The sequence below is a fragment of the Thalassospira sp. genome, assembly GCF_040218635.1.
Classification (GTDB): domain Bacteria; phylum Pseudomonadota; class Alphaproteobacteria; order Rhodospirillales; family Thalassospiraceae; genus Thalassospira.
The window spans coordinates 233187-463872 of record NZ_JAVJRB010000005.1 but is presented as its reverse complement, the minus strand read 5'-3'; the positions used below and the strand labels follow the sequence as shown (position 1 = coordinate 463872).

Here is a 230686-nt window from a genome sequence, read left to right as displayed (position 1 = left end):
ATGCTGGCCAGTGTTGCGATCATCATCCTGTCCCCGGCGATGCTGATCATTTCTGCCCTGCTTTATGGGTTTGGGTTCATCAACCCGATTTTCACCCAACAACGTGTCGGTCATAACGGGCAGGTTTTCACCATCTTTAAATTCCGCACGTTGCGGGATCAAACCTGTCGACCGGTTTGCGGTTTTCAGTCCCGCTTGGCAAAGGCTTTCACATCCGCGCTTCGGGTCAGTGGGTTTGATGAATTACCGCAACTTTTCAATATTTTGCGCGGTGAGATGGCGCTGATCGGGCCACGCCCGCATAGCATTGCTGATCATGTCCTGTTTGCCAGCAGCATACCGGGTTATGAAGCCCGCCTTGCGGTAAAGCCGGGCATAACCGGCTGGGCACAAGTCTGTGGCTGGCGCGGGCCGGTTCGGACGTTTGAGCATCTTGATGCACGGGTCCGCCATGATCTGGTCTATATCAAACATGGGCATGTCGCGTTTGACGGGGCAATCGTTATCGCGACCGTGCTGCTTCCAATTTGGTCCGCCATCAAACGGATCAAACTGCCCCGCCAAACGGTCCGCGACCTGAAACATAATGCTCGCCAATGTGATGGACGGATCGCGTAATGCAGGGATCGGGCATATCAATGATCTGCGCGCGTCTTTTGCCTGTTTTGATGTTCTGTGCCGCAAATCTTCTTTGCCCAATCGCATCTGCCAATGCGCAAACCCGCCAACAGACCACAAACAACACGATGCCGCCCGTGGATGAAACCGGCATTCGATTGGGGCGTTTCTTGCTTTCGCCGGCCATCACCAGCCGGGCGCAATATGACGACAACATCTTTCTGTCCGAAAACGGGGCAACATCCGATGTGATCACGACCATTGCCCCGCGCCTGACCCTTCAGGGCGACTGGCGGGTGTTTCATCTTCATCTTGCTGCGGGTTCGGAATTGGGGTTTTTCGCCGATTCTAGGGATGACGATTATCAGGATATTGACCTGAAAGCTGCGGCAAGCCTTGATCTGGGACCCTCATCGATTGAAGGGGCGATTGACTGGAAACAATCCCATGATGCCCGTGGCGGTAATGATGTCCCGAGCGGGGCGACGGAACCGGTGATTTATCGCGATGTCATTGGCCAGCTTGGCGGACGCTACGCGACAAATGACCTGCACTATGAAACGTCACTTGCGATCCGGCGGCTTGAATTTGATGACAGCATCGCCCTTGATGGATCGGCGATCAGAAATGATGACCGTAACCGCATCGAAAGCCGCGAAACAGTGCGCGCCCTTCTTCCCCTTGACCTTGGGCGCGAAGCCTATGGCGAGATCACGTTAAACCAGCGCCAATATGACCGGGTACCCGACGATACCGGTCTTGTCCGTGATTCCAGCGGTTTTCAGGTCCTTGGTGGATTGCGGCTTGATCTGACAGATCTGATCAAGGGCGATCTTGCGGCAGGATGGATGAGCCAAAACTACGCCGATCCGGCCTTTGGCAACATCAATGATTATACCCTCCGCGCTGATATTGACTGGTCTGTCACCCGCCTGACCGATCTTACCTTTACTGCATCACGCGCGGTGCGTGAAACCACCGTTACCGGTGCCAGTGGTATTGTCGGATTTGATATCGGGGCCGGCATATCGCATGAATTGCGCCGTTGGCTTCAGATTGGTGCAAACGCCCATTACAGTGACGAGGAATTCCGCCAAACCACCCGGCGGGATCGCACAAGCCGCCTTGGATTGAACATGTCCTATCACGTGAACCGCCATGCGTGGATTGAGGGCGGGATCAATCATGACCTGCGCCTTTCGAACAGCGCAGGCAACGATTATCGCCGTTTTCAAACCCGGATCAGCCTAAAGCTGGAGATGTAAATGACCATCGCCACCCCCAAGCCATTCAACCGATCCAGCCGCCTTTTGGTCGCAACCCTGGCTGTGCTGTTCGTCCTTATGGTCTGGCCGGGACATCTGATCGCCCAAACCATCTATGCGATTGATAGTGGCGATACGGTCCGCGTTACCGTTTTTGGCGAACCTGATTTGTCGGGCGAGTTTACGGTTGATGCGCAAGGGCGGCTTAACCTTGCCCTGATCGGGCCGGTCCCTGTGCGCAATCTGACGGCGGATCAAACCCGCATCCTTATCCATGACGCCTATCAGGACGGCTATTTGCGCCATCCCGATATTGCGGTCGAGATTATCGCATTTCGTCCCTTCTTCATTCTGGGCGAGGTCAATCAACCCGGCTCCTATAAATACGTGCCCGGCATGAATGTTTTAAACGCCATTGCCGTTGGCGGGGGCATCACCTATCGCGGCGATGAAGACGATATCGAAATCCTGCGCGGCAATGACAGTAACCGCATCTCCCTTCCCGCCACCCTTGCCACCATCGTTATGCCCGGCGACATTGTGCGGATTGCCGAACGGTATTTCTAACCCCCTTGCGAAGTGAATCTTTACCTTCGCCACTGATCCGTGATGAAATCAGGTTTGCGCATCCACCGCGCCAACAACAAACACAATAAACCATTTGCCCCACCAATTTGCCCCATACGGAGTTCTTCACACATGTCCGGGAAACCCCAAATGCGCCACGGCGGTCGTATTCTGGTTGATCAACTGGCCCTGCACGGGGCGGAACGCGTCTTTCTTGTGCCCGGCGAAAGCTATCTTGCGGTGCTTGACGGCCTTGTTGATCACCCTGATATCGAACCGATCATTTGCCGTCAGGAAGGCGGGGCCGCCATTATGGCCGAGGCCTATGGCAAGCTGACCAATAAACCCGGCATTTGCATGGTAACCCGTGGCCCCGGTGCGACCAATGCGTCGGCGGGCGTGCATGTCGCCCATCAGGACAGCACACCGATGATCCTGCTTGTCGGGCAGATCGGCCGTGACATGGTCGACCGCGAAGCCTTTCAGGAAGTCGATTACCGCAAGATGTTCGAACCCCTATGCAAATGGGTCGGGCAGATTGATGATATCAATCGCATCCCGGAATATCTTAGCCACGCCTATCACATTGCAACATCGGGCCGTCCGGGCCCTGTGGTTCTGGCCCTTCCCGAAGACATGCTGTCTTCACGTGCCGAGGTGCCCGATGCCAAACCCTATGTCCCGATCGAAGCCAAAACTGCCTCCGAAGACGTTTCAAAGTTCCGCGATGCTCTAAGCAAAGCCAAACAACCGATCATGATCGTTGGTGGTGGCGGATGGACACGCGAGACCACTGAAAACCTTAAATCGTTTGCGAAACGAAACAATGTTGCAATCGCCACCAGTTTCCGCTGTCAGGACTATATCCCCAACAGCCACAGCCACTTTATCGGCGATGTCGGCATCGGGATTAACCCCAAACTGGCGACGTTCATCCGCGACAGCGACCTTGTGATTCTGGTTGGGTCGCGCATGGGTGAAATGACCAGCAGCGGCTATAGCTTGCTTGATATTCCCTGCCCGACACAAAAACTGATCCATGTTTACAGCGGACCGGATGAATTGGGCCGGGTCTATCGCCCGGATATCGCAATTAACGCATCCCAGCGATCCTTCATCCGCGCCATTGCCATGATGGAACCCGTCGATGGCAGTGCCCGCGAAGACGCCATTGAAACCGCCCACGCGTCCTATCTGGCATTCTCGACCCCGGTTGAAACACCCGGTGATGTGAAAATGGCGCATGTGATTGCCGAACTTCGTGAAAAGCTGCCCGATAATGCGATTGTCACCAATGGGGCTGGCAATTATGCCGCCTTCTTGCATCGCTTCTTCCGCTATCGCGATTATCGCACCGAACTGGCACCTACGTCGGGATCGATGGGATATGGTTTGCCAGCATCGGTTTCGGCCAAACTTGCCCATCCGGATCGGACTGTTGTGTGTCTTGCCGGTGATGGATGCTTTTTGATGCATGGGCAAGAATTTGCCACCGCCGTTCAATACGGGGCGAATATCATAACCATCGTGGTCAATAACGGTATGTTTGGCACCATCCGCATGCATCAGGAACGCAATTATCCCGGCCGCGTATCGGGCACCGAAATCCAGAACCCAGATTTTTCCGCCTATGCCGTTGCCTTTGGTGGATACGGTGAAACCGTCACCAAGACCGAAGATTTCGGCCCGGCCTTTGAGCGCGCAGTGGCCGCAAACAAACCGGCCATCCTTGAAATTCAGGTCGACCCACAGGCCCTGACCCCGATCAAAACCCTTGATCAGATCAGGGCGGGAAGCTGATTATTTCGGAAATGCAATGGTTAAGATCAGCCTTTCGAAAGGCTGATCTCGCCACTTTCAAGCCCGGCTTTAAGCGCATCAACCGCCTCGGCCAGCTTTTCGTCAATGACATGCAAATAAGCCGTCCAGTCTGACAGCTTGGAAAGTTCTTCCTTACCATCGGAAATACCGCGAAGCCCGATGAGCGGCACATCAAACTTGTGACAGACCCGCAAAATGGCAAAGCTTTCCATATCGACCATATCGGCATCAATGACGTCATAAGCCGCCCCGGAAACCACATTGGCCCCGGTCGACAGACGTGCTTCGCGAATGCCCGGAATGCGCAATGCCATTTCGATCTCGGCAGGCAAATCAACAAACGGCGTGCAGCCCTTCTCAAAGCCCAGAACGGACGCATCCATATCGCGGTAGGACACTGATATCGCCTGATAAACCTCGGCCTGCTCCAACGTTCGCGATCCGGCCGATCCAAGCGTGACCACCAAATCCGGCAAATCACCGGATAACTTCAGCTCCGTCAGCGCAGCCGTCAGATTAATCGCAGCCTCCACCGGCCCAACCCCGATCATCAACGGCGTAAACCGCTTTTTGAGGAAATCCCCATATTCCGCCGGTGCCGCCATGGAAAACAGAACGTTATGGCCTGCAAGATTGTGGAGATAGCCGCGCATGATGTTCTTTCCCGTTCCCAGCTTTAAAGACAGGGCAGAATAACCGCAGTTGCGCAAAATGGCAGCCCCAAAAGGACCAACGCGAACATAAACTAAGGGGAAAGTGGCGCACCCGACTGGATTCGAACCAGTGGCCTTTGCCTTCGGAGGGCAACGCTCTATCCAGCTGAGCTACGGGTGCGCAATATGTGGGACCACGACTGGATCAAGTGGCCCGAGCGGTTTGGGTGATACAGGTTTTATCCCGGTCGGGCAAGGGTTTTTGAGGGCCCCGCCACAGGTTCTATTCACCCTGAACTGTCACAAACAATAGAGCCCGACGGTTAAGCAATTCTTGCCAGGCGACATTGCCAATCAGCTTTCAACATCGCGGCGTTCATAGGGATCGCGCACCACCCATGTGCCGTTCCATTCGCGGTCCTGTTCGCGACGTTCAAGCCGTTCCATCCGGTTCATCATCAGCTGGGCGGCAAAGTCGCTATCGTCAAATTCGATCACTTCTTCAAAAAGCGGACGGGCGTTGTCAAACGCACCTTCGCGGTAATGGGCCATCGCGGTTTCATATTTGGTCCGCCAATTGCGGCGTTCATCGGTCAATTGCCCGCCCTGTGCGAGAACTTCGTAAAGGAAGACGACCTTTTCCGTACCAAGAAGCACAACATGATCAAGATCGCGCATTTCGATCTCGCCCGCGGCCATGTTTGCCGTTTCGTGGGAGGCAAGAATTTGCGTGCCATAGACCCGGTTAGCCTTTTCCAGACGGTTGGCATAGTTCACGCAATCGCCAACCACCGTATAGGCGCGTGATTTGTCCGTTCCGATGGAACCGACAACCACCTCGCCCGTCGCAACGCCGACACGGATATCAAGCCCGTGATCCCCGATCAGATCGGCATATTTGGTTTTAAGCGCGTTAAACCGTGCGACCTGTTCAAGGGCCGCCTGACAGGCATGACCGGCATGGGCGTTTTCACCGCAAAATGGTGCGCCCCAAAAACCGATAACCCGATCCCCGATGAAGTTATCAATGATGCCACTATGATTGGCGATCGGTTCGGTCATCGCGGTCAGATAGTCATTAAGGAAATCAACCAGCTTTTCCGGCGGGGTATGTTCGGCCAACCAGTCAAAGCCGGTCAGGTTCACCACACTGACCGTCATCACGCGCTTTTCGGATGTCTCAAGTGCTGTTTCCTGATTAAGCAGATTATTGATCACTTTCGGATCGACATATTTGCCAAACCGTTCGCGCATGCTGAACCGAACGCGCAATTCGCGCGACATCCGGTTAAACGCATCGGCCAAACGGGCAAAGTCGCCCTTGCCCTTGAAATCAAGGCTGGTATCAAGCTTGCCGGACTGGATGCTGTTGAGCGCATTGGTGGTTTGACGTACCGCCACCACCACCGCATGGGCCATATAATAGGCCAGCGAAACGCCAATGATCACAGCGACCAGCATCATGATGAATTCGGCCTGGATCAGGAAATCTTCTCTTTTCGAGACATTTTCCACTGTATCGGCCGAATATTTTTCCAGCAGCAAAATCTCGTTGCGCAGATCAAGAACGATGCTGCGATGAAGGCCACGGACAATGTTTTCCTGTCGCTGGGCATCAAGAATATCCCCATCATCAACCCGGCTGAGCAGGCGTTCAACCCCCATGGAAAACTGGGCTGAGACATCTGCGAATTCGCGCATCTTCACATCAAGATCAAGCAAAACCCCCTCTTCGAAATGCCCCGCTGCCTGCGCCCGGCCAAGGGCGGCAAAGGTAAAGGATTTGCGGAAGGCCTGTTCGATCTGGGTTTGTTTGGCATCGATTTCGATTTCAATGCCGTTCAGAAGCGGCGCATGGGAGCCATCATTTTCAACAACCCGCATATAACGATCAAGAAGCGAGATTTGTTCAAGCTGCCGCGCACGCACGTCGGAAAGCGAATCCTTAACCGGGGTGACATAGCGCGAAACGGCTTCAAGATCGCCATTAATGCCAAGGGACTGGATTACAGAGAACCCGGTGGCCACAACAAGCCACACGACAAAAAACGCCGCGACACCCAGGAACTTCGCCCGAATGGTCCTTAGCATGCCGTTTCCAATCCTCCGATTATATGACGTTGCGTCATGATGTTGGCATATCGGGACGAAATAGCGGTTCGACAACCCGGCTTATGCGCTGCAACTGTTTAAAAATGCTACCTGATCACCGATCAACGGTCAAAAAGCAATCATGATCCGCCACAGGAATAATTTTCTGCTGTGTCGCTTTGTGTGACCCAACGGCGAATATCATCAATCACCGCCGGACCGTTTAAATCCCGTAACAGCATGTGATATCCGGTTTCATAAAGACACCGGTGATAGCTTGGCAAAGCCAAACCCGCCAATTCAGCATCAAGGGCCGCCACCGCATCGGGGGGAATAACCTGATCCTGCACACCTGAAAGCAACAAGGTGCGCACCGTCATGTCAGATGCCCGTTTGTTGGCCAGATCCATCAAATCGGCAACACCGTCCACCAGATCAATCCGGACCGCAGACATCATATAACGATCCCGCGCCAATCGGCGCAGCATATCGATATTGTCTGATGGCCAGATATCCAGTCCCTGTCCGGTCAGTGGCAACCAAGGCAGACTGTGCGACAGCATCGACAGCGGGGCTGTTTGATACCATGGCATCATATCCCGGTTCCAAACCGCCGGTGCGACCAGAATAACCCCGTCCATCAAATGCGGGCGGGTCGCGGCTGTGACAATCGCCACCGCCCCGCCCATCGAATTGCCCATTAAATAGATCGGCTTGTCCGGGTAACGCGCGCGCAGCAATGCCAAGACATCACTGGCATCATTGACCATGCTGGCCGCCCCCGCCCAGAACGGGCGGCTTTTCGTGCGGCCAAATCCACGCTGATCAAAGGCATAAACCGCAATCCCGGTCGGGCCAACCTGATCGCCAAATTCCATAAAGGCATTGGCGTAATCCCCCATCCCGTGCAGGGCAAGGATCACCGCATCGGGCTCCTCAAGATCGCCCCAGCTTTGAAGCGGAAGTACACTGCCGTCACTTGCCTGAAAGGCCGTTTCACTTAACCCCGTTTGTGCAACCGGTGGTCCGGCGGGACGCAATGTTGGCGCACAGGCAGATAGCATGCCCGCCATCAGGCCAAGCAGCAAATAGCGCATCACAAAGGTGACAAGGGACTGAGACGACACAAAACACCGGCGCAAAATAAGCATCGACTCCAAAGACAATTAGAATTCAGGATCAATCAGTTAAGACCATAAAGCAAACCCCCGCAACATATTGCAGGGGTTTGAACATAACCATTACGGCGATTGGCGATGGCCAGATAAATCAGGCCGCCTGCCCGGCCCGCAACTTGTTGTTGTCGCGGGTCAGCATCAGGAAGATGTCTTCCAGATCGCCTTCTTCGGTCGACAGATCCTTGATCGCCAGACCACAACCATGGATGGCCTCAAGAATTTCGGTCATCTGGGTGTTGCTGGGGCGGTAATGAAGGGCAATCTGATTTTCAGATTTAAGTTCTGCCCCCCACGGTGCCAATGCATCGGGGACCGCATTCAGTTCGTTATTGACCGTCAGAACCAGTGTTTTGTGATCAATCCGGCGCAGAAGGCTGCGTTTATCTTCATGGGCAATGACTTTGCCCTGATTGATAATCGCGATTTCATCACAAAGCTCTTCAGCTTCTTCAAGATAATGCGTGGTCAGAACAATGGTCACACCGGCCGCATTCAATTCTTTGACATAGGCCCAAAGCTGCTGACGCAATTCAATATCGACACCGGCAGTCGGTTCATCAAGAACCAGAACCGGCGGGGTATGAACCATCGCCTTACCAACCAGAAGACGGCGACGCATCCCGCCCGAAAGCGATCGGGAATACGAGTCTGCCTTGTCTGCCAGGCCCAAAGCAGCCAGAATCTCGTCCGTGCGGCGTTCGCGTTTGGGCACGCCATAGAGGCCAGCTTGCAATTCCATCACCTGACGCGGGGTGAAAAACGCATCAAGATTTAACTCTTGGGGAACGATCCCGATGGCACTGCGCGCAGAACGCATTTGCGCTTCGATATCATAGCCCCAGATTTTTGCCGTCCCGTCGGTCTTGGTAACAAGACCCGCCAAGATATTGATAAATGTAGATTTTCCAGCACCGTTCGGCCCCAGAAGGGCAAAAAACGAGCCGCGTGGGATTTTCAGCGATACGTTATCAAGGGCAAGTTTTTCACCATTTGATCCCGTATAGACCTTTGTCAGCCCTTCGACTTCGATGGCATAGTCGGGCATTGCAGTCATATGTCAGTGATCTCCACTCTTTTCCGCGCCGCTCGTTTGCGCTAAGACCATGGAGCGCCATGAGCATGCGGAAGTATTGATTGAATATGCGCAATCGGTATCATTCCCGGGAAACCGGGGTCAATGCTAACCACATCGCGTGGCCAATCCCGATGGTCACACATGCCTTAAACCGGCAAACTTGGAACTGGATATATGAAGATCACCGAAGAAATCAAAGTGGGCACCCTAAATATTGCCTGTGACGGCGGCAAAGGTCACCTTGGCCACCCGACCGTCTACCTCAATCTTGAGGAAAAGGGCGAGGTGGTCTGCCCCTACTGCTCGAAAAAATATATCTTCGACAAATCCCAGGCCGATCACGCAGCCCACTAATCCACTACGCCCGTTTTCGGGTACAGTATAAGCCAGAGGCGGACGGCCAAGGTCGCCCTACTCTGCGCGGGTCAACTTTCTGTCGCCAGCCTATGCTGTCGTGAACGCCATCACGGCCAATCCACGGGGAACTTCCATGACGTCTTCTTCGCCCACGCTGAACAGCTATCGCGCCCTTCCGGACCCGGATGGGCATTTTGGTAATTTTGGCGGACGTTTTGTCGCCGAAACCTTGATGCCGCTGATTCTGGAACTGGAACAGGCTTATAAAGACGCCAAAAGTGACCCCGCGTTCAAAAAAGAGATGGATTACTATCTCAAGCATTACGTTGGCCGCGCAAACCCGCTGTATTTCGCCGAACGCCTGACCGAGCATCTCGGTGGTGCAAAGATCTATTTCAAACGCGAAGACCTGAATCATACAGGCGCGCACAAGATCAACAATTGCATCGGCCAGATCCTGTTGGCCAAGCGTATGGGCAAAACCCGCATCATTGCCGAAACCGGTGCCGGTCAGCATGGCGTTGCGACCGCAACGGTCTGTGCGCGCTTTGGCCTGCCTTGCACGGTCTATATGGGGGCGAAAGACATCGAACGTCAGTCGCCCAACGTCTTTCGCATGAAGCTTCTGGGTGCCGAAGTCAAACCGGTGGTGTCCGGATCGCGTTCGTTGAAAGACGCGATGAACGAGGCACTGCGCGACTGGGTTACCAATGTCGAAGACACGTTCTACATCATTGGAACGGCTGCAGGACCGCATCCCTATCCGGAACTGGTGCGTGATTTCCAGTCCGTGATCGGTATTGAAGCCCGCGAACAGATCCTTGAAGCCGAAGGTCGCCTGCCAGATCAGATTATTGCCGCTGTTGGCGGTGGATCAAACGCCATTGGCTTGTTCCACCCGTTCCTTGATGACAAGGAAGTCGAAGTGGTCGGGGTCGAGGCCGCAGGCCATGGCATCCATACCGGCAAACATGCTGCCAGTCTTTCGGCCGGCAAACCGGGCGTTTTGCATGGCAACCGCACCTATCTTCTGATGGATGATGACGGGCAGATCAAAGAAGCCGACTCGATTTCGGCCGGGCTGGATTATCCCGGAATCGGACCGGAACATAGCTGGTTGAAAGATATCGGGCGCGCACGCTATGAGCCGATTGGCGATAAGGAAGCGCTCGAAGCTTTTAAGATTTGTTCGGAACTTGAAGGCATTATCCCTGCTTTGGAATGCAGCCATTCCATCGCACAGATCATCAAAGAAGCGCCTAAAATGGGCAGGGACAAGATCATCCTTATGTGTCTGAGTGGCCGGGGTGACAAAGACATCTTTACCGTTGCCGAAGCACTGGGAGTAGAATTGTGAGCGAAGCCATCATCGGCGGCCAGGACCGCATCGCCAAACGTTTCGCCAAGCTCAGGGAAGAAGGCCGCGCCGGTCTTGTCACCTTTATCACCGCAGGTGACCCGGACCCGGAAACATCGTTTGAAATCCTGAAACAATTGCCAGAAGCCGGTGCCGATATCATCGAACTTGGCATGCCGTTCACCGATCCGATGGCCGATGGCCCTGCCATTCAGGAAGCATCAAACCGCGCATTGGCCGCGGGCATGCATATGCGCAAGACGCTATCGCTGGTGCGCGGGTTCCGTGATCAGGATCATGAAACGCCAATCATTCTGATGGGCTATTACAACCCGATTTACATCTATGGCGTTACTGAATTTCTTGAAGATGCGCGCAATGCCGGTGTTGATGGTTTGATTGTTGTCGACCTTCCGCCGGAAGAAGATGCCGAGCTGTGTGTGCCGACCGTGGAAAAGGGACTTTCCTTTATCCGTCTGACCGCACCGACATCCGATGACAAGCGTTTGCCGAAACTTGTTCAGAATACATCCGGCTTTGTTTACTATGTGTCGGTTGCCGGGGTGACCGGTGCCGGTTCGGCAAGCAATGACCAGATTATCGAAGCAATGGCGCGCCTGCGTCGCCACACCGATCTGCCGATTGCAGTCGGTTTTGGCATCAAAAGCGCTGCTCAGGCTGCTGACGTTGCCAAACAGGCAGATGCCGCCGTGGTTGGTTCGGCAATTGTATCAAAAATTGCCGAAAGTCTTGACGAAAACGGCAAGGCCACCGATAAGACCGCCTCTATGGTTACCGGCCTTGTCCGCGAACTTGCAAACGGGGTCCGAAACGCACGCAAATAAGCTTGTGCTGCGTTTGTAAAAGAACCGATATAGACAGAACCTAAGGATCAGTATCCGATATGTCGTGGCTGACTGAATTCGTCCGTCCAAAGATTCAAAAACTTGTTCGCCGTACAGATGTGCCCGAAAATCTCTGGCATAAATGTAAATCCTGCGAACAGATGATCTTTCACCGTGATCTGGCAAAGAACAATCATGTTTGCCAGCATTGTGGTCATCACATGCGGATTTCCGCCAAGGACCGTCTTGAGCTCCTGTTTGATGGGGGTAAATACCAAACCATCGAACTGCCGAATGTTCCGGTCGATCCGCTGAAATTCCGTGATCAGAAAAAATATACCGAACGCCTTAAAACGGCACAGGCCAAAGCAACCTATAAGGATGCGCTGGCGGTTGCCCATGGCGAGGTTGGTGGTCACGCCACTGTTATTGCCGTTTTTGACTTCTCCTTTATGGGTGGGTCAATGGGCATCGCAGTTGGCGAAGGCATCGTTGCGGCGGCCGAACTGGCAACCGTACAGGACGCCGCGCTGATCATTGTCCCGGCATCGGGCGGTGCGCGTATGCAGGAAGGCATTCTTAGCCTGATGCAGATGGCCCGCACCACGGCCGCGATCGAGAAGGTCAAGGAAAAGGGCCTGCCCTATTTCGTGCTTCTGACCGATCCGACCACCGGCGGTGTTTCGGCATCCTTTGCCATGCTCGGCGACATTCAGATTGCAGAACCGGGCGCACAGATCGGCTTTGCCGGACGTCGTGTGATCGAAAGCACCATTCGCGAAAAGCTGCCTGATGATTTCCAGACCGCCGAATACCTGCTTGAGCACGGTATGGTCGATATGGTTGTCTCGCGCAACGAGCTGAATGCGACCTTTGGCCGTTTGATCGACATGATCCGCCGCACCAAACCGGGTGCAAGCGTGGTTCCGATCAAGGATGCCAAGGGCAAAGCAGACAAGCCTGCGAAACCAAAAAATCTGAGTGCGGATAAGTAACTTGGCGCGCAGCGACGCGATTCTTGCCCGTCTTGGCAAGCTGCACCCCAAAGTTATCGACCTTTCGCTTGGGCGGATTACCCGGCTTTTAGAAAAGCTTGGTAATCCGCACCTTGCCCTGCCGCCGGTCATTCATCTGGCGGGCACCAATGGCAAAGGCTCCACCCAGGCCTATCTGCGCGCCATCTATGAGGCCGCCGGATTACGGGTTCATTGTTCGACATCCCCGCATCTTGTGCGCTTTCACGAACGCATCACCCTTGCCGGTGAGATGATTTCCGAAGACGCCCTGTGTGACCTGCTTGAAGAAGTCGAGGCGGTCAATGGCAACGAACCCATCACGTTTTTCGAAATCACGCAGGCCTCGGCCTTTCTGGCCTTTGCCAGAATTCCAGCCGACGTTTTGATCCTTGAAACCGGGCTTGGTGGGCGGGCGGATGCGTCAAACGTTATTGATCAGCCCGCTGCAACCGTGATCACGCCAATTTCGCTTGATCATCAGGGGTTCCTTGGCGATACGGTTGCCAAAATCGCCTTTGAGAAGGCCGGCATCATGAAACCGGGCGTCACAAGCATTCTGGCCCCGCAAACGCTTGATGCCTTCAATACGCTGATCACGCATGCCAACATGATCAATGCGCCGGTTTTCAATGACTTTGACGTCGTTGAAGAACGCGAAGATGGTTTTACCATGCGCATTGGCAAAGAAAGCATCGATCTTCCCCATCCGGCTCTTCCGGGGCGGCATCAATATGTGAATGCCTCAACCGCAATTGCCGCGGTGAGAAAGGCCAAAATTCCCGGCTGTGACGGCACAGATGTCGATATTCTTGCCCGTGGCCTGCAGAATGCCACCTGGCCTGCACGGCTCCAAAAGCTAAGCTCAGGGCCACTTTTTGATGCCCTGCCAGCAGGATGCGATCTGATTTTGGATGGCGGGCACAACATCGCCGCCGCCGAAGCCATTTCTGATTGGCTATCGCGCCAACCGGACGGTGATACGCTTGTCATTATGGGAATGCTTGATAATCGCGATGCCAAGGCGTTTTTGACCCCGCTGGCATCAGGAATAACCGCCCTTGCCGGTGTTCCGATCCCCGGCGAACATCAGGCCCACAAACCTGAAACCCTGCGCGATGCTGCCAAATCATGTGGCATTTCCCCGTCATATGCCTGTGACGGGTTTGAAATCGCACTGCGGACACTTCTTGCCGATTGTCCGACACCAAAACGGGTCTTGATCCTGGGATCGCTGTATCTGGCCGGTCTGGTTCTGGAAAACCATTCCTGATCATTACATTAGATTAATCTTTTCTAGCAATGCATCAATATCGCCATCGGCCATCGAATGCCCGGCATCCTCAAGTGCGATGATCGTGGCGCCTGGGAAATGACCGGCATAAATGTCCAGATGTGCGAATGGAACGATCAAATCATCCCGACTTTGGCAGAAAAACAGGGATTTTTGATCCTGTAACGTCATTACTTCTGCATCAGAGAGGGAAAAATCGCTTATTTCCCAGTCTTCAAGCCCCCAAAACGGTGCCGCGACGATAAAAGCAGCCGATAATGAACTGTTTTCACCGAGAATTTGTGGATTTCGTGCCAGATACTGCAGAATTGTCGACCCGCCAAGCGAATGTCCAAGCAATATGCTCCCCGGTCGGAGGTCAGAAAGGGCTTGGCCAATCTCGTCCAGCCACTTGGTGCAATCGGGAAGTTCCGGATCGGGCATGTCCGGTGCAATCATCTTGAACTGCCTGGCCAATGCCGTTTCAAGACGGCCTAGAAACGGTTTGCTTCCGTTTTGCCCGTCCTGATTTCCCGCACTATGGATGAAAATAAAATCACGGTGCATCAAACTGTTGCCTCCGTTTGTTACTGTAACCCAGATTAAATGCGACGCTCTCTAGATTTCAGGAAGGCTTACTTTGCCGTTGCCATTCCCGTTACCACCGTTCGCCTCACTGCCGTCTGATCGGCGCAAGCGCAGTCTTCCGGGCTGATGCACTTTACGGCGTTCACCTTTTACGCCGGGTGGTAATCCTTTGCGATCAGCCCGTGTGTCATCGTCGTCATCTGACTTGCCAAAATCGCCGTTCTTGGCGTTATCGCGCTTTACCTTTTGTCCGGTAACCCACGTATATCCAAGGACATATAACAAAAACCCACCAACCCCGACGGTCAGGGTCAGGAATTGCAAGACCGGGATGAAATCATCGAAAATCTGCCCGCCGCCATAAATCATAAAGATGCAAAGAGCGGCCACCGGTGCAAGTGCGAGAAAGAAGATGCTCCGCACCTTGTGACGGATCGGCTTGTAATGCATCAGCATGGCATAAAACAGATACATCAAGGCGACAAACACGACGAGTTTGATCAACAGAACAAAGTGATCAACATTGGCAAGCCGTTGGTTGCGTTCATAAATCCCAAAGACCTTGAACAAGCCATGGATAAGCAGGCCAAAACTGCCAAAGGTAAGAACAAAGCGCAGCCATGCGGTGACGCTAAAGAACCTGCGCCATCCTGTGCCGTTGGCTTTTGACCCACCACGGCCTGATTTCTTTTGTTTGCGGTTCCGGCTTGCGAGTTTCATATCGTTTGAAATCTCACGTACCGGGCCTGCAGTTTCTATGCCGATGCCTTTTGGGCTAAATTCCGGCTTGCTTGATTTCCGGGCCACGTAACCGGATCTCCCATGTCCCTTGGGATTAAGTTATCAAACCAACATAGCAACCCCCGGGCAGACTGATAAGCACAAACAGATCAACCATCAGAAATCGTCAGAATTCGGGTACTTACCCATTTCGTTTTGATATCAAAATATATTTCACTTCAAAGCAGGAAATCGTTCTTTTTCAGACCGTTTTTGTCAGGAGACTGGTTTGGTTTTTGGCCTTTCATCGCAGCCTGTACTCGACTTGTCGGCCTTAATCGGGCATTCTGCCGACCAACAAATTCCTCGAACATAAGAGCACGAAACGCATGACAGATTCCGCCCCGTCTACCGCCAAGACGTCCACCGGCAACCCACCGCGCCGCGTCGTACTGGTTGACGGTTCAGGCTTTATTTTCCGCGCTTTTCATGCCCTGCCCCCGATGAGCAGCCCGGATGGCACCCCGGTCAATGCGGTTTATGGCTTCTGCACCATGCTAATGAAGCTGCGCGAAGACACCAAGCCCGACCATATGGCGGTTATTTTTGATCCCAAGGGCAAGACCTTCCGCAATGATTTTTATCCGGAATACAAGGCGCACCGGCCGCCAGCGCCCGAAGAACTGGTTCCGCAATTCGGGCTGATCCGTGATGCGACCCGTGCGTTTAATCTGCCGTCTATCGAACTTGAAGGATATGAGGCCGACGATCTGATCGCGACCTATGCCCGTCAGGCCGAGGCAGAAGGTTCTGACGTGATTATCGTGTCTTCGGACAAAGATTTGATGCAGCTTGTCACCGATCGGGTGCAAATGTTTGATGCGATGAAGAATCGCACCATCGGAGCTGCCGAAGTCATGGAAAAATTCGGCGTTGCACCGAACAAGGTCATTGATATTCAAGCACTTGCCGGTGATTCCGTCGATAACGTGCCCGGCGTACCGGGCATCGGGATTAAAACTGCAGCCCAACTTATTGATGAATATGGTGATCTTGATTCTCTACTGGAACGCGCAGGCGAAATCAAACAGCCAAAGCGCCGCGAAAAACTGATCGAGAATGCCGAACTGGCCCGTATTTCGCGACGTCTGGTCACCTTGAAAACCGATGTTCCGGTGGTTGAACAGATCGACGGATTCGAGTTGAAAGAACCGGACGCGGAAGTTCTTTTAAGCTTCATCGCAAGTCATGGCTTTAAATCACTGCTTTCTAAAGTAAAAGCAAAATTTGGCGGTGACGTTGAGTTTGAAATCCCGACCCAACCCGGTGTTGGCGTGAATAAAATCAATGTCGAAAAGGCCGAATATGAACTTGTGCAGGATGAAGAACGTCTAAAGCACTGGATTGAAAAGGCCGAATATGCCGGAACGGTTGCGGTAGATACCGAAACAACGTCCCTTGATGCCCATCAGGCCAAACTGGTCGGCATTTCGCTTTCGACCGAACCGGGCAACGGCTGTTACATCCCGCTTGGTCATGGCAAGGTCAATGAACCCAGCGACGCCAAAGGCACACAAGGTGGGTTTGATTTCGGTGATGCGCCCGAAACACCGGCCAAGGCCGACATCCCCAAACAAATCCCGCTTGAACGCGCGATAGAGCTGATCAAGCCATTGTTAGAAGATACCGGCGTTCTGAAAATCGGTCAGAACCTGAAATACGATATGATCGTTTTGTCGCGTCATGGCATTGATGTCGCACCGATGGATGACACCATGGTTCTGTCCTATGTCCTTGATGGCACCAGCCACGGGCATGGCATGGACGAACTGGCCGAACTGCATCTTGATTACAAACCGATAAAGTTTTCAGAGGTTTGCGGGTCGGGCAAAACCCAGATCACCTTTGATCAGGTCCCGCTTGACAAGGCGCTTGATTACGCGGCCGAAGATGCCGACATCACCCTTCGCCTGCACCGGTTGCTGAAACCGCGCATCGCACAGGAACATATGGCAAGCGTTTATGAAACGCTTGACCGTCCCTTGGTGCCGGTTCTGGCCAAGATGGAACGACTGGGCGTTAAGGTGGATACCACCATCCTTAAAAACCTGTCGGATGATTTTGCCAAACGCATGGCGACCTTGGAGAAAACCATTCATGAAATGGCCGGTGAGCCGTTCAATCTTGGCAGCCCGAAACAGCTTGGCGAAATCCTGTTTGATAAAATGAGCCTGCCGGGGGGTAAGAAAACCAAAACCGGCGCATGGCAAACCGGTGCCGACGTGCTTGAAGGTCTGGCCGCCCTTGGCCATGACCTGCCGGTCAAGCTTCTTGAATGGCGCCAACTGTCAAAACTTAAAAGCACTTATACCGATTCTTTGGCAAATCACGTGAACCCGTTAACCGGACGCGTTCATACCAGTTATGGCCAAACCAACGTTAATACCGGGCGGTTGTCGTCAAACGATCCCAACCTGCAAAACATCCCGATCCGAAGCGAAGAAGGCCGTAAAATCCGTACCGCCTTTGTCGCCGATACCGGTTGCAAACTGATTTCTGCCGACTATTCGCAAATTGAACTGCGCCTTTTGGCCCATGTTGCTGAAATTGATGCCCTGCGCACCGCCTTTAAAAACGGCGAAGACATTCACGCCGCAACCGCATCCAAGGTGTTTGGCGTTCCGATCGAAGGCATGGACCCGATGGTTCGCCGCAAAGCCAAGGCGATTAACTTTGGCATCATTTATGGCATTTCGGCCTTTGGCCTCGCCAATCAGCTGGGCATTCCGCAAAAAGAAGCCAAGGCATTTATCGAAGCCTATTTCGAAATTTATCCGGGCATTCGCGATTACATGGATCAGGCAAAGGAATTTGCCAAAAAGCATGGCCATGTCCGCACCCTGTTTGGCCGGAACATTCATATCAACGGCATCAATGATAAAAACGGCATGCGCAGAAGCTTTGGCGAGCGCGCTGCGATCAACGCCCCGATTCAGGGCGGTGCTGCCGATATCATCAAACGTGCAATGATTGCAGTTCCGGGGGCCTTGGTCGATGCCGGGCTTAAAACCCGTATGCTGTTGCAAGTCCACGATGAATTGATCTTTGAAGCCCCGGAAGACGAAGCAGAAAAAGCCATCAAAATCATCCGCGATGTGATGGAAAACGCGGCCCATCTTTCCGTGCCACTGATTGTCGATGCCGGCATCGGCGACAGTTGGGCCGACGCGCACTAGATCATCACCCTTCCATCATTTTAAAACCCCGGCATCTGTCAAAATGCCGGGGTTTTTGTTTTGTCGCTTGGTTCTGCGCCATAGTTTGGCACCCTTACATTAAATAATTCTCATTAAATATCTGGGATTGCTGAGAAAGCTGATCAACTCCCCCATGAATACAATATAAATCTAATGAGGTAGCCTTTCGAACCTTGACCGGAATCACCACCTATGGATAGGTTTCCGGGGAAAGCGGGAGGAAACAATGCACGTTCCGGCGCAACGCCGATCAATCACCCACAAGACTGTATGGGCTGGTATGGTCATGTGTGTTGTGCTGATGATGGCCACCCCGGCGGCCCGTGCCAATGACCTTTCGAGCCCTGCAAAACCGGTTATTAATCTTGTCACGCTGGACTGGCCGCCCTATACCGGTGCAAGTTTGCCGGATGGCGGGCTTTTGTCCCATGTCGTGACCAAAGCCCTTGATCAGGTCGATATCGACCACACAATCGAAGTCTATCCCTGGAAACGCGCACTTTTAGACACCCTGCGTGAAAACGGGTTTGAAGCCATTTTCCCACTTTATGACAACCCTGAACGGCGACGTCAGTTCCTGTTTTCCGAACCAATCGGCACCAGTCCGCTCGGCTTTGTTCATATGCCTTCGACTAACTTTTCTTGGGAAACCCTCACCGACCTCAATGGATATTCCGTCGGCTATGTCACGGGCTATGGCTATGAGTCGCATTTGCGCGCCATGCTCGAAAGCACAAGCATGAATTCCTTTGGCATGCGCGACGATGAAACCCTTCTGCGCCAACTTATTACCGGCCATGTGGAAGTGGCCGTGATCGATCACAATGTTGCCCGCTACCTTCTTCATAATAACCCCGGTTTGCGCGACGCGGAAAACCGCATCATCTACAACCCGCATCTGGTGATCGAACAGACAATCCATGTCGGATTCCCGCCCTCGTCACAGGGCTTGCGGCACCGTAACGCCTTTAACAAAGGGCTTGGGCAGCTAAGCTGCATTCCCCCCGAATGCCTCCCCGATGCGGTTGCCAACATATTGCCTTCTGATACCCCACCCGAAATCCTCGACAGCCAATAAAAACACCGACCCGATATCCCGGGCCGGTGTGGATCTTGTTCCGTTGTAAGTCCGCGACTGACAGGCGCGATGTCGGGCCTAAATCCCCAATACTTCCCGCATGGAATAAAGACCGGGTGTTTTGCCCTCGGCCCATTTCGCCGCCCGTACAGCGCCCTTGGCAAAGACTTCGCGTGACGATGCCTTATGGGTGATTTCAATGCGTTCGCCCTCGCAGGCAAAGACAACCGTGTGATCCCCGACAACATCACCACCGCGTAGGGTCGCAAAGCCGATTGCGCCGTCTTCACGCGCACCTGTATGGCCATCGCGTGATCGTACTGCCACATCATCAAGCGCAACTCCACGCCCCTTGGCAGCGGCTTCACCAAGGCCAAGGGCGGTGCCAGACGGGGCATCGACCTTGTGCTTATGGTGCATTTCAACGATTTCGATATCCGCCACATCTTTATCAAGGATGCTTGCGACCTTTTCGACCAGCGCAAAGGCCAAGTTCACACCGACACTCATATTCGGGGCGAAAATGATCGGTGCCTTTTGCGCGGCAATCGCCAATTCGTCTTTCTGATCGTTTGAAAGTCCGGTGGTACCAATCACAAGGATTGTACCGGTTTCAGCCGCCAGTTTCGCATGTTTCATGGTCGCGGCCGGTGCCGTGAAATCAATCACGGCATCAACAGTTTCAAACAGCGTGCGGGCATCGTCCCCGACCAGAACACCGCTTTCTTCCAGACCGGCAATCAGGGTAACGTCCTTGCCAATGAACGGGCTGCCGGGAAGGTCCGTACCACCACCAACATCACATCCCTTGGTCCTGGCAGTTTCATTAACCAACATCCGACCCATACGGCCAGCACATCCAACAATCCCGATTTTCATGTCCGGTATCCTCTGGGCAAGTAATTTCAAACCTGTGTTTGCTTTAACACAAGGCCCCGACAGCGCAAAACAAAACCCCCGACAGACCTGCCGGGGGTTAAGGTTTTAAGCCTTTAAAGCATCATCTAATGCCTATTCCGTCAGGTCTTTCCAGATTTCTTTCATCTTGGAAAAGAAGCCTTCGCTTTCCGGGCTTGATCCTTCTGCGCGCGAAATCTCGTCGAACTCTTCGAGCAGTTCTTTCTGACGGTCTGTCAGATTGACCGGCGTTTCAACGCTGATTTCAACGAACATGTCACCACGTGCCTGTGATCGCAGGATCGTCATCCCTTTGGCCCGCAGGCGGAGCTGCTGACCCGACTGGGTCCCCGAAGGAATGTTGATCCGGGTCCGCGTGCCTTCGATTGTCGGAACCTCGATCGTGCCGCCAAGGGCTGCTTTGCCCATCGGGATCGGGATCCGGCAATAAAGATTGGCACTTTCACGCTGGAAGAAACGGTGATGGGCAATATCAAGGAAGATATACAAATCCCCCGGAGGTGCACCATTGGTGCCCGCTTCGCCTTCGCCAGACAGACGGATACGCGTGCCATCTTCAACACCGGCAGGAATGGTGACCTGAAGGGTCTTTTCCTTTTCCACACGACCAACACCGTGACAGTATTTGCACGGGTTTTTAATGATCTTGCCTTTGCCGTGACAGCTTGGGCAGGTACGTTCAATGGTAAAGAACCCCTGCTGGGCACGGACCTTGCCGTGACCATTACAGGTCGGGCAATTGACCGGCTGGGAACCTGCTTCAGCACCCGTACCATCACAACTGTCGCAGGAAACGGATCCCGGAATGGTGATTTCGGCTTTTTTGCCTTCAAACGCTTCTTCTAGCGAGATCGCCATATTGTAGCGCAGATCGGCACCGCGCGACGAACCGCCGCCGCCACGTCGGCCACCGCCGCCCATGGCACCAAAAATCTCGTCAAAGACATCGGAAAAACCGCCGCCACCGAAACCGCCGCCGCCAAAGCCGCCACCCCCACCGGGGCCGCCTTGTTCAAAGGCTGCATGGCCAAAACGATCATAGGCTGCGCGTTTATCCTCATCCTTGAGGATTTCATACGCTTCGTTGACCTGTTTGAATTTCACTTCGGCTTCTGCATCGCCCGGATTTTTATCCGGGTGAAACTTCATGGCCTGTTTGCGATAAGCGCTTTTTAACTCTGCTGCACTCGCACCTTTGGCGACACCTAACAGCGCGTAAAAATCTTCTTTCGCCATCTGTAACTCCGAAATACGGTCGGGCCGTTCCCACACTCATGCGCGTCTGGAACGGCCCGATTTTTTTCTTTACAGGGCGTCGTTCAAGACGACCTCTGCGGTCGTCTTACTTGTCTTTTTTGTTGTCATCGACTTCTTCGAAGTCGGCATCAACAACGCCGTCATCAGCCTGTGCTGCGGCATCTGCCTGCTGGGCATCGCCTTCGCCGGCTTCTGCCTGCTGGGCCTGATACATGGCTTCGCCAAGTTTCATCGCCGCCTGCTGCAGCTCGTTGACCTTTGCGGTGATCGCTTCGGCATCTTCACCCTCTTTGGCTTCTTTCAAAGCCGACAGAGCGTTTTCGATTTCCGATTTGGTCGCATCATCAACCTTGTCGCCATGCTCGGTCAGGTTTTTATCGGTCGAGTGAATAACCGCTTCGGCCTGATTACGGGCTTCGACAAGTGCTTTGCGCTGCTTATCAGACTCGGCATTGCTTTCCGCGTCTTTGACCATTTTTTCGATTTCGTCATCGCCAAGACCACCAGATGCCTGAATACGGATCTGCTGTTCCTTGTTGGTCGCCTTGTCTTTGGCCGACACGTTGACGATACCGTTGGCATCAATGTCAAAGGTCACTTCAATCTGCGGAACGCCACGCGGTGCCGGCGGGATACCAACCAGATCAAACTGGCCAAGCATCTTGTTATCCGCTGCCATTTCACGTTCGCCCTGGAAGACGCGGATGGTCACGGCCGTCTGATTGTCTTCAGCGGTCGAGAAAGTCTGCGACTTACGGGTCGGGATCGTGGTGTTACGGTCGATCAGGCGGGTAAAGACACCCCCAAGGGTTTCGATACCAAGCGACAGCGGGGTTACGTCAAGCAGAAGAACGTCTTTAACGTCACCCTGCAAAACACCGCCCTGAATGGCCGCACCAAGTGCAACAACTTCGTCCGGGTTCACACCTTTGTGCGGATCACGGCCAAAGAACTCTTTCACGCGTTCCTGAACTTTTGGCATACGGGTCATGCCGCCAACCAGGATCACGTCATCGATTTCACCTGCGGTAATGCCGGCATCTTTCAACGCTGCTTTACACGGGGTCATGGTGCGTTCGATCAGATCGCCAACAAGACCTTCAAGCTTCGCACGCGAGAGCTTGATGTTCAGGTGTTTCGGACCGGATGCGTCTGCGGTGATGAACGGCAGGTTGACATCGGTCTGCATCGACGAGGAAAGCTCGATCTTGGCTTTCTCGGCGGCTTCTTTCAGACGCTGCAAGGCCAGCCGGTCTTTGCGAAGATCAATCTGCTGTTCTTTTTTGAACTCGTCGGCAAGGTAATCGATGATGTTTTTATCGAAGTCTTCACCACCAAGGAAGGTATCGCCATTGGTCGACTTAACTTCAAATACACCGTCGCCAATTTCAAGAACCGACACGTCAAAAGTACCACCACCAAGGTCATAAACGACCACGGTGCCAGCTTCTTTCTTGTCCAGACCATAGGCCAGAGCAGCCGCAGTCGGTTCGTTGATGATACGTTTGACTTCAAGACCCGCAATCTTGCCGGCATCTTTGGTTGCCTGGCGCTGGGAGTCGTTGAAATATGCCGGAACGGTAATCACGGCTTCGGTTACCGGCTCACCCAGATGGGCTTCGGCGGTTTCTTTCATTTTCTGAAGAACCATGGCTGCGATCTGGCTCGGCGCCATTTTCTCGCCATTGACTTCAACCCATGCATCGCCGTTCTCGCCCGATACAATTTTGTACGGCACCAGATCTTTGTCTTTTTCGACTTCCGGGTCACCGTAGCGACGACCGATCAGACGTTTAATGGCAAACAGGGTGTTTTCCGGGTTGGTGACAGCCTGACGTTTCGCCGGCTGACCAACAAGACGCTCACCGTCATCGGTGAATGCGACCATTGATGGTGTCGTACGGGCACCTTCACTGTTTTCAATCACGCGGCCTTCTTTGCCATCCATGACTGCAACACAGGAGTTCGTGGTGCCAAGATCGATACCAATAATTTTGCCCATAGTAAGTTCCTCTTTTAGCGGCCGGTCCGTCCCGCAGCCTCCAAACTGAAGCGCCGCGCAGGACCTCCTGGGACCAATGGTTGTAATACACGTAAATTTTCTGGGGTCTCTTCGTTACCCCGCGCACCTATATATGAAAGTCCCCACAAAGTCGCAAGCGGTCAAAGTGGGGAATCATGGGTGTTTTTGGGTTTCAAACGGTGATTTTTATCCAATGACGGGCAATTTGACCGCTTCTGACATGCCAATCTGGCGAACCGCGCCTGTTTTCAACGCGTAAAATTCAGCTTTTCAAATCTGTCATATCCGGGTTGCGAATCCCTCAACCCGTCTGGGTCAAATCGGAAAATCCGCCGGATTGCAGCGGGTTTGACGTAAAACGCGCTCAAGCTTTGCCGCCAGATCGGTCTTTTCATCCGCGCCCAAAAACCCCGCGATTTCGAGACTTTTGCCATGTGTTTGCAAAAAAAGACTGCATTGGTCATCTTCGCCGCGCTGCAAAACAACGCGCAGCCAATAAGGCTGAAAATCAAATTGCTGCCGATCCCCACGAACCGAGATTTGCGTTACCCGAAGGTTTTCGGCGCGAAGTTCGATGCGTTCTTCCTGACGGGCGGATCGGAAACTGAAATAAAATGCCAGTGACAGCAACATAACATCAACACCCAGAAACCCGATCACCGGCCACGCCCCGACAGACCAGAATATCAAGCCGATTGTCGTGGTGATCCCGGCGACCAACAGCACAATGTTGCGTGCCGCCCGGCGCGACAAAGACCGGGGCGGAAACAAGTCCACCCGAAAAATCGGCTGTGCACTGCGCGGGACTGTTGGCAAAAAACGTCACCTTTTGCTGTGATGGTCTGATTTTGCGCCCGGCTTTGGGGTGACTGCAATCAAAATTCGATTTTCGGGCATCTGCGGTTTATATAATGTCATCTCAGGAGATCGGATCAGGGATGCGGCAGATTTGACACATGCCCGTCCTCAAATTGACCGCAAAAGCGGCACATTGAAAAGAGTTTGCTATCCATGGCCCGCCCGATGAACAAAGCCGCCATCGAAGAATTTTTTCAACGTCTCTCGGACGCTGATCCCGAACCCAAAGGCGAACTGGATTACACCAATCCCTATACGCTTTTGGTCGCGGTTGCCCTGTCGGCACAGGCCACGGATATAGGGGTTAATAAGGCGACCAAAAAGCTGTTTCAGATCGTTGAAACACCGCAAGACATGCTTGATCTCGGCGAAGAAGCCCTGATTGGCCATATCAAGACCATTGGCCTGTATCGCGGCAAGGCCAAGAACGTTATGGCGGCGGCCAAAATTCTTGTCGAAAAACATGGCGGCGTGGTGCCCAATGATCAGGACGCCCTTGAAGAACTTCCCGGTGTCGGTCGCAAGACCGCCAATGTGGTGCGCAATATTGCATGGGGCGAACATACGATGGCGGTTGATACGCATATCTTTCGCATGGGAAATCGCACCGGCATGGCCAATGGCACAACCGTTCTGGCCGTGGAAAAGGGACTTCTCAAAAAGGTGCCTTCACGCTTTATGACCCATGCGCATCACTGGCTGATCTTGCATGGGCGCTATATTTGCAAGGCCCGTAAACCACGTTGTGGCGACTGCATCGTCAATGATCTGTGCAATTTCAAAGACAAAACGCCCGCCGAAGCATGATCGGCAGGCGTTTTTAAATCATCAGACAATTCGTTTTATGGTCAGAAGACCAGATCAAACGTTGCCGGTGCGGGGGCAACGACCTTTGCCCCGTCCGGTCCAATTTGCATGATCGCATAGCCACGTTCCGACTGGCCATCAACCGTAAGCCGGAAAATGCCATCCACCCCGACAAAACCATTTGGATTGGTCAGTGCATCGCGTGACATCTGGTTTTCATCGCGCGCCATCAGGGCGGCCAAGGCCGTGCTGTCATAGGCCAAGCTTGAAATGCGTGGCGGTTGCTTGCCAAAAGTCCGTTCAAACCGGCTGGCGAACAGCTCCCAGTTTTCCGGATTCGGTGCGGCAAAAATCCCGCCTTTAAGGGCCGGTTCGCTAAACAGGCCCGGATCGTTCCAGCCAAAGGTACCAATGAACTGCACAACCGACGGATCAATATCGAAATACGCCAAAAGCGCAGATACCTGACGCAAATCGCCCCCCGTAGCGGGCAAGATCAGGGCATCAAAATCAAGCTCGCCAAAGGTATCGACACCTTCAAGGCGACGAAGGGCCCGTTTGGACCCGGCACTGCCGTTGGCTTCGAGTTGTGCCTTGTGCGCACGCAGATTGGCGCGACGGGCATCATAATTGGCAAAATCGCGAATGGTCTGCTGCAAGCTTTCTGATCCGGGCTGATAAAACGCCACCCGGCCAAGAGACCCGCCAACCCGCGAAACCACAGTATTTAATGCCGCTGCGATTTGACGACCATAATCATTTTGCGGCAACAAGGCAGCAAAGCGGAACCGGCCCTGACTGGTGGCATAGCCAACCGCGCGGGCAATCTGATCTTCGGGGATCAGGCCATTGACCCAAACACCGCTTTCGGCAACCCGACGGTTATTGGAAAAGGCCACAACAGGGACATTCGCCGATTTGGCAACTTCGCTTGCCCCGCTGACCGATTCGGCAAAGAGCGGACCAAGGATCATTTTTGCCCCGGCATCAACCGCCTGACGGGCAGCATCTTGCCCGCCCTGATAGGTGCCCGACGTATCAATCGGCATCAGGACGAAATCATCACCGGCAATATCAAACATCGCCAATTCAGCCGCCTGACGCATTGCCTTGCCCAAATCGGCATGCTGTCCTGATAATGGAAGCAACAAGGCAACCCGCTTTTCAAAAATGGCTGCATCGTCATTATAAAGGGTCGGGAGCTGCGCGCCTTCGCCTTCTGGCAAGGCAGCATCGCTTGGCCATGGGTTGGCATCCGGGATCAATCCCTGATCCGGGGCGCTTATCGGATCAACGGTGTTGGAGTTGGTTGTTTCAACCGGCGCCTCACGTTGCGTACCAAACAGGTCCGTGATACTCGTGGTCGCATTACATGCGGTCAGCCCGATAGAGAGGACAAACACAGATGCCGTCCGGCGTGCGACCCGGCCCAAAGCCGAAAACCCATCCAGATTCTGCAACGCCTGACGCGGCAGCGCCTCTTTTAGCATCCGTTTCTGCAACGGATGACGTTTCGGACAACCCAATCTCACCTCCCGATAAGTCATTTCGCTCGCAGGGTAATGCGGGCGAGGATGCAAGTAAACATGATCAAAGCCAATTACCACTTTCATCTGGTCTTTATCTTGTTGCTACTCCAATCGGAAATTTGGGCGACATTACGTTCAGAGCGCTCGAAATCCTGAAACGTGCCGATATTATTTTATGTGAAGACACCCGGACATCGGGAAAATTGCTCTCACGTTACGGGGTTAAGACCAAACGGGTCGCCTATCACGAACATAATGCCGTCAAGATGCGCCCGGAAATCATGGACCGCCTTGGCAAGGGTCAGGGACTCGCATTGATTTCAGATGCCGGAACACCCTTGATCAATGATCCGGGCTATAAACTGGTGCGCGATTGCAAGGCCGAAGGCTTTAACGTGACCGCCGCCCCGGGGGCCGCATCACCGATTGTTGCGCTTATTCTTTCAGGCCTACCCAGCGATCATTTCTTTTATGCCGGATTCTTGCCGCCCAAAACAATGGCCCGCAAAAAGGAACTGGCACGCTTTGCCCCGATCCCCGGCAGCCTGATCTTTCTTGAAAGTCCCAAGCGTCTTGCGGCCAGCTTGGTCGATATGGCCGAAATGCTGGGCGGAACACGCGAAGCCGCCGTTACCCGCGAACTGACCAAAATGTTTGAAGAGGTTCGCAACGGCACCCTTGATGAGCTCAGCACACATTACGCCGAAGCTGGTGCGCCCAAAGGCGAAGTTGTTGTCGTTGTCGGACCCGCGAATGAGGCCGACAATGAACCCAGCGCCGAAGATATCGATGCGCGGCTGTCGGATCTGATCAAGACCCATCGAACCAAGGATGCCGCCGATATCCTTGCCAAGGAAACCGGGCTTAAGAAGCGCGACCTTTATAACCGCGCACTTGAATTGGCCAAACCGGATCAGGAATAAACATGCCGCGATCCCGCCCGCCAAGTGATGACAGATCAAATCGCAAACGGGCGGAAAAGGCCGGACGCCGGGCAGAGACAATCTGTGCGATGTGGTTGCGTCTTAAAGGGTATCGCATTCTGGCAACCCGCTTTCAAAGTCCGGCGGGGGAAATCGATATCATTGCCAAGCGTGGTGCCGTGATTGCCGCGATTGAAGTAAAGAATCGTTCTGATCGCGCCACCGCCTTGCATTCCGTCCGCCCGAAACAACAAAACCGCATTGCCCGCGCACTTGAAATTTATGCCGGGCGCATCGGCCATCAGGGCGATTTGCGGCTTGATCTTATGATTGTCGGGAAATGGGGCCGGATCGAGCACCTTATCAATGCTTGGCAAAGTACCTAGCCCTCACCGGTTTTCCGTCCCCACGCCCGCTTCGTATCCTTTTGCAGAGCCTTACGGATGCATCTTGGCGGGAAGTTTTGCATAAAAATGCATTTTTGCTGATAAACTGCCTTGGATTTTAAAACTCCTTAACCCCCAGCCGCGATGATGAAGATACGAAACCGGGGGAATTGGGACGAGACATTCGCATATGTCGTCAAGATCAGACATCGAACGGCACCACAGCACCAAAAGCTGCCGTCAAAACAACCGCGCATATGGCATATGTCGCACTCTGGTACTGGCGGGGATTTGTATCCTGCCACTTTCGGGATGCACATCCTTTGTGATCGGTGCCGGTGCAACAGCAGGTGTTGCGGCGCTTCAGGAGCGCGGGTTTAATGGTGCGGTCAGTGATTCCGCCATAACCGCCGAAATCTGGCAGAAATTTCTCGCACAAGATGAGAAACTGTTTCTTGATATTGAAATTGAAGTCGTCGAAGGCGAGGTCTTGCTTGCCGGGCAGGTTGAATCTACTGCTGACGAGCTTGAAGCTGTAAGGCTGAGCTGGCAGGTCGATGGTGTGCGCAGTGTGCATAATGAAATGAGTGTCGGCTCTGGCCTGTCGCTGATGGATAATGCCGGTGATCTTGTCATCACCACCAAGATCAAGGCCGCTTTGATGTTTGATGGCGATATATTTGCGATCAATTTCAGCATCGAGACCGTAAACGGTACTGTGCATTTGATGGGCATCGCCCAGAATGAGCGGGAACGGGACCGCGTTATCGCACATGCCCGCGAGACCAGTTATGTCAAACGGGTGGTTAGTCATATCCGCCTGAAAGACGATGCAAACCGGCAAGGAGCCTGAACCATTAGTACCGTAAGCCACATCACCGCACCGACCGATCCGGATCGTCAATGGCTTGTCGACTATTGCAAGGGTCTCAAGCCTGACGCCAGTGCTGCCGAAGCCGCATTGCATTTTGCCTGGCTTAATCAATCCGATGGCAGTCAAAAACGCGACATCGCGCCTTACTTGGCCCATCTTGATGATCTGGCCGATCAGCTGCGCCGTGAACTTGCGGATGCAACACTCCAGCCAGATTTATCCAGCCTTTCAAATGCCGACAGTCTTCCTGTCGATGACAAAGAGGCCGAACCAACCATCGAACAGGTTGTCAAAGCCCTCCAGACTGTCATTGCCGAGCGGAACGGGTTTCAGGGCGATGCCGAAAACTACGATGATATTTCAAATGCCGATCTGCTACAGGTGATTAAACGCAAACGCGGCCTGCCCGTTGCGTTGGGACTGCTTTATATCCACGCCGCCCAGCGATGCGGGATTATGATCACGGGAATTGATTTTCCCGGCCATTTCCTGTTGCGGGTTCAGGCCAACGGCAAACGCCGCATGATTGATCCGTTCCACGGCGGCATTACACTTGGCCCGGCCGAATTACGCGAACTGTTAAAGTCGTTCAGCGGTCTGGATGCCGAACTTGAACCCCGGCATTATCGTCCCTCGACCGACATTGATATTTTGTTACGACTTCAAAACAACATCAAGGTTCGTGCCCTTCGCGCCGGGGAATTGACTTTGGCGACCCGTGTTATTGAACACAGTTTGCTGATTGCCCCGGAACATGACGGGCTGTGGCATCAGCTTGGTGCGCTCTATGCGAGGCTTGATCAGGACGACAAGGCCCTTGGGGCGTTTGAGCAGTTCGTTCAACGCTGTGAAGACCCCCTTCATCGCGCCCGGATCGAGGCCGTGATCGAAGAATTACGTGAACGGCTTGATCAGAACGCCACAAATCCGAAGGCCGTATCTGACGACGCCCAACCCGCCAAACAATCCAAAGAGCGACGCACGGATCGCGGTCCCGACGACAACGCACCGATCCCGCTTTATCCCGATTTGATGACTTGATTCGACAAGATCATCTGCCGATATTGCCCGACATTCACCCTAGAGGACCAAACCTTTGCGCAAGGTGGCGCAACAGCGCGCCCTCCCCTGGAATTAGCTATTTTCGCTATTTTAGAATAATCAATTGCACCTATATTGCCGCTAATAGACTTACATGATTATCTTTAATATAAAACAAACCAGTCTGTTTGGTTTCTAACAGATGTCGAAAATGGGTAATTTACCCCTTCAAAATCATCTATTAAGTCTTGTTTCGGGTTTTTTGACTGGATTCTGTCGCATCTTCTCGCCCAACCATCAGAGAAAGCTAAACAACGCTCAAACCCTTGATCTACGCGGGTTTGACGGCATCGCTGAATCGATAAGCCCTCGTCACCGACATCAAAATGCCGGAGAGGGTGAAAATGAAACCGGAGTCAGATCGAATTTTGCCCGGATGCGATCTAAAAAACATCTTTTGTAGTTTTTTTGCGATCTTAACGACAGGTTAAACAACCGGGCACGAAACGGTCGCGACACTTGCACCGTCATCTGCAATGCATATACTCCGCGCCAGTCAGTTTTTAACGCCCGATCATCTACACTTGTCTGATCGGCCCGTCAGAACGGCTTACCGGACTTTAATGGTACCGTTCGAACCGAACAAACCGCAGGAATGAATTTACATGAACGACACCACAGTCGACGTCGTTGGTATCGGCAACGCCATTGTTGATGTCCTTGCTCATTGCAAGGAAGAAGACCTTACGCGCCTGAACCTTGTTAAGAACGCGATGACCCTGATTGACGCAGAAGCAGCAGACAACCTCTATGCGGAAATGGGTCCGGGCATGGAAATGTCTGGTGGGTCTGCAGGCAACACCATGGCAGGCATCGCAGCCCTTGGCGGCAAGGGTGCCTATATTGGTAAAGTGCGTGACGATCAGCTTGGCCAGGTTTTCCGCCACGATATCCGCGCGACTGGCGTCGAATTTAATTCCGCCCCGGCAACCGCAGGCTCCCCGACCGCGCGCTGCCTGATCTTTGTCACCCCGGATGGTGACCGCACCATGAATACGTTCCTGGGTGCTTGCACCGAGCTTGGCCCGGATGATATTGACGAAGACCTGATCAAATCTGCCAAAGTCACCTATATGGAAGGCTATCTTTGGGATCGCCCGGAGGCCAAGAACGCCTTTGTGAAGGCGGCCAAGGTTGCCCACGAGGCCGGTCGCCAGGTTTCCATCAGCCTGTCGGATTCATTCTGTGTTGATCGCCATCGCGATTCCTTCCGCGATCTGGTCCATAATCATATCGACGTTCTGTTTGCCAACGAAGACGAGATCAAGTCGCTTTACGAGGTCGACACTTTCGAGGAAGCCCTTGCTGAAGTCCGCAAACATTGCAAGGTCGCTGCCCTGACCCGTGGGGAAAAAGGTGCCGTGATCGTTGATGAAAACGAAGTTTATGAAATCAGTGCCGAACCGGTTGCCAAAGTGGTCGATACCACCGGTGCTGGCGATCTGTTCGCATCAGGTTTCCTGTTTGGCTATACCAAGGGTCACGAACTTCCGGTCTGTGGTCAGCTTGGTGCAATCTGCGCATCCGAAGTTATTTCGCATATGGGTGCGCGCCCGGATGCGGACCTTAAAGAACTGACCGCGAAAATCATCTGATTGGCTTTGTAAGGCCTATTAAGTGACGCCATACAGTCACTTCGCAATATTTCACGGGACGGCAACAATTGTGTGCCGTCCCGTTTTTGATTGCCAAAAGCCCGGATTTCGAGGCATTGCAGCGCAACACAAGCATTGACTTTATACAGAGTTTGGCGCAAACAGCCCGCATTGCAGAAAAATCAACCCCGCATGGCGTGTACGAGGCTGGTCATTCGCCTCCACATTGGCTATGACAGGGCAGCTTCGAGCTGGCCTGCAATTATCTTATGGGCCAGTAAACATTCAGCATGTGCCGCGCTCTGCAAAAAATTGCGCGGGTTTGACGTCATTGATCGAACGATACCGGTCAAACGGCTGCTGAATATCTACTGGCCTTGAAACTTTTACTGACCGATGCGCAAGGGACATATTCCGGCGCGCGGCATTTTTTATTCTGGAGTCCGCGCCAATGAATTTGCGCAATATCGCCATCATCGCTCACGTTGACCATGGCAAAACCACCCTCGTCGACGCGATGTTCCGTCAGTCCGGTGTCTATCGTGACAACCAGCGCGTTGATGAACGCGCCATGGACAGCAACGATCTGGAACGCGAACGCGGCATTACCATTATGGCAAAGCCGACCGCAATTCAGTGGGGCGACACCCGCATCAACATCGTTGATACCCCGGGCCACGCCGATTTCGGCGGTGAAGTTGAACGTATTCTGTCCATGGTTGACGGTGTTGTTCTGCTGGTTGACTCGGCCGAAGGTCCGATGCCACAGACCAAATTCGTTCTGGGTAAAGCCCTGAAACTGGGTCTGAAGCCAATCGTCATCATCAACAAAATCGACCGCCCGGATGAGCGCGCTGAAGAAGTTCTTGATGAAATCTTCGATTTGTTCGTCTCGCTCGAAGCATCTGATGAACAGCTCGACTTCCCGACCCTTTATGCATCGGGTCGTGATGGCTGGGCCGCAGAAGCTCCGGAAGGTCCGAAAGAAAACCTGACCCCGCTGATGGATCTGGTTCTGAACTATGTTCCGGCACCAAAAGCTGACCTTGACGCACCGTTCGCAATGATTGCGACCATGCTGCATGCCGATAACTTCCTTGGTCGTATCCTGACCGGTCGTGTCGCGCAGGGCCGTGCGAAACTCAACATGCCGGTTAAGGTTCTTCGCGGCGATGGTACGGTTGAAACCGGCCGTCTGTCGAAACTGATGGGCTTCCGCGGTCTTGACCGTGTCCCACAGGAAGAAGCAGAAGCAGGCGATATCATCGCGATTGCCGGTCTGACCAACGCAACCGTTGCGGACACCATTTGCTCGACCGAAATCACTACCGCGATTTCAAGCCAGCCGATCGATCCGCCGACCTTGGCGATGACCTTCTCGGTGAACAATTCGCCGCTGGCCGGTCAGGAAGGTGACAAAGTTACCTCCCGTATGATCCGTGCACGTCTTGAACGCGAAGCCGAAGGCAACATCGCGATCAAGATCGGTGAAACCGCTGATAAAGACGCGTTTGAAGTTGCCGGTCGTGGCGAACTTCAGCTTGGCGTTCTGATCGAAACCATGCGCCGCGAAGGCTATGAGCTTTCAATCTCGCGTCCGCGCGTTCTGATCAAAGAAATCGACGGCGTGATGTCTGAGCCGTTCGAAGAAGTTCAGGTCGACGTTGACGAAGAATTTGCCGGTTCCGTTGTCGAGAAAATGAGCCTGCGCAAAGCCGAAATGACCGACATGCGGTCTTCTGGTGGCGGCAAGACCCGTATCATCTTCCACGCACCGTCGCGTGGCCTGATCGGTTATCACGGCGAGTTCCTGACCGATACCCGTGGTACCGGCGTCATGAACCGCGTGTTCCATTCTTATGGTCCGGTTAAAGGTGCGATTGCGGGTCGTCGTAACGGCGTTCTGATTTCCAACGATCAGGGCGACGCAGTTGCCTATGCGCTTTGGGGTCTTGAAGATCGTGGTTCGATGTTCATCGAATCGGGTACGCGCGTTTATGAAGGCATGATCATTGGCGAACACAATCGTAACAATGATCTTGAGGTCAACATCCTCAAGGGTAAGAAACTGACCAACGTTCGTGCATCGGGCAAGGATGACGCCATCACCCTGACCCCGCCGCGCCGTATGTCGCTTGAAGAGGCCCTTGCCTATATTCAGAACGACGAACTGGTCGAAGTTACCCCGACAAGCATTCGTATTCGTAAGCTGCACCTTGATCCAAACGTGCGCAAACGCGAAAGCCGCAAGTCGGAATCTGCAACCGCTTAATCGGTTCGGAACAAAGCATTACAAAAGGCCGGTCCATCAGGATCGGCCTTTTTTGTGTCTTCCCCGCGCAATCATTTCCCCTGTCGTTTTGATTGAATGATTTCGGCTTTCCTTAACCTGTTTCCACTAGCTTCTCATCAGTGCTTTAAACGGGGGAAAATCGATGCACAGCGCAGAAAAGAAAAGCTGGGGCGAGGCCTTTGGCGCCTTCATTCACCCACGCGTGATTACGATGCTGTTTCTGGGATTGTCGGCAGGCATTCCCATCCTTTTGATTTTCTCCACCCTGTCGATCTGGCTGCGCGAAGCCGGGGTTGATCGCTCCACCGTGACCTATTTCAGTTGGGCGGCCCTTGGCTATTCCTTCAAATTTGTCTGGGCGCCGCTGATTGATCGCCTGCCTTTCCCGGTATTGCATGGCATTCTGGGGCGTCGGCGCAGTTGGTTGATCATTGCCCAGGCAGCCATCATTGCCGCCATCCTGTGGATGGGTCTGACAGACCCGGCCGAAAACCTGACCATGATGGCCTTTGCCGCGGTTGCCCTTGGTTTTGCGTCTGCGACCCAGGACATCGTCATTGATGCCTATCGTATCGAGGCGGCGGATGCCGATCTGCAGGCGATGATGAGTTCGGCCTATATTGGCGGTTATCGTATCGGCATGATTGTCGCGGGTGCCGGTGCGCTGACCATTGCCGGCCTGTTTGAAGCCGAAGGAACGTACGAACCGTTTGCCTGGACCATGGCTTATGGCTGCATGGCGCTTGCCATGTGCATTGGTGTCATCACAACCCTTTTGGTCAGCGAACCAAATGCGCCGCGCGCCGAGAGCAAATATTTCCACGAAACATCTGACTATGTTCGTTTCCTTGCGATGTTCGCGGTGACCGTCGTCGCCTTCATCCTTGCCAATCTGTATGCTGGGGAGATCACCGATCCGCTCAAAACAGCACTGAGCGACGGCGGCATGATCAAGGAGCTTTCAGGCTTTATTGCCGGCACCCTGAAACTGGCGATTTCGATTGCGGTGGCCATTCTGGTGGCCTGGCTGACCACCCGTATTGGATTGACGCCGACGGGTATGGTGCAAGAAACCTATATTTCGCCGGTAAAGGACTTCATTGATCGATATGGCAAGGCCGCGATCGTTATTCTGGTCCTGATTGGCGTTTATCGCATTGCCGATATCGTCATGGGCGTGATGGCCAATGTGTTTTACACAGATATCGGATTTTCCAAGGAAGAAATCGCCGCCGTTTCAAAGACCTTTGGCCTGTTCATGACCATTGCCGGCAGCTTCCTGGGCGGGCTTCTTTCGGTGCGCTATGGCGTGGTGAAGATCCTGTTTCTTGGCGCACTTTTGTCGGCGGTGACCAATATCCTGTTTGCCTTTATGGCACAGATGGGGCCGGACACCGTGATGTTTGCCGTGGTGATCATGGCCGATAATTTATCAGGCGGGTTGGCGACAGCCGCCTTCATTGCCTATTTGTCGGGCCTGACCAACATTTCCTTCACCGCCATGCAGTACGCGATCTTTAGTTCGATCATGACCCTGTTCCCCAAAATTCTGGCCGGGTTCTCAGGCACGGTGGTCGATGCGGTTGGCTATAGCTGGTTCTTTATCGGTACCGCGATTATCGGCATTCCGGTTCTGTACCTTGTTGTGCTGGCCGGGCGCCTGACCGACGTACAAACCCCGTCAGAGCCGGCAGAGACGCAATCGGGCAGTTGATCAAACCGTTTCCTTTCCCGCTTCCATGGCCGATTTTACGGCCCTGAACGGGGAAAACAGACGAATAACCACGCCCAAATAGAAAAACCGGACGCCAAATGGGGCGTCCGGTTTTTAATTCTGTGTTTCTGCTTATGCGATACGGGGACTACCCGCCGGTTACTGACCCTTTCAGGCGGCTTGTTCAGCCTCGTCCTGTGTCAGTAGCGCATAGATCGCATCGGCTGAGCCAGCACCACGCAGCTTATCGCACATGCCCTGATTGCGCAGCAGACGGGAAATCCGTGCGAGCGCCTTCAGATGATCGGCACCGGCTTCTTCTGGTGCAATCAACATGCAAAACAGATCGACCGGGTGTTCATCAACTGCATCGAACTCGATCGGGTTCTGTGCACGGGCAAAGACCATGTACAGACGATCAAGATCATTCAGCTTGCCATGTGGAATCGCGACACCACCGCCTACGCCAGTGCTGCCAAGTTTCTCACGATCAAGCAGGACAGAAAAAATCTCGCTTGCATCGCGTCCGGTAACTTCGGCCGCTTTTTCGGAAAGCTCCTCAAGCACAGCCTTTTTCGCACCGGACCGCAGTGCCGGAATGACCCCGGACGGGGTAAGTATAGATGATATGTCCATTTTTCGCGTTGTTTTGTTTGGCTCAGAATCCGTGTTCGTCAAGCAACACCGGCATCTGTATCGTTTGGATCAAGCCAACCGATATTTCCGTCAGTGCGACGATACACAACATTCAATCCGCCATGTTTGCCATTCCGGAACATAAGTGCCGGAATGTCCCCCAAGTCGAGCCGCATGACCGCTTCTCCAACAGAGAGCGTATCAATACGATCCGGTGTCTCGGCAACAATCACTGGTTCATAGCCATTTACGTGAGTGTCATCCGAATGATCGTCATCTTCTTGCGCGATTACATAGTGAATCGCATCCAGGCGCGCCTGCTCATGGTGGTCACGGCTTGCGTGATGATCACGCAGGCGCCTTTTATAGCGCCGCAACTGCTTGGCCACTCTGTCGCAGGCCGAATCAAAGGCGGGATATATTTCATCCACCGATGCTTTGGCCTGTACCATCATGCCCTTGCCAACATGGACCGAAATTTGCGTTTGATAGAGATGTGCCTGTTTGGTGATTGTCACCGTGGCCTCGATCGCATGATCGAAATACTTCTCTACCGCAGAGTCCAAGGTGTCGACGACGTGCTGCCGAAGAGCATCACCGACGTCAAGTTGCTTACCAATAACCGTAATTTGCATGGATCGCCTATCCCCAGTTGAGTGACTTCCAAGTACATATGGATGTTTGGTGCCCCTCAATCAGGAGGCCGCACCATATTCCCTCGTCATTGCCAAGTCAAGATATGGGTGTATTTCCTTATATTACAGTACCTTGTAGTGTATTTTTTCGAAAAATTTATGCTAAGAAGCACGTGATTTTTTTTCGCGCCGACGTTGGACCGACGAAGGAATGCGCATCGCTTCGCGGTATTTTGCCACTGTTCGGCGGGCAATGTCGATCCCTTCCTTACCAAGAAGTTCGACGAGTTTGTCATCTGACAAAATCTTTTTCGGTTCTTCTTTATCGATCAATGACTTGATCCGATGACGCACAGATTCAGAAGAATAGGAATCCCCGCCATCCGACGACGAGATCGCGGTGGTAAAGAAGTATTTCAGTTCAAACATGCCGCGCGGCGTCGACATGAACTTGCCATTGGTGACACGCGAAACCGTGCTTTCATGCATGCCGATGGCCTCGGCAATGTCACGCAGGATCAAGGGCCGCAGATGCGATACACCGTGACTAAAGAACCCGTCTTGCTGGCGGACAATTTCACTGGCCACCTTCATGATGGTGGTCGCCCGCTGATGCAGTGCCTTGACCAGCCAATTGGCGGTTTGCAGTCTTTCGCTCATGAAACCGCGTTCTTCGCGGTCCCGTAAACCCGCCCCGATCTGGGCAACATACTCTTCATTGACCAGAACACGCGGAAGCGCGTCGGTGTTAAGCTCCAGATGCCAATTGCCATTGCCGGCTGCGCGCATCAAGACATCCGGGATAACCGGTGTGGCAATTTCACCATCGGCGGTTTTGCCCGGGCGGGGATCAAGGTTTTTAATCTCGGCGATCATGTCATGCAGATCGTCGGCATCAACACCGCACACCCGGCGTAACCGATCGAATTCACGCTTTGCCAGCAATTCAAGATTGGCCAGAAGGGCCGCCATCGCCGGATCAAAGCGGTTCAGATCACGCAATTGCAGTTCAAGACATTCGGCCAGATCCCGGGCGAAAATGCCAACCGGATCAAAGCCCTGCATCACACCCAGAACACGCTTAACGTCTTCTATGCTGCATTCAAGGGCGCCTGAAACTTCGCTAAGTTCGCCGCTGACATAGCCGTTGTCATCAAGCATATCGATCAGATAGCTGCCAATCATGCGCGAGGATGCATCGGCAAAGGCAATGTTCATCTGATCGTCAAGCAACTGGCGCAAGGTTGCTTCATCGGCAAGGGTTTGTTCAAGGCCGGGCAGATCATCGCTGCTGCCAGCCCCCGAACCACCGGCACCGCCGCCAGCCCCGCCGCTATAGGGTGATGAATAATCATGGTTGCCCGCAACCGGTTCACCATTGCGCGAAATTTCACCTTCACCGCCATACAGCGCATCACTGGCCACATCAAGCGGACCATCGTCATTGCCCATGGTTTCACTGGCGGTCAGGCGATCTGTACCAAACTGGTCATCGCGATCCGTGAAATTGTCCGTTGATCGGCTATCTATCCCGTCATCGCCATTGCCGACCGCCCCATCACCACTTTCGGCAAAGGTCTGGCCGGGATCAGCCCGCTCAAGCAACGGATTTTCCAGAAGCTCGCTATCAATGAAATTGGAAAGCTCAATATTATTGAATTGCAGCAGTTTAATCGCCTGCTGCAGCTGCGGCGTCATGACGAGTGACTGGGACTGACGTAAATCCAGCCGCGCCTTCAGGGCCATTTATGCACTACCCCGTGTCAATCCGAACTCCCCCCCGAGACTGGTATCTTTGTCCGGTGTTTTTATCAAAGGCTGAAACGATCACCCAGATAAACCCTTCTGACATCGTCATTTCTGACGATCTCATCAGGACCACCTTCCATCAAAACCCGACCATCATGCAAAATATATGCCCGGTCGATAATGTCTAGAGTCTCGCGCACATTGTGGTCAGTAATCAAGACCCCAATGCCACGATCTTTCAAATGACGGACAAGATCACGGATATCCCCCACGGCAATCGGGTCAATCCCGGCCAGTGGTTCATCAAGAAGAACAAAGTTCGGATGGGCCGCAAGGGCACGCGCAATCTCGCAACGGCGGCGTTCCCCGCCCGACAGGGCAAGGGCCGGTGTGCGTCTTAGATGCTCGATCGCAAATTCGGCCAGAAGGTCTTCAAGATTTTGTTCACGTTTGATGCGGTCATCTTCGACCACTTCAAGAACAGCCATGATGTTTTGTTCGACTGTCATGCCGCGGAAAATTGACGCTTCCTGCGGCAAATAGCCGATTCCCATGCGTGCGCGCTGATACATCGGCATCGCGGTGATATCGCGCCCATCAAGGGAAATGCTGCCGCGATCTGATGCGATTAGGCCGGTAATGATATAGAAACTGGTGGTTTTACCCGCACCGTTCGGGCCCAAAAGACCAACCGCCTCGCCGCGCTGAACCGATATGGAAACGTCTTTAAGCACCGGGCGCTTCTTGAAGCTTTTGCCAAGATTATGCGCCACTAGGCCCTTATTGGCACTGATCAGACGCGGGCCACCTGCTGAGGATGTTTGAGCTGCGCCAGCAACAACAGGCGCCTTTGAACCGTCGGATTTTCCGCTTTTGCGCGACCAGAACAAATTACCGACCTTTCCTCAGTTACCGGTCCCGGCATCACCCGGGTTATTATTTTCATCTTTTTCAGGAACCAGAAGGCCACGAACGCGGGCTTTGCCCCCGCCATTACCATCTGCAGTCAGGCGACTGACCCCTGTATTGAGGTCAACCACGGCACGATCCCCGTTCAACTGGTTCTCGCCACGCGTGATCTTAACCGATCCCGTCAAGGTCACGATACCTGTTTTAGCATCATAAACCCCCTGATCGCCTACAACAAAGTCGGTAGAGGTACGAATGTTCACATTCCCCTGCCCGTCAATGCGGCTTAATTCGTTTGCCCCGCCTTCTGCGGCATCGAACCGTGCGGTCAACGTATCACCGCGCAAGGTGCGGTCTTCCGAAACGGCGACCGCATCCCCACGGGCAACGGCAATCCGTTTGGTTTCCCAATATTCCAGACTATCCCGCGCGGTCAGGGTTTCATTTGGTGTCGTGTATTTCAAATTCTCACCGGTCAGGACAACCACGGATTCGTCAATGTCATAGACCGCCTTGTCACCGGTTGCGACATCGGTATCGGACGACAGTTTGACATTGCCGGTTGCGATAATGCGGTAAATCTCGCTATTGCCGTCGCGGTCGCGATAAAGTGCTTGAAGTTCATCGGCATCAACGCGCGATGTGCCGCGTTTGGCCACCGCATTCCCGCGCGCAATCAGGGTTTGGTCATTGCGACGCCATTCGATGCCGTTATCGGATTCAACTTCCAATCCGCCCGCACCATTCTGTGCCAGGCCCAACGGATCTGCCTGCGCATTCTTTGGCAGGCCATAAAGCCCGACAACAGCACTGCCCAAAAGCAGTGCCATCAGAATTTTGCCAGCTTTTTGGCTTAGAAGCGGCATCGCGATCATGACTTCCCTTTCAATGCGCTATCGAAAATCACCAGATGGGATTTCCCGAGAAAGCGGATAACCGCCCCCTTATCTTCAAGCTCGAACCCTGAATCCGATTTGATCGTGCCAAACGGTCCCTGTCCATCGACAGGTACGTCACCACTGGCACTGCCGGAATTCATCGCGACTTCGGCTTCTTCGGTATGAATTTCAAAGCCGTTATCGTGATACATGTTCACCGTACCAACAAGATCCAGCATACCATCGGTTTCGGTATAGAACCCTTCATTCGCCGTCAGCGCGATCCAGGACCCGTCTTCAAGCGTGATATCAGCTTGTGGCGCTTCAAGATAAACATGATCGGTGCGCGCCGCTGTTTCGGGGGTTTCAACTGCTTCACGCGCGGTCACGGTAAAGGGTTGCCGATTGCCATCCACGCCAAAGAAGCGCGGGTTGGTCATGGCGACATTTTCCATCAAATCTTCGGGTGAGGATGAAAACCCAAGACGAAAACCGCTATCTTGAACCTGTTCGATCTGCGGCCATAAAACCACCAGCGCCATCAAGGTCAGGGCAATCAGCGGCAAGACGAATTTCAGCATCGTCACAATCACCCGTCGGAACGGATTAATGCGCACGTCCCGCCGGCCAGAAGGCAACCGGTCCCGCGAAAGGCCCTGGGCCCTTCGGGAATCGACCTTTGGATTGCCCTCGAGACTCATCCTTATGCCACTCCTGAACGCAACAGATCATGGATATGAACAAGCCCGGCAGGCACACCGCCCTCATCGAGAACGAACAATGCGGTGATGCTGCGATCATTCATGATCGCAAGGGCTTCGACCGCCAATGCCCCTTCGTGGGTGACTTTCGGCCCCGCGGTCATGACATCAGAAACCTTCATCGCCACCAGATTATCGGCCATGTGACGGCGCAAATCGCCATCGGTCACAATCCCGACCAACTCGCCCCGATCCCCCAGAACCCCGACACAACCAAATGACCGACCGGTCATGGTGACAAGGGCCTCGGACATCAGCGCGTCCTTGGCGATCAAGGGCAGGCTATCGGCCGGATGCATGACATCACGAACATGCAGCAACCGCTGGCCCAGCTTGCCGCCGGGATGGAAGGTTTTGAAATCTTCGGCCGAAAACCCGCGACGCTCCATCAATGTCACCGCCAGCGCATCGGCCAAGGCCAGCATCGCGGTGGTTGAGGTCGTCGGGGCCTGTTTGTTCGGGCAGGCTTCCGGGCTGGCAGGTAGCACCAGCGGGCAGTCGCTTTGCTTGGCAAGCGAGCTTCCCGGTTTACGCGTCATGCCGATCAGCGGCACGTTAAAACGCCGGGTAAAGGCGATAATATCGGAAAGTTCCGGGGTTTCACCGGAATTGGACAGCGCCAGAACCGCATCATCCTTGCCAATCATGCCCAGATCGCCGTGGCTTGCTTCGGCCGGATGGACAAAGAAAGACGGCGTTCCGGTCGAGGCAAAGGTCGCTGCGATCTTTTTGGCGATATGACCGCTTTTGCCCATGCCTGTGACCACCAACCGGCCCTTAAGGCCTTCGATCAGATTGATCGCATCGCAAAACTCGCCATTGAGCGAATCTGCAAGTTCACGAAGGGCGTTTGCCTCGATATCAAGAACCCGACGCGCAATCGCAAGATCGGCATCAGAGGCCGGAATGGGGGAGGTACTCGATAAGGCTTTGGAATCTGGGGTCACTGTCATCTGTTTCTTGTTTACGTTTCCCGCCCGGGAAATAAGGCGTACTGATCAGAATGCCCGGTCAATTTGCCAAAACTATGAACCTGCCGGGTGCGGGGGTCAATTCGATTGATCCGACCCCGCGCGTACCCAATACATGCTCAATCTTCACAGGCGGTTAACCGGCCTTAGGAATGGGCAAAGATATCGGTTTCTTCCCAACCGGCCAGATCAAGGGCCGCACGCGTCGGCAGAAAGTCAAAACAGGCCTGCGCCATCTCGGTCCGCCCTTCGCGTGCCAGACGACGATCAAGCTCTTCGCGGGCCTTATGCAGATACAAAACATCAGACGCGGCATAGTCGATCTGTTCCTGGGAAAGCTCGGGCGCACCCCAGTCAGAACTTTGCTGCTGCTTGGAAATCTCGACACCGACGGTCTCGCGCAGAACGTCTTTCAGACCATGGCGGTCGGTATAGGTGCGGATCAGCTTGGAAGCGATTTTGGTGCAATAAACCGGCGCACAGCGCACACCAAGATATTTGTCCATCACAGCGATATCAAACCGGCCAAAATGAAACAGCTTCAGAACACTGTCATCGGCGAGAAGTTTTTTCAAATTCGGCGCGCTGTAATCTTCTCCATCGAACTTGACCAGATGGGCATTGCCATCGCCGCTTGAAAGCTGCACGACACATAGACGGTCGCGGTGCGGGTTCAGGCCCATGGTCTCGCTGTCGATTGCCACAACCTTACCAAGGTCAAGATCGTCCGGCAGATCTCCGAGATGGAGGAAATTGGTCATCGCGGTTCTCCAAATGTCAAAATTTGCCTGTTCTTAACACAGCAAACCGCGTGTGGCATCGCAAAAGTCAGCTCACCTGAAGAGTTAGATCAGGAGCCGTGCCCCTCATTGCTTCCTATGAGCTGGTCCCTCAAATCGGACAGAATAGGATAATTGCCCCAATCGATTGCATGAACTGACGGGTGTGTGGAGTTGTAACCCACAATAAGTTTTGATGCTTCAGAATATTCTTCTTTTGAGATTAGATTTTCTACACCTGCGACCAATGAATCTCTTTTAATTTCGTTGCACTTGTCCCACGCATTAAACTCTTTCGGAGCGTTCCACTTATTTGACACTATCCTAGTGTAAAAAGATGAAAACTTTTCACCCTCAACATCAGGAAAGAAATTTCTGTAATACTCATTAAAAACAGGATTTATTTTATAGAATACATATGTACAGCTAAATGTTATAGAATCTTTTTCTTTCTCTTTAAATTTTGATTTTATATTTAAGGATTCATTTACATTAACCACATTACCAGTTGTCGAGTATTCCACCTCGGAAGTTGAAATACCTACACCTTTTTCCTTAGAGAAAGCGATTGAAGCTGAAGTATAAACATTAGCATATAACGGGACACTACCGGTATTTTTCAGTATTGCTTTTAACTCTGTGACTTCATTTCCGTTATCATCAGGATATTGCTTTATCTGATCATCAAACTTGAACTCATACTTTGGCGTAAAGGCGTGAAACTCTTCTATTTTTTTTTGCCGTTGCTCAGCTTTATCCAACCAAAACGCCCCGCCAAAAACTGCTGCGACCCCAACATAAGCCAAAACATCTTGAGGACCAGAAATAGTCAGCGCCCTCTTGAAAAAGAGTAAAATTGATCGGAACGAACACCGCAGCCAACTTAAAAGCATCACATCGCCCCCTGCTAATAAATTTCGTCAAATTTATTAGCGATGCGTAATTAATGCAACTTAAAGATTTATTTTACAACATGTGCAACTTTTCGCTTTGCATGCATCGTTTGATCATTCTCAATGACATTAGTCAGCCCAAAACGACAATACCCCAGCACATCAAAGATGTGCTGGGGTATGGTGCCCAGGAGAAGACTCGAACTTCCACGACCTTGCGGCCACTGGCACCTGAAGCCAGCGCGTCTACCAATTCCGCCACCTGGGCATAGGGGCATCTGGTTTGTTCGGCGGAACCCGCCGGAACGGGGCGGAATATACGCGGTCAGCTTGAAGTGTCAACCACCTTTTTGATGGTTTGGTGAAACTTCAGCACACCAGACGGGAATGATCCGAAAACATACGGGTTTTCTTGGGTTTTGGCCGTTTTGTGATCACGCCGAATGGTCGAATAAATAGGCCAACACACCGTTCAAACGGTTCCGTCCCTGTTGGGTCGCGCGCAAGCCTGCAGAATCACAGACCAGATCACCCGATACAATCAAGGTTTCCAACCGTTCCGAATCCAGCACATCACGCGGGGCTTTGCCGATAATCCGATCAAACCGCGATACCGGAATGGCTTCATTCAGGCGCAAGCCCATCATCACCATTTCAAGCAGGCGTTCACGCGATTCAAGAACGGTTTCTTCCTGTGTGCCGTGACCGTTCTTTTCCACGCGATCAAGCCAGATATCAGGGGCGCGATGACGGCGCACCGCCATCGGGACCGTGCTGCCATCAGGTTGAATGACGGCTTCGCGGCCATGTGCCCCCGGCCCGATCCCCAGATAATCACCATAGCGCCAATAGACCAGATTATGGCGGCTTTCCTGCCCCGGTCTGGCGTGGTTGGACACCTCGTAACAGCCATATCCGGCCGCACTGGTTTCTTCCTGGGTGATTTCATAAAGTTCGGTCGCAAGGTCTTCATCGGGCACGACAAGATCACCGCGCTGATGCAGGGTATAGAACTGCGTTCCCGGCTCGATCGTCAGCTGATAAAGCGAAATATGACCATTGGCGATATCAAGTCCTTCGCGAAGTTCCTTACGCCATGCTTTGGGATCATGGTCCGGGCGGGCATAGATCAGATCAAAGGAAAACCGGTCAAACACCGTGGTTGCAACATCCAGGGCCCGCAAGGCTTCCTTGGCGCTATGCACACGCCCCAGGAACTTTAAGTCACGGTCGTTAAGCGCCTGAATACCAATGGAAACGCGGTTGATGCCATTTGCGGCAAAGGCCGAAAAACGATCAATCTCGACCGTGCCGGGGTTGGCTTCGAGCGTGATTTCAATATCATCGGTCACGTTCCAGAACGTCTTGATATCGGCAATCAACGCACCCGCCGTTTCCGGATCCATCAAAGACGGCGTCCCACCGCCAAAGAAAATCGATCCTACCGTGCGCCCCGGATGACGCTGCGCACCCGCAGCCAGTTCTGCGCGCAGCGCCTTGCGCCAGCGGACATGATCAACGCTGTTGGACACATGACTGTTGAAATCGCAATAGGGGCATTTCGACAGACAGAACGGCCAATGGATGTAAATGCCAAACGGCACGGTTTCGGCCATGGCGGCGGACACAATAGGTGCGGACACGCGAAACTCTTTTCAAATACGGGAAGCAGGGCGAATAAACTAACACGCACCGCCGATGATGACATCAGCGATGCGTGCATGGGTTCGATGCAATGTGTTTGCCCGAAAGATGCCTATTCGAAGCAGGCTTTCACCAATTGGCGGAAAGCATCGGCACGGTGGCTCATTTCATGTTTTTTGGCCGGGTTCATTTCGCCAAAGGTTTCGTCATAGCCTTTGGGCTGGAAAATCGGGTCATAGCCAAATCCGTGACGGCCCCGTTTCGGCCAGACGATTTCGCCTTCAACCTTGCCTTCGAAATTTTCGACATGGCCATCAGGCCACGCCAAAGACAGCGCACAGATAAAGGATGCCCGACGATCGGGATGGGATCCGATGCCATTCTGGACCTTTTCCATCGCCATTTCGAAATCCTTGTCCGGCCCGGCCCAGCGCGCGGAATAAATTCCCGGTGCACCATCAAGGGCAGATACCGCAAGGCCACTGTCATCTGAAAGTGCCGGAAGGTTCGCCCCGTTGGCCGCCGCCGTTGATTTTAGCTGCGCATTGCCGATGAAGGTTTTTTCGGTTTCTTCGGGTTCAGGAAGGTCAAGATCCCCTGCCGAAAAGACTTCGATCCCGAAAGGTGCGAGAAGTTCGCCAATTTCCTTGATCTTGCCTTGGTTGTGGCTGGCGATAACGAGTTTTTTTTCCGTAAAGCGACGGGCCATGTGTCTGCCTGAAAGCGATTTTAATTAAAGGATTAGATCAGAATAAGGTTCTTGAGATTCGTTTCATGCTGAGCCGAAAATGGTTGGTCGCGAGAACCGATGCTCACGTACTTAAAGTACGTGAGCATCGGAAGCGCAGCTACCCGACATTTGCAGGCCAGCATGGAACGAAGATCTGAGCCTTAAAGGCCAAGTGCCTCGCGTTGTTTGGCAAACAGCTCTTTGCAGCCTTTTTCAGCCAGCGCGAACATTTTGTCATAGGCTTCGCGATCAAACGGAACGTCTTCGGCAGTCGCCTGTACTTCAACAATCCCGCCATTTCCGGCCAGAACGAAGTTGGCATCGGCACCGGCATTACTGTCTTCGGCGTAATCAAGATCAAGTACGGCTTCGCCGTTATAAATGCCGCACGAAATGGCTGCGACCGGCTGGGTGAACGGGATTTCCTTGATCAGGCCGAGGCGACGGACACCCTGAAACGCCAGATGGGCTGCTACATACGCACCGGTGATTGAGGCTGTGCGCGTGCCGCCATCGGCCTGAATAACATCGCAGTCCAGACGCATCTGCATTTCGCCCATTGCCTTCATATCGGCAACGGCGCGAATCGAACGACCAATAAGGCGCTGAATTTCCTGAGTCCGGCCAGACTGACCGCCACGGGCGGCTTCACGGTTCATGCGCGAATCGGTGGCACGCGGCAGCATGCCGTATTCTGCGGTGATCCAGCCTTTGCCGGAATTGCGCATCCAACCCGGAACCTTGTCTTCGACCGTTGCGGTACACATAACGTGCGTGTCCCCGAATTTGATCATGCAGGAACCTTCGGCATATTTGGAAACACCGGTTTCAATCGAAACGTTGCGAAGCTGATCAGGGGTACGGCCGGATGGGCGCATGGGTGGGAACCTCTTGGTTGGCTGTATGGTATTCATGCAAAAGACAAGAAGACAAACTGTCTGGAAATTTGGCCCAAAGTAAGATGACACCCGCCAAAGGTCCAGCAGTTTCCCGGTCTGAATTCAGACGATTCGTGTGATTGAAACCCTGTTTTCAAACCAAAGCCTTGAAACAGGTGACGGTTCAATTGGTTGTGCAATGCCGGTGCGATTGACGCAGTGCCATTGCCTGACTAAATTCTCACGGCAACTTCAATCATGATTTGCTTAAACTGGTTGGCACGTACACATGGCGCACTTTGACGATACATTGCTTGGCGACATGAATGCACGGTCACGTGAAGTGTTCCGTCAGATTGTCGATGCCTATGTCGAAACCGGCGAGCCCATCGGGTCCCGGTCAATTGCGCGGCGCATGTCTGAAAGCCTGTCGGCAGCGACCATTCGCAATGTCATGTCCGACCTTGAAGAAATGGGGCTTTTGGTTGCCCCACATATTTCGGCCGGTCGGTTTCCCAGTGAAAAAGGCCTGCGGTTGTTTGTTAATGCATTGATGGAGGTCGGTGATCTTCCCAATGCCGAACGCGACCAACTGACCAAGAATTGCGAACAGGCGGGCTATTCACTGGATCAGATGCTGGGCGAAGCAACGACCATGCTGTCGGGCCTGTCGCGCTGTGCCGGATTGGTGGTTGCGCCAAAGACCGATGGCATTCGACTAAAACAGATCGAATTCGTTGCCCTTTCGCCGGGCAAGGTGCTTGCGGTTCTGGTGTCGCAAAACGGCAGCGTTGAAAACCGAATCCTTGATGTTCCGGTTGATTTGCCCGCCTCGGCATTGACAGAAGCTGCGAATTATCTAAATACCCGGTTGGCAGGAAAGACACTTGATGATGCAAGATTGCTGATCACCCAAGAACGTGATCGGCTCAAGCAGGAGCTTGATGATCTTTCTGCCAATCTGATTGAAGCGGGCCTAGCGACGTGGGCTGGCGGGGTCAAAGGATCGTCCCTGATTGTAAAGGGTCAATCCCAGCTGTTGGAAAATATCGATACAATTGAACAGCTTGAGACCGTTCGCCGCCTGTTTAATATTCTCGAAGCCCGGGATCAGATGATTGAATTACTTGATGTAACGACGGACGCCCAAGGCGTTCAGATTTTCATCGGGTCGGAAAATAAGCTGTTCGGGGGATCGGGTCTGTCGATGGTGATTTCGCCCTATCAGAATGCAGAAGGCAGCATTGTGGGCGCAATCGGGGTTGTCGGACCGACCCGGATCAATTATGCCCGGATCATTCCGCTGGTCGATTACACCGCCAAACTGGTCGGTCGACTGATTGGATAAATCGCGGCGCTGCGTGTCAGGCCGCATAACGTGAAAGTAACAGGTTAGCCATGTCGGAAACCGCAAAGAATTCTCCGGAAGATCTGCAGGATGTAAACGCAGAGCAAGCCGCCGCCGAAGATATCGCAGCAGAGGCGCTTGAAGCTGAGAGCGAAGACATCGTGATCGAAGATCCGGTCACCGCCCTTCAAGCCGAAGTTGCCGAACTTAAAGACCGTTTGTTGCGTCAGGCCGCCGAGGTGGAAAACACCCGCCGCCGCGCCAAAAAAGACGTCGAAGATGCCGGCAATTATGCGATTACCAAATTTGCCCGTGAACTGCTTGATGTTGGCGACAACCTGCGCCGCGCCCTTGATGCTGCTGGCGACACCTCTGCTGCCGACCCGGTGATGAAAACGCTGGTTGAAGGCGTTGAAATGACCGAACAGACGCTTCTGCGCGCACTTGAAAAGAACGGCGTTGAAAAGCTTGAACCGCTTGGTGAAAAGCTTGACCCGAACAAACATCAGGCCGTGTTTGAAATGCCGAACCCGGAATACCCGGACGGTCATGTCGCACAGGTCATGCAGGCCGGTTACATGCTCAAAGGCCGCCTTCTGCGCCCGGCAATGGTCGGTGTGACCAAAAATCCGGCGGGCGAGGCACCTGCCAAGGACGATACCCCCGGCGGGAATGTCGATACCTCGGCCTAAGACATATCAGAACGCATAAACCGGTTTTAGCGGATCGGGTTTATCAAACACCCCTGCCAGATATATTTGGCGGGGGTGTTTTGTTTTGCCTGTGGCGAAGTTTGTGTCTCGATGGATTCCCGCCTTTACGCGAATGACGTACACTCTCAAGACATTTACCCTAAAGACGGCCCGATAATCGTCATGCCCGCGCTGGTGCGCATCCATGAAACAGCCGGAATGCCTAAACCCCAATTTCCAACCTGACAGGATCCCTTCCCATGCCACTTCGCCCCGATCTGATTGACATTCTGCGTGATGAAGCTGCCCCAATTGTCATTCTGACCGGTGCCGGTATTTCCAAGGAAAGCGGCCTGCATACATTTCGCGATCCGGATGGCATCTGGGCGAAATACGACATTTCCGAAGTCGCCACCCCGGATGCCTTCATTGCCAATCCCGATCTGGTGCATCATTTTTACAATGATCGACGGGCCGGGTTGCTTGACCCCGCCATCCAACCCAATGAAGCCCATCTTGCCTTGGCAAAGCTCGAAGCAGAATGGCCGGGCGATATCTTACTGATCACCCAAAACATTGATGATCTGCATGGTCGGGCCGGATCCAAAAACCTGATCCATATGCATGGCGAATTGCAAAAAATCCGCTGCATGCATTGTGATCTTTTGACCGGTTGGCGCGATGATCTGACCAAGGAAACCCCCTGCCCGTCCTGTGGCAAATCTGGTGGGCTGCGTCCGCATGTGGTGTGGTTTGGTGAAATGCCGCTTGAGATGGAACGCATTTATGCCGCCTTGGGCAGTTGCGGCCTTTTCATATCAATTGGCACATCGGGCAATGTCTATCCAGCGGCAGGATTTGTTCAGATTGCCCATGAAGAAGGCGCTGCTGAAACGGTTGAGCTCAATCTTGAACCCAGTTCAGGTGCAACCTTGTTTGATCATAGCGCCTATGGTGCGGCCACGGATCTGGTGCCGAAATTTGTGGCCGCCCTTTTGAAGGCTAGCGACTGATCAGGTCGCGAAACTGACGTTCGCCTTCGGTGCTAAACCGAACTGTACGCGACTCCGCCACCCGCTTGGCCCAGCCCAGATCATAAAATCGGTGCAGCAACGCTGCGCCAAACGATCCCGCCAGATGTGATTGTCGGGCACTCCAATCAAGACATTCCCGACAGAGCGGTCGGCGTTTGCTGCGCAGCGCATCAAGATCAATGCCAAACGTGGCGGCGAATTCTATGCCATCTTTGGTCAAGCTCACGCCGTTGATGTCGGTTTCAATCAAACCGCGCCGGGTAAGTCCGTCAAACAATGCCACCCCCATGTCGCCGGCCAAATGATCGTAACAGACCCGCGCATGGCGAAGCTCCGGGTCCTTTGGCCCGGTGCGTACCCGGTTATGCCCAACCCGGTTGGCTATTCCCATCAGGACTTCAAGTGCTTCGACAATATCCGGGCCCGACAGCGTGAAGTACCGATGCCGCCCCTGCTTGCGCTGGGTAAGGATCAATCCTGCTTCTAGCTTTGCCAGATGCGAGCTTGCGGTTTGCGGCGTCACCCCGGCTTCTTGCGCCAGTTCAGCAGCCGTCAAGGCGCGACCGCTCATCAATGCGGTCAGCATATTCGCGCGCGCCGGATCGCCAAGCAATGCGGCCACGCGGGCAATATCGGGTCCTTCTTTCATAGTTCGATGTTAGTCGAAGCATTAAGAGCAAACAATCGGCTATTCCGGTTCTTGCAAAGTCAACTGACACCCAAGAGCCACACATGTTTCAGACCAAACCCAATCTAGCACTTGAACTTACCCTGCTGGCTGTACTGGCCACGCTTTGGGGCGGGTCCTATGTGCTGATTAAAATTGCCGTTGCCGAGATACCACCGCTGACGCTGATTGGATTTCGCGTCGGGATTGCCGCCCTGTTTCTATGTGGATTGATTATTTGGCAGGCTGGAAGATTTCCCCGAGACGGGAATACCTGGCGGAAATTATTCATCCAGTCCGTTTTCAACAGCCTTGGCGCATGGACCGTACTTGCCTGGGGTCAACAGTTCGTCGATAGCGGCCTTGCCAGCGTATTGAATTCAACCTCCCCGGTTTTTGTCTATCTTTTCACCCTTGTTGTTGTCGGACGCAGAAATGCCGGACCTTACAAGCTTTTGGGTGCCCTGCTTGGCATTACGGGTGTTGTCCTGATTGTCGGGCCGGAGGTTTTGGCCGGACTTGGCGATCAGGTTGCCGGACAGTTAGCCATTCTCGCGGGGGCCGTCCTGTATGCGGGTGCTGCATTATACGGACGCCAGTTATCGCATTTATCCCCCGGCGTTTCAGCCGCCGGGACAATGATCTGGGCCAGTATTTTTCTGATCCCGACCAGCATCATCATTGACCGGCCATGGAACCTTTCACCCTCAATCGACGCTGTTTTGGCCGCTGTAACACTTGGCGTTTTCTGTACCGCACTTGCCCTTCTGATCTATTTCCGGCTGTTGCGGACTCTGGGTTCCATGGGCGTCGCCAGCCAAAGCTATCTGCGTGCGGGCATTGGCGTATTACTAGGTGTGGGGCTTCTTGGAGAACCCCTGACACTTTCGACACTTACGGGAATTTTCTGCGCCATCCTTGGTGTCATTGCGATCAATCTCGCGCCGGTATTTTCAAGTTCATTTCACCCACCCGCAATCGAACCATCCGTCCCGAAGAAGGAGAAATCATCATGATCACCTGTTTTATCCGCTATGAAATCGACCCGTACAAAAAAGACGCCTTCATTGAGTATGCACGAAACTGGGGGCAGGCCATCCCGCGATGTGGTGCGGACCTTGTCGGATATTTCGCCCCGCATGAAGGATCGCTGACAACTGCTTATGGTATCTATCATTTGCCCGATCTGGCATCCTATGAAGCCTATCGCGCACGCCTGAAAGATGATCCGCTGGGACGGGAGAATTATGCATTTTCCCAGCGCGAGAAATTCGTCCTGCGCGAAGACCGCCAGTTTTTGAAAATTGCTTCATCCCCACATTCGGAGCTGATCAAGCCATGATTGCCGTGATTTTCGAAGTCACCCCACACCCCGATCATTATGACGAATATCTCGCCACCGCGGCCGACCTGCGCCCGATTCTTGAGGGGATGGATGGTTTTATTTCAATCGAACGGTTCGAGTCCCTGACAACAGAGGGAAAAGTTCTGTCCCTGTCATTCTGGCGCGATGAAGAGGCCGTCAAAGCATGGCGGAATGTGCCGGAACATCGGGTGGCACAGAACGAAGGCCGCAATCGTATCTTTGCCGATTATCGCTTACGTGTTGCGGGTGTCATTCGCGATTACGGCATGGAACCCCGCGATCAGGCACCGGCGGATTCGCTATCCCACCATGCTCAAAACACCAAGGATTGATGAGCTGACAACGTGATGTTCAGGCCTTGGCAGGTTTCGGGGATGGTTCTTCGTCCCCGATTACTGCGGCTTCTTCGCTGTCGATGGATTTGGCACCGCCTTTGAAATCCAACAGCATGACTGCCAGAACCACGATCCCTGCCCCGATAAAAATAAACGGCATTGGCAGCATGTCGAAAAAGATCAGATCCATCGCGACCGAAAAGGGAAGTGCGGTATAGGCGGCAGGCGACACAACACTGGCATCGGCCACGCGAACAGCGCGCAAAACCATGTAATTGGTCATCATGGCAAAAAAGCCCGCACCGGCGGAATACACCCAATCGGCAAGCGACGCCGGTTGCCACATGATCACGGCAATCGGCACCCAAATCACAATCGCAACGATCTGCGGCCAGAACAGCATGGAAAAGTTGGTTTCAGTCCGGGTCATAACCTTGGCGAACAGGGTTTGGGCAGAAAAGCAAAACGCCCCGATCAAGGCCGCCGCCACACCAAGGGGCAACCCAAACCCATCCATCTGCGGGCCACACATGACCCACACCCCAACCAGCCCCAGCAAGGTGGCAATCATTTTGCGGGCGGTGAGCTTCTCGCCCAGAATGACCACTGCCAGCAGCACGGTCAGCAATGCTTCGATGAACAAATAGGCATTGACCTCGGCGATGCTCATTTGGCGCAGCGCAAAGAACACAAAGAACAGCGACCCATACCACAGCAACCCACGTGCAGCATGGGCCATGGGGCGACGGGTTCGGATGGGCCGTGTGCCGATAAACATCAAGATGACCAGAAACACCGCAACTGTCGTGACCGCCCGCATCGCCAAAATCTGTGCCGTTGGCACATCACGTGACACCAGCTTGGCACAAACATCGACAAAGACGCCTGATGCCATCGCAGCGGTCATCCACAAAACGCCGCGGAGATTGCCGCTTAGGCGCATCAGCGTCCCGGTCATGGTCGTTCCCAATGTTTTGAAAGCTATTAGGGTTTCCGGCAATCGGCAGTGACTGCTGCGTGGTGGCGCAAGGAGGCATCGAAAATCGCGGCCGGAAACCCTGTATGGCAATGATATTGCCTGCTTGTTTCGCAAAAAACGAATGAAGAGTTTTCAGCCATTGATGAGATTTTTTTGCCCCACTTTCACATCAGGCCTGATAGACAGTAGAACCCTTGCGAAACTGTCCGTATGGAAAAGTTCAATGCGCCGAAAATTGCCCCCGTTACGCGCGCTTGTCGCCTTTGAAGCCACCGCCCGCCATCAAAGTGTCAAAGGTGCCGCCGAAGAACTGCATGTCACCCAAAGTGCCATCAGCCATCAACTGCGCCAGTTGGAAGAAAATCTTGGCGTGGTTCTGTTCACCCGTAAGGGCCGCGGCCTGAGCCCCACAAAGTCGGCCGAGCTTTTGCTGCCCCGCCTGACCGAGGCACTTGATGGCATTGCCGATATCACCGGTGAAGTTGGCCCGGATAAGGGCAAGGCCATTCGTATTGGTGCGCTGGCAACCCCTGCGCTGACCGTATTGCTTTATGAGCTTGATAACCTGCGCGACCGCTTGCCGGCCGATATCCCGGTGCAATTTCGCAAGATCGAATTTGATGACGGGCTTGATCCGCTTGAAATCGATCTGGCTTTGCAAATCGCGCCCAAGGATTTACCCGGCCCAGAAAACTGGGTAACCGAACTTCTGACACCAGAAGTCTATACCGCCTTTGCCGCCCCGGAATGGTTGGAAAAGCGTGGCTTCGATGCCGGCAATATTGACGTTGCCCATCTTGGTCCGCGCGACATTTTGCTGATCGACAGTGACAGCGAACAATTTTCCCAGATCGAACAATGGTTCAAGAATGCCAGTTTCTCCTTGGCGGATTGCTGGACCTTCAGCCATCATATCTGGGCCCTTGAAGCAGCCCGTGCTGGTCAGGGTATTGTTGCCAGTACAGATGTGGTTGCACGCAATTATGTTGAGCGCGGCGAACTGGTTGCACTCAATTTCCCGGATTTCATTTCGAATTGGTGGTATCGCCTTTTGATCCGCCCGGCCCGCCAAAAAGATCCGGTTGTGATTGAAGCCGCCAATTGGATCCGCGAGTTGATCAATCCGAAAACAGCATCACTCGCCCGTAAAAAGATCATGTAACCTGATTGTCCATTGCCCTGAATCGTTGAAAATAGTAGGGTTCCCCGACAAAATTTACGGCGAATCTGCCGAAAAAGAATGGGGTTTATGGGGAAGATGACATCCTTGGTATCGGTCGTAGTCACGACCTATAACTGGCCTGAAGCACTCTCCCTGGTGCTAAATTCTCTTGCAGATCAACAGGATCGCAATTTCGAAATCATCATTGCGGATGATGGATCAGGTGGCGCAACCACCCGTGTGATAGAGAGTTTTGCCGCCACATCCCCGGTTCCCGTCAAACATTACTGGCACGAAGATAACGGATTTAAGGTTGCCAAGGCCCGCAATGGTGCCATCGCCATGGCAGAAGGCGAGCTTGTTATCTTCATTGATGGTGATTGCTGTGTGATGCCTGACTTCATCACCCGCCACCGCAAGGCAGCAGAAGCCGGTTGTCTGGTTTCGGGCAAACGCGTTTTCATTAAACAACGCCTGACCAAAACGCTGCTTGCGCGCAAGTGGGCATTTCATAAATGGCCACGTGCGATGTTGTTCCTGATTGCCTTGTTCGGTTTTACTAACCGTCCGTTTCAGTTCATTCGCCTTCCCCATAACGGCCCGTGGCTGTGGGAGCATGAAAAATGCTGGCGCAAGGCACAAACTTGTAACCTTGGGGTTTTCAAAGCAGATATTGACAAGATTCACGGCTTTGACGAAGCATATCAAGGGCATGGCTGGGAAGATTCAGATTTTGTCCTGCGCCTGTTGCGATCCGGCCTGAAACGCAAGAATGTCGAATATTGCTCGCCCGTTCTGCATCTTTTCCATGATCGAAAAATTGCCCAGCGTCACGAAGGCGGTGATGGTGCAAGTAACTGGCACCGGTTTAATGAGCACCTTCTCAATGACCCAAAACGCTATCTGCCATCGGCCATTAACGACCAAAATGGTTCGGCCAAAAAGGCCCCCTCATCGCAAGCTGAAAAAGAGATTGCCTGACTTTCGACCAAGGATGCATGCGCACCCCCTTGGAAGCTGCGACATTTCACGATAAAAGGGCGGCATCATTCTCTTTGGGATGCGATTTACGCCGTTCCGAAGCCGAAAACAGCCGCCCCGTTTTGTTCGGGGCATGCCTTTATAAAAGCGAAAGGGATTTTCCCAGATGGATCTCAACAAGATTCCTGTCGGCAAAGATGTTCCGTGGGACGTAAATGTCGTCATCGAAATTCCGCAGGGCGGACCGGTAAAGTACGAAGTAGACAAAGACTCCGGTGCTGTCTTTGTTGACCGATTCTTGCATACCTCGATGTATTATCCGGTGAATTACGGCTTCATCCCCAACACGCTTGGCGAAGACGGTGACCCGGTTGATGCCATGGTCATGTTCCGCGAACCGGTTGTTGCCGGTTCGGTCATCCGCGCCCGTCCCATCGGTGTGTTGATGATGGAAGACGAAGCTGGTCAGGACGAAAAACTGATCTGCGTTCCCCATGACAAAATCGACCCGTACTATACCGACATCAAATCCCATGAAGATCTGCCGCAAATCCTGCGCGATCAGATCCAGCACTTCTTCGAGCGCTACAAAGACCTCGAAAAAGGCAAATGGGTTAAAGTGACCGGTTGGGAAGGCGCTGAAAAAGCAGCCAGCCTGATCGAAGAAGGTGTGACCCGCCTGGGCAAGTAATTGGCTTAAAGCCGTTTACGATAATATCAAACACCGCTCTAGCTTTTTGGCAGAGCGGTGTTTTTTTGACTTTTCCCCAAAATGACCGACAATAAGGTCGCTCAGGTGCTCGACATCAATATTTGGCCGGCTGGAAAACCAAACAGCCAGAATCGCCGTATCAAACATTTGTGACATGACTGGCGATTTTCGCAATCCGCCACAAATTTACCTTTGTTGTTTCACACCTTCGTCACGCAAGACTTTCGAAAATACTGTGAAAGCGGCCCACACTTAATGTCACAACGGAGCGAATTGAATGCATAGCGACGCAATCGCACATTCGATGCCCCAACCATTCGAGGTTACGGTCTCGGCGGATGGCATTTTGCGCGTGGGCGACAATGATTTCCGCTGTGCATTCGGGATCAACGGGATCACCGATGCCCAAACCAAGACCGAAGGCGATGGTAAAACACCCGCCGGGCGCTGGCAGTTGCGCTATGTCATGTACCGCGCAGACCGTCGGGCGTGTCCACGGACCAAACTACCGGTGACCACCATTTCGTTTTCCGATGGCTGGTGCGATGATCCCAAGCACCCGGCTTATAACTGCCCGGTGCGGCTACCTTTTAAGGGCAGCCACGAAAAACTTTACCGTGATGACCATCTCTATAACATCGTCGTTGTTCTGGGTCACAATGATGCCCCGCCGGTCCCCGGAAAGGGCTCTGCAATCTTCATGCATATCGCCAAACCTGACTATAGCGGTACCGAAGGCTGTGTTGCATTGGCCGAAAAAGACCTTGAGACCCTTTTGGGTCTGGTACAGTACGAAACATTCATAACCATCACTCAGTGAAATCATGCACTTGCCGTTTGGGCACTGACACCCTAGGTTCAATTGCCAGATTAATTCACAGGACAGGTCATGATTGAAGACGATTATCTGTATAAAAAAGGTGGTATCGCGGGTTTTGGATCGCGTCTGAAGGCTGTTTTCGGATCGGGCAAATTCTGGTTGCGCAGCCTTGCTGTCATCGTCCTGATTGCTGTGATCTATTATCCAGCTGGCATGGCGCTGGTCCATCGCATTGACGACAATCCCGATTTCGTTGGCAAGTACCATGGCGGCAGCCACGCTGTCAGCACTGCTGCTGGCCTTATTGACCGTGAAGTCAACCAGAACCGTTGGACCGCAAACGATCCGTTTTTCCTGCCGGGCTCTGCACTTGATAACATGCCGAATTTCCAGACCGGCATCGTCTATGCCCTGTCGCGCTTTTCCATTGAGCTTTCCGATCAGATCGGTCGAACCCGTGGTTCAAGTCAGGTGGATCCAGACCTTGATGATGCGGCTGGCCTGTTGAAATTCCGCGGTGACAAATGGGTGTTTGACCCAAGCGTATCGCTTTTGCCCGGTGTCACGTCCGAACAGCAATACCGTCAGGCCATCAGATCGCTGGAAAATTATAACAAGCGCCTGATTGACGGAAACGCGGTTTTTGAACGCCGTGCAGATAACCTGCAAGAAACCCTGAACCGGTTTGCCAATGACCTTGGATCGGCATCCGCCCTGCTTGACGATAAGGTCGATGCCCCGTCGATCTTTGACCGCACTGCCGATGACGTGTTTTATGCCACCAAGGGGCGCCTTTATGCCTACAGCCTGATCCTGCGTGATCTGGGGACCGACTTCGAACAAATCATTAATGAACGACAAATTGCCCCTGCCTGGGCAGAAATGGTCGGATCCCTTCAGTCTGCAGCTGCGCTTGATCCACTTGTCGTCGTTAATGGATCGGCGGATGGCATTATTTTCCCCAACCATTTGGCAGGACTTGGTTTCTATCTTTTGCGTGCCCGCACCCAGATGCGTGAGATCAGCAGTATCCTGCAGCGTTAAGGGTCATTTTGATCACACTTGCACCGCTGGCGAATACCTGACTTGCGCGCTGCGACTTGATCTTTTCTACTTTTTGCCCCATTTAGGGCCTAACCAAATGAAATGCAGATTGCTGAGCGGGCGCACATTCGCCCCGGCAATCAGAGTGAGAGGACACGCCGACCATGTTCATTCAAACCGAACCGACCCCGAATCCGGCCACACTCAAATTCCTGCCGGGTGAAGAAGTGATGGGCCGCCTTGGCACCGCCAACTTCGTTAAGGGTGACGAAGCCGTCAAATCACCGCTTGCCCGCAAACTGTTTGAAGTTGATGGCATTGCCGGTGTCTTCCTCGGCGGTGATTTCATCACCATTACCAAGGACGACTCCAAAGACTGGCAAACCCTGAAACCGCAGATTCTTGGCGGGATCATGGAACATTACACCTCGGGCCAGGCGGTTCTTGATCAGAATTCCGATGCCGCAACCGGTGCCAGCACCGCTGCCGAAGGCGATAACGAACTGGTCACCCAGATCAAGGAACTTCTTGATACCCGCGTCCGTCCGGCCGTTGCGCAGGATGGTGGCGATATCGTCTTCCACAAATTCGAAGATGGTGTGGTTTTCCTTGAAATGCACGGCGCATGTTCCGGCTGTCCAAGCAGCACCGCGACCCTGAAAATGGGTATCGAAAACATGCTGCGCTATTATGTGCCTGAAGTGCAATCCGTCGAACCCGTCATGGCCGACTGATCTTTCGAGTCGTTGAAAATTTGTAAGCCCGGCGCAAACTTTTCAGTGCGCCGGGCGTTCTTATTTTGCGCCGAACGAGAAGGGTTGCCCGGCGTTTTCAACTTTTAGGGATTTTGTCCGTTGCGATCCATGGCTGCGACGGGCATAGATAACCTCCACTTGGGATGGACAGTGTTACTGATCCTGGAGAGAAAACAATGAGTAGTGCAAAAACAGGAAATTACCGGAAATTTGTGCTTGCTTCGATCTTCGGAGCAATCAGTTTACTGTATATCGGTATATTTTCCGGAATTGATGTTTCGCCTACACCGGTTGGCTTCGGTAACGAGCCAATCGTTACGGACGTTACAGACGGTGACAGTCCTGTTGTTAAAAAGAAAAAACCGGTTTTCCGGCGCGGACCAGAAGTCGTCGCCCTGAACCAGTATTTCAAAAGCATCGGTTACAGCCTGAGCGACGTCACCGAAGTTCCGCGCGTTTATATCAAGCGCGTTCCCAAAGGCCTTGACGAGCTGGCATCCGTAGACGAGCGCAAAACGCTGTTCCTACGAATCATGCTGCCGCTGGCCATGCGGGTGAATGAAGAAATTGGTGCGCGCCGTGATCGCCTGATGGCGATTCAGGCCAAAGGTATTTCCGGTATCCCGGTCAGCGCAAGCGATCAGAAATGGGTTGACCAACTCATGAAGCGTTATCGTGTGACCGATGGTGGCGTTACGGCCCTGCTTGAACGCATCGACCTTATTCCAACCTCGCTGATCCTTGCCCAATCTGCTGAAGAAAGCGGCTGGGGAACATCACGCTTTGTCCGCACGGGAAATGCGCTGTTTGGTCAATGGGCCTGGGGGGATGACGAAGGCATCGTTCCAAAAGACCGCGAAGATGGCAAAACCCACGTGATCAAGGCATTTGGCAGCCTGATGGACAGCGTGCGTGCCTATGCACGTAACATCAATTCCCATCCGGCGTATCAAAGCTTGCGTGAACGTCGCGCGACACTTCGTGCAAACGGTGATCTGATCAGCGGTTGGGATCTGGCTGAAACCCTGACCAAATATTCAGAGCGCGGCGAAGAATATGTCGATAGCCTGCATGCGATCATGCGCGTTAACGGCCTGAACGAGTTTGATGGGCTTGATTTCGCGGCTGGCGATGTGCCACCCCCGCCAAAGGTTCTGGCATCGCTGGAAGACTGATCTAGCGCGCTTAAACCACATACACAGAAAGGGATCCATCTGGATCCCTTTTTTCATGGCCGTCTCACACTGGATAAAGACAGATCGCTCTATTGAGCGCCCTTGCGATAAATCCAGCCGTTTTCGGATTTCAGCAACCGAATTTCGTTTTCAACGATGCGACGGTCACCGGCTTTGAAGTCGCCTTCCTTCATCGCCAACATTTTGGTTTTCACCAGATCAATTGCATCGCTGACGGTATCGCCAACATCATCCATCGAACCGGCTGCCTTGCCCCGTTCGGTCACGTCATCGGCGAAATCCGATACAGTCCGATCAAAAACAAGTTCATAGCTGACCATAACGATGACCTCGTCATCATTCTCGGAAATGCTGTTGGTCTTACTCACATTTTCAACATGCCCGACCTTGGCATAAGGATCATCACGAAACCGTTCGATGACCGCCGTGGTAATTTCATCCGGGCTTGGCCCGCTGGCCTGTTCGTCTTCGCAAGCCGCAAGAAACGGGAAAAACATAAAAACAGCGAGAAATCGGGTCATCTGGCCCATAAGATATTTCCTAATCTCTTGGTAAAATGGCGGACATGCCAGCCTTATGATCAAATCATGTGGCAAAAATCAGGTCAAATGCAACCACACTTCACCAAATGACCATCCAAACCCCGGTCAATGCCTTTTGTTCAGAAATAAATGTCATGGAGTTTGCTTAAAAGCGATCCGCGATAGCCATACAAAAATGGCGGAGACTGCCTAAACATCCCCGCCATTTTCAACGTTTCAAAAAGCAGGCCTTAGCCGTGCTCAGCCTCATGCGCAGCAAGGGCTGCGAGGTTCACAAGATCGTTCACCGTCGCCCCCATCTGTGCGATCTGGGCCGGTTTTTCCAGACCAATCATCACCGGACCAACCACCGTACCACCACCAAGCTTATCAAGAAGCTTGGACGCTGTGGTTGCCGCATGCAGGGCCGGCATGACCAGAACATTGGCCGGGCCAGACAGACGACAGAACGGATAAAGCTTCAGAAGTTCGGTATCGAGGGCGACGTCAACAGCCATGTCACCATCAAACTCGAAATCAACGTCCCTACGCTCCAGGATACCAACAGCCTCGCGGATACGGTCGGTATCTTCGCTGTAAGGATTGCCAAAGGTCGAATGTGACACAAGTGCCACGCGCGGCTCATGACCAAGCTGACGGGCTTTTTCTGCGGCCTGAATGGCAATCTCGGCAAGCTGTTCCGCATTTGGAAGGTTATGCACCCGGGTATCGGCAATAAACACCGTCCGCCCCTTGGCAATCGCAATCGACAGCCCCATCGGGATCTCGCCCGCCTTGGCATCAATCACGCTGGCAATATCGGTAAAGCTGCGGTTGAAGTTTCGGGTCAGGCCCGTGATCATGCCGTCCGCATGCCCCTTTGCCACCATGACGGAGGCAAAAACGTTACGCTTCTGGTTCACCATGCGCTGACAATCGCGCCACAGATAGCCTTTACGCTGCAGACGTTCATACATGAATTCAGCATATTCCGTATTGTTCTTGGACAATGCCGCATTGCTGATTTCGACACCTTCAAGGCTTTCAATACCAAGATTTTTGGCACTTTCATGAATGCGATCTTCACGGCCAATCAGGATCGGCGTGCCATAGCCCGAATTGCGATAGGCAACAGCAGCGCGAATAACGGTTTCTTCTTCGCCCTCGGCAAAGGCAATCCGTTTCGGATGCGCACGCACATAATCAGAAATCAGCTGCAGATGCGCCGCGGTTGGGTCAAGTCGACCGCGCAGCTGGTTTTCATATTCCGCCATATCAATGATCGGACGACGGGCAACACCGCTGTCCATTGCTGCCTGTGCAACTGCCTTGGGAATGGCAATGATCAAACGCGGATCAAACGGGGCCGGAATGATATATTCCGGGCCATATTGCAAACGACGCCCGGAATAGGCTGCCGCCACTTCATCTGGCACATCTTCACGCGCCAGCGACGCCACCGCATGGGCAGCGGCAATTTTCATTTCTTCGTTGATCGTTGATGCCTGAACATCAAGTGCCCCGCGGAAGATGTACGGGAAGCCCAGCACGTTATTGATCTGGTTCGGATAATCCGAACGCCCGGTTGCACAGATCGCGTCATCGCGAATCGATGCAACTTCTTCCGGGCTGATTTCCGGATCCGGGTTGGCCATGGCAAAAATGATCGGCCGTTTGGCCATGCTTTTGACCATTTTGGTCGTCACCGCCCCCTTGGCCGACAGGCCAAAGAACGCATCCGCCCCATCCATCGCATCTTCAAGTGTGCGGGCATCCGTGTCAGCTGCGTGGGCTGATTTCCACTGGTTCATGCCGTCTTCGCGGCCCTTATAGATCACGCCGCGCGTGTCACACATAATAACGTTGTCGTGCGACACACCCATGCTTTTGACCAGCTCGCAGCAGGCGATCGCCGCCGCACCAGCGCCATTGATCACAAGTTTGATGTCTTTAAGCTTACGCCCGGTCAAATCACATGCATTGATCAGGCCCGATGCGGCAATGATCGCGGTTCCGTGCTGATCATCATGAAAAACCGGAATATCCATGATTTCGCGCAGGCGCTGTTCAATGATGAAACATTCCGGGGCCTTGATGTCTTCAAGATTGATGCCGCCAAAGGTCGCACCAAGGAAGCGCACGCAATTGACGAACTCATCGACATCTTCGGTGGAAACTTCAAGGTCAATCCCGTCAACATCGGCAAAGCGTTTGAACAAAACAGCCTTGCCTTCCATCACCGGCTTGGACGCCAGTGCGCCAAGATTGCCCAAACCAAGAACGGCTGTACCGTTGGAAATCACCGCAACGATGTTGCCTTTTGACGTGTAATCATAGGCGGTTGCAGGATTCTTGGCGATTTCAAGACACGGCACCGCAACGCCCGGCGAATAGGCCAGCGAAAGGTCGCGCTGAGTGGTCAGCGGCTTGGATGGCGTGATTTCGATTTTGCCCGGGCGGCCGCTGGAATGAAACAGCAGAGCTTCGCGGTCGCGAACCTTGATTTCTTTATCTGACATGTTGTTTTCACTGACGCTTGCGTGGTGGGTGGAAAGCAGTGGGTGTTCTTTAAGTGTAGTTTGTTAAATTCGACATGATATCGGTGTGGGACCGGCATGTCGGACCGCCCAATAAATCAGGCTTCGTGCTTCGGGTCAAAGGCGACGTTAACGGCAACCGCAAAATTACGTAGCGTTTTCCGTATGTTGCGATGCAGCAACACTCAATCCAGCCCCCTTACTTTTTGACAGGGATTTGCCATGGTGGATGGCTTTATTCGTCAACCCTGACAAATAAATTGGCAAATAGGCGTGATTTTTCAGTGACGTAATTGCCCCATCGCGCAGGTTAAAAACCGATAGCAATCAGGTTGCATCGCGAAAAAGGGGCCACAGGCTTTTCGCACCATTCCGACCTCTTTCCACGATCCGAAAAAACCGGCGGCGAAATGAAACCGCACGTCACCCGCCCCTTTGATGAGGCGGTTAACAGCCATAGAACCGGCTGGTGACGTGCGGTTCGGTTATTTTGGTGTATGCAGGTGAATGTTGGTCGCGCCATTCTGTTCGAAAATGGCTTGGGCCTTGGTTTCTGCCCCGCCATCCTTTGGATCGATCCGTACCCAAAGGATCACGGAACCTGCATCCACCGCACGGGCAAAGTCATCCGTGTGCGGTGTTGACGTCACTTCATCGATGAATTCACGCAGGGCAACGGCACCGACCCCTGCCCCAACTGCAATTGCAGCAGGTGCAGTAGCCGCCCCGCCAAAAAGGGCAATTGCACCCGATGCCACAAGGGGAACTTCATATTTCACTTCCCCGACCAACGCAGTCAGGACATCGGACCATGACCGGCCATCTGATCCGGCGACATCGATTGATTCATGGGAACTCAATACCGACAGATCGGTTCGGGCAAAGCCGCTATCGCGCAATGCACGGACAGCCGCGTCAAATTTGTCTTTGGTATCAAACAGTCCGACCAGTTCGGGGGCCTGCGAGGTGGTCTGCTCTGCTGCCATTTTTCGCTCTCCTTGGTGGCTGTTATTCGGTTCAAAAATCAGCGATGATCACCACTGACCAAGTCCGGTTGTCTTTCTATATATTTTACAGAAAATCAGGCGTTGCAATGGCATAGATCAAGTTTTATCACCGGCCATCCTTCCAACTCTCGTCTTTGCCTTCAGGGTTTGCTATCAAAGTCATCATGAACAACATCGCTGATACATCCGACACAACACCAATCGCACCGTCCTTTTCTTTGGAAGGTGCCACCCCGATGATGGTCCAGTTCCTTGAAATCAAGGAACAGTATCAGGACTGCCTGCTGTTTTATCGGATGGGCGATTTTTACGAGTTGTTCTTTGACGATGCCGTCAAAGCCGCAGAAGCCCTTGATATTGCCCTGACAAAACGCGGCAAGCATCAAGGTAACGAAATTCCCATGGCCGGTGTTCCCGTCCATAGCCACGAAACTTATCTTCAGCGTCTGATCCGCAAGGGTTTTCGTGTTGCCGTCTGTGAACAGATGGAAGACCCGGCAGAAGCAAAAAAACGCGGTGCCAAATCGGTCGTGAAACGCGGTGTCGTTCGCCTGATCACGCCCGGAACGCTTACCGAAGACAGTCTTCTGGACGCCAGACGTCACAACTATCTGGCGGCTGTATCCGACGTCCGTGGCAAGGTGGGTCTGGCATGGCTTGATATGTCGACGGGCGACTTTTACGTCCAGCCAAGCGATATGGCCGGTTTGCCTGCTGCTTTGGCGCGGCTTGATCCGGGCGAAATCCTGTTTTCTGATAAGATGTTGAACCGATCAGACATGTTCGACATCTACGCCGAATATAAAAGCATCATCACCCCGCAACCCAGTGCGCGCTTTGACGCAGACAATGCTCAGCTGCGCCTGAAAAAACTGTATCAGGTTGAGGCACTTGATGCCTTTGGCGGGTTTGAAATTGCCGAACTGTCGGCTGCTGGTGCGCTGATTGACTATGTCGATCTGACTCAAAAAGGTCAGATGCCCCGCCTTGCACCGCCAACCCGCGTTGCCCAAGGCGCATCAATGGAAATTGATGCCGCCACCCGCCGGTCACTTGAACTGCTTCAGACCCAATCAGGCGACCGCAAAGGATCGCTGCTGTCGGTGATTGATCGCACCAAAACCGGTGCCGGTGCCCGTTTGCTGGCTGCGCGCCTGTCCGCCCCGCTGACCAGTGCGGAAGAAGTCAATAAACGCCTTGATCTGGTAGAGTATTTCCATGATCGCGACGGTTTACGTTCGGATTTGCGATCAAGCCTTGGCGAATGCCCCGATATTGAACGCGCCCTGTCGCGCCTGTCTGTTGGTCGCGGCGGTCCGCGTGATTTGGCGGCAATGCGCGATGGTCTTGCCTGTTCGTTTGCCATTAGCACCCTGCTTGGCAAACCCGATGGCGGCAATGACGGCCTCACAGCTCAGCCCGCGGCCCTTGGTGACCATTTGACTGCCATGGGACACCATGGCGATCTGATTGACCTTTTGCGCCGCGCCATTGCCGAAAGCCTGCCGCTTATGGCCCGTGATGGTGGCTTCATCGCCGGTGGATATCATCCACCGCTTGATGAATTGCGGATGTTATCAAGCGAAAGCAAAAAGCTGATCGCCAACCTTCAGGCCCGCTATACCGAACAGACCGGCATCGCCAATCTCAAGGTCAAACATAACAATGTCCTTGGCTATTTCATCGAAGTATCGGCCAAACATGCCGACAAAATGATGGAAGTCGATGAATTTATTCACCGTCAGACCATGGCCAATGCCGTCCGCTTTACCACGGTCGAGCTGTCCGAACTTGAAAGCAAGGTTTCCAAGGCCGGGGATCAGGCACTTGCCCTTGAACTTGAACTGTTTGAAGAACTGGTTCAGTCGGTTCTGACCAAGGCCGATGCAATTGCCCGCTGCGCACAGGCCCTGGCCGGGCTTGATGTATCCGCAGCGCTTTCAGAATTGGCCCGTGATCAGGGCTGTATCCGCCCGCAAATCGATAACAGCCTTGCCTTTGACATCCATGCTGGGCGCCACCCTGTGGTTGAAGCCGCCCTTCGTGAAAATGCCGACTCACCGTTTGTCGCCAATGATTGCCGTTTGGAAGATGAACAAAGCCTGTGGCTGATCACGGGTCCGAACATGGCCGGTAAATCGACCTTCCTGCGCCAAAACGCACTTATCGCGGTTCTGGCCCAGATCGGCGCATTCGTTCCCGCCGGAAAAGCCCATATCGGGGTGATTGACCGGCTGTTTTCACGCGTTGGTGCTGCTGATGATTTGGCGCGCGGGCGATCGACCTTCATGGTCGAAATGGTTGAAACCGCATCGATCCTTAATCAGGCAACTGACCGGTCACTTGTGATTCTTGATGAAATCGGGCGGGGTACAGCCACCTTTGATGGTCTGTCAATTGCCTGGGCCGTGGTTGAAAACCTTCATGAAATCAATAAGTGCCGTGGTCTTTTTGCCACCCATTATCATGAATTGACCGCACTTGCGGCCAAGCTTGAACATCTGTCCTGTCACACCATGCTGATCAAGGAATGGCAGGGTGAAGTCGTCTTCCTTCATGAAGTCGGCTTGGGCAGTGCGGATCGGTCATACGGCATCCATGTCGCCCAATTGGCTGGCTTGCCAAAACCAGTGATCAAGCGCGCCGAACAAGTGCTTAAAACCCTTGAAAAGGGTCAGCAAGGCGGTGCTGTTTCCAAGCTTGCCGATGACTTGCCACTGTTTGCCGCTGCGATCGAACAAGCCGCACAAGAAGAAAAGGCTTCAGGCCCGGCCCTGTCTGACAGTCAAAAAGCATTGCTAGAAGCGGTCAATGATCTTGATCCCGATAACATGACCCCGCGCGAAGCCCTTGATGCGCTGTATCGTCTACACACCTTAAAAGACTAGCGCTTTGGCATAATTGAGACGGGTTAAACGCATGAAAAACAGGCACCTTGCCCCTATATGAGGCAGGTGCCCGTTTTCGTTTTGGCACCAATACCGCAAGCTTGTAGTGTTTGGGCGCATTCTTCATCCGGCACAGCACATGCATAAGGTGCGGTCGCGACAAATTGCCGTTATCATAAGATAACGGTTCTAAAAAACGGCACGCAGACCGAAAAGCAGGCGCAAGGAAACAGACCAACGTGACCTATAAGATCAAGAAACAGCGCGAAATCATTGACCGGAAAAACGTCTTTGCTGAACTAAAAGCAATTGCCAACGACCCGGATCTGAAAACTTTCAAACAGCGCACGGCTGTTTTAAACAAGCTGAAATCGGTCATGGAAGCCGGTCGCACGGTTATTCGTGCGCGCTTTGAAGAAAGCAATTCGGGTCAGGAAACCGTATTTTCCAACAGCTTCCTGATGGATCAAGTCGTTCGCCTGATCCATGATTTTGCGATCAATTTTGTCTATCCGGTGCACAATCCGACCAATGAACAACGCATGTCTGTGGTTGCGGTTGGTGGCTATGGCCGGGGGGATATGGCACCGCATTCCGATGTCGATATCCTGTTTCTGTTTCCCTACAAACAAACCGCGCACGGCGAACAAGTCGTCGAGTTCATCCTGTATATGCTGTGGGATCTTGGCCTGAAAGTAGGCCACGCCACCCGATCGGTTGATGATTGCCTGCGCATGGGTAAACAGGACATCACCATCCGCACCAACCTGCTTGAAAGCCGGTTCGTCTGGGGGGATGAGGAAACCTATACTCTTTTCCGCACCCGGTTCATGGATGAGCTGGTCAAGGGCAGCGGCCTTGAATTTATTGAAAAGAAACTTGGCGAACGCGATGACCGCCATGTGCGGATGGGCGATTCACGCTATGTCGTGGAACCCAACGTCAAGGACGGCAAAGGTGGCCTGCGCGACCTCCATACCCTGTTCTGGATCGGAAAATACCTGTATCGGGTCAATTCCCCGATGGAGCTGGTCGACCTTAAGGTCCTGACCCGCAAAGAAGCCCAGGGGTTTTTGAAAGCCCAGAATTTCCTGTGGGCGGTGCGCTGCTGGTTGCATTATCTTTCAGACCGTGAAGAAGACCGCCTGACATTTGATATGCAGCGCGAAATTGCCGAACGGCTTGGCTATACCGATCATGCTGGCGCATCGGGTGTCGAACGCTTCATGAAGCACTATTATCTGATGGTGAAGCATGTCGGTAACCTGACACGGATTTTCTGTGCAGCACTTGAAGAACGCCATCAACGCCGCCCCTTGATCCGTTTTCCCGGCAAATTGTTTGGTACCAAGGAAATTGACGGGTTTGAGCTGCGCAATGATCGCCTGACCGTTGAAAACCTTGATGTTTTCAAAAAAGACCCGATCAAGATTTTGCGCCTGTTTCTGGTCGCCAACCAGAACGGTGTTGGCATTCATCCCGAAACACTGCGCTGGGTGACCCAAAGCCTGAAATTTGTCGATCACAAGCTGCAAAACGACCCGGACGCCAACGAAGTCTTTCTGGAGATTTTAACCCAGCGGACCAACCCCGATATCGTCCTTCGTAAAATGAACGAAGCCGGGGTTTTGGGCCGCTTTATCCCGGATTTCGGACGTGTCGTCGCCCAGATGCAATATGACATGTACCATACCTATACCGTGGACGAGCATACCATCCGGGCAATCGGCATCCTCAATCAGATTGAAAACGGTGAACTGGCCGAAGACGCCCCTGTAGCCACCCGGATCATGGGAAAGGTCATTTCGCGGCGTGTTTTATATGTCGCGGTTCTTCTCCATGATATTGCCAAGGGACGCGGCGGCGATCATTCGGAATTGGGCGCAGAAGTCGCTGAAAAGCTTTGCCCGCGTTTGGGGCTGTCACCGGCGGACACCGAAACAGTCGCGTGGTTGGTCAAAGCGCATCTTTGGATGAGCCTGACGGCCTTTAAGCGTGATTTGAATGACCCGACGACGATCAAGGCATTTGGGGATCTGGTACAGTCGCAAGAACGTTTGCGCCTGTTGCTGTGCCTTACGGTTGCCGATATCCGGGCGGTTGGTCCGAATGTCTGGAACGGCTGGAAAGCAACGCTGCTGCGTGAACTTTTCTATGCAGCAGATGATCTGCTTTCGGGTGGTTTGAACGCCGACAGTCGCGATTCGCGTGTTGCAAATGGCCAGATGGCCTTGCGCGAGGCCCTGGTTGACTGGCCGACCGATGATATCGAAGATTTCATTGATCGTGGCTATCCATCCTATTGGCTGAGTTTCGACACCGACGTTCATGTGCATCACGCGCATCTCACCCGGGCGGCCAAGAAAAGCGGGGCGGACATCACGGTCGATGTGCGTATTGATACCGAAATTGATGCCACCGAAATCACGGTTCACACCACGGACCATCCGGGCCTGTTTTCCCAGATTGCCGGGTCGATGGCGCTGTGTGGTGCCAACGTTGTTGATGCCAAAATCCTGACCCTTGCCGATGGGATGGCGCTTGATACCTTCTTTGTGCAGGACACCAATGGCGAGGCCTTTAACGACACGGCCAAACTTGAAAAACTGCGCGAAACTCTTGAACAGGTCATTTCCGGGCGTCTGCGCCCCAGTCAGGAAATCGAACGTCGCCAGACCAAGGATAACAAGCACCGCACGGCAGTGTTTAAGGTCGAACCGAACGTCATCATCGATAACAAGGCCAGTCGCACCCATACCGTCATCGAGATTACCGCACGTGACCGGCTTGGCCTGCTCTATGACATCACGCGTGCTTTGCGGGATCTGTCATTGCAAATCGCATCGGCCCGCGTTTCGACATTCGGCGAACGCGCCGTTGACGTTTTTTATGTGAAGGATGTGTTTGGATTAAAGATCGATAGCCGGACCAAATTTGTTCAGGTCAAAGAAACCCTGACTCAGGCCATCCAGAACAATTGATCGGGTTACTGACATAACCGGATTTGATCCCTGCCCATATGATGCGCAAAGCACCACCACAGCAGGGGGTCAAATCCGTCTTTTCCGATCAAAACGACCGGAAAAGTATATGTATGTCTTTTGGAAATTGTGACGGACGAGGAAGGGGAAAACCAAACCCGACATCATGACATGTTAGTCTTGATGTCGTTATCCTCGGAGTGCAGCAGGTTGAGGTTGGTCCCCTTTATTCCCCGCCCGTCCAATAATTGAGGCTCGCGTCCCAACGAATCCTCAGCGAGACCGAATTTAGGCCTCTTGCACGTCTTTTTCTGTGACGGCTGTCACAGGTTTGGAAAATTACATTCAATTTCCATGATTTTCATAAATCCGTGACATTCAAATGCCCTACCCTTCACTTGATTACGACTTCTTCACTTTCCCCTGTCAGATTTTTGCCATTCATCGCGTGATACTGATGTGAACGGCCCCTTGAACGGATGTGATTGACCCAAATGTCGCTCGTACGCTCCATCGCCACGGTTAGTGGCTTTACCCTGCTGTCCCGCCTTTTGGGGTTTTGCCGCGATATTCTGATTGCAGGTATGCTGGGTGCAGGCGGCATTGCCGATGCGTTCTTTGTTGCGTTTAAATTTCCCAACCTGTTTCGCAGGTTGTTTGGCGAAGGTGCGTTTTCCGCGGCCTTTATCCCGCTTCTGGCCGGCGACATTGAAAAGCGTGGCATGGATGCGGCGCGTGAATTTGCCGCACGCGCCATGTCGATGCTGGTTCTGATCACGGGTTTTCTCGTTGCGATCATTGAAATCATCATGCCGTGGGCGATGTATGTTTTCGCCCCCGGCTTTGCCCAAGATCCGGAAAAATTTGCGCTTGCTGTCGAACTGTCGCGCATCACTTTTCCCTATCTGGCATTTATTTCCGCCGTCGCCCTGATGTCGGGGGTTTTAAACACCCTACACCGTTATGCCGCAGCAGCCGGTGCACCGATTATCCTCAATATCTGTTTGATCGGCGCCCTTTTGGGTCTGGCCCCCATGACCGAAACCCCGGCACATGCATTGGCTTGGGGGGTTGCTCTGGCCGGAGTCGCGCAATTCATTTGTCTGGTCATTGCCTGCAAACAGGCAGGGTTTGCGATTAAATGGCAAATGCCCCGGGTTGACGACCGGATCAAGCTTCTGGGCAAACGCATGATCCCGGGCATGATTGGTGCCGGGGTTTATCAGATCAATCTTCTGATCGACACAATGCTGGCGTCATTGGTTTCCGATGGCGCGGTTTCCTGGCTTTACTATGCCGATCGCGTGCAACAGCTCCCGCTTGGGGTCATTGGTATTGCCATTGGCACCGCCCTTTTGCCGACATTGTCGCGCCAGCTACAGGGTGATGATCCGAAAACCGCGATGTATAGCCAAAACCGCGGCATTGAAATTGCCCTTTTGCTGACCCTTCCGGCCGCTGTCGCACTTGGGGTAATGGGCTTACCCGTGATCAATGTGTTGTTTGAACGCGGTGCATTTGGCCCGGAAGAAACCCGCATGACCGGTTTGGCCCTGATTGTCTTTGCCTTTGGGTTGCCGGCATCGGTTCTGGTCAAGGTCCTCGCCCCGGGGTTTTTTGCCCGTGAAGATACCAAAACGCCGATCCGCATCGGCATTTCGGCAATGGTGCTTAACATCGTTTTGATCGTGATCCTGATGCCGCAATTCGGGCATTTGGGGATTGCGGCAGCGACTTCTATATCGGTCTGGGTTAACGCATTTTGCCTTGGGTTCCTGCTGCATCGGCGCGGCGATCTGGCGTTTGATCCACGGCTTCTTAAACGCGTCCCGCGGATTTTGTTGTGCTCTGCCTTGATGGGGGCCGTTCTTTGGTTTGCCATTGATATCTTTTGGCAAAATGACGCGCTTTCAATCACCCGGATCATCACCATGGCCTTGTGCGTGACCGGTGGTGTGATGGTTTATGGCATTGCCGCGCAATTGCTTGGCGCAACCAGATTTTCCGAACTGAAATCGATGTTTAAACGCGGAAAGCCTGCCTGATCTGATTATTTCCCGGAATTTCCTGACAAGCCGCTTGACCTTACGAGATCAGGCGGCTTAACTCCGCGCGTTGATTTGCAAGCTCGTCCGCCGGCGGGTGTCCACAACCTGGCGGAGCTGGCAAACGCGTTTTTGTTTTTATTGAAATGGACGACACCATTATGGAACGTGTGTTTTCGGGCGCTCAGCCCACCGGTAACCTTCACCTTGGCAACTATCTTGGCGCGATCCGCAACTGGGTCGAATTGCAGAAGCAATATGAATGCATCTTCTGTGTTGTCGATATGCATGCCATCACGGTCTGGCAAGACCCCAAAGAACTGCGTTCCAACATTCGCGAACTTGCTGCCAGCATGATTGCGGCCGGAATCGATCCGGACAATCAGGTCCTGTTTAATCAAAGTCAGGTCTCTGCCCATGCCGAACTGGCGTGGATCTTTAACTGTGTCGCGCGCATCGGCTGGATGAACCGCATGACCCAGTTCAAGGAAAAGGCCGGCAAACATCGCGAAAATGCGTCCCTTGGTCTTTATGCTTATCCAAGCCTGATGGCGGCCGACATTCTCGCCTATAAGGCGACCCATGTTCCGGTCGGCGAAGATCAGAAACAGCATCTTGAACTGGCCCGCGACATCGCATTGAAATTTAACAATGATTACGAAGTCGAAGGTTTTTTCCCTCAGCCCGAACCGCTGATTCTTGGCCCGGCAACCCGTGTGATGTCGCTGCGTGACGGTTCGAAAAAGATGTCGAAATCCGATCCGTCGGATATGTCGCGCATCAACATGACCGATGATGCCGACACGCTGGCGAAAAAAATCCGCAAGGCAAAAACCGATCCGGAACCGCTGCCATCAGAGGCCGCCGGTCTCGAAGGCCGCCCGGAAGCCAAGAACCTGATCACGATCTTTGCTGCCCTGACCGACAGCACGGTTGATGCGGTTTTGGCCGAACATGGTGGAACGCAGTTCTCGGGCTTTAAACAGTCCCTGACAGATGTGGTTGTGGATAAATTGGCCCCGATTACCGAGAAAATGGCCCGTCTGAATGACGATCCGGCCTATATCGATAGCGCCTTGGCCAAAGGTGCCGAACGTGCCAACGCGATTGCCCAGCCGATCCTCAAAGAGGTCAAAGAACTTGTCGGCTTTTTAAACAGCTAGTCTGTTCGCAAACCAGATGAACAAAAGCCCGCTTATCGATGATAAGTGGGCTTTTTCATTTCAAGGCTTCCGTGTTCAGTTCGGAAACTAATCAGATCGATCCGCCAGAAGGCTGGGATTGTTTTTGCATCGCCTGATACTTTTTCAGGCCATCCATCATGGTCTGGCTAAACCACGCGCCCACAGGTTCATCCGCCTCAAGATGGGATGACGCACGCTGCATCAGCGGATGCACTGCGGAATCAGCACCAACCTCGTTTTGAGCCGTGATGTTAGCGCTAACATCGTTGGTATGGCTGGTGCTTTGATTTGTGCCTTGGCTGGTCTGGCGGGCCGCCATACGCCCCTGATCAGCAACAGCATTGCTACTCGCAACGGATTCGGCTGCCATGGTCTGGGCTTTTTCCCGACCAAGGGCAGCATTAAACCGTGCAGCCATTTCTGCCGCCGAAAGCGGTGCAGCACCAGAACGCAGATCAGGCAGAGTTGGCGCAGCAGGACGACTTGCCACATTATCTGTCGTCGCCGTGTCTGCCCTGTCCGTCAAAACATTCTCTGAGGATTGCTTATCTGTTTTTCCCGCAGAAAGCTTTGCCTGTCGGGCTTCGTACTGCGCCATTTCAGCAGAAATAACCATCGTATTTGACTGACGGCTAAACCGTCCTTCACTTTGCGCCCGCGCCCAGACGGTATTCCCGCCTTCATTGCTAAAGCTTGCCCGCGGAAGTGCGTCGGCCGTGGACGAGTTTGCGGCAACCGTCTGTGCAAATGTTGATGCCGGGTTTGTTGTGCCAGCCGATGCCATGGCAACGGCCAGTTCTGCAGGATCAGAATCCTGGTTTTGCTCAGAGGCAGAAACAGGTGCGGCTTCGGTCTGTGCTTGTAATTGCGCCTGCAACAAAGGGTTTGGGGCCGGTGTTGGCGCAGAAGCCATTGCAGCGGCATTTTGTGCCCACGGCAGGTTTAACTCGGACGCATTGATCACGTTTGTAACCGGTACATCGGGTGATCCAGCAGAGGCCAAAACAACCTGATCGACCGACGCCATGGGTGCGGCCTGTACGATAGTTGCCTGCTCCGCCGGGTTTGCGGCAAAACTTGATGGCGCATTGTTCGCGGCCATCCAGGGCAGAACCAAATCCTCTTGGTATCCGCCTGTCGTCATTGCTGTTGCCGGATTTTCAGATGCATCGGCAATGGCAGTACCATCGTCACGCGGGCTGCCATTAAAGCTATCTTCGACAAATGCCATAACATGGGCACCGGTATCTTCACCGGTAACTGCATCGACAACCGCATCAATCGCAGCACCGGCAAGACCAAATACCCCACCGAACAAGCCGCCACCGACCACGCGCGCGCCGTTGCCCAATTCATCGCCGGTCAATGAACGATAGACCATTCCGACGCCCGGAATATGCTGCAGTGGATTAATCACATCAAGGAAATCGGTGAATTCAAACCCGTCTTCTCCGAACATATAGTCAGAAAAGCTCCGGCCTTCCGTGCTATCGGAAAGCTGATCGGCGACGTTCGACTGCGCAAACTTGTCGCTTGCGATGTCCCCCGCCACACCCGGAACACTACCGGGCGATATTTGCCGCCAATTTGCACCAATCGACATGATTGTCCTCCTCTTGCCAGTTAATTTGCAAAAGGGGTGCCAGTTTTGATCATAGTTAAGTTATTGGAAAATATGGTTATTTTGAAAATCCGATCCGCGGCATTCCTGCCTGTCGGAATCTTCTGCCGGGTAGCAGCGGCACATTTAAACGAAGCGCACCGTTTAGAACAAATGCCCGGCCCGGTCCTTTTTCGTCTGAAGATAGAATTCATTATGACCATTGGACGGAAATTTGTGCGGAACGCGTTCTGAGACTTTAACGCCCCAGCTTTCCAATCCTTTGAGCTTTTCCGGGTTGTTGGTCAGAAGGCGGACAGTTTCAAAACCCAGTTGACGCAACATTTCTGCCGCCGGACGATAAACACGCTCATCAGCATCAAAACCAAGTTCTTCATTGGCATCAAGCGTATCAAATCCGCGATCCTGTAATGCATAGGCACGCAGCTTATTGACCAAGCCAATACCACGGCCTTCCTGACGCAGATACAGGACAATACCGCCCTGCCCGCTGCTTGCGATTTCCGAAATCGCCCCGCGCAACTGGGGTCCGCAATCACAACGAAGCGATCCGATCAAATCACCGGTAAAGCATTCCGAATGCAGGCGGATCATAACCGGTTTGTCTTTGGCCGGTTCATCGATAACAATGGCCAAATGTTCCTGACCACCATCTTCGGGGCGAAATGCAATGACGGTCGCGTTTTCCGCATCTTCAAGTGGCACACGTGCCTGACTGACCTCACGCAGGCTTGCCGCCGATGCATTTTCATAACCATTGATGCTATCAGACTGCAAAACCAGAAGGTTCTGCCCACGCGCCAGGTTTTCCAACTGACCGGCATCGACCGATACCGTCACCACAGCAGGCAACAACCGGGCAAGCTTGGCCAAACGGATGGCTGCAGATTCTGCCATTGAAACAGCACGCCAGTCGCCAGCCGGCAGTTTTTCAAGATCAAGCAACGGATTGGCTATTTCGCCAAGTCGGTCGGCATCAATGTCTGCACGATCATTGCTGACAAAAGCGATGAAAGGATCATCCTTGCAGGCTTGCCCCAATGATTTTGCCCGAACACGCGGAATGACAATGGCCGGTGCGGTATTGAGGTTTGCGATATCACACAAACGATCAAAGCCAATTTGCGACAACGGTTCCGCAGCGATAACAGCAACACTATGGGCTTCACCATCGTGATGGCCCTGAACAAGAACGATTTCGCCGCGCCGCAAATCAGCCACGGCACGCGATACTGTCACCAGATCCGTGGCCGGGATCAGATTGCTGTCATTTTGGGCCGTTGCGGCAAAGCTTTGAGTCATTGTTATCTTGTCTTTGTGATCACAACATCGCGATCCGGTGGCTATGGGCTGGATAATGACCCGGATTAATTCATATAACCGCTTTGGTCAGTCCGGTGTGTTGGCAAGCGAGGAGCAAAATCGCAGGAAGATTAGCATCTTTCAAGATTTTACGACAAATTTGCCCTGTCATACCGGTTTCCAATTCGATTGCATTAATTAATCCGGCGCCTACATAGGTCAATGGGTTAAAGCGAAACAGTTTGTTCTTGAAAATAGCTACTAAGACGCTGATCCTAGAAAACGCATTTTATATATGGCGGGCCTGACGCCGAAGTTCCACAAAAACAATGGTGCGAAACAGCATCAGTTCAGGTCCAATATATAGACGGGATCTGGCAAGCAGCAAGGGATGGTGAATGTCGACAGGTAAACAGGTTCTCGTGGTTGAGGACGATGCAGCTCTCAGCCAGTCTTTGACGGAACAACTCCGACTGCATGAAGAATTTGAATGTGTCGTTGCTCATAGTGGCAAGGATGCACTTGATGCCGCCAAGGAAACCTATTTCGATATGATCCTGCTTGATGTCGGGCTTCCTGATATGGATGGCCGTGATGTCTGCAAACTGATGCGTCGCGCGGGTGTGAAATCCCCGATCATCATGTTGACCGGGGCCAATAGTGATTCTGATACCATTCTTGGTCTGGAATCGGGTGCCAATGACTATGTCACCAAGCCGTTCCGCCTCAATGTCCTGCTGGCGCGCATTCGCGCCCATATCCGCCAGCATGAACAAAGCGAAGATGCCGTTTTCGTCATTGGCCCGTATAGCTTCCAGCCCAGTGCCAAAATCCTGATCGAAACCACGACCGAAAAGAAAGTCCGTTTGACGGAAAAGGAAACGTCGATCCTGAAATTCCTGTTCCGGGCGGGTGACAAGCCGGTCACCCGTGAAACGCTGCTGGATGAGGTCTGGGGCTACAATGCCGGTGTGACAACCCACACACTTGAAACCCACGTCTATCGTTTACGCCAAAAGATCGAGAAAGACCCATCGAACGCCGCGATCCTGATTACAGAACCCGGCGGGTATAAACTGATCCCCTAATGGCTTGCGAAACAGGCGCATAAAAAAATCCCGGTAAAACGGGATTTTTTTGTCACAGATTATCTTTTCAGACGTCATTGAATTCGGGCTAATAATCCACAAAATTCGAAAGTTCATGTTTATTGGATTATTAGCCATAATTTGCGCCATTCTGACCGTGTAAAACACGATTCTGGACATAAATATGATTTTCGAACCTCAAAAAAATGGGTTTTTGCGAATTAATAGCCTCTGGACCCAAAAATTGCTGTCCCAACCCGCACATGCGTGGCCCCAAATCGGATTGCAGCCGCGTAATCACCGCTCATTCCCATACTTCTGATTTCCAAACCATGACGATCTGCAATCTTGCCCAGCAAGGTAAAATGCGGTGCGGGTTCCTCATCAACAGGGGGAATGCACATGAGCCCCTTGATCGGAAGCTTCAACTCCTCACGGCACATGACAATGAATGCGTCAGCTTCTTTTGGGGAAATACCCGCCTTTTGGTCTTCTTCGCCGGTATTGATTTGAATAAGCAAATCCGGGCACAGCCCCGTATTTTCGCGGTGCTTGGCAAGTGCGTTGGCCAGTTTGGGGCGATCAACAGTTTCAATCACATCAAACAGATGAACGGCATCTTTGATCTTGTTGGTCTGAAGCGGGCCAATCAGATGAAGCTCGATATCTGGAAATTCTTCGCGCAAGCCCGGCCATTTTCCGGAAGCTTCCTGAACACGGTTTTCGCCAAACACCCGCCGCCCATCAAGCAAAGCCTTGCGAACATGACCTGCTTCGTGGTTTTTGCTTACACAGACAAGCGTGACTTCATTTTTGTCACGGTTAACAGCCGCACAGGCCGCGTTGATATTGTCCTGAATTTCCGCAAGATTTTGCGCAACATCGCTCTTGGCGGATGACAGATCATGATTGCTCATGGATGATTGGCCCTTAAATCGGTGACGGTAATATGCACAGCTTAGCTCACTTCAGATCCGTGCAGAATCGGGATACTATCAATGGATGACACCCTGTTAAAGCAGGCACGCCAACTCAATCTTCGCAATGGCGGTCCGAATTGCCCGATTCCCCCGATTATCCTTCTGACAGATGATCAGCGTTTGCCTGATCCAGCACTGGCAATCAACTCCTTACCCACTGATAGCATGGTGATTTTCCGCCAATATGACCATCCACACCGTGCGAAGATTGGTGCAAAGCTGCGCAGTCTATGCCGTGCGAAAGCCATTCCGTTTCTGGTGGCAAATGATATCTCGCTGGCCCTGAAACTTGATGCTGACGGCATTCACCTACCCGAATATCACATTTTGACGACCCCATATTTCTATCATCAAATTCCATCAACATTACTGGTCACATCTGCCTGTCATAGTCTTGTGACCATCCGTCGATTGGGTATTGTGCCCAAACAGTATCGCCCCGATGGCGTATTGATCTCGCCGATTTTTCCAACACACAGTCATCCGGGTAAAAATCCGTTGTCACTTAACACCGTTTTAGCCATGGCCGAGCTATGTAAACGCAGTGGAATGGCACCGATCGGGCTTGGTGGCATTAACAAGGAAAATGTTGGAAATCTGCGGTCTTCATCGCTTGCATCTTTGGCCGGGATCGGGTTTTCTGGCGCCATCACTTCGCCAGTTCGGTGAACGGAGATCGCCCCCAAAATGCCCCGTAAACTGCAGCCGTCCCGCAAGAAATTTACCCGGTTCACGTCCAAATTACCGTTTCAATTCGGATTACCCAATGTCAGCCCAGCGCTAACACAAACATCTGACGACAGTCCGATCTATTTCACCCGAACCACGTCCTTGCTCCGACAACAGGTTTTGGCGAATGCCACCGGGGTAAAAATCAAATCGGATACGTTCCATCCGCAGGTTTTGCCACGACATTCATGGGCTGAGATAGACTTTTCGCAAAGCAGTATCCTGTTTTTGATTCCCGATGATGCGCTTGGCGATTGCGTTGGAATGACCTTGTTTCTTAAGGCGCTGAAGCTTCGATATCCGAATGTGAAAATTGGTGTGCTCAACAGCGGTAGCGCATCAGATATCTTCGCACTAATCCCGGATATTGAAGTTTTTCAGCTGTTTATTTCGTCCAGACAACTCGCACGGTTTGACCACGTGGTTGATCTTAGCGAGATGGAAGGTTGGCAAAATATCGCCACCATGCCGGTTAATCCGGAAGAAGCGTTATGTGAGGCGTTTGGCATTTATGCTTGCCCGCTTGCTGTGCGGAACGTGGTCGCTAAACCAAGGATGAAGATCGGGATCGTACCAATGGCCTCGTCACCTTTGCGAACGTTGCCACCTGCCTTGATCCGAAGCATTACAGAGCTTCTTTCACAACATGATGCAGATATCACAATTGTCCTAAACGCCTATCAGGGAGTGATGAAGGCATATAAGGCAGCACTTGAACCTCTTTCAGACAAAAACATTCGCGTTCTTGATGGCTTTAGAACAATCGGTGAATTGGTTCGGTTTGTTGAACAGCGGGAATATGTTGTCGTTGCCGATAGCGGGCCTGCCCATATAACGAAGCTTTTTCAAACGCCGGGTATCGGAATATACAGCTCTGCCTCAGCTATAACTTTGCAGGGGCGTCACACTAATTTGCAAAACTGGCAAAGCGGGTTTTCTGGCCCCTACTGCAACGCCCCCTGCGGTCTTGCGAAATTGCGCGCAACAGCAGATGGCAAAGTCGGCTGCATGGGCAGTTTGAACCTTCCTGTCGAAGCACTTAGTGAACTCCCACAAGAACATGACCCAAAACTGGCTGCCTTACTTGTAACAGATCACCCTGTGCCGTGCGTTGGAACGCTCAGTAACGACACCCCAAAAATCCTGAATTTGATTCAGCGGGATCTGGGTCTTACTCGTTAAAGTCGGTGATCATCAGCAGGCAATCACCCTCTTCAAACTGTGATAACCAAAAGAAAAAGGGGTGGCCAAAGCCACCCCTTCGTCGTCTTCAATATCCAATTCCGAAGAATTAGAAGTTCAAGACCAGACCAGTAACTGCACCATAGCCGTCATTGTCCGCAATGGCGACATTATTGGAATCGTCGTCAAACCAGAAGACCGAGGACTTCCAAGTTACGCCCGCACCAAGGGTGTAAGCAAGACCAAGGTCGACGGTGCTGATTTCGCCAGTACCGGCGCGGTTGGTAACGGTAGAGGACGGATCAATATCGCGATTGCCATACTCTGCATAACCATAGCCAAGAGAAACTTTGGCTGCGTCCATTGCATAGGAAACGCCAACGTCAAATGCGTCGGTATCATCACCGGTGCGGGAGTTTTCACCCTGTGCATAGTCGTCTTCGATGTGGCCCCACGAAGAACCAACGACGAAGTTGCCAAAACCAACGGTTGCGCCAACGCCGTACCAATTGCCTTCACCCTGGTTTTCACCAACAGCAGAGATGCCAATTGCAATACCATCGAAGTCACCCTGATAGCTTACGCCAGCGGAAAGGATGTTATCGCCACCGGTTGCAGTGTCATTGTTGTTCGAACCGCTATCGTCAGCATAGGAAACGCCAGCCTGGAAGCCACCCATGTTCGGGGTGAAGTAGGTTACGCGTTTCTGGTCGCCGCTTGAAGGAACGGTATCGACCAGATATGCATCGACCCAGTTGGTAAGATCGCCGTCATTGACGCCAACCGGACCAACCGACGGTGCGGTGATACCAAGCGAGTCAGCAGCACTATCGTCTTTACCCAGTTTCACCTGACCAAAGCCACCATTGACGAAAAGGTACTGCTCATCGATCTGATCGCTGGAGGTTTCAGCTTCGAGTTCGATTTTCGCACCGACTTCGATGCCGTTATCAAGCGTGGTTTTACCGGAGAAGTGAACTTCTGCATCGGACTGGAAAGCGTTTTTGGATTCACCAACATCCTGATCAGCTACACCAGCCCACTGCTCCATGTAACCACCAACTTCAAGCTGGATTTTTTCAGAAGCCTGTGCCGAACCGGCAGCAGCAACAGCGACGAGCGCGCTGGTAGCAAAAAGAATCTTTTTCATCTTTACCCTCAAAGAATGACGTTTACGGGATGAAGGGTTGAACCGAGCGGCCCTTCGATCTGTCGAGGGAGATAAAGCCATTTTAATGAACGTGGGTCAATCTGCATAAATGACTGATGTTTATTTATTGATACATATGTTGCATTTTTACCACAAATTATCCCGATATATTCGCAATTATATGTATTTAAATATGATTTTGGGTCATTACTATATCATATCATCTATTCATTATTATCTATCACCATACAAATATACATTGGTCATTAATTAAAACCGCGAACATTTAGATGTTACAACACGTTTGATCTGAGCTGCGAGGCATCATCACTCACGCAGAATAAGCCGAGAAACCATCAACAGAATCATAAATGGGGAATAAACGGGATTCGGAACAGGCTAAGTACACACTGTTGCTGCATCGCCTAACTTCAGAACCAAGACCGCTCGGTCAAAACAAGGTGCTCAATCATCGATTGTTGATCGCAATTCCTGATGCCGTGCTACAGCATGGAAAATAACTAGACGAGCAATCGAGCTTAAACAAAAAAAGAAGGAGGTGGAAAAATCCACCCCCTTCAATTTTTCAACTAACCCTGAAGGGATTAGAAGGAAAGTACGAGACCGGTAACTGCACCGTAGCCATCGTTGTCGTCAGAAGAACCAGCAAGCTGACCTTTAGAGTCGAACCAGAAGACCGAAGACTTCCAAGTTACGCCTGCACCAAGGGTGTAAGCAAGGCCAAGGTCAAGAGCTGAAACTTCGTCAGAACCAGAAGCATCATTGTTCTGATCGTCTTCAGCATATGCATAGGTCAGCGAAACAGATGCTGCGTCCATTGCATAGGATACGCCAACGTCAAAATGCGTGTCGTCGTCTGCAGTGGTACGGTTACCACCGGTACCGGTACCGATGTTTGCAGTTACGTTTTCGCCATAACCGAATTCTGCGTCACGACGCATTGCAGATGCACCAACGGTGAAAGCACCGAAGCCAACATTCGCGCCAACAGAATACCATTCGCCTTCACCCTGATGCTCACCGGTTACTGCAACAGCAACGGAAACGGCATCAAAGTCGCCTTTGTATTCAACGCCAGCAGAAACGCGGCTGTCGCCGGTTGCTACGGTGTCATTGTTTTCGGAAGAGTTGTCATCAGCGTAGGAGATACCAGCTTTGAAACCACCAAGCGATGGGGTGTAGTAGGTGAGGCGCTTAGCATCGCCACCAGCCGGAACGGTATCCGGGAGGAATGCGAGGTCAACCCAATTGGTCATGTCGCCATCAGAAACACCAACAGGACCAACTGCTGGAGCAGCAATGCCCATGTCAGCAGCAGCACCGTCTTCAGCACCAAGCTTAACCTGACCGAAGCCACCATTGACGTACAGGTACTGTTCGTCGATCATGGTGCCGGAGTTGCCGCCTTCACCTTCGAGTTCGATTTTCGCGCCAACTTCAATACCGTTGTCGAGAGTGGTCGAACCAGAGAAGTGAACTTCGGTGTCAGACTGGAAAGCGTTTTTGGATGCGCCAACGTCCTGATCAGCTACACCGATCCACTGTTCCATGTAACCACCAACCGAAAGGCTGATTTTTTCGGAAGCCGAAGCCTGGCCTGCGAATGCGACAGCGACGAGTGCGCTGGAAGCAACAAGAATCTTTTTCATCTTTTCCCTCAACGTCTTTGTTAGCGTATTTTCACGCTACAAAAATTATTTGGACAGCTTTTGCCGCCCGGTTCGAGACGAATGGAGCCATCATTTAAAAGCCACGTCAACCAATCCTGTGACCTAAATGATACATTCATCACGCACTGTGGCAAAAAAAACACACTGGTTTCCTTTGATTGCAAAGAGGTTCCGCCCTATATTCGCAGCAATTCTTGGTTTCACCCTTTTTCAAAATGTCTAAAGGCCGGAAATGGTAACCTTTTCTTCGTTCAAATCGCTGATTTCAGGCGCTGGTGTCGCTTTAATCCTTGCTGGATGTTCTTATGGCACTGTCGATTATGATCAGTTCCCCGGATCTGCGACGACAGATGAGCGCGTAAACGGTCAAGCCATGACCCGTGCGCAAGAAAAAGAACGCGGTGGCCTGTTTGGTTCCGAAGGCCTGAACCTCTTTGGCGGCGAAGATAGTCAGAAAGGCGGCGGAACGGGTATTGGCGTCAACACATTCCTGTGGCGCGCCACGCTTGATACGCTTTCCTTCATGCCATTGAATTCGGCTGATCCATTTGGCGGCGTCATTATTTCAGACTGGTACACGCCTGTTGAAACACCAAATGAGCGTTTCAAGCTAACGGCTTATATCCTTGGCACGGCATTGCGTTCAGATGCCATCAAGGTTTCAGTGTTCCGCCAGGTTAATGTCGGGCCCAACCAGTGGCAAGATGCGGTTGTTGAAGAAGGTACTGTGACTGCAATGGAAGACGCGATTTTGACGCGTGCCCGCCAGTTGCGCATTGACAGTGCAAACGCCGAATAGCGTTATGCTCGTCGGTGCGACTTATATATCACCTGAATATAACCCCCATTCGCTGGAACGCGACTGGGGGTTCTTCATGCGTACCCAACGTCCTGAAATTTATGCCGAACTCCCAAATGGGCTTGGGTCCCTTCGGCAAACGTTGCTTAAGACCATATCAAGGCAATGCACATCAGACGTTCCATATAATAGGGCCAGCGCAGATCCAGTGCAGACTGAAACCAATCCGTTGCCCGCAAAGGTTTCGACCGATTCTGTGTCAAGCAACGCATGGGAAATGTATCAGGAGGTTGGACTAGATGTTCTAACCCTGTCTTTGCTTGCCGATGTGCCAATTCACCGACCACTCCACCTTACCCAGAATAGCATGATCGGCCATTGGCGGTGGCTTCGTCAGGTTTGGCGGATCGCTACACCGCTATCAGATGCAGCCAAAATACAAGTGGACTTAAATCCACCGATAGCTGAACGAGAAATTGTTGATGCCATGACCCAATCGCGTAACAACATCGTCATTGCCCTGCTCCGCCAAAGCTTTCAAAGGTTAGAGGCTGCTGATCCGACAGAAACGGGGGACTTGTACCAATCTTTCCTTGCCAATCTAACTCTGTTTTGCCCTTTTATCGGAACCGAACTATTGTGGCGGCAAGGTCTGATCACAGCACCCAAGGCAGAAGGCTTGATTGAATGAGATTGCGGGCAGTTTTACCGGTTCTGGCACTTGTTGCGCTAACAACACTCAATGCATGCGGATTTCGCCCGCTCTATGCCACAGATAGCAGCGGCCAAAGCACCGCATCCGATATGGCACAGGTTGATATTGCCTTGATCAATGACCGTGTTGGGCAGGTCACCCGAAACGCGCTTCTCGAAACCCTTACACCACGTGGTCAGGTTTCAAATCCCCTTTATGATCTGACAGTCACATTGACCGAAGCGACAAGTGGTCAAGGCTTCACAAAAGATAACGAAGCGACCATTTCCGATTATCTTGTGACAGCACAATACCAGCTTACACGCAAATCCGATTCAAAAGTTCTTCGCAAAGGCACCGTTCGGGCCCGCACAAGCTTTAACATCGTCGATTCCGATTTTGCGAGTATCGAGGCCGAAGACGCCGCCCGAACCGATGCCAGCAAGCAACTTGCCCAACAGCTGGCCAATCAGGTCGCGATCGGGCTGCGGTCGCAATAACCCTGCACTTTACGCGGCATATCCATCGATATGACTTTAACCACAAAGATGAATAAGGATCTCCATGAAGCTTAAGGCTGCTCAGGTCGAAACCTTTTTGCGCGCACCGGACGCAAAGGCCCAACTCGTCCTGATCTATGGAGAGGACGAAGGCCTTGTGCGTGAACGTGCCGTGCGGCTGGCAAAAACCGTGGTTGAAGACCTTAAAGACCCCTTTCGCGTTATCGAGCTTGGCATTCCACAGTTAAAGGAAGATGGTGGCCGCCTGCGTGACGAGGCCGCAGCGATCAGTTTTGGTGGCGGACGCCGCGTCATTCGAATCCGCGACATTGGCGAGGCACAGGCCCCGATCATTGCCGATTTCCTAGGCGATCCGGCGGGCGATGCCCTGATCGTTATCGAAGCCGGAAGCTTGGCGACCAAATCAAAGCTGCGTCAGGCCGTGGAAAAGGCCGGAAACGGCATGGCCCTGCCCTGCTATGCCGATAGCGGCCGTGATATCGAAACCCTTATCCAGTCGATCATGGAAGAACACAAACTGCGCATTGACCGTGATGCAACGCGCTATCTGGTCGCAAACCTCGGCTCAGACCGCATGATTTCGCGAAGCGAGCTTGAAAAGCTTGCACTTTATGCGCTTAAGGAAGGCCAGGTAACCCTTGCCGATGCCATGGCCTGCGTTGGGGATAGTTCAGCACGTCACTACGATGATGTCGTTCAGGCCGTTTCACAGGGCAATGTCGTCAATCTTGATGCTGCCTTGACCCGATTGGTCGAAGAAGGCCTCAACCCGGTCGGCGCCCTTCGTATGATGATTGGCTATTTCCAGAAATTACATCTGGTCAAAGGCCAGATGGCCCAGGGTACGAACGCCGATCAGGCCATGAAGTCCCTGCGCCCGCCCCTGTTTTTCAAGGCCGCAGATCAATTTCGTGCCAACCTGAACAATTGGGCGGTCAATAATCTTCAGCGTGCTTTGCAAATCCTTCTTGAAGCCGAAAAAGACTGCAAAAGCGGTTTGGCAATTCCGGAAACCATTGCCCATCGGGCCATGATCAAAGTCGCGGTTGCCCGTCAGAAACAAAACCGTCGGTAAAATCTGGCGAAGTATCTGGGGCCTGAACCCCATCTTGATGCTGCACCGCACACCAAATTTACGTTCATGCCTGTTCTTTCTCTTTTACACGGAAAGACATCCCTCTTCGGTATAGCCGTTCTGTTCAAACGCATGATCATTTCCCATCTCAACAGGGACAGTCGTTTGAGAAGCAATAATGCCGGCACCTCGAATGTTCGGCAAACCGGGACATTTCGGCACTTCCTGAACAAGTGAAGAGAGAGACATCACCATGAACAATCGATTCTATCGCGTCCTTGCTGCGGGGATCATATCAAGCTGTGCAGCCGGTATTTCGCTGAACGCGTCGGCAGGAACATTCATTTTGCCCTCCGATGCGTTTAACAGCTGCCCGCTTGATAAAGCCGAGATGCAAAACTGGTTTGCTGGCAAGGAAATCACGCTTAATGGCAAGGTTATGCCTGCGAACAGCACGCTTTTCCCAGAACAGAACACCAATTGCGACTTCTTCAAATGGTCTGCTCAGATGTTTTTGTGGCTGACATCACCTGCGGAACTAAAATCCACCGGCGATATGACATACGTCTTTGATGCAGACGGGTTCTATGACATCTCGCCTGAAAATGACAAAGGTGTGCGTAGTTTCCTGAAGAACGACAGCACGATTAACAACTTTCTGATCCGGGTCAATAAACAAGATCAGGATGTGCCAACAACCATCGGTGAAACCGGACAGGCGGGCGGCGGTGGCGTTCTGATATCGCAGGCCGGATCGCTTGTGTATTACGGCATTCACACAAATACGTTCTATGGCGCGTTTCTAACCGGCCAGAAGGCTGGCAAAATCAATCTTGGTACATTTCCGACGACAGAAGCCGACAAGAAGGAGGTCGTTGATTACGCCAAGGCCAATGGTCTTGACGATTCCGCGCCGATGGCACTTGCCATGGAGCTTAAAACCTCCTGGGTCGATGCCAGTACGGTTGCCAATCCGGAAAGCTATGTTCAGGTAAAAGCCGAAGTTCCGAAATATGACACCAGTGTCCCGACCCAATGGACGCTTGATGGCAGTGAAACCAAGACCCTTGCGCTGACCGGGATGCATGTTGTCGGATCCGTGCTTGGACATCCCGAAATGATCTGGGCGACGTTCGAGCACAACAACAACACCCCCAATAAGACGTTCTATTATCAAAGCGGAGCCAACCAGGTAACGGAATCCAAATTTGACGAATCGGCGACCGGCTTTACGTTTTATGCTCCAAATACGCCCGACAACGGCCTTAACGTCGAAACAGCGCATATTGATAAATCCGGGAACATCGTCCTGACGTCACCCGCAACACGGATCGTTCCGACATCTGTTGCCAGAACAAACCCTTGGGGGTCAGCGGGCTCAGATGTCAATAGTGCGGTCGTCAACGCGCAGATCATCTCGATGAACAACAATGTTCTGGGCAATTTGATCGCGGGAGATGTGCGGGGAAATTACGTTCAGATCGGGTCCGTCTGGACGCAAACCGGCATCATTCCCCAAAGTCCGACTCCCGACCAGACCAACAGTTCTGTCGCCCTTTTGGCGCCAGAAGTGGGATCCTCACGGCTGGCCAATACCACCATGGAAACTTATTTTCAGGGGCCGGAGCTTGGCAACTGCTTCCTCTGCCACAATGCTGGCGGATCACCTGCACCAGAGGCAAGCTTTGGCGATGAAGAACTTAGCCATATTTACTTCGACCTAGCACCACTGAAATAGCCGAAACCCGTTCAGGATCACATGCAAAAGGGCCACCTCAACGGTGGCCCTTTCTCTGATTTAATGCTCAGCAGATCGGATTATTTGATCAATTCATCAAGTTCGTCTTCACTGACTTCATCGCTTTCGATCGGATCATCCCCTTCGGGACCTTCGATGACAAAATCCTCGTCATCCTCCATATCGCTTTCAGGCAATGTCGCATCAGCAATGCTTTCAAGCTCTGCCGTCAGATCAACGTCACCATCAGATGCCGACACATCGTCGGTGTCATCATCTTCAATAAACATCGAGTCGAATTCATTCTCATCCGAACTTGCCGAGTCGCTGCTCTCTTCTTCGCTGGCCAAATCACCAGCCTTCCCATGGGTCAAACGCTGTAGAATATCGTCAAGCTGCTCAAGCGTTTCATAGCGGATCGATATTTTCCCGGCCGCGCCATCAAAGTCGATATTAACCGCCAACCCCAACATGTTGCTAAGGTCACGCTCCAAAGACACTGTATCTGGGTCTTTATCCGCAGACGAACGTCCATATGACTTCTTCGGGCGCGATGCTTTGCCGCCATCTGTCTTGACCAGTTTTTCGGTCTGGCGAACATTCAGACCCTTTTTAACAATCTGACCGGCAAGCTCGACAGCATTTTCAGCCCCCAACAGCGCCCGTGCATGGCCAGAGCTCAGAACCTTGTCAGACAGCATTTGTTTGATCGGTGCTGGCAGTGCCAGCAAACGCAGGCTGTTGGCGATGTGGCTCCGGCTTTTACCTAGTGCCTGACCCAAGGCTTCCTGCGTATGGGAAAACTCGCTCATCAGGCGGTTATAGCCTTCGGCCTCTTCAAGCGGCGACAGGTCTTGGCGCTGCAAGTTTTCAATCAGGGCAATTTCGGCCGTCTCGCGATCATCGAAATCACGTACAAGAACCGGCACTTCATGAAGCTGCGCACGCTGTGCTGCACGCCAACGACGTTCACCGGCGATGATTTCATAGGTGGTTTCACCGGTCGAGGATGCCCGAACGAGAATCGGCTGAATGATGCCCTTTTCCCGGATCGAAGCCGCCAGATCATCAATGGCTTCGTCGTCAAAATTGCTGCGTGGCTGAAACGGTGAAGGTCTCAAATCGGTAATCGCGATCAACTGGGTCGTGCCACCCGGCCCCGGATGCGCAGTAGGCGCATTTTCGCTCCCGGCAACGGCAACACCAACATCCTCGTCTTCTTCCCCAAGAAGTGCTGAAAGTCCGCGTCCCAAGCCGCGTTTCTTTGCATCACTCATGCTTTAACCCCTTCGCGTTTCAGGACTTCACTTGCAAGATTGAGATAGGCCCGTGAACCCGGGCACTTTATGTCATAGACCAAGACCGGCGTTCCGTGGCTTGGTGCCTCGGACACACGAACATTGCGCGGAATGACAGTTCGATAAACGACATCGCCGAAATAATCGCGCACATCATTGGCCACCTGTGCTGACAGGTTGTTACGCTTGTCATACATGGTCAGCACGATGCCCTGGATTTCAAGATCCGGGTTGAAAGCCTTTTTAACCCGCTTGATGGTACGAACCAGATGGCTGATCCCTTCAAGGGCAAAGAATTCACACTGCAACGGTACAAGCACCGCATCCGATGCCACCAGCGCGTTCAAGGTCAAAAGACCCAAGGATGGCGGGCAATCGATCAGAACGTAATCAACATCCTGCGGCAATTTGGCGAGAGATTCTTTCAGCTGCATTTCGCGGCGTTCAAAATCAACCAGCTCAATCTCGGCACCGGACAGATCCATACCGGATGGCACAATCGACAAACGCGGAATCGCCGTATCTTTACGCGCTTCTTCCAGCGTATTTCCGTTGATCAACACGTCATAAGAACTGATCTCACGATCTGATGGGCGCAAGCCAAGGCCGGTACTGGCATTGCCCTGCGGGTCAAGATCAACGATCAGAACCCGCTGTTTGACCGCTGCCAATGCCGTTGCCAGATTGATGGTCGTGGTCGTTTTACCAACCCCGCCCTTCTGGTTGGCGATTGCGATGATCCGTGGACGATGCCCCTTGCCACTAGACTGGGTAGAAAGCGGTAGATCAATTACATCACTCACCGGCCAACTCCTTTTAAGATCAACACGACACCATCCGGGTCAACCAGACTGGCATGCGTGGTTACATCAAATGTCCAACCGGCTTCGCGTGCGTCCGCCAGTTCATCCTCAAAGGCACGTCCCTTCAGCAGCACATAGTGGCCACCGGCTTTTAAATGTCTTTGGCCCAATTCAAGAAGCTTCGGCAGAGGTGCAAAGGCCCGTGCGGTTATCACATCGGCTTCGCGCGGTGCGGCGGCTTCGATCCGTTCGCGGGCAATTTCCGTATGGTCCAAAACCCCGCAAACGCGGGCAGCTTCCATCAGAAAGACTGTCTTCTTGGTGTTGGATTCCATCATCGTGACATTTCCGGCACCCAAAATCGCCAGAACGATACCTGGAAATCCTGCGCCAGAGCCAAAATCAACGATTTTGCCCGCTGCAGCAACATCCTGCAGGTATGGCCAAAGCTGCGCAGAATCCTGTAGATGACGTCCCCAAACGTCTTCTGCCGTGCTGGCGCCAACGATATTAATGCGTGGCTGCCACTTAACGACGAGGTCTGCATACTGACTTAAACGGTCCAATGTTTCACGTGAAACATTCAAATCGCGTTCAAACCATGTTTTTACGGGTGCGGAAATGGATTGCATAAATGATTTATACGTCCAGTTTGAAAAACACACCAGACTTGTTTTCCAAACTTCGTCACTTTTCATCGTCCGGGAATCGATAAAACGATCAAAAACACATCAAATGTTTCACGTGAAACACACCAACCTGCATTTTTGGTCGAGCCAATTCACTTCATAGCGCATTGTTCCGGAAACGATGACGCCAACTCAAACACCCAGAAAAACAACCTTAGCCTCCCCCTACTCAGGAGCACATACTTGGTGACGTCTACATCGGTCGTTTTACTGGGAGGCGGAATCTCGACCATACGATTGAAACGCCCATCCTGACTAAACACATACCCACATCAAAAAACCCGGCTGCACAAGCAACCGGGTTGATGAAGGCCAGATGGCCGAAATTGAGTATCAAATGTTAGGCGCTGCGGACGTGGCCCTTGGCCATATGCTTATGGCTTTTAATGTGACCCAGTAACGCCGTCACCGCCGCCGGGGTGACACCGGGAATACGCGATGCCGCGCCGATGGTTTCCGGCTGGATTTCTTTAAGCTTAAGCCGGATTTCTACCGACAGGCTTCCGACCTTATCGAAATCAAGATCGCGTGGCAGACGCAATTCTTCGTCGCGACGGAAGGCCGCAACATCAGCAGCCTGACGATCAAGATAGCCTTTATACTGGGCATCAATCGCCACCTGTTCCTTGATCGCCGGATCAAGGCTTGCCAGCTGCGGCCAGACTTTTACGATGGTCGAAAAATCAATGTCAGGATATGCCAGCAGGTCATAAGCGCTACGACGTACACCGTCCTGATTGATCTTGATACCAAATTTGGCCAACGCATTTGGCGTCTCGGCCAGATTGGACACCTGATCCTTGGCGGTATGAAGGGCTGCTTTTTTTGCACCCCAAACCTGTTCACGGTCTGATGCGATGCAGCCAATCTCAAGACCACGATCCGTCAAACGCTGATCGGCATTGTCGGCCCGCATCATCAGTCGGTACTCGGCACGCGAGGTAAACATACGATAAGGCTCGCGCGTGCCAAGGGTGACCAGATCATCGATCATGACACCGATATAAGCATCTGCACGATCAAGGATGAATTCGCGTTCGCCGCCGTCGGCGACCAATGCAGCATTCACACCTGCAATAAGCCCCTGCCCGGCAGCTTCTTCATAGCCAGTCGTGCCATTGATCTGACCGGCAAAGAATAAAGCCCCGACCTTTTTGGTTTCAAGCGTATGGCGCAACTCACGCGGATCGACAAAATCATATTCAACCGCATAGCCCGGACGGAAAATCTCGACCTTCTCAAGACCCGGAATGGTGACCAGCATGGCAAGTTGCACGTCTTCGGGGAGAGAGGTTGAAATACCGTTCGGATAGATCGTCGGATCGTCCAAGCCTTCTGGCTCCAAAAAGATCTGGTGCTGATTCTTTTCGGCAAAGCGCACGACTTTGTCTTCAATCGAAGGGCAATAGCGCGGACCACTGCTTGTGATCTGGCCGCTATACATCGGCGCACGATGAAGGTTGGCACGAATGATTTCGTGCGTGGCTTCGGTCGTCCAGGTCATATGACACGGGATCTGCGGAACCGTAATTTCCTTGGTCAGGAACGAAAACGGTTCAGGTGGCGTATCACCCGGCTGCTCCTGAAGACTGGACCAATCAATGGTCCGCCCATCGAGACGTGCCGGTGTGCCGGTCTTCAAACGACCCAGTTTGAAATCATATTTCTCAAGCGTATCGGAAAGCCCCATAGCCGGCGCATCGCCAATACGGCCGGCTGGCGTGGTCTTTTCACCAATATGAATAAGCCCACGCAGGAATGTCCCTGTGGTCAGCACCACCGCACCGGCACGATATTCTGTGCCATCGCCGGTGATCACACCTGCAACCCGATTGTTCTCATCAATGATCAGGTCTTCAACAGCGCCCTCAAGAATTGTGAGGTTTTCCTGATGGGCCAGAATGTCCTGAACGGCTTCGCGGTAAAGCTTACGATCAGCTTGCGCACGCGGTCCGCGAACAGCCGGTCCCTTGGAACGGTTAAGCATACGGAACTGAATGCCGGCCCGGTCAATTGCGCGGCCCATGACACCGTCAAGCGCATCAACTTCGCGAACCATATGTCCTTTGCCCAAACCACCGATGGCCGGGTTACAGGACATTTCACCAATGCGATCTGCCCGATGTGTGACGAGTGCTGTTTGCGCCCCCATGCGTGCAGCAGCAGCCGCGGCTTCGCAGCCAGCATGTCCACCGCCAACAACAATCACATCAAAACGACTTTGCGACACATTCTGTGACATCGAATTCCTCACTCAATCCCCTATCAGCACATCTGACGGGTTTGAACCTTGTCTGGTTCGAATAGGCTTATTCAGTCCATTCATGGACCAATGTTTCACGTGAAACATTTCTAGGGAACAGTCCCTGATCTTATTTGCCGATACAGAAGTCCCCGAAGATAATATCGAGCAAATCTTCCACATCGACACGTCCGGTAATCTTGCCAATTTCGCGCACTGCAAGGCGTACATCCTCGGCAGCGAGTTCAGCGATATCAGTCTGCACTCCGCGATCCAGATGGTCGCTGGCACTTTCAAGTGCCCGCCGGTGCCTGATGCGCGTCAGGGGCACGGGCCCTGCAAAATCGAGCCCTTCTTTTACGCGAGTCTCCAGCAGTTGCAAGAGTGTTTCGATCCCGCGTCCTGTCATGGCCGATATGGTCAAAACGGGAAGCTCAAGACGATGTCCTTCAACCGAAGCGCCCTGCCAGACTTTGGGGATCGCCGTCCCATCGTCTTCATCGACCTTGTTGATCAGGATAAGGGTATTGGCATTAATCACCCGCGCGGCTTCGGGATCAATATTTGGCCAATCTTCCCGGTCAATCACTACCAAACGAAGATCGGCATTCTCGGCCCGTTCCGTGGCCCGGCGGACACCTTCGGATTCGATGGCATCAACGCTTTCGCGCAGGCCCGCAGTATCGACCATGGTTACCGGAAAACCGCCAAGATCAAGATGCACTTCAATCATATCGCGCGTAGTCCCGGCGATCTCGGACACAATCGCGGCATCGCGCTGGGCCAGACGGTTCAGCAAGCTGGATTTACCGGCATTGGGCGCACCGAGAATAACAATCTGGAACCCTTCACGCAGGCGTTCGCCGCGGCGGTTATCGGCGAGATGGCGTTTAACGTCCTCATTCACGGCAATCAAATCACCGCGTACGACCGGGACAATGCCATCAGGTAAATCTTCGTCCGGGAAATCAATATCGGCTTCGATATGGGCCAATGCCTTCATCAGACGCGCCCGCCAGCCTTCGTAAAGCGTTCCCAGTTCACCGGCCATCTGCCGCACGGCCTGACGGCGCTGAGCCGCCGTTTCCGCATCAATCAGATCGGCAATACCTTCGGCCGAGGTCAGGTCCATCTTGCCGTTCTCAAACGCGCGGCGGGTATATTCACCGGGATCAGCGACCCGCAAACCGTCCTGGCGCGACAGGCAATCCAGAACGCCTTCAATCACTGCCCGCCCACCATGGACATGCAGTTCTACCACGTCTTCGCCGGTAAAGCTTGCCGGACCCTTGAAATAGATCGCCACCGCATCATCAAGCCGTTCACCCGATTGCGGATCACGGATCGGCGCATAGACCGCATGGCGCGGCTTGGGCACGTCACCCCGGCCCAAAAGCGCACAGATCGTTGGCCCCGATAACGGCCCGGATAAGCGAATAACGGCGACCCCCGCACGCCCGGCCCCGGATGACAGGGCAAAGATGGTTTCTCGGCTTGCAATCATGTTTCGTCCGTCATTCTTGTGGTGGTAGACCAAGGTAGTCCCGCGGTCTGGCAATAATGAAATTCTGTGCTGTCGATATCGTTCAGACCGACCCAAAGGTCAACATGCAGCTTCGTCCAAAACTGAAAACGGCCCCATTTTCGGGACCGTTCACATCATCCCTGATCGGGGGAAAGCTGTAATCTTTTAACCACCTGCCCGCCGAGCAAATGATCGGTCAGGATGGTGTCGATGTCTTCCATCGTTTCATAGCGATACCAGGTCCCTTCGGGATAGACCACCATCACCGGGCCCAACTCACACCGATCAAGGCATCCTGCGGTGTTAATCCGGGTCATCGGCAGCCCAAGTTCCTTGGCCCGTATCTTCATATAATTGCGAAGCTTGGTCGCACCCTTGGACTGGCAACAGCCCCGCTCATGGCCGCTTGGGCGTTCATTCTGGCAAACAAATACATGTGCCTGATAGTAATGGTCACTCACGAATTCAGTCCTTGTCGCCTTTGGGACCGCCATTGGCGCCATTGAACTGGCCCCAGAACGCTTTTTGCAACTGTTCCCAATTCTGAATGCCTTGGGGCATCCAGGTATTGATCATGGTTTCCGGGTCCATCGCCGAAAGATTGGCTTTCATCCGATCTTCAACCTCTTTCATCATTGCCTGCTGCATCGGCTGAACATCAGGTAGACCAAAGAAGGTACGCGCCTCTTCCGGGGTGCATTCGACGTTCACGGTTACTTTCATCGCCCTGATCTCCTGCTTTCTTTTCTGTTCTTCTATCTGTTTGGCCGGTTCATTATGACGACGCCTGCGGGCATCTCAATCACAATAACGGTTTAAAGCACCATATTGGCCCATAACCCGGCAATATCACGATTTTGCGACAAATAATTACAGCCATTTGCCTTTATGGATGATGGCGTTACCCTTAGAGTCCGTCAAACATTCTGGGCGCCATACATTTTTACAGGATCAGGGTCCGCATTGATCGTGTAATTCGCCCACCCAAAACAATAAAGCCGCTCAGGCTTCACCGCCTAACGGGCAGCAAGGAAGTGACATGGAACGCGCACGCAACAATCTTGGATCAGAAACCAGCCCCTATCTCCTGCAGCACCGCGACAACCCGGTGCACTGGCAGCCCTGGAGCACAGAGGTGCTGGCAGACGCCAAGGCCGCCAACAAGCCGATCCTGCTTTCGGTCGGGTATGCTGCGTGCCACTGGTGCCACGTCATGGCCCATGAAAGCTTCGAAGACGACGCCATGGCCGGGCTGATGAATGATCTGTTCATCAATATCAAGCTCGACCGTGAAGAACGTCCGGATTTGGACGCGCTTTATCAAAATGCCCTTGCCCTTCTCGGCCAACAGGGCGGCTGGCCGCTGACCATGTTTTTGACCCCTGATGGGGAACCGTTCTGGGGCGGGACATATTTCCCGAAAACCGCGCGCTACGGCCGACCGGGTTTTGATGATGTTCTTAAAACCGTTGCGAAAATCTATGCTGAAAAGCCTGATGACGTGCGCCATAACGTCACGCAGATTTCAAATGCCCTGATTAAAATGAACAGTGCTGCAACCGGTTCTGTTCCAAGCCTTGATATGATTGATCGGTGTGGTCACGGCAGCCTGCAAATCATGGATGGCGAAAATGGCGGCACGTCCGGTGCACCAAAGTTCCCGCAACCCAGCTTGCTGGCGCTGTTGTGGCGCACAGGTGTGCGAACCAACGACAATGATCTGCAACGCATCGTCAAACACAGCCTTGATCGCATGTGTCAGGGCGGGATTTACGATCATCTTGGCGGCGGCTTTGCCCGATATGCGGTTGATGACCAATGGCTCGTCCCGCATTTCGAAAAGATGCTCTATGACAATGCCCAGCTGATTGATGTTTTGTGTGATGTCTGGCGCGTTGATCCCAACCCGCTTTATGCCAAACGGGTTGAAGAGACCATCACCTGGATATTGCGCGAAATGCGCATTTCCGGAGGCGCCTTCACCGCAAGCCTTGATGCCGACAGCGAAGGCGTCGAAGGCAAGTTCTATGTCTGGTCCGAAGCCGAAATTGACGATCTTCTGGGCGATGATACGGATCTGTTCAAGAAATTCTATGACGTCTCAGCCACAGGGAACTGGGAAGGCAACAATATCCTGAACCGCACGGCATCGGGTCTTGGCCTTACAGATGACGCGACCGAGGAAAAACTGGCAAAGCTTCGCGCAATTTTGCTGACCCAACGGGCCCACCGCATTCGCCCGGGTTGGGATGACAAGGCCTTGACCGACTGGAATGCCATGACGATCGCCGCCTTTGCGGAAGCCGCCATGACGTTTAAACGCGCAGATTGGCTTGATTACGCCAAGCTGGCCTATAATTTCGTCACCAGCACGCTGATGGATGGTGACCGGTTCCTGCACAGCTACCGCGATGGCAAGGCCCAGCATGCCGGCATGTTAGAAGACTACGCCCACATGATCCGGGCGGCATTGCGCCTGTTTGAATGTTTTGGCGAGGATGCCTATCTGCGCGAGGCCATTGCATGGTCGGAAACCGCTGAAACCCTGTTTGCCGATACAAAAGGCGGCTATTTCCAATCGGCATCGGATGCCAGTGATCTGATTGTCCGCCAAAAACCCCATATGGACAATGCGGTGCCGTCGGGGAATGCAATCATGGCCCAGAACCTGGCAAAGCTTTATGCCCTGACCGGCGATACCAAATATCGGGATCGGGCGGAAATCACCATCGCAGCCTTTGGCGGACGGCTTGAAGAACAATTCCCCAATATGCCCGGCCTGCTATTGGCTGCGGAAATGCTGCAAAACCCGGTGCAGGTCGTTTTGATCGCCAAAGACCGCAGCCAAAACTATCTTGAAATGCGTCGGGCGATCTTTGCGGCATATCTGCCCAACCGGGCGATCACCATTCTATCAAGCGGTGACCCCCTGCCCGACGGTCACCCGGCCCATGGCAAAACCGCACTTGATGGCAAGGAAACCGCCTATGTCTGTCAGGGCCCGGTATGTTCCGCCCCGGTCACGACACCAGATGACCTTGCCAAATTGCTTGCCGATCTGCCCGCCAAGGCGGCATAAAGCAGAAATATTGTAACGCCACCCCACATCATCGTTCGGAAAGATCCCAACATGCCGCAAATTTCGATCAACAGCCCAATTGGAGCTCTGACAATTTTCGAGTTCGATGATCAAATCGTTGCACTTGATTGGGGCTTTGTTGACGAGATGGAGCCAAGCCCGGTGTTGGAAGAGGCAAAAAAACAGCTTAACGCCTATTTTTCCCACACGCTGAGCCGCTTTGACCTTCCTTTGGCACCCGATGGTACGGATTTTCAAAAGGCGGTCTGGGACGCCATGTGCAAGATCCCGGCAGGGCAAACCGCAACCTATAAGGAGCTTGCCACTGCCGCCGGATCGCCCAAGGCTTTCCAGTCTGTCGGAACCGCCTGCGGCCTGAACCCGATCCCGATCATTATTCCCTGCCACCGCGTTCTGGCATCGGGTGACAAACCCGGTGGCTATTCCGGCCATGGCGGGCTTGAAACCAAGCGGGCACTCTTGAAGATCGAAGGTGTCGACCTTCCGCTTGGCTATGATCAGGGCAGTTTTGATCTTTAATCCGGTTCCGCCTAATCGTTGCGCAGATGCCCTGCTTTATACAGTGTCACCGCTGGCGTAACAGACCGCCTGTAATTTATTGCCATCGGGATCACGAACGTAGGCCGCGTAGTAGTTCGGGCCGTAATGGCGGCGCAGTCCCGGTTGGCCTTCGTCCATCCCGCCATTGTGCATGGCGGCGGCGTGAAAGGCATCGACCTGTTGGCGGGTGTCGGCGGTAAAGGCGACATGGGTGCCATTGCCCCATGTGGCGGGGCGGCCATCCTCGGGCGTATAGATATAAATGGTCGGCATTTGCCCATCACGGTCATACGCCAGAGGCTTCTCAGCGGGCTTTGGCACGCGTTTGAAGCCGATGGCCCCCAGAGCGGCGTCATAAAAGGCTTTAGAACGCGATTTATCGTTTGTTCCCAATGTGATGTGACTGATCACAGACATCATAAAACTCCCCGTTAAAAGACCAAATTATACCCGACAACGCATTGATGATGCCCATCAAGAGCAAAAACCTTTGCAAAGAAGCTTAGCAGAAGCTCATGACAGGATTTGTCAGGAGCCCGCAAGAAGCCACCGACATTTTCTGTCGTCTGACCCGAGCCTGTTGTCGTCTGCATCACTGCACAACAGTTCGGCGTAATCCCCTGCTGCAAAACACCAAGTTCTAACCTACACTCCTGCCATTGACGCAACAGACGTTCACAGAACGCGAACAAATTACGGGAGGTCTTAGATGACCAAAGCATTCCGCTTTCATGAAACCGGCGGCAGCGACGTGCTGCGCTTTGAAGATGTCGAGGTTGGCGCACCGGGCGAAGGTGAAGTCCGCCTTGCGCAGAAGGCCGTTGGCCTGAACTATATCGATATTTATTTCCGCTCCGGCGCATATCCCGCCCCGTCCCTGCCATCGGGTCTTGGCCTTGAAGGGGCTGGCGTGATTGAGGCGATTGGTGCCGGGGTTACGGACTTGGCCGTTGGCGATCGTGTCGCCTATGCCGCACAGCCGCTTGGTGCCTATGCCGAAGCCCGCGTGATGCCGGCCAAGGGTCTGGTGAAAATCCCTGACGATGTCAGTTTTGAGCTTGCTGCAGCTGCAATGTTGCAGGGCATGACCGCGCAATATCTTTTGCGTCGGACCTATAACGTCAAAAAAGGCGACACCATCCTGATCCATGCTGCGGCGGGTGGTGTTGGCCAGATTGTCTGTCAGTGGGCCAAACATCTCGGTGCTACCGTTATCGGAACAGTTGGCTCCAAGGAAAAAGCCGAAATCGCCAAGGCCAAGGGCTGCGATTACCCGATCCTCTATCGTGACGAGGTGGTCTCGGGACGCGTAAAAGAAATCACCGGCGGCCAAGGCGTTGAAGTTGTTTATGATTCTGTTGGTAAAGACACCTTTGATGACTCACTCAAATGCCTCAAACGTCTGGGCATGATGGTCAGTTTCGGCCAGTCATCCGGTCCGGTCCCGCCCGTCGCGCTGGCCCAGCTGGCACCGGGTGCCTATTTCCTGACCCGGCCGAGCATCTTCCACTATACTGCTACCCGCGAAGAACTTCTGGCCACCGCAAATGATCTGTTTGATGTGTTGAAATCAGGTGCGGTCAAGATCGATATCACCGCGACCTATCCACTGGCGGATGCCCAAAAGGCGCATGACGATCTTGAAGGCCGCAAAACAAACGGATCGATTGTCTTTACGGTCTAAATATCGCGCACGCTATTGCGTTGATATTACATATATTTTTGAAGATGAGGCAGGGTTAACCCCCTGCCTCTGCTTTTTGGTCTTCGTGGAAAGCGCGCACATCGCGTGCAATCGCATCAAAGCGATCTGACAGCCCGTCGCTGACTTCGCGGCAGGGGGCGACGACGGCCTCAGCCCAATCGACATAGGCCAGAATTTGTTCTTCATCCCAGCCGATCGGGGTGTCGGTCAGCATCGCACCAACATTGGCAACCTTATCGGCCAAACGCACAAGTTTGGCGGCAGCGGTAAGGTTCGGGGCACGTTCGACCTGTTTTGCCTTGCGCTCGTCGCGTGGCAAACCTTTGTCATCGCTGACTTCCTGAACGATATCGGCAACGACGTCGTTAAAGCAGGCAGCAATTTCATCGCGCGTCGCACCACAATCCTCGATCACGTCATGCAGAACAGCCGCACATAGAATGTCTTCGTGCGTTTGCGGTTCGCATTCGACAATCAGTCGGGAAACCTCAATCGGATGATTGATATAGGGTTCCTCGGCTGGTCCCTTGCGGCGCTGATCACGATGTGCACGGGCGGCAAAATCAAAGGATTTAAGTAAAAGCTGCATTGAGCGCAAAACGGTAGTGAATGAAGACCATCAGAGTCACACGGCTTTTCACCCGATTCAAGCTTTCATCCCCTATCGGCTGGGATAATAATACTAACTGACTGATATAAATACGGGTTTTCATATTCATCAGACAATAAAAAACGGGGCCCCGAAAGGCCCCGTAATTCATCAGACTATTTCCCAAAACCGGCGAAATCCGCCGGGTTCTGGTTATCCATTCATTGAATCGAAGAAGTCGTCGTTGCTCTTGGTCGTTTTGAGCTTGCCCAAAAGGAATTCCATCGCGTCCTGTGGCCCCATCGGGTTGAGGATACGGCGCAGAACCCACATTTTTGACAGGACTGACTTGTCGACAAGCAGTTCTTCCTTACGGGTACCCGATTTAAGGATATCAATCGACGGGAAGATACGTTTGTCAGACAGTTTGCGATCCAGGATAAGCTCGGAGTTACCGGTCCCTTTGAATTCTTCAAAGATGACCTCGTCCATGCGCGAGCCGGTATCGATCAGGGCGGTTGCGATGATGGTCAAAGAACCACCTTCTTCGATGTTACGTGCCGCACCAAAGAAACGCTTTGGACGCTGCAGCGCGTTGGCATCAACACCACCGGTCAACACCTTGCCCGAACTTGGAACAACCGTGTTATAGGCACGGGCCAAACGGGTGATAGAATCCAGCAGAATAACGACGTCATGCTTGTGCTCGACAAGGCGCTTGGCCTTTTCAAGCACCATTTCGGTCACCTGAACGTGACGCTGTGCCGGTTCATCAAAGGTCGAGCTAATCACCTCGCCTTTGACCGAACGGTCCATGTCAGTCACTTCTTCCGGGCGTTCATCAATCAGAAGAACGATCAGATAGGCTTCCGGGTGGTTTTCCTCGATCGCGTGCGCAATATTTTGCAGCATCACGGTTTTACCCGTCCGCGGCGGTGCGACGATCAAAGCACGCTGACCCTTACCAAGCGGGGCAACAAGTTCAATCACCCGATTGGTGGTGTCCTTATTGCCTTCCTGATCGACATTCCGCTCCATCTTAAGCGGCTCGTCAGGGTAAAGCGGGGTCAGGTTATCGAAGTTAACGCGCTGGCGGACCTTTTCCGGCGCATCAAAGTTGACTTTGTCGACTTTGAGCAGCGCGAAATACCGTTCACCTTCCTTCGGCGAGCGGATCTGGCCTTCCACCGTGTCACCGGTGCGCAAGCTAAAGCGGCGCACCTGACTTGGGGAAACATAAATGTCGTCCGGTCCGGCAAGATAGTTTGCCTCGGGACTACGCAAAAAGCCAAAGCCATCCGGCAGCACTTCAAGAACGCCCAGACCAAAAATGGCGTGGTCGTTCTCGGCCAACTGTTTGAGAATGGCGAACATCAACTCCTGTTTGCGGAGCGTGCTGGCATTTTCGATTTCAAGCTCATCAGACAGAGCAAGCAGCTCGGTCGGAGATTTCTTTTTAAGGTCTTGAAGATGCATATGTGCGTTTAATGATCTGTGGTTGCCGGAAGGGCGAATTTTTGAATGGGATAGGATAGAAGGTGCGGTTGACCGTCAGGCAAGGCACTCAGGCAAATTGCTGGGGCGTGCGGACAGTTCAAAACCTTGTAGTTGCATAAAGGCAGGGCATTTTCATGTTTCTGGATCGAAACACATCCGATTGATACCCTCGATACTGACAATAGTCAAACCGTGATTCACGTAATGTCGCTATTTTGTTGCCTCTGGTGCACAAAAAACACGATCCTGTAACCAACTTGTGGTTCCAGGGTCATAAAACTTGTCAAAACCCCGCCCTGAAACAGTAAACTTGCTTAAGTTTGCACAGCCGTTCGAATATCCCTGCCCTATCCCCAGCCTAGGCATGGCGTTCTCTGATGATTTCGAGCATGCGCGAAAGCTGATCATCACTTAAACCGGCAATCCGTTCAGATAAAAGATTGGCCAATTCGGTTGCTTCGGGCTCAAGCCCGGCGGTATCAACGGTGATTTTCGGATGAGAAAGCTGTGCCAACCGTTTGATATCGTCAACTTCATCCCAAACCAGATTAAAAAACCCGCAAATCTGTTGCACCAAGCCGGGGCTTGGCCGCCCGCGATGCCCATGTTCAAGGGCGGACAAATAAGCCGGAGACAATTGCAACGCCGTTGCCATATCGGTCAGCGTCACGTCGTTGCGGGCCCGTAATTCCCTGATGCGATTGCCAAAAGGTGTCACGGGCGTCTCCGTTTCAACAAAACATAAAAGGCCCCGGCACCACCGTGCTGAATCTGGGCCTGATGAATGGCAAGAATCCGGGTGCGCAGGCGGGGTGCACTTAACCATTGCGGGGTGCGCGATCGCAAAAGCCCCGTACGGCCATATTCATCGGCGCGCGATCCCTTACCGGTAATCACCAGAACGCAGCGTTTTCCGGCACGCCAACTGTCTTCGATAAAGGCATTTAACGCATTATGCGCGACATCTTGCGTCATGCCGTGCAAATCAATGCGCCCATCAATCGACATTTTGCCTTTTTGGAACTTGGTGGCGGTCGACCGGTCAATCCCGTCTGTTACACCGGGTTTAAGTTCTTCAAGACTGCGGTTTTTGATCTGTGGTCCGCGATCCGCATTGCGCGCCGAGGGTAAATTACGTGCCGCACGGCTTTCTTCTGCGCGTTCAATGTTTTCCGACAATTTATCAGGCCATGAAATCGCCGTGTCGCTGGTGTGGGTGTCTTCGTCTTCAGGCACAAACATGGCATCGCCACCCTTGCGCCTTTTATTGCGCAAAGGTTTGACGTCACGGGTGAAAACCTCCCAAAGGGCCTTTTCATCCTCATTGACGGTACGGCGTCGCTTATTTGTTTTCTTTTGTGTCATCCACCAGAACGATATGCAGTCGGCGCGGACCATGTGCGCCAAGCTGTATCGTCTGTTCGATATCACCCGTTCGCGAAGGCCCGGTCACCCATAGGAATGTTCGCGGCATATTGCCGTGTCCTTCCTTTTCGCGCAACCGCGCCCATACTTCTTCATATGTCCCGACGATATCGCTGACCCGAAGGACGGCAATATGCGTATCTGGAAGCATGTTAAGGGTATAAGGCGTGCTTGCCCCGCTTCTTAACATCAAACTTCCGGTTTCCGCCACCCCGGCAAAACTTGGTGTAACCGAAACCGCATCATCGGCACCGGCAATTCCGATGCTGACTTCAAGTGCTGTATCGCTCCAGGGAAGCCCGGAAACTGCAGCATCGGGCGATGTTTTAACCCGTGCCGGCAAATTATGATCGGCCAGAAAACGGGCAACTTCGCGCGGAATATCCCCATCACTGACAACCATACTGACCGTGGCACTGACACTTGTTGCCATCTTCTCAAACAGTTCAACCTGTTGATAATGGGCAAGTTGGGCGCGCATCGGCACAACCGGATTTGCTTTGGGTGATGCCAGACGTTCAGTCACCGCCAAGGGGGCTGCTTCACCGGCTGCCCGGCCAAGACTTTTGCGAATCCGCCCCAAAATCGCATCGCGGGAGGTTCTATTTGATGACGTGCTCATTTCGAACCTCCTTTGGCCGATTGTTTTTCAGTCCAAAGCTGCTTGAAGGTTTTGCCTTCGGGTGCCGGGAAGTCACGCATGTCTGTCCAACCACCAGCCAGTGGCAATTTGGCAATGCGTCCCTTGCCGCCTGACATCTTGCTTAAGACCCTTGATGCGATGCCGGTAAGTGCGCCGTAAAGCTTTGGTTTCGATGCAAAAAACGCCCATGTTTTGATACCGTAACGGAATGAGGCCGGGCTTAGGTGTTTTTCAAACTCCCGTTCGCGCCAATGCCGCATCATTTTGGGCAACGGAATGCGCATCGGGCAGACTTCTTCGCATTTTCCGCAGAAGGTAGACGCGTTGGGAAGATGCCCCGCTTCATCGACACCAATCAGAGATGGCGACAAAACCGAGCCCATCGGACCAGGATAAACCCAACCATAAGCATGTCCCCCCACCGCCCCGTAAACCGGGCAATGGTTCATACAGGCCGCACAGCGAATACAGCGCAGCATATCCTGAAATTCGGTGCCCAACATGTTGGAACGACCATTATCAAGCAGGATCACGTGATATTCTTCAGGCCCGTCGAGATCATCTGACCGACGCGGTCCGGTCGAAAATGTCGTGTAAGATGACATTTCCTGACCTGTTGCGGAACGGGCCAGAACCCGCAGAATGCTTGTCGCATCTTCAAGGGTCGGGACCACCTTTTCCAGACTGGCAATTGCAATATGGACCCGTGACAAAGTCTGGGTCAGATCGCCATTGCCTTCATTGGTGACAATGACCGACGAACCGGTTTCGGCAATCAGGAAGTTCGCCCCTGTAATCCCGATATCGGCGGCAAAGAAATGCTCGCGCATGATCTCGCGGGCTTCATCAAGCAATTCGCGCGGTTCAACCAGTGATCTGTTGGGGTCGCGGCCCTTATGGGTTTCGCGGAAACTGTCTGCCACTTGTTCTTTGTGAACATGGAGCGCCGGGGCGATGATGTGACTTGGCGGCTCGTTGCGCAGCTGAATGATATATTCACCAAGATCTGTCTCGACGACCTTAAGGTCCTGTTTTTCAAGGAAGTCGTTCAGGCCGATTTCCTCGGAAATCATCGACTTGCCCTTCAGGACCGATTTGGCGTCCTTGTCGCGGCAGATTTTGGCAACCACTTCGCGGGCTTCTGCCGCGTCGGCACACCAATGCACATGACCGCCATTGGCCTTGACGTTTTCTTCGAATTTCAGAAGGTAATGGTCAAGATTTTCAAGCGTGTGGTTTTTAATGTCACGGGCCTGATCGCGCAGGGCCTCAAATTCCGGCATGCGCAATACGGCATTGGTCCGATTAATCTGAAAACCGGATTTCAATCGGCCAAGGGCGCGCTGCAGGCTTTCATCACGAAGCGCGCCATGCACGTTTTCTTTGAATTTTGGCGATGTGGATACATTCATGACATGTCCGCCCCATCCTTGTTCGCAGCCGAACCAGCGATTGACGGTGCCGCCATGGTCATGTCAGCCAAGACTTCTGCAACATGGCGGACTTCTACATTTGATCCTTCACGTGCAAGTTTCCCGGCCATGTTCATCAGACAGCCAAGATCCCCGGCCAAAAGCGTTTTTGCCCCGGTCTGGGTGATATCGCGGGTTTTATCCCCAACCATTTTGCCCGAGATTTCCGGATATTTGACGCAGAACGTTCCGCCAAATCCACAACAGGTTTCCGGTTCGGTCAGCTCAGAAATCTCAAGTCCCTTGATGGAATTTAACAATTTTCGCGGCTGTTCTTTGACACCCAGTTCGCGAAGGCCCGAACAACTGTCGTGATAGGTTACCTTGCCTTCAAACCGAGCCGGGACCGCATCGACTTTCATGACATCTGTCAGGAAGGATACCAGTTCCCAGGTTTTGTCAGATAACGCCTGAACCTTGTCCGCCATCGCCGGATCATCGGCAAACAGTTCCGGGAAATGCTTTTTGATCATGCCCGCACAAGACCCGCTTGGCGCAACGACATAATCATAATCGGCAAACATATCGATCAGGGGCCGGGCGACCTTGCGGGCAGATGCATTATCACCGGAATTAAACGCCGGTTGCCCGCAACAGGTCTGATCCATCGGAACATCAACGTCGCATCCTGCTTCTTCAAGCAGCTTTACAGCTGAAAACCCGACGGTCGGACGGAACATATCGACCAAGCAGGTAATAAAAAGACCAACGCGCGGTTTGGAAGGCGTCATGGCGTATCCTCTCTCGGGGCTTTTGGCCATGTACGGACGGGTTGGAGGTGCGGGAATCCGTTTGGCCAATATATTCTACAATTGGTAATACCAATTTTGGGTATTCAGGTCCAGACCAAGAACATCCAAATTCACATTCGGACGATTTTACGGACCGATCCCGTCAAGATCGACGCAACTGACCCCGTTATTATCAAGGTTCAGCATCGCGCTTAGGAAAGAGCCCTCAACATTTGTTGAAAGACCATGTGCGGCGCGGTTCTTCACAAAAAACCCGTTGGTTTTAAAGCCATCAAGCACAGTCTGCAGGCGGGAAATATCTTCATCGGGAACATCGCCACTGACCGCGATATACAAATAACAACTGCGATAGGGCACTGCCCCATCGATATCAGGAACGCCCTGGTTCCCGTCCTGATCTTTGGCGGCATCGATATAATGGCGCAGAATATTGCCGCCAATCGCAATCAGATCGACGCGATCGGCCAACATCATCGGAAGCAAAAGTTCTTCACGGGGAACGGCAACAATATATTGCGCACCGCGTTGACGCAGATAGGCTTCGCGGGCGGACCCCATCAATGTTCCAATGCGGGCTTCGGCAAGGAGATTTTCAAAGCTCATCTCCGACCAACCCTTATTGGAAAATCCATAAAGGTTCCAAATTGCCCGGCTTACCGGCCCGACCCATTTAAATTGATCTTCGCGGTTTTCTGATCGTGTCGCAGGATAAATCACATGGCCCGATTCCCGAGCCCCCAGCTCCATTGCACGCTTCCAGGGCACTTGCGCAACGATCTCGGTTTGCAATTCTGCTTTGCTAAACAGCTTGATCACAAGATTGTCGAAATATCCCGGTTCCGGCCGGCCCGATGATCGAACACGGGCGTTTTCAGACAAATGAATAAAATAACGTCCGCCAAACGGCGCCTGCGCCGCGGATTGATAACCGAAATCATCGCTTTCCTGGGCAAGAACGGGCGCAGTTACTGGACTTAGAACAATAAGAAGGAATGCCGCGAAGATCGATGACATGGCGAACTTAGAGTAGTTCGCCTTGGGAAAACGGAATATTTGCCAATCCCGTTTTGGCATCTCAGGCCTCGTTCTTCTTAAGCCAGAGCGCCTCTTTGACCTTGGTTTCGATATAGGCCTGATGGGCGGCAAGTTCCGCATCACTGATCACATGCGGGCGTGGTTCCAGCCGGTTTGATTTCGGCCCCAGAACCCGCTTGATATCCCCGCCGCCATCCGCATTTTGCGCATTCGGATCAAGGGATAAACCATGCTGCCGACCGCCAAGAAGTTCCAGATACACCAGTGCCAAAAGATCGGAGTCAAGCAGGGCGCCGTGAAGTGTCCGGTTGGAGTTATCAATCTTGAACCGGCGACACAGCGCATCAAGGCTAACCGGCGATCCGGGGAATTTTTTGCGCGCCATCTGAACCGTATCAAGGGCACGATCCATGGCAATGCGCGGCTTATCAAGCCATTCAAGTTCCGCATTCAGGAACTTCATATCAAATGCAGCATTGTGAATGACCAATATCGAATCATCGCCAATGAATTCGAGAAAATCATCCGCAACTTCGGCAAAGACCGGCTGGTCTTTCAAAAAATCATCGCCAAGGCCGTGAACATTAAAGGCCTCGATCGGCATTGGGCGTTGCGGATTGATATATTGATGGTACTGCCGACCGGTCGGCATGTGATTGATGAGTTCGATACAGCCAATTTCCACCAGACGGTGATCGGAATAGGGATCAAGACCAGTCGTTTCAGTATCGAGGACAATCTCACGCATATATCAGGGTCCGATGATCAGCTTAGTTGGTTAACAATACCCTGAATATATTGAAAAGTTACAGCCCGTCCCAGCCCTGTCGGGATGACAAAATCGGCACGTCGACGCTTTTCAATATCAGGCATCTGTTTGGACAGAATGGCGGAAAATTTGTCATCCGTCATCCCTTCTCGCGCAAGAACACGTTGGCGTTGAACAAATGCCGGAGCTGACACAACCGCGACGATATCACAGCGTTTTTCGCCGCCGGTTTCATATAAAAGCGGGATATCAAGCACCACCAATTTACGACCCAACCTTTGCTGGCTTCGTAAAAAGCGAATTTCTGCGGCCCGGATCAAGGGATGCAAAATAGACTCAAGCTTTTTCAAAAGTACAGGATTGGCAAAAACCTTTTGGCCCAAAGCCTGCCGATCAATCCGGCCCTTGATGATGACATCGGGAAAGGCCTTGGCAATCGGATCAAACGCCAATCCACCCGGTGCCATTAAAACATGGCTGCTGGCATCGGCATCATGAACCGGAACCCCAAGATGTTTAAACATCTTGGCCGCGGTGGATTTCCCCATTCCGATGGATCCGGTCAACCCCATAATCACCATAGTCAGATCGTCCTTGGGTGCTTAATCCGGTGAAAGAACAAAATCGCGCAGTTCCTGGGTGACTTCCGGGTCAATCCCGAACCAGCGATGAAACCCCGGCCGCGCCTGATGCAGCAACATGCCCAATCCATCGACAACCGGATTGCCACGCACTTTGGCCTGCACCAAAAGATCGGTCATAAGAGGCGCATAAACGATATCGGTCACCAAGGCCGATGTTGGCAAACCATCAAGATCGATTTCCAGCTTGGGCTGCCCGACCATGCCAAGGCTTGTCGTATTGACCACCAAGGACACATCGCAAAGGGTTTCTGGCGCCAACGGCCAGTCCACCACTTTGATCCGGGGATCATTGATTTCTTTAGCCAAATCTTCGGCGCGTTTACGGGTGCGATTGGCGATCCGAATTTGCGGACTGCCTTCATCAAGAAGGGCAATCAAAACCGCCCGTGATGCCCCACCAGCGCCAAGCACCACAGCCGGACCGGAACAAAATGCCGCGTTCGGGGCTTCCTGACGCAGGTTTTCCATAAACCCGAAACCGTCAGTATTATCTCCCAACATCCGGCCATCTTTAGCAAATGTGACGGTATTGACCGCGCCAATTCTGCGTGCGCGGTCGGACAATTCATCACATTCGGGCATCGCCATTTCTTTTTGCGGAATGGTGACATTGACCCCGGAAAAACCCAGATTTCGCAAGGAAATCAACGCAGCTTGAAAGTTTTCCGGTTCAACCGGCAACGGCATGTAACAGCCATCAATCCCGTATTTCGCCAACCAATATCCGTGCAAGCGCGGCGATTTTGAATGCGAAACCGGCCAGCCCATAACACCGGCCAGGCGCGAGGTTCCAGAAAGGGTGCGATACGGATTGCGGGGGGTCATGTTGTGCTATTTCCTGCCTGAAGATCGGATCAGTTTATTATTTTCATTATGCTTTTAGCACACCGTGATCACGCAAAAAGCCAATCAATGGCAACAGCGGCAATCCAAGAACAGTAAAATAGTCACCGCGGACTTCGGTAAACAGCTGTGCGCCAATGCCTTCAAGCTGATATCCGCCGACACAATGAAAAATCTCTTCGCCGGCGGCATCAAGATATTCATCAAGCCATTCTTCGGTGAAATTGCGCATGGTCAGATGGGCGGTATCAATCGTCCCCCAAATGCGCGAGCCCTCTTTATATATAACAGCCGCCGACACCAGTTGATGGGTTTTACCGCGCAGCGCCAAAAGCTGGGCGCGGGTATGATCACGGTCAACCGGCTTATCAAACCAGATGCCATTGCATTCCAGCATCTGATCAGCGGCAATAACAATCGCGTCCGGTCGCTGACGATACATCCGGAGCGCCTTCATTTCCGCAAGCGTTTCGGCGGCTTCGGCGGCATTGGCACCTTCGGCCTTCATCGATTGTTTATAGCCATCTTCGTCAATCATCGAAGCAACGGCTTCGCATTCAACGCCTGCATTTTTCAGCATGGTGTGACGTGCTTTGCTGCTTGAAGCCAGAATAAGCCGGTGGGTCATTCGTTAAATATCCTGTTAGTGACCACGACGGTCATACATGGTGGCCAAAATCATGGCCGCCGTTTCTTCAATCGATCGGCGGGTGACATTAATGATCTTCCATCCGCGATCGGTAAAATAGCGCCGTGCCTGATGCACTTCATCACGTACCGCGACCGGATCAACGTAATCACCGCCTTCGCCGCGTTCGATCTGACGCAGGCGGTTTTTACGGATGGAGACCAATTGATCAACATCCTTGATCAGGCCAACGATCAACGGCTTTTTAAGCTGATCAAGTTCCGGCGGTAACGGGCATCCCGGCACAAAGGGAATGTTGGCGGTCTTGATGCCGCGATTGGCAAGATAGACCGAGGTTGGCGTTTTTGATGTCCGCGACACCCCGACAATCACGATGTCGGCTTCTTCCAGATCCCAGCCAGATTGGCCGTCATCATGGGAAAGCGTGTAATCAATCGCCTCGATCCGGCTGAAATATTCTTCATCCATTTTATGAAGTGCGCCGGTTCGGCCGCGTGATTGCTGACCCAAATAGCCGGCCATCATGGTGACGGTGTTGTCCAACACATGGCTATGCGGAATCTGAAGTCTGCGGCAGCCTTCTTCGAGTTTGCGGCGAATATCGCTGTCAAACACGGTGTAAAGAACAATCCCCGGATTGCGTTCAATATCGGCCAAAACACGGGCCAATTGCGCATCGGTCCGGATCAGGGACCAGACATGTTCATGGGCACGCACATCGGGGAATTGGGCAATACAGGCACGTGCGACCCCGTCAACGGTTTCGCCGGTTGAATCGGAAACCAGATGAAGATGGAAAATTTTATCTGTTTCAACCATGACCCAATCCGTCTTTTGGCGATTTTTGCCGATGCAAGGGTTCAGTTATCCACTTTTTGCTGCCCAAGCGATTTTTGTACTTATTATTTTAGGTGTTCGATATTTCGATCACTAGCCACATGGATAAGGTATATTAGCTCAACCCGGAGTTACCAATCCGGAGTCGGCCCTGTGGACAATTGTGGATAACGGGTGCGACTCCGGCCCAATGTTTTCCACAGGAATTATCCTCCACGTCATACAAACTTTCTCAAGACGTCTGTCCCGAGCAGGATAAGTGTTTATTTTTTCCCGTAATAGCAGGGATAAGACTGCAAAAACCAGCCTTATTCACGTTATCCCCGTTATTCAAAACGCCCTTATCCCAAGGCAGAGTCTGGGAGTCGTTCGGAGTCGTGCACAGTTTTCCCCAAATTGGCTTGAGATGAGTCATTTTTCCCGAGTCGAAATGTGAATAAACTGTGCGTTAAATTTAATCCCTGTTATCCACAGGTATCCACCTACAAACAACATCCTTTTTTATTAAATAAGGTTTTGTTAGGCAGAACGTGGAAAACGTCCCGGCCAAGGCCACAGGACAAAATTCACGAAAATACAAAATTGGTTCTGGTCTTTAGGGTCAGAGCCCGGAACCAGATAAAAATTGATCGGGAAAGACGAACAGGAAACCAGATGCCCAACACCAAAAAGACTTTCTTGCGCGCCCTTGCTGGCGAAACACTTCCCGTCCCGCCAATCTGGTTGATGCGCCAAGCAGGTCGATATCTGCCAGAATACCGCGCAACCCGTAGCGAGGCAGGATCATTTCTTGATCTTTGCTATAATCCCGATCTTGCCTGCGAAGTTACGTTGCAGCCGCTCCGGCGCTATGACTTCGATGCGGCAATTCTGTTCTCCGATATCCTGGTTATACCGCGGGCACTTGGACAGCATTTGGCCTTCAAGCAGGGTGAAGGCCCACAGCTTGAGGCCATCCGCGATGCTTCAGGCCTTGGCAAATTATCCGTTGATGGCATCCATGACACGCTTGGACCCATCTACGAGACTGTTTCAAAGCTCTCCAGTGCGATTCCAAGCCATACAGCACTCATCGGGTTCGCAGGGGGTCCGTGGACTGTGGCGACCTATATGGTCGAAGGCAAGGGCAGTAAGGATTTTGCCAATATCCGTCGCTTTGCCTATGGCGATCCGGTTGGCTTTGGCAAATTGATCGACATTGTTGTCGAAGCGACGACGCAATATCTGCTTAAACAGGTTGAAGCAGGTGCAGAATGCATTCAGCTGTTTGAAACCTGGGGCGGTGTGTTGTCTGAAACCGGCTTTAACCGCTGGGTGATCGAACCGACCAAGCAGATCGTTGCCAATTTACGTGAAGTTCATCCTGATTTGCCGATTATTGGCTTCCCGCGTGGGGCAGGTCTTCATCTGATTGATTTTAAAACCAAAACCGGTGTGACCGCGATTGGGATCGATAGCGGTGTCAAGCTCGACTGGGTGGCTGAAAATCTTCAGAAACTGGGTGCGGTTCAGGGCAATCTTGATCCGATGCTGCTGATTACCGGTGGGGATGCGATGTTTGAAGAAACCAAACGCATTCTTGATACGCTAGGCAAAGGACCGTTCATCTTTAACCTTGGCCATGGCATCACCCCGGAAACACCGCCGGAGAATGTCGATAAGCTGGTGAAATTTATCAGGAATCAGCAGTGATTTTTGAAATCAATCAAATCGATTGGAAAATTCAATGCGTATAATGGCTTAAATCCGTTGCGCTTCGGCCGTCTTTACCCAATATAGGCCCGGAGCGGACGGGTTTATCCATTACGATTTCCAGTTTGTCGGGAACTGGTCAAAACGCCATGAAGGATAGCCAAATGTCCGAGACTACGCGTAAGAAACGCGCCATTGTTCTTTTCAATCTGGGGGGGCCGGACAGTCCAGAAGCGGTTGAACCGTTTTTGTTCAATCTGTTCAATGATCCGGCAATTATCAGCCTGCCCAATCCGTTTCGCTATTTGTTGGCAAAGCTGATTTCACGCCGTCGTGCGCCGGTTGCCCAGGAAATCTATGCCCATATCGGCGGTAAATCACCGCTTTTGGAACTTACTCAGGATCAGGCAGATGCCCTGCAGGCAGCGCTGAATTCCGAGGATGACGGGTATGAAAACCGTTGCTTCATCGCCATGCGCTATTGGAAACCGTTTGCCGATGAGACCGCAGAATTGGTCAAGGCTTGGGGTGCGGACGAACAGATTCTGCTGCCGCTTTATCCGCAGTTTTCCACCACCACCAGCGGATCATCGGTCAAGGATTGGAAACGCGCCTGCCATAAAGTGGGCTTAACTGCGCCGATCAAGACGGCCTGTTGCTATCCGACCAATCCGGGCTTTATTGATGCCTCGGCCGAAATGATCCGTACAGGTTATGAAACGGCGGTGGCCAAGGCCAAGGATCTTGGCATTGCGGCACCGCGTCTGTTGTTTTCAGCCCATGGCGTGCCAAAGGCCGTGATCACCAAGCGCGGAGATCCTTATCAGTCACAGATTGAAAAAACTTCTGCCGCTGTGGTTGAGAAGCTTGCGATTGAAGGTCTGGACTGGAAGGTTTGCTATCAAAGCCGGGTCGGTCCGATGGAATGGATTGGGCCATCGACCGAAACCGAGATTGAACGGGCCGGCAAAGAAGGCGTTGGCCTTGTCATTGTGCCGATTGCTTTTGTCACGGAGCATTCCGAAACGCTGGTTGAACTTGATATCGAATATGGCGAACTGGCCCACGAAAAGAATGTCCCGATTTATGAGCGGGTCCGCACGGTTTGTTCTCATCCGAAATTCATCAACGGACTTGTTTCGGTTGTAAAACAAACCCAAAGCGAGCTCGACCAAAACGGGTCGGATGATTACACGGTTGAAACCCGCGGCTGGTGGTGTCCGGATGAACATTCCTGTGCGGTTGCCAAGCAACCCGGCGGGGCATAAGTCAATTTATCAATGATATCAGGCCGGTTACCGCTTCGGGACCGGCTTGATTGTTGTTATGGTTCGGACGATCCCGCAGATCACAGCCCGACATATAACAACTGCCAAATCAGAGAAGAGAGAGATGGATACATACAGCATTATCAAATCCCTGCATGTCATCAGCGTGATTGCCTGGATGGCAGGTCTTCTCTATTTGCCCAGACTTTATGTTTATCACTGCGAAGTTCAACCGGGCTCCGAAGCCAGCGAGAAGTTCAAAATCATGGAACGTCGGCTTTTGCGGGCGATTATGAACCCGGCGATGATTGCGTCATGGATTTTTGGTGGCTACCTGATCCACGAAATCGATGCGATGTCCCAAGGTTGGTTCCATGTGAAGCTTCTATGCGTGGTTTTGATGACGGCCATCCATATGGTTCTGGCACGCTGCCGCCGCCAGTTCGAAGCGGATGCAAATACAAAATCACAGAAATTCTATCGTATTATCAATGAAGTACCGGCTGTTTTGATGGTCGTGATCGTCTTTATGGTGATCGCAAAGCCGTTTTAATCTGTCGTAATCGCCCGATTATACAGGCGTGTATTGCATTTCATTACGATAGTTAAATAAAAAGGCCGCCAGATTGGCGGCCTTTGTTTTGGCATCGAACCAAATAGATGTCTACGGGGTCAATCAGGCATTTCCAGCCGGTTGACCATCCATCTGTTTGGCGAATTTCTTGCGGAAAAGATCAGCAAAATCAATCTGCTGCATCATCAGCGGTGGGAAACCACCATCCGCGGTCAGGTCAGATACGATCTTGCGAACATATGGGAACAGAAGACGCGGTACTTCGATCATGAGAACTGGCAGACGATGTTGTTCTTCAACATTCAGCGTGACAACCGCGCCGTACTGAAGCTCGGCAATGAAGGCAACCTTATCGGCAACGTCGGCTTTGACGTTGATTTTGATGGTCACTTCATGAAGCTTCTGATCTTGGGTGGTGCGGGCTTCGACATCGACATCGATGTTGATTTTCGGCTGCTCTTGAAGCGCAACGCTTTCCGGTGCATTCGGATTTTCGAAAGAAAGATCCTTGATGTACTGGGTATGGATCGTAATCGGATTTGCGGCGGGCTGCTGTTTTGCAGCGCCCTGTTCTGCACCGGTGGTATTCTCGGCCATTAAAGTCTAGCTCCCTTAATTCATTGGGTCTTAATCAGAAAAAAGCCTTCAGGCGCGGTTTGAACAGCGATGGCCCCGATGGGATTTTGGTCATTCACCGTTGCTGAAATGCTTATTTCTGATGCCGCGTAGTTGCGGCAGATGATCTGGCCTAGCACGGATGAGAAGTGCGGGCAAGCCAATCAAACCGACGGCAAAGCGCATATTTCTGCGGGTTTGCTTGATGCGATGTTCAATCGGTTATGGCGACATCAGCACAGAATAAAAGAAGCTTGGCCGATGGACTTGGCCAAGCTTCTGAAATTGTGATTTTCCTGTGAAATTGCCGATCAGTCTTTTGGGGGCAAGTTACGCGGACCATCGGGGTTTGAGCTGTCTGTCGCAGCGCTGTCATTTGCAGCATCATCGGGGCTGACATTTTCATAATCGCCATCAATGATCGGGCCCGCACCACGTCGTGCCCCGCCAGCCCCGCCTGCACCACCACCGGGACGACCGCCGCCAAATCCGGCACTGCCGAAATTGGTGCGGATATTGCCCGACTGAACCAGCTTCATGATCACCTTTGCCCCGACCAACTGGCGAAGCGGCGGGATCAGCAGCAAGAAACCAAGTGTGTCGGTGACAAAACCCGGGGTCAGCAGCAAGACACCGGCAATAAGAATGCAGATACCATCAAACATCGCACCGATTGGCATTTCACCCTGATCCATTTGGCTTTGGGCCTTGGCAAGGGTTTGCAAACCTTGGGCACGCATCAGGGATGTTCCGATAATAGCGGTCAGGATGACAACGCCAATGGTTGGCCACAAACCAATCAGATCGCCGGCCTGAATAAAGACCGCGATTTCAATGATCGGCATTGCGACGAAAATGACGAGGAAATAAAAACCCATTTTTTCTCCGTTCCTTGGCGAATTTGACCGCGAATATCTGATTTAAAACAATGCATTTTAACGCCAAACCTGACGAAGTGCTGAAACTATTGCAGAAAACAACTTGGATTTCAGTGATTTCCCATTAGTCTGCAATGTGTATTGGTCGGAAAACTAATGCCATAACTGGACGAAAATGCGGCAAATCGCCAATTTTGACCTTATATGAAGGTGAAGACGATCACATGCCTTAACGTGATCACTGGTTGCCCTTGCATTTGGTTGGGTTCATACCATCTTTCGTCCACGGTTGTGATGTCAATCCGGCCTGTTTGAAACCATTAGGATCAAGAGATCGGTCTTGCAGTATTTCGATATCTTCTTATTCGCACTGATTGCTGTTTTTCTTGTACTGCGTTTGCGCGGTGTACTTGGCCGTCGCACAGGCAATGAAAAACAGGGTCCGTCCGATATTTTTGGCCGTCAGTCCCATGAAAATGACACTGATAAAAGTCAGAATGACACCGCAGCGCAGACCGACAATGTTTATCGCTTACCTGACTCCGAAAACGATCAGGATGCGTCAAATGTTCCTTCGGGTACTTTTGCAACCTTGCAGCAGATTCAAAAATTCGACCCAAGCTTCACCCAGCAGGATTTCCTGAATGGTGGACGCATGGCGTTTGAAATGATTGTTGAATATTTTGCCAAGGGCGACAAGGACGGTCTGAACCCATTGCTTTCGGCGGAAGTTTACAAAAACTTTGCCGCAGCGATTGATGCGCGGGCTGAAAAGGGCGAGCACGAGGAAACCACCCTGGTTGGTATCAAAAGTGCCACCATCCACGATGCCAGCCTTGAAGGCCGTACAGCCTATGTCACTGTGAAATTCGTCTCCGAGGAAGTCTCGGTTATTCGCAATGCCGAAGGTGCTGTTGTCTCTGGTGATCCCAACAAGGTTGTCGAAGCAGAAGACCTTTGGACCTTTGCGCGCAATGTTGAAAACCGCGATCCAAACTGGCAGCTTGTTGCGACCGAAACGCCGGAAGAAGAAACCGCTCATTAACAGGTTTCCCGAGACACAGATTTATCAGGCGATCCGAACATATCGGGTCGCCTTTTTTGTGCGTGTTTGCAGGTTAGAACCCATCGAATTATCGGCTTGTTAAGCATGTAGCAGGCAAAATTGACATTCCTTATGCCGTGGTCAAAGCGGCGCATTTTGCTTGTCAGTAAACGGGTTCTATCTTGAAACGACGTTTGGTTTTATCGCGCTATCTTAGTCTTATTTCCGTTCTGTTCGGGGCAGGTGCTGCTCTGATCTGGATGTTCTGGCCCGACATCACCGGGGACATCGAAGAACCGGTCAAACAGGAAGATATCCTGACCCTGCGTCCGGTGACATTTGCCGATCTTGATGGCTGGCAAAGTGACGATATGCGCCCGGCAATCCGTGCGTTTGCAAGGTCCTGCAAGGCAATGTTGCGACGTGATGATGACAAGATGGTTGGTCCCGATGTTCGCATGGGCACCATCGGTCAATGGCGCAATTCATGTGAAACGGCGGTGTCGTTGGATGTTGATAGCCTGCGCAAAGAAGACGCGCGCGCCTTTTTCCAAAGCGATTTCAGACCGTATCTTTCGAGTAATGGTACAAAGCCCGAAGGCCTGTTCACAGGATATTATGAACCGGAATTGCGTGGAAGCCTGACCAAGGGCGATCAGTTTCAAACCCCGATTTATTTAAAACCGGATGACATGGTTTCAATCGATCTTGGCGATTTCCGCGATGATCTTAAGGGAACCAAACTGGTGGGCCGTCTGAGTGGCAGCAGTGTGAAACCCTATTTCAACCGGGCAGAGATCGAAAACGGGGCGCTTGCCGGCCGCGATCTTGAGATGGTCTGGGTCGATGATGCCGTTGATGCCTTTTTCCTGCAAATTCAGGGATCCGGGCGGGTGGTTTTACCTGATAACAGTGTTTTACGGGTTGGCTATGCCGCGACCAACGGGCATCCTTATTTTGCCATTGGGCGTGAACTGATTGAACGCGGTGCCTTAACGCGTGAAACGGTTTCGCTGCAGACCATCCAGAAATGGCTACATGACAACCCGGACGAAGCAGACGGCGTGATGAACACCAACGCATCCTTTGTCTTCTTCCACCCGCTGAAAACCGACCCTGATGACCCCAATGGCGGGCCACTGGGATCCCAAGGGGTGGCGTTGGAACCGGGCCGGTCATTGGCTGTCGATCGACGTTTTCATGCGATGGGGGTTCCGGTCTGGCTTGAGACCCGTGATCCGATGAATTTGGACCGAAAATTCAATCGTCTGATGATTGCGCAAGATACCGGCGGGGCCATTCGCGGGCCGGTGCGCGGCGATATCTTTTTCGGACCCGGGGATGACGCAGCCCTGTTTGCGGGTCATATGAACAGATCCGGACAGAAGTTTGTTTTGTTGCCAAACCTCATTGATCCTGCGAACTGGCTGGAAGACCCCCCGAAATGATCCGTCATATCGTTCTTGTACAAGTATCAGGAAGCATTCCCGCCGACCAGATCAAGGAAGTCCTTGTTGGTGTTGAAGCAGCAGCCTTTGAAACACCGGGCATGGTTGCGTTTGCCGGGGGCGCAAAAACCACCGGTAGTGGCCTTAGTCAGGGTTTTACCCATGGCTATACCATCGACTTTTTTGATGAAGAGGCCCGCGATATCTATCTGGCGGAGCTTGACCGCGATGGCATCGGGCGCAGGCTAACGGATATTGCGGTTGGCGGGCTTGGTGGTGTCCTGGCGATGAACATCGATATTTCAGATATCAGAACCCCCGAAGATAACGGTGGCAAGAAGTTACAAGCACGCTGGATTTAATCAAAATAGAATAATCAGACTATTTCTATTTCACGAATTGATCGCTTTATGTCGTGATATAAAGCCGAATAATTTCCCGCCAAAGACGTTAATCAACAATCCTGCCATCACCAGAATGGCCGAGATGATCTTGATCGTTCCGAAGTCTTCGCCCAGAACAAGTGCGGATGTCGCCATGCCAACAATCGGGACCAACAGGGTAAACGGCGCGACCAGACCAACTGGCAAGGTCGAAAGCAACCGCCCCCAGATGGCAAAACCCAGAAGGGTTACCGGATAGGCAAGATAAAGGATGGAACCGATCCCGATCCAGCTGACCTGATCGGCCAGATCAGCAAGACTGGCGCGGTCTTCGGTCAAGAACGACAGGATGGCAAGCGGGATCGGGGGGATCAGGCTGGCCCAGACAACAAATGACAGCATCTGAACCGATCCGGCCTGCTTCATGATGATATTGGCAACCCCCCAGGCTGCCGCGGCGGCAATCACAAGGACCAAGCCAATGGCAGTGATTGAACCATCCGAAACAAACAGCAGCAACCCGACACCAAAGAACGCCACCACCATCGCAAGATAGCGATGCGGCCCGATCTTTTCGCCAAGAACAAAGAAGCCAAGGATCAGGGTAAAGAAGGCCTGAAGTTGTAAAACCAGCGATGAAACCCCGGCAGACAACCCCAAATCCATGCCAAGAAACAGCAGGGAAAACTTGATACAGCCCAGAACAACGCCAAAGCCAACGACATATTTCCAGGAACATTTTGGTCTGGGTAAGAAGAAGACAGCCGGCAAGGCAGCAAAGGCAAAGCGCAGGGATGACAGCAATATCGGCGGCATTTCACCAAGGCCGAGCTTGATCACGGTGAAATTGGCACCCCAGATGGTGACGACCAAAAGGATTGCGAAAAACTGCCCGAGCGACATCTGCCTGAAAACCTTGCGATAAACCTGAAATGGACGCTCACGCTATGCCCGGACGCGATGAACGGCAATCAAAACAATGTTATGGCGACAATTTTGCGTAAAGGTGTGAAAAGGATCGTGCAAAGAAAAACACCGGACAGCATGGCCATCCGGTGTTGATCATAACTTTGGCAGTATTGCGGTTTGGGCTGGTGTCAGCCGCCTTCAGGTGCTTACTGAGCCGCAACAACGCTTTCGTCGCTGGTTTCACCTGCACCGGATTTACCACAGCCTGAAACGCGGGTTTTGCGCAGACGCTGGCTTTCGGATTTCAGCTGACCGCAGGCGGCGAGAATATCACGGCCGCGCGGCCAGCGGATCGGCGCTTCATAGCCGTTATCTAGCAGGATTTGGGCAAACTTCTTGATATCGTTGGTCGGCGTGCATTCGTAATCTGATCCTGGCCATTTATTAAACGGGATCAGGTTAAATTTGCAGTGAACGCCTTTGACCAGTTTGGCCAGCGCACGGGCATGTTCTGGTTTGTCATTAATGCCCTTGAGCATGACATATTCCATGGTGATCGGGCGCGAATTGGACATGCCCGGATAATGACGGCAGGCATTCATCAATTCTTTGAGCGGGTATTTCTTGTTGATCGGCATGATTTCATTGCGCAGATCATCTTCTGGCGCATGCAGTGAAATCGCCAGACCAACGCCAAGTTCTTCGCCACAGCGCACGATTTCGGGCACCACACCGGATGTCGAAAGGGTCACGCGACGGCGCGAGATCGAAATGCCTTCGCCGTCCATGGCAATGCGCAGGGCATCCCGGACATTTTCATAGTTAAACAGTGGTTCGCCCATGCCCATCATGACGATGTTTGACAGGCGGCGAATACCATTGGACGGGGTTGGCCATTCGCCATAACTGTCGCGCGCAATCATGAACTGGCTAACGATTTCACCCGGTGTCAGGTTACGCACCAGAAGCTGGGTGCCGGTGTGGCAAAACTTACAGGTCAGCGTGCAGCCAACCTGGGACGAAATGCACACAGCACCGCGGTCTTCGTTGCGGTCCGGGATATAAACGGTTTCGGCTTCATTCCCGTCATGGAATTTCATCAGCCATTTATGGGTATCATCGGTGCTTTTCTGATCTGCTGTCAGAACCGGGCGACCCACATAGAATTCTTGGCTCAGGCGATCACGCAGCTTTTTGGAAATATTGGTCATCTCCTCGATGTCTTTGACACCGCGGTTATAGATCCAGTTCCAAAGCTGTTTGACGCGAAACTTGCTTTCGCCCATATCCGCCATCAATTCGGTAAGTTCTTCACGCGGAATCCCCACCAGATCGCGCCGACCGTCGGCTGCCTGCCCATTGGCGGCGCGCGTAACGAAGTCGGTAAGCGACGGGCCGTCTTTTTGAACGGCTACTTCGGTCTGGGGTGCGTTTTCGGTCATGACATCGGTCATCCCGGGTTCTCTCTTTTGTTCTGGTGGTATTGCCGACCGTTTTGATACGGGCATTTTTGGGCGTCTGCGGGACTATACCAGAAAATGCATCAAAATGGGCCGGAACGTAAAACATGCACGTAAAGCTATGGCCCCGCATATAGCGGGGCCGGGCCGATTTAGAAATGATAAATTTCACATTGCAGCCATCGCGCATAAGCAGTCACGGTTGTAAATCCGCACGCGCGCGCTGCACTTACCGGTTTGGCAAGCTTTGATCTGTTAGATCGGCTTGGTGTTACAAGCCTTTGAAATCGCGTTATAGGCGGCGGTAAAGCCGGACAGTGAATAGGTATCGGTGGTTTTCGTCCCGCGGGACGAATAGCCAACCAAAACCATTGTCGAACCCGATTTCATCGCGGTGACCAATTTACGATCGGTTTCAGCATCGACGGCCCAGGCGGAATCCGCATGGGTAAACAGGCTGAACTTGTTGGAATCGATTCGAAGATCAACCGTGCTTTTGTCTTTATAGGTGTAACCGGTGATGAAGCTGACTTCATTGACCAGTTTCAAGGCCGGGCGATGAGTCACCATCACATAAATCTTGCCGCGTTGGGTGTAGTCACCTTTGGCCGAAGTTGGCTGACTGCCCATATAGCAGACTTTCTGGCCTTCTTCGGAATAGGTATAGGCTTCCCACTTGCCATAAACATCAATCAGTTTTGGCGCATTCTGGGCCTGTGCTTTGCTGACAGGTGCGCTCACTGAGATGATGCAGACAAATGCAGAAATAAAAGCTGCAAGCGAAGTTCTGACGAGACGATGGGCGTGTTTTTTCATGAGGTCGCGTATCGTGTCTGAAGTTTCGGGACAGACCCCGAGGGTCAGGGCCTACTAATTTGTTTGAAATGGTCCATCAGATTTGTGCGGATACGCGAAGTAAAACTGCAGGAAGATATATATCTTTCAAGGTTTTGCGACAAAGTAGCCCGTTCAAATCTGATAGATCCGAAGGACAGTCGTTATATTTGCAAACTCCTGCGTCAAATCCCTTGCGCGGGATACCAACCCGCTCTGCGGGACTTTTCTTGGATTTCACAAATATAACGACTGCCATTCCAATCAAATTAGTAGGTCCTGACCCTTAGGGCCGAGAAGAAGGTAATAAAGCCACAGGATATGGCAAATTTATGAGGTTCCTTATCCGAGCCTGCCAACAAAAGGTAAAGATTAAACCAAGGAACGAAGCAGGATCGTTCAAAAATCAGAACTTAGCAGATTATCTTTAAGTTTCAGCACGCTAGGAAAGGCTTAAAACCGCAATTTCCGGCTGTTTTGAGTGATCTCGATTACACTCAGAAACTTGCTGTGGGCAATTTATCCTGGTCTGCGTGGAATTATCCGCGACCAAGATTGAGTTTCACCACCTGATCAAGGCAGTCTTGCAGGGTGATGGCGTTATTGCCGCGGCGCATCCGTGCCAGCATATGGCGCAGTTCGCGGGGGTCACCTTCGGCTTTTGGAACGAAAAACGCATCAAACGAACACTGTTCGGAGCGATATTGCCAAACCCGGATATCACCTTCGGCCCGGATCATTTCCGGTGCGCCGATTTTCGATTCGAAATCGGTTTCAGACAGCCCTTTAAGGGTTTCGGTCGGAACAGGTTTGAACGGAATGGCGGCAACCGTCGATTCGGTCTTGCTTTTCGGCTTCTTCGCCGCGGTCGCGCCTGTGGCGGGACGCGTGGTGGTCGCTGTCGTTTTGGTCGTGGTGGTTTTAACACTGCCCTGACTGGTGGGCTGGCCGTAGCTGGTATTTGTCGTGCCCGGTGGCACGGTACTTCCGCCACAGGCACTCAAACCCAGTGCAATTATGGCTAAAAGCAATAACACCCCGAACGGACGGATGATGTCTGTTCGGGGTGTTTGTATGATCAAACCTGAAGTGCGCACGGGGATCAGGAATCTTCCGATTTGCGTGGAATGGTGATCGCAGCACTGTTGCCGCTGCGCGACGTACCATCATCGCTGCTTTCGACATAGTCGAGCTCACCCTTGATGCGTGCACCATTTTCGATCTGAAGCGATCCATAGGTGATTTTGCCACTGATCTCGGCCGAGTTAATGATCGTGACCCGACGGGCCGTCAGATCACCTTCAAACTTGCCGCTGATTTCAGCTTCTTCAACCTGTGCCGAACCAACAAAGGTCCCGCCATTTGAAACTTCCAGACGCGAGCATTCTTTGATTTGTGCTTCAACAACACCTTCAACGACCAAAACTTCGCAAGATCCGATCTCGCCTTTCAGTGTGATGTCGCGACCCACGGTCAGCTTTTTGCCTTCAGCATTGCTGCTGGCACTTGCCGGACGACCTGCGTTGCCACGGGTCGGGATTTCAAGCGGGCGTTTTGGGATTTCCGGGCGGAAGCTGGTGGAATGCGGTTTACTGGACATTTGCGGTTCATCCTTTGTGCGCGGCTTGGTGAAGAGCTGCGGCTCAGTTCGTTTTTCTGTTTTTACGGCAGTGCCGGAATTGGTGGTCTGATCAGCTGCAACATCAGATGCCTTGGTCTTAGAAAGCGTCTCTGATCCACCCAAAGAAGATGTATCGGACGAAGCCGCACTGCTGTCGACTGTTTTATTGGCTTTTTTCTTTCCAAACATTGGATGACCAGATCCTTAAAGTTGCAGTTTCGGTTCTATGATCTGTTCTGTGTTCGCTGGTTTGTGACCTTAGGCCGCAGTGTTGGGCACATAAGTACCAAGGCGAACAGAATAATGGACCATAAAGGCAGTTGCGATAATCGGGGCGACCAGATTGACGAATGGAATGGTCATCAAAAAGGTCAGGCCAATTCCGGCAACCCAAAGTTTTTTCTGACGGCTTTTTCGGATTGCTTCGACGGTGCGCGCATCATAACGACGTGCAGCAACCAGTTCAAAATATTCACGCGACAAAAGATACCCATTCATCGTGTAAAACGCGATGACATAGAGCGGCCCCGCCAAAAGAAGCGGCAAGATCAGAATGTTAAGCGCAAGTGCGGTCAGGGCGAATTTTAACCCACCGATCAGGGCCTCGCTGATGGGTTGTGGGCGGGTATCGGGCAGTGTTGGATAATATTTGTCTTCGACCGCATCGGCAATCTGATCAAGCAAAAGGCTTGAGATCAGAACCGTGGCTGCGGGAAACAGCAACAAAACCAACAATGTCAGGCCGATACCAAGAATCCAGTCAACCGCACTTTCAAGCCAGCCACCATCGGTAAAGAAAGTGACGGAGTTCAACGCAAACCAGATCAGAACCCAAAGACCAACAATGGTGGCCAATGCGCCAGCAACACCAATCAGCACGACTTTGCGAAAACGCGGGTCGGAAAATTGTGAGATGGATTTCAGAAAGTCATTGATCATCGAAGCTGTCGGTCCCGTCCTGTCATGTGTCGAAATTTTCCCCGCAAGGGGATCATGCCTGACATTCCTAGGCAATTAAAATTAACAGCCGATGAAATCCTGTGCTTACAGCATGAATTTTTCCCGAATTCGCATGAAAGTCAGGATCAATTGAGGTTCGTCTTATCGTGGAGATCGGGCAAAAAAAAGGCGTCCGGCCAGGGGGGAGAACCGGACGCCAGCGCTCCGATGATCTGGAGCGTGAGGAAAGGTAGGGGAGACCTTTTCCTCACACCGGGTTCCAATCATTTATCAGGAACCTTGTGACAGACTCACATATAGGGATCACACCGGTTCTGTGCCATAGCATCCGACCCTGAAAACCAAGAATTTTCGAACGATCAGGTGATTCTTGCGCAATCTGATTTTCGTTACGAAACCGCAATTGTGCCAAGGGCTTGAATCAAAAAATGATTACGTTTTGACGGCCCTGATTTGTCATTGACCATTTCCCGATAAGGAATGACAAATTTTCGTGATCAGTTGCGTTGATTGGGCCAGATACGCTCAAACTTAAACAGTTCGGGATCAAGTGATACGCCTTCTTCGGTGTTGAAAAGCGTCACGGTGGTTTCAATCCCGGTTGGATCGGTGACGATCCATTGGCGCAATTGCATCGGTTTTTCCGCAAAGACCAAGGTGACACTGCCAGCACCCGGATCGGATTTGCGCACCAGTTCCACCCGGATGGTCTCAGCCGTCCGGCTGTAATCGACAACTTTGACCTTGTCGGTCAGTGAAACATTTTCGGCCAGAATGATCCCGGCGGGCGTTTCATCGATGTCGAAATAGGTCGGGGCATTGATTTCCTTGTCATAGTAAATGAAATCATGCCCGGTCGAGACCAGAAGGATTTGCGCCGGCGGGTTATATTCAAACCGCATCTTGCCCGGACGTTCCATGTAAAGCTTGCCTTCGGCAGCACCACCATCCGATGAAATCTGAACAAAATCGGCCCTTAGGGTCGTCATGTTGCCAAGATAGCTTTCGATCTTGTTGATCATATCCGGGCTGATTTTGGATGCCGACTGGGCGTGGGCGGCCGGGGGCAGGAATGCGATACTCGAAATCGCACCAAGACCAACAGCAAGGGTAATGACAACAGCTGCAAGGGCAGAACGGCTTTTCTGAGCGCGTGAATGCACATTGGTCTGCGAATTTTTGGTCATAAAAGTCATATGCCTGCCCGGTCTTCAAAACATTTAAGTGATCGCGATTGCGGAAGATGAATGGCGGATGATAAAAATTCTGCCAAATGAGTATTCATCAATTGCGAATTACATATCGCATCATTTGGCCGGGAAGGCCAGCCGGGTCAAGCTGTGCCCGCAAATGATCACAATTGGCCGCTTTGGGCCATATTTGCGGGTACGGCATAGTGCCGGTGAAGAGGAGAACGCGTTAATGAGCCGTATCGTTGCCATCCAGATGGACCCGATCGAGACAATCGATATCAAAGGGGACTCCACCTTTGTCATGGGCCTTGAAGCCCAGGCGCGTGGATATGACCTTTTGCATTATCATCCAGATGACATGTTTTATGATCGCGGGCGCATCAAGGCCGAAGTCCGCCCGATGACGCTGCGCTATGAACAGGGCAATCATTATGATCTGGGGGATGCCCGGATCATTGATCTGGCCCGGGAAACCGATGTGATCCTGATGCGTCAGGACCCGCCGTTTGACATGAATTACATCACGGCAACCCATCTACTCGAAGCCATCCACCCGGAAACTTTCGTCGTCAATCATCCGGGCCATGTGCGCAATGCTCCGGAAAAGATTTTCGTGACGGAATTCCCCGATCTGATGCCGCCGACCCTGATCACGCGATCGGCTGCGCGCATCCGTGATTTCCGCGAAGAATACAAAGACATCATCGTCAAACCATTGTTTGGCAATGGCGGCGCGGGTGTGTTCCATCTTAAACCCGGCGATGAAAACCTTAATTCCCTGCTGGAGCTGTTTGCCGCTCAGTCCCGCGAACCTTTGATGGTTCAGGCCTATTTGCCCGATGTGCGCAAAGGCGACAAACGCATCATTCTGGTCGACGGTGAGCCGGTCGGTGCGATCAACCGCGTTCCGGCCGAAGGCGAAGCACGCTCAAACATGCATGTTGGCGGGGTTGCTGAAAAATCGCTTTTGACCCCGCGCGAGCGTGAGATTTGTGAACGCATCGGACCGGAACTTAAAAAGCGTGATCTGATCTTTGTCGGGATTGACGTGATTGGCGATTACATGACCGAAATCAACGTCACCTCGCCAACCGGTCTTCAGGAAGTGAACCGTTTTGACGGGGCTAAACTGGAAAGCCTGATTTGGGATGCGATTGACAACCGTTTGGCATGATGTGACGGGTCTGAGATGATTTTCAGGGCAAGTGATCACGGTCGCTTGCCCTTTTTTGTGCCAATTGCTTTGATGAAGTGACAGTGCGTTCCCTGCCCGATCAGAACGGCCAAGAGATGCATCAGATGATTGGAACTGGAACCAAACCGTCAATCAAACGTATGATTTGAGAAATTATTTCGCGCAAGGTAACAGGATTGCATGACCCAGAACCAGAATTCCGAAATTTCCGATGACGGTCTGTTTGGGCCTTTTTTGTTTGCGCGGGGTAATGACGGGAAAAACAACCGTCTTGCTGCCTTGATCGTCGCAGCCGACGATATGGCCTTGCCGGAACTGCGCGCGATGGACGGCGATCCGGTGACTCCGGAAAAGATGACAAGCCTGTTTGGCAGAAGCTATTGGCGGTTTGATTTTGAACTGCCTGCAGAAGGCCGGTCATATTATAGTTTCGATTCCGTAACATATGCTGTTTGTAGCGATTTTAGCTCGGATTTACATATCGGGTTTGTGTCGTGCAATGGTCAGGAAGACGGGGATCTTGACCGGCCGCTGGAAGATCGCAACGCGCTTTGGATTGATCTTGCCGAGCAACATAAAAAGCGGCCGTTTTCATTGCTTTTGCATGGTGGAGATCAGATTTACGCCGATGCTGTTTGGCAATGCCATCCCGATATAATTGCATGGCAAAAAGCCCGGCGTCGGGAAAAGCTTGCGACCGATTTTTCCGATGAGATGCATGATGCGGTTTTGAAATTCTACCTTGATCATTATCTGGCGATTTACGGCCAACCACAAATCAGCCACATGCTGGCCCGTGTGCCGTCGCTTATGATGTGGGATGACCATGATATTTTTGATGGCTGGGGCAGTCACAAGAAATGGTTTCAGGGATCAATGGTGGCAAAGGGCATGTTTGCCTGCGCGCGCGAAGCATTCTGTTTGATGCAGCTTGGTGCGAGCAAGGATGCGCTTCCTGCCATGGTGACCGATCCGGACGGACAGAGCCTTGCGTGGAAGGTGGATTATCCGGGCTTTAGCGTCATTGCGCCCGATCTTCGGTCCGAACGCACCCCGGAATTGATCATGGGCGATCATGGATGGCGCGATATTGTGCCGACCCTGAATGCCATTCCCGATGGCAACCGCATTTTGATGATGTCGAGTGTGCCGGTGATCGGGCCGCGTCTTTCATTGGTGGAAATGTTCCTTCATATGATGCCCCATGCCCAGAAATACGAAGATGATCTGCGCGATCAGTGGCAAAGCCGTTGGCACCGTCGGGAATGGTGCCGATTTCTGGAATTGCTTGAACAGGTTGCCAACGATCATGATCACGAGATCACGTTGCTGTCGGGTGAAATTCACGTTGCCACCCGTGGAACATTTGAAACCACGGGAAAAACCATTCATCAACTTGTGGCGTCAGGCATTTCGCATACCGCCCCGCCCAAGGCCTTTGCCCGTGGGTTGGGATTGCTGGCATGGATCGGGGATCATCCGTTACCGGACCGCCCGACACGGTTAAAACCGCTTCCTGAACGCAAAGGTGTCTATTGTGCGGCGCGAAATTACCTTACACTGACCCGTAAAGATAAGAACTGGAACGCAAACTGGCATCTTGAAGGGATCGGCTGGACCCCGGATTTGGCGATTTAAGGTCGCGGAGTTCATCAGGGTCGGTTTGATTGTCGCCAGTTTGATCAGGATAAAGGGCCTGGATCATGATGCAGCTTTACTATTCGCCAACGTCGCCTTTCTCGCGCAAGGTGCGGGTTGTTTTGCGTGAGCTTGGTCTGGAAAAACAGATCAACGAAATTCTGATCGATCCCTGGACGGATGCGGCCCTTCGGGCTCATAACCCGTTGTCCAAGGTGCCAACCCTGATCCTTGAAGACGGCATGGCGGTGTTTGAGTCTGCGGTAATTTGTGATTACCTTGATCAGCTATCGCGGTCGTCGGGCGCATCTGCGGGCGTTATTCCAGAAGAAGGTGTATCGCGCCTTAATGCCCTGAAATGGCAAGGGCTTGCCGATGGCATGATGACGGCGACCGGGCGGCTATATGCCGATTCAAACCGTGATGAAAGTGATCGTTCCGATTTCGTGATGGAACGTCAGGCCCAAGCCATTCAAAGTGGTGTTGATGCAATCCTTGATGGTTTGGCGCAGTTGCGCACCGAAGATCCGCATTTGGGCACATATTCGGTTCTGGTGGCACTTTGCTATATTGATTTTCGTTGGCCGGACCGGCGTTTTGATATTCCGGTGCGGGTGCGCGACTGGATGGCAATCATGTCTGAGCGGGAATCTTTTGCCGAAACTGTTTTCCACTTGCCCCATGATACGGATCAGAAGTGAATTGCCTGTGGGAAGGTCATAGGTTAAAGCCATCGTGATCCAAGCGAAATCGCGCTATAATGCGGTTTGACCCCAAGCGAAGAAAAGAGCCTTCATGACCGAACCGACGATTACCAAAGCAATGCGTGAACGTGCCTGGGCCCGTGCCGGCCGGATTGACGGCGAAGATGCCCGTGAAGTGCGGAAGCACGAAGCAAGCGGCATCACCATGAAAAAAGAAAGCTTTGGCAAGTTTCGTAATTTCGGCTGGACCGTGGTCAACGAAGAAGCTGTTCCGTGCCGCAAAGAATTCCTGCCGCCTCAGGGCGCAGCTGCGCCGTCCAAGGATTAGTGCCTGCCGTCTTCCGGGGCGCAGTGCCATAAACGTGATGGGCGATGATCCGCCGGGCAATTGACAAATCAACCGGTTAACGGCGCAATGGACCTTGGTTCTTGCGCCTTTTTCATATCTCTTACCGGTTCCGTTCCCAATGATTTCCAGCACAGCATCAAAATCCCTGCCGTCGCAAAGGACAATCATGTTTGTGCGTCTGGGCGATATCGCGCCAGCAATCATCATTGCCCATATGTCTGATCCGCGCATGGCGGAACATATGCCGCTATTGTCCGGTCCTTGGGATCACAGCGATCATGCGCGTTTCGTGGCGGCCAAAGATACCTGTTGGCTGCGCGACGGGCTTGGTCACTGGGCGATTTTGGTCGATGGGGACTATGTCGGCTGGGGCGGGTTTCAGAAGGAAGGTGGTGACTGGGATTACGGATTGGTGCTGCGGCCCGACTGCTTTGGGCTTGGTCTTGCCATCACGCGCGAGGCTTTGAATTTTGCCCACAACGATCCACGGATTGACGATGTGACCTTCCTGTTACCGCAAACGCGCAAATATTTGCGCGGTCTTCTACGCCTTGGTGCCCGGTTTGTTGGGCAGGTTTCCTATGACGGCGAGACATTCTTGAAATATCGCCTTGATACGCCAGTGCCGGTAATCTGACGGTTATTGCGGTTCCTGAGACAGGATGATCAGATCGGCCAGAAGTTGTTCGGCATTGGAATCCGCAACAAGGCTTTCAAGGTCGCTTTGGGTTTTCTGCCAGATCGGAAAGGCGCGCGTCAAAAGCGCCATACCATCATTGGTCAATGTCAAAAGGCGCCCGCGTTTATCCTTTGGGTCCGGGGTGATTTTAATCAGGCCGCGACGTTCCAGTGGCTTTAGATTGGCGGTCAAGGTCGTTCTGTCCATCGCCAGAAGATCAGCGACATCTTTCATGTGCGGTGGGTATGGCCGGTTCAGCGACATCAACAAAGAAAATTGCCCACTGGTCAGATCAAGAGGCCGGAAGGCGTCGTCAAACCGGCGCGCAATGGTCCGTGCCGCCCGCCTGACATGCAGGCACAGGCACGAGTCCCGCACCATCAGGGTGTCGGTGAACGGAACCTTTTGATCGCTATGGTTGAAATCTTTTTTTGACATGAATTAATTATGTTGATATCAACGTATTTGTCAAACGGGAAAACAATAAAAGACTAATTAACCTGGCGCGTTTGACGGTGAGATTTGACTGGATCCCGACCGGACCCGGCTTGGAATCCGAGTGATGCCAAGTTAGCCCCAAGTTGGTCCCGAATTGATCCGAACGGGATCCGAACGTAACGCTTTCTGCCTGGCAAGGAGGATGCTCCATGCAGAAGATCAGTCCGTTTTTGTGGTTTGACGGCACCGCCGAAGAAGCCGTCGATTTTTATGTTTCTGTTTTTCCCAATGCCAAGGTCGGCACGATCATGCGCGCCAGTTCCGCAGGTCCTGGCAAGGAAGGTCAGGTTTTGACCATCAATGTCGAACTTGAAGGCCAGAGCTTCACGGCGTTCAATTTTCCGACCGAATTCAAATTTACCGAGGCGGTATCCTTTACCGTCGATTGCAAGGATCAGGCGGAAGTCGACCATTATTGGGAACGGCTTTCAGAAAGCGGTGGTCAGACGCTTGATTGTGGCTGGTTGAAAGACCGGTATGGCGTTTTCTGGCAAATCACCCCGACCCGCCTGATCGAATTGATGACCGATCCCGACCCGAATGTCGCCGCCCGTGTTGCGAGTGCGATGATGACCATGCAAAAGATTGATATTGCGGCGCTTGAACGTGCGGTTGCCGCGCCGTAAGGCCCCGAAAGACAGCCAAGAATACTTTTCAGTCCCCTTTCGCCACCAACCAAAGGACCGTCTGATGAAAAATCCGACCAGCAAGGATTATCAGGAGATCAAAGACGTTTTTGACCGCTGGATTGATGCGGCCAGCGCGCGTGACATTGATGCGATTATGGCGCTTTATCATGATGATATCTGTTCTTATGACGCGGTCGGGCCGCTGCAATTTAACGGCTATGCCGAATACCGCGCACATTGGCAACGCTGTATGCCCGATCAGCGCGAGATGATTTTCCAGTCACAGGAACCGGTTATCCGGTCGTCAGGCCATCTGGCGGTGGCGCATTTTCTGATCCGTTGTGGCGTGCGTGAAGCCGATGGCAGCGAACAGGTAAGCTGGATGCGGGCCACAAGCCACCTTGAAAAGCGCTATGGGCAATGGCGTATCGCCCATGAACATTTTTCCGTGCCGTTTGATCTTGAAAACGGTGAGGCCCAGTTCGGGCTGCAGCCGTAATTTTACATCCACCACAATTGCGACTTTTACAAAGGAACGCCCCGATGAAAGTGATCAGCTATTTGAATTTTGACGGAAACTGCCGCCCGGCGATGGAGTTTTACAAATCAGTCCTGGGCGGCGAATTGGTCGCCATGCCGTTTGGCGACACGCCCATGAGCGACGATATGCCCGATTTTGCCGATAAAATCGCCCATGCCTGTTTGATGGGGGATGGCTGGCACATCATGGCGTCCGATTGCCCGCCCGGCCATTTCGAAGCAATGAAGGGCATGAATATTTCCATCCATGTGCCTACTGCTGCGGAAGGAAAGACGTTGTTTGACAAGCTGGCTGTGGATGGCACCGTCACGATGCCGTTTGAGGAGACCTTCTGGTCACCGGGCTTTGGTCTTTTGACCGACAAGTTCGGCACACCCTGGATGGTCAATACAGACATGGCGTAAGCAACGCCTGCGCATTTAGGCCAAGCGCCTGCTTTTGAACGATTTGTTGCCTTGATCCCCGTTTCCCGTCAAAGTGATGCAACTTAAGGTTACGGGGATCAGCCAACATGACAGCGCGGGTTATGACAGTTGCCTTTGCCGGGATTGAAACGATTGCCGTTGATGTTCAGGTGCAAATGGCAAGTGGCCTGCCGGCTTTTACGGTTGTCGGCCTGCCCGACAAGGCCGTATCCGAGGCGCGTGAACGGGTACGCTCAGCCCTTTCCGCCATGGGCTTGGCCCTGCCGCCCAAACGCATCACGATAAATCTTGCCCCGGCGGATTTGCTGAAAGAAGGGTCACATTTCGATCTTCCGATTGCGCTGGGCATTCTGGCTGAAATGGATGTGATCGGGCATGAGGATATCACAAGGTTTCTCGCCCTTGGGGAACTTGGCCTTGATGGCAGTATTTCCAGTGTTGGGGGTGTTTTGCCCGCCGCAATGGAAGCAGGCATGCAGGAATGCGGAATTATTTGCCCGCAAGCCAATGGGTCAGAGGCCCTTTGGGCCGGTGATCTGGAAATACTGGCGCCGCGCAATCTGATCAGTCTGATCAATCACTTCAAAGGCACGCAAATCCTTGCCCGCCCGGTGCGCCGCGATAATGATGAAATCAATGATTTTCAGGGTGATCTACGCGATATCAAGGGGCAGGAAAGTGCCAAACGTGCGCTTGAGATTGCAGCGGCTGGCGGCCATAACCTTTTGATGTCGGGGCCGCCCGGATCGGGGAAATCAATGCTGGCTGCGCGGTTGCCGGGTATTTTGCCCGACCTTGATGCCAGACAGGCGCTTGAAACCACGGTTATTCATTCGGTATCAGGCCTTTTGCCCGAAGGTGGTCTGATCCGCACCCGCCCTTTTCGTCAACCGCACCATTCCGCATCAATGCCGGCCCTTGTCGGTGGGGGCCATCGGGTTAAACCCGGCGAGATTTCACTGGCCCATAACGGGGTTTTGTTCCTTGATGAGTTGCCGGAATTTCAGCGCAATGTTTTGGATGCATTGCGCCAACCACTTGAAACCGGGCAGATTTCCGTCGCACGAGCCAATGCGCATGTGACCTATCCTGCGCGGGTGCAGTTGGTCGCGGCAATGAATCCCTGCCGATGTGGCTATCTGGGTGATAATGAACTTGCCTGCACCCGCGCGCCGCGATGCGGCGAGGATTATCAGGCCCGGCTTTCCGGCCCGCTTTTGGACCGGTTTGATATCCAGATTGATGTGCCGGCAGTAAAGCCCGAAGAACTTGATCTGCCAAGCAATGGCGAAACCAGTGCCGTGATCCGCGAACGGGTGTTTCTGGCCCGTGAATTGCAAATGTTACGATACAAAAACGAAAACATCTCGACCAATGCATTGGCCGACGGTGAAGTCCTGCAAGAAGCCGCATCCCTTGATGCGGACGGGCGCGGATTGCTTCAGGATGCGGCGCGTCAGATGAAATTATCTGCACGTGGATATCACCGGATTTTACGCGTGGCCCGAACGATTGCCGATCTGGCAGGAAGCGTTGGTGTTAAACGTGGCCACATTGCCGAGGCGCTTAACTATCGGCAGAAGGTTTATCGGCGCTAATCCATCGTGGTTGGTGCTTTTTGCACCATTGTCGCAAGACATTTGAAGGCGCTTGCCACCTAGCCAAATCTTGCACGCCGATCATATGCGCGACAGACCGTGCTGTTTTCGGATGATGTTGATCAGACCGCGCAAGCCCGGATGATTGTTGTGGCGGCTGCTGTAATACATATGGAAGGGATCATCTGATGATGCATAGTCTTCCAGCACGATTTCAAGCTGTCCGCTGGCAAGTTCATCGGCAATACGCGATTCCAGCAGATATGCCAGCCCAAGCCCGGCCTTGGCAGCCGAAATCGTGGTTGCGGTGTCCTGAATGGTGATGTGGCCGGGGACGCGGTAGTTTTTCTGATCCGGGCCGACGCCAAGTTCCCAAGGAAAAGGCGAATTGTCGCCAAGAAGAAGTTGCAGGCATGTGTGATTGCGCAAATCTTCGGGGGTATCGGGTTTTCCAAGCTTCGCAAAATAATCCGGTGCACCGGCCACGACCCAGCGCTGGGGTCCACTGAGCGCAACAGCAACCATGTCTTCCGGGACCAGATGCCCGTAGCGGATGCCGGCATCATATCCTTCTGCGACGATATCAATCGGCCGGTTTTCAACAACAATGCTGAGGCTGACGTCAGGAAAGGTTTTGGCAAATTCTGGTAGTGCCGGGGCGATGAGAAGGTGTGCTGCATCGGAAAAGGCGTTGATGCGGACCTCGCCAAAGCTGGCCGCACCGGGGGCATCCAGCGTCTGGAGGGCTTCATCGAGTTTGTCAAAGCCCTCTGCAAGCTTGGTTGCAAGGTCCTGACCCAGTTCGGTTGCCACGATCGCCCGGGTGGTGCGATTGATCAGCTTTACGCCAAGGCGGCTTTCCAGTCGGCGGATCGCATGACTGGCCGCTGACGGCGAAAGCCCGAATTCAATGGCCGCAGCCTTGAAACTCTGGCGGCGGACAATCGCCAGAAACAGGCGTAGATCGGCAAACTCTGCGCGGTCGATTCCAGTCAAGTTGAACTCTATTCACTTTGTGGATGATTTCAGTTCATGAAAAACCACACCACACCGATCCGTGCAACACGTAATCTAGGGTCAGACAATTTAACCGGAGGAATGCGATGAGTGATATTCAGGCGATCAGGATTCCAGACCTGATGTCGCGGCGTGTTTTGGTGACCGGTGGCTCAACCGGGATCGGGGCCGAGATTGTCAGGGGGTTTGCGGCACAGGGTGCCAGGGTTGCCCTTCATTACAATGAAAGCCGTGATGCAGCACTTGCCCTTCAGGCAGAGTTTCCCGAGCATGTTTTACCCGTTCAGGGGGACATGAGTGTAACCGGCATACCGACAAACGTTGTCAGGGAAGCCGCCCGGATGCTTGGCGGGCTGGATGGCCTGATCAACAATGCCGGTGGTATGCTGGGACGTGTGCCGACGACCGAGGTCGAGCCCGATCATCTTGATCGTGTCTTTGCCCTGAATGGCAAGTCGGTCTGGGAAGCCACCGTGGCGGCGTATCCGTACCTTAAAGCGGCTGAGAACGGCTTTGTGGTCAACACAACATCGATTGCCGCACGCAATGGCGGCGGCGGTGGTGCGGTGCTGTATGCCGCGGCAAAATCCTTTGTCAGCAGCCTGACACGCGGACAGGCAAAGGAATTTGTCGCAGATGGCATTCGCGTGAATGCCGTTTCGCCGGGTCTTATCCAGACACCGTTTCACGACCGCTATACACCGCCTGATGTTCTTGCCGCGCAAAGCGCAACGGTACCGATGGGCCGCGTGGGTCGCCCCGATGAATGTGTCGGGGCGTTCCTGTTTCTCGCTTCAAACGCGATGGCGGGCTACATCACCGGCCAGATCATCGAGGTCAATGGCGGCCAGTTAATGCCTTAGGAGCAATGATAAATGAACTACAGAAAATTTGGTAAGACAGGGCGCACAGTATCCGAAGTCGGTTTCGGCGCGTGGGCCATTGGTGGCGCGTGGGGCGATGTTTCGGAAGCTGACGCGCGTGCGGCCCTGCATGCCGCCCTTGATAACGGCACGACATTCATTGATACCGCCGATGTTTACGGTGATGGCCGGTCGGAAAAAATCATTGCGGACGTCATGAAAGAACGCGGTGGCGAACGCCCGTTCATCGCAACCAAGGCCGGGCGTCGCCTGGATCCGCATGTGTCTGAGGGGTACAACAAGCAGAACCTGACCGCATTTGTTGAACGCAGCCTTCAGAACCTTGCGACCGATTGTCTTGATCTTGTGCAGCTTCATTGCCCGCCGACTGATGTTTTCTATCGCCCGGATGTGTTTGAGGTGATGGAGGAAATGGTCACCGCCGGGAAAATCCGCAATTACGGTGTTTCGGTCGAAAAGGTTGAAGAAGGCCTCAAGGCCATCGAATATCCCGGCGTGGCGTCGGTTCAGATCATTTACAACATCTTCCGCCAACGTCCGTCCGGTCTTTTCTTCCGCGAGGCAAAGGCAAAAAATGTCGGGGTCATCGTGCGTGTACCGCTGGCGTCCGGTCTTTTGACCGGCAAGATGACCAAGGATACTGCCTTTGCCGCAGACGACCACCGGGCGTTCAACCGCAACGGTGAAGCGTTTGACAAAGGCGAAACATTCGCCGGTGTGCCATTTGATGTCGCGCTTGAAGCTGTCGAAGAAATCCGCCGGTTGGTGCCGGAAAATATCACCATGGCGCAGTTTGCCCTGCGTTGGATTTTGATGGAAGAGTCGGTTGGTGTTGTGATCCCGGGGGCAAAGAATGCAGCCCAGGCAGCGGCCAATGCTGCTGCAAGTGATGTGGCACCCCTGCCGCCAGAGGTGATCGGCGAACTGCGCAACATTTATGAGCAACGCATCGCCCCGCACGTTCATCATTTGTGGTGATCAAACGTTTCCATCGGCTTTGAAGAGCCATGATGCAGATAAAGGGGTACCATGCCGTTGGTACCCCTTTATACGTTTTCGGAAGGCAAAAGCGGGGCCGTACCGTTGCGGTTGTCACCGGATTTGACGTGTCGCGCACAATTGCCGATCTGGCTGGAAGCGGTGGGGTTAAATGTGGTCACATTGCCTAGGCACTGGACTTGGTGTATCGGCGGTAGGGAAAGGCCTAGTCTAAATAACCAAATAACTGTTGTCAGGATTGAAAATGGTTGGCGCGTTACTGGTAGATAGCCCCATAAAATTGTTGGAAAAACTCAAATACGAAGTTTCTCAAAAGAGCAGTTCCAATTCATTTCCAGAGTTAAATGCAGTGCGAGATGCATATCATTTACGAGAGTGGATTTGGCATCACTATCTTGAGGGGCAAGTTGTTATGCAGCAGCAGATGATGGGGATCGAGGGCAATCAGCAGGACTGGGAGTACTTTATTAACAACCAGTTTCCAAAATTCCAAATCCTCAAGGAACTATGCAACGGTTCGAAGCATTTTATCCTGAGGAAGAAAGGTCAGATCGTTAGGGCTTTAGAATCAGGGTGGGATAATCAGGAATGGGATACGCTTCCGTGGGACGCTGATGGATTTTATGTTGAGTTGTCAGATTCAAGCGTTCTCTCAATTTCCGAATTACTTGAAGCTATATGCGACTTTTGGGACCAGCTATTTAAGGATCACGCTCTAATTTGAGCTAAAGCATGGGCAGGCAACTGGTTGTTGCGTGAGGCGGATAGCAAATGCCACCCACGCCGCAATCAAGCGAACGGCATGGGTGACATTTGGTGTTCAGGCTTAGGCAGGAACACGGGCGATGACTTTGATTTCGAAGTCAAATCCGGCCAGCCAGTTTACGCCAACCGCAGTCCAGTTCGGATAGGGTGCTTCGCTGAAGATAGCGTTCTTAACATCCATGATGTCGCCGAACTGATTTTCCGGGTCGGTATGGAACGTTGTCACATCAATGATGTCATCAAACGTACAGCCCGCCGCGGCAAGAACAGCTTTCAGGTTTTCAAAGGCCAGCGTGACCTGCTTTTTAAAGTCCGGTTCGGCGGAGCCGTCTTCACGACTGCCGACCTGGCCGGAGACAAAAACCAGATCATTTGACCGGATTGCGGCGGAGTAACCATGTTCTTCGTAAAGCGCATGGCGCTTGGGCGGGAAGATAGCTTCGTTGCGGAGGGACATTGTAACCTCATATGGATCAGGGATAGCGCGGGAAATCTTTTTCATATACGCTTTGTATGTGAATGTATTGGCATACGCGACGTATGTCAAATGATATACGTGTCGTATGTGAAATTGGAGGGCTATCCGTGGCCAAAACGCGCGCCGAGAAGATGGAAGAAACCCGCATCAAACTGATTGCAGCCGGGCGCAAGGCCTTTGCCGAAAAGGGTTTTGCATCCGCATCGATGGATGAGCTGACAGCCGGTGCGGGTCTGACGCGCGGCGCGCTTTATCATAACTTTGGCGATAAGCGTGGCCTGATGGCGGCTGTGGTGGATCAGATTGATACGGAAATGGCGACCGCAGCCCAAAAGGCCGGACAGGCTGCAGGCGGTGGTTGGAAGGGGTTGATGGCTGAGGGCGCTGCTTACATCAAGCTAGCACTTCAGCCCGAAGTGCAGCGTATTGTGCTTCTGGACGGGCCTGCGGTGCTGGGCGATCCGTCGCAATGGCCAAGTCAGAACAGATGCCTTCAGGCAACCATCGTCACCCTTGGCGAGCTTGCAGAAAAAGATGCCATCAAGCCTGTCGATATTGAAGCAATTGCCAGGTTGCTCAACGGTGCTGCGCTGAATTCAGCCTTGTGGGTTGCCGCAAGTGACGACCCGCACATGACCTTTCGCAAGGCAGTCACCGCGTTTGAATGTCTTGCATCCGGCGTTTTGAAAACACCCCAGACAGACTGATGTCGGTTTGCGGCCTGATGGTTGAAGCCTTCAACCGTCTTCACGTGCACCTGTAGTCAAATGACCGCCAGATGGTTATTGGCGATCATTAGGGGACTTGGGCGCAGATCAGGCCGCGTCGCTTTGCTGCAGGCCAGTGATCATGCCGATGATTTCGTTCTTATCGGTTTTGGCGGTTTCGCGAATGCCGATTTGCTGACCACGGCGCAGGACACAGATACGATCGGCAAGGCGGAAAACCTGATCGAGACTGTGACTGATGATCAGGACACCAATATTGCGTTGTTTAAGTGACTCAACGATTTCTTCGACCTTGGCGGTTTCGGCAACGCCCAAGGCTGCTGTTGGTTCATCAAGCAGGATGACTTTTTTCGCCCAGCGCGTGGCGCGGGCAATCGCAACACCTTGGCGTTGACCGCCCGAAAGATCGCGGATGGTGGCATGCGGGCTTGGAATGCGAACATCAAGCTCATCAACCAGTTTCTGGGTTTCACCGATCATGGTTTTACGATCCAGCAGGCCAAACCGGTTGGTGATTTCCCGGCCCAGAAACATGTTCATATAAACGCTTTGCTGATCGGCAAGGGCAAGATCCTGATAGACGACTTCGATCCCGTGTGCGCGGGCGATATCGGAACTTGCCATTGAAACCGTTTCATCCTCGATCGTGATCGCACCGGAACTTGGCGCGTAAACACCCGAGATGATCTTGATCAGGGTTGATTTACCCGCCCCGTTATCACCGACAAGGGCGACGATTTCGCCGGGATGAATATCAAGCGAGAAGTTTTCAATCGCGGTGACAGCACCGAAATGCTTCTGAATGTCTTTTAAGCTTAGAACCGGTTTTTGGGTGGTCATATGAAGTCTCCTATACCGGCCAAGCGGCGGTTTCGCCAAAGCTGTTTTCGATGGTTTCAACAACCGGATTTCCAGTCGAAATACCCGAAACCCCGACCACATAGGCACGGGTGACAAAGGCCTGCCCGCGGAAGCCGAATATGGCGCTATCGCCCGGTTTCGGGGCCTTTGGGCCGGTGGCATCAATCATCGCGTAATAGTCGATCATTGATGGTGGTGGAACTTCAACCGATCGAAGGGCGCTTGCGGCCGTGGTCGGTTCATCACCAACAATCGCCTGCACGTCATAGTCGGGGAAAATCGGATCGATATAGAACCCGCCGCCAAAGCAATAAGCCTTACCACCCGAAAGATGGGAAACTTCGGACAGATACAGCACAGCAGGCAGTTCGGGCAGGTCTTCAACCACGTGCAAAGCCGTGGTGCCGTGAAGGCCATTGCCCGGTTCGCACTGGGTGGCACCGGCTTCGGCCAGACCGGCAAGAAGGACCGATGACGTGGTGCCTGGCGCATTAATTTCGATATCAGAACGACCATGCTTTGCCAACAGATCGGCGGCCTTGGCAAGGGTGGTCAAATTCTGGGTTGGCAGGACTTTTCGGCTGTCATGATCAAACAGAAGGGCCGGGAATGTCGTGATCCCGGCAAAACGCCCACCATCCAGACCATCAAGGAAATCAGCGACTTCGGCAATGTCGCTTGCCGCAAAACCACCCTCATGACCACGATAAAATGTATCGCCCTCGGCATGGATGCGGGCCAGAATATCCTGAATGTAACCGGCTTTCCTGGCGGCTGTTGCGGCCTCACGCGCCTTGGTGTCGTTAAAGACAGTCCAGTAATCCGGGCGGAAACGTTTGGCAGCGGCATCGGCCTCAAACCGGGCGACTTGCTGTAAATGACCCAGATGCCCAACGGGCAGACCGGCATCATGGGTGGCCCGCGCACAGGCCATGTCAACCGCGACCGACCGATCAATCCCGCCGCGCATCACAGCGTGGGAGAACGAGCTGGCCCGGCCGACCTGCTTGGTCATGGCGAAAATCTTAAGCCCGTGTTTGTCGGCTTCGGATTTCAGGACGTGCGCATTGGCTTCGACCGCGTCAAGATCAAGGATATAGGCATTTGCCGGAACCTTGCCTTGGCGGTGAAGGGCCATGGCGGCTTCGATGAATTTCGGGTTGCGGCGACGCAAGACATCAAGAAACATGGTTTTGCTCCTGCTTTTTGGGCTTAGCGCGCTTTTTCGCGCAACGAGACAGCAACGGCGGCCAGAATGATCAGACCCCGGACAATCATTTGATCGGACACCGAAAGCCCCATCAGGATCAGGCCGTTATTGAGCATCCCCATCATCAATGATCCGATCATCGCACCAATGATCGTGCCCTTACCCCCATGCAAAAGCGTTCCGCCGACAATCACGGCGGCAATCACGGTCATCAGATCGGATTCACCAAGGGTATATTTCGCTGCCTGCAAACGCCCGGCATATAAAAGACCGGCAAGTCCCGCAAGCGCACCCGACAGGGTCAAAACATAAAGGCGAATACGGGCAACCTTGATCCCCGAAACGCTTGCAGCACGCGGGTTATCACCGGTCGCCAGCACATGCGCGCCAAATTTTGTTTCACGGTAAATGAAATGCCCGACAGCAACTGCCAGAACCGTCCACCAGATCAGCGACGGAATCCCTAAGAAACTGCCCGACCCAAAGAAACCGGCAAAATCCAGATCCAGAACCGGGATCGACCGTAAATTGGTCATGGATCGCGCGATACCGGCAAATAGTCCCATGGTCGCAAGGGTGACCAGAAATGATGGCAACCGGACAAAGGCAACAACCGCACCATTTAGCGCACCGGCAACAATGCCCGTCCCCATACCGGCAATGATGCCAGCGGTCATGCCATATTCATTCATCACAACCGCCGCGGACAGGGCCGATATGGCAACGATCGAACCAAATGAAAGATCAATCTCGCCCGCAGAAAGAACAAACACCAAACCAATGGCAAGGATGGTTGCAGGGGCTGTTTGCAACACGATGTTTGAAAGGTTTCTGACAGACAGGAACCCGTTATCACCAAGGGTGATGGCAAAGAACAGGAAGATCGCCAGAAAGCCGAAATAAACGACATATTGCTGCAGATTGATCCTGCTTATGATCTGGCGAAATGAGCTGCCAGACGGCGTTGTAGCAGATGTCTGGCGACCGTTTTTTGATTGGGACATGTCAGTCACTTCCTTGGGCGGAACGGCAAAGTAAAGTGCCGGGCAATAAGGGTATCTATCGCCCGGCAATCTTGTCTTAGTTCAACGTCTTGATAACCGAATCCGGTGCATCGCGGTTCAGAGATTCTTTCCAGCCATCAAGCACATTGGACTTCTGCACCGTCAGGGCCGGGGCAACGATAAAGGCCGGGGTTTCTTGACCCAGAAGGGCCTTAAGACCGGTTGCCGCCATCGCACGGCCAAGCTCATAGGCCTTATCGGCAACAATCGCAGTAACATTGCCATCGCGAACCATGTCGAGTGCGACCGGTTCGGACAGATCAAGGGTTACGATCTTGGTGTGTTTGTTGCCACTTGCACGAAGGGCGGCTAAAACGCCGTCGGCCGGTTCCGCCCAGGTGACATAAATCCCGTCAAGGTCCGGGTTCTGAAGCAACATGGCCGATGCCAGTTCTTCTGCACGGGCCGGATCGGTGATGCCCTGTTCGGCAACGATTTCAATGGCGGGATAGTCTTTTTCAATCGTGGTTTTAAACGCATTGTCACGCTGATTGGTGACGTAATAGGTCGCGTCATGGAAAATCCAGCCAACTTTGCCTTTACCACCGATATCAGCGGCAAGTGCGTCTGCTGCCTGCTTGCCCATTTCAAACAGATCGTCGGTAACAATCGCGGCATAGTCGGTGCCATGTTTGTAATCAGACGGAAGGTTCGAGAGGAAAACCAGCTTGGTATCGCTGGCAACCGCCTCGCGGAAGGCCGCCGCCGAGGTCACCGGATCAAGCGGCAGGGCCAGGATAACGTCGGGTTCGGCAGTCAGCGCGGTTTCAATGTCGCTGCGCTGACGTGCGGCGTCGAAACCGGCATCGGTGGTAACTGCGATTGAAACGCCTGCCTTGGCAAACTCATCCGTGGCACCGGCAGATACCGCATTGATGAAGTCAGACGAGGTATGCCAAAGAAGTGCGGCCTTAAGGCCCTTTTCCTTAAGCGAAGCAAATTCTGCGTCCGTCAGGGTGATTTCCGCACTTGGTGTTGCGGTTTCACCGTTCGGGCCGACCGTTTGGGCGTGGGCAAGGCCACTTGCCATAACGATGCCGGCAATCACACTGGTTTTAAGCAATCCCTTGATCAACATGAGCCATTCCTCTGATAGATGATGTGTTTTTTGTTGTGTCGTCTGGTCTTGTTCTGGTGGTCTTGAATTGTCGCGATGTGGTTAGTCTGCGATCCCGCAATAGCGGGCCATAAAGCAGGCAAAGGCGACAATGCCTGCAAAATATTCTTCGATATCAACGCGTTCTTCGAATGTGTGGCAGTTCCGAATATCGCCCGGTGCGCAATAGACCGCAGGTGTGCCAAGCTCGTTGATGAAGAACGGTGTTTCCGACCAGAAAGGCGCGCCTTCGATCAAACCGCGTCCGGCCATCGCACCGGCAACCGCATCGGACAGATCGCGCACTTCAGGAAGGTTCGGATCGATTTCAGCCGCCGACCCGCCCAGCGCATGGTCGCGTCCGGCCGGATAGCTGATCGAAACTGCGATTTCGGGGTCGGTGATTGCGCCCGTGATGACGGCTTCCATTTCGCGGGCCGCATCATCAAGACTTTCTCCCGGTAATAATTTGCGGATCAGCGAAAGTTTGCATTCTTCCGGTACCGCAATGAAACCGCCGCCGGTCAATCCGGTGATCAGAAGGAACCCCTCGCCAATTAAATCATGATGGTCCCGGGTTTTCAGATCATCGGAATGCGCCCACAGTGCCGACATGACGGAATGTGCGGCTTTAAGCGCATCCTTACCAAGTTCCGGAACGCCGAAATAGGCCGATTTTCCGGTGATTTTGATGTCCGAAATGTAGAAGCCGATCTGGGCGGGATAGACCGCCAGACGGGTCGGTTCGACATAAACAGTAAAGTCAGGTTTGGCGATATCGCCGGTCTTGATCAGATTGGTGTAATGCTTCACCCCGGCTGATATGCCCGATCCGGGCTGACCGCTTTCTTCATCGCCGACATAGGCAAAGGCAAGGTCGCCCTTAAGGCGAATGCCCGCCGCGTCAAGAAGGCTCACTGCGGCAAGGGATGCACAGATACCGGCCTTAAGGTCGCCTGATCCCCGGCCCCAGATTTCCCCGTCAATCAAGGGTGCGCCAAACGGATCTTCGCGTTCGGTACCCTGCCAATGTTCGCGCCAGCCATCGACATGAACCGTGTCAGTATGGCCGATAAACAAAAGTCGTTTCGAATTGGCATCTTTATCGGATGCCGCACCTTTGCGTTCGCCCCAGATGTTTGGCCGACCGGGTTCAAATTCGGCGGTATTGATCGCCTCTACACCGCGTTTTGCCATCTGTTCGGACAGATAGGTAACGAAATTGGCTTCATTCCCGGTGACGCTGTGTGCGCCAATCGCGCCGCGAAACAGCGCAAGGGCATCATCACGATCCAGAAGTGCGGCAAGTTTGGCGTGAAGATCGTTTGGCTGGGTCATTTTGTTGCTCCCTGAAGGGAGACGCTGCTGGCAGGGGGCAGCGAAATGCGACCATCGGGGGCATCGGCGCCAAAGAATGTATTATGCAGATGACCAAGGCCGATGGCAGCCGCCCCGATGATTGCCGCGCGCTGGTGCAAGCTGCTTGGTACGATTTGGATCGGTTGTGGGCAGATTTGCGTCATGAATTTTTGCGTGCGGGCGAGCATTTCCGGGCGATCACCAATGGATCCGCCGATAATGATCTTTTCGGGGTTGGCGATGGCGGCAATTGCCCCGACGCCAAAGGCAAGATAGCGCGCGGTTTCATCAAGAACCTGATTTGCGGCCTCTTCCCCGGCATTGGCGGCATCAAAGATTTCAGGAACGATTACATCGCGCCCGGTCAGTGCCTTATAACGTTGTGCCATCCCGACGGAGGCAACGACACGTTCATAAGCGCCTGCGCGAATTGACTCGCTGTCAAACGGATCGGCGCCAAACGGAAGGAAACCAAGTTCGCCAGCAGCATTTCCCGCCCCGCGCACCAGTTCGCCATTGACCATCAGGCCACTGCCGATACCGGTGCCAAGGGCGATAAAGGCAAGGTTATCAATGCCCTGACCTTCTCCCAGCCAGTTTTCGCCGAGAACCGCCAGATTGACATCGTTTTCAAGCATGACGTCAAAGCCAAATGCCTTTTCGAACCCGGCAAAGACATTCATCTGGTCAAACCCGGAAATGTTCGGGGCGAGCAGGACTTTGCCACTTTTCGGGTCGGGCGCACCGGGGACACCGATCACGGCAAGACGGATGCGGTTGCGGTCAATGTTTTGAGAGTCGGCAGCCTGCCAGCAAAGATTGGCGATCTGATCAATCAGATGCTGCCCACCGCGCGGATCGGTTGGTGCGACCTGTTCGGCAAACACCTGACAGGCAAGATCGGCAATGGCCACCCGCACCTTGGTGCCGCCAAGATCGACTGCGGCAATAAAGGCGGCATTGGGGATCAGTTCATATGTTACCGCGGTGCGGCCAACATGGCCTGCTGTACGGCCGGTTTCCTGCACCCAGCCTGCTTCTTCAAGCTGGCGGACAATTTCGGAAATCGTTTGTTTGGACAGTCCGGTTTGCTTGGCAATCGATGCGCGCGAAATCGGGCCATTCTGGACGATGGCCTCCATCACTGCACGTTGGGAAAACTTCCGGGAAATGCGCAAAGTTTCGCTCACCGGCCTCTCCTGATGATCTGATTATTATTCGGTTTATTTAATTCGTTCAGTTACCGAACTATCTATATCAGAAGAAACTCTGTCAAGCGTGATATGCGCGTAATTTGCGCGTTGTGAGTTTTTACCAAGGGTAAATATGGGGGGAGGTGGGTCTTGAATGCCGGTTAGTGAATTGAAAACACGCAATTATGCGGTCTGTCGATCGCAGCCGCGATTTTGTCGTTCAATCTTGTAAACCGAAGATGGCGGCATGTTGCGCACCGTGGTTCCGATGCGGGTTGCACGTAAGTCAAGACGGGCCAGAATGGCCGATGGCACCGGGCAGCGCGGGCCATAGGTGAATTGATAAAACGCCCCGTCTTCGCGTAAATAGCCAAATGTACCGCCAAGGATGCCCATGATTTGCCGGGGCGACATTGACAGTAATGGCAGGCCGCTGATCGCGCTTGAAAGTTCGCCGCGGCCAAACAGGTTTTCGCGGCCCAACCGTGCAGCATCCATCTGAAGAATGCGAGCCTTTGGATAGCGGTCGGCCAGCAAGCTTAAAAAATAGGGCCCGGCTTCAATCAGGGTCAGATCATCCTCACGCAAACCACGATCAAGAAGCGCACGGGTAAACACCCCGGTTCCCGGACCAAGTTCAAGGATGGGGCTACTGGTTTCGGTGACTTCTGATGTGATCAGGCGGGCCAAAGCCGGGCTTGAGGGCGAAATGGCCGAAACCTTTCTGGGATCAGTGACCCAGGCACGAAAAAACGGCAAAAGATCCGACATATGCGTGTCTGCCCCAATTCAAGATGTATGTGCTTCCAAGTGAGAAGCTATCGATCCTTTATGTCGTGACAGGTGCTTATTTGTGTTCATTTTGCGAAATTGCTTGCGGGGCCCATACACAAGATTGTGAGGCTTGGCCCGAAAGCAAGGAACACGATGCCTAATCCTGCCGGTTTTGACGCAAAATATCAATCAGACGTGCTTCATCCGGGTCGGCATGAAAGCTGTTGGGAATGATCATCACACCCTTGGTGCCGTCATTGGCCTCGATCATATAAAGGGTGGCGTCATCGCCGGGATCGGTGCCGTTATCGGTGCTGTTGGAATGAACCAGACGCAGCTCATCAGGGGTGTAAAGATGGCCTGTGCCATCGCTTCGCACGCCATCCTGTTCACACATGAAGTGATGTTCAAATCCGTGTTCTTTGGCATTTGCCTGAAGATCAGCCAAGGTCATTTGGTCCTCCTTTATCGAAATTGCGTCGATATAGGAAAAACGCCGGACCACAGAACTTGTTCCAAAGATCAGGAATGCTTGCGCCGTAAATGATCAACAAGGTCGGCTTTGTTACGGTCGGTATGGAAGCTGTCAGGAACAATCAACATGCCGCGCGTGCCGTCCATGGCCTCGATCATGTACAAGGTGGCATCGTCACCGGGATCCGTGCCGCTATCAACCGATCTGGAATCGATGATGGTCAGGTCATCGGCGTGATATTTCGCCTGTTTCCCGTCGCACATCACAAAACTGCCCGATGCGCTGAAAATATGGGAAAAACCCCGGGTTTTGGCCATTTCCTGCAAGTCGGATAAATTCATGGTGAACCTCCGTCTGTATGTTTTGCCAAGATCGTCGTGATCAGACTACCATATTTGACGCGCAACATGTTTGCATGAAGGCAAAACGCGCACCCGTTTTAACGCAAAAGTCTTTATACCGGATCAAGTGCCAGTTTCATGCCTTCGTGGCTGGCAACAAAACCAAGCCGCTCATAAAACCGATGGGCATCTTTGCGGGTTTTATCTGTGGTGAATTGCACCAGCACCGCACCAAGTAATTTCGAAATCGAAATGGATTCGGTAATCAGCTTTTCGCCAATTTTTTGCCCGCGTACTGTGCTTGAAACCCGCACCCCTTCGATCTGGGCGCGCAATTGCCCGCGGCGCGACAGCCCGGCAATCAACGTTAACTGCAGACAGCCAACAATATCGTCGTTCTGACAGGCCAGAAGGTATTTGTTGGGAAGCTTGTCGGTGGATTGTGATTCCATCGCATCAAATGCCGCGTAATAGGCATCGGGCAGCGGATCGGTAAATTCTTCGCGGGTTTTGCCTTTTTCATCATCGGCCAGAAGGGCAACAATCGCAGGCAAATCATCGCGGGTGGCATAGCGAAAAGTCAGTGGAGCGGATTGGCTCATTTTGGTCCCTTTTCCATGCGGTGGTGACGCATCCGGCGTGTTTCCAGATAGATGCAAGCGGTGCGGTGCCATAATGATCCAAAGCCGTGCCATTGGGCAAGATTGCCGGGCTGATTTGGGGATTGGCAAATGGCGATGGGGCTGTGATCAAAACGGCAATGATGCCGTCCCTCAAAAGAAGGACGGCATCATTTGGCGGTTTGCTCAATTGGGGTTGGCACATCCGGGCACGGGGTAAGGGGGATTTGCCCGCATATGCTGCTTCCCTTAAAGCTTAGGCAAGTCCGCCATTGGCGCGGAGTGTCTGGCCATCGACCCAACCGGAATCAGGTCCCGCCAGGAAGGAAACCACCCCGGCAATATCATCAGGCTGACCAAGGCGTTCAAGCGGTGGCATCTTGGCGAACTGGGCAACCTGTTCGTCGGTTTTACCATTTAAGAACAACTCGGTTGCGACCGGACCGGGGGCGACGGCATTGACCGTGATCTGACGGCCGCGCAGTTCTTTGGCATAGACGCCTGTCATCGCCTCGACCGCGGCCTTGGTTGCATTATAGACCGCATAACCCGGCAGTTTCAGATGAAGCGCCGTGGTGGAAAAATTGATCACCCGACCATGATCGCGCAGATGTTTGGCCCCTTCGCGCAGCATGTTAAATGTGCCGCGCACATTGATATCCATCATCGCGTCAAAGGTGGCGTCATCCATCTCGGCAATCGGTTGGGTGGTCATGACACCGGCATTGTTCACAATCACATCAACACCGCCAAATTCGGTAATTGTCTTGTCAAACAGGGCCGTGACCGCATCGGGGCGCGCAATATCGGCCTTGATCGCGATTGCCTTATGGCCTTGGGATTTCAGTTCATTGGCAAGTTCTTCGGCCGCATTTGCCGAATTGGCATAGTTGATGACAACGGCAAACCCGTCGGCGGCCAAACGTTTGGCAAGGGCAACACCAATACCGCGCGATGCGCCGGTGATGATGGCGGTTCTGTTTTCATTGGCAGACATGAACAGTCTCCTTGGTCTGGGTGAAAGGCTTCAAAAGCGATGAGCCGACTATGACCTTGATGACTTTTCGGATAATTAGCCTATATTCGAATTAATTATTCGATTTTGACCAACAATCAGGGTTGCCGATGGACCGGTTTGAGGAAATGCGCAATTTCGTCCGGGTGGTAGAGCGCAAAAGCTTTACCAAGGCGGCGGGTGATCTTTTGATCCCGCGCGCAACCATGACCAATTCGATCCAGCGGCTTGAAGCGCGTCTGCGGACCCGGTTACTGGAACGTACGACGCGCACCGTGGTGCCGACACTCGATGGCGATGCCTATTACCGTCGGTGTGTCGATATTCTGGCCGAGCTTGAAGAAGCCGATGGCATCTTTCGTCGTGCGGATCCGCGGGGACTTTTGCGGGTGAATTTGCAGGGCACGCTGGCACGCAAATTCATCATTCCACGCCTGCCCGAATTTCTGGAACAATATCCCTGTATTGATCTGGTGCTTAGCGACGGGGACCGGTTTGTCGATCTGGTCCATGAGGGATTTGATTGTGTGTTGCGCAGTGGTGGATTGTCGGATTCATCCATGATCGTGCGACGTCTTGCCGTACTGCATGAGGCAACCGTCGCCAGCCCGGACTATATCGCCCGCACGGGCATGCCCGAAACGCTTGAAGACCTTAAAACGCAGGGTCATGAGATGGTGAATTTCCTCTCAGGTGCCGATGACAAGCCGATCCCGCTTGATTTCACTGTGAATGGCACGGTTCGTCAGGTCACGCTGCCGGCCAGCATTTCGGTGACAGGGGCGGACAGTTATGCGGCCTGTGCCCATGCCGGGCTTGGCTTGGTTCAAGTTCCGCGCTATCGGGTTGCCAATGATCTTGCGACCGGGCGACTGGTGGATATCCTGCCCGAATTTCCACCCGATCCGATGCCGGTCAGCATCCTGTACCCGCAAAACAGACAGCTTTCCGTGCGTGTGCGGGTGTTTGTTGATTGGGTGGCGGATGTTCTGGCCAAGGCGGATATCTAGCGCAGAAATCAGGCCGGGTTTTCGTTGGCCGAAAGCATTTTGATCCGGTTTCGTAATGACACCAGATGGGCCTGCCAATAATGGGTCATCATTGGTTTGAACCGGTTGTCGTTAAGCCCGTTGCGGCCCGGATGGGCGGCGGAGAGTTTTTCAAGGCCGAGATGTTCAAGCGTGATGCGGGTATAATCGCCCAATCCGCTAAACCGGATATCAACGATTGTAACCGGTTCGTTGGTATCGGCCATTGGCCAGCGCCATTCAAATGACAGTCGGATGCCAGGTTCCCACTTGGTCACTTTTCCGGCCTCTACCACAAAATCGGGATGGCGTTTATCAACTTCCTGCAGGGTGCGGATGCCATCCTTTTCGCCAAATTGCATGATGCCCGGACGGTTGCCGATCAAACGGTTGCGCGGGCCCGCTTTCCACCAAAGATCAATGTCATTGGTGAAATGATCAAACGCAGTTTGGGCATCGCAATCGACGCGCAGGGCAACAAAGGTTTTGGCCGACATCGGATATCCTGTCTGAACACGTGCCTATGATCAGGCTGTGCTTGTTCTTTTCAGAAACAAGATCACGCGACAAGCAAAACCCGCCGGGAGCCAAATGTTTTAGCCCATAGCGGCAATTTGCCGGAGAATGGCGCGGATTAGATCCTAATAGCCGATTTGGCGATCAACCAGCCCGCGCGGGGCTTCGCCGTTGCCGATGCGCACAATGTTATCAGCGATTTGATCGGCTGATTCTTCAAACCGGGTGGCCGCGGCAATATGCGGGGTGATGCGGATTTTTGGATGATCCCAGAACGGATGGCTTTCGGGCAGCGGTTCGGTCACGGCAACATCCAAAAATGCACCGCGCAAATGCCCGGTATCAAGGGCGCGGAGCAAATCGGCCTCGGTAATCATTGCCCCACGTGCGGCATTAATGATCGCAGCCCCCTTGGGCAGGAAAGAAAACGTGGTGCTGTTTAGAACATTTTCCGTTTCCGGCGTGCGCGGCAGCAAGCAAATCAGGATATCGGACTGGCCCAAAAACTCGGCCAGCGTTTCCTGCCCGGCATAGGTCGTAATGCCGTCAATTGCCTTCATTGACCGGCTCCAGCCTGAAACCGAAAAGCCAAGGTTTGACAAGGAAGTCGCAACCGCCGAGCCAAGTGCGCCAAGCCCCATCACCCCGACCCGACATTTCGAAATGCGTGCCACATCATGCTGCACCCAGTTCGCACCAGCCTGTTGGGTGCTATAAGCGTCAAAATCGCGCATGAAATGAAGGGCAGCATATAGATGATATTGCACCATCTGATCGGCCATCCCGGCATCTTCAAGGCGAATAACCGGAAGATGGGTCGGCAAGCTGGGTGAGGACACAACATGATCGACCCCGGCCCCCAACGAGAAGATGGCTTTGAGGTTGGGCAGTGTTTTGATCAAGCCCTGCGGCTGTTTCCAGAACATGGCATAGTCGATTGTTTCTGGATCGTAACTTTCATCGCCGGTGACGATATTTGCCTTGGGCAACCGTTCAACCAGCGCCTTTTTCCAAGCGGCATCTTCGCCGGCAGCGGAAATAAGGATATTGGGCGTGGCATTGGCGGTTGGCATGGGGCTTTCTCCTAAGCGCGGGACATGTTGGCAAAGCGGCAAGTCGGCGAGTTGGCAATGTAGCAAGCTGGCAGATGTCTGTAACCGATTACATGAGGCATCCTTCATGATAAACGCGCCAGATCGCAAAGCGTTCCTTTGTACATGCTGGCGCGTTCACGGATCGGGGGATGTAGGGTCACGATCCCTGCTTGCGTTTAATGGGCAAAGATCATTGCCGGATCGCGGAAGGTCTTGAATTCAAGGCCGTTTCCGGCAGGATCTTCGACAAAAAATGTCCCCTGCTCGCCCGGTTCCCCTTCAAAGCGGATTTTCGGGTTCAGCAGGAATTTGACATCGGCCTTTTTCAAACGATCGGCCAGATCATGCCATACATCCCATTCCAGAACCGCGCCAAAATGCGGGATCGGCACGGCATCACCGTCAACAGTGCCCGCACCGGCATTCTGTCCTGCTTCGGGGCGGACATGGGCCGATAACTGATGGCCAAAGAAATCAAAATCAATCCATGCCTCGGTCGAGCGACCTTCGTCACAGCCCAAAATATCGATATAGAACGCACGCGTATCCGCAATCGATTTGATCGGGAAGGCCAGATGGAACGGGGGTAAGGACATAGTGATCTCCAATTAATCTAATGCTTATTGTTGGAAACAGTCTAAACCGGCATAATATGGCGGACAAAATCAGAAGTTCTTAAGTTATCAATAGGAAATCTATTGTAATGGCGCTGCGCCCAACCACCCCGCCGCTTAATGCCCTGCGCGCCTTTGAGGCCGCTGCACGCTTGGGCAGTTTCGCCCGTGCGGCGGATGAACTGTCGGTCACGGCCGGGGCGATCAGCCAACAGGTCGCCAATCTTGAAGCCAGCCTTGGCATGGCATTGTTTGATCGCAATGGGCCAAAGCTTAGTCTGCGCGAAGCAGGCCGGGCTTATTTGCCCAGCTTGCGCCATGCCTTGGACGAGATCGAAGCCGCCACCCTTAATCTTGTCACCCATGGGGCGGGCGAACGCCGATTGGTGATTGGCGCCCTGCATACACTGGCCAGCTCGTGGCTGATTCCCAGATTAAATCGATTTCAAAACGAACATGCGGATATCCGCCCGGTGATCGAGACATTATCACTTAATTTCGCAACCCCGGATCGCAGCCCGGACCTTGGCGCAAAGCAATTTGATGTCGGGCTGTATTTTGGCGATGGCAGCTGGACAGGGGTGCGATCTGATAAAATTCTTGATGAAATTCAGGTGGTTGTCGCCAAACCTGGATATGTTGGCGTCGCTGAAAAAACTGATCTAAACGGGCTTGTGTCCAATCACCCACGGCTTGCCCATACCACGCGCCCCAAGGCTTGGCACGATTGGGCGCACGCTAACGGGGTTACGGTCGCCGGTAGCCCCGGACCGGGGTTTGAGCATTTCTTTATGTTGATCGAGGCTGCGAAGGCCGGGATGGGCATTGCCCTTTTGCCGCGTGTTTTGATCGAAGGGCAATTGGCCGAGGGCAGTTTGGAAATCATCAGTGATGCGGCGCTTACAAGCCCCGGCGCCTATTACCTGATCACGCCGGAAAACCGGATTGATATCCCGGAAGTCACCGCTTTTCGCGACTGGATTTTGCGTGAGGCATCAGTAGGCGTTGATACGTAATTATCTCGTAAAATATTGATTTTACAAGATATATTGTGGGGCTAGGTGCCCTACTTACGGCGATAAATGCTGTGAAGTATATGGTCTTTCTTGGGACCTGTGATTTTTATTTTAGTTTCAAAATGATCATCATTCTGCCAGATCATGCAGTGATGATAAAAATCATCCCCGCACGGATGTATGTCGCGCGCACAAAACCCCTCATCGGCATCTTCGCCAAATTGCAGCATGACATAGCGATTGCCAAACCCAATCGGATCGCGAAACAGAAGTTCAATCGCGCCCGGATTTTCGTGCAAAACGAAATCATATTCGCGGTAACCATCAAACCGCGTCCCATCCGGACGGGTCAAAAGCCCTTCCTCGCGATAGCGCAGCATATTGAGTTTGTCTGGCTCAGCAGCTTGGAATGTCACATCCCCGACAAACCGGCCAACGTCGCCCAAATCACGGCTCAGCGACCAGCCACCAATCAGGGCAGCAAAAATGTCAGAGGCGGTTGGGGTGATCGTGTTCATGACTGGCTTGGGCATGTGATGACAGGGATAAAAAAGGCAGGATCGCGATGCGGTATCCCGCCTTTTGCTTGATTTGATGGGTGCTTACGCCTTTGGCAGCATCAACGGAAGTTTTGCCCCGCCAAGGATATGCACATGCAAATGTGGAACGTCTTGGCGACCATTTTCGCGGGTATTGGCGATTAGGCGATAGCCATCTTCGACCACACCAGCTGCGGCTGAAATTTTGCCGATCGCCCGGGTATAGGCTATGATTTCTGCATCTGACGCATTGGCGGCAAAGTCGTCATAAGACGTATAAGCACCTTTGGGGATGACAAGAACATGGGTCGGGGCCTGTGGCGCGATATCGTTAAAGGCCAGCACATGGTCATCTTCATAGACCTTGGTGCACGGGATTTCGCCGCGCAGGATTTTGGCAAAGATGTTTTCCGGATCGTAGGGTTGGACGGCCATTGGGGTGCTCCTGATACCTTGATCGGGCTTTGCCCGAAATCGTGTTGGCTTTGTGCCTTAATCTTTACTGCGCGATGCCTTTTCGGCAAGACCCGAAATGCCCTGACGGTCGGCCAAAATGGCCCAGACGTCTTCGGGCTTCACCCCTTGATCGGCCCATAAAACGGTAAGGTGATACAGCAGATCAGCGCTTTCGGACGCGACTTTTTCCGGCGTTTCGGCCAAGGCGGCAATCACGGTTTCAACACCTTCTTCGCCGACTTTTTGCGCGATTTTGGCCGTGCCCTTGGCAAACAGCTTGGCGGTGTAGCTTGATTCCGGGTCGGCACCCTTGCGGGCAGCAACCGTGGCATAAAGCGCATCAAGGACGTGTTTGGATTGATCGGTCATGACGGCCCCTTATCCCTCGCGCACGGGAATGCCCGCGGCTTTCATGTGGTCTTTGACTTCACGGATACGATAGGTGCCAAAATGGAAGATCGATGCGGCCAAAACCGCCGATGCATGGGCATCACGCACGCCTTCGACCATATGATCCAGCGTGCCTACTCCGCCCGATGCAATCACCGGCACATGAACGCTATCGGCAATGGTTCTGGTCAGCGGGATGTTAAAGCCCGACTGCGTCCCATCACGGTCCATCGAAGTAACAAGAAGCTCGCCCGCGCCATATTCGGTCATTTGTTTTGCAAACGAAACGGCATCAATTCCGGTGGCTTCGCGTCCGCCATGGGTAAAGATTTCAAATTTGTCTGGGCCGGTCGACTTGGCATCAATCGAAACCACAATGCATTGCGATCCGAACTTGCGGGCCGCTTCGCGCACGAAATCGGGGTTTTTGACCGCCGCAGTATTGATCGAGACTTTATCAGCACCGGCCAGAAGCAATTTGCGGATATCATCAAGGCTACGCACCCCGCCGCCGACCGTGACCGGCATAAAGCAGGCTTCTGCAGTCCGGGCAACCACGTCAAAGATGGTGTCGCGGTTATCACTTGATGCGGTGATATCTAAAAAGCACAGCTCGTCCGCACCCTCGGCATCATAGATGCGGGCTTGTTCGACCGGATCACCGGCATCAATCAGATCAACGAAATTGACCCCTTTGACAACGCGGCCGTCCTTCACATCAAGACAGGGAATGACACGGGTTTTTAACATGGTCGGTTTCCTGTTTGGCTCGGTTACGCGAGGGCTGCAATCGCAGCGGCAAGGTCGATCCGTCCGTCATAAAGCGCACGGCCGGAGATGGCACCATCAATGCCGGCATCGCTATGCTGCTTAACGGCAATCAGATCTTCAAGCGATGATACCCCGCCCGATACAATCACCGGGGTCGAGATTTCAGAGGCCAGTGCAACGGTGGACTCGATATTTGGCCCACCCATCGCGCCATCGCGGTCAATGTCGGTAAAAATGATCGCAGCCACACCGCAATCTTCAAATTTCTTGGCAAGCTCAAGGGCAGTGACTTCGGATGTTTCTGCCCATCCTTCAACCGCAACGTAACCATCACGGGCATCAATGCCAACCGCCACACGGCCCGGCCATTTGGCACAGGCTTCCTTGACGAAATCGGGATTACGCAGGGCAACCGTGCCAAGGATGACGCGGGTAATGCCCTTGTTCAGCCAGTAATCAACGGTTTCCATGGTGCGGATACCGCCACCCAGCTGGGTTTGGGCCTTGCCATCAACGGCGGCAAGGATTGAATCAACTGCTGCGCCATTGACCGGTTCACCGGCAAAGGCCCCGTTCAGATCAACGATGTGAACCCAATGGCACCCGGCAGCAACAAATTCACCGGCCTGTGCACCGGGGTTGTCATTAAACACGGTGGCCTTGTCCATATCGCCGCGCAAAAGGCGAACGCATGCACCGTCTTTTAGGTCAATTGCGGGATAAAGATTCACTGATCCGTGTCCTGTATTTTCTTGGTGTAGTAATAACCTTCGACCATTTTACCGTCGATCATCGCATAATAGGGATTGATGCCCCAACGGACATAACCAAGCCCGTTATAAAGTGCTATGGCGGCTGTCTGGGTCTCGCGAAGGTCAAGTTTCAAAACGCTATAGCCCGCTTCACGGGCGAAATATTCAATCGAACGGACAATCGCCTTGCCGTTGCCGCGCCCACGCGCCCATGGGGCGACGAAATGGCCGGAAATCTGGGCGGAATGGCGTTGGGCTTCAAGGTTGGAGGGGGTTTCAATCAACTGGGCCGCACCGGAAATCACCCCATCAACCCGCGATACGAACAAATGGCGACCGGGCATCAACAACACACCGCGCCAGTATTTTTCCATATCCGGGCGATCAGGTGGCGTCAGCCAGCCAAAGCCACCCCCCTCGACAATGGCCTGCGTACAGGCATCGACAATATCGGAAAGATCGCCTGCCGAAAGCTTGGTCACATGTTCGGAGATAACCCCGTCCTGAATGGTATCACTCGGTGCGATCATGGTTTCCATCCCAGGAAATTACCAATGATGGTAAGCCCTGTTTTCTGACTTTTTTCCGGGTGGAACTGGGTTCCAACCATGTTGTCACGCCCGATCATAGCGGTTAAGTCCCCGCCGTAAGAAACCGATGCCAGTCGTTCCGCCGGGTTGGCGACATGCATGTGATAGCTGTGCACGAAATAGGCGTGATCGCCATCGGAAACACCGGCCATCACCGGGTGGGTTTTACCAGCAGGATCAAGAACCAGTTCGTTCCATCCCATATGCGGGATTTTAAGGTCGGGATCACTTGGCTTAATCGCGACAACTTCGCCCGCAATCCAGTCCAGACCGTCTGTCACTTCAAATTCACGTCCGACGGATGACATCAACTGCATACCAACGCAAATGCCAAAGAACGGCTTGCCGCCTTTGATCACTTGTTCGGTCAGGACATCCACCATGCCGCTCACAGCATCCAGACCAGCCCGGCAATCGGCATAGGCGCCAACGCCCGGAAGCACAATATGGCTGGCGTTGCGGACCTTTTCCGGATCATCGGTGACAAGGATCGGATCGGAAAAGCCGGTTTCGCGGGCGGTACGTTCAAACGCCTTGGCAGCAGAACGCAGATTGCCTGAACCGTAATCAATAATCGCAACACTCATGGGTAGGATGGGCTCCCGATTGAGGGGGTGGAGACAACAGCTTTCGCTGATTGTGGGGCGCGCAGGCGGTTAAAGCAGCGGTGTTCGGCATCACTTTCACTGTGACCGGCAACAATATCGCAAAGCTTCCAGCCCTGAGCGGCCAATTTACGGCGCTTAAGATCATTGGCAATCAGGCCAAAGCCGATACCGGTCACCAGTGCGAGGGCAAAGTCCATTTCCGGGCCGCCGTCAAAGGCCATCACGGCAAAACTGCACAGGAACGACACCGCAACCAGACCAAAGAACCCCAGCCAAAGCCGGTGATACAACGCCCAAAGTCCCGACAGCAAAAAGGCCCAGAAATTGAAGCCTTCGCGGATCAGGATGGCATTTTCCATCGGTTCGGCATCGCCGGGATGGATATGGACTGTGTAAACCTTCATCGAAAACCGATTTTCTGGTCCCGGCAGCGCGCTTGGCACTGCCGGTATATTCCCGATCATGATCAGATCAGATCAAAGCGATCCGCCAAGAACACCCTTGGTCGACGGAATGGCATCGGATTTGCGCGGATCAATTTCCATCGCGACGCGCAGCGACCGTGCCAGCGCCTTAAAGGCGCTTTCAATGATATGGTGATTGTTTTCGCCGTACAGGTTCTCGACATGCAGGGTAATGCCTGCTGCCTGGGCAAAGCCCTGGAACCATTCACGGAACAATTCGGTATCCATATCACCCAGCTTGTCGCGGGTAAATTCGACATTCCAGATCAGATAAGGGCGGCTTGAAATATCAAGTGCGACACGGGTCAACGCCTCATCCATCGGAAGCAGGCAACTGCCATAGCGATTGATGCCCTTCTTATCGCCAATAGCTTCTGCAACGGCCTGACCAATTGCGATGCCGGCATCTTCGGTGGTGTGGTGGAAATCAATATGCAGGTCGCCCTTGGCCCGGACTTTAAGGTCCATCAGGCTGTGGCGTGAAAGCTGTTCGAGCATGTGATCAAGGAAGCCAACCCCGGTCTCGACGTCATAAACGCCGGTACCATCAAGGTTCACTTCAACCGTGATCTGAGTTTCGTTTGTATTACGCTCAACGCGGGCCTTGCGCATGCAAAGCTCCTTTCCTGCAGGTATTGATGCATATGATGAGACGTATTTAGCAACAAAGTCGCGCAAATGCCAGTTTAAGGTGGCCAAGGGGTGAACGCAAAATGCTCCGGCTACTCTTTATCTGTTATATCGAAGAGACGATAACTGGTGCTGCGGCCACCGGAGGCGTTTTTTTGGAAGATGCCAGCATTGACCAGCGCCTGAATATCTCGAAGGGCGGTATCGTTCGAACATTTGGCAATTTTGGCATATTTTGAGGTATTCATATGTCCCTTGAACCCATCAAGCATGCGGTTAAGGATAACGGTTTGCCGCGCATTGACGCCCACTTTGTTTGCCGTATCCCATAGACGTGCTTTGTGTAAAACGGTTTCCAGTGCGGTATCGGCAGTTTCGATGGCACGGTTCAGACATGAAATAAACCAACCAATCCATTCGGTTATGTCAGGTGTTGCGCGTTGCTGACGTTCAAGCTGTGCGTAATAGTCGTGCCGTTCAGCTTCGATCCGGGTCGACATGCTGTAGAAACGGGTTGCACTGTTATCTGCACGGGCAAGGGCCATATCGGCAATTGCACGTGCAATACGGCCGTTGCCATCATCAAACGGATGAATGGTGACAAACCAGAAATGCGCGATGGCCGCTTTAATGATCGGGTCGATGGGTGGTGAATTCTCAAACCAATCAAGGAAAATCGACATTTCATCGGCAAGCATTGATGCCGCCGGGGCTTCGAAATGGACGGTTTCGCGACCAAAGGGACCGGAAACAACCTGCATCGGGCCGTTTTCATCCTTTCGCCACGTGCCGGTGGCGATTTTGTGCATGCCGCTGCGTCCGGTGGGAAACAGGGCCGCATGCCAGTCAAACAACCGGTCTGCCGTAAGCTTTTCACGGTAATTCTGGGTGGCATCAAGCATCATTTCAACGATGCCGTCGACATTGCGATTGGTGGGAACCATACCGGCCATGTCCATGCCCAAACGGCGTGCAACCGATGATCGAACCTCGCCGCGGTTAAGGCGTTCTCCTTCGATTTCCGATGATTTGACGATGTCGTTTGTCAGCGTGTTGAGGCTTGCTTCCTGTTGCAAATCAAAGCCGAGGGCGGTCATTTTGCCCAGCAGCTTTCCCTGCTGAAAACGGCAATCGGCCAGTGCAACGATAAGGGCATTATCGTTCCAAGAGAACTTGGGCCATTGGCTGTGTTGATGAATCCAGGGCATAATCACCGCTCCATTTGCGGTGATTATGCCGGGTGTTGGCGGTGATTGGCAAGTTTATTTATCGCATGATTTGCGGTGATTAAGGGTGTATTCACCGCAAAAGCTTTAGACAAAATCGAATTTATCGACATCAAACAGGCCGCGATCGGTCATTTTAAGGTGCGGGATCACCGGAAGGGCAAGGAACGCGACCTGAAGGAACGGCTCGGGCAAGACACAGCCCAGATCCTTGGCGGCAGCACGTAGCGTAATCAGGTCTTCTTCGACCACTTCAAATGGCTCAAGGCTCATCAATCCTGCAACCGGCAAGGCCAGTTCAGCGGTGACTTTTCCGCCATCGGCAACGGCAAAACCGCCGCCCATTTCAATCAGGCGGTTCACCGCGACCGCCATATCGGCATCATCGGCCCCAACCACCGTGATATTGTGGCTGTCATGGCCAACCGATGATGCAATTGCCCCGCGTTTCAGACCAAATCCACGCACAAAGCTGCGCCCGATATTGCCATTAATGCCGTGGCGTTCGACGACAGAAACCTTGATCACGTCATTGGCAAGATCGGGTTTAAGGCCGTTATCACCGATTTCAAGTGTGGCTTCGTCGCGGAAGGTCAGGATAAGGCCCGGTTTGACCTTGATCACCGGGGTCTGGTTTTGCCCCGGTTTGGGGTCGCAGGCGAAGACGGTGGCATCAACCGGGGTGGCCTTCATCGAGTTTAATCCGACTGGCGCAATGGTTTTACGTGCGGCAAACAGATCATTGGTGACAAGGCGGCCAGCGGCAATCACATCGACAACATTACAGGTATCAAGATCATCCAGAATCGCGATATCTGCCCGCCAGCCCGGCCCGATCAAGCCACGATCAGGCAGGCCGAAAATGCGCGCAGCCGAATGCGATGCGGCCCGGTACGCATGATGGATCGGGCAATTGCGGGCCTTCAAATGGCCGATCAGACGGCGCACCAGACTATCAAGATGGCCTTCTTCGCCGATATCAAGCGGATTGCGGTCATCGGTACAGAGCGCGACGAAGCTTGAACTGTTTTCATCCAGAATCTCCGCCAGTGCTTCAAGATCCTTGGAAACCGATCCTTCGCGGATCAGGATCGCCATGCCCTTGGCAAGTTTTTCACGGGCTTCTTCGGCGGATGTGGCTTCGTGGTCGGTGCGAATGCCTGCGGCCATATAGCCATTAAGGTCAAGCCCGCGCACCAGCGGCGCATGGCCGTCAATATGCCCATCCTGAAAGGCTTCAAGCTTGGCCATGATGCCCGGATCAAGGTTAAGCACGCCGGGATAATTCATCAATTCGGCCAGACCGACGACCTTTTCATGGCTGCGGAACGGCAAAAGGTCTTCGATTTCAAGCCGCGCCCCTGCGGTTTCAAAGGCGGTGGCAGGCACACAGGATGACAGATTAACCCGCACATCCATGATTGTCTGTTCAGCACATTCTAGGAAATATTTGATGCCTTCGGCACCCAGCACATTGGCAATTTCATGCGGGTCACACAAAACGGTGGTCACACCATGCGGCAACACGCAGCGGTCAAATTCAAGCGGGGTGACGAGCGAGCTTTCGATATGCAGATGGGTGTCGATAAAGCCCGGCACCGCGAATTTGCCAGTGCACTCGATTTCGGTTTCACCGGCGTAACTGTCATGGGTTCCGACAATGCGGTCGCCGACAATTGCGATGTCGGTCACAGTGACCTTGCCGGTGATGACATCAAGCAACCCGATATTGCGAAGGACCAGATCCGCTTTGATTTTGCCCTGTCCGGCAAGAATGCATTTGCCAAGATGGGTTTGGGAAAGATCGTTGCGGCTCATGGCTTTTGGTCCTGTGTTCTTGGAAATTCTTTTGGTGGTTAAGGGTAAAGCATGTTGGGAAACTGTGCTTTGACTTTTTTATGCATCACTGCGTTGAAACACTGTTTGCCACGCAATGAAGGTTTTCCAAACGGGGCCGGGTGGCTTCTGCCCTTGACCGGGACGCCTGCCGTGCTAACTCTTGGTCGAAGCATTGGATGATATTCAAGGATAATTCATGAGCGAACAACAAAGCTGGCACGGCACAACGATCCTGTCTGTGCGCAAGGGCAACGAAGTCGTCGTGGCTGGCGATGGTCAGGTATCGCTTGGCCAAACTGTGATCAAGGGCAATGCCCGCAAGGTGCGCCGGATCGGCAACAAGGGCGAAATCATTGTTGGTTTTGCCGGTGCGACCGCCGATGCCTTTACCTTGCTTGAGCGTCTTGAAGCCAAATTGGACCGTCATCCGGGCCAGACCATGCGGGCCTGTGTTGAATTGGCCAAGGACTGGCGCACCGATCGTTACCTGCGCAAGCTTGAAGCCATGATGGCGGTTGCCGACAAAGACGTGTCACTGGTTTTGACCGGTCAGGGCGATGTTTTGGAACCTGAAGACGGCATTATCGCCATCGGATCAGGTGGCAATTATGCCTTGTCCGCTGCCCGTGCGCTGATTGATATGGACATGAGTGCTGAAGAAATTGCCCGCAAGGCAATGAAGATTGCCGGTGAGATTTGTGTCTACACCAATGGCAGTGTCATGCTCGAAAAAATCGAGGATGCGAAATAAACAGGGTGCCGTTTCGGGCCCTGATACCGCATTCGTCGTAATAACAAAACGGAACCCTACAATGACCCAAAATTACAGCCCGCGTGAGACGGTTTCTGAACTTGATCGTCACATTATCGGTCAGAAAGACGCCAAGCGCGCGGTCGCCATTGCGATGCGCAACCGTTGGCGCCGTCAGCAGCTTGACGAAAACATGCGCAATGAAATTCTCCCGAAAAACATCCTGATGATCGGCCCGACCGGGGTCGGTAAAACCGAAATTGCCCGGCGTCTGGCAAAGCTTGCCGACGCACCGTTCATCAAGATCGAAGCAACCAAATTCACCGAAGTCGGCTATGTCGGGCGGGATGTTGAACAGATCGTGCGTGATCTGGTCGAAGTTTCCATCGATCTGACCCGCGAAACCATGCGCAAGAAAGTCCGTGCCAAGGCCGAAATGCAGGCGGAAGAACGGATTTTGGATGGGCTTGTCGGTGAAAATGCATCCCCTGATACCCGCCAGAAATTCCGCAAAATGTTGCGTGAAGGCGAACTTCAGGAAAAAGAAATCGAAATCAACGTTCAGGAAAGCAGCTCGGCCTCCATGCCGACCATGGAAATTCCCGGCATGCCCGGGGCGCAGATGGGCATGCTGAACCTCAATGACATGTTCGGCAAAGCATTTGGCGGCAACACCAAACCCAAACGCATGACCGTCGAAGAAGCCATGGAACGCCTGATCGATGAAGAAGGCGACAAGTTGCTTGATATGGACAAAGTCACCGCCGAGGCGATTGATAATGTCGAACAGAACGGCATCGTGTTTCTGGACGAGATCGATAAAATCACCGCCCGACAAGAACGCGGTGGCGATGTATCGCGCGAAGGTGTGCAGCGGGACCTGTTGCCTTTGATCGAAGGAACCAACGTTTCGACCAAACATGGCACGGTCAAAACCGACCATATCCTGTTTATCTGTTCTGGTGCGTTCCATCTGGCAAAGCCATCGGATTTGCTGCCGGAATTGCAGGGTCGCTTGCCGATCCGGGTTGAACTTAAAGCCCTGACCGAAGCTGATTTCCGCCGTATCCTGATGGAACCGGAAGCATCCCTGATCAAGCAATATATTGCCTTGATGGGCACCGAAGAAGTCACACTGGACTTCACCGATGATGCGATTGACGAAATTGCCCGCATTTCGGCCAGCGTGAATGAATCGGTCGAAAATATCGGTGCACGTCGCCTGCATACGGTGCTGGAAAAGCTGCTGGATGATATCAGCTTTACCGCAACCGATCGCGCCGGTGAGACGTTTAAGGTCGATGGCGCTTATGTCCGCGAACAGGTCGAAGAACTGTCCAAGGATACTGATCTTTCGAAGTTTATTCTGTAATCGAAACGTTCGATTGCACGGGATATGCAAAAGGCCAGCATTTCGGTGCTGGCCTTTTCTTTGATAGTCGTCAGAAGATCGATCTATCAATTTTAAGCTGAATGCAGTTTGCGAACATTGCCGCCGGTTTTGGCGGGCAGATAGACGGTAAAGACCGATCCAACACCCTTCTCGCTTTCGATTTGCATTGTGCCGCGGTGGCGCTGGACAAGGTGTTTGACGATGGCAAGGCCAAGGCCCGTTCCGCCAACGGCGCGGGATCGCGCAGTATCAACCCGGTAAAACCGTTCGGTCAGGCGCGGCAGATGTTCGCGTGCAATCCCGTCGGAATGATCGCGAATAGCAATGGCCATGATCCGTTCATGACGGAACCGCGCCAAGGCACCCGGCGGGTTTTTGGCAAGACTGATGGTGACTTCGACATCGGTGTTGGGATGACCATATTTCAGGGCGTTCTCCACCAGATTGACAAAGACCTGCGTTAGTTCCTTTTCCTCGCCCACCATTTCAGTGTTTTCAAGTTCGCGGGTGACGCGGATTTTCATGCTTTTGGCATCGGCCTTCATCGCAAGGGTTTCGGCAACCTTGCCAACGATCTTGCCAACGTCGCAATCCTCGGATGGTGGGGTATGTTCATTCAGCTCGATCCGCGCCAAGGACAGCAAATCTTCGATCAGGTGCTGCATGCGCTGGGCCTGATCACGCATGACCGGCAGGAACTGCCCAAGCGCATCCGGGTCATCTTTGGCCGGACCTTCCAGCGTTTCGATAAAGCCCAGAACAACAGATAAAGGGGTGCGCAATTCATGTCCGGCATCGGTGGCGAAATCGGCCCGCATCTGTTCAAGTTTGCGAAGCTCCGTCAGGTCCGAGAAGCTAAGCACAAAGTTCCGGTCCCCGGTCGCAGCAGGCAGGCGCGCCGTTAGCACGTCAAAATGACGGTGCGCGTCACTGGCCAGAACGAACTCGGCATGTTTCATGGTTTCGCGGCTGTTGGCGACATCATCAAACGCATCAAGCAAGATCGGATCACGGATAAACCGTGTCAGGTCACGTCCGGTTTCCAGATTGTGAAACAGTCCCCTGGCCGCTTGGTTAAAGCCGGTCACCACACGGTGGCGATTGACCATCACCACCGGATTTGGCAGGTGATCCAGAATTTCAGCATCGGTGCTGGTTTGCGCCTCAAGCAGGGCAATACGGTCGCGGAACGCTGCGGCAATCTGGGTATAAAGCGATGAAAGTTCGGAGGCGGCGCTAAACGTGATTGTTTGCGGGGGTGTTCCCCTAAACCGGTCACGCAGGTCCGTGGCATATCGGGCCACCCGGCGCAAATCACCGAAATAAACCCGCAGCACGGCAAAAATGCCGATCCAGGAAAGCGTTGCAGACAGCACAGCCATGCCCCAGCCAAGTTGCTCCATCGCCGCCAGGACGATAAAGACAATGCCTGCCGGAAAGCCAACGGCCAAAGCTGTAAGTAGTAATTGGCGGAAACCCAATTAACGCTCCTGTTTCGTAATATTCTGATCTTCTAGTGCACGCGCGACTAAAAGTGGACCTAAAATGGTTATGGGCCGGTAAAGATCAAATAAAAGTTTGATGACAGTTTTCAAGCCGTTCCATCGATTGAAAAAAAACGTCGAGGGTTCATCAGGTACGCAAATGCCATAGATCATCATCTAACCGGAACGCAAAAGGGGCCCCGATTGCGGAGGCCCTTTGAAAGAAATCTTAAAAGACGTTTTAAAAACGCAGGGTTAGAGAATTGTAGCGCCCTGATCAAATGTCAGGCGCGGGGTGCGGCCATGCAGCGATTTTGGATCGCCATAGCCGATATTGATCAGGAAATTGCTTTTGATCGGGGTTCCGTCAAAAAATTCGGCATCGAGTTTGGCATTGTCGAATCCAGACATCGGACCGCAATCAAGCCCAAGACCGCGAAGGGCGAGAATGAAATAGCCTGCCTGAAGCGAACTGTTGCGAAACGCAGTGGCTTTGATTGCGTCTTCTTTGCCCGCAAACCATGACCTTGCATCGGTATGGGGGAACAGATCCGGCAGCTTTTCGTAAAATTCCAGATCCTGTGCGACAATTGCGGTCACTGGTGCCGCCATTGTCTTATCAACATTCCCGGCGGCAAGGCAGGGTTTCAGGCGTTCTTTTGCCTCGATGGATTTGATGAATGTGACGCGCATCGGTTCGCAATTGGCACTTGTCGGTGCCAGAACGGTCAAATCCCAGGCCTGTTTCAGCAGATCTGTTTCGACGTCGCGATCCTGCCAGGCGCTGTAGGTTCGGCCATTGTGGAACAGAAGATCAAGTGCATCAGAATTTAACATGGGGCCTCATTTTTTGACGGGTGTGAACCTGTTTCAAAGGTAGCTTCAACGAACCAATTCGCAAGTATCTATATGAAATATGGAAAAACAATTGGTTCACTGGTATTTTTCATCGCTAAGACGATCCCGGCAAACGGGACGCCGCCCATGGCCAATGACCAAACGGCATGACCATAGGGCACAGGATCAGAACTGTGTTCTGGCCCTGATTGGAGTGGTTGGATGAAGACTGGAAACCAAAATGAAATTTGAGGCCGAAGGGCAAAAATCGTCCTCTGTGTCGATGCTTGTGGATAGTCGGTTCATGCTGCGCAGCATGGTGTTTGGAATGTCGTTTGCCATCGGGCTGACATTCGCAACAGGGCAGGGTATTGCACAGACTGATACATCAAACCCCCAGCCGGTCGCAGACGATGCGATGACCGGGGGTGGCAGTGCTGAAACCAAGACAGATGAAATGGCACCGGCCGATACACCGACCACGGCGCCATCTGCTGCGCCTGCGGACATGGTTGATGTGCCAACCGGTGATGCCACATCGTCGGTGATTTTCATGTATCACCGCTTTGGCGAAAATGAATATCCGTCAACCAACATCAAGATTGATCAGTTCAATGCGCATATCAAAGAACTGACCAATGGCAGTTATACGGTGGTGGGCGTTCCGCAAATTGTCGCGGCACTGGAAAAGGGCGAAGGTCTGCCCGATCGAACCATTGGCATCACGATTGATGATGCCTATCGATCGGTTTATCAGGACGCTTGGCCGGTTTTCCGCGCCAATAACATGCCGTTCACGGTGTTTGTGTCCAGCCAACAGGTCGATGACGGTTTTTCCAATTACATGACCTGGGACATGCTGCGTGAAATGGCCAAGGCCGGGGTTACGATTGGCGGCCATAGCCAACACCATTCCCATTTGCCTGAACTTGATATCGAAGCAGTCAAAGCCGAACTTGCCCATTCAGCCGAACGGTTTCAGGAAGAATTGGGCTTTGTACCGGACATCTTTGCCTATCCATACGGCGAAGCAAATGCCGATGTGATTGCTGCGGTCAAGGAGGCCGGATACAAAGCGGCCTTTGGCCAGCAAAGTGGTGCGATGAGCACTGAGTCAGATTTCATGTATCTGCCGCGCTTTGCGCTGAACGAACATTATGGCGCGATGGATCGCTTTACACTGGCGGCAAATTCATTGCCGCTGCGTGTCAGTGACATTACGCCGGGCGATTACACCCTGACGCGCAATCCGCCTGCCTTTGGTTTCACCTTAAAAGAACCGGCACCGAATGTTGCCTGCTATCCATCTGATGGGGCTGCAACCATGAACCGGCTTGGCGATGAGCGGGTTGAAATCCGTCTTGATGGTCCGGTGGCATCCGGGCGATGGCGGATTAACTGCACGGCAATGGGTGCAGAACAGCGCTGGCACTGGTTTGGCATGTTGTACACAGTGCCATAAGACCGGGTGAACAAACCCGTCTAACATGCTAATAAACCTAATAAAGAAATGCGCTATGTACCCTTTGGGGGCATAGCGTTTTTCATTTCATCTTTGGGTGCTTGCGCCAGATAATGCGACAATGTAGGTTAACCACACTTCTTAACCGTAATTAATTGGTAATCACAGTGCAGACAGGAAAGAATATCCTTCTGATCATCTCCGGCGGCATTGCTGCCTATAAGGTTCTTGAGGTGATCCGTCGGCTAAGAGACCGCGAAATCAACATTCGCGCCATCCTGACCAAAGGCGGGGCAGAGTTCGTGACCCCGCTTTCTGTGGCGGCCCTGACCGAGAACAAAGTCTATCAGGATTTGTTTTCTCTGACCGATGAAGCCGAAATGGGCCATATCCGCCTGTCGCGTGAGGCTGACCTTGTTCTGGTCGCCCCGGCAAGTGCCGATATTCTGGCAAAAATGGCAACCGGTCAGGCGGGTGATCTGGCAACCACTGCCCTTTTGGCGACCAATAAACCCGTCATGATCGCCCCGGCCATGAATGTCGAGATGTGGAACCATCCGGCAACCCAGGCCAATATCGCGACGCTTGAAAAGCGTGGTGTGATCCGGGTTGGACCGTCTTCTGGCGATCTGGCCTGTGGCGAATTTGGATCTGGTCGTTTGGCCGAGCCGGCCGAAATTATTGCACATGTGCTCGATTTCCTTGATGCCCAAGATGCCCCCAAACCGCTTGCTGGCAAAAAGGCCGTGGTTACCAGCGGCCCGACCCATGAGCCGATTGACCCGGTGCGCTATATTGCTAACCGATCATCGGGCAAACAAGGCCATGCCATTGCCCGGGCCCTTTGCGATGCAGGGGCGGAGGTGACCTTGGTGTCTGGTCCGGTAAGCTTGCCTGATCCGGCGGGGGTAAGGGTTGTGCGGGTTGAAACGGCGCGTCAAATGCTGGCGGCGGTTCAAAACGCCCTTCCGGCTGATATTGTGATTTGTGCGGCTGCGGTGGCGGATTGGCGCACGGCAGGCGAAGCCGGGCAGAAGCTTAAAAAGGATGGGTCGGGGGTTATTCCCGATCTGAAACTTTCGGAAAATCCCGACATTCTGGCAACCATCAGTGCGGCTGGTGCTTCGCGCCCAAGCCTTGTGATCGGATTTGCCGCCGAGACGGAAAATGTCACGGAACATGCGCGCGCCAAACGCACGCGCAAAGGATGTGACTGGATTCTTGCCAATGATGTTGCCCCCGATACCGGCACATTTGGCGGCGATCAAAACGAGATTTGCCTGATTTCAGGCGTAGATGAAAAAACCGATGAGCGTTGGCCACGTCAAAGCAAAACCGGCATTGCCCGGGCTTTGGCCGCGCGCATCATTGACCATTTTTCCTGACGCGGGCATTGCCCGTCGGGATCAGAAATATATACCCGGCATCACGACCGGGCGATCATAAGGATAGAATATGTCGGCTCTTCGCGTTGATCTGAAACAGCTTCCTCATGGGGCGGATTTGCCCCTGCCCGAATATGCCACCGCGCAATCAGCCGCCGTTGATTTGCAGGCCGCGATTGATGGCACGATGGTTCTGGCACCGGGCAAACGGGCGATGGTTGAAACCGGCATTGCGATTGCGCTGCCAGCCGGGTTTGAAGCACAGGTCCGCCCGCGTTCAGGACTGGCGGCCAAGAACGGTGTCACCGTTTTGAACAGTCCGGGCACGATTGATGCGGATTACCGCGGTGAGATCAAAGTCATTTTGATCAACCACGGTGAAGAGGCGTTTGAAATTGAACGCGGCATGCGCATTGCGCAGCTTGTGGTCGCACCGATCACGCAGGTGGCATGGCGTGCTGTTGATGATCTTGATGAAACCACCCGTGGTGCGGGTGGTTTCGGGTCGACCGGTACGGCAAGCCCGGTCAAATAAATCTGTCGCATGACGGTGTGAAAACTGGCCGTTTATGTGATGCAAGGGTGCTCTGTCGAAATCAGGTTCGCATACCGTCTGGGGGGATGGTCGGACCGCAAGGGGAGTAAAGTGAGAAGATGCTAAAGCTATCAAAAAAGATGTTGTTTGCAATCGAGGCGGTCGTGGACATTGCCTATAACGCTGCGGGGGAACCGGTGCAAAGCCGTGACATTACCGCCCGACAAGGCATCCCGAAACGTTACCTTGAACAGACCTTGCAGCAGCTTGTGCGCGCTGACATTCTTGTAGGTGTGCGCGGTCCGCGCGGTGGCTATCGGTTGGCGCGCGAACGTCGCCGGATTACCTTGGCCGATATCGTATCCGTGATTCGGTCGATGGAAACATCCGATGATCCGATCGAAGATCCGGCCGGTTCGCCATTGGGCAAGGAAGTTGTTCGCCCGCTTTGGCGCGAATTGCAGGACGAAATGATGAAGCAGCTTGAAAAAATCACGGTCGAAGACCTGTGCAATCGGGCACGTGATGCCGGCTTGCGCAGCGGGATCGAAGAATCACCAGATTTCATCATTTAATCTTCTGGAACCGCGGTGGTTTATTGTATCGTCAATCAACAAGAAACTGCTGCAGTTCACTTAAAACTACAGGCATCAGGAATGTCGTCTGACATGCTTTGATGTAATAATTCCTGCTATCCCATTTGACTTGGATAGATAGCGAGATAAATACAGTTCAAACATGTGCTTGATGGCATAAATACAAAACGTGCGAGGAAAACATGACTGAGTTTCGCGGCAAGATTTACGACAGCATTATCGACACCATCGGTGCAACCCCACTGGTGCGCCTTTCACGTCTGGCCGAGGCCGAAGGCGTGAAAGCTGATCTGATCGGCAAGCTTGAATTCTTCAACCCGCTGGCCTCGGTCAAGGACCGTATCGGTCTGGCGATGATTGAAAACGCTGAGAAATCAGGCAAGCTTGCAGCGGGTGCAACCCTTGTTGAGCCGACCTCGGGCAATACCGGTATTGCGCTGGCATTTGTTGCAGCGGCCAAGGGCTACAAATTGATCCTGACCATGCCTGAAAGCATGTCGCTGGAACGTCGCAAGATGCTGATGCTGCTTGGGGCGCAGATTGATCTGACCCCGGCTGCCAAAGGCATGAAGGGCGCAGTTGCCCGTGCGGAAGAACTGGTCGCCGAAATTGACGGTGCGGTCATGCTCCAGCAGTTTGACAATCCGGCAAATCCGGAAGTTCACCGCAACACGACGGCCCAGGAAATCATCAAAGATACGGCGGGTAACGTTGATATCTTTGTGTCGGGTGTTGGCACGGGTGGCACATTGACCGGTGTTGGTGAAGTGCTGAAAAAGCATAACCCGAACATTCAGATCGTTGCCGTCGAACCCGAAGACAGCCCGGTTATTTCCGGTGGCGCACCGGGCCCGCATAAAATTCAGGGCATTGGCGCCGGGTTCATTCCGGGCAACCTCAATACCGATGTGATTGATACGGTCATGACCATTGGCAACGAAACCGCCTTTGCCACGGCCCGCAAACTGGCGGCGATTGAAGGTCTTCCGACCGGTATTTCTTCCGGTGCGGCGGTTGCAGCCGCGATCGAGCTTGGTCAGAAACCGGAAAATGCCGGCAAACGTATCGTCATCATCATTCCAAGCTTTGCCGAACGGTATCTGTCGACCGCTTTGTTTGAAGGTCTGCAATAACAATTTGCCTAAACGGCACATAGCAACACAACGCAAAGGTCCGGTGTTACACCGGGCCTTTTTTTATGGCTTAATGATATGGCTACTGGATGTTGGGCGGCTCCACCCCAATTTGAAAGGAACGAAAATTAGAGGTTCTGAATGAAGACAGCCGGCCAAAAAAACATGCAAGATACCCTGTCAGGTCTTTTGGGGATGGCGATTGTGCTATCTATGGTATTTTGTTTCGGAATCAAAACGGCATCGGCCAGCGAGGATGAAGATGCCTTGCGCATTGTTGTCGCAGACGATGTGCTAGAAGATTACGAACGTTTTCTCGATGGCCGAACCTTCACCACAATTACCGACTTTGGCGGCCCGTATAGTCGCCGTGATGTGGTCGAAATCGTCCTTGTTCAGCAGGCATTGTCCAGAGGCGGCTGGACGGGTGCAATGACCTTGATTGGTGGGGGAAATTACGCCCGGATGATGCAAATGGTCTCGGTCGGTGAGGCGGATATTTCCGGATCATCCGTCTGGCGGCGTGACATCGATGAAGATGGGGCAACCATGATCGCATCGCACCCGGTTATTCCGGTTGGCCGGTTTGAGGCCGGGTTTTACATGCTGGCAGACAATTCAAACCGGCTTCGTGTCCATAGCCTGCGAGATATTCGGCGCATGCGGGCAGTTTCAAACCGAACATGGAAACCGGATTGGCAGGCATTGGAAAAGCTTGATTTGCCAGATTTGGTGCATGTGCCAACATGGCAATTGATGGTTCAATTTATTGCCGATGACCGCGCTGATTTTCTTCTCGCACCGTTTCAACCCGGATCTGGGATGGAACTTGTGGCTGGCGGGGTTCGGATGCTGCCAATCCCGGGCTTTAAAATTGCTTTGGCGGGAAGTCGGCATTTTGCGATCAATAAGATCGCTAGTGACAGGACTGATCTGCCTGCTGTCTTGAACCGTGGCCTTAAGGCGCTGGAAGATGACGGCATTGTTGATCAGGCCTACCGCCAATCGGGGTTCTTCCATCCGGCCGTGCGCCATTGGACATTGATCGGGGCAGATGAATTTGGCCAGTCGGACACAGATGTCACGCCAGATTCCGACAATTCGATGAAAAATCAAATCTTTTCCTTGAGAGATATAAACGGCAGGCTATATCCAAACCCTCGTCTTTTTTAATTCCTCCTGACAGGAAACCTGCCCGCGTGACCGATTTCGATTTCAGCGAAAATGAAGTGCAAAGATATGCCCGCCACATCGTCCTTAAAGAGGTCGGTGGCACCGGACAGATGAAGCTTAAGCGCGGTCGGGTACTGATTGTTGGCGCAGGCGGGCTTGGATCACCGTTGGCAATGTATCTGGCGGCTGCCGGTGTCGGGACGATTGGCATTGTTGATGCCGATACGGTTGAATTATCCAACCTGCAACGCCAGATCGCCCATGGCATGAGCGATATTGGCGCACCCAAGGTCGACAGTGCCAAGGCAACCATGATGGATATGAACCCCGAAATTACGGTTCATGCCCATAACACCCGCCTTGATGCGTCAAATGTCATGGATTTGATCGGTGATTATGATGTGATTGCCGATGGGTCGGATAATTTTGAAACGCGGTTTTTGCTCAATGATGCCTGCTATATGGCGGGTAAAACCTTGGTATCGGGTGCCGCCCTTCGCTTTGACGGGCAGGTTTCAACCTTTAAGGCACATCAAGGTGCGCCTAACCCGTGTTATCGCTGCATCTATCATGCCCCGCCGCCCGCGGATGCCATTCCATCCTGTGCCCAGGGCGGGGTTTTGGGATCGGTTGTCGGGATGATCGGCGGCATGCAGGCAACAGAAGTGCTAAAAGAACTGATGGGCATTGGCGATGGCCTGTCCGGGCAGCTTTTGATCATAGATGCGCTGTCGGCATCTTTCCGCAAGATCAAAGTGCCCCGCGATCCCGGCTGCCCGCTTTGTTCAGAAAACGCCACAATCAAGGATCTTTCAATCCATGACCACTGAGACGGATACCGTTAAGAAACTTTCGCTTGTTGTGTTTTCCGGAAGCTTTGAAAAGGTTCATTACGCACTCGTAATGGCATCGGCTGCGCTGGCATCCGGGCGTGACGTCACCCTGTTTTTCACAATGGAAGCCAGTCGCGCACTTTTGGCCCCATCAGGTTGGCGCCATCTGCGCACCGATGCGCAAGGTGCAACCGCGACATCGATCGATCTGACCTATTCCACCCGCGGCATTGGCAGTTTTGAAGAACTTCTATCGGCTTGTGTCAGTCTGAATGGAAAATTCATGGTCTGCGAGATGGGCTTGCGCGCCCTTGGTCTGGAAGACGCCGCCACCCGTGATGAAATCGCGATTGAAACCGGTGGCGTTGTGACGTTCCTAAACGATGCCAAACAAAACGGCGAAATGCTGTTTATCTGATCTCAGCTTGCCAAAAGCTTGATGCCAAGTCCGGCAAGGCAAAGGCCAACAGCGCGTTCAATCCATATTTTGAACAATGCAATGCGGCTCTGCAGGGCAGGTAAGGTCAGGGCAACCGCAACCAGTCCGAACCAGGCCATGTGGCAGGCTGCGATATAAATGCCATACCCGATTTCCTGAATGACGGGTGTGGTGGGTGAAATCACCTGACTGAACAGGGAAACGATGAACAGCATCGTTTTGGGGTTCAGCGCATTACAGACAAATCCAATCCAGAACGCCGATCCGTTGCGGTAATGATCCGGGCTTGGTGTTTCTGGTGCTGGTGGTGTTGTGGGGATGTTAGCGCTAACATCGCCGGTATTTTGCCGTTTCTTCCCCTCCAATAGATGACGGATATCAGGCCAAAGTGCCGATAGCCCCAGCCAGATCAGATAGACTGCACCAAGATAGCGCAGGCTGGTCAGAATCCAGACATTGCTGGCAAACAGAACCCCCAAACCAATTACGGTATAGGCAAGATGGACGGAAACCCCGCTTCCGATGCCAATCGCGCACATGACCCCCGCACGGCGTCCACGTGAAATCGCAAGGCGGGTGACCATGGCAAAATCTGGTCCCGGGCTGATCACGGCAAGGATGGTGATGATGCCAACGGCGATAATTTCCATCGACAGGATATCGGTTGATAAAGCGGGCATGATCCCGGTCCTTCATATGTGATGAATTTGATTGATCTGTGAGCTGATTGAGTATCAAACTCTATGCATCGCCTGAAAATCGAAAAATTCCGGGATATATTGTGAGTAATATTCACAGAAAACGCAGCCTGCCCCCACTTTCCGCCTTACCGGCGTTTGAAGCAGCTGCGCGTCATCAAAGCTTTTCGCGCGCCGCCGAAGAACTGCATTTAACCCATGGGGCGATCAGTCGGGCGGTGGCCCAGATCGAAGAACGTTTGGGCGTTGATCTTTTTGTTCGGCGCAATCGACGGGTTTGGCTGACGGCTGCTGGTGAACGTCTTTTGAAGGCGACCAGCACAGCACTTGATGGTCTTGATCATGCGGTTGAGGATATCCACCGCCATGACGGCACATCACCGATATTAACCGTGTCATGCGAACCCAGCCTTGCCATGCGATGGTTGATGCCGCGTCTGGGGGCATTCCGCCAAGCCAATCCGGATCTGAACATTGATCTGCGGCTGGCTGGTGGCCCGGTTGATTTGCTCTCAGATGGCTGCGATGTCGCCATTCGTCGGGCCGATTACGGCATTTCAGAGCATTACATAACCACCCATCTTTGGTCCGAATATGCCGGGCCGGTCTGTGACCTGGAATGTTGGCAAGATATTCTTGGTTCTGATCTGTCCAACGCCCGCTGGCTCCATACCCGTACGCGCCCGGATGCGTGGGATATGTGGAAACGTGCCAGTGCGATAGAGGTTACCCCGGCAAGTGAGCAATATTTCGACCATTTCTTTTTCGCCCTGCAAGCAGCGGTGAACCGGCTTGGTACCGCGATTGGTCCTTTGCCGCTGGTCTATGATGATCTTGCCGCCGGTCGTTTGATTGCCCCGCACGGGATGGTTCAAACCGGCTTTGATTACGTTTTGATCACTCTTGATCCGCCGGGCCGTGACCCGCGCATTGCGCTTTTCTTTGACTGGTTGATGGCCGAGGCCGGGGATATGGATAAGGGCGTATTGCCCGGAACCGGTCCGGGGAAGACCCGTATATAAGCCAATCGGGATGGGTCAGAAAAACACGGAGCCGGAACATTCATCGAACGTCTGACGTTTCAGGAGTCCCCGAAACTTTTCAGGCCCGATCTATGTTGACCGATCTTCCCTATTTCGCGACAGCCGATAAGTATTTTGACATTGGCATCATCGATATGGTGATGCGCTTATGCGCGGCAACCGTGATTGGCATGGTGATCGGGCTTAACCGTGATGTGAACGGCAAGCCAACCGGCATGCGAACCTTGGCCCTTGTTGCCCTTGGTGCGGCGGTGGTGTCCGTGGTTGCGGTCCATTTTCAGGATTTGATCGACCATCCCGATGCCCTGTCCCGCGTGGTGCAGGGATTGTTGCAAGGTGTTTTGACCGGGATTGGTTTTATCGGGGCGGGCGTTATTCTGCGCCAACCCAAAAGCATGTCGGTTTCCGGGCTGACAACCGCGGCAACGGTGTGGATCACAGCAGCCCTTGGTATTGCCTGCGCGCTTGCTGCTTGGCACATCGTGGTGATTGCCACCGTGCTAACCCTTGTCGTTCTAATTGTGCTTAAACCCATCGAGATGATGCTGGTGCGCTGGATCGGGACGGGTGATGCGGAAAATGCAGATAATCCTGAGCATCAAAAAACAAACACTTAAACCGGGTTTCGGGTTCAAGTCTGTTCTTAGAAATCTTCGCCTTCGCGGAATGCTGCCAGATCGTCAATCCGGCGATAGGGGAGCAATGTCTGTAGCTGTTCAGGTGCAGTGCCGTTCATCAGATCATGTAGATGGCGTGCAAGGACTTCGCCGACATGGCGTTGTGGCTGATAATAATAGGTGAGTTTCTGTTTTGACAGCATGCGGAACGGCATGCCACCAAACCCGACAACGCCAATCCCGTCGCGGATGGTGTCCATGCCCAGTTCAAGCAAGGCTTCCAGTGCGCCAATCATGGTCATCTGACTGGCGCAAACAATGGCTGTGACATCAGATTGATCGGTGAAAAGTTTGATGGTTGCTTCGCGGGCTGCGCGCACGGACACATCCGAAGACATCCAGATCAGACTATCTGGATCAAGCCCGGCATCCATCATCGCGCGCCGTGCGCCATGTTTGCGATAGCCAAAAAAGGTCAAAGCTTCATGCGGATCGATCATGCCGATTTTGCGGTGACCATCCTCGATCAGGCGTTTGATCGCATCATAGGCGGCTTGTTCGTCGTCGTGGTCGACAAAGGCATGCGGGGTGAGAAGTTCGGTTCGGCCAAAGCTGACAAACGGAAAGTCATGTTGCAGGCAATATTTAGCGCGCTTGTCCTGCAGGGTGGTGCGCGAAAACACAACCGCATCGGCCATGCGCTGCGTATGGACTTTTTGCACCGGTACCAACGGGTCTTCGCCGCTGGTCTGAGCCAGAACAACCAGCGAATAGTGATCTGCCTCAAGCCCTTGGGCAAGGCTTTCGACCTGGGCCAGAAAGCCCGGATCGCCATAGTCGCCGACTTCCGGAGAATAAAGAATAGAACAGACCTGCATGGTTTTACCCGTGCGCAACATCACGCCGCGGGCATCGGGCTGATAGCCGATTTCTGCCGCCGCCGCCTTTACCTTGGCAACTGTGCCGGGCTTGACTTCCGGGCCGTCTTTCAGGGCACGCGACACTGTCGTAACCGACAGGCCAAGCTGATCGGCAATGGTGCGAAGGTTGGGGCGTGCAGCAGGCATATACAGGTCCGTTCTTTGAATATGTCGGACAATCTAATCGCCCGGCAGGTTCTATGGCAACGAGTTCCGTGAAATCACGTCGCGCATAAAGTCATAGGACGCCTTTGGGGTGCGTTTCTGGGTGTCATAATCGACATGCACCAGCCCGAACCGTTTGTCATAACCATATGCCCATTCGAAATTGTCGAGAAGCGACCATGGCATATAGCCCAAAACATTAGCACCTTCGGAAATCGCACGAAGGAGTGCACCAAGATATTCGGTGTAATACGCAATACGATCCTGATCATCAACGCGGCCGTCACTCCCCGGAATATCGACAAAGGCACCGCCATTTTCGGTGACAAAGACCGGCGGATTGCCGTACTTCTCCTGAAGAATTTTCATAGTTTTATAGAAACAATCCCCGTCAATCGCCCATCCCATCTCGGTTCGGCGGAAATATTTCGGTGGTTCAGCATGCTTGAATGGCCATGCCTGGCCTTCGGCGGCTTGGATGTAACTTGGGAAATACTGGTTTAACCCTTGAAAATCGACCGGGGTTTTAATGGCTTCCAGATCGCCTTGGCGAATGTGGGGTTCCATACGGTCCATGATCAATTCGGGATAACGGCCATAATAAACCGGATCAAGGAACACACCGTTCCATTTCGCTTCGAACAGTTCGATCAGATGCGCGTCCTGTTCTTGGCGATGCGGCAATGTATAGCCTTTGTGCATCGGCAAAACGAAACCAACCGGTGCATCGGCATTGTGGCGTTTGATGATCCGAGTTGCACGTGCATGGCACAGGTTCAGATGATGTGCGGCGCGCATTGCTGCACGTGGATCGGTGATGCCCGGTGCATGGCGGCCTTCTTCATGTCCGATCCAGGCCACGACATTGGGTTCGTTAAAGGTCACCCAGGACTTTACCCGGTCGCCCAAGCGCGTGACGAGAAGTTCTGTATAATCCCCAAACCAGTCAACAATGTCGCGGTTGGCCCAGCCACCGCGATCCTGAAGGGCCTGTGGCAAGTCCCAATGATACAGGCAAAGCCACGGATCAAGGCCGCGTTCAAGCATGCCGTCAATCAGGCGGCTGTAAAAATCGATGCCCGTTTCGTTAACTTTGCCCGTGCCCTCTGGCATGACGCGCGGCCACATCACGGAAAAACGGTAATGTTTGGCACCCAGTCCTTTGATCAAATCAAGATCTTCGGCCCAGCGGTGATAGTGATCGCAAGCAACACGACCATTGTCGCCCTTGGCGACGCGGCCCGGTGTCGCGCAATATGTGTCCCAGATTGTTTCGCCGCGCCCGTCATCTGCAGCGCCGCCTTCGATCTGGTAGCTTGAGGTCGAAACACCCCATCGGAAACCGTCGGGGAATGAGTTGGTCATGATTGCTTCCTTGCCCTGTTCTGGATGTTGCAAATTGAATGCATCCAAAATCGTAACGTTTCGAAAAATGAGGCAAAAAAATATAGCCGCATCTATTTCGCCTTATTATGGGCGGTATTTGCCGATTGACAAGAGCGAATAAAGCGCTTATCAAAAAAATCGTAACGTTACAATTTTCGACCACCAAGAAGTCGGACGTGAACGTATCCATTAGGGAGGATCATCGTTATGAAGAAGTTTTCGAAGATTGCGATGCTTGCGACATTGCTGAGCACAGGTGTTTCTGCCGGTGCGCTTCACGCCCAGACAGCCGAAGTTTTGCATTGGTGGACATCGGGAAGTGAACAAGCGGCTCTTGCCGAAGTCCGCACGGCATTCGAAGCAAAAGGTGGCACTTGGGTCGATACCCCGATTGCCGGTGGGGGGAATGCCCGTGCCGCTGCTGTTAACCGCATGCTGGGGGGTGACCCTGCATCGGTGTTCCAGTTTTCGATTGGTCAGCAGCTTCGTGAACTGGCCGATCAGGGCTTGCTTGCCAATGTCGGTAAAATTGCCAGTGACGAAAGCTGGGATGAAAAACTGCCACCATTGATCGTCAAAGCGGCGAAATATGATGGTGATTACATCGCAGCCCCGATTAACATCCATGGTGAAAACTGGATGTTCTTTAACAAGGAAGCCCTTGAAAAAGCAGGCGTTGATGTTCCAAAAAGCTGGCCTGAATTCATGACTGCGGCCAAAAAGCTTGAAGAGGCCGGGATCATTCCAATCGGTCTTGGCGGTCAGCCATGGCAGGAACGGATCATGTTTAACAGTGTCCTTTTGGGCGTTGGTGGACGTGATTTTTATGCCAAGCTTTACAGCACCCTTGATGACGATCTTTTGGCGTCTGACACCATGGGCGAAGTGTTTGAAACCTTTGCCGCGTTGAAACCGTTTGTCGATGAATCAAGCCCCGGCCGTAACTGGAACGAGGCGACCAGTATGGTGATTAAAGGCGATGCGGCGTTTCAGTTCATGGGCGATTGGGCCAAGGGCGAAATCATTGCGGCCGGGATTGAGCCGGGAAGCACGGTTGGCTGTGCATTCGCCCCGGCAATTGACACGGCGTATATCATGACCGTCGATGCATTTGCCTTTTCCGCAATGGATGGTGAAGAAGAAGCCACCCCGGCACAGGCCAAAATGGCGCAAGTCATGCTTGAACCCGATGTGCAGATTGCCTTTAACAAGAAAAAAGGCTCGATCCCGGCGCGTCTTGATGTTCCGGCCGACAGTTTTGATTCTTGTGCGCAAATGGCGATCAAAACCCTTCAGGACCCAAAAACCCATCTTGTCAGTACCGGTTTGTTCGGGGTGCCAAGTTCGGTTTCTGGCGCAATTGATGACAGCATCTCCAATTTCTGGAACAGTGCTGACATGAGCCCGCAAGAGGGCCAGGAACAATTCCGTCAGGCTATTTCCAACGCCAAATAGGCGTATGGCAAACACACTTTGCAAGGCATGCGCCGCTGCGGTTTTCATTTGCAGCGGCGTCTTTACAAAGAAGCGAGATTATTCATGGCCGAACCGGCACAAGGTGGGTTGAAACCTTCGCAGGGCGGCAGGCGACGTTGGCGGCCGCAATGGACGGCCCGGATGGCGTTGATCCCTGCCATGACGATTACGATCGTTTGCTTTTACGGGTTCATCATCTGGACTTTTGTAATTTCGCTAACCCGGTCGCGGCTGCTGCCGGTTTATAAGTTTACCGGATTTGATCAATATTTCCGTCTGTTTGCCAATGAGCGCTGGTGGACGGCGATGCAAAATTTAGCCATCCACGGTGTGCTGTTCATTGGTGGATGTATGCTGTTTGGCTATTTGTTAGCAATTCTGATTGATCGCGGGATCAAGGCCGAAGGCCTGTTTCGCACGGTTTTCATGTTGCCTTTGTCGATGTCGTTCATCGTTACTGGTGTGATTTGGCAATGGGTCATGAATCCCGGCCTTGGTTTGCAGGAAGCCGTGCGTGCATTGGGCTGGGCCAGTTTCGAATTTAACTGGATCGTCCGGACGGACCGGTCGATTTATACTCTTGCGATTGCCGGTATCTGGCAACAGGTCGGGCTGTGCATGGCGCTGTTTTTGGCCGGGCTTCGCAATATTGATCCCAATATTTGGAAGGCAACCCGTGTGGATGGCATCCCGGTATGGCGGGTCTATTTGCACGTCATAACCCCGATGCTGCGGACTGTATTCTTTACGGTTTTCATTCTGATGAGCGCGATTGTCATGAAGGCCTTTGACCTTGTGGTCGCTCTTACTGGCGGTGGTCCGGGCTTTTCATCGGACTTGCCGGCACGGTTTGTGGTTGATCACATTCTTAACCGGCAGGAACTGGGTCTTGGTGCAGCCGGGGCGTTTGTCCTGCTCTGTACCGTGATTGCGGTGATTTCGCCCTATATCCATTTTGAACTGCGCAAAGAGCGCGGCGGGCGGGGACATTGATCATGCGATATAACCGTCTGGCTCTTTATGGTTTGCTTGGCATCGCTGCACTGTTGGTGTTGTCGCCGGTTTTCATCATGGTTTCGACATCGCTTAAATCCATGGATGAAATCCGCAATGGCAGTATCTTTACCCTGCCCGCAGATCCGGGATTTGCAGCCTGGGGCAAGGCGTGGTTTGGCGATTGCGCCAAAACGCTTGGCGATAAATGTGGTGGGCTTTCATCATCCTTCCTGACATCGGTTAAAATCGTTATCCCGGCATTGGCTTTGTCGGTTGGGCTTGGGGCCGTTACCGGATATGCCTTGGCGGTCTGGAAGATGAAGGGGGCGAACCTGATGTTTGCCGCCCTTTTGGTCGGGATGTTTATTCCGCCGCAGGTAACGCTTTATCCCCTGATCATCATGATCCGTGAACTTGGAATTTTTGGATCAATCGGGGGATTGATCCTTGTGCATGTCATCTGGGGGGTTGCCTTTACCACCATGATGTTCCGCAATTTTTTCAAAACCGTGCCACAGGATTTACTTAAGGCAGCCCGGATTGACGGGGCAGGATTCTGGCGGTTGTTCTGGCATGTGATGTTGCCTTTATCCCTGCCGATCCTGGGTGTCGCGATGATTTTGCAATTTACCTACATCTGGAATGATTTCCTGCTTGGCCTGACCTTTGGCGGGCGATCAGGGCAGCCCATGACGGTGGCCTTGAATAACCTTGTCGGATCGCAATTCGGCGAGAAGGAATACAATGTCGATATGGCTGCAACCATGCTGACGGCGTTGCCGACATTGGCGGTTTATCTGCTGTCGGGACGGTTGTTTGTACGCGGTATTGCCGCGGGGGCCGTGAAAGGGTGATGGCTATGAATGGTGTTGAACTTTGCAATGTAACAAAGGCCTATGCCGGCCTTACCGTGATGGAAAACATCAATCTTGAAATTGCCGATGGTGATTTTCTGGTTTTGCTGGGGCCGTCGGGCTGTGGAAAATCCACGCTGTTGAACATGATTGCAGGGCTGGAACCAACAACGGGCGGTGCCATTCACATCAATGGGCACGATGTGACGGATCTTGAACCCGATGAACGCGATATTGCGATGGTGTTTCAGTCCTATGCGCTTTATCCGACAATGTCGGTGCGCAAGAATATCGGCTTTGGCCTTAAAATGCGGGGGATGCCAAAGGACCAGATTGAAAAAAAGGTCGCTGAAATCGGCGATCTTTTGCAGATCGGACCTCTTCTGGATCGCAAGCCATCGCAGCTTTCTGGTGGGCAGCAACAGCGCGTTGCGATTGGTCGGGCGTTGGTGCGAGAACCATCGGTCTTTTTGTTTGATGAGCCGCTATCAAACCTTGATGCCAAGTTACGTGCGGATATGCGGATTGAACTTAAACGCCTGCATGAACGACTTGGTCGAACAATTGTTTACGTCACCCATGATCAGATCGAAGCAATGACCCTGGCAACCCGCGTGGTTGTTCTTGATCGTGGCGCAATTCAGCAGGCCGATACCCCTGAAAATGTCTATCGCCGTCCGGCCAACCGGTTTGTTGCCAGTTTCGTCGGCGCCCCGACGATGAATTTCATTGATGGCAAACTGATGCAAAGCGGCGATGACATCGTTTTCGACAGTGGGGCGGGTGCCTTGCCGTTGGTGGATGTACCAGTAGGTGCACGGGATCTGATTGGGCGGCCGCTGACCCTTGGGGCACGGCCCGAACATCTTTTGTTTGATCAGACGGGCATTTCATCGCGTGTTCTGTTAGCTGAGCCAACCGGCCCCGATCAATATGTTCGTCTGGCTGTTGCCGGATCGGAACTGACTGCGCGCAGTGGCCCGGAGCAGCCGTTTAAATCCGGAACGGATGCGCGGATTCTAATCGACGGGGCGCGGATGTCGTTGTTTGAACCGCAAAGTGGTCAGGCCTTAGCACTCGGCTGAACGCCGCGGCCAGATGCCGTCCCATAATCCATCAATCGTCTAGGACTTGCGGCGCTGTTCTTTAGGGGGCAGCGCCGAGACGATGGCGATTAAGAATCCAGCTTTCTCCATCGTCTTTTGCCGGTGTTTTTGGTTATGCCATCATCGGTTCGGCAAGCGCACTGTCGGAAAAGGTTGGATATTTCGATGCGGCATTGGGCAATTGATAATGCCACCACTCGTGATCGTAATGTTCAAACCCGGCGCTGACCATGATGCCAAGCAGGATGAAACGGTTGGCTTCGGCCTGTTTTGAGATCAAATCAGAGCCGTGATAGGACCGGCTATGCATTTCATCAAACCCTGCCCCCATATCCAGTTCCTTGCCGTTTTGATCAATCAGCGTTAGATCAATGGCCACACCACGACCATGTGGCGATCCGAAATCCGGATTGGCGACGAAATCGGGGTTGGGCGAATGGTTCCAAAGCGCACGTTGTGCTTCCTGGGGCCGAAACGCATCAAGAATGCGCAATTTGACCCCCTGACGACGCGCCATGGCAGCAGCCTTTTTCAGGCATTTGGCTGCATCCGCGTGAAGATAGCAGGCAGGTCGTGTATAAATCGGTGCCCCGGTGAAATTGCGATCCGTGGCATAGACGATATCAATTTCGACATCATATTCGTAAGGCGTAATTTCGACCAGCGCCATCGCCGGAGGCTCCCTGTTCTTGTCGTTCACCGATTACATAAAGAAGATGCTGACTGGACAGTCGCACTCATCAGATAGCGCAGAACATGCCGCATCGCAAACGGCTTTGCCAAGGGCAGAAAGGGTCGGACCAACAATTCTGGCCATCGATACGGCATCAACCTCCATGTCGACCGCCGTTTTGATCAATGGCGAGGTCAAAGGCGAATTGTATGAGGATATGGATCGCGGTCAGGCCGAACATTTGATGAGCTTCATCGCCCAAAGTCTTGAAGCCGCCGGGATCGGGATTGACGAGGTGGACGGGATCGCGGTTACGGTTGGACCGGGTGCATTTACCGGCATGCGCATTGGTCTTTCGACGGCACGCGCACTTGGTCTGGCGCGGAAAATTCCGGTCGCCGGGGTCAGTTCGCTTGAAGCGGTGGCCTATGGCGTATCCGAACGGGATCAGCAAGGGCGCAATATTCTGGTTGCCCTAGATAGCAAGCGATCCGAGGTTTTTGCCCAGGCGTTTGATGCCCGTAAAAAGCCATTAAGCACTGCAGAATGTGTTCCCCCGCGTCAGGCGCTTATGATGGCGCCCCCGGGTGATACATTGCTGGCCGGGGATGCAAAGCCGCGCCTTTTAACCGCAGCGGCCCATGCACCGGATGCGTTTTATGATTGCAGCGCGCCCGGTTTGCCGCGCGCGGGCAATGTTGCACGTATTGCAGCAGAACGTTGGGAGAGTGGTGAAAATCTTCCGCCTGTTCCAATGTATTTACGCGCACCTGATGCAAGACGCATTGAAGATCAGGGACCGCAGAAAAAGAAATGAGCCCGTCACCACAACGAAATTACGCCACCACACAGCGCCCGCAGATTGCGGTGGTGCCGCTGACGGCGGCCTTTGCCGAAGTCGCCAGTGCGTTGCATGAGGAAGGGTTTGAAGATTGCTGGGATGGTGATGCCATCATTCGATTGCTTGATGTGCCCGGTGCCTTTGGCTTCTTGGCATTTCGTCCCGGGAATGAGGCAAATCATGACAAAGACGAGCCGTTGGGGTTTGTGCTTATTCAATCGGTTCTGGATGAAGCCGAAATTGTAACCATCGTGGTTGGCAGACAAGCGCGGCAATCAGGTGTGGCGCGAAAATTACTTTCAGCGGTGTTTGATCGGCTCCGCGACAAGCGCATTGGACGGTTGCTTTTGGAGGTGGCCGAAGACAATGCACCAGCCATCGCACTGTATCTTCAATACGGATTTGAAGAGGTCGGACGGCGTAAGAATTACTATCGCAGAAAGTCCGGTCGTGAAGTTGATGCGCTGGTTATGGAACACACCCACGGCCATTGTGTATTGGGTTGGGGCGATTGACCTTGAGTGCCGACCTTAAATTTCCTATATCCACATTAATGGTGTGGTTTTGCAGATCAACCTGTTGTACTGTAAGCCCGCATTGGAGCTGAGAGGTTGACTATCCCTTGCGGATTGTTAATCGAAAGGTTCCCGGTGTTTCGGCAATTTCGACCAGTTCGATGACGTCGTCACCCATCTCGGTAACTGAGCGCGGAACGTTTTTTAGCGGTTCACCAGCGCCCAGTGTTACCTCAAGAACCTGACCTTGTGTCATGGTTTCAAGTTTGAGGCGGGTACGAACAAATGTCATCGGGCAGACATCCTTGGTGATGTCGATTTTCTGGTCGGGGGTTTTGATGTCCATGCGGGTCTCCTGCCTTGGTGCGCCAATGTGAAGTAGCGCCCTTATTGACGGGTGGCAAGTGGGACACAGGAAGATGCCGTTATTATGCGATTATGCCGGTTTTGGCGCAAATGGTCGCGGGAATACGAATTTATCGTGAATTGAACCTTGCGATATGTGGCGGATTTTTCAATATTCAGCCACAAGAGAGCGAAGCCTAGGGGTGAAGTCCTGGCTGGGGACAGGCGGAAACGGAAACGAGATTAGAACAATGCTTGCAGAATCAACCATCGAGCAAAAATGCATCGACGCGGGCCTTAAAATGACGGGTCAACGCCGGGTTATTGCCCGTGTGCTATCAGAGTCCGAAGATCACCCGGACGTAGAGCTGGTATATCGCCGGGCGACTGACATCGATCCGAAGATTTCGATTGCGACTGTTTATCGTACCGTTCGCCTTTTCGAAGAGGCGGATATTCTAGAGAAACATGATTTCGGTGACGGACGTGCGCGTTACGAAGAGCTGACCGAAGAGCACCATGACCACCTGATTGACATGAAATCGGGTGAGGTGATCGAGTTTTCAAACGACAAAATCGAAAAGCTTCAGGAAGAGATCGCCAACGAGCTCGGCTATCGTTTGGTCGGGCATCGTCTTGAGCTTTATGGTGTTCCTTTGAAGACTGACAAGTAATCGTCGCTTTCAACTGCACCTAAGACTGACTAAATTCAAGGCCACTTGCGCATTCGGGCAAGTGGCCTTCATAATTTTGTTACGCGTTATTCACAAACCCTTCACTCGCCCTTCACGCAAATCTTGCGCAAAATCTGGGCAGATGAACAAAAGGGTGTTGTCATGCGCGACGAAAGACCGCTTCAACGACTTGAAGTCCGCCTTGCGGAAAATCAAGACGAAATTCTCGCCAGCCAGAAACTCCGCTACAAAGTATTTTACGAAGAACGTGGTGCAAAACCGACCGCAGAAATGGCGGCCGAGGAACGCGACTTTGATCATTATGATCCGCTTTGCGACCACCTTCTGGTTCTTGACCATAGTCGCGGCATTGGCCCGGACGCGGTGGTTGGGACCTATCGCCTTTTGCGCCAGTCGGTTGCCAATGAACATGGCGGCTTTTACAGCGCGGATGAATACCACATCGAAAGCATGCTGAACGCGGTAAAGGAAACCGGCGAGATCATGGAACTTGGTCGTTCCTGTGTTGAGGCCGATTACCGCACCATGCCGACCCTGCAGCTTTTGTGGCAGGGCATCGCGGCCTATGTTTTCAAATACGACATCAAACTGATGTTTGGCTGTGCATCCTTCCACGGGACAGACCCGGATGCGTTCAAGGATGTTCTGACCTATTTGCATCACAACCATCTTGCACCCGAAGACATGCGCCCACGGGCCATCGAAGAACGGTATGAGCCGATGCTGCGGGCTGAAATTGGCGGCATCGATCAACGTCAGGCCCTGCGTGACCTGCCGCCGTTGATCAAAGGGTATCTTCGTCTCGGTGGTTTTGTTGGTGATGGCGCGGTGATTGATCATCAGTTCAATACCACGGACATCTGCATCGTGTTACCGACTGAAAAAGTAACGGATCGTTACTACAAGCATTACGAACGGACCGCGAGGGTATCGTGAACTGCTATGTGTGTGCCGCTCTGCGGCTGACAGCCTATGCACTTTTGACGTTGGTCTTGCTGCCGGTGCAGATGGTGGCGATTGCGTTTAACCTGCGTCTGGCAGATGAATTGCCGCGTTTTTATCACGCATTGTGCCTGCGCATCCTTCATATCGAAGTTCGAGTATCGGGCGGGGATCTGATGGATGGTCCGGGTGTGATTGTTGCCAATCACGCATCTTATCTTGATATTCCGGTGTTAGGCGCGCTTACCCGCGGCAGTTTCATTGCCAAAACCGAAGTGGCCAGTTGGCCGGTATTTGGTGTTTTGGCAAAACTGTCGCGCACCACGTTTGTTGAGCGCCGTGCGGTGCGGTCCCGCGAACAGAACGATCAGTTAAGCCAGCGCTTGCAGGGTGGAGATAAACTGATCCTGTTCCCGGAAGGGACAAGCAATGATGGCAACCGGGTTCTGCCGTTCAAATCAACCTTGTTTGCATCGGCCGAACGGGCCATGCCCGATGGATCACCGGTAAAGTTCCAACCGGTTTCAATTGCGGCCACCCGTCTGGATGGTGCGCCAATCGGGCGCGATTTGCGGGCGTTCTATTCTTGGTACGGGGATATGGACTTGGCCCCGCATTTGTGGCAGTTTCTCGCGCTCGGCAAGGTGACGGTTGAAATTGTGGTTCATCCGCCCGTGACTCTGGCAGATGCGGCCGGGTCCCGTAAGGAACTTGCCCGGATGTGCGAAGCCAGCGTTGCCCGTGGACATCAGGCAGCATTGAGTGGTCTGCATCAAGGGGTTCCGGTTCAACTGATTGACAGTGATTTGTCTGGTGAGTTGATCGGGTGTTCACCGCTGGCGATTATTTCAGAAGATTTTCGCCTGTTTGGTCCGGATCGACGTTCGGCTCCTGATCGTTTTGCCGTATAATATACCGGTTGGCGTGGAATTGGGTTTCACCTGACCGGGAATTCAGATATCGAGATGTCCAGAAAGTTCCGGTCATATGAATATGCGGAACTCAAGCGCGGTGTGAGAGATCACACCGCTTTTCGGCGTTTTGAGAGAGCGAAACGGATCTGGTGTGACTGAACCGAAGAAACTTTTTGTAAAAACCTATGGCTGTCAGATGAATGTCTATGACAGCCAACGCATGCAGGATGTCTTGGCGCCACTGGGATACCAGTCGGTCGACAGTGCCAAAGATGCGGATATGGTGATCCTCAATACCTGTCATATCCGTGAAAAAGCAGCCGATAAGGTGTTTTCCGATCTTGGGCGTGTGCGCAAACACAAAGAAGCCAAAGAGGCCAATGGCGGCGACAAAATGATTGTCGCGGTGGCGGGGTGTGTTGCGCAGGCCGAAGGTGCGGAATTGATGCGGCGCGAACCCATTGTCGATATGGTGTTTGGCCCGCAGACCTATCACCGTTTGCCTGAAATGGTGGCACGCGCAAACCGTGCGATTGGCCGTGACCGGATCATTGATACCGAATTCCCGGCCGAGGAAAAGTTTGATCACCTGCCCGCCCAGATATCGAAAAAAGGTTATTCGGCGTTTCTGGCCATTCAGGAAGGCTGCGACAAGTTCTGCACATTCTGTGTCGTGCCCTATACCCGTGGTGCGGAATATTCGCGCCCCGGTGCGGATGTGATCAACGAAGCCCGCCAGATCGTTGCCCAAGGGACCCGTGAGCTGACCCTTTTGGGGCAGAATGTGAATGCCTATCACGGCGAAGCGCCGAACGGGGGTGAATGGTCACTTGGCCGTTTGCTGCGCGAATTGGCCGAAATTGATGGGCTGGATCGTATTCGTTACACCACGTCCCATCCACGCGATGTTGATGACGATCTGATTTCGGCCCACCGTGATCTTGATAAACTGATGCCGTTTTTGCATCTGCCGGTACAGGCCGGATCGGACCGCGTGTTACAGGCAATGAACCGCAAACATGATGGCGCGGAGTATCGCGACGTTGTGGCAAGGTTGAAAGATGCCTGCCCGGATTTGGCGTTATCATCGGACTTTATCGTTGGATTCCCCGGCGAATCGGATAAGGATTTCGAAGACACGATGGATATCGTGCGCGATATTACCTTTATTCAGGCGTTCAGTTTTAAATACAGCCCGCGTCCGGGAACCCCGGCCTCGGCAATGGAATTGCAGGTGCCTGAAAAGGTCAAAACCGAACGGATTATGCGCCTTCAGGCCCTTCTGGCCGAGCAGCAGCTTGAATTCAACCGCAACTGCGTTGGCAAGGAAATGAATGTGCTGCTGGAACGGTTTGGCAAACGTGAAGGCCAGCTTGTTGGTAAAAGCCCCTATATGCAGCCGGTTCATGTCAGCGGATTGCCGGAATCGGCAATGGGCCGGATCGTGCGGTTGAAAATTACTGAAGCGCTGCCTAATTCCCTTGGTGGCGAACTGGTCGATACCCCGAAAAGCGACCAGAAATCTGAAAGGAACGTTGCGTGAGCGGCACTTCTGCGAAAACCACCAAACCAAAAGTCGCGACCAAAAAGCCCACACCGAAAAAGATCGCGACCAAAGACCAAGATAAAATTGAGTTTTCAGATAATGCGCTTGCGCAAATCCTTTATGGACCACAGGCCGAAAACCTGACCCGCCTTTCCGAAGGAACCGGGGTGCAGGTTTCAAGCCGTGGCTTGGTTGTGACCTTGACCGGTGACGCCCAAAAAGTTGCCCAAGCCAAAAAGGTTCTGGCACAGCTTTATGCGCGTCTGCGGGAAAAGGAAATTGATCTGATTGATGGTGAAACCGTCGATGGCGCGATCCGTTTGTCCGAGCCCGATGATGAAGATCCCTGGAACGGCCAGACCAAAGATATGTTTGGCGGATCACGCCTGACCATTCAGACCAAAAAACGCCGGATTTCGCCGCGTTCCAAGCGTCAAAAAGATTATGTCGAGGCGATCCTTGATAACGAACTGATCTTTGGCATTGGTCCGGCCGGTACGGGTAAGACCTATTTGGCGGTCGCCATGGCCGTGCAGGCCTTTATCCTTGGCCAGGTGGATCGCATTATCCTGTCGCGTCCGGCGGTCGAAGCCGGGGAACGGCTTGGTTTCTTGCCCGGTGATTTGAAAGACAAGGTCGATCCGTATCTGCGCCCGCTTTATGACGCCTTGCACGACACGCTTCCGGGCGATGTCGTGATCAAGCGCATGGAAAGTGGCGAGATCGAAGTCGCCCCGCTTGCCTTCATGCGCGGGAGGACGCTGGCGCATGCTTTTGTCATCCTTGATGAAGCCCAAAACACCACCCCGATGCAGATGAAGATGTTTCTGACCCGTTTGGGCGAAGGATCGCGGATGGTGATTACCGGTGATATGACGCAGGTCGATTTGCCCGACGGGACAAAATCGGGTTTGCGCGATGCACTTGAAACCATCGGGGACGTCAAAGGTGTTGCGACGATCAAGTTCGATCAGCGCGATATTGTCCGCCACCATTTGGTGACCAAGATCGTCCAGGCCTATGACGCGGCGGACGAGTTGCGCGAACGGCTGAAAAAAGGCTATCGCGGCAAAAAGGACGATGCCAACAAGGACACGGACAATGACGGCACCGCTTGATCTTGACCTGGATGTCGAAGCCGGTGCTTGGCAAAAGGCCGAAATTGACGCGATAGAAGCCGCCGTGATTGCCGCCCTTGATGGGGCGCTGGCCGATGGCGCGCTCTGGGATGAAAATGCCGTTCCAACCGATGGTACGGCTGATGAAGGCGACGGTGCGTCGCTTTTGTCTGTTGCCCCGGTGGTTGAAGTTGGCGTGCGGCTTTCTGATGATGCATCGGTGCAGATCCTTAACCGCGATTACCGCGATAAGGATAAACCAACCAATGTGTTGTCCTTTGCGGCCCTTGAAAGCGCGGATGATGCCGATGCCTTCATGATGGCACCTGATATGCCTTTGATGCTTGGTGATATTGTCATTGCGCGTGAAACATGTGCGCGCGAAGCGATCGAGCAGAACAAGTCTTTGAAAAATCATCTTGTTCATCTTGCTGTTCATGGCACGCTACATCTTGTCGGTTACGATCATATGGTTGATGATGAAGCCGAAGAGATGGAAGAACTTGAACGGCAAATTCTTGCGGGCCTCGGGATTGATGATCCCTATGCGCCGATTGAAGATGAACCGGTTTAGATGTACCGGTCCAAATACAGCGTTCGTTTGAATTAAAGGATGTCGAACCCGACCCATGAACGATACCAGTCAACGCGACGACGACCACGACAGTATGCGCCCTCGCACTGGCGAGGATACAAATCAGGACGCCGAAACAGGCTCCTTATGGGGTAATATGGCCTCGGCACTGGGGTTCAAGCGTGGCAAGTCCCGCAATGGCGAAGCATCGCTGAGCGATACGCTTGAAGAGCTCGCCGAGCGGACCGAAGAAGACGACGAGCCGGTTTCGCTCCACGAACGGTCCCTTTTTGAAAATATCATTGCCCTTCGAGACATGACGGCAGAAGACGTCATGATCCCGCGTGCCGATATCGTTGCGGTTGCCAAAACCATCGAACTTGAAGAACTGGTCGAGGTGATGGTCAAAAAGGCGCATTCACGTCTGCCGGTTTATGGCGATACGCTTGATGATATTGCCGGCATGGTTCACATCAAGGATGTGTTGGGATGTGTTGCAGCGGGACGGGAATTTAGTCTGCAGTCGCTGCTGCGCCGGGTCTTGTTTGTTTCCCCGGCGATCCGTGTTCTTGATCTTTTGTCAGAAATGCGGTTGTCACGCACGCATATGGCGCTTGTCGTTGATGAGTTTGGCGGCATTGATGGTCTGATCACGATTGAAGATCTGGTCGAAGAAATCGTTGGTGAGATTGATGACGAACACGACATTGATCAAACGCCCAAACTGATCCGTCTTTCAGATGGATGTTACATAGCCGATGCGCGCTATGAGGTCGAAGACCTTGAAGAAAAACTGTCCTTTGGCTTGCTTGACGAAGATGAAGACGAAGATATCGACACGCTTGGCGGGCTTGTCTTCTCGCTTGCCGGACGGGTTCCGGCCCGCGGCGAACTGATTGATCATCCAAGTGGCATCCAGTTTGAAGTGCTTGATGCTGATCCGCGCCGAATTCGCAGATTGCGCATTCATATGGTGCGTCAGGACACGCTAACCCCGACTGATGAACATAGTATTCAGGCAATTCAGGAAAAATTGGATGATTAAGACGGTGGCGACGCGTCTGGCCGGTCTTTCTGGCTGGCGCAGGCGTTTTGTCTGGTTGATCGCCGGGGCGCTTGCGGTGTTGGCGCTGCCGCCTTTCTTTTTTATCCCCGTTTTACCGGTCTGTTTTGCGATCCTGCTTTGGAGCCTTAAAGGTGTCCGGTGCAACAAGGGTGCATTGTCGGCAGGGTGGTGGTTTGGCACCGGACATTTTGCCGCCGGGTTTTACTGGATCAGTCATGCCTTTTTGGTTCAGCCGGAAATTTACGGCTGGATGATCCCGTTTGCCCTGCTTGGGCTGGGCGGCGGGTTGGCGATTTTTCCAATGTTGGCAGTCTGGGCAAGTTGGCGTTTGACCGATGGTCTGGTGCGCCGCGCGGTGTTGCTTTCTGTGTTCTGGGCGATCTCTGAATATTTGCGTGGCCATATCCTGACCGGGTTTCCTTGGAACTTGTTGGGTCATGTCTGGGCGATTGATCCAGCCCCGATGCAATTTGCATCCGTTGTCGGGGTCTATGGATTGTCATTCGTCACGGCATTGTTTGCGACCTTGCCCGCCGCTGTGATTTCGGGAAAACGCGGCCGGATTGCTGCCTTTTCCGGTGTGATGATTGTTGCCGTGCTTTGGGGGGGCGGGGCGTTGCGGTTGTCGCTTGTTGGCCCGGATGGGTCAGATGTTGCACTTTCTGAACTATCCCCGGACGTGCCGGTGGTTCAGGTGGTTCAGCCCAATATCGCGCAACGTGACAAGTGGCGCCCGGAATTGCAAAACCAACATTTCACCAAACTGATTGAAATGTCGCAGCGTCCTGACGAGATGAGCCCGGCCCAAAAACGTATTGTCATCTGGCCAGAAACCGCAGCGACCTTTTTTGTCGAAACCCAAACGACGGCCCGAATGCAGATGGCAGAGGCGTTGGGGCCGGACGATATCCTGATCACTGGCGCACCCAGAACCTATCCGCGTGATACGGACGAATACAAGGTGTGGAATTCCATTCAGGTGATTGATGCCAGTGGCGAGATTGTCGCGAGTTTTGATAAATTCCATCTGGTGCCGTTTGGCGAATATGTGCCGTTCCGATCCATTCTACCCCTACCCAAATTGACAGCCGGTGGGACGGATTTTTCAGCTGGTCCGGGGCCGCAGACCCTTTCGATCAATGGGATGCCCAGCTTTTCACCGCTGATTTGTTATGAGGTTATTTTCCCCGGTCGCGTTGCCGATGATGAAAATCGACCCGATTGGCTGTTGAATGTGACCAATGATGGTTGGTTTGGTGACAGTGCGGGCCCATATCAGCATATGGCAGCAGCACGTTTTCGCGCAGTCGAAGAAGGACTACCATTGGTGCGGGCGGCCTATACCGGTGTGTCGGTTTTCTTTGATCCTTACGGGCGTAAACTGGCCGACCTGCCCTTAAGAACAAGGGGGGTGATGGTTCACCCCCTTTTGAGTGATAAAAACCATACTACAGTATATTATTTGTGGCGGGATATTCTATTTTACGGTATTGTTACCTTCTTCGCCGTTCTCGTTATGGGATATAATCGGGTGTCAAAATCCCTCTAGGCGGCTGTGAAACGCACCAAACCGTCCAGAGATTGTCCCATCTCAATAAGGACGGGTAGGTCGGAGTGAGAGAAGGAACAACTTTATGTCGCCCAAGGATGAAAGCACGATGGTGAAAAACACACGTGGTCGTGGCCGTGGCCGGACTGCAAGTGGCAAACCAAATCCTGTCGATATACATGTTGGCGCGCGTGTGCGCCTGCGCCGAACCCTGCTTGGCCTGAGCCAGGAAAAACTGGGTGAAGCAATTGGCCTGACGTTCCAGCAAGTCCAGAAATATGAACGTGGTGCCAACCGTGTTGGTGCATCGCGTCTTTATGATTTATCGCGTGTTCTTGAAGTACCGGTATCGTTCTTCTTTGACGATATGCCTGACGAAATTTCGTCCAAATCGGTCCATGAACGCCGCGAAATGTCCGAAAGCCCGGACCCGTTTGACAATGATCCGATGAATAGACGCGAAACGCTTGAACTGGTGCGCGCCTATTACCGGATTACCGATCCCAATCAGCGCAAGAAAATCTTTGAACTGGTCAAGTCAATGGGTGCTTTGCAAGCAACTGATTCCGATCAGAAATAAATTTCCTGTGCAGCAGGTTTATGAAAGGCGCATTTCGCATGTTTCGAAATGCGTCTTTTCTTTTGGCGCAACATGGCCGCCAAGCTATGCAGTTTGTTGGTTACGATTTTGCGTCGATGATGCTTGACCTTCAAATTGTGATCAGGCAAAAGCGTCATGCAGTTTGAAACATAGCTGCATCATGTGGACGGATTTGGACCGCTTGCCACCACACAAAAAAAGGCTAAGTGGGCGCTATCGATACATCAGAATGTATCGGGAGCCCTCCGGTCCAGTTTTGGAAACCCATTACCGGAGAAGGTCTTACATGTCTCTTTCCGAATATCTTTTTACCAGTGAATCCGTCTCGGAAGGTCATCCGGACAAAGTCTGTGACCGCATTTCCGATTCCATTGTTGATGCATTCCTTGCTGCGGATGAAGATTCGCGCGTTGCTGTTGAAACGCTTGCGACCACCAACCGTGTGGTTCTTGCCGGTGAAGTTCGTGGCCCTGAAAGCGTGACCAAAGAGGTCATGATCGAAATGGCGCGTGAAGCCATCCGCGCAATTGGTTACGAGCAGGAAGGCTTCCATTGGAAGACTGCCGAAATCGAATGCCATGTGCATGAACAGTCTGCTGATATCGCGCAGGGCGTTGATTCTGCTGGCGAAAAAGACCTCGGTGCTGGCGACCAAGGCATTATGTTTGGTTACGCATGTAACGAAACCGATGAATTGATGCCTGCCCCAATTCAGTTCTCGCACCGTATTCTGCGCGCAATGGCTGAAGACCGTCATTCTGGCAAATCTGCCCAGTTTGGTCCGGATGCCAAAAGCCAAGTCACACTGCGCTATGTCAATGGTAAGCCGGTTGGCGCGACGTCGGTCGTTGTTTCGACCCAGCATGCTGATGGCCTGAGCCAGGACGATGTTCGTGCGCTGGTTCTGCCGTATATCGAATCGGCGCTGCCAGAAGGCTGGTTGCCGTCGGAAGATGAGATTTACATCAACCCGACCGGACGTTTTGTCATCGGGGGTCCCGATGGGGATGCTGGTCTGACCGGCCGCAAGATCATTGTTGATACCTATGGCGGTGCCGCACCACACGGTGGTGGTGCATTCTCTGGTAAAGACCCGACCAAGGTTGACCGTTCGGCTGCTTATGCTGCGCGTTATCTTGCGAAAAACGTGGTTGCAGCCGGTCTTGCAGAACGTTGCACCATTCAGGTGGCGTATGCGATTGGCGTTTCCAAGCCGTTGGCGTTGTATGTCAACAATCACGGCACGGGCAATGTTGATGAAGTAAAACTTGGCGGTGTTCTGCGTCAGTTGATGGATCTTAGCCCGCGCGGCATCCGTGAACATCTTTCGCTGTGCCGTCCGATCTATGTCCCGTCCTCAGCTTATGGCCACTTTGGCCGTCAGCCGCAGGAAGACGGTCACTTCTCTTGGGAACGTGCCGATCTTGTTGGTGAACTGAAATCGGCATTCGGCGCCTGATCTAAGGCAGCTGCATTGCAAAAGTGCGATTTGCCAAAGTCGCATGACGTGATATGAGGCGGGCGGCCCTGAAATATTGGGCCGCCCGTTTTGATTTTGTGGGCATGGCCATCCCGTTGGCGATGCCGCAATGACTGATTTTTTCCCGACCCAGACCGGCTGATACGACCATGCGCAACAAAGACCGCCCGATTCCAACACCTGATCGTCCGAACTTTTATGGCCGCCGCGGCAGCCGGCCGCTGAAAGATTCGAGAAAGGCGCTGGTAGATGCCATGATGCCCAGCATCGGGATCAGCTATCCTGATGTCGAAGGTGTCGATCCCAACAGCTATTTCGATGGCAAACCTGATCAGGTGTGGCTTGAGATTGGCTTTGGTGGTGGAGAACATCTTGCGGGTCAGGCCGAAGCCAATCCAAATATTGGAATAATTGGTGCAGAACCGTTCATGGATGGTGTCGGCAGCCTGATGCGTCACCTCAATGAACGCAATCTGACCAATGTCCGGGTGGTTGCTGATGACTCGCGTCCGTTGCTCTATAAGTTGGTTGATGCCTGCTTTGATCGCGCGTTTCTGTTGTTTCCCGATCCTTGGCCGAAAAAGCGCCATTCTGAACGCCGCTTTATCGGGCCAAAGAACCTTGCCTTGCTTGCCCGCATTCTAAAAGACGGGGCCGAGTTCCGGGTGGCCAGTGATGATATGCAATATATCTCCTGGACCTTGCAGCATATGCACAACCATCCTGATTTCGAATGGCTGGCCGAAGGGCCCGATGATTGGCGCCTGCCGCCAGCCGACTGGGTTAAAACCCGCTATGAGCAAAAGGCGCTGGGTCAGGGCAAGAAATGTAATTATCTCCGCTTCCGCCGTAAGCCGCGTCAGCCCTGATTGCCCGTTCAAACCGGTTTGACTGGTTTGGGCCGGGGAGTCGGTGGGGTTGAGCCGTTTTGCGCAATATGATCCTTAAATCCGATGGTTCAGGGCAGCCGTGCGATCAGGGCATGGCTTGCAATCGCGGTTTAAGGGTTGCTTTATCGTTTCGTGAAGACTTCAGTCGATTGAGGCGCGTTGTCGCGATCCTTTGAGCTTTAAGGCGCATGGCCTTTGCCAATATCGGCGGATTAACACCAGAAAACCAATGCTTTGCCTATGGCGGCGAGTTCCCGGATCAGAAATGTGGTTTGCGCATTCACGCCGAGATTTGCCGCGTAAGGCAAGGTGAAGTGATCAGGATTGCTGTCTTGTGCAGAATCCTTGGGTTGAATGGCTTGCATCGCCTGTATCCCGACTTGATTTCTGCGCAAACCGACTGTATAAAGCGGCCAAGCTTTTTGTAAATTCTGACAAAGAGTGGGCCTTGCGCCCGCTCTTTTGTGCTTTTTGGGGTATGGCATCGCTACATGGCTGAGCTGATTGGACAAATGTTAAGAGACCCTTTGATGGCGAAAGTCACGGCGATTATCGAGCCGTCGATCAACGCGCTGGGTTTTGAACTGGTCCGTGTTTCCATGACGGGACAGGACCATAATATCCTGCAAATCATGGCAGATCGCCCGGGCGCGAAAGGCAGCATCAACGTTACTGAATGCGCCGAAATCAGCCGTACGGTTTCTGCCCTTATGGATGTCGAGGACCCGATTTCAGGTGCCTATCACCTTGAAGTCAGTTCCCCGGGGATCGACCGCCCGCTGACCCGTGCTACGCATTTCGATGTGTGGAAGGGTTTCGAGGCAAAGGTCGAACTGGTGATGGCTATTAATGGCCGTCGCCGTTTCAGCGGTTTGCTGGATGGGATTGAAGATAGTGCGGTCGCCCTGATTGTTGATGGCGAACGCGTCTTGTTGCCGCTGGCCGATATCGCAAAGTCGAAATTGGTTCTGACGGATGAATTGATCGCGCACGTCACCGGTGAACGCCGCGCTGACGATAACGCAGAATAGAGGTTGGATATGGAAGCCACTTCGGGAATGCCGCGGCCGGAACTTTTGCAGGTCGCTGATGCCGTTGCCCGTGAAAAGGGCATTGATCGTGACGAGGTTCTTGGCGCGATGGAACAGGCCATCCAGAAGGCTGGCCGTTCCAGATATGGTCATGAGCATGATATTCGTGCCCATATTGATCGTAAAACCGGTGAGATCAAACTCGCACGTTTTGTCGAAGTTACGGATGAAATCGAAAACGATTTTACCCAGATGTCACTCGAACAGGCGCGTATTCGCAACGAAAACATCAATCTTGGTGAATTCCTGATTGATCCGCTGCCGCCGATTGACTTTGGTCGTATTGCTGCCCAGACCGCCAAACAGGTCATCGTTCAGAAGGTTCGCGACGCAGAGCGTGAACGTCAGTTCGAAGAATATAAAGACCGTGCAGATGAAGTCATCAATGGCGTCGTCAAACGTGTCGAGTTTGGCAACGTTCTGGTCGATATCGGCCGTGCAGAAGCCATTCTGCGCCGTGAAGAACTGATCCCGCGCGAAACCGTGCGTCAGGGTGATCGCGTTCGTGCGTTTATCCTTGATGTCCGTCGTGAACAGCGTGGCCCGCAGATCTTCCTGTCGCGTACCCATCCGACCTTCATGGCAAAACTGTTTGCCCAGGAAGTTCCGGAAATTTACGACGGCATTATCGAGATCAAATCGGTTGCCCGTGATCCGGGTTCGCGCGCCAAAATTTCGGTTCTGTCTTCGGATACCTCGATTGACCCGGTCGGTGCCTGTGTCGGTATGCGTGGTTCACGCGTACAGGCCGTTGTTGCCGAACTTCAGGGCGAAAAAATCGACATCATCCAGTGGTCGGAAGACCCGGCAACCTTTGTTGTGAACGCATTGGCTCCGGCTGAAGTCACCAAGGTTGTGATTGATGAAGAAACCAACCGTATCGAAGTTGTTGTTCCAGACGATCAGCTGAGCCTGGCCATTGGCCGTCGTGGCCAGAATGTCCGTTTGGCATCCCAGCTGACCGGGTGGGATATCGACATTCTGACCGAAGAAGACGAAAGCGAACGTCGTCAGGAAGAATCACGCAAGCGCGCGGAAATGTTCATTACCGCCCTTGATGTTGACGAAGTTGTTGCACATCTTCTGGTCGCCGAAGGCTTCACCTCGATCGAGGAAGTCGGTTATGTGCCGCTGGCCGAACTGGCTGAAATCGAAGGTTTCGAAGAAGAAATCGCCGAAGAGCTGCGCACCCGTGCACGCAACTTCCTGTCGGAAGAAGCCGAACGTCTTCAGACGCGTCGTGAAGAACTTAAGGTTGCTGATGATCTGGTCGAATTTAACGGCCTGTCGTTGGGTGTCGTTGTTCGCCTTGGCGAGAACGAGGTCAAAAACCTTGAAGACTTCGCCGATCTGGCAAGTGACGAGCTGATCGAATATGTCGGTGATGCCGACAACATGACCATGGATCAGGCCAACGACCTGATTATGGCAGCCCGTCGCAAGCTTGGCTGGTTCGAAGGTCTTGAAGAAGAGACCGAAGAAGCAGCTGAAGACGCGGTCGAAGGCGAAGAGGCTTAAGGCCGATCGGAGGACACCATGTCGCACCGTAAAGGCGACAAGGTAGCCGAGGTTCCGGAACGCCGGTGCATTGTCACCGGCGAGGTCCGGAATAAGGAAGATCTTCTTAGGGTTGTAATCGGACCGGATGGTTCGGTTGTTCCCGATCTTGAAGAACGGCTACCGGGGCGGGGATTATGGTTGTGCCCGTCGCGGGATGTGGTAAATACCGCCTGTGCAAAGAATACCTTTGCCCGGGCGGCACGGCAAAAAGTCGTGATCGACCCCGCGCTTGCTGACCGGATCGAGCAGCTGCTCACGCAGAAATGTCTTGATCTGCTGTCGCTTGCGCGACGTGCCGGTCAAGCCGTTGCCGGTTTCGAAAAAGTCCGGGCCCAAATAACTGAGGGCGCGGCAATGATATTGGCAGCACGCGATGGTGCTGCAGACGGAAAATCCAAGATCGAGGCCAAGGCCCGGTATCTGCCGATTTATTCCGTTCTGGATGCTGCTGAACTCGGCGCGGCTTTTGGTCGTGAAAAAGCAGTACATGTGGCCGTTGCGCCAGGAGGTCTGGCCACGCGGCTGGGTCGTTCCTTGACGCGGCTTGAAGGATTTCGCGCAGTCTGAGATCAGACATGCGCCGGACGGACAGGACAGGATCGGCATATAGGCTTGATCCCGCAGGAAATGAGGAAGTTGGACGGATTATGAGTGATCGCGATCAGGAGAAGAAACCGCTGAGCCTCAACAGATCGAAACTTGAATTGAGCAAGACGGTCGAGGCAGGGCAGGTTCGCCAAAACTTCTCGCATGGACGGTCAAAATCTGTGACCGTCGAAGTGCGTAAGAAGCGTACATTCGAAAAAAACGAATCCGGTCGCTTCCGTGAAGTGAAAAAGGATCTCGTTGCCGAGCAGGCAGCGGTAGAAGTACCAGCACCGGAAGCAAAGCCGGAGCCGGTTGAAAAGCCGAAGCCGAAACCGCGTCCGGTTGTTGAAGATCATGGCAACCTGACTGACGGCGAACGCGCTGCACGTATGGCTGCTTTGAAGGCTGCTGAAGAGCGCCGCAAGCAGGACGAAGCAGCTGCTGAAGTCCGTGCCCGCGAAGACGCTGCACGCAAAGTCGAAGAAGACGCCCGCAAAGCAGAAGAAGCAAAAGTTGCTGAAGCTGCCAAGCAGGACGAAGCACCGGCCAAGGATGATTCTGAATCCATGTCGGTTGAAGAAGTCGAGAAAAAGCTCGCTGCTTCAACGGCAAAGGGCAAACCGTCCAAGCCAAAACCGGTTTCCAAACCGAAAGCTGTCGAGAACGTCATTCAGGGTGAACCAGCCGAACCGCTGGTCCCGGAAGAACGTCGTCGTACAGCACCGGCTGATGCGAAAGCAAAAAGCCGTAAGGAAATCGACGAAGAAACAGCGCGTCTTGCTGCGCGCAAGCGCGCCGAAGAGGAAGCAAATGGTGCCGCACGTGCCAAGACCAACGATGGTCGCCGTCGCGGCAAGCTTTCGATCAATAATGCAATGAGTGGTGATGAAGGTGGCCGTCGTCGTTCGATGGCATCGATCAAGCGCCAGCAGGCAAAGGCAAAGGCCCGTGCACAGGGTCCGCAGAAGCCAAAAGAAAAAATCGTACGTGATGTCATCATTCCTGACGTAATTACCGTTCAGGAACTGGCCAACCGTATGGCGGAACGTGCAGCTGACGTGATCAAATCTTTGATGAGCATGGGCGTTATGGCGACCATCAACCAAAGCCTTGATCCTGATACCGCACAGCTTGTTGTCGAAGAATTCGGCCATAACATGCGCCGCGTTTCGGATGCCGATGTTGAAGAAGCACTGGTAACCGCAGACGACAATGACGAGCAGCTGATTGCCCGTCCGCCAGTCGTGACCGTTATGGGCCACGTTGACCATGGTAAAACATCCCTGCTTGATGCCTTGCGTGCAACGGATGTTGCCGGTGGCGAAGCCGGTGGTATCACCCAGCATATCGGTGCCTATCAGGTCACCATGGCAACCGGTGCAAAGATCACCTTTATCGATACACCGGGCCACGCCGCATTTACCGAAATGCGTTCGCGCGGTGCGAAAGTTACCGATATCGTGATTTTGGTTGTTGCCGCCGATGACTCGGTCATGCCACAGACGATTGAGGCCATCAGCCATGCCAAGGCAGCTGGTGTTCCAATGATCGTTGCGATCAACAAAATCGACAAACCGGGTGCAGATGTAACCCGGGTTAAAACCCAGCTGCTTCAGCATGAAGTCGTGGTCGAAGAAATGGGCGGCGACGTCCAGGCTGTTGAGGTTTCTGCCAAACAGCGTATCGGCCTGACCGAACTTGAAGAAGCAATCTTGCTGCAGGCCGAGGTTCTTGACCTTAAAGCCAACCCGCAGCGTGTTGCCGATGGTGTGGTTGTTGAAGCCCGCATGGAAAAAGGCCGCGGTCCGGTTGCGACCGTTCTGGTTCAGCGCGGAACCCTGAAAACCGGTGATATCTTTGTCACGGGTGCAGAATGGGGCCGTGTTCGTGCTCTGGTCGATGACCACGGCAACCGTGTTACGGATGCTATTCCGGGTGTACCGGTCGAAGTTACCGGCCTGAACGGTGTTCCGTCTGCAGGTGATGACTTCGTGGTTGTCGAAACCGAAGCCAAAGCCCGTGAAGTTTCGGACTTCCGTCAGCGCCGCATTCGTGAAACTCAGGCTGCTGCGATGAAAAAATCCGCGCTTGAGAACATGTTTGCTCAGAGCGGCGAAGTTAAAGAACTTCCGATCGTCATCAAAGGTGACGTGCAGGGGTCGGTCGAAGCTCTTATCGGGACCTTGCAGAAGCTTGGAAACGAAGAAGTTTCGGTACGTGTTCTGCATAGTGGTGTTGGTGGTATCAACGAATCTGACGTGACGCTGGCCCGTGCATCCAATGCACTGATCATCGGCTTTAACGTGCGTGCAAACCAGCAGGCCCGTGAACAGTCCCGCCGCGACAACGTTGATATTCGCTACTACTCGATTATCTATGATGTAGCTGATGACATTAAACAGATGCTGTCGGGCATGCTGTCGCCGGAAGTTCGCGAGAAATTCCTCGGCTACGCAGAAATCCGCGATCTGTTCACCATCTCTGGCAACAAGATTGCTGGTTGTATGGTTACCGAAGGTACCGTCAAGCGCGGTGCCGGTGTCCGACTGCTGCGTGATAACGTCGTTATTCACTCTGGTGAACTGTCGACCCTGCGTCGCTTCAAGGACGAAGTTAAAGACGTCCGCGAAGGTTACGAATGTGGTATGTCGTTCGCCAAATATAACGACCTTCAGGTCGGCGATATGATTGAGTGCTTCGAGAACGAGGAAATCGCCGTCGAACTGTAAGGCGGTGAGGATCTGAAATGGCGAAGCAACCAGCCAAAGCACCTAGTCAGCGACAGCTCCGAGTGGCGGAAGAAATCCGCCAGGCGCTGTCGCGGGCGTTGGAGCGTGGAGACATTTACGACCCGGAACTGACGCGCCGCCCGGTAACCATTACGGGTGTCAGTCTTTCTCCGGATATGCGCAATGCTATGGTATCCTTCACTCCGCTTGGGGGTGGTGAGGCCGAGACGTCGCTTAAGGCGTTGACGCGTCAAAAAGGACACCTGCGCAACCATGTGGCCCATACGGTTCACATGAAATATGTGCCGGCATTGCGATTTGTCGAAGACAAAAGTTTTGACGTCGCCGATCATCTGGGCTCCTTGTTACGTGATCCGCACGTTGCACAGGACCTTGTGGACGGTGAAACGGACAAAACCGGAAATGAGGACGACTGATGGCGCGTCGCCGTCGCGGTATAAGCATTCATGGCTGGCTGGCGGTCGACAAGCCTCTGGAGATCACGTCATCGACGGTGGTCAATCAGGTGCGTCGTCTTCTGGATGCCAACAAAGCCGGACATGGCGGAACACTTGATCCGCTGGCTTCTGGTGTACTGCCAATTGCCTTTGGCGAAGCAACCAAAACGGTTGCCTATGTCATGGATGGCAGCAAAAGTTATCGTGTAACGCTGAAATTCGGCGAAGCACGCAGCACGGATGATGCAGAAGGCGAGGTTATCGAAACCTCCGAGCATCGTCCGAGCGCAGACGAAATCAAGGCCGTGCTGAATGAATTCATTGGTGAAATTCAGCAGGTGCCGCCAAAGTTTTCGGCAATCAAGGTCAATGGCAAACGTGCCTATGATCTTGCGCGCCGCGATGAAGAGGTGGTGTTAAAACCACGTCCGATTCTGATCAAGGATCTTCGACTGGTCGACATGCCAGATCGTGACCATGCCGTGTTCGATGTTGTATCGGGCAAAGGGGCATATATGCGATCTTTGGCGCGCGATATCGCGCTGCGCCTTGGCACTGTTGGCTATATCGCTGCGCTTCGCCGAACTTCGGCGGGGCCGTTTTCGGAGGAAAACGCCATCCGCTTGCAAGATTTGCTTGAGATGGACCCCGAAGAGGTGATGAAGAAACTGCTTCCGGTTGAGACCGCGCTGGACGACATCCCGGCGCTGGCCCTGACCGAAGTCGAGGCGCAACGCCTTTCCTCTGGCCAGTCCGTTGGACTGTTGGCAGTGGCAAAGCGCAATGCCCTTGAAACACCCGTCGTGCAGGACGAAATCGTCTGTGCCATGCTCCACGACCGCGCTATCGCGTTGGCGGAGATTAATGGTGGCGAGATCCGGCCTGTACGTGTTTTTAATCTCTAAAGGCGAAAGGATGCCTGATGTCGATTACTGCTGAACGCAAAGCTGAGTTGATCAAAGAATACGCTCAGAAAGATGGTGACACCGGTTCCCCCGAAGTACAGGTTTCAATCCTGACCGAACGGATCAAGAACCTCACCGAGCACATGAAAGAACACAAGCACGACTTCCATAGCCGTCGTGGTCTTCTTATGATGGTTGGTCAGCGTCGCCGCCTGCTGAAGTATCTGCAGCGCAAAGACCAGTCGCGTTACGAGAGCGTCATTGAACGCCTCGGTATTCGCCGCTGATTTCAAACTGCGGCGGGGGGTGACCTCCGCCGTCGTTTTTTTATTGTTTCGGTGGCTCGAAACACGAGAAGCAGGGTCGGATGGGCCGACCCAATGCTTGCGCCGGACCCATTAATTATGAAGCTGTTATGAAAGCCTCATAATTAATGTGTTCGGAACTCGTGTAGTATCTCGGGTCCGCCAGAGGTTTGTAAGAGGAAGAGAAAATAATGTTTAATGTCGTCCGTAAGGAAATGCAGTGGGGCAATGCCAAACTGACCCTTGAAACCGGTAAAATTGCCCGTCAGGCTGATGGTGCGGTTAAGGTCACCCTTGGTGAAACCGTTGTTCTTTGTACCGCTGTTGGCGCCAAGCAGCCGCGCCCGGATGTCGACTTTTTCCCGCTGACCGTGAACTATCAGGAAAAAGCATTTGCCGCTGGCAAAATCCCGGGTGGTTTCTTCAAGCGTGAAGGCCGTCCGTCAGAAAAAGAAACCCTTGTTTCGCGTCTGATCGACCGTCCGATCCGCCCGCTGTTCCACCCGCTTTATCGCAATGACACCCAGATCGTTTGTACCGTTCTGTCGCATGACATGGAAAACGATCCGGACGTGGTTGCCATGATTGGTACCTCGGCGGCTCTGACCATTTCCGGTCTTCCGTTCCTTGGCCCGATTGGTGCTGCGCGCGTTGGGTACAAAGATGGTGAATTCCTTCTGAACCCGACCCCGGAAGCAATCAAGGAAGGCGATCTTGATCTTGTTGTTGCGGGTACCCGCGATGGCGTGATGATGGTTGAGTCCGAAGCATCCGAGCTGTCAGAAGACATCATGCTTGCTGCTGTTAAATTCGGCCATGAACAGTTCCAGGGCGTTCTCGACCTGATCATTGATCTGGCAGAAGATGCAGCCAAAGAGCCGCGTGCTATTGCTGAATTGCCAGAAGGCTATGATGCGCTGGTCGCAAAAGTTGCCGGTCTTGGTACCGACGTTCTGACCAAGGCATATGCCAATGTTGTTAAACAGGAGCGTTCAGCTGCTGTTTCTGCTGCCAAATCAGAAATCGTCGAGAAACTCGGCGATGACGTTTCTGATGGGCTTAAAGGCAAAGTTTCCTCGATCATTAAAGATCTGGAAAAAGACATCGTTCGTGGCGCGATCCTGAAAACCGGCACCCGTATTGACGGCCGTACCGGCGCAGACGTTCGCCCGATCCTTGGCGAAGTTTCGGTTCTGCCGCGTTCGCACGGTTCTTCGATCTTCACCCGTGGTGAAACGCAGGCACTGGCTGTTGTTACCCTTGGTACCGGTCAGGACGAGCAGATCGTTGACGCGCTTGACGGTGAATACCGTGAAAGCTTCATGCTGCATTACAACTTCCCTCCTTACTCGGTTGGTGAAGCTGGCCGTATGGGTTCACCGGGACGTCGTGAAATCGGTCACGGTAAACTTGCATGGCGCGCCCTGCATCCGTTGATGCCGACCAAAGATGCATTCCCGTACACCACCCGTATCGTGTCGGAAGTAACCGAATCTAACGGTTCGTCCTCTATGGCAACCGTTTGCGCAAGTTCGCTTGCCATGATGGATGCAGGTGTTCCGCTGGTACGTCCGGTTGCGGGTATCGCAATGGGCCTGATCAAAGAAGCAGACGACTTTGCCGTTCTTTCAGACATCATGGGTGATGAAGATCACCTTGGTGACATGGACTTCAAAGTTGCGGGTACCGAGAATGGTATCACCTCGCTTCAGATGGACATCAAGATCACTTCGGTGACCGCAGAGATCATGCAGATTGCATTGAAACAGGCACGTGACGGCCGTCTGCACATCCTTGGCGAAATGTCCAAAGCACTTCCGGAAGCACGTGGTGAAGTTTCGGGCAATGCTCCGACCATCACCCAGTTCTCGATCCCGAAAGACAAAATTCGTGATGTCATCGGTTCGGGCGGTAAGGTCATTCGCGAAATCTGCGAAGAAACCGGCGCAAAAGTCGACATCGAAGACGATGGTTCGATCACTGTTGCACATACCGATGGTGCAAAAGGCAAGCAGGCTGTGGATTGGATCAAATCCATCGTTGCGGAACCTGAATTGAATCATATCTATGATGGTAAGGTCGTTAAGGCTGTTGATTTCGGTGCGTTCGTAAACTTCTTCGGCGCCCGCGACGGTCTTGTTCACATCTCCGAACTGGCACCCGAGCGTGTCAAACAGGTTTCGGATATCGTGAAAGAAGGCGATCAGGTTAAAGTCAAAGTCATCGGTTTCGATGACCGTGGCAAAATTAAACTGTCGATGAAACGTGTCGACCAGGAAACCGGTGCTGATCTCGAAGAAGGCAGCGCCGAATAAGCAAACGGGATGCCGGACGACGATAAAAACACGACGTCGTCCGGCAGACTGAGCGGTGCCTAGGTATCGCTGGCTAATTGCCGAATGGGAGAGACGAACTTGAAAGCCCTTAATCCGCTCGTCATGTCGGGTAAAGAAGTCTTGCCAGTTATTGAAGGTGGCAAAGGCGTCGCTGTATCGACGGGTAAAAGCTCCGGCGCATGGGCTGCTGCCGGCGGTATCGGGACGTTTTCCGCCGTGAATGCCGACTCGTATGACGAGAATGGCAACATGGTTCCGATCGAATATGCAGGGAAAACCCGCGGTGACCGCCATCAGGAACTGATTGCGTACGGTATCCGTGGTGGTATTGCACAGGCTCAGATCGCACATGAAATGCGCAACGGCGAAGGCCGTTTGCATATGAACGTATTGTGGGAAATGGGCGGTGCTGAACCGATCCTTGAAGGCGTTCTTGAAGGGGCCAAGGGCCTTGTTCACGGGGTCACCTGTGGTGCAGGCATGCCTTACAAGATTGCCCAGATTTCAGCGCATTATGGCGTTCATTACTATCCAATCGTTTCATCAGCCCGTGCTTTCCGCGCATTGTGGCTGCGGTCTTATAAAAAGACCCCGGAATGGCTGGGCGGTGTGGTCTATGAAGATCCATGGCGTGCGGGTGGCCATAATGGCCTTTCGAATTCCGAAGACCCGTTGGTCCCGGAAGATCCGTTCCCGCGTGTCCGTGATCTGCGTACATACATGAATTCGGTTGGTCTTAATCATGTGCCAATCATTATGGCTGGCGGTGTCTGGTTCCTGCGTGATTTTGAAGACTGGATCGACAATCCAGAAGTTGCCCCGGTGGCCTTCCAGTTCGGTACACGTCCGCTTCTGACCAAGGAAAGCGAGATTTCCGACGAATGGAAACAGCGCCTGACCAGCTTGCAGGATGGCGACGTATCGCTGCATAAATTCAGCCCGACGGGTTTCTATAGCTCGGCTGTGCGCAATTCGTTTCTTGAAGACTTGCATCAGCGTTCAGATCGTCAGGTCCGCTATTCGCGTACTGCCGAAGCCGATTTGCATGTGGGTATCCCGCTGGGCCGTCGTGGTCGTCCGATCTATGTTCGTGAAGACGATGCCGACAAGGTACGTGCGTGGATTGATGCCGGTTATACCGAAGGCATGCCGACCCCGGACGACACCATGGTGTTTGTCACCCCGGAAAGCGCATTGACGGTCAAAAAAGACCAGATCGATTGTATGGGGTGCCTGTCGCAGTGCCAGTTCTCTAACTGGGAACAGCATAGCGGAACCACCGGCAAGCGTGCTGATCCGCGTTCTTTCTGTATTCAGAAAACGCTTCAGAACATTGCCCACGGTGCCGCGGTTGAGAACGAGCTGATGTTTGCAGGCCACAATGCCTACAAATTTGGTGAAGACCCGTTCTATGCCAATGGCAATATTCCGACGGTCAAGGAACTTGTCGATCGCATCATGGTCGGCGATTAAGCCCAAACGCGGCATACAGATTTTAGAAAAAGGGTCGGTTCTTACCGGCCCTTTTTGTTTGTTTTGAACAATTGTCGTTCTTCTGATTGGAGTTGATCAAAATCAAAGAATGGCCTGTAGGTGTTGTCTAATCTATTCGGAGATTTAAAAGGGGCGCCAATTTTTGGCCCGATTGGAATTGAAGGGCAAGCTTATGGGATACACGTCGCGTCCATATACCAACGTGCTGAACAGGCTTAAAGAAGCCGGTTTACGCCCGACACGCCAACGTTTGGCACTGGCGCGGTTGCTGTTTGAAGACGGCCATCGTCACATCACCGCCGAACAGCTTCATTCCCAGGCCATGACCAACAATATCAAGGTCTCCTTGGCGACGGTCTATAACACGCTGCACCAATTCACGGATGCCCGGTTGCTGAATGAAATCGTGATTGATTCCGGCCGGTCCTATTTCGATACCAACACCGTGCCGCATTATCATTTTTATTGCGAAGAAGACGGCATGCTTTCCGATATTCCGGCCGAAACCGTGCAAATTGCCGGTATTCCCAACATCCCCACCGGGACTGAATTGGCATCGGTCGATCTTGTCTTTCGTCTGCGTCGCAAGCGTGCAGCACAGGATGCTGCTTAAAGATCGCTGTAACCAATCCGCTAACAGGTTGGTGCGTAACAGACTGATGAAATCAGACGGCAGGTTGGTGCAAATTGCCCTTCCCTAGGTTGACGGCGGCGGATTTCACGACACATAAGAAGGCGACAGGACCTTGTGGTTTTGTCGCCTTTTTCTGACGTCTTTCACCAGCACCGAGACATGCTGTGTGAACAATAATAAAGGACAGCGCACATGGCGCTTAAGGGAACGCGTACCGAGCAAAATCTACGCGCGGCTTTTGCCGCCGAAGCCCAAACCAATCGTCGTTATCTTTATTTTGCCCAGCAGGCAGATATCGAAGGCCAGGCTGAAGCCGCCGAGCTGTTTCGCACCGCTGCCGAGGCCGAAACGGGCCATGCCTTTGGCCATCTGGAATTTCTCGAAACGGTCGGTGACCCGGTCACCGGCAAGGCGCTTGGCACGACCAAGCTTAACCTTGAAGCCGCGATTGCACTGGAAAAGAATGAGGCCGAGGCAAGCTATCCGGATATGGCCCGCATTGCCCGTGAAGAGGGACTTGAAGACGTTGCCGCATGGTTTGAAAGCCTGGCACGCGTCGAAGCCGCCCATGCGGATCGCATTGACCGTCTGTTATCCCAGATGACGGGAAAATCAAGCTGATCGAATGGTTTTCGCATCGCTAAAACGTGATTTGTCATTTGGTCCGGAACTGTCGATTTTTGGCCCCAGACCATCCAGTTAACCCATTCCCGGATCCAAAGATGTTTGTTGTTTCGCTAAGTTATAAAGTGCCGCTTGAACAGGTTGATGCCCATATTGAAGGTCATATCAGTTGGCTGAAAGCAGGCTATGCCAACGGGATGTTTCTGGCATCCGGGCGCAAAGTTCCGCGCGATGGCGGGGTGATTTTGGCCAAAGGTAATCGCAAAGACCTTGAAGCCGAACTGACCAATGATCCGTTCCATCAACATGATCTGGCCGATTACACCATTACCGAATTTGATCCGGTCATGGTCGCAGACGGACTTGAAGCGCTGCAGGGTTAAACAGATCATCTGATCGAAAAAGGAAAGGGGGTGCAAACGATTGCGCCCCCTTTTACTTATCCATCGATTAAAAGCGTGTTGGATGAATTATCTTTAAGTGCCACACCCGAAAGCCCCAATTTTCGGGCTTCGATCATAAGATAGGCGATCTTTTCAGCCGCCTTTTTCGGGTCAAGTCCGGCAGGCCGGATATTTGAAACACAATTTCGATCTGCATTTGATCGGCCGCGCTTTGGTCCCCATGTCAGATAGGCACCAAGCGAATCGGCACTTGAAAGACCGGGACGCTCCCCGATCAGCATGACGGTAAGCTTTGCCCCAAGTGCGGACCCGATTTCATCGCCCAATCCGACGCGGGACTGGGTGGCCAGCGTGGTCGGGGCGACCGACCAACTGTCGCCCAATCGATCAAGGATCATGGAAAGCGTTTCTGCACCATGATCCTGCGTCGCACGGGCGGACAATCCATCGGCCAGAATGAAGGCGACGTCATAGTTCTGCTTGTGCTGAGCCAAAGCGTCATATGACGCATCATCAAGCAACCGGCCAAGGTCGGGGCGTTGTAAATAGGTCGCCCGATCCGGCGCGGCGGAATGGACATCAATTATCGGATGGTCAAGTGTGCCAAGCTTTGCCCGGACGGCATCAGCGTCAAACGCCATATGAACCGAATCCCGTGCCCGTGCGTGGGCCATCTGGAATTCAAGCAAGCGTTCGGTCGGCAATCCATCCCCGACCCGGCCAAGGCCAATACGCGCATCGGTATGCACACGAAGCGCGTTCCATGGATCAAGGCCAGTTGGGGTTTTCTTAAAGATCGAAGTGCTCATTACGCTGCCCCCGACCATGCCAGAAGGTTCTGGGCAGCCTGCCCGTCAAGTTGCGGTCGGGTTCGGCCATTATGGTCAAGGATATCCATTTTGCGCAGCCAGGCGGCAAATTCCGGTGCCGGTTTAAGGCCAAGCACAGATCGCAGATACATCGCATCATGGAAGCTGGTACTTTGATAATTCAGCATGATGTCATCGGCACCGGGCACCCCGATGACGAAATTACACCCGGCAACCCCCAAAAGGGTCAGAAGGTTATCCATATCATCCTGATCGGCTTCGGCATGGTTGGTATAACAAACATCGCAACCCATCGGCACGCCAAGCAGCTTGCCACAGAAATGGTCTTCTAACCCCGCACGGGTGATTTGTTTGCCATCAAACAGATATTCCGGGCCGATGAAGCCGACCACCGTATTGACCAGAAGCGGGGAATATTTTCGTGCAACGGCATAGGCACGGGTTTCAACCGTTTGCTGATCGATCCCTTCGTGGGCATCTGCCGATAATGCCGCCCCCTGTCCGGTTTCAAAATACATCACATTGCTGCCGACCGTGCCGCGCTTAAGCCCCTTGGCAGCGTCTTCGGCCTCGGCCAGCATCGATTGGGTGATACCAAAACTTTCATTGGCCTTTTGCGTGCCGGCAATGGATTGAAACACCAGATCAACCGGGGCGTTGCGCGCCATCACGTCAATGGCGGTTGTAACGTGCGACAGAACACAGGACTGGGTCGGGATATCGATCCGTTCGCGGACTTCATCAATCAGTTTCAAAAGATCGATCATGGCTTCGGGGCTGTCGGTGGCCGGATTGATGCCAATCACCGCATCGCCACTGCCATGCATCAGACCATCCAGGATCGATGCAGCAACACCTGCGGGATCATCGGTCGGGTGGTTGGGTTGCAAGCGGACGGAAAGGTGGCCGGGAAGGCCGATCGTATTGCGAAAGGCAGTGATGACATGGCATTTCTTTGCCACAGAAATCAGGTCCTGATTGCGCATCAGCTTGGAAACGGCGGCAACCATTTCCGGTGTCAGACCGGGGGCAAGGTTTTTAAGAACTTCCGGCGTTGCGTCGTCACTTAAAAGCCAATTGCGAAAATCACCAACGGTCAGCGATGCGACAGGTGCAAAGGCATCCATATCATGATCATCAATGATCATGCGGGTTACATCGTCATCCTCATAGGCAACAAGGACGTCGCTTAGAAACCGCTTAAGCGGCACATCGGCCAATGCATAGCGTGCCGCCACCCGTTCTTCGTCCGATCCGGCAGCAAGACCTGCCAACACATCGCCAGATCGCAACGGGCTTGCCTTTGCCAGCAGGGTTTTAAGGTCGGGAAAGGTAAAGCGTTCGAAACTAACTGGCGCCGCGGTCTGCACGTTCTGCCTCCTGAAGCATGGATCACACCGCAAAAGCATCAGATAGGATGCAATTGCGATGTGAGATCATCATGCGGCCATGGAAGCAGAAAATTCCTCAAATGCAAAGTTTTTAATCAACCGGAAAGGCGAGCCTTCCTATTGAGCAGCCAACTGTGTCTCTGTTCGAGGATTGTGCATGATTGCCGTGCCGTGACGGCTATCTGTTTCGTCACTCGGGCCGCGCAGAACAATATGGGGATGACCCAGCGAATTACATTCAACATGGCCATCAACCTGATAGACATCGCGCAACAAGTCCCGGTCGATCACGTCTGCGCACGGACCGAACGCCACCATCTTGCCATCGCGGATCGCCATTGCCTGATCACAATATTGCAGCGCATGGTTCAGGTCATGAATGGCGATCAGGACAATGATGTTCTGGCCCTTGGCAACATCGCGCATGAAGGACAGCACTTCCATCTGGCGATGCAGATCAAGCGCCGAGGTCGGTTCATCCATCAAAAGGATTTTCGGATCCCGCACCAGCGTTTGGGCAATGGCAACCAGCTGGCGTTGTCCACCACTGAGCTCGCCCAGATTACGTCCGGCCAGATCTGAGATTCGCAAAGCTGCAAGAATGTCATCAATGCGGTCAAGTTCTTCGGTCTGTACGCGCAGGCTTGATCCCTGCTTGGCGGCAAGGATCACGGATTCATAGACCGACAGAACTGCGGTCGAACCAGTATCCTGCGGCATATAGCAGATGGTGTTGCGCTGCATGGACGCCTGACCAAGGTCAATCTTGCCGCTGCCACGCGCCAATCCGGCAATGCGCTTGAACAGGCTGGATTTACCTGCCGCATTCGGGCCGATAACCGCGGTTACCGTGCCGGGCTGGATGACCGGGGTTGTGACCCCTGAAACCACCTGCACTTTGCCGTAACGGGTTCCGATATCTTCAAGACGAAGCGTTACCATGATTTCCTCCGACTTGCGAAAATCAGCGAGAAGAAGAACGGGACACCGACAAGGGCCGTAATCACCCCGATCGGAAGGATTGCACCGGGGATCAGCATTTTCGACAGAACCGATGTGGCCGACAAGATCAAAGCCCCGCACAGGACCGATGCCGGTAGGAAGAAGCGTTGATCTTCACCGACCAGCATTCGGGCAATATGCGGTCCGACCAGGCCGATAAAGCCAATGGTGCCAACAAACGAGACCGGGATTGCCGCCAACAGGCTGACGATCAGCATGGTCCGCAGGCGAAGCCCCTGCACATTGACGCCAAAACTTTCCGCCTTGGCATCGCCAAGTCGAAGGGCGGTAAGCGCCCAGGCCTGACGGGCAAATAACGGAAGGGCAATGACCACAACGGCGGCGGTAACGGCAACCTTGGTCCAAGTTGCTTTCACCAGACTGCCCATGGTCCAGAAGACAACGGCGGCCAAGGCCTGTTCGCTGGCGAGATATTGCAACAAAGCCAACAGCGCATTGAAGGTAAAGACCAGCGCAATGCCAAGCAAAACAATGGTTTCAACCGTCACACCGCGCAGGCGGCTGAAGAAATGAATGATCAATGCGGCGCCCATCGCCATGATGAAGGCATTGATCGGGATGATGAAATCAACAAAGGCGGGCAAAAGTGCGACACCCAGAACCAGCGCCAAAGCAGCACCGAATCCGGCAGCGGCCGAAATGCCCAGCGTGAAGGGGCTGGCAAGCGGGTTGGCAAGGATGGTTTGCATTTGCGCCCCAGCCGTTGAAAGGGCAGCCCCCACCGTCAGCGCCATCAGGGCAACCGGCATGCGGATATCCCAGATAACCACGCGCATCTGATCGCTGGCCGACCACGGATCAAGCAGGGTGGCAATCACGTCCGATAGCGGATAGTTCGCCGGTCCGGTTGCCAGATCGACGGCAAAAGACAAAAACAAGGCCCCGCTCATTCCGAGAAGGATCAAGAAACGACGCAGGGAGCGTGCCTTGTAATGCACGCTCCCGGCTTCGACAGAAATCTGTTTGGTTGTCATCAATTTGTGGCGGTATCACTGATTGAGATGAAATAACCCGGCTGGTAATCCAGCGGCAGGAAGCGATCATGCAGTTCCTTGAACGTTGCTTCCGGATCAAGATCGGCAAACAGGTCCGGGTGGAACCATTTGGCCATCTGTTCGATCACAACAAACTGATACGGGCTGTTATAGAACTGATGCCAAACCGCATGGACCTGGCTGTTTTCGACGGCTTTGATGCCGGTGAAGGCCGGACGTTCCATCAGGCCAACCAGTTTGCGGCGGGCTTCAACCATGTCTGCATCCGGACCAAGGCCAACCCATGCGCCACCCGGCGAATAGGCTTCCCAGCTTGCACCGGTCGCAACGACTTGATCGGGATTGGATGCGACAACCTGTTCTGGGTTGATCGTGCCAAAGGTTCCCGGAATGATCGCTGCGGCGATGTTTACGCCACCGGCCATTTCAACCATGGTGCCGAAGTTTTCATTGCCAAATGACATGCAGCATTCTTCTGAATAGCCTGCTGCGCGTTCAATAAACACCTGCGGCTTTTCCGGGTTTGCCTTGGCAATACGGTCGGTCACGTTCTGGATGCTGTCAGAACGGAACTTGATAAATTCAGCAGCACGATCTTCCTGACCGGTCAGCAGGCCAAGAATGTTCATGCTGGTATCGGTGTTTTTGATCGGTGCTTCGCGGAAATCGATATAGACCAGCGGAATACCAACAGCGGCCAGTTTTTCGTCAAAACCGCCATCTTCGGTAGCACCCTTGGCTTCAAGGTTCATGATGACGACGTCGGGATTGACCGAAATTGCCTGTTCGACATCAAACGTGCCGTCTTTCATGCCGCCAAAGGTCGGGATATCGTCAATGTTCGGATATTTTGATGCATAGATGTCGTAAGTCTGCGGATCGGCCTTTTTCAGGTCGTCGCGCCAGCCAACAACGCGTTTGAACGGATCTTCGCTATCAAGTGTTGCCAGACCATAAATCAGGCGGCCCTCACCCAGAATAACGCGCTCTACCGGTAGTTTGACCGAAACTTCCCGTCCGGCAACATCGGTTACCGTCACCGAGTCTGCTGCCTGTGCGCTTCCTGCGATCAGCATGGTCAGCGCTGCAAATGCACCGAATAATTTCATTCCCGTTCCCTCAAAATAGGATTGCCTGCCGGAGGGATTATCAGGTATTGAGAATGCAAATCAATATGTTTCGCAGTGAAAATGCAAATCAGTAGTATATTTTTTAAATTGAATATTCGTTGATAAAGCAGGGATAACCTGTAATTACCGCAGTTTTCCGCCAAAGAGAGAGACCCGCCGACCATGCAACAGACGAGCAATTACAATCTGCGTGAAGAGATCAAGGAATATTGGTCAATGCGTGCTGCGACCTTCGATGAGCAGCCCGGTCACGAGATTTTTTCCGATGCCGAACGGCAGGCATGGCATGGGTTGTTTGAGCGTCATTTTGGCAAGGGTGACGGCCGAAAGGCACTTGATCTGGCAAGTGGAACCGGTGTGATCAGCCATCTTATGCATGATCTTGGATTCGCCGTGACCGGCATGGACTGGTCCGAAGCCATGCTTGAAAAGGCGCGTGCAAAGTCAAAACTGCGCGGCTCGAACATTCGGTTCTTGCTGGGCGATGCGGAAAGAACACTTGAAGAAGATGACAGCTACGACGTGATCGTTACCCGCCATCTGGTGTGGACGTTGGTTGATCCTGCGGCTGCCTTTGCCGAATGGTTTCGCGTTCTTAAACCGGGCGGCAAGCTTTTGGTGGTGGATGGCGATTTTGTTTCATCGACCTGGGCGAGCAAATTCAACAAAGCAATGGCAGGGTTCCTTGAACAGATTGGTTTGCGCAAACCCGTAGAAGGTGTGCCGCATATGCAGACACACCGCGATATTCTTGCACGGGTGCATTTTTCCAATGGTGCGCGGGCGGACGAGGTTTCAAACCTGCTTGAACACACCGGATTTGACCCGATTGCCGTTGATTTTGATCTGAAAAAAATTCACAGCGCCCAGAAAAAACATATCAGTTTTGCCAAGGGGCTGGAACGTGGTGCGCAGCATCGCTATGCCATTTGTGCGCAGAAACCAGTGACGGGTTAAGGTTTCTAAACCGGTTCAACCGTGATTTCGGTCTTAACCGAATTGGCCAGAAAACAAGCCTCATGAGCGCGGTGATGCAGATCGGATTCAAGGCCGGCGTCGGGCGGATTGCCGCCATAGGTGACGTTTGGCTTCAGGGTGACTTTCGTGATCATGGTCTTGCCATCGATGGTCGCCATTTCACCTGTGGCTTGGTCGCTATAGCTATCAACAACCAGACCGCTATCGGATGCGAAATGCAGGAAGAACAACATGTGGCAGCTTGAAAGGGCGGCAACAAAGGCTTCTTCGGGGTCGACATTGTCCTCAACCGAATAGGGAAGCGGCACGATATGCGGCGATGACGACGCGGGAACTTCCACCCCGCCGTCAAACCGCCAGACATGGCCGCGTGAATATCGCCGATCGGTAAAAATTTCGGATTCCGAACGGGTCCAGACGATTTCGGCACCAAAGCTGCTCATGTGGGGCTCCTGATGGGGATGCAATTACGCTTGGTCAATCGGAATCGGGATCAAGGTTCCGGCCGTTACCCCGATATGGGTGGCAAGGATTTCTGTGGCGCCGGTGATGTCATTGTCGTTCAAGGCATCAAGGATTTTCTGGTGTTCGTCATAAAATGCACTGCGCGGGCGTGATCCTTTGGGCTGCAAGGAATAGGCGCGTTTTGCCTCGCCGCGCAGATCGGCAATCATGGTTAGCAGCCGGTCATTGCCACATGCGCCATACAGGGTCTGGTGAAAATCACGATCGAGCGCCGCGAGAATTTCCGGGTCTTCTTCTTCATACAGGTCTTCATTCAACCGGCGTGCCTTCCGAAGGGCGCTTGCAGTTAAATGCGGGGCAGAAAGCCGCAACGCAGTTGTTTCAAGCGAGATGCGAATTTGGCAAAGCGCACTTACGTCTTCGGCCCGCAAATGCGTGACGGCAAGGCTGCGATCAGCGCGTTTTTCAAGCAGGCCTGATGCCCGCAATCCTTCAAGAACATGACGTATCGGTTGGCGACTGACGCCGAACCTTTCTGCGAGTTCTTCCTGCTTAAGAACGGAACCGGGAGCAAGAACCCCGGTTTCGATTTCATCGCGCAGTGTTTGGGTAATCAAATTTGGATCCATGGATCCAAACTATGGTGATAGAAGGCATAGGTCAAGTATGATCGCGGGTGCGGGTGCGGGTGTGACATGTCGGAGCAGGTGCAGCCTTCACTCCGCCGAGATGGCGCGGTGCTGCTCCATCGGGGCGGCTGCGTGCTGTTTGACAAACCTAATGATCCGATCATGTGCGCCGTCGATATCTTCATTCACAATGCCATGCCGATCTGATTTCAGGACTTGGACATCGATTTCCGCAGCGTTGGTCTCAAGCCTTTGGATCATGGTGGCACTGGCGGGATCAACCACCTGATCGCCATCGCCCTGCAGGATCAGGGTCGGGCATTTAACATCCTTCAGGCGTTGCTGCATTTCGGCCACGGCCTGACGCAACTGATGCAGGCCGCCAATCGGGATATTGCGGTAATTAATGTCGGGATGTTCCGATTCGTTTGGTCGGAAGCTCAGCAGTTCCTGTGCCGATGGCATCCACCCCATCAGCTTGTTGGCACCATACAGCAATGGCACAAACATCAGATTACGGTTGCGGAATTTAAGCGGCGTGCTTGCAAGGACAAGTCCGGAAAGCTTTTCAGGTTGGTCAGCCGCCTGAAGGACGGAAAGTGCGCCGCCTGTGGAAAAACCAACCATCACAACCTGATCGCAGAAGGGGGCAAGTATTTGATATCCGCGGCGCACAGATGCGTGCCAGTCGCTCCATTTGCGTTTTTGCAATTCATGGGGGGATGTTCCGTGCCCGGCAAGGCGGACCCCCATCACGGCATAACCAAGGGACGAAAATTTTTCGCCAAGCTGACGCAGTTCAGCCGGGGATGCCAAGAAGCCATGAACAAGTAAAACTCCACAGGAAAACTGCGTCTGGCCATTGGGCAGCAGCAAATAGGGGCTGCTATCCGCAGTCGCGGTTTCCTGTTGGTTGATGGCGTCGTATTTGGCGTCTTGGTATTTTGTCCGGTTCCATTGCCATGCCCGTATTTCATCATCAAACCGGCGGTGGGCAATGTCGATATCGCTGAGATGATCAACCTCGACCCGGGCCTTTTCCAGTGCCTGCCAGGCGGCATGGATCGGGGCCATTTCATTGGCATAGACCATGATCGGATTGTCCATGCGGATCTGATCAAAATTGGCCTGCTCCTGCAGCTTGGGCAGGAAGCAATATTTGTGATCGTTACGTTCAATCAGGCCAAGTTGAACCGCATTGTCGATAAAGAACCGGATTTGCGGGCAATTCAGTTCAAATATCCCGATATAGTCGGCCGGATTCCGCATGCCGCGATGCAGATGGACATTGTCGGCCTGCTGGATGTTTTTGATCGCCAGATAAAGCGTTCGGTCAAAATGGCTGATATCTACCTTGGTCACGCCATCAGCCAGCCACATCATGATCAGACGCGATGCAAGGTGGCTGACATTGATCGTCAGGTTGGAATACATCACCGCCATGCAATGATCGCGAAGCGGGCTGATATGACGGGTCAGGGCGTATTGCGTCACCCGCTCAGTTACTTTTTCAAGGGTGCGGGCCGGTTGGAACAGATCATCAATGCAGCTGGCCTTTTGCACTCGCCGGGCTAGCAACCGGCGATCAAGCCAGTTGAACTGTTTGCGCGGGTCAACCGGATCGCCAAGCCGGATATCCATATCCGTCTTTTTGAACATCAGGTTGCCTTCTATGATCATTTCTTCGGCCATTTTGGGGCTGAGCCCGCCGGTGAACATATCTGCGGCCCAGGCCAAAAGATTCTGATCAACCCGCAAGGGGTGGAAGGTGATGTTGGCGGGAAACATCAGGGTCGGTTTTGCAATTGTCGCCAAAAGCACGTCTGTGTCGCGTTCAAGAATATCTGCCCAGCGTTTGAGTTCATCCGTGTTCCCGTCCTTGGTCAGGGTGGAAAGCCCGATTTTAAACCCGTCGATACATAACCCCAAAAGCGCAGCACCCGTATGGTGGGCGCGTCTGGCATCGGCTGAACGTGAATAGATGCTGTAATCGGGGCGTTTGGGATGGGGACGTTCGTCCGTAAAAACGCGGCGATCCTTGACCATACCGCCTTCGGGAAAGACAACGACTTTGCCACCGCGCAGGACTTCCTCGGCAAGGAACGGCAAAAGCCGTTCGTAATTATTGGGCACACCGCCAAGGGCGCGTAAATAGCGCGAAAACGTATTGTCTTGGGCAAAGAACTCGCCCGATGCGATGGACCGGCAAAAGACCCCGGTTTCAAGTGCGATCAGAAATTGCGGGATAAAGGTCTCAAACCGGGCGAAATGGTTGAACATAAAAATATCGCCCTGTGCCAGATGGTCGCGCGGGCCGTGCATTTTGATATTGATATCAAGATTGGCCCGCAACGCGGTCATCGCGCGAATGGTCCATTCGCACGTTTTGGTGTTGATCGCGAACTTTTCACGTTCAATATCGCGGAAAGTCTGGTCCATCTGATGCGATCCCCGGCGGGTCTAATATGCTGGTTTCAAGGACGTTTCATCGGTTCAATCATCGGTTTTATCCGATGCGTTTATTCACTTTGATATGTGTCTTTCCAAGTGCATTTGGAAGGTATGCTACAAGTGAATTACGAAGAATTAATGCCAAGATGCGTTGTCTTTCGTATAATCACGCAGCGGACGATCAACCTGTCTTGCTTTCTTTTTATCCATCACCGGTATTGTTGCGTGTTTGCCACCGCTTAGCGCGATCAGCCAATTGCCGTCCCCTGCTGCCAAGATTGGTGAATGGATAATCACCCCTGCCCGCTTCATTCAACGGAGGCCGCGTGCCAACATCTGCCCCAGAACCCCAAATGCCAGATAAGGCGCATGATGTTGATGGCAAAACGCAGTCGATCTTTTCAGATCGCAATTTCATCCTGTTTCTGGTTGGGCAATGCATCACCACCCAAGGATTATGGATTCAGAAAATTGCCATGTCATGGTTGGCATGGTCGCTGACCGGTTCGGCATTCTGGACCGGTGCGATTGCGGCTTTGAATTTTGCCCCGGCCTTTTTTCTTGGCCCGATCTTTGGCGTGATGGCCGATCGGGTTGATTTGCGCCGAACGGCAATGCTGATCAATCTTGGACAGGCCGGGGTTTCGTTTCTGCTCATGGGGCTTTCCTATGCCGACATGATGACACTGCCCTGGATGGTGGTGTTGGCCGGATCGATGGGCATATTGGGCAGTGCCATGACCCCGGTGCGGTTATCATTGGTCCCGGTCATTGTCCGGCGCGAATTCATGAGCCGGGCTGTGGCCTATGCGGCGATGAATTTTAATATTTCACGTCTGGTGGGGCCGGCGATTGGCGGGGTTGTGATTGCGACATGGGGCACGGGTGTTGCCTTTATGATCAATGCGCTGAGCTACCTTCCAATGATCTTTGTGATCTCGGTGGTGACGATCCATATGGAACGCGCTTCTGATGCCAAAAGCAGGCGCATATGGGCGTCTCTTGTTGATGGCGCACGTTATGCGCTTCATCACCCCATGATCCGGTCTGTTCTTGCCCTGTCCTGTTTTGTGTCCTTGGTCGGAACAGGCATGATTGAATTGATGCCGGTTTTTGCCGAGGCGGTTTATGAACGCGGTGTTACCGGACTTGGCATGATGGCATCGGCCGGGGGGATTGGCGCGGTTGCATCGACCTTTATGCTATCGCGCGTTAAATCCAAACCGGAAGACTTTCAGCGCATTACCGTTATCGGGGCCTTTTTCGCCGCGATTGGCATGTTCGGGCTTGGATTCTCGCCTTGGTATGAGCTTGCCGTTGGCTTGGTTGCACTAACCGGGTTTGGCCTGACGGCCGTGGGGGTTGGGTCACAAACGGCCTTGCAATTGACGGTCGAAAATCGGTTGCGCGGGCGGGTGATGAGTTTCTGGAGCGCGACCAGCTTTGGCGGCATGGCGCTGGGCGGGACGTTGCTGGGTGCGATTTCTGAAGCCGGGAGTATTCAATATACCGCGCGCGGCTCGGGTGTTTTGATCCTGTGTGCGGCCTGTGTCGGGCTTTGGCGATTGCATAAGATTGGTGCACTTGGACGCCGCGTTGCAGTTACTTCGGATGGGTCGCAGTAAAGGATTGTTAAGGCATCCCACACTAAGCTGCCGTCTTCGTGAGAAAATTGGGGAACTTCAGATGCGTTTGGTTGGCATTGTGGCACTGTGTTTGCTGCTTTCGGCGTGTTTTAGCACGGGTAACTCAGCAACACGAGCAACGGGTCCGATGCCTAGTGATACGGTTCAAACGCTGACACATGTAAGTGTTCCGGGTTCGCGCCTTAACAATTTTGCCCCGACCAGCAAGTTCCTGCAATGCGTGCCCTATGCCCGTGAAGTATCGGGGATCGAAATTTATGGCGATGCCTGGACATGGTGGGGACAGGCTGGCAAAAAGCATTTCCAGCGTGGTAATCGCCCGCAAGTCGGTGCTGTCCTTACGCTTCGTAAAACATCGCGCTTGAAGCTTGGTCATGTTGCGGTGGTCTCAGCCATTCTTGATAGCCGTAAAATCATGGTCAATCACGCCAATTGGGGCAGCGATTCGCGCACGCGCGGCAAAGTCCATTATCGCCAGCCGGTTGTTGATGTATCGCCCAATAATGATTGGTCGGAAGTGCGCATGATGAACACTCAGGGCACATTCGGCAGTGTTTATCCTGCTCATGGCTTTATCTATCAGCCACAGGAAACAGCAGAGGCCAATTGACCCGATTGGGCGCAGACGTTCTTTGCGCTTTGCGAAGTTCCCTCTCCAAAAAAAGTGGCGAAGCCCCCTGGATCAGGAGCTTCGCCAATTAAACCCGTGCGGGCGGCACGGGTTCGGGGGTTGAACTGTTGTTGATTGCGATCTCTTCAGGCGGCAATCGGGCCAAGGGCATTGAAAAGTGCTGTATCGCTGTCTTCTTCGGGGTTTGGTGTCGTAAGCAGCTTTTCACCGTAAAACACCGAATTGGCTCCTGCCATCAGGCACATTATCTGTGCCTCGCGGTTCAGGTTTGTGCGACCGGCCGACAGGCGCACCATTGATGCGGGCATGGTGATACGCGCAGTCGCAACCATGCGCACCAGCTCCAACGGATCAACCGGCTCAAGATTGGCAAGCGGCGTGCCTGCGACCGGCACCAATGCGTTGATCGGCACGCTTTCGGGGTGGGGGGCAAACCCGGCCAGAACATGGAGCATCGAAGCACGATCACGGATCGTTTCCCCCATGCCGATGATTCCGCCACAGCACAGATCAATGCCCTGACTGCGCACGGCTGCCAAGGTATCGAGCCTGTCCTGATAAGTGCGTGTGGTAATGATCTGGCTGTAAAATTCCGGGCTGGTATCGAGATTGTGGTTATAGGCCGTCAGCCCGGCTTCCTTGAGCTGCCGGGCGTGGTGCGGTTCAAGCATGCCAAGGGTGACGCAGGCTTCCATACCCAGACCCTTTACCCCACGTACCATTTCAAGTACCGCGTCAAAGGCAGCACCATCACGCACGCGCCGCCATGCGGCCCCCATGCAAAACCGGTCTGCTCCGGCATTCTTGGCGCGCTCCGCCATTTCAATTACCGATGCCGGATCAAACAGTTGCTCTTTGCCCAGCTTTACTTCGCGATGATGCGCGGATTGCGGGCAATAGGCGCAATCTTCCGGGCAACCACCTGTTTTGATTGAAAGCAGGCTGGCCTTTTGGATGCGGGCGGGGTCAAAATGGTCGCGATGTACTGCGCAGGCCCGGCCCAACAATTCCAAAAGCGGGCTGCGATAGATCTCCTCGATCTCGTCAACGCTCCAATCGTGGCGGATATTACCATGGGTGGGTTTGTCGGGGCCGGGCATTTGGTTGTGATATGCCGTCATTGGCCTAGACCGCGTCATGCGATTTGGATGATCTGCGCGCTTTCAGGCGCACGATCGCGCCATAGCCAAGGGCGACCAGTGCAATCTTTATGGTGTCGCCCAGAACAAACGGCGTAAAGCCAAGAGCAAGAACTTTTTCCGACGGGACAAAGGCGGAAAGCCCGGCCAGACCCAAAAGATAAACCGGCACCATTCCAATCATCATGGTGACGAACTTCCCCAGAGTTCCGCGTCCGCAGGCCAAAAAACCAACCAGACCTGTGGCAACAAGATACCCGACAAGATAACCACCGGTCGGTCCCATCATATAGGCAAGGCCAATTCCGCGTTCGGGTGTGCCGGCAAAGACAGGCAAGCCCATTGCACCGGCGGCCAGATAAGCCAGCATGGTTGCGATTGCCATACGCGGTCCCGTGGCCAGTGCAACGGCCATGATGGCCATGGTTTGCAATGTCATCGGGACAGGCCAGAACGGAACAGTGATCTTTGCACTTGCGGTAATCAGGGCCACACCCGCCAGAACCATCAGGCTGAATTTGATGGCTGACAAAACCGGATTGGCAAGTTGGGCGGTGTTTTCTGTGGGGGCCGGATAGATCATGGTGATGTGCTCCTTATGACCGAAATCCAAAATTATCTATAAAAATGAATCTGATCTATTAATTACGCCGTCATCCCACGATGAAATCAATCCCAAAAATCACGCAGGGCGAAGTTTTCCGTCTATTTGTGGAGCACGTCCAGTTAAGCTCATGTTTTATATAGCTAAAAATTATCTATAAAAATGTGATTTATGCACAAAATTGTTGCGTTTGTGCCCTGCAAAGCGGGTGCATCGCAATCATCAGACCAGAAATGATGGTGTTTTGGGGTCAGGATGCCGGTTTGTTCAAATTGTTTTTGCCGGGCTTGGTGCCAATCCATTTGACATGGCGGGCAAGTGTTGCGGCAGCAACATCAAACTGATGTTCGTGTAAAGCGCGCAGGATTGCACGATGATCCTGATCGGTGGGGGCTTCCCATTCCATGCGGAAGCCTGCAAACAGAAACCGTGCGCTGGCAGCATGCAAATCGTCAATCGTCGCCATCAGGCGCGGCATGTTGCACGGCTCAAGAATGATCCGGTGAAAAGCCTTGTTGGCATCTTCCCATACGCGGACATCCTTGGCGTTTTCGCCTTCGCGGTTGATGTTTTCGGCTTCGTCCAGGATGGCACTGGTCAAATGCGGTGCGGCATGACGCAAAGCCAACACTTCCAGCGAGGCCCGCATTTCAGCAACTTCGCGGATTTCGGAGACGTCAAAACTGGCAACCCGGACACCCCGGCGCGGTTCACTGACGGCCAAGCCCTGGGCCTCAAGACGGCGAAAAGCCTCGCGAACGGGAACGTGGCTTGCGCCAAATTCTTCGGCGAAATGGTCCTGACGCAGTTTGGTGCCCGGCGCAAATTCACCGGAAATAATGCGATCCGCCAAGGCGCGTGTGATGCGACCGGCAACAGTGGTGTCTGTGCTGCTGTTTTTCATGTTTTATAGATAATTTGATGAGGCCGGTTTGTCGACAAGATTGATCGCGTGTCGCAACGTCAATTGGGTTATTTTGTTCTGCAGGGCAAGGTGAAGAACCAGGTTTTGCGGCTAAGCCGGTTCACATCTGCCGGACAAGAAAAAGCCGGATCCGTCGGGCTCCGGCTTTGGATGCTGTTTCTTGGCAAGACGGCTGATTATGTGTCCGTCTGGTCGCAATGTTCATCGGGCATGTCAGCAAAGGCATCGCGAAGGGCATTCGACCAGGCATCAGAAAGGGCACGGAACCCCATATCTTCTGCCTCGATCCGACGCAGTTCGGAAAATTCGCAGCTATCATCGGGCAGGACGGCAAGATCAAGCGGCATGCCAACCGACAGGTTCGATCGCAGGGTCGAATCCATCGAAAGCAAGACGGCCTTTACCCCGTCCTTGATCGGCGTATTAGGCGTGATCACGCGATCAAGGATCGGCTTGCCATATTTGTGCTCGCCAATCTGAAGATACGGCGTGTCTGGCGTTGCCTCGATAAAGTTACCCGCGGCATAGACCAGAAACAGGCGCTGTTCCCCGCCTTTGCGCTGACCACCAATCATGATCGAGGCCGCGCTGCTTTCGTGATGCTGTTCAAGTGTGTCGTGGTATTTCAGCTGAACCTTTTGCATGGCTTGCCCGACCAGTTCGGCAACCCGAAACAGGCTCGGCGCACTCAAGATGCAGTCACCCGGTTTGGTTTCCGGATCGTCAATGGCTTCATGCAGGGTGCTCATCACTGCTTGGGTAATGGCAAGGTTTCCCGCTGAAAGTGCCACAATCGCGCGGTCACCGGGAACTTCCCATGTGAACATCTTGCGATAGCGTGAAATGTTATCAAGGCCAGCATTGGTCCGCGTGTCCGAAAGGAAAACCAGCCCTTCGTTAAGCATCAAACCGACACAATAGGTCATTTCTGTTTTGGTCCGGCTATTGTTGTGATTGCGCGATGACGACTGTTACATCCAAATTCTCATTCCCGCCACCAGTATGTACGCCTCGTATAGGTGTAGCCACCTGACCATCAAGTCCAGACCCCAGACGAATATAATAATCGGTTGGGCAACATTTATTTGCCGGATCAAAGCCAAGCCAGCCAAGCTCAGGCAAATGCAGCTCTGCCCAGGCATGAGATGCCTCATGGGCGGCACCATGCTGATCGGCAAACAGGTATCCCGATACATAACGGGCCGGGATACCAAGATGGCGGGCCGCAGAAATCAATACATGGGCGTGATCCTGACAGACACCTTCGCCATCGGCCATCGCATCGGCGGCCGTTGTATGAACATTGGTGGTTCCCGGCGCATATTTAACGGCATCGGATACCGCTTCTGCCAAACCATGCGCACATTCCAGAAGCGTTCCGTCCTTGTGCTTTTTCGCAACCTTGTCAGCCATTTTCCGGATTGCGGCACTGGATTTGGTCATGGGGGTTGATCGCAGAAAGACAGCCGGAAATGCACGTTCCTTGTGACCGCGCAAGACACCAGTGGTATCGGTTGTTTCGATCTCGCCCTTCACCACGATTTCAATGGCTTCCATCGGTCCATTGGCGGTCAGTGTGCTGATGATGTCGCCATTGCCATCGGTGAATTCCGATCCGATCGTGCATCCTTCGGCGGAAATCGACCAACTCAGGATTTTCTGTCCATCAAACTGCGCAGGCGTCAATTTCAGACTTTGCACCGCATGGTGGGCCAGCGTCTCGTAGCGATAATGGGTTCTGTGTTCGACCGTTAGACGCATCTTACTGTCCCCCCAAAATAATAAGCTTCACCAATGGCATTCGATAGTGACCGGTTGCGTGCCTGAAAATCGGTCAGGAATTCATGCAATCCGTTCGAAAAGATGTCGTCCATCTCGCTTTGAGTCAAAAGTGAATACATTTCAACCGCTTGCCCATGAACGCGATGACGTTGGCCATAATGACGAGCAAGGCGTTCAAGATGATGGGTGATTTGTTCAGAGCAATGGGCCAATGACCGCGGGCTGAAGGGATTAAGGATCAGAAAATGCGCGATACGGTGGGGTGAATAGTCATCGCGATACACCCAGTGGAAAGCCCGCAAGGATGATGCCGCACGCAAAACCGTGGTCCATTGATAGTTATCCACACCATCGCCAACCATGCTGGTTTCCGGCAACAGGACGTAATATTTCACATCGAGCAGACGGGCAGTATTATCAGCACGTTCGATGAAGGTGCCCAGACGGATAAAGTCATACCCGTCATTACGCAAAAGGGTGGAATCGGTGGTGCCTCGGAACAGGGATCCTTGTTTTTTCACCCAGTCGATGAATTCAGGAAGCTCGTTCTTGGCCAGATTGTGCATTGAAGGACGGCGCAGTTCCATTAAGGCATTGTTCAGTGCTTCCCACATTTCTGCGGTAATGGCGGTTCGCATTGCGCGCGCACTGGCCCTTGCTGCTTCAAAGCAATTTAAGATGGATGACGGATTATCCCGATTAAAGATCAGGAAATTGGCCACCTCTTCCTGACGAAGGGGGGCATCCGGGTCATAGGAGGCGGCACAGCCCGAGGACGACAAAACCGATTCCCATTCGGATCGGTTGCCATCAACAACCGAGGGCATCAGCGCCATGCGATAGCCCATTTCCATCAGGCGGGCCATGTTTTCGGCCCGTTCAACATATCTCGACAGCCAGAAAAGGTTGTCTGCGGTACGACTAAGCATCTCTCAACCCTTTCCTTGATTAATCACTCATGATCCAGGTGTCCTTGACCCCGCCGCCCTGCGACGAGTTCACGACAAGCGAACCTTCACGCATGGCCACACGTGTAAGGCCCCCCGGTGCCAATCGAATGTCATCACCGACAAGGCAAAATGGCCTGAAATCGACATGACGTGGGGCGATGCCACTTTCAACAAAGGTCGGGCAGGCGGACAGGGCCAAGGTCGGTTGGGCAATGAAATCACCCGGATCGGCCTTGATCCTTTCGGCGTAGGCGGCTTGTTCTTCCTTGGTCGATGCCGGTCCGACCAGCATGCCATAGCCACCGGATCCATGGACTTCCTTGACGACCAGTTCGCCAAGATGTTCGAGAACATATTTCAGATCATCTGGTTTGCCGCATTTCCAGGTCGGTACATTGTTTAAGATCGGCTCCTGCCCCAGATAAAACCGGATCATATCGGGGACATAGGTATAAACCGCCTTGTCATCGGCAACACCGGCGCCGGGTGCGGAGCATATTGCCACCCCACCGGACCGATAGACATTCATCAGCCCCGGAATGCCCAGAACGGAATCGGGGCGGAAACACAGCGGATCGATATAGGCATCATCAATCCGGCGATAAATCACATCCACCCGGGCCGGACCCCGTGTGGTCCGCATGTAAACCCGGTCTTCGGAGACAAACAAATCCTGTCCTTCGACCAGCTCAACCCCCATTTGGTCGGCAAGGAAGGAATGTTCGTAATAGGCACTGTTCAATGCACCGGGGGTCAGAACCACGATATTGGGTTCGCGGTCACATTTGGGCGGTGCAATGCTTTTTAAGGTCTTAAGCAGCATGTCCGGATAGCTTTCAACCGGCTCAATCCGCAGGCTTTTGAAAAGATCCGGGAACATGCGCATCATGATTTCACGATTCTCAAGCATGTAGGACACGCCCGATGGTGTTCGGCAGTTATCTTCAAGAACATAGAAATCTTCGGGGCCGGTGCGCACGATATCGACACCGACAATATGGCTGTAAACCTTACGCGGTGGATCAATGCCGATCACGGCCGGTTCAAACGCATCATTTTTGAAAATCAGATCCGCGGGAACGATCCCGGCCTTGATGATTTCAGCGTTGTGATAGACGTCATATAAAAACAGATTAAGTGCACGGGCACGCTGTTTGACGCCCCGGTCAAGCTTGCGCCATTCGCCTGCTGTGAAAATACGGGGAATCAAATCGAACGGTATCAACCGTTCAGGATCGCCACCTTCGCCATAGACGGCAAAGGTAATGCCGATTTTGCGAAACAGGGTTTCGGCTTCAAGGCGTTTTTGTTCGAGAACCTCGGGGCCGCTTGCTTCCATCCAGTCAACCAGTGCGCGATAAGGTTCGCGAACCTGGTCGTCCATCTTCATCTCGTTGAACATGCATACTCCCCTTTATGACCCTTTGATTAAAGGGGTCCAGACAAGGGACGGTCAAGGATGTTCACGGTTGAAATGGCAAATTTTTCAGCAAACTACTGATCTGATGAAAAAATAAACTTGGTGCATAGCCGGTTTGACCAAAAAACGGGCGGGCGCAATGCCCACCCGATCTGATTATGTCTTTGCCGGGCGAAGCACATGGGTGTGGTCGGCGGCATACAGGCGGGAGTCGGTGAAATCTTTGCGTCCGAAAACTTCGCCAACCATGATCAGGGCGGTTCGTGTAATGCCGCTGCCTTTGACCTTGGCCCGGATATCGCCAAGGGTGCCAAAGATGTATTGTTGATCAGGCCATGTCGCGCGATAGGCAATCACCACAGGACAGTCTTTGCCGTAATGCGGGGTTAGATCGCGGACCACATTAACCAGATTATTGATCGACAGATGCACGGCCAATGTCGCACGGGATTTGCCAAGTTCGGCAAGGCTTTCGCCTTCTGGCATGGCCGATGAGCGCATTGTCGTCCGGGTCAGGATCACGGTTTGGGAAATATCGGGAAGGGTCAGTTCCGCCCCGATTTCAGCAGCGGTGGCGGCATAGGCCGACACACCGGGTGTGATGTTATAGGCAATGCCAAGTTCATCCAGACGGCGGATTTGTTCGGCAATCGCGCCATAAATTGACGGATCGCCAGAATGAACACGTGCAACGTCCTGTCCCTTGGCGTGGGCGCTCTCGATTTCGACCATGATTTCATCAAGGTTCATCGACGCGGTATCAATCACACGGGCACCTTCTGGGGCGGAGGAGACGATTTCTTCGGGTACCAGTGATCCGGCATAAAGGCAGACCGGGCATTTTTCAATCAGACGCAAACCGCGCACAGTGATCAGGTCCGGGGCGCCGGGACCGGCACCAATAAAATGAACAGTCATTATTCTGCCTTGTCGTTTTTGGGGGTGTCAGTCGTGCTATGAACCGGTGCCTTAGCCGCATCCGGGCCTTTTTTGGCATAGCCACGCGGGGTATAGACCCATTCGTTCTCACCACGGGTGATATGGCGGCTGTTGCTTGACCCGACCAGAACCGTGGTCAGCATATCGACCATATCGACCTCTAGTTTCGCAAGCGGAACGACCGTAATTTCCTCGTCCGGGCGGCCAAGCTGACGACCCAGTACGACTGGTGTGTCTTCCTGACGATGTTCCAGCAGGATATCACGCGCCTTGGCCAGCAAATCGCGGCGGCGCTTGGATACCGGGTTATAGAACGCGATCACGAAATCACCTTCGGCAGCCGATTTCAGGCGACGGAGGATATCTTCGCGCGGGGTCAAAAGGTCCGAGAGCGAAATCGCACAGAAATCGTGACCCAACGGCGCACCAATGCGGGATGCCGCGGCCTGAAGGGCGGAAATGCCCGGTGAAACCTGCACGGCAACCCGGTTCCAGTCCGAGCGGTCTTCGCGATCAAGCAATTCAAACACAAGCGTTGCCAAGGCATAAATGCCCGCATCACCCGACCCGATCAGGGCAACATCCTTGCCGGTTGCGGCAAGTTCAAGCGCGTGACGCGCACGGGCTTCTTCGGCACCCAGATCGGAATGGTGGCAATCTTTGCCATCAATCA

Annotated in this window: 228 protein-coding genes and 2 tRNA genes (2 of these 230 only partly in view); 112 read left to right on the top strand and 118 right to left on the bottom strand. The window is 53.1% G+C overall.

What is annotated here, in order from left to right; genetic code table 11:
- The 4 genes from RIC05_RS05700 to RIC05_RS05685 all read left to right on the top strand — a co-directional run.
- A protein-coding gene (locus RIC05_RS05700) for a sugar transferase (RefSeq protein ID WP_502989537.1) crosses the window boundary here: on the top strand, positions 1–618 show its 3' portion. Its footprint begins 120 nt before the window's first position; 618 of the gene's 738 nt are visible here — the last part of the coding sequence; its start codon lies off the left edge, out of view; its stop codon occupies positions 616–618.
- On the top strand, positions 618–1883 hold the full coding sequence (locus RIC05_RS05695) for an outer membrane beta-barrel protein (RefSeq protein WP_350044985.1): 1266 nt from the start codon (positions 618–620) through the stop codon (positions 1881–1883). Before RIC05_RS05700 ends, RIC05_RS05695 begins: the two co-directional genes overlap by 1 nt.
- Positions 1884–2450 carry a polysaccharide biosynthesis/export family protein gene (locus tag RIC05_RS05690; RefSeq protein WP_350044986.1) on the top strand — a complete coding sequence of 189 codons (567 nt, stop codon included), beginning with the start codon at positions 1884–1886 and terminating at the stop codon, positions 2448–2450.
- 150 nt (positions 2451–2600) lie between these two features.
- Positions 2601–4250, top strand: a complete 1650-nt coding sequence (locus RIC05_RS05685; RefSeq protein WP_502989536.1) for a thiamine pyrophosphate-binding protein — start codon at positions 2601–2603, stop codon at positions 4248–4250.
- A 26-nt stretch (positions 4251–4276) separates the two neighbouring features.
- Here the strand turns inward: RIC05_RS05685 and RIC05_RS05680 are convergent, their stop codons facing one another.
- The 5 genes from RIC05_RS05680 to RIC05_RS05660 form a co-directional block, all read right to left on the bottom strand.
- The gene (locus RIC05_RS05680) at positions 4277–4924 is read right to left on the bottom strand and encodes a 5'-methylthioadenosine/S-adenosylhomocysteine nucleosidase (protein ID WP_350044988.1); all 648 of its coding nucleotides are present in this window, start codon (positions 4922–4924) and stop codon (positions 4277–4279) included.
- Positions 4925–5028: 104 nt separating this feature from the next.
- Positions 5029–5105, bottom strand: a tRNA-Arg gene (locus RIC05_RS05675).
- Positions 5106–5278: 173 nt separating this feature from the next.
- The gene (locus RIC05_RS05670) at positions 5279–7015 is read right to left on the bottom strand and encodes an adenylate/guanylate cyclase domain-containing protein (protein ID WP_350044989.1); all 1737 of its coding nucleotides are present in this window, start codon (positions 7013–7015) and stop codon (positions 5279–5281) included.
- 140 nt (positions 7016–7155) lie between these two features.
- Entirely contained in the window at positions 7156–8142 is a 987-nt protein-coding gene (locus RIC05_RS05665; protein ID WP_350044990.1) for an alpha/beta hydrolase, read from the bottom strand.
- 142 nt (positions 8143–8284) lie between these two features.
- On the bottom strand, positions 8285–9247 hold the full coding sequence (locus tag RIC05_RS05660) for an ABC transporter ATP-binding protein (protein ID WP_350044991.1): 963 nt from the start codon (positions 9245–9247) through the stop codon (positions 8285–8287).
- A 195-nt stretch (positions 9248–9442) separates the two neighbouring features.
- Here RIC05_RS05660 and RIC05_RS05655 point away from each other — a divergent pair, with 195 nt between their 5' ends.
- From RIC05_RS05655 to RIC05_RS05635, 5 genes are all read left to right on the top strand, one after another.
- Positions 9443–9622 (top strand): zinc-finger domain-containing protein, encoded by a 180-nt coding sequence (locus RIC05_RS05655; RefSeq protein WP_350041164.1) that lies wholly within the window; start codon positions 9443–9445, stop codon positions 9620–9622.
- Between the two features lie 136 nt (positions 9623–9758).
- The gene (gene trpB / locus RIC05_RS05650) at positions 9759–10982 is read left to right on the top strand and encodes a tryptophan synthase subunit beta (RefSeq protein ID WP_350044992.1); all 1224 of its coding nucleotides are present in this window, start codon (positions 9759–9761) and stop codon (positions 10980–10982) included.
- The gene (gene trpA / locus RIC05_RS05645) at positions 10979–11827 is read left to right on the top strand and encodes a tryptophan synthase subunit alpha (RefSeq protein WP_350044993.1); all 849 of its coding nucleotides are present in this window, start codon (positions 10979–10981) and stop codon (positions 11825–11827) included. Before trpB ends, trpA begins: the two co-directional genes overlap by 4 nt.
- A gap of 59 nt (positions 11828–11886) precedes the next feature.
- Positions 11887–12822 carry an acetyl-CoA carboxylase, carboxyltransferase subunit beta gene (gene accD / locus RIC05_RS05640; RefSeq protein WP_350041161.1) on the top strand — a complete coding sequence of 312 codons (936 nt, stop codon included), beginning with the start codon at positions 11887–11889 and terminating at the stop codon, positions 12820–12822.
- Between the two features lies 1 nt (position 12823).
- Positions 12824–14113, top strand: coding sequence for a bifunctional folylpolyglutamate synthase/dihydrofolate synthase (locus RIC05_RS05635; protein ID WP_350044994.1), 1290 nt, complete (start codon positions 12824–12826; stop codon positions 14111–14113).
- A 3-nt stretch (positions 14114–14116) separates the two neighbouring features.
- Here RIC05_RS05635 and RIC05_RS05630 read toward each other — a convergent pair whose 3' ends face one another.
- Complete coding sequence (locus tag RIC05_RS05630) at positions 14117–14680, bottom strand: alpha/beta hydrolase (RefSeq protein ID WP_350044995.1); 564 nt, start codon at positions 14678–14680, stop codon at positions 14117–14119.
- A 51-nt stretch (positions 14681–14731) separates the two neighbouring features.
- A complete protein-coding gene (locus RIC05_RS05625) occupies positions 14732–15508 on the bottom strand; it encodes a hypothetical protein (RefSeq protein ID WP_350044996.1) in 777 nt (258 codons plus the stop codon).
- Positions 15509–15810: 302 nt separating this feature from the next.
- Here RIC05_RS05625 and polA point away from each other — a divergent pair, with 302 nt between their 5' ends.
- Positions 15811–18657 carry a DNA polymerase I gene (polA, locus tag RIC05_RS05620; protein ID WP_350044997.1) on the top strand — a complete coding sequence of 949 codons (2847 nt, stop codon included), beginning with the start codon at positions 15811–15813 and terminating at the stop codon, positions 18655–18657.
- A gap of 247 nt (positions 18658–18904) precedes the next feature.
- Positions 18905–19756 (top strand): substrate-binding periplasmic protein, encoded by an 852-nt coding sequence (locus RIC05_RS05615; protein ID WP_350044998.1) that lies wholly within the window; start codon positions 18905–18907, stop codon positions 19754–19756.
- Positions 19757–19834: 78 nt separating this feature from the next.
- On the opposite strand, the gene dapB is transcribed toward RIC05_RS05615, so the two are convergent.
- The 4 genes from dapB to RIC05_RS05595 all read right to left on the bottom strand — a co-directional run bounded on the left by dapB (position 19835) and on the right by RIC05_RS05595 (position 24731).
- Positions 19835–20635, bottom strand: a complete 801-nt coding sequence (dapB, locus tag RIC05_RS05610) for a 4-hydroxy-tetrahydrodipicolinate reductase (RefSeq protein WP_350044999.1) — start codon at positions 20633–20635, stop codon at positions 19835–19837.
- A gap of 132 nt (positions 20636–20767) precedes the next feature.
- On the bottom strand, positions 20768–21910 hold the full coding sequence (dnaJ, locus tag RIC05_RS05605) for a molecular chaperone DnaJ (protein ID WP_350045000.1): 1143 nt from the start codon (positions 21908–21910) through the stop codon (positions 20768–20770).
- Positions 21911–22016: 106 nt separating this feature from the next.
- The gene (gene dnaK, locus RIC05_RS05600; RefSeq protein ID WP_350041153.1) at positions 22017–23933 is read right to left on the bottom strand and encodes a molecular chaperone DnaK; all 1917 of its coding nucleotides are present in this window, start codon (positions 23931–23933) and stop codon (positions 22017–22019) included.
- 336 nt (positions 23934–24269) lie between these two features.
- Entirely contained in the window at positions 24270–24731 is a 462-nt protein-coding gene (locus RIC05_RS05595; protein ID WP_350045001.1) for a DUF2244 domain-containing protein, read from the bottom strand.
- Between the two features lie 246 nt (positions 24732–24977).
- Between RIC05_RS05595 and nth the strand changes: the two genes are divergently transcribed.
- Complete coding sequence (gene nth, locus RIC05_RS05590) at positions 24978–25619, top strand: endonuclease III (protein WP_350041201.1); 642 nt, start codon at positions 24978–24980, stop codon at positions 25617–25619.
- Positions 25620–25660: 41 nt separating this feature from the next.
- Here the strand turns inward: nth and RIC05_RS05585 are convergent, their stop codons facing one another.
- On the bottom strand, positions 25661–27109 hold the full coding sequence (locus tag RIC05_RS05585; RefSeq protein ID WP_350045002.1) for a penicillin-binding protein activator: 1449 nt from the start codon (positions 27107–27109) through the stop codon (positions 25661–25663).
- Between RIC05_RS05585 and rsmI the strand changes: the two genes are divergently transcribed.
- The 7 genes from rsmI to RIC05_RS05550 all read left to right on the top strand — a co-directional run bounded on the left by rsmI (position 27025) and on the right by RIC05_RS05550 (position 36034).
- Entirely contained in the window at positions 27025–28071 is a 1047-nt protein-coding gene (gene rsmI / locus RIC05_RS05580) for a 16S rRNA (cytidine(1402)-2'-O)-methyltransferase (RefSeq protein WP_350045003.1), read from the top strand. The two genes, RIC05_RS05585 and rsmI, sit on opposite strands and share 85 nt — an antisense overlap.
- A gap of 2 nt (positions 28072–28073) precedes the next feature.
- Positions 28074–28457 (top strand): YraN family protein, encoded by a 384-nt coding sequence (locus RIC05_RS05575; protein ID WP_350045004.1) that lies wholly within the window; start codon positions 28074–28076, stop codon positions 28455–28457.
- Between the two features lie 190 nt (positions 28458–28647).
- Positions 28648–29310, top strand: coding sequence for a BON domain-containing protein (locus RIC05_RS05570; protein ID WP_350045005.1), 663 nt, complete (start codon positions 28648–28650; stop codon positions 29308–29310).
- Between the two features lie 108 nt (positions 29311–29418).
- Positions 29419–30372 carry a SirB1 family protein gene (locus RIC05_RS05565; RefSeq protein WP_350045006.1) on the top strand — a complete coding sequence of 318 codons (954 nt, stop codon included), beginning with the start codon at positions 29419–29421 and terminating at the stop codon, positions 30370–30372.
- A gap of 665 nt (positions 30373–31037) precedes the next feature.
- Complete coding sequence (locus tag RIC05_RS05560) at positions 31038–32027, top strand: adenosine kinase (protein WP_350045007.1); 990 nt, start codon at positions 31038–31040, stop codon at positions 32025–32027.
- Positions 32028–32478: 451 nt separating this feature from the next.
- Entirely contained in the window at positions 32479–34299 is a 1821-nt protein-coding gene (typA, locus tag RIC05_RS05555) for a translational GTPase TypA (RefSeq protein ID WP_350041145.1), read from the top strand.
- A gap of 163 nt (positions 34300–34462) precedes the next feature.
- Positions 34463–36034, top strand: a complete 1572-nt coding sequence (locus RIC05_RS05550; RefSeq protein WP_350045008.1) for an AmpG family muropeptide MFS transporter — start codon at positions 34463–34465, stop codon at positions 36032–36034.
- A gap of 171 nt (positions 36035–36205) precedes the next feature.
- Here RIC05_RS05550 and ptsN read toward each other — a convergent pair whose 3' ends face one another.
- The 13 genes from ptsN to rph all read right to left on the bottom strand — a co-directional run bounded on the left by ptsN (position 36206) and on the right by rph (position 47497).
- Entirely contained in the window at positions 36206–36670 is a 465-nt protein-coding gene (gene ptsN / locus RIC05_RS05545; protein WP_350041143.1) for a PTS IIA-like nitrogen regulatory protein PtsN, read from the bottom strand.
- 38 nt (positions 36671–36708) lie between these two features.
- Positions 36709–37305, bottom strand: coding sequence for a ribosome hibernation-promoting factor, HPF/YfiA family (hpf, locus tag RIC05_RS05540; protein WP_350041142.1), 597 nt, complete (start codon positions 37303–37305; stop codon positions 36709–36711).
- Between the two features lie 162 nt (positions 37306–37467).
- Positions 37468–39051 (bottom strand): RNA polymerase factor sigma-54, encoded by a 1584-nt coding sequence (gene rpoN, locus RIC05_RS05535; RefSeq protein WP_350045009.1) that lies wholly within the window; start codon positions 39049–39051, stop codon positions 37468–37470.
- A gap of 65 nt (positions 39052–39116) precedes the next feature.
- Positions 39117–39944 (bottom strand): LPS export ABC transporter ATP-binding protein, encoded by an 828-nt coding sequence (gene lptB, locus RIC05_RS05530; protein ID WP_350041140.1) that lies wholly within the window; start codon positions 39942–39944, stop codon positions 39117–39119.
- A gap of 15 nt (positions 39945–39959) precedes the next feature.
- Positions 39960–40838, bottom strand: coding sequence for an LptA/OstA family protein (locus RIC05_RS05525; RefSeq protein ID WP_350045010.1), 879 nt, complete (start codon positions 40836–40838; stop codon positions 39960–39962).
- Positions 40835–41542, bottom strand: a complete 708-nt coding sequence (gene lptC, locus RIC05_RS05520) for an LPS export ABC transporter periplasmic protein LptC (RefSeq protein ID WP_350045011.1) — start codon at positions 41540–41542, stop codon at positions 40835–40837. Before lptC ends, RIC05_RS05525 begins: the two co-directional genes overlap by 4 nt.
- A gap of 2 nt (positions 41543–41544) precedes the next feature.
- Complete coding sequence (locus RIC05_RS05515; protein WP_350045012.1) at positions 41545–42555, bottom strand: KpsF/GutQ family sugar-phosphate isomerase; 1011 nt, start codon at positions 42553–42555, stop codon at positions 41545–41547.
- A gap of 164 nt (positions 42556–42719) precedes the next feature.
- Positions 42720–43334, bottom strand: coding sequence for a ribonuclease D (locus tag RIC05_RS05510; protein WP_350041136.1), 615 nt, complete (start codon positions 43332–43334; stop codon positions 42720–42722).
- Positions 43335–43423: 89 nt separating this feature from the next.
- On the bottom strand, positions 43424–44245 hold the full coding sequence (locus tag RIC05_RS05505) for a hypothetical protein (RefSeq protein WP_350045013.1): 822 nt from the start codon (positions 44243–44245) through the stop codon (positions 43424–43426).
- A gap of 181 nt (positions 44246–44426) precedes the next feature.
- Positions 44427–44513 (bottom strand) — tRNA-Leu (locus RIC05_RS05500).
- 166 nt (positions 44514–44679) lie between these two features.
- Positions 44680–45861 (bottom strand): radical SAM family heme chaperone HemW, encoded by a 1182-nt coding sequence (gene hemW / locus RIC05_RS05495; protein WP_502989542.1) that lies wholly within the window; start codon positions 45859–45861, stop codon positions 44680–44682.
- A gap of 140 nt (positions 45862–46001) precedes the next feature.
- On the bottom strand, positions 46002–46598 hold the full coding sequence (gene rdgB, locus RIC05_RS05490; RefSeq protein WP_350041127.1) for an RdgB/HAM1 family non-canonical purine NTP pyrophosphatase: 597 nt from the start codon (positions 46596–46598) through the stop codon (positions 46002–46004).
- 182 nt (positions 46599–46780) lie between these two features.
- Positions 46781–47497 (bottom strand): ribonuclease PH, encoded by a 717-nt coding sequence (gene rph / locus RIC05_RS05485; protein ID WP_350045015.1) that lies wholly within the window; start codon positions 47495–47497, stop codon positions 46781–46783.
- Positions 47498–47786: 289 nt separating this feature from the next.
- On the opposite strand from rph, the gene hrcA reads away from it, so the two are divergent.
- The 3 genes from hrcA to RIC05_RS05470 all read left to right on the top strand — a co-directional run bounded on the left by hrcA (position 47787) and on the right by RIC05_RS05470 (position 50550).
- Positions 47787–48845 carry a heat-inducible transcriptional repressor HrcA gene (hrcA, locus tag RIC05_RS05480; protein ID WP_350041125.1) on the top strand — a complete coding sequence of 353 codons (1059 nt, stop codon included), beginning with the start codon at positions 47787–47789 and terminating at the stop codon, positions 48843–48845.
- A 50-nt stretch (positions 48846–48895) separates the two neighbouring features.
- Positions 48896–49537: a nucleotide exchange factor GrpE gene (grpE, locus tag RIC05_RS05475; RefSeq protein ID WP_350045016.1), complete on the top strand. Its 642-nt coding sequence runs from the start codon at positions 48896–48898 to the stop codon at positions 49535–49537.
- A 260-nt stretch (positions 49538–49797) separates the two neighbouring features.
- The gene (locus RIC05_RS05470) at positions 49798–50550 is read left to right on the top strand and encodes an NAD-dependent deacylase (protein ID WP_350045017.1); all 753 of its coding nucleotides are present in this window, start codon (positions 49798–49800) and stop codon (positions 50548–50550) included.
- Here the strand turns inward: RIC05_RS05470 and RIC05_RS05465 are convergent.
- The gene (locus tag RIC05_RS05465) at positions 50540–51220 is read right to left on the bottom strand and encodes an ArsR/SmtB family transcription factor (RefSeq protein WP_350045018.1); all 681 of its coding nucleotides are present in this window, start codon (positions 51218–51220) and stop codon (positions 50540–50542) included. The two genes, RIC05_RS05470 and RIC05_RS05465, sit on opposite strands and share 11 nt — an antisense overlap.
- An 83-nt stretch (positions 51221–51303) precedes the next feature.
- Here RIC05_RS05465 and RIC05_RS05460 point away from each other — a divergent pair, with 83 nt between their 5' ends.
- Genes RIC05_RS05460 through RIC05_RS05450 form a run of 3 tightly spaced genes read left to right on the top strand, consistent with a single transcriptional unit; the run spans position 51304 to position 52936 of the window.
- Positions 51304–52254: a DMT family transporter gene (locus tag RIC05_RS05460; RefSeq protein ID WP_350045019.1), complete on the top strand. Its 951-nt coding sequence runs from the start codon at positions 51304–51306 to the stop codon at positions 52252–52254.
- Positions 52251–52580: an NIPSNAP family protein gene (locus tag RIC05_RS05455; protein ID WP_350045020.1), complete on the top strand. Its 330-nt coding sequence runs from the start codon at positions 52251–52253 to the stop codon at positions 52578–52580. Before RIC05_RS05460 ends, RIC05_RS05455 begins: the two co-directional genes overlap by 4 nt.
- On the top strand, positions 52577–52936 hold the full coding sequence (locus RIC05_RS05450; protein ID WP_350045021.1) for an antibiotic biosynthesis monooxygenase family protein: 360 nt from the start codon (positions 52577–52579) through the stop codon (positions 52934–52936). The genes RIC05_RS05455 and RIC05_RS05450 overlap by 4 nt, the downstream gene beginning before the upstream one ends.
- A 19-nt stretch (positions 52937–52955) precedes the next feature.
- On the opposite strand, the gene RIC05_RS05445 is transcribed toward RIC05_RS05450, so the two are convergent.
- Entirely contained in the window at positions 52956–53897 is a 942-nt protein-coding gene (locus tag RIC05_RS05445; protein ID WP_350045022.1) for a DMT family transporter, read from the bottom strand.
- A 244-nt stretch (positions 53898–54141) separates the two neighbouring features.
- Between RIC05_RS05445 and RIC05_RS05440 the strand changes: the two genes are divergently transcribed.
- The 7 genes from RIC05_RS05440 to RIC05_RS05410 all read left to right on the top strand — a co-directional run bounded on the left by RIC05_RS05440 (position 54142) and on the right by RIC05_RS05410 (position 60567).
- A complete protein-coding gene (locus tag RIC05_RS05440) occupies positions 54142–55080 on the top strand; it encodes a LysR family transcriptional regulator (protein WP_350045023.1) in 939 nt (312 codons plus the stop codon).
- 87 nt (positions 55081–55167) lie between these two features.
- Positions 55168–56061 carry a glycosyltransferase family 2 protein gene (locus tag RIC05_RS05435; protein WP_350045024.1) on the top strand — a complete coding sequence of 298 codons (894 nt, stop codon included), beginning with the start codon at positions 55168–55170 and terminating at the stop codon, positions 56059–56061.
- Positions 56062–56227: 166 nt separating this feature from the next.
- On the top strand, positions 56228–56752 hold the full coding sequence (ppa, locus tag RIC05_RS05430) for an inorganic diphosphatase (protein ID WP_350045025.1): 525 nt from the start codon (positions 56228–56230) through the stop codon (positions 56750–56752).
- 298 nt (positions 56753–57050) lie between these two features.
- On the top strand, positions 57051–57593 hold the full coding sequence (locus tag RIC05_RS05425; RefSeq protein ID WP_350045026.1) for a L,D-transpeptidase family protein: 543 nt from the start codon (positions 57051–57053) through the stop codon (positions 57591–57593).
- Positions 57594–57662: 69 nt separating this feature from the next.
- Positions 57663–58637, top strand: a complete 975-nt coding sequence (locus RIC05_RS05420) for a DUF2333 family protein (RefSeq protein ID WP_350041113.1) — start codon at positions 57663–57665, stop codon at positions 58635–58637.
- Positions 58638–58801: 164 nt separating this feature from the next.
- Positions 58802–59371, top strand: coding sequence for a NifU family protein (locus RIC05_RS05415; protein ID WP_350041112.1), 570 nt, complete (start codon positions 58802–58804; stop codon positions 59369–59371).
- Positions 59372–59568: 197 nt separating this feature from the next.
- Entirely contained in the window at positions 59569–60567 is a 999-nt protein-coding gene (locus RIC05_RS05410; protein WP_350045027.1) for a glucosaminidase domain-containing protein, read from the top strand.
- Between the two features lie 89 nt (positions 60568–60656).
- Here the strand turns inward: RIC05_RS05410 and RIC05_RS05405 are convergent, their stop codons facing one another.
- From RIC05_RS05405 to RIC05_RS05395, 3 genes are all read right to left on the bottom strand, one after another.
- On the bottom strand, positions 60657–61118 hold the full coding sequence (locus RIC05_RS05405) for a hypothetical protein (protein WP_350041110.1): 462 nt from the start codon (positions 61116–61118) through the stop codon (positions 60657–60659).
- A 242-nt stretch (positions 61119–61360) separates the two neighbouring features.
- A complete protein-coding gene (locus tag RIC05_RS05400; RefSeq protein WP_350045028.1) occupies positions 61361–63628 on the bottom strand; it encodes an NADP-dependent malic enzyme in 2268 nt (755 codons plus the stop codon).
- Between the two features lie 503 nt (positions 63629–64131).
- Positions 64132–64632 (bottom strand): hypothetical protein, encoded by a 501-nt coding sequence (locus RIC05_RS05395; RefSeq protein ID WP_350045029.1) that lies wholly within the window; start codon positions 64630–64632, stop codon positions 64132–64134.
- A 185-nt stretch (positions 64633–64817) separates the two neighbouring features.
- Here RIC05_RS05395 and mutS point away from each other — a divergent pair, with 185 nt between their 5' ends.
- From mutS to trpS, 4 genes are all read left to right on the top strand, one after another.
- A complete protein-coding gene (gene mutS, locus RIC05_RS05390) occupies positions 64818–67541 on the top strand; it encodes a DNA mismatch repair protein MutS (protein WP_350045030.1) in 2724 nt (907 codons plus the stop codon).
- Positions 67542–67780: 239 nt separating this feature from the next.
- Positions 67781–70522 (top strand): [protein-PII] uridylyltransferase, encoded by a 2742-nt coding sequence (locus RIC05_RS05385; RefSeq protein WP_350045031.1) that lies wholly within the window; start codon positions 67781–67783, stop codon positions 70520–70522.
- 494 nt (positions 70523–71016) lie between these two features.
- Positions 71017–72567 carry a murein biosynthesis integral membrane protein MurJ gene (gene murJ / locus RIC05_RS05380; protein ID WP_350045032.1) on the top strand — a complete coding sequence of 517 codons (1551 nt, stop codon included), beginning with the start codon at positions 71017–71019 and terminating at the stop codon, positions 72565–72567.
- A 161-nt stretch (positions 72568–72728) separates the two neighbouring features.
- Positions 72729–73730 (top strand): tryptophan--tRNA ligase, encoded by a 1002-nt coding sequence (gene trpS / locus RIC05_RS05375; RefSeq protein WP_350041104.1) that lies wholly within the window; start codon positions 72729–72731, stop codon positions 73728–73730.
- A 91-nt stretch (positions 73731–73821) separates the two neighbouring features.
- Here trpS and RIC05_RS05370 read toward each other — a convergent pair whose 3' ends face one another.
- Positions 73822–75354 carry a hypothetical protein gene (locus RIC05_RS05370; protein ID WP_350045033.1) on the bottom strand — a complete coding sequence of 511 codons (1533 nt, stop codon included), beginning with the start codon at positions 75352–75354 and terminating at the stop codon, positions 73822–73824.
- A gap of 162 nt (positions 75355–75516) precedes the next feature.
- Entirely contained in the window at positions 75517–76674 is a 1158-nt protein-coding gene (gene ribA, locus RIC05_RS05365) for a GTP cyclohydrolase II (RefSeq protein ID WP_350045034.1), read from the bottom strand.
- Between the two features lie 398 nt (positions 76675–77072).
- On the opposite strand from ribA, the gene RIC05_RS05360 reads away from it, so the two are divergent.
- Positions 77073–77762, top strand: a complete 690-nt coding sequence (locus tag RIC05_RS05360; protein ID WP_350041101.1) for a response regulator transcription factor — start codon at positions 77073–77075, stop codon at positions 77760–77762.
- A 221-nt stretch (positions 77763–77983) separates the two neighbouring features.
- Here RIC05_RS05360 and RIC05_RS05355 read toward each other — a convergent pair whose 3' ends face one another.
- Positions 77984–78679, bottom strand: a complete 696-nt coding sequence (locus tag RIC05_RS05355; protein ID WP_350045035.1) for a YggS family pyridoxal phosphate-dependent enzyme — start codon at positions 78677–78679, stop codon at positions 77984–77986.
- A gap of 81 nt (positions 78680–78760) precedes the next feature.
- Here RIC05_RS05355 and RIC05_RS05350 point away from each other — a divergent pair, with 81 nt between their 5' ends.
- Both RIC05_RS05350 and RIC05_RS05345 read left to right on the top strand, forming a co-directional pair.
- Positions 78761–79411 carry a thiamine phosphate synthase gene (locus RIC05_RS05350; protein WP_350045036.1) on the top strand — a complete coding sequence of 217 codons (651 nt, stop codon included), beginning with the start codon at positions 78761–78763 and terminating at the stop codon, positions 79409–79411.
- A gap of 18 nt (positions 79412–79429) precedes the next feature.
- Positions 79430–80653, top strand: coding sequence for a glycosyltransferase family 9 protein (locus RIC05_RS05345; protein WP_350045037.1), 1224 nt, complete (start codon positions 79430–79432; stop codon positions 80651–80653).
- 109 nt (positions 80654–80762) lie between these two features.
- On the opposite strand, the gene RIC05_RS05340 is transcribed toward RIC05_RS05345, so the two are convergent.
- Together RIC05_RS05340 and RIC05_RS05335 are read right to left on the bottom strand one after the other, a co-directional pair.
- Positions 80763–81803, bottom strand: coding sequence for a porin (locus tag RIC05_RS05340; protein ID WP_350045038.1), 1041 nt, complete (start codon positions 81801–81803; stop codon positions 80763–80765).
- Between the two features lie 605 nt (positions 81804–82408).
- Positions 82409–83473, bottom strand: coding sequence for a porin (locus RIC05_RS05335; RefSeq protein WP_350045039.1), 1065 nt, complete (start codon positions 83471–83473; stop codon positions 82409–82411).
- Positions 83474–83726: 253 nt separating this feature from the next.
- Between RIC05_RS05335 and RIC05_RS05330 the strand changes: the two genes are divergently transcribed.
- The 5 genes from RIC05_RS05330 to RIC05_RS05310 all read left to right on the top strand — a co-directional run bounded on the left by RIC05_RS05330 (position 83727) and on the right by RIC05_RS05310 (position 88321).
- The gene (locus RIC05_RS05330; protein ID WP_350045040.1) at positions 83727–84293 is read left to right on the top strand and encodes a DUF3576 domain-containing protein; all 567 of its coding nucleotides are present in this window, start codon (positions 83727–83729) and stop codon (positions 84291–84293) included.
- Positions 84294–84501: 208 nt separating this feature from the next.
- Positions 84502–84984 carry a hypothetical protein gene (locus RIC05_RS05325; protein ID WP_350045041.1) on the top strand — a complete coding sequence of 161 codons (483 nt, stop codon included), beginning with the start codon at positions 84502–84504 and terminating at the stop codon, positions 84982–84984.
- A complete protein-coding gene (gene lptE, locus RIC05_RS05320; RefSeq protein WP_350045042.1) occupies positions 84981–85487 on the top strand; it encodes an LPS assembly lipoprotein LptE in 507 nt (168 codons plus the stop codon). The genes RIC05_RS05325 and lptE overlap by 4 nt, the downstream gene beginning before the upstream one ends.
- A 64-nt stretch (positions 85488–85551) precedes the next feature.
- On the top strand, positions 85552–86583 hold the full coding sequence (gene holA / locus RIC05_RS05315; RefSeq protein WP_350041092.1) for a DNA polymerase III subunit delta: 1032 nt from the start codon (positions 85552–85554) through the stop codon (positions 86581–86583).
- Positions 86584–86836: 253 nt separating this feature from the next.
- The gene (locus RIC05_RS05310; protein WP_350045043.1) at positions 86837–88321 is read left to right on the top strand and encodes a hypothetical protein; all 1485 of its coding nucleotides are present in this window, start codon (positions 86837–86839) and stop codon (positions 88319–88321) included.
- 80 nt (positions 88322–88401) lie between these two features.
- On the opposite strand, the gene RIC05_RS05305 is transcribed toward RIC05_RS05310, so the two are convergent.
- From RIC05_RS05305 to RIC05_RS05275, 7 genes are all read right to left on the bottom strand, one after another.
- Positions 88402–89598: a ParB/RepB/Spo0J family partition protein gene (locus tag RIC05_RS05305; RefSeq protein WP_350045044.1), complete on the bottom strand. Its 1197-nt coding sequence runs from the start codon at positions 89596–89598 to the stop codon at positions 88402–88404.
- Positions 89595–90422, bottom strand: coding sequence for a ParA family protein (locus tag RIC05_RS05300; protein WP_350041089.1), 828 nt, complete (start codon positions 90420–90422; stop codon positions 89595–89597). Before RIC05_RS05300 ends, RIC05_RS05305 begins: the two co-directional genes overlap by 4 nt.
- Positions 90419–91054 carry a 16S rRNA (guanine(527)-N(7))-methyltransferase RsmG gene (rsmG, locus tag RIC05_RS05295; protein WP_350045045.1) on the bottom strand — a complete coding sequence of 212 codons (636 nt, stop codon included), beginning with the start codon at positions 91052–91054 and terminating at the stop codon, positions 90419–90421. The genes RIC05_RS05300 and rsmG overlap by 4 nt, the downstream gene beginning before the upstream one ends.
- A 397-nt stretch (positions 91055–91451) precedes the next feature.
- A complete protein-coding gene (mnmG, locus tag RIC05_RS05290) occupies positions 91452–93353 on the bottom strand; it encodes a tRNA uridine-5-carboxymethylaminomethyl(34) synthesis enzyme MnmG (RefSeq protein WP_350045046.1) in 1902 nt (633 codons plus the stop codon).
- Positions 93354–93483: 130 nt separating this feature from the next.
- Positions 93484–94857 (bottom strand): tRNA uridine-5-carboxymethylaminomethyl(34) synthesis GTPase MnmE, encoded by a 1374-nt coding sequence (gene mnmE, locus RIC05_RS05285; RefSeq protein ID WP_350045047.1) that lies wholly within the window; start codon positions 94855–94857, stop codon positions 93484–93486.
- Between the two features lie 155 nt (positions 94858–95012).
- Positions 95013–95339 carry a (2Fe-2S) ferredoxin domain-containing protein gene (locus tag RIC05_RS05280; protein ID WP_350045048.1) on the bottom strand — a complete coding sequence of 109 codons (327 nt, stop codon included), beginning with the start codon at positions 95337–95339 and terminating at the stop codon, positions 95013–95015.
- A gap of 4 nt (positions 95340–95343) precedes the next feature.
- Positions 95344–95601 carry a DUF6489 family protein gene (locus tag RIC05_RS05275; RefSeq protein ID WP_350041084.1) on the bottom strand — a complete coding sequence of 86 codons (258 nt, stop codon included), beginning with the start codon at positions 95599–95601 and terminating at the stop codon, positions 95344–95346.
- A gap of 316 nt (positions 95602–95917) precedes the next feature.
- Here RIC05_RS05275 and RIC05_RS05270 point away from each other — a divergent pair, with 316 nt between their 5' ends.
- Both RIC05_RS05270 and RIC05_RS05265 read left to right on the top strand, forming a co-directional pair.
- Entirely contained in the window at positions 95918–97957 is a 2040-nt protein-coding gene (locus RIC05_RS05270) for a thioredoxin domain-containing protein (RefSeq protein WP_350045049.1), read from the top strand.
- A 51-nt stretch (positions 97958–98008) separates the two neighbouring features.
- Positions 98009–98497: a methylated-DNA--[protein]-cysteine S-methyltransferase gene (locus RIC05_RS05265; protein ID WP_350045050.1), complete on the top strand. Its 489-nt coding sequence runs from the start codon at positions 98009–98011 to the stop codon at positions 98495–98497.
- 36 nt (positions 98498–98533) lie between these two features.
- On the opposite strand, the gene RIC05_RS05260 is transcribed toward RIC05_RS05265, so the two are convergent.
- A complete protein-coding gene (locus RIC05_RS05260; RefSeq protein ID WP_350059741.1) occupies positions 98534–98935 on the bottom strand; it encodes a VOC family protein in 402 nt (133 codons plus the stop codon).
- Between the two features lie 292 nt (positions 98936–99227).
- On the opposite strand from RIC05_RS05260, the gene RIC05_RS05255 reads away from it, so the two are divergent.
- Positions 99228–100202 carry a quinone oxidoreductase family protein gene (locus RIC05_RS05255; RefSeq protein WP_350045052.1) on the top strand — a complete coding sequence of 325 codons (975 nt, stop codon included), beginning with the start codon at positions 99228–99230 and terminating at the stop codon, positions 100200–100202.
- Positions 100203–100257: 55 nt separating this feature from the next.
- Here the strand turns inward: RIC05_RS05255 and RIC05_RS05250 are convergent, their stop codons facing one another.
- The 13 genes from RIC05_RS05250 to RIC05_RS05190 form a co-directional block, all read right to left on the bottom strand.
- Complete coding sequence (locus RIC05_RS05250) at positions 100258–100812, bottom strand: HD domain-containing protein (protein WP_350045053.1); 555 nt, start codon at positions 100810–100812, stop codon at positions 100258–100260.
- A 213-nt stretch (positions 100813–101025) separates the two neighbouring features.
- Positions 101026–102288 carry a transcription termination factor Rho gene (gene rho / locus RIC05_RS05245; RefSeq protein WP_350041078.1) on the bottom strand — a complete coding sequence of 421 codons (1263 nt, stop codon included), beginning with the start codon at positions 102286–102288 and terminating at the stop codon, positions 101026–101028.
- Positions 102289–102667: 379 nt separating this feature from the next.
- Positions 102668–103027: a helix-turn-helix domain-containing protein gene (locus RIC05_RS05240; RefSeq protein WP_350045054.1), complete on the bottom strand. Its 360-nt coding sequence runs from the start codon at positions 103025–103027 to the stop codon at positions 102668–102670.
- The gene (locus tag RIC05_RS05235) at positions 103024–103674 is read right to left on the bottom strand and encodes a Smr/MutS family protein (protein ID WP_350045055.1); all 651 of its coding nucleotides are present in this window, start codon (positions 103672–103674) and stop codon (positions 103024–103026) included. Before RIC05_RS05235 ends, RIC05_RS05240 begins: the two co-directional genes overlap by 4 nt.
- Positions 103652–104356, bottom strand: coding sequence for a LutC/YkgG family protein (locus RIC05_RS05230; RefSeq protein WP_350045056.1), 705 nt, complete (start codon positions 104354–104356; stop codon positions 103652–103654). The genes RIC05_RS05235 and RIC05_RS05230 overlap by 23 nt, the downstream gene beginning before the upstream one ends.
- Positions 104353–105789, bottom strand: a complete 1437-nt coding sequence (locus tag RIC05_RS05225; protein ID WP_350045057.1) for a LutB/LldF family L-lactate oxidation iron-sulfur protein — start codon at positions 105787–105789, stop codon at positions 104353–104355. Before RIC05_RS05225 ends, RIC05_RS05230 begins: the two co-directional genes overlap by 4 nt.
- The gene (locus tag RIC05_RS05220; protein WP_350045058.1) at positions 105786–106580 is read right to left on the bottom strand and encodes a (Fe-S)-binding protein; all 795 of its coding nucleotides are present in this window, start codon (positions 106578–106580) and stop codon (positions 105786–105788) included. The genes RIC05_RS05225 and RIC05_RS05220 overlap by 4 nt, the downstream gene beginning before the upstream one ends.
- Positions 106581–106727: 147 nt before the next feature.
- A complete protein-coding gene (locus RIC05_RS05215) occupies positions 106728–107675 on the bottom strand; it encodes a transporter substrate-binding domain-containing protein (protein WP_350045059.1) in 948 nt (315 codons plus the stop codon).
- Position 107676: 1 nt separating this feature from the next.
- Complete coding sequence (gene dnaQ, locus RIC05_RS05210) at positions 107677–108384, bottom strand: DNA polymerase III subunit epsilon (RefSeq protein ID WP_350045060.1); 708 nt, start codon at positions 108382–108384, stop codon at positions 107677–107679.
- A 17-nt stretch (positions 108385–108401) separates the two neighbouring features.
- A complete protein-coding gene (gene coaE, locus RIC05_RS05205; protein ID WP_502989541.1) occupies positions 108402–108977 on the bottom strand; it encodes a dephospho-CoA kinase in 576 nt (191 codons plus the stop codon).
- Positions 108978–109007: 30 nt separating this feature from the next.
- Positions 109008–109874, bottom strand: a complete 867-nt coding sequence (locus tag RIC05_RS05200) for a shikimate dehydrogenase (protein WP_350045062.1) — start codon at positions 109872–109874, stop codon at positions 109008–109010.
- Between the two features lie 46 nt (positions 109875–109920).
- The gene (locus RIC05_RS05195; RefSeq protein WP_350041068.1) at positions 109921–110520 is read right to left on the bottom strand and encodes a Maf family protein; all 600 of its coding nucleotides are present in this window, start codon (positions 110518–110520) and stop codon (positions 109921–109923) included.
- A 15-nt stretch (positions 110521–110535) separates the two neighbouring features.
- Positions 110536–111360: a pyruvate, water dikinase regulatory protein gene (locus RIC05_RS05190; RefSeq protein ID WP_350041067.1), complete on the bottom strand. Its 825-nt coding sequence runs from the start codon at positions 111358–111360 to the stop codon at positions 110536–110538.
- A gap of 672 nt (positions 111361–112032) precedes the next feature.
- Between RIC05_RS05190 and hemE the strand changes: the two genes are divergently transcribed.
- The 3 genes from hemE (at position 112033) to hemJ (ending at position 114891) form a co-directional block, all read left to right on the top strand.
- On the top strand, positions 112033–113070 hold the full coding sequence (gene hemE, locus RIC05_RS05185) for a uroporphyrinogen decarboxylase (RefSeq protein ID WP_350045063.1): 1038 nt from the start codon (positions 112033–112035) through the stop codon (positions 113068–113070).
- A gap of 164 nt (positions 113071–113234) precedes the next feature.
- Positions 113235–114338, top strand: a complete 1104-nt coding sequence (gene hemH, locus RIC05_RS05180; protein ID WP_350045064.1) for a ferrochelatase — start codon at positions 113235–113237, stop codon at positions 114336–114338.
- Positions 114339–114462: 124 nt separating this feature from the next.
- Complete coding sequence (hemJ, locus tag RIC05_RS05175) at positions 114463–114891, top strand: protoporphyrinogen oxidase HemJ (RefSeq protein ID WP_350045065.1); 429 nt, start codon at positions 114463–114465, stop codon at positions 114889–114891.
- Between the two features lie 123 nt (positions 114892–115014).
- Here the strand turns inward: hemJ and secB are convergent, their stop codons facing one another.
- Entirely contained in the window at positions 115015–115509 is a 495-nt protein-coding gene (secB, locus tag RIC05_RS05170; RefSeq protein ID WP_350045066.1) for a protein-export chaperone SecB, read from the bottom strand.
- Between the two features lie 329 nt (positions 115510–115838).
- Entirely contained in the window at positions 115839–116405 is a 567-nt protein-coding gene (locus tag RIC05_RS05165; protein WP_350045067.1) for an FxsA family protein, read from the bottom strand.
- A gap of 340 nt (positions 116406–116745) precedes the next feature.
- Between RIC05_RS05165 and RIC05_RS05160 the strand changes: the two genes are divergently transcribed.
- From RIC05_RS05160 to RIC05_RS05150, 3 genes are all read left to right on the top strand, one after another.
- Complete coding sequence (locus tag RIC05_RS05160; protein WP_350041061.1) at positions 116746–117450, top strand: Tim44/TimA family putative adaptor protein; 705 nt, start codon at positions 116746–116748, stop codon at positions 117448–117450.
- 182 nt (positions 117451–117632) lie between these two features.
- Entirely contained in the window at positions 117633–118898 is a 1266-nt protein-coding gene (gene mltA / locus RIC05_RS05155; RefSeq protein ID WP_350045068.1) for a murein transglycosylase A, read from the top strand.
- Entirely contained in the window at positions 118895–119260 is a 366-nt protein-coding gene (locus tag RIC05_RS05150) for a Dabb family protein (protein ID WP_350045069.1), read from the top strand. Before mltA ends, RIC05_RS05150 begins: the two co-directional genes overlap by 4 nt.
- A 30-nt stretch (positions 119261–119290) precedes the next feature.
- Here RIC05_RS05150 and RIC05_RS05145 read toward each other — a convergent pair whose 3' ends face one another.
- The 7 genes from RIC05_RS05145 to RIC05_RS05115 all read right to left on the bottom strand — a co-directional run bounded on the left by RIC05_RS05145 (position 119291) and on the right by RIC05_RS05115 (position 126252).
- On the bottom strand, positions 119291–120184 hold the full coding sequence (locus RIC05_RS05145) for an EamA family transporter (protein ID WP_350045070.1): 894 nt from the start codon (positions 120182–120184) through the stop codon (positions 119291–119293).
- 212 nt (positions 120185–120396) lie between these two features.
- A complete protein-coding gene (gene rlmN / locus RIC05_RS05140; protein WP_350045071.1) occupies positions 120397–121644 on the bottom strand; it encodes a dual-specificity RNA methyltransferase RlmN in 1248 nt (415 codons plus the stop codon).
- Between the two features lie 261 nt (positions 121645–121905).
- On the bottom strand, positions 121906–122391 hold the full coding sequence (locus tag RIC05_RS05135; protein WP_350045072.1) for an invasion associated locus B family protein: 486 nt from the start codon (positions 122389–122391) through the stop codon (positions 121906–121908).
- A gap of 632 nt (positions 122392–123023) precedes the next feature.
- The gene (locus tag RIC05_RS05130; RefSeq protein WP_350045073.1) at positions 123024–123515 is read right to left on the bottom strand and encodes a hypothetical protein; all 492 of its coding nucleotides are present in this window, start codon (positions 123513–123515) and stop codon (positions 123024–123026) included.
- 71 nt (positions 123516–123586) lie between these two features.
- Positions 123587–124294: a bactofilin family protein gene (locus RIC05_RS05125; RefSeq protein WP_350045074.1), complete on the bottom strand. Its 708-nt coding sequence runs from the start codon at positions 124292–124294 to the stop codon at positions 123587–123589.
- 69 nt (positions 124295–124363) lie between these two features.
- A complete protein-coding gene (locus RIC05_RS05120) occupies positions 124364–125044 on the bottom strand; it encodes an EI24 domain-containing protein (protein WP_350041053.1) in 681 nt (226 codons plus the stop codon).
- Positions 125045–125562: 518 nt separating this feature from the next.
- Positions 125563–126252 carry a LolA family protein gene (locus RIC05_RS05115; RefSeq protein WP_350045075.1) on the bottom strand — a complete coding sequence of 230 codons (690 nt, stop codon included), beginning with the start codon at positions 126250–126252 and terminating at the stop codon, positions 125563–125565.
- 235 nt (positions 126253–126487) lie between these two features.
- On the opposite strand from RIC05_RS05115, the gene gshB reads away from it, so the two are divergent.
- The 5 genes from gshB (at position 126488) to RIC05_RS05090 (ending at position 130781) form a co-directional block, all read left to right on the top strand.
- Positions 126488–127432, top strand: coding sequence for a glutathione synthase (gshB, locus tag RIC05_RS05110; RefSeq protein ID WP_350041051.1), 945 nt, complete (start codon positions 126488–126490; stop codon positions 127430–127432).
- A gap of 201 nt (positions 127433–127633) precedes the next feature.
- Positions 127634–129091, top strand: a complete 1458-nt coding sequence (locus RIC05_RS05105) for an alkaline phosphatase D family protein (RefSeq protein WP_350045076.1) — start codon at positions 127634–127636, stop codon at positions 129089–129091.
- Between the two features lie 65 nt (positions 129092–129156).
- Complete coding sequence (locus RIC05_RS05100; protein WP_350045077.1) at positions 129157–129792, top strand: glutathione S-transferase N-terminal domain-containing protein; 636 nt, start codon at positions 129157–129159, stop codon at positions 129790–129792.
- A 94-nt stretch (positions 129793–129886) separates the two neighbouring features.
- Complete coding sequence (locus RIC05_RS05095) at positions 129887–130123, top strand: hypothetical protein (RefSeq protein ID WP_350041048.1); 237 nt, start codon at positions 129887–129889, stop codon at positions 130121–130123.
- Between the two features lie 187 nt (positions 130124–130310).
- Positions 130311–130781 (top strand): GNAT family N-acetyltransferase, encoded by a 471-nt coding sequence (locus RIC05_RS05090; RefSeq protein ID WP_350041047.1) that lies wholly within the window; start codon positions 130311–130313, stop codon positions 130779–130781.
- A gap of 3 nt (positions 130782–130784) precedes the next feature.
- On the opposite strand, the gene RIC05_RS05085 is transcribed toward RIC05_RS05090, so the two are convergent.
- Positions 130785–131261: a MarR family winged helix-turn-helix transcriptional regulator gene (locus RIC05_RS05085; RefSeq protein WP_350045078.1), complete on the bottom strand. Its 477-nt coding sequence runs from the start codon at positions 131259–131261 to the stop codon at positions 130785–130787.
- Positions 131262–131470: 209 nt separating this feature from the next.
- Here RIC05_RS05085 and RIC05_RS05080 point away from each other — a divergent pair, with 209 nt between their 5' ends.
- From RIC05_RS05080 to RIC05_RS05065, 4 genes are all read left to right on the top strand, one after another.
- On the top strand, positions 131471–131947 hold the full coding sequence (locus tag RIC05_RS05080) for a VOC family protein (protein ID WP_350045079.1): 477 nt from the start codon (positions 131471–131473) through the stop codon (positions 131945–131947).
- A gap of 64 nt (positions 131948–132011) precedes the next feature.
- Positions 132012–132449: a YybH family protein gene (locus tag RIC05_RS05075; protein ID WP_350045080.1), complete on the top strand. Its 438-nt coding sequence runs from the start codon at positions 132012–132014 to the stop codon at positions 132447–132449.
- Positions 132450–132493: 44 nt separating this feature from the next.
- Positions 132494–132895 (top strand): VOC family protein, encoded by a 402-nt coding sequence (locus RIC05_RS05070; RefSeq protein WP_350045081.1) that lies wholly within the window; start codon positions 132494–132496, stop codon positions 132893–132895.
- Between the two features lie 107 nt (positions 132896–133002).
- A complete protein-coding gene (locus tag RIC05_RS05065; protein ID WP_350045082.1) occupies positions 133003–134514 on the top strand; it encodes a YifB family Mg chelatase-like AAA ATPase in 1512 nt (503 codons plus the stop codon).
- An 81-nt stretch (positions 134515–134595) separates the two neighbouring features.
- On the opposite strand, the gene RIC05_RS05060 is transcribed toward RIC05_RS05065, so the two are convergent.
- The gene (locus tag RIC05_RS05060) at positions 134596–135510 is read right to left on the bottom strand and encodes a LysR family transcriptional regulator (RefSeq protein ID WP_350045083.1); all 915 of its coding nucleotides are present in this window, start codon (positions 135508–135510) and stop codon (positions 134596–134598) included.
- 107 nt (positions 135511–135617) lie between these two features.
- Here RIC05_RS05060 and RIC05_RS05055 point away from each other — a divergent pair, with 107 nt between their 5' ends.
- The 3 genes from RIC05_RS05055 (at position 135618) to RIC05_RS05045 (ending at position 138138) form a co-directional block, all read left to right on the top strand.
- Positions 135618–136394, top strand: a complete 777-nt coding sequence (locus tag RIC05_RS05055) for an SDR family NAD(P)-dependent oxidoreductase (RefSeq protein ID WP_350045084.1) — start codon at positions 135618–135620, stop codon at positions 136392–136394.
- 12 nt (positions 136395–136406) lie between these two features.
- On the top strand, positions 136407–137393 hold the full coding sequence (locus RIC05_RS05050; RefSeq protein WP_350045085.1) for an aldo/keto reductase: 987 nt from the start codon (positions 136407–136409) through the stop codon (positions 137391–137393).
- 265 nt (positions 137394–137658) lie between these two features.
- The gene (locus RIC05_RS05045; RefSeq protein WP_350045086.1) at positions 137659–138138 is read left to right on the top strand and encodes a hypothetical protein; all 480 of its coding nucleotides are present in this window, start codon (positions 137659–137661) and stop codon (positions 138136–138138) included.
- Between the two features lie 102 nt (positions 138139–138240).
- Here RIC05_RS05045 and RIC05_RS05040 read toward each other — a convergent pair whose 3' ends face one another.
- The gene (locus RIC05_RS05040; protein ID WP_350045087.1) at positions 138241–138636 is read right to left on the bottom strand and encodes a RidA family protein; all 396 of its coding nucleotides are present in this window, start codon (positions 138634–138636) and stop codon (positions 138241–138243) included.
- Positions 138637–138764: 128 nt separating this feature from the next.
- On the opposite strand from RIC05_RS05040, the gene RIC05_RS05035 reads away from it, so the two are divergent.
- Positions 138765–139364: a TetR/AcrR family transcriptional regulator gene (locus tag RIC05_RS05035; protein WP_350045088.1), complete on the top strand. Its 600-nt coding sequence runs from the start codon at positions 138765–138767 to the stop codon at positions 139362–139364.
- Between the two features lie 108 nt (positions 139365–139472).
- On the opposite strand, the gene RIC05_RS05030 is transcribed toward RIC05_RS05035, so the two are convergent.
- The 11 genes from RIC05_RS05030 to RIC05_RS04980 all read right to left on the bottom strand — a co-directional run bounded on the left by RIC05_RS05030 (position 139473) and on the right by RIC05_RS04980 (position 149375).
- Positions 139473–140225 carry an ATP-binding cassette domain-containing protein gene (locus tag RIC05_RS05030; RefSeq protein WP_350045089.1) on the bottom strand — a complete coding sequence of 251 codons (753 nt, stop codon included), beginning with the start codon at positions 140223–140225 and terminating at the stop codon, positions 139473–139475.
- A 10-nt stretch (positions 140226–140235) separates the two neighbouring features.
- Positions 140236–141435: an alanine racemase gene (locus RIC05_RS05025; RefSeq protein WP_350045090.1), complete on the bottom strand. Its 1200-nt coding sequence runs from the start codon at positions 141433–141435 to the stop codon at positions 140236–140238.
- A gap of 23 nt (positions 141436–141458) precedes the next feature.
- Positions 141459–142460, bottom strand: a complete 1002-nt coding sequence (locus RIC05_RS05020; protein WP_350045091.1) for an ABC transporter permease — start codon at positions 142458–142460, stop codon at positions 141459–141461.
- A gap of 76 nt (positions 142461–142536) precedes the next feature.
- Positions 142537–143598 (bottom strand): substrate-binding domain-containing protein, encoded by a 1062-nt coding sequence (locus RIC05_RS05015; protein ID WP_350045092.1) that lies wholly within the window; start codon positions 143596–143598, stop codon positions 142537–142539.
- Between the two features lie 81 nt (positions 143599–143679).
- Complete coding sequence (locus RIC05_RS05010; protein WP_350045093.1) at positions 143680–144954, bottom strand: M20 family metallopeptidase; 1275 nt, start codon at positions 144952–144954, stop codon at positions 143680–143682.
- Complete coding sequence (locus RIC05_RS05005) at positions 144951–146165, bottom strand: ROK family transcriptional regulator (protein WP_350045094.1); 1215 nt, start codon at positions 146163–146165, stop codon at positions 144951–144953. Before RIC05_RS05005 ends, RIC05_RS05010 begins: the two co-directional genes overlap by 4 nt.
- Before the next feature lie 186 nt (positions 146166–146351).
- Positions 146352–146939, bottom strand: coding sequence for a class I SAM-dependent methyltransferase (locus RIC05_RS05000; RefSeq protein WP_350045095.1), 588 nt, complete (start codon positions 146937–146939; stop codon positions 146352–146354).
- Between the two features lie 160 nt (positions 146940–147099).
- The gene (locus tag RIC05_RS04995; RefSeq protein WP_350041029.1) at positions 147100–147396 is read right to left on the bottom strand and encodes a phosphoribosylpyrophosphate synthetase; all 297 of its coding nucleotides are present in this window, start codon (positions 147394–147396) and stop codon (positions 147100–147102) included.
- Between the two features lie 68 nt (positions 147397–147464).
- Positions 147465–147758: a phosphoribosylpyrophosphate synthetase gene (locus RIC05_RS04990; protein WP_350045096.1), complete on the bottom strand. Its 294-nt coding sequence runs from the start codon at positions 147756–147758 to the stop codon at positions 147465–147467.
- A 113-nt stretch (positions 147759–147871) separates the two neighbouring features.
- Positions 147872–148360: a GNAT family N-acetyltransferase gene (locus tag RIC05_RS04985; protein ID WP_350045097.1), complete on the bottom strand. Its 489-nt coding sequence runs from the start codon at positions 148358–148360 to the stop codon at positions 147872–147874.
- Between the two features lie 274 nt (positions 148361–148634).
- Entirely contained in the window at positions 148635–149375 is a 741-nt protein-coding gene (locus RIC05_RS04980; protein WP_350045098.1) for an SDR family oxidoreductase, read from the bottom strand.
- A gap of 128 nt (positions 149376–149503) precedes the next feature.
- On the opposite strand from RIC05_RS04980, the gene RIC05_RS04975 reads away from it, so the two are divergent.
- The gene (locus RIC05_RS04975) at positions 149504–150403 is read left to right on the top strand and encodes a LysR family transcriptional regulator (RefSeq protein WP_350045099.1); all 900 of its coding nucleotides are present in this window, start codon (positions 149504–149506) and stop codon (positions 150401–150403) included.
- 8 nt (positions 150404–150411) lie between these two features.
- Here the strand turns inward: RIC05_RS04975 and RIC05_RS04970 are convergent, their stop codons facing one another.
- The 3 genes from RIC05_RS04970 to RIC05_RS04960 all read right to left on the bottom strand — a co-directional run bounded on the left by RIC05_RS04970 (position 150412) and on the right by RIC05_RS04960 (position 152627).
- Positions 150412–150918, bottom strand: a complete 507-nt coding sequence (locus RIC05_RS04970; RefSeq protein ID WP_350045100.1) for an SRPBCC domain-containing protein — start codon at positions 150916–150918, stop codon at positions 150412–150414.
- A 144-nt stretch (positions 150919–151062) separates the two neighbouring features.
- On the bottom strand, positions 151063–152010 hold the full coding sequence (locus RIC05_RS04965) for a 2-hydroxyacid dehydrogenase (protein WP_350045101.1): 948 nt from the start codon (positions 152008–152010) through the stop codon (positions 151063–151065).
- Between the two features lie 197 nt (positions 152011–152207).
- Entirely contained in the window at positions 152208–152627 is a 420-nt protein-coding gene (locus RIC05_RS04960; RefSeq protein ID WP_350045102.1) for a VOC family protein, read from the bottom strand.
- Between the two features lie 107 nt (positions 152628–152734).
- Here RIC05_RS04960 and RIC05_RS04955 point away from each other — a divergent pair, with 107 nt between their 5' ends.
- Positions 152735–153661: a LysR substrate-binding domain-containing protein gene (locus RIC05_RS04955; protein WP_350045103.1), complete on the top strand. Its 927-nt coding sequence runs from the start codon at positions 152735–152737 to the stop codon at positions 153659–153661.
- Positions 153662–153711: 50 nt separating this feature from the next.
- On the opposite strand, the gene RIC05_RS04950 is transcribed toward RIC05_RS04955, so the two are convergent.
- From RIC05_RS04950 to ade, 11 genes are all read right to left on the bottom strand, one after another.
- Positions 153712–154179: a DUF6314 family protein gene (locus tag RIC05_RS04950; protein ID WP_350045104.1), complete on the bottom strand. Its 468-nt coding sequence runs from the start codon at positions 154177–154179 to the stop codon at positions 153712–153714.
- 84 nt (positions 154180–154263) lie between these two features.
- Positions 154264–154635 carry a histidine triad nucleotide-binding protein gene (locus RIC05_RS04945; protein WP_350045105.1) on the bottom strand — a complete coding sequence of 124 codons (372 nt, stop codon included), beginning with the start codon at positions 154633–154635 and terminating at the stop codon, positions 154264–154266.
- Between the two features lie 57 nt (positions 154636–154692).
- Entirely contained in the window at positions 154693–155025 is a 333-nt protein-coding gene (locus RIC05_RS04940) for a phosphoribosyl-ATP diphosphatase (RefSeq protein ID WP_350041018.1), read from the bottom strand.
- A 9-nt stretch (positions 155026–155034) separates the two neighbouring features.
- Complete coding sequence (hisF, locus tag RIC05_RS04935; RefSeq protein WP_350045106.1) at positions 155035–155796, bottom strand: imidazole glycerol phosphate synthase subunit HisF; 762 nt, start codon at positions 155794–155796, stop codon at positions 155035–155037.
- Positions 155797–155819: 23 nt separating this feature from the next.
- Positions 155820–156548 carry a 1-(5-phosphoribosyl)-5-[(5-phosphoribosylamino)methylideneamino]imidazole-4-carboxamide isomerase gene (gene hisA, locus RIC05_RS04930; protein ID WP_350045107.1) on the bottom strand — a complete coding sequence of 243 codons (729 nt, stop codon included), beginning with the start codon at positions 156546–156548 and terminating at the stop codon, positions 155820–155822.
- The gene (locus tag RIC05_RS04925) at positions 156545–157099 is read right to left on the bottom strand and encodes a GNAT family N-acetyltransferase (RefSeq protein ID WP_350045108.1); all 555 of its coding nucleotides are present in this window, start codon (positions 157097–157099) and stop codon (positions 156545–156547) included. The genes hisA and RIC05_RS04925 overlap by 4 nt, the downstream gene beginning before the upstream one ends.
- Positions 157096–157746 (bottom strand): imidazole glycerol phosphate synthase subunit HisH, encoded by a 651-nt coding sequence (hisH, locus tag RIC05_RS04920; RefSeq protein ID WP_350045109.1) that lies wholly within the window; start codon positions 157744–157746, stop codon positions 157096–157098. Before hisH ends, RIC05_RS04925 begins: the two co-directional genes overlap by 4 nt.
- Entirely contained in the window at positions 157743–158171 is a 429-nt protein-coding gene (locus RIC05_RS04915; RefSeq protein WP_350045110.1) for a DUF2628 domain-containing protein, read from the bottom strand. The genes hisH and RIC05_RS04915 overlap by 4 nt, the downstream gene beginning before the upstream one ends.
- A 72-nt stretch (positions 158172–158243) precedes the next feature.
- Positions 158244–158843 (bottom strand): imidazoleglycerol-phosphate dehydratase HisB, encoded by a 600-nt coding sequence (gene hisB / locus RIC05_RS04910; protein ID WP_350045111.1) that lies wholly within the window; start codon positions 158841–158843, stop codon positions 158244–158246.
- 110 nt (positions 158844–158953) lie between these two features.
- The gene (locus RIC05_RS04905) at positions 158954–160069 is read right to left on the bottom strand and encodes a Fic family protein (RefSeq protein WP_350045113.1); all 1116 of its coding nucleotides are present in this window, start codon (positions 160067–160069) and stop codon (positions 158954–158956) included.
- Positions 160070–160174: 105 nt separating this feature from the next.
- On the bottom strand, positions 160175–161905 hold the full coding sequence (gene ade, locus RIC05_RS04900; protein ID WP_350045114.1) for an adenine deaminase: 1731 nt from the start codon (positions 161903–161905) through the stop codon (positions 160175–160177).
- Between the two features lie 217 nt (positions 161906–162122).
- On the opposite strand from ade, the gene hslV reads away from it, so the two are divergent.
- Positions 162123–162677 (top strand): ATP-dependent protease subunit HslV, encoded by a 555-nt coding sequence (hslV, locus tag RIC05_RS04895; protein WP_350045115.1) that lies wholly within the window; start codon positions 162123–162125, stop codon positions 162675–162677.
- A gap of 61 nt (positions 162678–162738) precedes the next feature.
- The gene (gene hslU / locus RIC05_RS04890) at positions 162739–164049 is read left to right on the top strand and encodes an ATP-dependent protease ATPase subunit HslU (protein WP_350045116.1); all 1311 of its coding nucleotides are present in this window, start codon (positions 162739–162741) and stop codon (positions 164047–164049) included.
- Positions 164050–164141: 92 nt separating this feature from the next.
- Here the strand turns inward: hslU and RIC05_RS04885 are convergent, their stop codons facing one another.
- Both RIC05_RS04885 and RIC05_RS04880 read right to left on the bottom strand, forming a co-directional pair.
- A complete protein-coding gene (locus RIC05_RS04885) occupies positions 164142–165551 on the bottom strand; it encodes an ATP-binding protein (RefSeq protein ID WP_350041007.1) in 1410 nt (469 codons plus the stop codon).
- 258 nt (positions 165552–165809) lie between these two features.
- A complete protein-coding gene (locus tag RIC05_RS04880; RefSeq protein WP_350045117.1) occupies positions 165810–166391 on the bottom strand; it encodes a malonic semialdehyde reductase in 582 nt (193 codons plus the stop codon).
- Positions 166392–166632: 241 nt separating this feature from the next.
- Here RIC05_RS04880 and RIC05_RS04875 point away from each other — a divergent pair, with 241 nt between their 5' ends.
- From RIC05_RS04875 to RIC05_RS04840, 8 genes are all read left to right on the top strand, one after another.
- Entirely contained in the window at positions 166633–167853 is a 1221-nt protein-coding gene (locus RIC05_RS04875; protein WP_350045118.1) for a polysaccharide deacetylase family protein, read from the top strand.
- A gap of 167 nt (positions 167854–168020) precedes the next feature.
- Positions 168021–169238: a bifunctional phosphopantothenoylcysteine decarboxylase/phosphopantothenate--cysteine ligase CoaBC gene (coaBC, locus tag RIC05_RS04870; RefSeq protein ID WP_350045119.1), complete on the top strand. Its 1218-nt coding sequence runs from the start codon at positions 168021–168023 to the stop codon at positions 169236–169238.
- Positions 169239–169308: 70 nt separating this feature from the next.
- The gene (gene dut / locus RIC05_RS04865; RefSeq protein ID WP_350045120.1) at positions 169309–169773 is read left to right on the top strand and encodes a dUTP diphosphatase; all 465 of its coding nucleotides are present in this window, start codon (positions 169309–169311) and stop codon (positions 169771–169773) included.
- A 119-nt stretch (positions 169774–169892) separates the two neighbouring features.
- Entirely contained in the window at positions 169893–170348 is a 456-nt protein-coding gene (locus RIC05_RS04860) for an RrF2 family transcriptional regulator (RefSeq protein ID WP_008888834.1), read from the top strand.
- Between the two features lie 203 nt (positions 170349–170551).
- The gene (gene cysK / locus RIC05_RS04855) at positions 170552–171502 is read left to right on the top strand and encodes a cysteine synthase A (protein WP_350041002.1); all 951 of its coding nucleotides are present in this window, start codon (positions 170552–170554) and stop codon (positions 171500–171502) included.
- A gap of 141 nt (positions 171503–171643) precedes the next feature.
- Positions 171644–172675, top strand: coding sequence for a transporter substrate-binding domain-containing protein (locus RIC05_RS04850; protein ID WP_350045121.1), 1032 nt, complete (start codon positions 171644–171646; stop codon positions 172673–172675).
- 26 nt (positions 172676–172701) lie between these two features.
- On the top strand, positions 172702–173505 hold the full coding sequence (locus RIC05_RS04845) for a HesA/MoeB/ThiF family protein (RefSeq protein WP_350045122.1): 804 nt from the start codon (positions 172702–172704) through the stop codon (positions 173503–173505).
- Positions 173495–173926: a DsrE family protein gene (locus tag RIC05_RS04840; protein ID WP_350040999.1), complete on the top strand. Its 432-nt coding sequence runs from the start codon at positions 173495–173497 to the stop codon at positions 173924–173926. The genes RIC05_RS04845 and RIC05_RS04840 overlap by 11 nt, the downstream gene beginning before the upstream one ends.
- Before the next feature lie 2 nt (positions 173927–173928).
- On the opposite strand, the gene RIC05_RS04835 is transcribed toward RIC05_RS04840, so the two are convergent.
- Complete coding sequence (locus RIC05_RS04835) at positions 173929–174627, bottom strand: LysE family translocator (protein WP_350045123.1); 699 nt, start codon at positions 174625–174627, stop codon at positions 173929–173931.
- Between the two features lie 101 nt (positions 174628–174728).
- On the opposite strand from RIC05_RS04835, the gene RIC05_RS04830 reads away from it, so the two are divergent.
- Both RIC05_RS04830 and RIC05_RS04825 read left to right on the top strand, forming a co-directional pair.
- Positions 174729–175667, top strand: a complete 939-nt coding sequence (locus RIC05_RS04830) for a LysR substrate-binding domain-containing protein (protein ID WP_350045124.1) — start codon at positions 174729–174731, stop codon at positions 175665–175667.
- 92 nt (positions 175668–175759) lie between these two features.
- A complete protein-coding gene (locus RIC05_RS04825) occupies positions 175760–176305 on the top strand; it encodes an MgtC/SapB family protein (protein WP_350045125.1) in 546 nt (181 codons plus the stop codon).
- Positions 176306–176331: 26 nt separating this feature from the next.
- Here RIC05_RS04825 and RIC05_RS04820 read toward each other — a convergent pair whose 3' ends face one another.
- The gene (locus RIC05_RS04820; RefSeq protein ID WP_350045126.1) at positions 176332–177372 is read right to left on the bottom strand and encodes a LacI family DNA-binding transcriptional regulator; all 1041 of its coding nucleotides are present in this window, start codon (positions 177370–177372) and stop codon (positions 176332–176334) included.
- Positions 177373–177423: 51 nt separating this feature from the next.
- The gene (locus tag RIC05_RS04815; protein ID WP_350045127.1) at positions 177424–178755 is read right to left on the bottom strand and encodes a GH1 family beta-glucosidase; all 1332 of its coding nucleotides are present in this window, start codon (positions 178753–178755) and stop codon (positions 177424–177426) included.
- A 228-nt stretch (positions 178756–178983) separates the two neighbouring features.
- Here RIC05_RS04815 and RIC05_RS04810 point away from each other — a divergent pair, with 228 nt between their 5' ends.
- The 4 genes from RIC05_RS04810 to RIC05_RS04795 all read left to right on the top strand — a co-directional run bounded on the left by RIC05_RS04810 (position 178984) and on the right by RIC05_RS04795 (position 183187).
- Positions 178984–180231 carry an ABC transporter substrate-binding protein gene (locus tag RIC05_RS04810; RefSeq protein ID WP_350045128.1) on the top strand — a complete coding sequence of 416 codons (1248 nt, stop codon included), beginning with the start codon at positions 178984–178986 and terminating at the stop codon, positions 180229–180231.
- A gap of 162 nt (positions 180232–180393) precedes the next feature.
- Positions 180394–181245 (top strand): carbohydrate ABC transporter permease, encoded by an 852-nt coding sequence (locus tag RIC05_RS04805; RefSeq protein WP_350040992.1) that lies wholly within the window; start codon positions 180394–180396, stop codon positions 181243–181245.
- A gap of 2 nt (positions 181246–181247) precedes the next feature.
- Positions 181248–182102, top strand: a complete 855-nt coding sequence (locus RIC05_RS04800; protein ID WP_350040991.1) for a carbohydrate ABC transporter permease — start codon at positions 181248–181250, stop codon at positions 182100–182102.
- Positions 182103–182107: 5 nt separating this feature from the next.
- Positions 182108–183187 (top strand): ABC transporter ATP-binding protein, encoded by a 1080-nt coding sequence (locus RIC05_RS04795; protein ID WP_502989540.1) that lies wholly within the window; start codon positions 182108–182110, stop codon positions 183185–183187.
- A 133-nt stretch (positions 183188–183320) separates the two neighbouring features.
- Here RIC05_RS04795 and ddpX read toward each other — a convergent pair whose 3' ends face one another.
- A complete protein-coding gene (ddpX, locus tag RIC05_RS04790) occupies positions 183321–183878 on the bottom strand; it encodes a D-alanyl-D-alanine dipeptidase (protein WP_350045130.1) in 558 nt (185 codons plus the stop codon).
- Between the two features lie 46 nt (positions 183879–183924).
- Here ddpX and tsaB point away from each other — a divergent pair, with 46 nt between their 5' ends.
- Both tsaB and RIC05_RS04780 read left to right on the top strand, forming a co-directional pair.
- On the top strand, positions 183925–184698 hold the full coding sequence (gene tsaB / locus RIC05_RS04785) for a tRNA (adenosine(37)-N6)-threonylcarbamoyltransferase complex dimerization subunit type 1 TsaB (RefSeq protein ID WP_350045131.1): 774 nt from the start codon (positions 183925–183927) through the stop codon (positions 184696–184698).
- The gene (locus RIC05_RS04780; RefSeq protein WP_350045132.1) at positions 184695–185237 is read left to right on the top strand and encodes a GNAT family N-acetyltransferase; all 543 of its coding nucleotides are present in this window, start codon (positions 184695–184697) and stop codon (positions 185235–185237) included. The genes tsaB and RIC05_RS04780 overlap by 4 nt, the downstream gene beginning before the upstream one ends.
- Positions 185238–185337: 100 nt before the next feature.
- On the opposite strand, the gene RIC05_RS04775 is transcribed toward RIC05_RS04780, so the two are convergent.
- The gene (locus tag RIC05_RS04775) at positions 185338–185583 is read right to left on the bottom strand and encodes a sulfurtransferase TusA family protein (RefSeq protein WP_350040987.1); all 246 of its coding nucleotides are present in this window, start codon (positions 185581–185583) and stop codon (positions 185338–185340) included.
- 250 nt (positions 185584–185833) lie between these two features.
- On the opposite strand from RIC05_RS04775, the gene RIC05_RS04770 reads away from it, so the two are divergent.
- The 11 genes from RIC05_RS04770 (at position 185834) to trmB (ending at position 196936) form a co-directional block, all read left to right on the top strand.
- Positions 185834–186256, top strand: coding sequence for a Fur family transcriptional regulator (locus RIC05_RS04770; RefSeq protein WP_350040986.1), 423 nt, complete (start codon positions 185834–185836; stop codon positions 186254–186256).
- A gap of 162 nt (positions 186257–186418) precedes the next feature.
- Positions 186419–187213 carry a GNAT family N-acetyltransferase gene (locus RIC05_RS04765; RefSeq protein ID WP_350040985.1) on the top strand — a complete coding sequence of 265 codons (795 nt, stop codon included), beginning with the start codon at positions 186419–186421 and terminating at the stop codon, positions 187211–187213.
- Entirely contained in the window at positions 187210–188130 is a 921-nt protein-coding gene (locus tag RIC05_RS04760) for a lysophospholipid acyltransferase family protein (protein WP_350045133.1), read from the top strand. Before RIC05_RS04765 ends, RIC05_RS04760 begins: the two co-directional genes overlap by 4 nt.
- Before the next feature lie 154 nt (positions 188131–188284).
- Complete coding sequence (gene miaB / locus RIC05_RS04755; protein WP_350045134.1) at positions 188285–189676, top strand: tRNA (N6-isopentenyl adenosine(37)-C2)-methylthiotransferase MiaB; 1392 nt, start codon at positions 188285–188287, stop codon at positions 189674–189676.
- Positions 189677–189738: 62 nt separating this feature from the next.
- Complete coding sequence (locus RIC05_RS04750) at positions 189739–190797, top strand: PhoH family protein (protein WP_502989539.1); 1059 nt, start codon at positions 189739–189741, stop codon at positions 190795–190797.
- Positions 190781–191371, top strand: coding sequence for an rRNA maturation RNase YbeY (gene ybeY, locus RIC05_RS04745; RefSeq protein WP_350045135.1), 591 nt, complete (start codon positions 190781–190783; stop codon positions 191369–191371). Before RIC05_RS04750 ends, ybeY begins: the two co-directional genes overlap by 17 nt.
- Positions 191372–191465: 94 nt before the next feature.
- Complete coding sequence (locus RIC05_RS04740; protein WP_350045336.1) at positions 191466–192416, top strand: hemolysin family protein; 951 nt, start codon at positions 191466–191468, stop codon at positions 192414–192416.
- Entirely contained in the window at positions 192409–193986 is a 1578-nt protein-coding gene (gene lnt / locus RIC05_RS04735; RefSeq protein WP_350045136.1) for an apolipoprotein N-acyltransferase, read from the top strand. Before RIC05_RS04740 ends, lnt begins: the two co-directional genes overlap by 8 nt.
- A gap of 85 nt (positions 193987–194071) precedes the next feature.
- Entirely contained in the window at positions 194072–194566 is a 495-nt protein-coding gene (locus tag RIC05_RS04730) for a helix-turn-helix domain-containing protein (protein WP_430473653.1), read from the top strand.
- Between the two features lie 307 nt (positions 194567–194873).
- Positions 194874–196046 carry a methionine adenosyltransferase gene (gene metK, locus RIC05_RS04725; RefSeq protein WP_350045137.1) on the top strand — a complete coding sequence of 391 codons (1173 nt, stop codon included), beginning with the start codon at positions 194874–194876 and terminating at the stop codon, positions 196044–196046.
- A gap of 170 nt (positions 196047–196216) precedes the next feature.
- Entirely contained in the window at positions 196217–196936 is a 720-nt protein-coding gene (trmB, locus tag RIC05_RS04720; protein WP_350045138.1) for a tRNA (guanine(46)-N(7))-methyltransferase TrmB, read from the top strand.
- Between the two features lie 233 nt (positions 196937–197169).
- Here the strand turns inward: trmB and RIC05_RS04715 are convergent, their stop codons facing one another.
- A complete protein-coding gene (locus RIC05_RS04715) occupies positions 197170–197469 on the bottom strand; it encodes a hypothetical protein (RefSeq protein ID WP_350045139.1) in 300 nt (99 codons plus the stop codon).
- Positions 197470–197487: 18 nt separating this feature from the next.
- On the opposite strand from RIC05_RS04715, the gene rimP reads away from it, so the two are divergent.
- From rimP to RIC05_RS04655, 12 genes are all read left to right on the top strand, one after another.
- Complete coding sequence (gene rimP, locus RIC05_RS04710; protein ID WP_350040976.1) at positions 197488–197988, top strand: ribosome maturation factor RimP; 501 nt, start codon at positions 197488–197490, stop codon at positions 197986–197988.
- Between the two features lie 9 nt (positions 197989–197997).
- On the top strand, positions 197998–199566 hold the full coding sequence (gene nusA / locus RIC05_RS04705) for a transcription termination factor NusA (RefSeq protein WP_350045140.1): 1569 nt from the start codon (positions 197998–198000) through the stop codon (positions 199564–199566).
- An 18-nt stretch (positions 199567–199584) separates the two neighbouring features.
- The gene (locus RIC05_RS04700) at positions 199585–200175 is read left to right on the top strand and encodes an RNA-binding protein (RefSeq protein WP_350040974.1); all 591 of its coding nucleotides are present in this window, start codon (positions 199585–199587) and stop codon (positions 200173–200175) included.
- 80 nt (positions 200176–200255) lie between these two features.
- Positions 200256–202925 carry a translation initiation factor IF-2 gene (gene infB / locus RIC05_RS04695; RefSeq protein ID WP_350045141.1) on the top strand — a complete coding sequence of 890 codons (2670 nt, stop codon included), beginning with the start codon at positions 200256–200258 and terminating at the stop codon, positions 202923–202925.
- Positions 202926–202942: 17 nt separating this feature from the next.
- Positions 202943–203362: a 30S ribosome-binding factor RbfA gene (gene rbfA / locus RIC05_RS04690; RefSeq protein ID WP_350040972.1), complete on the top strand. Its 420-nt coding sequence runs from the start codon at positions 202943–202945 to the stop codon at positions 203360–203362.
- Positions 203362–204288 carry a tRNA pseudouridine(55) synthase TruB gene (gene truB / locus RIC05_RS04685; RefSeq protein ID WP_350045142.1) on the top strand — a complete coding sequence of 309 codons (927 nt, stop codon included), beginning with the start codon at positions 203362–203364 and terminating at the stop codon, positions 204286–204288. Before rbfA ends, truB begins: the two co-directional genes overlap by 1 nt.
- Positions 204289–204305: 17 nt before the next feature.
- Positions 204306–204575: a 30S ribosomal protein S15 gene (rpsO, locus tag RIC05_RS04680; RefSeq protein WP_350040970.1), complete on the top strand. Its 270-nt coding sequence runs from the start codon at positions 204306–204308 to the stop codon at positions 204573–204575.
- A gap of 209 nt (positions 204576–204784) precedes the next feature.
- Complete coding sequence (pnp, locus tag RIC05_RS04675; protein ID WP_350045143.1) at positions 204785–206908, top strand: polyribonucleotide nucleotidyltransferase; 2124 nt, start codon at positions 204785–204787, stop codon at positions 206906–206908.
- 99 nt (positions 206909–207007) lie between these two features.
- Positions 207008–208402 (top strand): NAD(P)H-dependent flavin oxidoreductase, encoded by a 1395-nt coding sequence (locus tag RIC05_RS04670; RefSeq protein WP_350045144.1) that lies wholly within the window; start codon positions 207008–207010, stop codon positions 208400–208402.
- A 193-nt stretch (positions 208403–208595) separates the two neighbouring features.
- Complete coding sequence (gene irrA, locus RIC05_RS04665) at positions 208596–209036, top strand: iron response transcriptional regulator IrrA (RefSeq protein WP_350045145.1); 441 nt, start codon at positions 208596–208598, stop codon at positions 209034–209036.
- Positions 209037–209249: 213 nt separating this feature from the next.
- Positions 209250–209678, top strand: a complete 429-nt coding sequence (locus tag RIC05_RS04660; protein WP_350045146.1) for a rubrerythrin family protein — start codon at positions 209250–209252, stop codon at positions 209676–209678.
- A 101-nt stretch (positions 209679–209779) separates the two neighbouring features.
- Positions 209780–210064, top strand: a complete 285-nt coding sequence (locus RIC05_RS04655) for a YciI family protein (protein WP_350045147.1) — start codon at positions 209780–209782, stop codon at positions 210062–210064.
- A 56-nt stretch (positions 210065–210120) separates the two neighbouring features.
- Here RIC05_RS04655 and eutC read toward each other — a convergent pair whose 3' ends face one another.
- The 5 genes from eutC to RIC05_RS04630 all read right to left on the bottom strand — a co-directional run bounded on the left by eutC (position 210121) and on the right by RIC05_RS04630 (position 215433).
- Positions 210121–210894, bottom strand: coding sequence for an ethanolamine ammonia-lyase subunit EutC (gene eutC / locus RIC05_RS04650; protein WP_350045148.1), 774 nt, complete (start codon positions 210892–210894; stop codon positions 210121–210123).
- Complete coding sequence (locus RIC05_RS04645; protein WP_350045149.1) at positions 210894–212285, bottom strand: ethanolamine ammonia-lyase subunit EutB; 1392 nt, start codon at positions 212283–212285, stop codon at positions 210894–210896. The genes eutC and RIC05_RS04645 overlap by 1 nt, the downstream gene beginning before the upstream one ends.
- Positions 212286–212423: 138 nt before the next feature.
- Positions 212424–213248, bottom strand: coding sequence for an ABC transporter ATP-binding protein (locus tag RIC05_RS04640; RefSeq protein WP_350045150.1), 825 nt, complete (start codon positions 213246–213248; stop codon positions 212424–212426).
- A complete protein-coding gene (locus RIC05_RS04635) occupies positions 213242–214303 on the bottom strand; it encodes a FecCD family ABC transporter permease (RefSeq protein WP_350040515.1) in 1062 nt (353 codons plus the stop codon). The genes RIC05_RS04640 and RIC05_RS04635 overlap by 7 nt, the downstream gene beginning before the upstream one ends.
- Positions 214303–215433 (bottom strand): ABC transporter substrate-binding protein, encoded by a 1131-nt coding sequence (locus tag RIC05_RS04630; protein ID WP_350045151.1) that lies wholly within the window; start codon positions 215431–215433, stop codon positions 214303–214305. Before RIC05_RS04630 ends, RIC05_RS04635 begins: the two co-directional genes overlap by 1 nt.
- A 183-nt stretch (positions 215434–215616) precedes the next feature.
- Here RIC05_RS04630 and RIC05_RS04625 point away from each other — a divergent pair, with 183 nt between their 5' ends.
- Positions 215617–216411: a class I SAM-dependent methyltransferase gene (locus RIC05_RS04625; protein ID WP_350045152.1), complete on the top strand. Its 795-nt coding sequence runs from the start codon at positions 215617–215619 to the stop codon at positions 216409–216411.
- 5 nt (positions 216412–216416) lie between these two features.
- Here RIC05_RS04625 and RIC05_RS04620 read toward each other — a convergent pair whose 3' ends face one another.
- The 3 genes from RIC05_RS04620 to RIC05_RS04610 all read right to left on the bottom strand — a co-directional run bounded on the left by RIC05_RS04620 (position 216417) and on the right by RIC05_RS04610 (position 219965).
- The gene (locus RIC05_RS04620; protein WP_350045153.1) at positions 216417–216875 is read right to left on the bottom strand and encodes an OsmC family protein; all 459 of its coding nucleotides are present in this window, start codon (positions 216873–216875) and stop codon (positions 216417–216419) included.
- A gap of 24 nt (positions 216876–216899) precedes the next feature.
- On the bottom strand, positions 216900–217514 hold the full coding sequence (locus RIC05_RS04615) for a GntR family transcriptional regulator (RefSeq protein WP_350045154.1): 615 nt from the start codon (positions 217512–217514) through the stop codon (positions 216900–216902).
- A 99-nt stretch (positions 217515–217613) separates the two neighbouring features.
- Positions 217614–219965 carry an alpha/beta hydrolase gene (locus RIC05_RS04610; protein WP_350045155.1) on the bottom strand — a complete coding sequence of 784 codons (2352 nt, stop codon included), beginning with the start codon at positions 219963–219965 and terminating at the stop codon, positions 217614–217616.
- A gap of 365 nt (positions 219966–220330) precedes the next feature.
- On the opposite strand from RIC05_RS04610, the gene RIC05_RS04605 reads away from it, so the two are divergent.
- Both RIC05_RS04605 and RIC05_RS04600 read left to right on the top strand, forming a co-directional pair.
- Positions 220331–221602, top strand: a complete 1272-nt coding sequence (locus RIC05_RS04605; RefSeq protein ID WP_350045156.1) for an MFS transporter — start codon at positions 220331–220333, stop codon at positions 221600–221602.
- Between the two features lie 148 nt (positions 221603–221750).
- Entirely contained in the window at positions 221751–222233 is a 483-nt protein-coding gene (locus tag RIC05_RS04600; protein WP_350045157.1) for a CHAP domain-containing protein, read from the top strand.
- A 146-nt stretch (positions 222234–222379) separates the two neighbouring features.
- Here the strand turns inward: RIC05_RS04600 and bioB are convergent, their stop codons facing one another.
- The 9 genes from bioB to cobJ all read right to left on the bottom strand — a co-directional run.
- Positions 222380–223375: a biotin synthase BioB gene (gene bioB, locus RIC05_RS04595; RefSeq protein ID WP_350045158.1), complete on the bottom strand. Its 996-nt coding sequence runs from the start codon at positions 223373–223375 to the stop codon at positions 222380–222382.
- 4 nt (positions 223376–223379) lie between these two features.
- On the bottom strand, positions 223380–223976 hold the full coding sequence (locus RIC05_RS04590; protein ID WP_350045159.1) for a biotin transporter BioY: 597 nt from the start codon (positions 223974–223976) through the stop codon (positions 223380–223382).
- A 271-nt stretch (positions 223977–224247) separates the two neighbouring features.
- Complete coding sequence (locus tag RIC05_RS04585; protein WP_350045160.1) at positions 224248–224901, bottom strand: GntR family transcriptional regulator; 654 nt, start codon at positions 224899–224901, stop codon at positions 224248–224250.
- A gap of 197 nt (positions 224902–225098) precedes the next feature.
- Positions 225099–225848, bottom strand: coding sequence for a proteasome-type protease (locus RIC05_RS04580; protein WP_350045161.1), 750 nt, complete (start codon positions 225846–225848; stop codon positions 225099–225101).
- A 16-nt stretch (positions 225849–225864) separates the two neighbouring features.
- Positions 225865–226683 (bottom strand): transglutaminase family protein, encoded by an 819-nt coding sequence (locus RIC05_RS04575; RefSeq protein WP_350045162.1) that lies wholly within the window; start codon positions 226681–226683, stop codon positions 225865–225867.
- Positions 226674–227633, bottom strand: a complete 960-nt coding sequence (locus RIC05_RS04570; RefSeq protein ID WP_350045163.1) for an alpha-E domain-containing protein — start codon at positions 227631–227633, stop codon at positions 226674–226676. The genes RIC05_RS04575 and RIC05_RS04570 overlap by 10 nt, the downstream gene beginning before the upstream one ends.
- Positions 227634–227652: 19 nt before the next feature.
- Positions 227653–229056: a circularly permuted type 2 ATP-grasp protein gene (locus RIC05_RS04565; RefSeq protein WP_350040529.1), complete on the bottom strand. Its 1404-nt coding sequence runs from the start codon at positions 229054–229056 to the stop codon at positions 227653–227655.
- 174 nt (positions 229057–229230) lie between these two features.
- A complete protein-coding gene (cobM, locus tag RIC05_RS04560) occupies positions 229231–229992 on the bottom strand; it encodes a precorrin-4 C(11)-methyltransferase (RefSeq protein ID WP_350045164.1) in 762 nt (253 codons plus the stop codon).
- Positions 229992–230686, bottom strand: the 3' end of a protein-coding gene (gene cobJ, locus RIC05_RS04555) for a precorrin-3B C(17)-methyltransferase (protein WP_350045165.1). 1240 nt of this gene lie beyond the right edge of the window; the window shows 695 of its 1935 coding nt (coding positions 1241–1935); the start codon falls outside the window, past its right edge; its stop codon occupies positions 229992–229994. Before cobJ ends, cobM begins: the two co-directional genes overlap by 1 nt.

Bases quoted from the DNA above. Each gene is read 5' to 3' on its own strand.
- RIC05_RS05695 (WP_350044985.1), top strand. From the start codon at position 618: ATGCAGGGATCGGGCATATCAATGATCTGCGCGCGTCTTTTGCCTGTT.
- RIC05_RS05690 (WP_350044986.1), top strand. From the start codon at position 1,884: ATGACCATCGCCACCCCCAAGCCATTCAACCGATCCAGCCGCCTTTTG.
- RIC05_RS05685 (WP_502989536.1), top strand. From the start codon at position 2,601: ATGCGCCACGGCGGTCGTATTCTGGTTGATCAACTGGCCCTGCACGGG.
- RIC05_RS05680 (WP_350044988.1), bottom strand. From the start codon at position 4,924: ATGCGCGGCTATCTCCACAATCTTGCAGGCCATAACGTTCTGTTTTCC.
- RIC05_RS05670 (WP_350044989.1), bottom strand. From the start codon at position 7,015: ATGCTAAGGACCATTCGGGCGAAGTTCCTGGGTGTCGCGGCGTTTTTT.
- RIC05_RS05660 (WP_350044991.1), bottom strand. From the start codon at position 9,247: ATGACTGCAATGCCCGACTATGCCATCGAAGTCGAAGGGCTGACAAAG.
- RIC05_RS05655 (WP_350041164.1), top strand. From the start codon at position 9,443: ATGAAGATCACCGAAGAAATCAAAGTGGGCACCCTAAATATTGCCTGT.
- trpB (WP_350044992.1), top strand. From the start codon at position 9,759: ATGACGTCTTCTTCGCCCACGCTGAACAGCTATCGCGCCCTTCCGGAC.
- accD (WP_350041161.1), top strand. From the start codon at position 11,887: ATGTCGTGGCTGACTGAATTCGTCCGTCCAAAGATTCAAAAACTTGTT.
- RIC05_RS05630 (WP_350044995.1), bottom strand. From the start codon at position 14,680: ATGCACCGTGATTTTATTTTCATCCATAGTGCGGGAAATCAGGACGGG.
- polA (WP_350044997.1), top strand. From the start codon at position 15,811: ATGACAGATTCCGCCCCGTCTACCGCCAAGACGTCCACCGGCAACCCA.
- RIC05_RS05615 (WP_350044998.1), top strand. From the start codon at position 18,905: ATGCACGTTCCGGCGCAACGCCGATCAATCACCCACAAGACTGTATGG.
- dapB (WP_350044999.1), bottom strand. From the start codon at position 20,635: ATGAAAATCGGGATTGTTGGATGTGCTGGCCGTATGGGTCGGATGTTG.
- dnaJ (WP_350045000.1), bottom strand. From the start codon at position 21,910: ATGGCGAAAGAAGATTTTTACGCGCTGTTAGGTGTCGCCAAAGGTGCG.
- dnaK (WP_350041153.1), bottom strand. From the start codon at position 23,933: ATGGGCAAAATTATTGGTATCGATCTTGGCACCACGAACTCCTGTGTT.
- nth (WP_350041201.1), top strand. From the start codon at position 24,978: ATGAACAAAGCCGCCATCGAAGAATTTTTTCAACGTCTCTCGGACGCT.
- rsmI (WP_350045003.1), top strand. From the start codon at position 27,025: ATGCCGTCCGGCGTGCGACCCGGCCCAAAGCCGAAAACCCATCCAGAT.
- RIC05_RS05585 (WP_350045002.1), bottom strand. From the start codon at position 27,109: ATGCTAAAAGAGGCGCTGCCGCGTCAGGCGTTGCAGAATCTGGATGGG.
- RIC05_RS05575 (WP_350045004.1), top strand. From the start codon at position 28,074: ATGCCGCGATCCCGCCCGCCAAGTGATGACAGATCAAATCGCAAACGG.
- RIC05_RS05570 (WP_350045005.1), top strand. From the start codon at position 28,648: ATGTCGTCAAGATCAGACATCGAACGGCACCACAGCACCAAAAGCTGC.
- RIC05_RS05560 (WP_350045007.1), top strand. From the start codon at position 31,038: ATGAACGACACCACAGTCGACGTCGTTGGTATCGGCAACGCCATTGTT.
- typA (WP_350041145.1), top strand. From the start codon at position 32,479: ATGAATTTGCGCAATATCGCCATCATCGCTCACGTTGACCATGGCAAA.
- RIC05_RS05550 (WP_350045008.1), top strand. From the start codon at position 34,463: ATGCACAGCGCAGAAAAGAAAAGCTGGGGCGAGGCCTTTGGCGCCTTC.
- ptsN (WP_350041143.1), bottom strand. From the start codon at position 36,670: ATGGACATATCATCTATACTTACCCCGTCCGGGGTCATTCCGGCACTG.
- hpf (WP_350041142.1), bottom strand. From the start codon at position 37,305: ATGCAAATTACGGTTATTGGTAAGCAACTTGACGTCGGTGATGCTCTT.
- rpoN (WP_350045009.1), bottom strand. From the start codon at position 39,051: ATGGCCCTGAAGGCGCGGCTGGATTTACGTCAGTCCCAGTCACTCGTC.
- RIC05_RS05525 (WP_350045010.1), bottom strand. From the start codon at position 40,838: ATGATCGCGATGCCGCTTCTAAGCCAAAAAGCTGGCAAAATTCTGATG.
- lptC (WP_350045011.1), bottom strand. From the start codon at position 41,542: ATGAGTCTCGAGGGCAATCCAAAGGTCGATTCCCGAAGGGCCCAGGGC.
- RIC05_RS05515 (WP_350045012.1), bottom strand. From the start codon at position 42,555: ATGACAGTGACCCCAGATTCCAAAGCCTTATCGAGTACCTCCCCCATT.
- RIC05_RS05510 (WP_350041136.1), bottom strand. From the start codon at position 43,334: ATGACCAATTTCCTCCATCTCGGAGATCTGCCGGACGATCTTGACCTT.
- RIC05_RS05505 (WP_350045013.1), bottom strand. From the start codon at position 44,245: ATGCTTTTAAGTTGGCTGCGGTGTTCGTTCCGATCAATTTTACTCTTT.
- hemW (WP_502989542.1), bottom strand. From the start codon at position 45,861: ATGGCCGAAACCGTGCCGTTTGGCATTTACATCCATTGGCCGTTCTGT.
- rdgB (WP_350041127.1), bottom strand. From the start codon at position 46,598: ATGGCCCGTCGCTTTACGGAAAAAAAACTCGTTATCGCCAGCCACAAC.
- rph (WP_350045015.1), bottom strand. From the start codon at position 47,497: ATGCGCCCATCCGGCCGTACCCCTGATCAGCTTCGCAACGTTTCGATT.
- hrcA (WP_350041125.1), top strand. From the start codon at position 47,787: ATGGCGCACTTTGACGATACATTGCTTGGCGACATGAATGCACGGTCA.
- grpE (WP_350045016.1), top strand. From the start codon at position 48,896: ATGTCGGAAACCGCAAAGAATTCTCCGGAAGATCTGCAGGATGTAAAC.
- RIC05_RS05470 (WP_350045017.1), top strand. From the start codon at position 49,798: ATGCCACTTCGCCCCGATCTGATTGACATTCTGCGTGATGAAGCTGCC.
- RIC05_RS05465 (WP_350045018.1), bottom strand. From the start codon at position 51,220: ATGAAAGAAGGACCCGATATTGCCCGCGTGGCCGCATTGCTTGGCGAT.
- RIC05_RS05460 (WP_350045019.1), top strand. From the start codon at position 51,304: ATGTTTCAGACCAAACCCAATCTAGCACTTGAACTTACCCTGCTGGCT.
- RIC05_RS05455 (WP_350045020.1), top strand. From the start codon at position 52,251: ATGATCACCTGTTTTATCCGCTATGAAATCGACCCGTACAAAAAAGAC.
- RIC05_RS05450 (WP_350045021.1), top strand. From the start codon at position 52,577: ATGATTGCCGTGATTTTCGAAGTCACCCCACACCCCGATCATTATGAC.
- RIC05_RS05445 (WP_350045022.1), bottom strand. From the start codon at position 53,897: ATGACCGGGACGCTGATGCGCCTAAGCGGCAATCTCCGCGGCGTTTTG.
- RIC05_RS05440 (WP_350045023.1), top strand. From the start codon at position 54,142: ATGCGCCGAAAATTGCCCCCGTTACGCGCGCTTGTCGCCTTTGAAGCC.
- RIC05_RS05435 (WP_350045024.1), top strand. From the start codon at position 55,168: ATGGGGAAGATGACATCCTTGGTATCGGTCGTAGTCACGACCTATAAC.
- ppa (WP_350045025.1), top strand. From the start codon at position 56,228: ATGGATCTCAACAAGATTCCTGTCGGCAAAGATGTTCCGTGGGACGTA.
- RIC05_RS05425 (WP_350045026.1), top strand. From the start codon at position 57,051: ATGCATAGCGACGCAATCGCACATTCGATGCCCCAACCATTCGAGGTT.
- RIC05_RS05420 (WP_350041113.1), top strand. From the start codon at position 57,663: ATGATTGAAGACGATTATCTGTATAAAAAAGGTGGTATCGCGGGTTTT.
- RIC05_RS05415 (WP_350041112.1), top strand. From the start codon at position 58,802: ATGTTCATTCAAACCGAACCGACCCCGAATCCGGCCACACTCAAATTC.
- RIC05_RS05410 (WP_350045027.1), top strand. From the start codon at position 59,569: ATGAGTAGTGCAAAAACAGGAAATTACCGGAAATTTGTGCTTGCTTCG.
- RIC05_RS05405 (WP_350041110.1), bottom strand. From the start codon at position 61,118: ATGGGCCAGATGACCCGATTTCTCGCTGTTTTTATGTTTTTCCCGTTT.
- RIC05_RS05400 (WP_350045028.1), bottom strand. From the start codon at position 63,628: ATGTCAGATAAAGAAATCAAGGTTCGCGACCGCGAAGCTCTGCTGTTT.
- RIC05_RS05395 (WP_350045029.1), bottom strand. From the start codon at position 64,632: ATGGCAGCAGAGCAGACCACCTCGCAGGCCCCCGAACTGGTCGGACTG.
- mutS (WP_350045030.1), top strand. From the start codon at position 64,818: ATGAACAACATCGCTGATACATCCGACACAACACCAATCGCACCGTCC.
- murJ (WP_350045032.1), top strand. From the start codon at position 71,017: ATGTCGCTCGTACGCTCCATCGCCACGGTTAGTGGCTTTACCCTGCTG.
- trpS (WP_350041104.1), top strand. From the start codon at position 72,729: ATGGAACGTGTGTTTTCGGGCGCTCAGCCCACCGGTAACCTTCACCTT.
- RIC05_RS05370 (WP_350045033.1), bottom strand. From the start codon at position 75,354: ATGTCGATTGGTGCAAATTGGCGGCAAATATCGCCCGGTAGTGTTCCG.
- ribA (WP_350045034.1), bottom strand. From the start codon at position 76,674: ATGACTCAAAGCTTTGCCGCAACGGCCCAAAATGACAGCAATCTGATC.
- RIC05_RS05360 (WP_350041101.1), top strand. From the start codon at position 77,073: ATGTCGACAGGTAAACAGGTTCTCGTGGTTGAGGACGATGCAGCTCTC.
- RIC05_RS05355 (WP_350045035.1), bottom strand. From the start codon at position 78,679: ATGAGCAATCATGATCTGTCATCCGCCAAGAGCGATGTTGCGCAAAAT.
- RIC05_RS05350 (WP_350045036.1), top strand. From the start codon at position 78,761: ATGGATGACACCCTGTTAAAGCAGGCACGCCAACTCAATCTTCGCAAT.
- RIC05_RS05345 (WP_350045037.1), top strand. From the start codon at position 79,430: ATGCCCCGTAAACTGCAGCCGTCCCGCAAGAAATTTACCCGGTTCACG.
- RIC05_RS05340 (WP_350045038.1), bottom strand. From the start codon at position 81,803: ATGAAAAAGATTCTTTTTGCTACCAGCGCGCTCGTCGCTGTTGCTGCT.
- RIC05_RS05335 (WP_350045039.1), bottom strand. From the start codon at position 83,473: ATGAAAAAGATTCTTGTTGCTTCCAGCGCACTCGTCGCTGTCGCATTC.
- RIC05_RS05330 (WP_350045040.1), top strand. From the start codon at position 83,727: ATGGTAACCTTTTCTTCGTTCAAATCGCTGATTTCAGGCGCTGGTGTC.
- lptE (WP_350045042.1), top strand. From the start codon at position 84,981: ATGAGATTGCGGGCAGTTTTACCGGTTCTGGCACTTGTTGCGCTAACA.
- holA (WP_350041092.1), top strand. From the start codon at position 85,552: ATGAAGCTTAAGGCTGCTCAGGTCGAAACCTTTTTGCGCGCACCGGAC.
- RIC05_RS05310 (WP_350045043.1), top strand. From the start codon at position 86,837: ATGAACAATCGATTCTATCGCGTCCTTGCTGCGGGGATCATATCAAGC.
- RIC05_RS05305 (WP_350045044.1), bottom strand. From the start codon at position 89,598: ATGAGTGATGCAAAGAAACGCGGCTTGGGACGCGGACTTTCAGCACTT.
- rsmG (WP_350045045.1), bottom strand. From the start codon at position 91,054: ATGCAATCCATTTCCGCACCCGTAAAAACATGGTTTGAACGCGATTTG.
- mnmG (WP_350045046.1), bottom strand. From the start codon at position 93,353: ATGTCACAGAATGTGTCGCAAAGTCGTTTTGATGTGATTGTTGTTGGC.
- mnmE (WP_350045047.1), bottom strand. From the start codon at position 94,857: ATGATTGCAAGCCGAGAAACCATCTTTGCCCTGTCATCCGGGGCCGGG.
- RIC05_RS05275 (WP_350041084.1), bottom strand. From the start codon at position 95,601: ATGAAAGTAACCGTGAACGTCGAATGCACCCCGGAAGAGGCGCGTACC.
- RIC05_RS05270 (WP_350045049.1), top strand. From the start codon at position 95,918: ATGGAACGCGCACGCAACAATCTTGGATCAGAAACCAGCCCCTATCTC.
- RIC05_RS05265 (WP_350045050.1), top strand. From the start codon at position 98,009: ATGCCGCAAATTTCGATCAACAGCCCAATTGGAGCTCTGACAATTTTC.
- RIC05_RS05260 (WP_350059741.1), bottom strand. From the start codon at position 98,935: ATGTCTGTGATCAGTCACATCACATTGGGAACAAACGATAAATCGCGT.
- RIC05_RS05255 (WP_350045052.1), top strand. From the start codon at position 99,228: ATGACCAAAGCATTCCGCTTTCATGAAACCGGCGGCAGCGACGTGCTG.
- RIC05_RS05250 (WP_350045053.1), bottom strand. From the start codon at position 100,812: ATGCAGCTTTTACTTAAATCCTTTGATTTTGCCGCCCGTGCACATCGT.
- rho (WP_350041078.1), bottom strand. From the start codon at position 102,288: ATGCATCTTCAAGACCTTAAAAAGAAATCTCCGACCGAGCTGCTTGCT.
- RIC05_RS05235 (WP_350045055.1), bottom strand. From the start codon at position 103,674: ATGACACAAAAGAAAACAAATAAGCGACGCCGTACCGTCAATGAGGAT.
- RIC05_RS05230 (WP_350045056.1), bottom strand. From the start codon at position 104,356: ATGAGCACGTCATCAAATAGAACCTCCCGCGATGCGATTTTGGGGCGG.
- RIC05_RS05225 (WP_350045057.1), bottom strand. From the start codon at position 105,789: ATGAATGTATCCACATCGCCAAAATTCAAAGAAAACGTGCATGGCGCG.
- RIC05_RS05220 (WP_350045058.1), bottom strand. From the start codon at position 106,580: ATGACGCCTTCCAAACCGCGCGTTGGTCTTTTTATTACCTGCTTGGTC.
- RIC05_RS05215 (WP_350045059.1), bottom strand. From the start codon at position 107,675: ATGCCAAAACGGGATTGGCAAATATTCCGTTTTCCCAAGGCGAACTAC.
- dnaQ (WP_350045060.1), bottom strand. From the start codon at position 108,384: ATGCGTGAGATTGTCCTCGATACTGAAACGACTGGTCTTGATCCCTAT.
- coaE (WP_502989541.1), bottom strand. From the start codon at position 108,977: ATGGGGTTGACCGGATCCATCGGAATGGGGAAATCCACCGCGGCCAAG.
- RIC05_RS05200 (WP_350045062.1), bottom strand. From the start codon at position 109,874: ATGACCCCCCGCAATCCGTATCGCACCCTTTCTGGAACCTCGCGCCTG.
- RIC05_RS05195 (WP_350041068.1), bottom strand. From the start codon at position 110,520: ATGACCCACCGGCTTATTCTGGCTTCAAGCAGCAAAGCACGTCACACC.
- RIC05_RS05190 (WP_350041067.1), bottom strand. From the start codon at position 111,360: ATGGTTGAAACAGATAAAATTTTCCATCTTCATCTGGTTTCCGATTCA.
- hemE (WP_350045063.1), top strand. From the start codon at position 112,033: ATGCCCAACACCAAAAAGACTTTCTTGCGCGCCCTTGCTGGCGAAACA.
- hemH (WP_350045064.1), top strand. From the start codon at position 113,235: ATGTCCGAGACTACGCGTAAGAAACGCGCCATTGTTCTTTTCAATCTG.
- hemJ (WP_350045065.1), top strand. From the start codon at position 114,463: ATGGATACATACAGCATTATCAAATCCCTGCATGTCATCAGCGTGATT.
- secB (WP_350045066.1), bottom strand. From the start codon at position 115,509: ATGGCCGAGAATACCACCGGTGCAGAACAGGGCGCTGCAAAACAGCAG.
- RIC05_RS05165 (WP_350045067.1), bottom strand. From the start codon at position 116,405: ATGGGTTTTTATTTCCTCGTCATTTTCGTCGCAATGCCGATCATTGAA.
- RIC05_RS05150 (WP_350045069.1), top strand. From the start codon at position 118,895: ATGATCCGTCATATCGTTCTTGTACAAGTATCAGGAAGCATTCCCGCC.
- RIC05_RS05145 (WP_350045070.1), bottom strand. From the start codon at position 120,184: ATGTCGCTCGGGCAGTTTTTCGCAATCCTTTTGGTCGTCACCATCTGG.
- rlmN (WP_350045071.1), bottom strand. From the start codon at position 121,644: ATGACCGATGTCATGACCGAAAACGCACCCCAGACCGAAGTAGCCGTT.
- RIC05_RS05125 (WP_350045074.1), bottom strand. From the start codon at position 124,294: ATGTTTGGAAAGAAAAAAGCCAATAAAACAGTCGACAGCAGTGCGGCT.
- RIC05_RS05120 (WP_350041053.1), bottom strand. From the start codon at position 125,044: ATGATCAATGACTTTCTGAAATCCATCTCACAATTTTCCGACCCGCGT.
- RIC05_RS05115 (WP_350045075.1), bottom strand. From the start codon at position 126,252: ATGACCAAAAATTCGCAGACCAATGTGCATTCACGCGCTCAGAAAAGC.
- gshB (WP_350041051.1), top strand. From the start codon at position 126,488: ATGAGCCGTATCGTTGCCATCCAGATGGACCCGATCGAGACAATCGAT.
- RIC05_RS05105 (WP_350045076.1), top strand. From the start codon at position 127,634: ATGACCCAGAACCAGAATTCCGAAATTTCCGATGACGGTCTGTTTGGG.
- RIC05_RS05100 (WP_350045077.1), top strand. From the start codon at position 129,157: ATGATGCAGCTTTACTATTCGCCAACGTCGCCTTTCTCGCGCAAGGTG.
- RIC05_RS05095 (WP_350041048.1), top strand. From the start codon at position 129,887: ATGACCGAACCGACGATTACCAAAGCAATGCGTGAACGTGCCTGGGCC.
- RIC05_RS05090 (WP_350041047.1), top strand. From the start codon at position 130,311: ATGTTTGTGCGTCTGGGCGATATCGCGCCAGCAATCATCATTGCCCAT.
- RIC05_RS05085 (WP_350045078.1), bottom strand. From the start codon at position 131,261: ATGTCAAAAAAAGATTTCAACCATAGCGATCAAAAGGTTCCGTTCACC.
- RIC05_RS05080 (WP_350045079.1), top strand. From the start codon at position 131,471: ATGCAGAAGATCAGTCCGTTTTTGTGGTTTGACGGCACCGCCGAAGAA.
- RIC05_RS05075 (WP_350045080.1), top strand. From the start codon at position 132,012: ATGAAAAATCCGACCAGCAAGGATTATCAGGAGATCAAAGACGTTTTT.
- RIC05_RS05070 (WP_350045081.1), top strand. From the start codon at position 132,494: ATGAAAGTGATCAGCTATTTGAATTTTGACGGAAACTGCCGCCCGGCG.
- RIC05_RS05065 (WP_350045082.1), top strand. From the start codon at position 133,003: ATGACAGCGCGGGTTATGACAGTTGCCTTTGCCGGGATTGAAACGATT.
- RIC05_RS05055 (WP_350045084.1), top strand. From the start codon at position 135,618: ATGAGTGATATTCAGGCGATCAGGATTCCAGACCTGATGTCGCGGCGT.
- RIC05_RS05050 (WP_350045085.1), top strand. From the start codon at position 136,407: ATGAACTACAGAAAATTTGGTAAGACAGGGCGCACAGTATCCGAAGTC.
- RIC05_RS05045 (WP_350045086.1), top strand. From the start codon at position 137,659: ATGGTTGGCGCGTTACTGGTAGATAGCCCCATAAAATTGTTGGAAAAA.
- RIC05_RS05040 (WP_350045087.1), bottom strand. From the start codon at position 138,636: ATGTCCCTCCGCAACGAAGCTATCTTCCCGCCCAAGCGCCATGCGCTT.
- RIC05_RS05030 (WP_350045089.1), bottom strand. From the start codon at position 140,225: ATGACCACCCAAAAACCGGTTCTAAGCTTAAAAGACATTCAGAAGCAT.
- RIC05_RS05025 (WP_350045090.1), bottom strand. From the start codon at position 141,435: ATGTTTCTTGATGTCTTGCGTCGCCGCAACCCGAAATTCATCGAAGCC.
- RIC05_RS05020 (WP_350045091.1), bottom strand. From the start codon at position 142,460: ATGTCCCAATCAAAAAACGGTCGCCAGACATCTGCTACAACGCCGTCT.
- RIC05_RS05015 (WP_350045092.1), bottom strand. From the start codon at position 143,598: ATGTTGATCAAGGGATTGCTTAAAACCAGTGTGATTGCCGGCATCGTT.
- RIC05_RS05010 (WP_350045093.1), bottom strand. From the start codon at position 144,954: ATGACCCAGCCAAACGATCTTCACGCCAAACTTGCCGCACTTCTGGAT.
- RIC05_RS05000 (WP_350045095.1), bottom strand. From the start codon at position 146,939: ATGTCGGATCTTTTGCCGTTTTTTCGTGCCTGGGTCACTGATCCCAGA.
- RIC05_RS04995 (WP_350041029.1), bottom strand. From the start codon at position 147,396: ATGACCTTGGCTGATCTTCAGGCAAATGCCAAAGAACACGGATTTGAA.
- RIC05_RS04990 (WP_350045096.1), bottom strand. From the start codon at position 147,758: ATGAATTTATCCGACTTGCAGGAAATGGCCAAAACCCGGGGTTTTTCC.
- RIC05_RS04985 (WP_350045097.1), bottom strand. From the start codon at position 148,360: ATGAGCCAATCCGCTCCACTGACTTTTCGCTATGCCACCCGCGATGAT.
- RIC05_RS04980 (WP_350045098.1), bottom strand. From the start codon at position 149,375: ATGTCTGCCAATGAAAACAGAACCGCCATCATCACCGGCGCATCGCGC.
- RIC05_RS04975 (WP_350045099.1), top strand. From the start codon at position 149,504: ATGGACCGGTTTGAGGAAATGCGCAATTTCGTCCGGGTGGTAGAGCGC.
- RIC05_RS04970 (WP_350045100.1), bottom strand. From the start codon at position 150,918: ATGTCGGCCAAAACCTTTGTTGCCCTGCGCGTCGATTGCGATGCCCAA.
- RIC05_RS04965 (WP_350045101.1), bottom strand. From the start codon at position 152,010: ATGCCAACCGCCAATGCCACGCCCAATATCCTTATTTCCGCTGCCGGC.
- RIC05_RS04960 (WP_350045102.1), bottom strand. From the start codon at position 152,627: ATGTCCTTACCCCCGTTCCATCTGGCCTTCCCGATCAAATCGATTGCG.
- RIC05_RS04955 (WP_350045103.1), top strand. From the start codon at position 152,735: ATGGCGCTGCGCCCAACCACCCCGCCGCTTAATGCCCTGCGCGCCTTT.
- RIC05_RS04950 (WP_350045104.1), bottom strand. From the start codon at position 154,179: ATGAACACGATCACCCCAACCGCCTCTGACATTTTTGCTGCCCTGATT.
- RIC05_RS04945 (WP_350045105.1), bottom strand. From the start codon at position 154,635: ATGGCCGTCCAACCCTACGATCCGGAAAACATCTTTGCCAAAATCCTG.
- RIC05_RS04940 (WP_350041018.1), bottom strand. From the start codon at position 155,025: ATGACCGATCAATCCAAACACGTCCTTGATGCGCTTTATGCCACGGTT.
- hisF (WP_350045106.1), bottom strand. From the start codon at position 155,796: ATGTTAAAAACCCGTGTCATTCCCTGTCTTGATGTGAAGGACGGCCGC.
- RIC05_RS04925 (WP_350045108.1), bottom strand. From the start codon at position 157,099: ATGATCGCACCGAGTGATACCATTCAGGACGGGGTTATCTCCGAACAT.
- hisH (WP_350045109.1), bottom strand. From the start codon at position 157,746: ATGAGTGTTGCGATTATTGATTACGGTTCAGGCAATCTGCGTTCTGCT.
- RIC05_RS04915 (WP_350045110.1), bottom strand. From the start codon at position 158,171: ATGAAGGTTTACACAGTCCATATCCATCCCGGCGATGCCGAACCGATG.
- hisB (WP_350045111.1), bottom strand. From the start codon at position 158,843: ATGCGCAAGGCCCGCGTTGAGCGTAATACAAACGAAACTCAGATCACG.
- RIC05_RS04905 (WP_350045113.1), bottom strand. From the start codon at position 160,069: ATGCCCTGGATTCATCAACACAGCCAATGGCCCAAGTTCTCTTGGAAC.
- ade (WP_350045114.1), bottom strand. From the start codon at position 161,905: ATGAGCCGCAACGATCTTTCCCAAACCCATCTTGGCAAATGCATTCTT.
- hslV (WP_350045115.1), top strand. From the start codon at position 162,123: ATGAGCGAACAACAAAGCTGGCACGGCACAACGATCCTGTCTGTGCGC.
- hslU (WP_350045116.1), top strand. From the start codon at position 162,739: ATGACCCAAAATTACAGCCCGCGTGAGACGGTTTCTGAACTTGATCGT.
- RIC05_RS04880 (WP_350045117.1), bottom strand. From the start codon at position 166,391: ATGTTAAATTCTGATGCACTTGATCTTCTGTTCCACAATGGCCGAACC.
- RIC05_RS04875 (WP_350045118.1), top strand. From the start codon at position 166,633: ATGAAATTTGAGGCCGAAGGGCAAAAATCGTCCTCTGTGTCGATGCTT.
- dut (WP_350045120.1), top strand. From the start codon at position 169,309: ATGTCGGCTCTTCGCGTTGATCTGAAACAGCTTCCTCATGGGGCGGAT.
- RIC05_RS04860 (WP_008888834.1), top strand. From the start codon at position 169,893: ATGCTAAAGCTATCAAAAAAGATGTTGTTTGCAATCGAGGCGGTCGTG.
- cysK (WP_350041002.1), top strand. From the start codon at position 170,552: ATGACTGAGTTTCGCGGCAAGATTTACGACAGCATTATCGACACCATC.
- RIC05_RS04850 (WP_350045121.1), top strand. From the start codon at position 171,644: ATGAAGACAGCCGGCCAAAAAAACATGCAAGATACCCTGTCAGGTCTT.
- RIC05_RS04840 (WP_350040999.1), top strand. From the start codon at position 173,495: ATGACCACTGAGACGGATACCGTTAAGAAACTTTCGCTTGTTGTGTTT.
- RIC05_RS04835 (WP_350045123.1), bottom strand. From the start codon at position 174,627: ATGCCCGCTTTATCAACCGATATCCTGTCGATGGAAATTATCGCCGTT.
- RIC05_RS04825 (WP_350045125.1), top strand. From the start codon at position 175,760: ATGTTGACCGATCTTCCCTATTTCGCGACAGCCGATAAGTATTTTGAC.
- RIC05_RS04820 (WP_350045126.1), bottom strand. From the start codon at position 177,372: ATGCCTGCTGCACGCCCCAACCTTCGCACCATTGCCGATCAGCTTGGC.
- RIC05_RS04815 (WP_350045127.1), bottom strand. From the start codon at position 178,755: ATGACCAACTCATTCCCCGACGGTTTCCGATGGGGTGTTTCGACCTCA.
- RIC05_RS04810 (WP_350045128.1), top strand. From the start codon at position 178,984: ATGAAGAAGTTTTCGAAGATTGCGATGCTTGCGACATTGCTGAGCACA.
- RIC05_RS04805 (WP_350040992.1), top strand. From the start codon at position 180,394: ATGGCGTTGATCCCTGCCATGACGATTACGATCGTTTGCTTTTACGGG.
- RIC05_RS04800 (WP_350040991.1), top strand. From the start codon at position 181,248: ATGCGATATAACCGTCTGGCTCTTTATGGTTTGCTTGGCATCGCTGCA.
- RIC05_RS04795 (WP_502989540.1), top strand. From the start codon at position 182,108: ATGAATGGTGTTGAACTTTGCAATGTAACAAAGGCCTATGCCGGCCTT.
- ddpX (WP_350045130.1), bottom strand. From the start codon at position 183,878: ATGGCGCTGGTCGAAATTACGCCTTACGAATATGATGTCGAAATTGAT.
- tsaB (WP_350045131.1), top strand. From the start codon at position 183,925: ATGCTGACTGGACAGTCGCACTCATCAGATAGCGCAGAACATGCCGCA.
- RIC05_RS04780 (WP_350045132.1), top strand. From the start codon at position 184,695: ATGAGCCCGTCACCACAACGAAATTACGCCACCACACAGCGCCCGCAG.
- RIC05_RS04775 (WP_350040987.1), bottom strand. From the start codon at position 185,583: ATGGACATCAAAACCCCCGACCAGAAAATCGACATCACCAAGGATGTC.
- RIC05_RS04770 (WP_350040986.1), top strand. From the start codon at position 185,834: ATGCTTGCAGAATCAACCATCGAGCAAAAATGCATCGACGCGGGCCTT.
- RIC05_RS04765 (WP_350040985.1), top strand. From the start codon at position 186,419: ATGCGCGACGAAAGACCGCTTCAACGACTTGAAGTCCGCCTTGCGGAA.
- ybeY (WP_350045135.1), top strand. From the start codon at position 190,781: ATGACGGCACCGCTTGATCTTGACCTGGATGTCGAAGCCGGTGCTTGG.
- RIC05_RS04740 (WP_350045336.1), top strand. From the start codon at position 191,466: ATGCGCCCTCGCACTGGCGAGGATACAAATCAGGACGCCGAAACAGGC.
- lnt (WP_350045136.1), top strand. From the start codon at position 192,409: ATGATTAAGACGGTGGCGACGCGTCTGGCCGGTCTTTCTGGCTGGCGC.
- RIC05_RS04730 (WP_430473653.1), top strand. From the start codon at position 194,072: ATGTCGCCCAAGGATGAAAGCACGATGGTGAAAAACACACGTGGTCGT.
- metK (WP_350045137.1), top strand. From the start codon at position 194,874: ATGTCTCTTTCCGAATATCTTTTTACCAGTGAATCCGTCTCGGAAGGT.
- trmB (WP_350045138.1), top strand. From the start codon at position 196,217: ATGCGCAACAAAGACCGCCCGATTCCAACACCTGATCGTCCGAACTTT.
- rimP (WP_350040976.1), top strand. From the start codon at position 197,488: ATGGCGAAAGTCACGGCGATTATCGAGCCGTCGATCAACGCGCTGGGT.
- nusA (WP_350045140.1), top strand. From the start codon at position 197,998: ATGGAAGCCACTTCGGGAATGCCGCGGCCGGAACTTTTGCAGGTCGCT.
- RIC05_RS04700 (WP_350040974.1), top strand. From the start codon at position 199,585: ATGTCGCACCGTAAAGGCGACAAGGTAGCCGAGGTTCCGGAACGCCGG.
- infB (WP_350045141.1), top strand. From the start codon at position 200,256: ATGAGTGATCGCGATCAGGAGAAGAAACCGCTGAGCCTCAACAGATCG.
- rbfA (WP_350040972.1), top strand. From the start codon at position 202,943: ATGGCGAAGCAACCAGCCAAAGCACCTAGTCAGCGACAGCTCCGAGTG.
- truB (WP_350045142.1), top strand. From the start codon at position 203,362: ATGGCGCGTCGCCGTCGCGGTATAAGCATTCATGGCTGGCTGGCGGTC.
- rpsO (WP_350040970.1), top strand. From the start codon at position 204,306: ATGTCGATTACTGCTGAACGCAAAGCTGAGTTGATCAAAGAATACGCT.
- pnp (WP_350045143.1), top strand. From the start codon at position 204,785: ATGTTTAATGTCGTCCGTAAGGAAATGCAGTGGGGCAATGCCAAACTG.
- irrA (WP_350045145.1), top strand. From the start codon at position 208,596: ATGGGATACACGTCGCGTCCATATACCAACGTGCTGAACAGGCTTAAA.
- RIC05_RS04660 (WP_350045146.1), top strand. From the start codon at position 209,250: ATGGCGCTTAAGGGAACGCGTACCGAGCAAAATCTACGCGCGGCTTTT.
- RIC05_RS04655 (WP_350045147.1), top strand. From the start codon at position 209,780: ATGTTTGTTGTTTCGCTAAGTTATAAAGTGCCGCTTGAACAGGTTGAT.
- eutC (WP_350045148.1), bottom strand. From the start codon at position 210,894: ATGAGCACTTCGATCTTTAAGAAAACCCCAACTGGCCTTGATCCATGG.
- RIC05_RS04640 (WP_350045150.1), bottom strand. From the start codon at position 213,248: ATGGTAACGCTTCGTCTTGAAGATATCGGAACCCGTTACGGCAAAGTG.
- RIC05_RS04635 (WP_350040515.1), bottom strand. From the start codon at position 214,303: ATGACAACCAAACAGATTTCTGTCGAAGCCGGGAGCGTGCATTACAAG.
- RIC05_RS04630 (WP_350045151.1), bottom strand. From the start codon at position 215,433: ATGAAATTATTCGGTGCATTTGCAGCGCTGACCATGCTGATCGCAGGA.
- RIC05_RS04625 (WP_350045152.1), top strand. From the start codon at position 215,617: ATGCAACAGACGAGCAATTACAATCTGCGTGAAGAGATCAAGGAATAT.
- RIC05_RS04620 (WP_350045153.1), bottom strand. From the start codon at position 216,875: ATGAGCAGCTTTGGTGCCGAAATCGTCTGGACCCGTTCGGAATCCGAA.
- RIC05_RS04610 (WP_350045155.1), bottom strand. From the start codon at position 219,965: ATGGACCAGACTTTCCGCGATATTGAACGTGAAAAGTTCGCGATCAAC.
- RIC05_RS04605 (WP_350045156.1), top strand. From the start codon at position 220,331: ATGCCAGATAAGGCGCATGATGTTGATGGCAAAACGCAGTCGATCTTT.
- RIC05_RS04600 (WP_350045157.1), top strand. From the start codon at position 221,751: ATGCCTAGTGATACGGTTCAAACGCTGACACATGTAAGTGTTCCGGGT.
- bioB (WP_350045158.1), bottom strand. From the start codon at position 223,375: ATGACGGCATATCACAACCAAATGCCCGGCCCCGACAAACCCACCCAT.
- RIC05_RS04590 (WP_350045159.1), bottom strand. From the start codon at position 223,976: ATGATCTATCCGGCCCCCACAGAAAACACCGCCCAACTTGCCAATCCG.
- RIC05_RS04585 (WP_350045160.1), bottom strand. From the start codon at position 224,901: ATGAAAAACAGCAGCACAGACACCACTGTTGCCGGTCGCATCACACGC.
- RIC05_RS04580 (WP_350045161.1), bottom strand. From the start codon at position 225,848: ATGACCTATTGTGTCGGTTTGATGCTTAACGAAGGGCTGGTTTTCCTT.
- RIC05_RS04575 (WP_350045162.1), bottom strand. From the start codon at position 226,683: ATGCGTCTAACGGTCGAACACAGAACCCATTATCGCTACGAGACGCTG.
- RIC05_RS04570 (WP_350045163.1), bottom strand. From the start codon at position 227,633: ATGCTTAGTCGTACCGCAGACAACCTTTTCTGGCTGTCGAGATATGTT.
- RIC05_RS04565 (WP_350040529.1), bottom strand. From the start codon at position 229,056: ATGTTCAACGAGATGAAGATGGACGACCAGGTTCGCGAACCTTATCGC.
- cobM (WP_350045164.1), bottom strand. From the start codon at position 229,992: ATGACTGTTCATTTTATTGGTGCCGGTCCCGGCGCCCCGGACCTGATC.